This is a genomic window from Pseudoalteromonas byunsanensis (assembly GCF_001854475.1).
Classification (GTDB): Bacteria; Pseudomonadota; Gammaproteobacteria; order Enterobacterales; family Alteromonadaceae; genus Pseudoalteromonas; species Pseudoalteromonas byunsanensis.
Window position 1 is genome coordinate 1 of sequence record NZ_MNAN01000018.1, and the last position, 230686, is coordinate 230686.

Annotated in this window: 229 protein-coding genes, 1 tRNA gene and 1 rRNA gene (1 of these 231 cut by a window edge); 117 read left to right on the top strand and 114 right to left on the bottom strand. The window is 42.6% G+C overall.

The window, feature by feature from the left end; all coding sequences use genetic code 11:
• Positions 1–116 precede the first annotated feature (116 nt).
• Both rrf and BIW53_RS02115 read left to right on the top strand, forming a co-directional pair.
• Positions 117–231, top strand: a 5S ribosomal RNA gene (gene rrf / locus BIW53_RS02110).
• Between the two features lie 430 nt (positions 232–661).
• Positions 662–964: a hypothetical protein gene (locus tag BIW53_RS02115; protein ID WP_070990157.1), complete on the top strand. Its 303-nt coding sequence runs from the start codon at positions 662–664 to the stop codon at positions 962–964.
• Here BIW53_RS02115 and BIW53_RS02120 read toward each other — a convergent pair whose 3' ends face one another.
• The 16 genes from BIW53_RS02120 to BIW53_RS02195 all read right to left on the bottom strand — a co-directional run bounded on the left by BIW53_RS02120 (position 965) and on the right by BIW53_RS02195 (position 16526).
• Positions 965–1189: a hypothetical protein gene (locus tag BIW53_RS02120; protein ID WP_070990158.1), complete on the bottom strand. Its 225-nt coding sequence runs from the start codon at positions 1187–1189 to the stop codon at positions 965–967.
• Complete coding sequence (locus BIW53_RS02125; protein ID WP_070990160.1) at positions 1182–2804, bottom strand: hypothetical protein; 1623 nt, start codon at positions 2802–2804, stop codon at positions 1182–1184. Before BIW53_RS02125 ends, BIW53_RS02120 begins: the two co-directional genes overlap by 8 nt.
• Positions 2801–3127 (bottom strand): hypothetical protein, encoded by a 327-nt coding sequence (locus BIW53_RS02130; RefSeq protein ID WP_070990162.1) that lies wholly within the window; start codon positions 3125–3127, stop codon positions 2801–2803. The genes BIW53_RS02125 and BIW53_RS02130 overlap by 4 nt, the downstream gene beginning before the upstream one ends.
• Positions 3115–3939, bottom strand: a complete 825-nt coding sequence (locus tag BIW53_RS02135) for a hypothetical protein (protein ID WP_070990164.1) — start codon at positions 3937–3939, stop codon at positions 3115–3117. The genes BIW53_RS02130 and BIW53_RS02135 overlap by 13 nt, the downstream gene beginning before the upstream one ends.
• Positions 3936–6011 (bottom strand): hypothetical protein, encoded by a 2076-nt coding sequence (locus BIW53_RS02140; RefSeq protein WP_245699333.1) that lies wholly within the window; start codon positions 6009–6011, stop codon positions 3936–3938. Before BIW53_RS02140 ends, BIW53_RS02135 begins: the two co-directional genes overlap by 4 nt.
• Positions 6008–6367, bottom strand: coding sequence for a hypothetical protein (locus BIW53_RS02145; protein WP_070990166.1), 360 nt, complete (start codon positions 6365–6367; stop codon positions 6008–6010). Before BIW53_RS02145 ends, BIW53_RS02140 begins: the two co-directional genes overlap by 4 nt.
• Positions 6364–9888 carry a tape measure protein gene (locus BIW53_RS02150; RefSeq protein WP_070990168.1) on the bottom strand — a complete coding sequence of 1175 codons (3525 nt, stop codon included), beginning with the start codon at positions 9886–9888 and terminating at the stop codon, positions 6364–6366. The genes BIW53_RS02145 and BIW53_RS02150 overlap by 4 nt, the downstream gene beginning before the upstream one ends.
• Before the next feature lie 66 nt (positions 9889–9954).
• The gene (locus BIW53_RS02155) at positions 9955–10707 is read right to left on the bottom strand and encodes a phage tail tube protein (RefSeq protein WP_070990170.1); all 753 of its coding nucleotides are present in this window, start codon (positions 10705–10707) and stop codon (positions 9955–9957) included.
• Complete coding sequence (locus BIW53_RS02160) at positions 10707–11123, bottom strand: phage tail terminator protein (RefSeq protein WP_070990172.1); 417 nt, start codon at positions 11121–11123, stop codon at positions 10707–10709. The genes BIW53_RS02155 and BIW53_RS02160 overlap by 1 nt, the downstream gene beginning before the upstream one ends.
• Entirely contained in the window at positions 11123–11551 is a 429-nt protein-coding gene (locus tag BIW53_RS02165) for a gp436 family protein (protein ID WP_070990174.1), read from the bottom strand. The genes BIW53_RS02160 and BIW53_RS02165 overlap by 1 nt, the downstream gene beginning before the upstream one ends.
• 2 nt (positions 11552–11553) lie before the next feature.
• Positions 11554–12021 carry an HI1506-related protein gene (locus BIW53_RS02170; protein ID WP_070990176.1) on the bottom strand — a complete coding sequence of 156 codons (468 nt, stop codon included), beginning with the start codon at positions 12019–12021 and terminating at the stop codon, positions 11554–11556.
• Positions 12022–12071: 50 nt separating this feature from the next.
• Positions 12072–12980: a Mu-like prophage major head subunit gpT family protein gene (locus BIW53_RS02175; RefSeq protein WP_070990178.1), complete on the bottom strand. Its 909-nt coding sequence runs from the start codon at positions 12978–12980 to the stop codon at positions 12072–12074.
• A complete protein-coding gene (locus BIW53_RS02180; RefSeq protein WP_070990180.1) occupies positions 12980–14086 on the bottom strand; it encodes a phage protease in 1107 nt (368 codons plus the stop codon). The genes BIW53_RS02175 and BIW53_RS02180 overlap by 1 nt, the downstream gene beginning before the upstream one ends.
• 60 nt (positions 14087–14146) lie before the next feature.
• Positions 14147–14914, bottom strand: a complete 768-nt coding sequence (locus tag BIW53_RS02185; RefSeq protein ID WP_139158762.1) for a hypothetical protein — start codon at positions 14912–14914, stop codon at positions 14147–14149.
• Between the two features lie 341 nt (positions 14915–15255).
• Positions 15256–15906, bottom strand: a complete 651-nt coding sequence (locus BIW53_RS02190; protein WP_070990184.1) for a hypothetical protein — start codon at positions 15904–15906, stop codon at positions 15256–15258.
• A 161-nt stretch (positions 15907–16067) separates the two neighbouring features.
• Positions 16068–16526 carry a phage virion morphogenesis protein gene (locus BIW53_RS02195; protein ID WP_070990186.1) on the bottom strand — a complete coding sequence of 153 codons (459 nt, stop codon included), beginning with the start codon at positions 16524–16526 and terminating at the stop codon, positions 16068–16070.
• 37 nt (positions 16527–16563) lie between these two features.
• Here BIW53_RS02195 and BIW53_RS20765 point away from each other — a divergent pair.
• Positions 16564–16634, top strand: a tRNA-Gln gene (locus BIW53_RS20765).
• Here BIW53_RS20765 and BIW53_RS02200 read toward each other — a convergent pair.
• From BIW53_RS02200 to BIW53_RS02255, 13 genes are all read right to left on the bottom strand, one after another.
• A complete protein-coding gene (locus BIW53_RS02200; protein ID WP_070990187.1) occupies positions 16626–17972 on the bottom strand; it encodes a phage head morphogenesis protein in 1347 nt (448 codons plus the stop codon). The two genes, BIW53_RS20765 and BIW53_RS02200, sit on opposite strands and share 9 nt — an antisense overlap.
• On the bottom strand, positions 17965–19524 hold the full coding sequence (locus BIW53_RS02205; RefSeq protein WP_070990188.1) for a DUF935 domain-containing protein: 1560 nt from the start codon (positions 19522–19524) through the stop codon (positions 17965–17967). The genes BIW53_RS02200 and BIW53_RS02205 overlap by 8 nt, the downstream gene beginning before the upstream one ends.
• On the bottom strand, positions 19518–19673 hold the full coding sequence (locus BIW53_RS20770) for a hypothetical protein (protein WP_175442071.1): 156 nt from the start codon (positions 19671–19673) through the stop codon (positions 19518–19520). The genes BIW53_RS02205 and BIW53_RS20770 overlap by 7 nt, the downstream gene beginning before the upstream one ends.
• Positions 19673–21262 carry a terminase large subunit domain-containing protein gene (locus tag BIW53_RS02210; RefSeq protein WP_084228036.1) on the bottom strand — a complete coding sequence of 530 codons (1590 nt, stop codon included), beginning with the start codon at positions 21260–21262 and terminating at the stop codon, positions 19673–19675. The genes BIW53_RS20770 and BIW53_RS02210 overlap by 1 nt, the downstream gene beginning before the upstream one ends.
• Positions 21262–21843 (bottom strand): DUF3486 family protein, encoded by a 582-nt coding sequence (locus BIW53_RS02215; protein ID WP_070990189.1) that lies wholly within the window; start codon positions 21841–21843, stop codon positions 21262–21264. The genes BIW53_RS02210 and BIW53_RS02215 overlap by 1 nt, the downstream gene beginning before the upstream one ends.
• Entirely contained in the window at positions 21843–22145 is a 303-nt protein-coding gene (locus BIW53_RS02220; RefSeq protein WP_070990190.1) for a VpaChn25_0724 family phage protein, read from the bottom strand. Before BIW53_RS02220 ends, BIW53_RS02215 begins: the two co-directional genes overlap by 1 nt.
• The gene (locus BIW53_RS02225; RefSeq protein ID WP_070990191.1) at positions 22132–22446 is read right to left on the bottom strand and encodes a DUF2730 family protein; all 315 of its coding nucleotides are present in this window, start codon (positions 22444–22446) and stop codon (positions 22132–22134) included. Before BIW53_RS02225 ends, BIW53_RS02220 begins: the two co-directional genes overlap by 14 nt.
• The gene (locus BIW53_RS02230) at positions 22446–22670 is read right to left on the bottom strand and encodes a TraR/DksA C4-type zinc finger protein (protein WP_070990192.1); all 225 of its coding nucleotides are present in this window, start codon (positions 22668–22670) and stop codon (positions 22446–22448) included. The genes BIW53_RS02225 and BIW53_RS02230 overlap by 1 nt, the downstream gene beginning before the upstream one ends.
• On the bottom strand, positions 22657–23139 hold the full coding sequence (locus tag BIW53_RS02235) for a 3TM-type holin (protein WP_070990193.1): 483 nt from the start codon (positions 23137–23139) through the stop codon (positions 22657–22659). The genes BIW53_RS02230 and BIW53_RS02235 overlap by 14 nt, the downstream gene beginning before the upstream one ends.
• On the bottom strand, positions 23132–23392 hold the full coding sequence (locus tag BIW53_RS02240) for a hypothetical protein (RefSeq protein ID WP_070990194.1): 261 nt from the start codon (positions 23390–23392) through the stop codon (positions 23132–23134). The genes BIW53_RS02235 and BIW53_RS02240 overlap by 8 nt, the downstream gene beginning before the upstream one ends.
• Positions 23385–23972: a glycoside hydrolase family 108 protein gene (locus tag BIW53_RS02245; protein ID WP_070990195.1), complete on the bottom strand. Its 588-nt coding sequence runs from the start codon at positions 23970–23972 to the stop codon at positions 23385–23387. The genes BIW53_RS02240 and BIW53_RS02245 overlap by 8 nt, the downstream gene beginning before the upstream one ends.
• Before the next feature lie 77 nt (positions 23973–24049).
• The gene (locus tag BIW53_RS02250) at positions 24050–24520 is read right to left on the bottom strand and encodes a hypothetical protein (RefSeq protein WP_070990196.1); all 471 of its coding nucleotides are present in this window, start codon (positions 24518–24520) and stop codon (positions 24050–24052) included.
• An 8-nt stretch (positions 24521–24528) separates the two neighbouring features.
• A complete protein-coding gene (locus BIW53_RS02255) occupies positions 24529–25437 on the bottom strand; it encodes an endonuclease/exonuclease/phosphatase family protein (protein WP_139158763.1) in 909 nt (302 codons plus the stop codon).
• A 404-nt stretch (positions 25438–25841) separates the two neighbouring features.
• Here BIW53_RS02255 and BIW53_RS20775 point away from each other — a divergent pair, with 404 nt between their 5' ends.
• The 4 genes from BIW53_RS20775 to BIW53_RS02265 all read left to right on the top strand — a co-directional run bounded on the left by BIW53_RS20775 (position 25842) and on the right by BIW53_RS02265 (position 27177).
• Positions 25842–26018, top strand: coding sequence for a hypothetical protein (locus BIW53_RS20775; protein ID WP_175442072.1), 177 nt, complete (start codon positions 25842–25844; stop codon positions 26016–26018).
• Positions 26019–26096: 78 nt separating this feature from the next.
• Entirely contained in the window at positions 26097–26255 is a 159-nt protein-coding gene (locus BIW53_RS20780; RefSeq protein ID WP_175442073.1) for a hypothetical protein, read from the top strand.
• Positions 26256–26274: 19 nt separating this feature from the next.
• Positions 26275–26811 carry a hypothetical protein gene (locus BIW53_RS02260; protein ID WP_070990198.1) on the top strand — a complete coding sequence of 179 codons (537 nt, stop codon included), beginning with the start codon at positions 26275–26277 and terminating at the stop codon, positions 26809–26811.
• Positions 26812–26817: 6 nt separating this feature from the next.
• On the top strand, positions 26818–27177 hold the full coding sequence (locus tag BIW53_RS02265; RefSeq protein ID WP_070990199.1) for a hypothetical protein: 360 nt from the start codon (positions 26818–26820) through the stop codon (positions 27175–27177).
• Here BIW53_RS02265 and BIW53_RS02270 read toward each other — a convergent pair.
• Positions 27174–27653 (bottom strand): helix-turn-helix domain-containing protein, encoded by a 480-nt coding sequence (locus BIW53_RS02270; RefSeq protein WP_070990200.1) that lies wholly within the window; start codon positions 27651–27653, stop codon positions 27174–27176. The two genes, BIW53_RS02265 and BIW53_RS02270, sit on opposite strands and share 4 nt — an antisense overlap.
• A gap of 95 nt (positions 27654–27748) precedes the next feature.
• Here BIW53_RS02270 and BIW53_RS02275 point away from each other — a divergent pair, with 95 nt between their 5' ends.
• The 17 genes from BIW53_RS02275 to BIW53_RS02350 all read left to right on the top strand — a co-directional run bounded on the left by BIW53_RS02275 (position 27749) and on the right by BIW53_RS02350 (position 43317).
• Entirely contained in the window at positions 27749–28021 is a 273-nt protein-coding gene (locus BIW53_RS02275; protein ID WP_070990201.1) for a helix-turn-helix domain-containing protein, read from the top strand.
• Positions 28022–28077: 56 nt separating this feature from the next.
• Positions 28078–28455, top strand: a complete 378-nt coding sequence (locus tag BIW53_RS02280; protein WP_070990202.1) for a hypothetical protein — start codon at positions 28078–28080, stop codon at positions 28453–28455.
• Positions 28448–28924, top strand: a complete 477-nt coding sequence (locus BIW53_RS02285) for a hypothetical protein (protein WP_070990203.1) — start codon at positions 28448–28450, stop codon at positions 28922–28924. The genes BIW53_RS02280 and BIW53_RS02285 overlap by 8 nt, the downstream gene beginning before the upstream one ends.
• Before the next feature lie 11 nt (positions 28925–28935).
• Entirely contained in the window at positions 28936–29073 is a 138-nt protein-coding gene (locus BIW53_RS20785; RefSeq protein WP_175442074.1) for a hypothetical protein, read from the top strand.
• Positions 29070–29339, top strand: a complete 270-nt coding sequence (locus tag BIW53_RS02290; RefSeq protein WP_070990204.1) for a hypothetical protein — start codon at positions 29070–29072, stop codon at positions 29337–29339. The genes BIW53_RS20785 and BIW53_RS02290 overlap by 4 nt, the downstream gene beginning before the upstream one ends.
• Positions 29336–29644, top strand: a complete 309-nt coding sequence (locus BIW53_RS02295; protein ID WP_070990205.1) for a helix-turn-helix domain-containing protein — start codon at positions 29336–29338, stop codon at positions 29642–29644. The genes BIW53_RS02290 and BIW53_RS02295 overlap by 4 nt, the downstream gene beginning before the upstream one ends.
• Before the next feature lie 2 nt (positions 29645–29646).
• Positions 29647–30567 (top strand): hypothetical protein, encoded by a 921-nt coding sequence (locus tag BIW53_RS02300; RefSeq protein WP_070990206.1) that lies wholly within the window; start codon positions 29647–29649, stop codon positions 30565–30567.
• Complete coding sequence (locus tag BIW53_RS02305) at positions 30564–32345, top strand: DDE-type integrase/transposase/recombinase (protein ID WP_070990207.1); 1782 nt, start codon at positions 30564–30566, stop codon at positions 32343–32345. Before BIW53_RS02300 ends, BIW53_RS02305 begins: the two co-directional genes overlap by 4 nt.
• A gap of 4 nt (positions 32346–32349) precedes the next feature.
• Complete coding sequence (locus BIW53_RS02310; protein WP_070990208.1) at positions 32350–33495, top strand: ExeA family protein; 1146 nt, start codon at positions 32350–32352, stop codon at positions 33493–33495.
• Positions 33496–33498: 3 nt separating this feature from the next.
• A complete protein-coding gene (locus BIW53_RS02315; RefSeq protein WP_070990209.1) occupies positions 33499–33816 on the top strand; it encodes a hypothetical protein in 318 nt (105 codons plus the stop codon).
• Positions 33809–34483 carry a DUF7168 domain-containing protein gene (locus tag BIW53_RS02320; RefSeq protein WP_070990210.1) on the top strand — a complete coding sequence of 225 codons (675 nt, stop codon included), beginning with the start codon at positions 33809–33811 and terminating at the stop codon, positions 34481–34483. Before BIW53_RS02315 ends, BIW53_RS02320 begins: the two co-directional genes overlap by 8 nt.
• Before the next feature lie 8 nt (positions 34484–34491).
• The gene (locus tag BIW53_RS02325) at positions 34492–35109 is read left to right on the top strand and encodes a DUF3164 family protein (protein WP_070990211.1); all 618 of its coding nucleotides are present in this window, start codon (positions 34492–34494) and stop codon (positions 35107–35109) included.
• Between the two features lie 11 nt (positions 35110–35120).
• Positions 35121–35762, top strand: a complete 642-nt coding sequence (locus BIW53_RS02330) for a gp16 family protein (protein ID WP_070990212.1) — start codon at positions 35121–35123, stop codon at positions 35760–35762.
• Entirely contained in the window at positions 35755–36150 is a 396-nt protein-coding gene (locus tag BIW53_RS02335) for a Mor transcription activator family protein (RefSeq protein WP_070990213.1), read from the top strand. The genes BIW53_RS02330 and BIW53_RS02335 overlap by 8 nt, the downstream gene beginning before the upstream one ends.
• A complete protein-coding gene (locus BIW53_RS02340) occupies positions 36144–36326 on the top strand; it encodes a hypothetical protein (RefSeq protein ID WP_070990214.1) in 183 nt (60 codons plus the stop codon). Before BIW53_RS02335 ends, BIW53_RS02340 begins: the two co-directional genes overlap by 7 nt.
• Before the next feature lie 194 nt (positions 36327–36520).
• Complete coding sequence (locus tag BIW53_RS02345) at positions 36521–37117, top strand: hypothetical protein (RefSeq protein ID WP_070990215.1); 597 nt, start codon at positions 36521–36523, stop codon at positions 37115–37117.
• 452 nt (positions 37118–37569) lie between these two features.
• Positions 37570–43317: a M4 family metallopeptidase gene (locus tag BIW53_RS02350; RefSeq protein ID WP_070990216.1), complete on the top strand. Its 5748-nt coding sequence runs from the start codon at positions 37570–37572 to the stop codon at positions 43315–43317.
• Between the two features lie 176 nt (positions 43318–43493).
• Here the strand turns inward: BIW53_RS02350 and BIW53_RS02355 are convergent, their stop codons facing one another.
• Positions 43494–43877, bottom strand: a complete 384-nt coding sequence (locus BIW53_RS02355; RefSeq protein WP_070990217.1) for a hypothetical protein — start codon at positions 43875–43877, stop codon at positions 43494–43496.
• 231 nt (positions 43878–44108) lie between these two features.
• Here BIW53_RS02355 and BIW53_RS02360 point away from each other — a divergent pair, with 231 nt between their 5' ends.
• The 10 genes from BIW53_RS02360 (at position 44109) to BIW53_RS02405 (ending at position 59258) form a co-directional block, all read left to right on the top strand.
• Positions 44109–45956, top strand: coding sequence for an Ig-like domain-containing protein (locus BIW53_RS02360; protein ID WP_070990218.1), 1848 nt, complete (start codon positions 44109–44111; stop codon positions 45954–45956).
• A gap of 320 nt (positions 45957–46276) precedes the next feature.
• Complete coding sequence (gene sbnA / locus BIW53_RS02365; RefSeq protein WP_070990219.1) at positions 46277–47260, top strand: 2,3-diaminopropionate biosynthesis protein SbnA; 984 nt, start codon at positions 46277–46279, stop codon at positions 47258–47260.
• Positions 47261–47274: 14 nt separating this feature from the next.
• Complete coding sequence (sbnB, locus tag BIW53_RS02370) at positions 47275–48288, top strand: 2,3-diaminopropionate biosynthesis protein SbnB (RefSeq protein WP_070990220.1); 1014 nt, start codon at positions 47275–47277, stop codon at positions 48286–48288.
• Positions 48289–48395: 107 nt separating this feature from the next.
• Positions 48396–50072, top strand: a complete 1677-nt coding sequence (locus BIW53_RS02375; protein ID WP_070990221.1) for an IucA/IucC family protein — start codon at positions 48396–48398, stop codon at positions 50070–50072.
• Entirely contained in the window at positions 50056–51246 is a 1191-nt protein-coding gene (locus BIW53_RS02380) for an MFS transporter (protein WP_070990222.1), read from the top strand. Before BIW53_RS02375 ends, BIW53_RS02380 begins: the two co-directional genes overlap by 17 nt.
• The gene (locus tag BIW53_RS02385) at positions 51243–54662 is read left to right on the top strand and encodes an IucA/IucC family protein (RefSeq protein WP_070990223.1); all 3420 of its coding nucleotides are present in this window, start codon (positions 51243–51245) and stop codon (positions 54660–54662) included. The genes BIW53_RS02380 and BIW53_RS02385 overlap by 4 nt, the downstream gene beginning before the upstream one ends.
• Positions 54655–55428 carry an HpcH/HpaI aldolase family protein gene (locus BIW53_RS02390; RefSeq protein WP_070990224.1) on the top strand — a complete coding sequence of 258 codons (774 nt, stop codon included), beginning with the start codon at positions 54655–54657 and terminating at the stop codon, positions 55426–55428. Before BIW53_RS02385 ends, BIW53_RS02390 begins: the two co-directional genes overlap by 8 nt.
• Entirely contained in the window at positions 55425–56603 is a 1179-nt protein-coding gene (locus BIW53_RS02395; RefSeq protein WP_175442075.1) for a type III PLP-dependent enzyme, read from the top strand. Before BIW53_RS02390 ends, BIW53_RS02395 begins: the two co-directional genes overlap by 4 nt.
• Positions 56604–56684: 81 nt before the next feature.
• Positions 56685–57116 carry a ParB N-terminal domain-containing protein gene (locus BIW53_RS02400; protein WP_084228037.1) on the top strand — a complete coding sequence of 144 codons (432 nt, stop codon included), beginning with the start codon at positions 56685–56687 and terminating at the stop codon, positions 57114–57116.
• Between the two features lie 42 nt (positions 57117–57158).
• Positions 57159–59258: a TonB-dependent receptor gene (locus tag BIW53_RS02405; protein WP_070990225.1), complete on the top strand. Its 2100-nt coding sequence runs from the start codon at positions 57159–57161 to the stop codon at positions 59256–59258.
• A 49-nt stretch (positions 59259–59307) separates the two neighbouring features.
• Here BIW53_RS02405 and BIW53_RS02410 read toward each other — a convergent pair whose 3' ends face one another.
• A complete protein-coding gene (locus tag BIW53_RS02410) occupies positions 59308–60021 on the bottom strand; it encodes a metal-dependent hydrolase (RefSeq protein WP_070990226.1) in 714 nt (237 codons plus the stop codon).
• A gap of 52 nt (positions 60022–60073) precedes the next feature.
• Between BIW53_RS02410 and BIW53_RS20790 the strand changes: the two genes are divergently transcribed.
• Positions 60074–60241, top strand: a complete 168-nt coding sequence (locus BIW53_RS20790) for a hypothetical protein (RefSeq protein WP_175442076.1) — start codon at positions 60074–60076, stop codon at positions 60239–60241.
• Between the two features lie 99 nt (positions 60242–60340).
• Here BIW53_RS20790 and BIW53_RS02415 read toward each other — a convergent pair whose 3' ends face one another.
• The gene (locus BIW53_RS02415; RefSeq protein WP_070990227.1) at positions 60341–61084 is read right to left on the bottom strand and encodes a YciK family oxidoreductase; all 744 of its coding nucleotides are present in this window, start codon (positions 61082–61084) and stop codon (positions 60341–60343) included.
• 186 nt (positions 61085–61270) lie between these two features.
• Here BIW53_RS02415 and BIW53_RS02420 point away from each other — a divergent pair, with 186 nt between their 5' ends.
• Positions 61271–63712 (top strand): VolA/Pla-1 family phospholipase, encoded by a 2442-nt coding sequence (locus tag BIW53_RS02420; protein ID WP_070990228.1) that lies wholly within the window; start codon positions 61271–61273, stop codon positions 63710–63712.
• A gap of 79 nt (positions 63713–63791) precedes the next feature.
• Entirely contained in the window at positions 63792–64796 is a 1005-nt protein-coding gene (gene sohB, locus BIW53_RS02425) for a protease SohB (protein WP_070990229.1), read from the top strand.
• Positions 64797–64854: 58 nt separating this feature from the next.
• Here the strand turns inward: sohB and BIW53_RS02430 are convergent, their stop codons facing one another.
• The 4 genes from BIW53_RS02430 to BIW53_RS02445 all read right to left on the bottom strand — a co-directional run bounded on the left by BIW53_RS02430 (position 64855) and on the right by BIW53_RS02445 (position 68861).
• Positions 64855–65229 (bottom strand): PH domain-containing protein, encoded by a 375-nt coding sequence (locus BIW53_RS02430; RefSeq protein WP_070990383.1) that lies wholly within the window; start codon positions 65227–65229, stop codon positions 64855–64857.
• A 3-nt stretch (positions 65230–65232) separates the two neighbouring features.
• Positions 65233–66135, bottom strand: coding sequence for an ABC transporter ATP-binding protein (locus BIW53_RS02435; RefSeq protein ID WP_070990230.1), 903 nt, complete (start codon positions 66133–66135; stop codon positions 65233–65235).
• On the bottom strand, positions 66132–66941 hold the full coding sequence (locus tag BIW53_RS02440; RefSeq protein WP_139158764.1) for an ABC transporter permease subunit: 810 nt from the start codon (positions 66939–66941) through the stop codon (positions 66132–66134). The genes BIW53_RS02435 and BIW53_RS02440 overlap by 4 nt, the downstream gene beginning before the upstream one ends.
• Before the next feature lie 99 nt (positions 66942–67040).
• The gene (locus tag BIW53_RS02445; RefSeq protein ID WP_070990384.1) at positions 67041–68861 is read right to left on the bottom strand and encodes a M2 family metallopeptidase; all 1821 of its coding nucleotides are present in this window, start codon (positions 68859–68861) and stop codon (positions 67041–67043) included.
• A gap of 144 nt (positions 68862–69005) precedes the next feature.
• Between BIW53_RS02445 and BIW53_RS02450 the strand changes: the two genes are divergently transcribed.
• The gene (locus BIW53_RS02450; protein WP_070990232.1) at positions 69006–71267 is read left to right on the top strand and encodes an acyl-CoA dehydrogenase; all 2262 of its coding nucleotides are present in this window, start codon (positions 69006–69008) and stop codon (positions 71265–71267) included.
• Positions 71268–71277: 10 nt separating this feature from the next.
• On the opposite strand, the gene BIW53_RS02455 is transcribed toward BIW53_RS02450, so the two are convergent.
• The 4 genes from BIW53_RS02455 to metG form a co-directional block, all read right to left on the bottom strand.
• The gene (locus BIW53_RS02455) at positions 71278–71715 is read right to left on the bottom strand and encodes a hypothetical protein (RefSeq protein ID WP_070990233.1); all 438 of its coding nucleotides are present in this window, start codon (positions 71713–71715) and stop codon (positions 71278–71280) included.
• A 128-nt stretch (positions 71716–71843) separates the two neighbouring features.
• Positions 71844–74990 carry an efflux RND transporter permease subunit gene (locus BIW53_RS02460; RefSeq protein ID WP_070990234.1) on the bottom strand — a complete coding sequence of 1049 codons (3147 nt, stop codon included), beginning with the start codon at positions 74988–74990 and terminating at the stop codon, positions 71844–71846.
• A gap of 3 nt (positions 74991–74993) precedes the next feature.
• On the bottom strand, positions 74994–76169 hold the full coding sequence (locus tag BIW53_RS02465; RefSeq protein WP_070990235.1) for an efflux RND transporter periplasmic adaptor subunit: 1176 nt from the start codon (positions 76167–76169) through the stop codon (positions 74994–74996).
• A 248-nt stretch (positions 76170–76417) separates the two neighbouring features.
• Complete coding sequence (gene metG, locus BIW53_RS02470) at positions 76418–78445, bottom strand: methionine--tRNA ligase (protein ID WP_070990236.1); 2028 nt, start codon at positions 78443–78445, stop codon at positions 76418–76420.
• 170 nt (positions 78446–78615) lie between these two features.
• Here metG and apbC point away from each other — a divergent pair, with 170 nt between their 5' ends.
• The 3 genes from apbC to BIW53_RS02485 all read left to right on the top strand — a co-directional run bounded on the left by apbC (position 78616) and on the right by BIW53_RS02485 (position 82903).
• Positions 78616–79689 (top strand): iron-sulfur cluster carrier protein ApbC, encoded by a 1074-nt coding sequence (gene apbC, locus BIW53_RS02475; protein WP_070990385.1) that lies wholly within the window; start codon positions 78616–78618, stop codon positions 79687–79689.
• A gap of 3 nt (positions 79690–79692) precedes the next feature.
• Positions 79693–80286, top strand: a complete 594-nt coding sequence (gene dcd / locus BIW53_RS02480; protein WP_070990237.1) for a dCTP deaminase — start codon at positions 79693–79695, stop codon at positions 80284–80286.
• Between the two features lie 142 nt (positions 80287–80428).
• Positions 80429–82903, top strand: coding sequence for an EAL domain-containing protein (locus tag BIW53_RS02485; protein ID WP_070990238.1), 2475 nt, complete (start codon positions 80429–80431; stop codon positions 82901–82903).
• On the opposite strand, the gene BIW53_RS02490 is transcribed toward BIW53_RS02485, so the two are convergent.
• Together BIW53_RS02490 and BIW53_RS02495 are read right to left on the bottom strand one after the other, a co-directional pair.
• Positions 82863–83657 (bottom strand): CLCA_X family protein, encoded by a 795-nt coding sequence (locus BIW53_RS02490; protein WP_070990239.1) that lies wholly within the window; start codon positions 83655–83657, stop codon positions 82863–82865. The two genes, BIW53_RS02485 and BIW53_RS02490, sit on opposite strands and share 41 nt — an antisense overlap.
• Positions 83654–84247, bottom strand: a complete 594-nt coding sequence (locus BIW53_RS02495) for a tRNA-uridine aminocarboxypropyltransferase (RefSeq protein WP_070990240.1) — start codon at positions 84245–84247, stop codon at positions 83654–83656. The genes BIW53_RS02490 and BIW53_RS02495 overlap by 4 nt, the downstream gene beginning before the upstream one ends.
• Positions 84248–84361: 114 nt before the next feature.
• Here BIW53_RS02495 and BIW53_RS02500 point away from each other — a divergent pair, with 114 nt between their 5' ends.
• Positions 84362–84706: an Hpt domain-containing protein gene (locus tag BIW53_RS02500; protein WP_070990241.1), complete on the top strand. Its 345-nt coding sequence runs from the start codon at positions 84362–84364 to the stop codon at positions 84704–84706.
• A gap of 90 nt (positions 84707–84796) precedes the next feature.
• A complete protein-coding gene (locus tag BIW53_RS02505) occupies positions 84797–86014 on the top strand; it encodes a pyridoxal phosphate-dependent aminotransferase (RefSeq protein WP_070990242.1) in 1218 nt (405 codons plus the stop codon).
• 49 nt (positions 86015–86063) lie between these two features.
• Here the strand turns inward: BIW53_RS02505 and BIW53_RS02510 are convergent, their stop codons facing one another.
• From BIW53_RS02510 to BIW53_RS02540, 7 genes are all read right to left on the bottom strand, one after another.
• Positions 86064–86735 carry a M15 family metallopeptidase gene (locus BIW53_RS02510; protein WP_070990243.1) on the bottom strand — a complete coding sequence of 224 codons (672 nt, stop codon included), beginning with the start codon at positions 86733–86735 and terminating at the stop codon, positions 86064–86066.
• Between the two features lie 9 nt (positions 86736–86744).
• Positions 86745–87887, bottom strand: a complete 1143-nt coding sequence (gene dapE / locus BIW53_RS02515) for a succinyl-diaminopimelate desuccinylase (protein WP_070990244.1) — start codon at positions 87885–87887, stop codon at positions 86745–86747.
• On the bottom strand, positions 87884–88231 hold the full coding sequence (locus BIW53_RS02520; RefSeq protein WP_070990245.1) for an ArsC family reductase: 348 nt from the start codon (positions 88229–88231) through the stop codon (positions 87884–87886). The genes dapE and BIW53_RS02520 overlap by 4 nt, the downstream gene beginning before the upstream one ends.
• Before the next feature lie 14 nt (positions 88232–88245).
• Positions 88246–88752 (bottom strand): PTS sugar transporter subunit IIA, encoded by a 507-nt coding sequence (locus tag BIW53_RS02525; RefSeq protein ID WP_084228040.1) that lies wholly within the window; start codon positions 88750–88752, stop codon positions 88246–88248.
• Positions 88752–89132: an ACT domain-containing protein gene (locus tag BIW53_RS02530; protein ID WP_070990247.1), complete on the bottom strand. Its 381-nt coding sequence runs from the start codon at positions 89130–89132 to the stop codon at positions 88752–88754. Before BIW53_RS02530 ends, BIW53_RS02525 begins: the two co-directional genes overlap by 1 nt.
• Positions 89133–89218: 86 nt before the next feature.
• Positions 89219–91375: a phosphate acetyltransferase gene (gene pta / locus BIW53_RS02535; RefSeq protein WP_070990248.1), complete on the bottom strand. Its 2157-nt coding sequence runs from the start codon at positions 91373–91375 to the stop codon at positions 89219–89221.
• Between the two features lies 1 nt (position 91376).
• Positions 91377–92573 (bottom strand): acetate kinase, encoded by a 1197-nt coding sequence (locus tag BIW53_RS02540; RefSeq protein ID WP_070990249.1) that lies wholly within the window; start codon positions 92571–92573, stop codon positions 91377–91379.
• 150 nt (positions 92574–92723) lie between these two features.
• Between BIW53_RS02540 and yfbV the strand changes: the two genes are divergently transcribed.
• Entirely contained in the window at positions 92724–93170 is a 447-nt protein-coding gene (yfbV, locus tag BIW53_RS02545; protein WP_070990250.1) for a terminus macrodomain insulation protein YfbV, read from the top strand.
• On the opposite strand, the gene rlmA is transcribed toward yfbV, so the two are convergent.
• The 5 genes from rlmA to BIW53_RS02570 all read right to left on the bottom strand — a co-directional run bounded on the left by rlmA (position 93167) and on the right by BIW53_RS02570 (position 97252).
• Positions 93167–93985 carry a 23S rRNA (guanine(745)-N(1))-methyltransferase gene (rlmA, locus tag BIW53_RS02550; RefSeq protein WP_070990251.1) on the bottom strand — a complete coding sequence of 273 codons (819 nt, stop codon included), beginning with the start codon at positions 93983–93985 and terminating at the stop codon, positions 93167–93169. The genes yfbV and rlmA overlap by 4 nt on opposite strands.
• The gene (locus tag BIW53_RS02555; protein ID WP_245699335.1) at positions 93982–94596 is read right to left on the bottom strand and encodes an energy-coupling factor ABC transporter permease; all 615 of its coding nucleotides are present in this window, start codon (positions 94594–94596) and stop codon (positions 93982–93984) included. Before BIW53_RS02555 ends, rlmA begins: the two co-directional genes overlap by 4 nt.
• Positions 94597–94610: 14 nt before the next feature.
• Positions 94611–95420, bottom strand: coding sequence for an exodeoxyribonuclease III (gene xthA, locus BIW53_RS02560; protein WP_070990253.1), 810 nt, complete (start codon positions 95418–95420; stop codon positions 94611–94613).
• A gap of 240 nt (positions 95421–95660) precedes the next feature.
• The gene (locus BIW53_RS02565; protein ID WP_070990254.1) at positions 95661–96797 is read right to left on the bottom strand and encodes a hypothetical protein; all 1137 of its coding nucleotides are present in this window, start codon (positions 96795–96797) and stop codon (positions 95661–95663) included.
• A 14-nt stretch (positions 96798–96811) separates the two neighbouring features.
• Positions 96812–97252 carry a type 2 periplasmic-binding domain-containing protein gene (locus tag BIW53_RS02570; protein ID WP_245699336.1) on the bottom strand — a complete coding sequence of 147 codons (441 nt, stop codon included), beginning with the start codon at positions 97250–97252 and terminating at the stop codon, positions 96812–96814.
• A 439-nt stretch (positions 97253–97691) separates the two neighbouring features.
• Between BIW53_RS02570 and BIW53_RS02575 the strand changes: the two genes are divergently transcribed.
• Positions 97692–98126 (top strand): exonuclease III, encoded by a 435-nt coding sequence (locus BIW53_RS02575; protein ID WP_070990387.1) that lies wholly within the window; start codon positions 97692–97694, stop codon positions 98124–98126.
• An 89-nt stretch (positions 98127–98215) separates the two neighbouring features.
• Here the strand turns inward: BIW53_RS02575 and BIW53_RS02580 are convergent, their stop codons facing one another.
• The gene (locus tag BIW53_RS02580; protein WP_070990255.1) at positions 98216–99505 is read right to left on the bottom strand and encodes an anti-phage deoxyguanosine triphosphatase; all 1290 of its coding nucleotides are present in this window, start codon (positions 99503–99505) and stop codon (positions 98216–98218) included.
• A 213-nt stretch (positions 99506–99718) separates the two neighbouring features.
• Here BIW53_RS02580 and BIW53_RS02585 point away from each other — a divergent pair, with 213 nt between their 5' ends.
• The 3 genes from BIW53_RS02585 (at position 99719) to ttcA (ending at position 102548) form a co-directional block, all read left to right on the top strand.
• A complete protein-coding gene (locus tag BIW53_RS02585; RefSeq protein WP_070990256.1) occupies positions 99719–100540 on the top strand; it encodes a glucosaminidase domain-containing protein in 822 nt (273 codons plus the stop codon).
• Entirely contained in the window at positions 100530–101192 is a 663-nt protein-coding gene (locus BIW53_RS02590) for a DUF2987 domain-containing protein (protein ID WP_139158765.1), read from the top strand. The genes BIW53_RS02585 and BIW53_RS02590 overlap by 11 nt, the downstream gene beginning before the upstream one ends.
• 462 nt (positions 101193–101654) lie before the next feature.
• Complete coding sequence (gene ttcA, locus BIW53_RS02595; protein ID WP_070990258.1) at positions 101655–102548, top strand: tRNA 2-thiocytidine(32) synthetase TtcA; 894 nt, start codon at positions 101655–101657, stop codon at positions 102546–102548.
• 49 nt (positions 102549–102597) lie between these two features.
• On the opposite strand, the gene uspE is transcribed toward ttcA, so the two are convergent.
• From uspE to ccoN, 10 genes are all read right to left on the bottom strand, one after another.
• On the bottom strand, positions 102598–103521 hold the full coding sequence (uspE, locus tag BIW53_RS02600) for a universal stress protein UspE (protein WP_070990259.1): 924 nt from the start codon (positions 103519–103521) through the stop codon (positions 102598–102600).
• Between the two features lie 101 nt (positions 103522–103622).
• A complete protein-coding gene (locus BIW53_RS02605; RefSeq protein WP_070990260.1) occupies positions 103623–104357 on the bottom strand; it encodes an FNR family transcription factor in 735 nt (244 codons plus the stop codon).
• Positions 104358–104390: 33 nt separating this feature from the next.
• The gene (locus tag BIW53_RS02610; protein ID WP_070990261.1) at positions 104391–105062 is read right to left on the bottom strand and encodes a sulfite exporter TauE/SafE family protein; all 672 of its coding nucleotides are present in this window, start codon (positions 105060–105062) and stop codon (positions 104391–104393) included.
• Positions 105049–105222: a cbb3-type cytochrome oxidase assembly protein CcoS gene (ccoS, locus tag BIW53_RS02615; RefSeq protein ID WP_070990262.1), complete on the bottom strand. Its 174-nt coding sequence runs from the start codon at positions 105220–105222 to the stop codon at positions 105049–105051. Before ccoS ends, BIW53_RS02610 begins: the two co-directional genes overlap by 14 nt.
• Entirely contained in the window at positions 105219–107594 is a 2376-nt protein-coding gene (locus BIW53_RS02620; RefSeq protein ID WP_070990263.1) for a heavy metal translocating P-type ATPase, read from the bottom strand. The genes ccoS and BIW53_RS02620 overlap by 4 nt, the downstream gene beginning before the upstream one ends.
• Before the next feature lie 5 nt (positions 107595–107599).
• Positions 107600–108091, bottom strand: a complete 492-nt coding sequence (locus BIW53_RS02625; RefSeq protein WP_070990264.1) for a FixH family protein — start codon at positions 108089–108091, stop codon at positions 107600–107602.
• 112 nt (positions 108092–108203) lie between these two features.
• Positions 108204–109172, bottom strand: a complete 969-nt coding sequence (gene ccoP / locus BIW53_RS02630) for a cytochrome-c oxidase, cbb3-type subunit III (protein ID WP_070990265.1) — start codon at positions 109170–109172, stop codon at positions 108204–108206.
• Entirely contained in the window at positions 109169–109354 is a 186-nt protein-coding gene (locus BIW53_RS02635) for a CcoQ/FixQ family Cbb3-type cytochrome c oxidase assembly chaperone (protein ID WP_070990266.1), read from the bottom strand. The genes ccoP and BIW53_RS02635 overlap by 4 nt, the downstream gene beginning before the upstream one ends.
• A gap of 5 nt (positions 109355–109359) precedes the next feature.
• Positions 109360–109980 (bottom strand): cytochrome-c oxidase, cbb3-type subunit II, encoded by a 621-nt coding sequence (gene ccoO, locus BIW53_RS02640; protein WP_070990267.1) that lies wholly within the window; start codon positions 109978–109980, stop codon positions 109360–109362.
• Positions 109981–109992: 12 nt separating this feature from the next.
• A complete protein-coding gene (gene ccoN, locus BIW53_RS02645; protein WP_070990268.1) occupies positions 109993–111426 on the bottom strand; it encodes a cytochrome-c oxidase, cbb3-type subunit I in 1434 nt (477 codons plus the stop codon).
• 311 nt (positions 111427–111737) lie between these two features.
• Here ccoN and BIW53_RS02650 point away from each other — a divergent pair, with 311 nt between their 5' ends.
• The 8 genes from BIW53_RS02650 to BIW53_RS20805 all read left to right on the top strand — a co-directional run bounded on the left by BIW53_RS02650 (position 111738) and on the right by BIW53_RS20805 (position 116796).
• On the top strand, positions 111738–112184 hold the full coding sequence (locus BIW53_RS02650; protein WP_070990269.1) for a hypothetical protein: 447 nt from the start codon (positions 111738–111740) through the stop codon (positions 112182–112184).
• Positions 112185–112199: 15 nt separating this feature from the next.
• On the top strand, positions 112200–112676 hold the full coding sequence (locus BIW53_RS02655) for a GreA/GreB family elongation factor (RefSeq protein WP_070990270.1): 477 nt from the start codon (positions 112200–112202) through the stop codon (positions 112674–112676).
• 305 nt (positions 112677–112981) lie between these two features.
• Entirely contained in the window at positions 112982–113392 is a 411-nt protein-coding gene (locus BIW53_RS20645; RefSeq protein ID WP_139158766.1) for a hypothetical protein, read from the top strand.
• Between the two features lie 374 nt (positions 113393–113766).
• Positions 113767–115056, top strand: a complete 1290-nt coding sequence (locus tag BIW53_RS02665) for an amidohydrolase family protein (protein WP_070990272.1) — start codon at positions 113767–113769, stop codon at positions 115054–115056.
• Between the two features lie 70 nt (positions 115057–115126).
• Positions 115127–115273 carry a hypothetical protein gene (locus BIW53_RS20795; RefSeq protein WP_175442077.1) on the top strand — a complete coding sequence of 49 codons (147 nt, stop codon included), beginning with the start codon at positions 115127–115129 and terminating at the stop codon, positions 115271–115273.
• A 214-nt stretch (positions 115274–115487) separates the two neighbouring features.
• Complete coding sequence (locus BIW53_RS20800; RefSeq protein WP_175442078.1) at positions 115488–115634, top strand: hypothetical protein; 147 nt, start codon at positions 115488–115490, stop codon at positions 115632–115634.
• A gap of 218 nt (positions 115635–115852) precedes the next feature.
• Positions 115853–115981 carry a hypothetical protein gene (locus tag BIW53_RS21180; RefSeq protein ID WP_281179851.1) on the top strand — a complete coding sequence of 43 codons (129 nt, stop codon included), beginning with the start codon at positions 115853–115855 and terminating at the stop codon, positions 115979–115981.
• Between the two features lie 668 nt (positions 115982–116649).
• Positions 116650–116796, top strand: coding sequence for a hypothetical protein (locus BIW53_RS20805; protein ID WP_175442079.1), 147 nt, complete (start codon positions 116650–116652; stop codon positions 116794–116796).
• Between the two features lie 246 nt (positions 116797–117042).
• Here BIW53_RS20805 and BIW53_RS02670 read toward each other — a convergent pair whose 3' ends face one another.
• On the bottom strand, positions 117043–118035 hold the full coding sequence (locus BIW53_RS02670; RefSeq protein ID WP_070990273.1) for a GlxA family transcriptional regulator: 993 nt from the start codon (positions 118033–118035) through the stop codon (positions 117043–117045).
• A gap of 117 nt (positions 118036–118152) precedes the next feature.
• On the opposite strand from BIW53_RS02670, the gene BIW53_RS02675 reads away from it, so the two are divergent.
• The 4 genes from BIW53_RS02675 to BIW53_RS02685 all read left to right on the top strand — a co-directional run bounded on the left by BIW53_RS02675 (position 118153) and on the right by BIW53_RS02685 (position 123130).
• Entirely contained in the window at positions 118153–120054 is a 1902-nt protein-coding gene (locus BIW53_RS02675) for a beta-ketoacyl synthase (protein WP_070990274.1), read from the top strand.
• 242 nt (positions 120055–120296) lie between these two features.
• Positions 120297–120437, top strand: coding sequence for a hypothetical protein (locus tag BIW53_RS20810; protein WP_175442080.1), 141 nt, complete (start codon positions 120297–120299; stop codon positions 120435–120437).
• A gap of 441 nt (positions 120438–120878) precedes the next feature.
• The gene (locus BIW53_RS02680) at positions 120879–121073 is read left to right on the top strand and encodes a hypothetical protein (protein WP_139158767.1); all 195 of its coding nucleotides are present in this window, start codon (positions 120879–120881) and stop codon (positions 121071–121073) included.
• A gap of 458 nt (positions 121074–121531) precedes the next feature.
• Complete coding sequence (locus tag BIW53_RS02685; protein WP_070990276.1) at positions 121532–123130, top strand: BCCT family transporter; 1599 nt, start codon at positions 121532–121534, stop codon at positions 123128–123130.
• A 79-nt stretch (positions 123131–123209) separates the two neighbouring features.
• Here the strand turns inward: BIW53_RS02685 and BIW53_RS02690 are convergent, their stop codons facing one another.
• From BIW53_RS02690 to BIW53_RS02705, 4 genes are all read right to left on the bottom strand, one after another.
• On the bottom strand, positions 123210–123911 hold the full coding sequence (locus BIW53_RS02690; protein WP_070990277.1) for a 3'-5' exonuclease: 702 nt from the start codon (positions 123909–123911) through the stop codon (positions 123210–123212).
• A gap of 39 nt (positions 123912–123950) precedes the next feature.
• Positions 123951–125846, bottom strand: a complete 1896-nt coding sequence (locus tag BIW53_RS02695; protein WP_070990278.1) for a DUF294 nucleotidyltransferase-like domain-containing protein — start codon at positions 125844–125846, stop codon at positions 123951–123953.
• A 181-nt stretch (positions 125847–126027) separates the two neighbouring features.
• Positions 126028–126867, bottom strand: a complete 840-nt coding sequence (gene fghA, locus BIW53_RS02700) for an S-formylglutathione hydrolase (protein ID WP_070990279.1) — start codon at positions 126865–126867, stop codon at positions 126028–126030.
• A 10-nt stretch (positions 126868–126877) separates the two neighbouring features.
• The gene (locus tag BIW53_RS02705) at positions 126878–128002 is read right to left on the bottom strand and encodes an S-(hydroxymethyl)glutathione dehydrogenase/class III alcohol dehydrogenase (protein WP_070990280.1); all 1125 of its coding nucleotides are present in this window, start codon (positions 128000–128002) and stop codon (positions 126878–126880) included.
• A 98-nt stretch (positions 128003–128100) separates the two neighbouring features.
• Here BIW53_RS02705 and BIW53_RS02710 point away from each other — a divergent pair, with 98 nt between their 5' ends.
• Positions 128101–128982, top strand: coding sequence for a LysR family transcriptional regulator (locus BIW53_RS02710; protein ID WP_070990281.1), 882 nt, complete (start codon positions 128101–128103; stop codon positions 128980–128982).
• On the opposite strand, the gene BIW53_RS02715 is transcribed toward BIW53_RS02710, so the two are convergent.
• Complete coding sequence (locus BIW53_RS02715; RefSeq protein WP_070990282.1) at positions 128921–130615, bottom strand: SulP family inorganic anion transporter; 1695 nt, start codon at positions 130613–130615, stop codon at positions 128921–128923. The genes BIW53_RS02710 and BIW53_RS02715 overlap by 62 nt on opposite strands.
• A 156-nt stretch (positions 130616–130771) precedes the next feature.
• Here BIW53_RS02715 and BIW53_RS02720 point away from each other — a divergent pair, with 156 nt between their 5' ends.
• The 4 genes from BIW53_RS02720 (at position 130772) to BIW53_RS02735 (ending at position 134434) form a co-directional block, all read left to right on the top strand.
• On the top strand, positions 130772–131983 hold the full coding sequence (locus BIW53_RS02720; RefSeq protein WP_070990283.1) for a lipoprotein-releasing ABC transporter permease subunit: 1212 nt from the start codon (positions 130772–130774) through the stop codon (positions 131981–131983).
• Positions 131976–132665 carry a lipoprotein-releasing ABC transporter ATP-binding protein LolD gene (gene lolD / locus BIW53_RS02725; RefSeq protein WP_070990284.1) on the top strand — a complete coding sequence of 230 codons (690 nt, stop codon included), beginning with the start codon at positions 131976–131978 and terminating at the stop codon, positions 132663–132665. The genes BIW53_RS02720 and lolD overlap by 8 nt, the downstream gene beginning before the upstream one ends.
• Entirely contained in the window at positions 132658–133887 is a 1230-nt protein-coding gene (locus BIW53_RS02730; RefSeq protein ID WP_070990285.1) for a lipoprotein-releasing ABC transporter permease subunit, read from the top strand. Before lolD ends, BIW53_RS02730 begins: the two co-directional genes overlap by 8 nt.
• Before the next feature lie 118 nt (positions 133888–134005).
• Positions 134006–134434, top strand: coding sequence for a DUF4826 family protein (locus BIW53_RS02735; protein WP_070990286.1), 429 nt, complete (start codon positions 134006–134008; stop codon positions 134432–134434).
• Here the strand turns inward: BIW53_RS02735 and BIW53_RS02740 are convergent.
• The 6 genes from BIW53_RS02740 to BIW53_RS02765 all read right to left on the bottom strand — a co-directional run bounded on the left by BIW53_RS02740 (position 134418) and on the right by BIW53_RS02765 (position 140093).
• The gene (locus tag BIW53_RS02740; RefSeq protein ID WP_070990287.1) at positions 134418–134876 is read right to left on the bottom strand and encodes a GNAT family N-acetyltransferase; all 459 of its coding nucleotides are present in this window, start codon (positions 134874–134876) and stop codon (positions 134418–134420) included. The genes BIW53_RS02735 and BIW53_RS02740 overlap by 17 nt on opposite strands.
• Positions 134877–135032: 156 nt before the next feature.
• Positions 135033–136196: a cupin domain-containing protein gene (locus tag BIW53_RS02745; RefSeq protein WP_070990288.1), complete on the bottom strand. Its 1164-nt coding sequence runs from the start codon at positions 136194–136196 to the stop codon at positions 135033–135035.
• Between the two features lie 64 nt (positions 136197–136260).
• Positions 136261–137631 carry an adenylosuccinate lyase gene (purB, locus tag BIW53_RS02750; protein WP_070990289.1) on the bottom strand — a complete coding sequence of 457 codons (1371 nt, stop codon included), beginning with the start codon at positions 137629–137631 and terminating at the stop codon, positions 136261–136263.
• A gap of 35 nt (positions 137632–137666) precedes the next feature.
• Positions 137667–138269, bottom strand: a complete 603-nt coding sequence (gene hflD, locus BIW53_RS02755) for a high frequency lysogenization protein HflD (RefSeq protein WP_070990290.1) — start codon at positions 138267–138269, stop codon at positions 137667–137669.
• Positions 138269–139369: a tRNA 2-thiouridine(34) synthase MnmA gene (gene mnmA, locus BIW53_RS02760; RefSeq protein WP_070990291.1), complete on the bottom strand. Its 1101-nt coding sequence runs from the start codon at positions 139367–139369 to the stop codon at positions 138269–138271. Before mnmA ends, hflD begins: the two co-directional genes overlap by 1 nt.
• Positions 139370–139451: 82 nt before the next feature.
• A complete protein-coding gene (locus BIW53_RS02765; protein ID WP_084228047.1) occupies positions 139452–140093 on the bottom strand; it encodes a pseudouridine synthase in 642 nt (213 codons plus the stop codon).
• Between the two features lie 147 nt (positions 140094–140240).
• Here BIW53_RS02765 and BIW53_RS02770 point away from each other — a divergent pair, with 147 nt between their 5' ends.
• Positions 140241–142268, top strand: coding sequence for a TonB-dependent receptor plug domain-containing protein (locus BIW53_RS02770; protein WP_070990292.1), 2028 nt, complete (start codon positions 140241–140243; stop codon positions 142266–142268).
• A 54-nt stretch (positions 142269–142322) separates the two neighbouring features.
• Here the strand turns inward: BIW53_RS02770 and BIW53_RS02775 are convergent, their stop codons facing one another.
• Together BIW53_RS02775 and cspD are read right to left on the bottom strand one after the other, a co-directional pair.
• Complete coding sequence (locus tag BIW53_RS02775; RefSeq protein ID WP_070990293.1) at positions 142323–144545, bottom strand: NADP-dependent isocitrate dehydrogenase; 2223 nt, start codon at positions 144543–144545, stop codon at positions 142323–142325.
• Between the two features lie 269 nt (positions 144546–144814).
• Positions 144815–145033: a cold shock domain-containing protein CspD gene (gene cspD / locus BIW53_RS02780; RefSeq protein ID WP_070987032.1), complete on the bottom strand. Its 219-nt coding sequence runs from the start codon at positions 145031–145033 to the stop codon at positions 144815–144817.
• Between the two features lie 199 nt (positions 145034–145232).
• Between cspD and clpS the strand changes: the two genes are divergently transcribed.
• Positions 145233–145550, top strand: coding sequence for an ATP-dependent Clp protease adapter ClpS (clpS, locus tag BIW53_RS02785; protein WP_070987030.1), 318 nt, complete (start codon positions 145233–145235; stop codon positions 145548–145550).
• 29 nt (positions 145551–145579) lie between these two features.
• Positions 145580–147844, top strand: coding sequence for an ATP-dependent Clp protease ATP-binding subunit ClpA (gene clpA / locus BIW53_RS02790; RefSeq protein WP_070990294.1), 2265 nt, complete (start codon positions 145580–145582; stop codon positions 147842–147844).
• A 171-nt stretch (positions 147845–148015) separates the two neighbouring features.
• On the opposite strand, the gene infA is transcribed toward clpA, so the two are convergent.
• The 4 genes from infA to trxB all read right to left on the bottom strand — a co-directional run bounded on the left by infA (position 148016) and on the right by trxB (position 150841).
• Positions 148016–148234, bottom strand: coding sequence for a translation initiation factor IF-1 (gene infA, locus BIW53_RS02795; RefSeq protein ID WP_058029687.1), 219 nt, complete (start codon positions 148232–148234; stop codon positions 148016–148018).
• 145 nt (positions 148235–148379) lie between these two features.
• Positions 148380–149093 carry an arginyltransferase gene (locus tag BIW53_RS02800; RefSeq protein ID WP_070990295.1) on the bottom strand — a complete coding sequence of 238 codons (714 nt, stop codon included), beginning with the start codon at positions 149091–149093 and terminating at the stop codon, positions 148380–148382.
• Complete coding sequence (aat, locus tag BIW53_RS02805) at positions 149086–149802, bottom strand: leucyl/phenylalanyl-tRNA--protein transferase (protein WP_070990296.1); 717 nt, start codon at positions 149800–149802, stop codon at positions 149086–149088. Before aat ends, BIW53_RS02800 begins: the two co-directional genes overlap by 8 nt.
• 85 nt (positions 149803–149887) lie before the next feature.
• A complete protein-coding gene (gene trxB, locus BIW53_RS02810) occupies positions 149888–150841 on the bottom strand; it encodes a thioredoxin-disulfide reductase (protein WP_070990297.1) in 954 nt (317 codons plus the stop codon).
• 254 nt (positions 150842–151095) lie between these two features.
• Here trxB and pssA point away from each other — a divergent pair, with 254 nt between their 5' ends.
• Positions 151096–152421, top strand: a complete 1326-nt coding sequence (gene pssA, locus BIW53_RS02815) for a CDP-diacylglycerol--serine O-phosphatidyltransferase (protein ID WP_070990298.1) — start codon at positions 151096–151098, stop codon at positions 152419–152421.
• A gap of 76 nt (positions 152422–152497) precedes the next feature.
• Here the strand turns inward: pssA and asnB are convergent, their stop codons facing one another.
• The gene (asnB, locus tag BIW53_RS02820) at positions 152498–154171 is read right to left on the bottom strand and encodes an asparagine synthase B (RefSeq protein WP_070990299.1); all 1674 of its coding nucleotides are present in this window, start codon (positions 154169–154171) and stop codon (positions 152498–152500) included.
• 435 nt (positions 154172–154606) lie between these two features.
• On the opposite strand from asnB, the gene BIW53_RS20815 reads away from it, so the two are divergent.
• The 5 genes from BIW53_RS20815 (at position 154607) to BIW53_RS02840 (ending at position 159433) form a co-directional block, all read left to right on the top strand.
• Complete coding sequence (locus BIW53_RS20815; protein ID WP_175442081.1) at positions 154607–154777, top strand: hypothetical protein; 171 nt, start codon at positions 154607–154609, stop codon at positions 154775–154777.
• 359 nt (positions 154778–155136) lie between these two features.
• On the top strand, positions 155137–156102 hold the full coding sequence (locus tag BIW53_RS02825; RefSeq protein WP_070990300.1) for a hypothetical protein: 966 nt from the start codon (positions 155137–155139) through the stop codon (positions 156100–156102).
• A gap of 24 nt (positions 156103–156126) precedes the next feature.
• Complete coding sequence (locus BIW53_RS02830) at positions 156127–157026, top strand: Hint domain-containing protein (protein WP_070990301.1); 900 nt, start codon at positions 156127–156129, stop codon at positions 157024–157026.
• 71 nt (positions 157027–157097) lie between these two features.
• Positions 157098–157862 carry a hypothetical protein gene (locus BIW53_RS02835; RefSeq protein WP_070990302.1) on the top strand — a complete coding sequence of 255 codons (765 nt, stop codon included), beginning with the start codon at positions 157098–157100 and terminating at the stop codon, positions 157860–157862.
• On the top strand, positions 157859–159433 hold the full coding sequence (locus tag BIW53_RS02840) for a hypothetical protein (protein ID WP_070990303.1): 1575 nt from the start codon (positions 157859–157861) through the stop codon (positions 159431–159433). The genes BIW53_RS02835 and BIW53_RS02840 overlap by 4 nt, the downstream gene beginning before the upstream one ends.
• A 79-nt stretch (positions 159434–159512) precedes the next feature.
• On the opposite strand, the gene pcp is transcribed toward BIW53_RS02840, so the two are convergent.
• The 6 genes from pcp to BIW53_RS02870 form a co-directional block, all read right to left on the bottom strand.
• Complete coding sequence (pcp, locus tag BIW53_RS02845; RefSeq protein WP_070990304.1) at positions 159513–160175, bottom strand: pyroglutamyl-peptidase I; 663 nt, start codon at positions 160173–160175, stop codon at positions 159513–159515.
• Positions 160168–161187: a DUF979 domain-containing protein gene (locus tag BIW53_RS02850; RefSeq protein ID WP_070990305.1), complete on the bottom strand. Its 1020-nt coding sequence runs from the start codon at positions 161185–161187 to the stop codon at positions 160168–160170. The genes pcp and BIW53_RS02850 overlap by 8 nt, the downstream gene beginning before the upstream one ends.
• Positions 161184–161912: a DUF969 domain-containing protein gene (locus tag BIW53_RS02855; RefSeq protein WP_070990306.1), complete on the bottom strand. Its 729-nt coding sequence runs from the start codon at positions 161910–161912 to the stop codon at positions 161184–161186. Before BIW53_RS02855 ends, BIW53_RS02850 begins: the two co-directional genes overlap by 4 nt.
• A 9-nt stretch (positions 161913–161921) precedes the next feature.
• Positions 161922–162848 (bottom strand): 5-oxoprolinase subunit C family protein, encoded by a 927-nt coding sequence (locus BIW53_RS02860; RefSeq protein ID WP_070990307.1) that lies wholly within the window; start codon positions 162846–162848, stop codon positions 161922–161924.
• The gene (gene pxpB / locus BIW53_RS02865; protein WP_070990308.1) at positions 162842–163498 is read right to left on the bottom strand and encodes a 5-oxoprolinase subunit PxpB; all 657 of its coding nucleotides are present in this window, start codon (positions 163496–163498) and stop codon (positions 162842–162844) included. Before pxpB ends, BIW53_RS02860 begins: the two co-directional genes overlap by 7 nt.
• Positions 163499–163623: 125 nt before the next feature.
• Complete coding sequence (locus BIW53_RS02870) at positions 163624–165138, bottom strand: leucyl aminopeptidase family protein (RefSeq protein WP_070990309.1); 1515 nt, start codon at positions 165136–165138, stop codon at positions 163624–163626.
• Between the two features lie 184 nt (positions 165139–165322).
• Here BIW53_RS02870 and msrA point away from each other — a divergent pair, with 184 nt between their 5' ends.
• Positions 165323–166600, top strand: a complete 1278-nt coding sequence (gene msrA / locus BIW53_RS02875; RefSeq protein WP_070990310.1) for a peptide-methionine (S)-S-oxide reductase MsrA — start codon at positions 165323–165325, stop codon at positions 166598–166600.
• Positions 166601–166684: 84 nt separating this feature from the next.
• Here msrA and BIW53_RS02880 read toward each other — a convergent pair whose 3' ends face one another.
• The 8 genes from BIW53_RS02880 to BIW53_RS02915 form a co-directional block, all read right to left on the bottom strand.
• On the bottom strand, positions 166685–167344 hold the full coding sequence (locus BIW53_RS02880; RefSeq protein ID WP_070990311.1) for a CoA transferase subunit B: 660 nt from the start codon (positions 167342–167344) through the stop codon (positions 166685–166687).
• 10 nt (positions 167345–167354) lie between these two features.
• Positions 167355–168053, bottom strand: a complete 699-nt coding sequence (locus BIW53_RS02885; RefSeq protein WP_070990312.1) for a CoA transferase subunit A — start codon at positions 168051–168053, stop codon at positions 167355–167357.
• Positions 168054–168172: 119 nt separating this feature from the next.
• On the bottom strand, positions 168173–169072 hold the full coding sequence (locus BIW53_RS02890; RefSeq protein ID WP_070990313.1) for a hydroxymethylglutaryl-CoA lyase: 900 nt from the start codon (positions 169070–169072) through the stop codon (positions 168173–168175).
• A gap of 1 nt (position 169073) precedes the next feature.
• Positions 169074–171026 (bottom strand): acetyl/propionyl/methylcrotonyl-CoA carboxylase subunit alpha, encoded by a 1953-nt coding sequence (locus BIW53_RS02895; RefSeq protein WP_070990314.1) that lies wholly within the window; start codon positions 171024–171026, stop codon positions 169074–169076.
• Positions 171027–171036: 10 nt separating this feature from the next.
• A complete protein-coding gene (locus tag BIW53_RS02900; protein WP_070990315.1) occupies positions 171037–171819 on the bottom strand; it encodes an enoyl-CoA hydratase/isomerase family protein in 783 nt (260 codons plus the stop codon).
• 12 nt (positions 171820–171831) lie between these two features.
• A complete protein-coding gene (locus tag BIW53_RS02905) occupies positions 171832–173439 on the bottom strand; it encodes a carboxyl transferase domain-containing protein (RefSeq protein WP_070990316.1) in 1608 nt (535 codons plus the stop codon).
• A 10-nt stretch (positions 173440–173449) separates the two neighbouring features.
• The gene (locus tag BIW53_RS02910; RefSeq protein WP_070990317.1) at positions 173450–174625 is read right to left on the bottom strand and encodes an isovaleryl-CoA dehydrogenase; all 1176 of its coding nucleotides are present in this window, start codon (positions 174623–174625) and stop codon (positions 173450–173452) included.
• A 20-nt stretch (positions 174626–174645) separates the two neighbouring features.
• Positions 174646–175041 carry a MerR family transcriptional regulator gene (locus BIW53_RS02915; RefSeq protein ID WP_070986986.1) on the bottom strand — a complete coding sequence of 132 codons (396 nt, stop codon included), beginning with the start codon at positions 175039–175041 and terminating at the stop codon, positions 174646–174648.
• A gap of 319 nt (positions 175042–175360) precedes the next feature.
• On the opposite strand from BIW53_RS02915, the gene BIW53_RS02920 reads away from it, so the two are divergent.
• The 15 genes from BIW53_RS02920 (at position 175361) to BIW53_RS02985 (ending at position 188378) form a co-directional block, all read left to right on the top strand.
• The gene (locus tag BIW53_RS02920; protein WP_070990318.1) at positions 175361–176539 is read left to right on the top strand and encodes a thiolase family protein; all 1179 of its coding nucleotides are present in this window, start codon (positions 175361–175363) and stop codon (positions 176537–176539) included.
• Positions 176540–176627: 88 nt separating this feature from the next.
• Complete coding sequence (locus BIW53_RS02925) at positions 176628–178118, top strand: CoA-acylating methylmalonate-semialdehyde dehydrogenase (protein WP_070990319.1); 1491 nt, start codon at positions 176628–176630, stop codon at positions 178116–178118.
• An 84-nt stretch (positions 178119–178202) separates the two neighbouring features.
• On the top strand, positions 178203–179360 hold the full coding sequence (locus BIW53_RS02930; protein ID WP_070990320.1) for an acyl-CoA dehydrogenase family protein: 1158 nt from the start codon (positions 178203–178205) through the stop codon (positions 179358–179360).
• Between the two features lie 10 nt (positions 179361–179370).
• On the top strand, positions 179371–180147 hold the full coding sequence (locus BIW53_RS02935; RefSeq protein ID WP_070990321.1) for an enoyl-CoA hydratase: 777 nt from the start codon (positions 179371–179373) through the stop codon (positions 180145–180147).
• On the top strand, positions 180147–181286 hold the full coding sequence (locus BIW53_RS02940; protein WP_070990322.1) for an enoyl-CoA hydratase/isomerase family protein: 1140 nt from the start codon (positions 180147–180149) through the stop codon (positions 181284–181286). Before BIW53_RS02935 ends, BIW53_RS02940 begins: the two co-directional genes overlap by 1 nt.
• Before the next feature lie 10 nt (positions 181287–181296).
• Positions 181297–182184, top strand: coding sequence for a 3-hydroxyisobutyrate dehydrogenase (gene mmsB / locus BIW53_RS02945; protein WP_070990323.1), 888 nt, complete (start codon positions 181297–181299; stop codon positions 182182–182184).
• Positions 182185–182189: 5 nt separating this feature from the next.
• The gene (locus BIW53_RS02950; protein ID WP_070990324.1) at positions 182190–182951 is read left to right on the top strand and encodes an SDR family oxidoreductase; all 762 of its coding nucleotides are present in this window, start codon (positions 182190–182192) and stop codon (positions 182949–182951) included.
• 34 nt (positions 182952–182985) lie between these two features.
• Positions 182986–183621: an AAA family ATPase gene (locus tag BIW53_RS02955; RefSeq protein WP_070990325.1), complete on the top strand. Its 636-nt coding sequence runs from the start codon at positions 182986–182988 to the stop codon at positions 183619–183621.
• 308 nt (positions 183622–183929) lie between these two features.
• Positions 183930–184265, top strand: a complete 336-nt coding sequence (locus BIW53_RS02960; RefSeq protein ID WP_070990326.1) for a zinc ribbon domain-containing protein YjdM — start codon at positions 183930–183932, stop codon at positions 184263–184265.
• An 80-nt stretch (positions 184266–184345) separates the two neighbouring features.
• On the top strand, positions 184346–184639 hold the full coding sequence (locus BIW53_RS02965) for an antibiotic biosynthesis monooxygenase family protein (protein ID WP_070990327.1): 294 nt from the start codon (positions 184346–184348) through the stop codon (positions 184637–184639).
• A 251-nt stretch (positions 184640–184890) separates the two neighbouring features.
• Positions 184891–186237, top strand: coding sequence for a S8 family serine peptidase (locus tag BIW53_RS02970; protein ID WP_139158768.1), 1347 nt, complete (start codon positions 184891–184893; stop codon positions 186235–186237).
• Positions 186238–186464: 227 nt separating this feature from the next.
• A complete protein-coding gene (locus BIW53_RS02975; protein ID WP_070990329.1) occupies positions 186465–187004 on the top strand; it encodes a manganese efflux pump MntP in 540 nt (179 codons plus the stop codon).
• A gap of 120 nt (positions 187005–187124) precedes the next feature.
• Positions 187125–187301, top strand: coding sequence for a hypothetical protein (locus BIW53_RS20820; RefSeq protein ID WP_175442082.1), 177 nt, complete (start codon positions 187125–187127; stop codon positions 187299–187301).
• A 212-nt stretch (positions 187302–187513) separates the two neighbouring features.
• Complete coding sequence (locus BIW53_RS02980; protein ID WP_070990330.1) at positions 187514–187906, top strand: rhodanese-like domain-containing protein; 393 nt, start codon at positions 187514–187516, stop codon at positions 187904–187906.
• 217 nt (positions 187907–188123) lie between these two features.
• A complete protein-coding gene (locus tag BIW53_RS02985; protein WP_070990331.1) occupies positions 188124–188378 on the top strand; it encodes a hypothetical protein in 255 nt (84 codons plus the stop codon).
• Positions 188379–188484: 106 nt separating this feature from the next.
• Here the strand turns inward: BIW53_RS02985 and BIW53_RS02990 are convergent, their stop codons facing one another.
• The 6 genes from BIW53_RS02990 to BIW53_RS03015 are packed head-to-tail and all read right to left on the bottom strand — an operon-like array spanning position 188485 to position 195692.
• On the bottom strand, positions 188485–188733 hold the full coding sequence (locus BIW53_RS02990; protein ID WP_070990332.1) for a DUF3862 domain-containing protein: 249 nt from the start codon (positions 188731–188733) through the stop codon (positions 188485–188487).
• A gap of 14 nt (positions 188734–188747) precedes the next feature.
• Positions 188748–189590 (bottom strand): CsiV family protein, encoded by an 843-nt coding sequence (locus BIW53_RS02995; protein ID WP_070990333.1) that lies wholly within the window; start codon positions 189588–189590, stop codon positions 188748–188750.
• Positions 189587–193075: a transcription-repair coupling factor gene (mfd, locus tag BIW53_RS03000; protein WP_070990334.1), complete on the bottom strand. Its 3489-nt coding sequence runs from the start codon at positions 193073–193075 to the stop codon at positions 189587–189589. The genes BIW53_RS02995 and mfd overlap by 4 nt, the downstream gene beginning before the upstream one ends.
• Before the next feature lie 25 nt (positions 193076–193100).
• On the bottom strand, positions 193101–193991 hold the full coding sequence (locus BIW53_RS03005; protein WP_070990335.1) for a carbon-nitrogen hydrolase: 891 nt from the start codon (positions 193989–193991) through the stop codon (positions 193101–193103).
• A gap of 3 nt (positions 193992–193994) precedes the next feature.
• Complete coding sequence (locus tag BIW53_RS03010; RefSeq protein WP_070990336.1) at positions 193995–195038, bottom strand: agmatine deiminase family protein; 1044 nt, start codon at positions 195036–195038, stop codon at positions 193995–193997.
• A 54-nt stretch (positions 195039–195092) separates the two neighbouring features.
• Complete coding sequence (locus BIW53_RS03015) at positions 195093–195692, bottom strand: PilZ domain-containing protein (protein ID WP_070990337.1); 600 nt, start codon at positions 195690–195692, stop codon at positions 195093–195095.
• Positions 195693–195871: 179 nt separating this feature from the next.
• Here BIW53_RS03015 and BIW53_RS03020 point away from each other — a divergent pair, with 179 nt between their 5' ends.
• Positions 195872–196480: a GNAT family N-acetyltransferase gene (locus BIW53_RS03020; protein WP_070990338.1), complete on the top strand. Its 609-nt coding sequence runs from the start codon at positions 195872–195874 to the stop codon at positions 196478–196480.
• Between the two features lie 218 nt (positions 196481–196698).
• Positions 196699–197226 (top strand): AidA/PixA family protein, encoded by a 528-nt coding sequence (locus tag BIW53_RS03025; RefSeq protein ID WP_070990339.1) that lies wholly within the window; start codon positions 196699–196701, stop codon positions 197224–197226.
• A 58-nt stretch (positions 197227–197284) separates the two neighbouring features.
• Here the strand turns inward: BIW53_RS03025 and BIW53_RS03030 are convergent, their stop codons facing one another.
• From BIW53_RS03030 to BIW53_RS03065, 8 genes are all read right to left on the bottom strand, one after another.
• On the bottom strand, positions 197285–200458 hold the full coding sequence (locus BIW53_RS03030; protein ID WP_070990340.1) for an efflux RND transporter permease subunit: 3174 nt from the start codon (positions 200456–200458) through the stop codon (positions 197285–197287).
• Between the two features lie 3 nt (positions 200459–200461).
• The gene (locus BIW53_RS03035) at positions 200462–201637 is read right to left on the bottom strand and encodes an efflux RND transporter periplasmic adaptor subunit (RefSeq protein WP_070990341.1); all 1176 of its coding nucleotides are present in this window, start codon (positions 201635–201637) and stop codon (positions 200462–200464) included.
• A gap of 455 nt (positions 201638–202092) precedes the next feature.
• Positions 202093–203937, bottom strand: coding sequence for an ABC transporter ATP-binding protein (locus BIW53_RS03040; RefSeq protein ID WP_070990342.1), 1845 nt, complete (start codon positions 203935–203937; stop codon positions 202093–202095).
• A 153-nt stretch (positions 203938–204090) separates the two neighbouring features.
• A complete protein-coding gene (gene fur / locus BIW53_RS03045; RefSeq protein ID WP_070990343.1) occupies positions 204091–204537 on the bottom strand; it encodes a ferric iron uptake transcriptional regulator in 447 nt (148 codons plus the stop codon).
• Positions 204538–204644: 107 nt separating this feature from the next.
• The gene (fldA, locus tag BIW53_RS03050; RefSeq protein ID WP_070990344.1) at positions 204645–205172 is read right to left on the bottom strand and encodes a flavodoxin FldA; all 528 of its coding nucleotides are present in this window, start codon (positions 205170–205172) and stop codon (positions 204645–204647) included.
• A gap of 14 nt (positions 205173–205186) precedes the next feature.
• On the bottom strand, positions 205187–205465 hold the full coding sequence (gene ybfE, locus BIW53_RS03055) for a LexA regulated protein (protein ID WP_070985549.1): 279 nt from the start codon (positions 205463–205465) through the stop codon (positions 205187–205189).
• A gap of 2 nt (positions 205466–205467) precedes the next feature.
• Positions 205468–205689 (bottom strand): DUF2788 domain-containing protein, encoded by a 222-nt coding sequence (locus BIW53_RS03060; protein WP_070985548.1) that lies wholly within the window; start codon positions 205687–205689, stop codon positions 205468–205470.
• A gap of 82 nt (positions 205690–205771) precedes the next feature.
• The gene (locus BIW53_RS03065; protein ID WP_070990345.1) at positions 205772–206548 is read right to left on the bottom strand and encodes an alpha/beta fold hydrolase; all 777 of its coding nucleotides are present in this window, start codon (positions 206546–206548) and stop codon (positions 205772–205774) included.
• Between the two features lie 127 nt (positions 206549–206675).
• Between BIW53_RS03065 and seqA the strand changes: the two genes are divergently transcribed.
• From seqA to BIW53_RS03100, 7 genes are all read left to right on the top strand, one after another.
• On the top strand, positions 206676–207224 hold the full coding sequence (gene seqA / locus BIW53_RS03070) for a replication initiation negative regulator SeqA (RefSeq protein WP_070990346.1): 549 nt from the start codon (positions 206676–206678) through the stop codon (positions 207222–207224).
• Between the two features lie 9 nt (positions 207225–207233).
• Positions 207234–208871, top strand: a complete 1638-nt coding sequence (pgm, locus tag BIW53_RS03075; protein ID WP_070990347.1) for a phosphoglucomutase (alpha-D-glucose-1,6-bisphosphate-dependent) — start codon at positions 207234–207236, stop codon at positions 208869–208871.
• Positions 208872–208967: 96 nt separating this feature from the next.
• Positions 208968–210002 carry a succinylglutamate desuccinylase gene (gene astE, locus BIW53_RS03080; protein ID WP_070990389.1) on the top strand — a complete coding sequence of 345 codons (1035 nt, stop codon included), beginning with the start codon at positions 208968–208970 and terminating at the stop codon, positions 210000–210002.
• A 287-nt stretch (positions 210003–210289) separates the two neighbouring features.
• Complete coding sequence (locus BIW53_RS03085) at positions 210290–211507, top strand: thiamine pyrophosphate-dependent dehydrogenase E1 component subunit alpha (RefSeq protein WP_070990348.1); 1218 nt, start codon at positions 210290–210292, stop codon at positions 211505–211507.
• The gene (locus tag BIW53_RS03090; RefSeq protein WP_070990349.1) at positions 211507–212484 is read left to right on the top strand and encodes a transketolase C-terminal domain-containing protein; all 978 of its coding nucleotides are present in this window, start codon (positions 211507–211509) and stop codon (positions 212482–212484) included. The genes BIW53_RS03085 and BIW53_RS03090 overlap by 1 nt, the downstream gene beginning before the upstream one ends.
• Positions 212485–212493: 9 nt before the next feature.
• Positions 212494–214044 (top strand): dihydrolipoyllysine-residue acetyltransferase, encoded by a 1551-nt coding sequence (locus BIW53_RS03095; RefSeq protein ID WP_070990350.1) that lies wholly within the window; start codon positions 212494–212496, stop codon positions 214042–214044.
• Positions 214045–214544: 500 nt separating this feature from the next.
• A complete protein-coding gene (locus tag BIW53_RS03100) occupies positions 214545–215195 on the top strand; it encodes a sigma-70 family RNA polymerase sigma factor (RefSeq protein WP_175442083.1) in 651 nt (216 codons plus the stop codon).
• Positions 215196–215204: 9 nt separating this feature from the next.
• Here BIW53_RS03100 and BIW53_RS03105 read toward each other — a convergent pair whose 3' ends face one another.
• Positions 215205–215513, bottom strand: a complete 309-nt coding sequence (locus BIW53_RS03105; protein WP_070990352.1) for a hypothetical protein — start codon at positions 215511–215513, stop codon at positions 215205–215207.
• Positions 215514–216225: 712 nt separating this feature from the next.
• Here BIW53_RS03105 and BIW53_RS03115 point away from each other — a divergent pair.
• From BIW53_RS03115 to BIW53_RS03200, 18 genes are all read left to right on the top strand, one after another.
• Positions 216226–217374, top strand: coding sequence for a tetratricopeptide repeat protein (locus tag BIW53_RS03115; protein WP_070990354.1), 1149 nt, complete (start codon positions 216226–216228; stop codon positions 217372–217374).
• Positions 217364–217627 (top strand): flagellar biosynthetic protein FliQ, encoded by a 264-nt coding sequence (locus BIW53_RS03120; protein WP_070990355.1) that lies wholly within the window; start codon positions 217364–217366, stop codon positions 217625–217627. Before BIW53_RS03115 ends, BIW53_RS03120 begins: the two co-directional genes overlap by 11 nt.
• A 76-nt stretch (positions 217628–217703) precedes the next feature.
• Positions 217704–218402: a flagellar biosynthetic protein FliR gene (locus BIW53_RS03125; RefSeq protein WP_217495702.1), complete on the top strand. Its 699-nt coding sequence runs from the start codon at positions 217704–217706 to the stop codon at positions 218400–218402.
• Positions 218344–219456 carry an EscU/YscU/HrcU family type III secretion system export apparatus switch protein gene (locus BIW53_RS03130; protein ID WP_139158769.1) on the top strand — a complete coding sequence of 371 codons (1113 nt, stop codon included), beginning with the start codon at positions 218344–218346 and terminating at the stop codon, positions 219454–219456. The genes BIW53_RS03125 and BIW53_RS03130 overlap by 59 nt, the downstream gene beginning before the upstream one ends.
• Positions 219457–221529, top strand: a complete 2073-nt coding sequence (gene flhA, locus BIW53_RS03135) for a flagellar biosynthesis protein FlhA (RefSeq protein WP_070990358.1) — start codon at positions 219457–219459, stop codon at positions 221527–221529.
• A 2-nt stretch (positions 221530–221531) separates the two neighbouring features.
• Positions 221532–222203, top strand: coding sequence for a flagellar basal body rod C-terminal domain-containing protein (locus BIW53_RS03140; protein ID WP_070990359.1), 672 nt, complete (start codon positions 221532–221534; stop codon positions 222201–222203).
• Positions 222204–222205: 2 nt separating this feature from the next.
• Entirely contained in the window at positions 222206–222982 is a 777-nt protein-coding gene (gene flgG / locus BIW53_RS03145) for a flagellar basal-body rod protein FlgG (protein WP_070990360.1), read from the top strand.
• A 4-nt stretch (positions 222983–222986) separates the two neighbouring features.
• Positions 222987–223940, top strand: coding sequence for a flagellar basal body P-ring formation chaperone FlgA (flgA, locus tag BIW53_RS03150; RefSeq protein WP_070990361.1), 954 nt, complete (start codon positions 222987–222989; stop codon positions 223938–223940).
• Positions 223927–224493 carry a flagellar basal body L-ring protein FlgH gene (locus BIW53_RS03155; protein WP_070990362.1) on the top strand — a complete coding sequence of 189 codons (567 nt, stop codon included), beginning with the start codon at positions 223927–223929 and terminating at the stop codon, positions 224491–224493. The genes flgA and BIW53_RS03155 overlap by 14 nt, the downstream gene beginning before the upstream one ends.
• 2 nt (positions 224494–224495) lie before the next feature.
• Entirely contained in the window at positions 224496–225614 is a 1119-nt protein-coding gene (locus BIW53_RS03160) for a flagellar basal body P-ring protein FlgI (RefSeq protein ID WP_070990363.1), read from the top strand.
• Between the two features lie 8 nt (positions 225615–225622).
• Positions 225623–225994, top strand: a complete 372-nt coding sequence (locus BIW53_RS03165; protein ID WP_070990364.1) for a hypothetical protein — start codon at positions 225623–225625, stop codon at positions 225992–225994.
• On the top strand, positions 225994–226395 hold the full coding sequence (locus tag BIW53_RS03170) for a flagellar basal body rod protein FlgC (protein WP_070990365.1): 402 nt from the start codon (positions 225994–225996) through the stop codon (positions 226393–226395). The genes BIW53_RS03165 and BIW53_RS03170 overlap by 1 nt, the downstream gene beginning before the upstream one ends.
• Before the next feature lies 1 nt (position 226396).
• Positions 226397–226696, top strand: a complete 300-nt coding sequence (gene fliE / locus BIW53_RS03175; RefSeq protein WP_070990366.1) for a flagellar hook-basal body complex protein FliE — start codon at positions 226397–226399, stop codon at positions 226694–226696.
• A 14-nt stretch (positions 226697–226710) separates the two neighbouring features.
• Entirely contained in the window at positions 226711–228087 is a 1377-nt protein-coding gene (gene fliF / locus BIW53_RS03180) for a flagellar basal-body MS-ring/collar protein FliF (RefSeq protein WP_070990367.1), read from the top strand.
• Positions 228077–228439, top strand: a complete 363-nt coding sequence (locus BIW53_RS03185) for a hypothetical protein (RefSeq protein ID WP_070990368.1) — start codon at positions 228077–228079, stop codon at positions 228437–228439. Before fliF ends, BIW53_RS03185 begins: the two co-directional genes overlap by 11 nt.
• Complete coding sequence (locus BIW53_RS03190) at positions 228436–229155, top strand: FliH/SctL family protein (RefSeq protein WP_070990369.1); 720 nt, start codon at positions 228436–228438, stop codon at positions 229153–229155. The genes BIW53_RS03185 and BIW53_RS03190 overlap by 4 nt, the downstream gene beginning before the upstream one ends.
• Complete coding sequence (locus tag BIW53_RS03195; RefSeq protein ID WP_084228044.1) at positions 229148–230479, top strand: FliI/YscN family ATPase; 1332 nt, start codon at positions 229148–229150, stop codon at positions 230477–230479. Before BIW53_RS03190 ends, BIW53_RS03195 begins: the two co-directional genes overlap by 8 nt.
• On the top strand, positions 230463–230686 hold the beginning of the coding sequence (locus BIW53_RS03200; protein ID WP_070990370.1) for a hypothetical protein. The gene runs 226 nt beyond the window's last position; 224 of the gene's 450 nt are visible here — the first part of the coding sequence; the start codon lies at positions 230463–230465; its stop codon lies beyond the right edge, outside the window. The genes BIW53_RS03195 and BIW53_RS03200 overlap by 17 nt, the downstream gene beginning before the upstream one ends.

Sequence of the window (230686 nt, forward strand, 5' to 3'; positions counted from 1 at the left end):
ATTTTAAGAATTAAACAAGGTGAACGAAAAAGCAATATAGCGAAATCAGTTCATCTTGCGCAAATGAAATGCTCGTGCGATGCACGATGTCATTAAACATTTGCACCAAGACTTTGCTTGGTGATAATAGCGTTTTGGACCCACCTGACCCCATGCCGAACTCAGAAGTGAAACGAAACAGCGTCGATGATAGTGTGGCATTTGCCATGTGAAAGTAGAACATCGCCAGGCTCCTAATTAAGTAAAAAGCCCATCCAATCGGATGGGCTTTTTGCGTTTTGGGGTTGTAGGTCGTGATAAGCGTAGCGCCATCCGACGTTTAAGAGAGAGTCCCTCGGCAACAGCTAAACCTGCTCACTTCACCTTGCGCAAAAGGAATGTCAGCGCTACGCGCTTTGTCATTAAACTTTTGCACGATATTCACCTTGCGCAAAGGAAACGCTCTCACTGCGTTCGTTGTCGTTAACCCTTTGCACTATATTCACCTTGCGCAAAAAGAGCGTGTTCGCTTCGCTCATTGATGCCGCGCGCGAAAACTTAACACCTATTGTGCGAAAATTGCGAAAATTCATAATTTTACTATGTTAAACACAATTTCAAATGCCGAAACGTCTACAAACCATTTATACTGACTCGATGTGTCTTAATCCAAGGTTTGCTAATGTTAGTTCGAATAGGGAAAGTACTTTTTGCTATTATGGTTCTAGGTGTACTTTTACTTAATACCTTTCTTCTTGACTCGCATATAAAATTTTCTAAAGAGAATCAAAAGCCAACTGTTGTATTCAAAGAAGTAGAAATACCAACATCGACACCAACTACATCGTTCTTTTTTAGGTGTTTAGAATATCGTCGCCCACAAGCTACAGACTCCTATGCATTTAATTCAAAGGAAAATGAGCCAGTTAAAAAAAGTGATGTTGAAGCATGTAAGCAAGCAGCTATAGAGTTAGCGGAAAAATAGCTAAACCTCTATCTCTGTATACGGTAGGTCTGGTGCTGGGCCTACTATGCGATCATTCTCTATATAAGCACTGCCACTTTCTACGCTATCACCTAACACAGTGCTTTGGGTTTCATCTGAGTGTTGTACTAAGGTTGTGCCGTCTTGGTTGACGGTGAGCACTTTCACAATGCTGCGCTGAGTTGTAGCCAGTACCGTGCCGAGTCTATTTAACGCGTTAGACATTGCTGATCACCTTAATGGTTTGGTTTACTGTGATTGCACCTTGATTGTTGATTGAGGCACTTAATGTTGTGCTGTCGCAGGTTGCTTTATAGAGCGAGTCTGAATAGTTGATCCCAACGAGCATACTGGGCCTAATCGGTGGCAAGGTTGAGAGTAGCTTAGTTCTAATAGTGGACTCTTGTTTGTTGCCGCTTCTGGCAAGTTCACATGTACCACGTTGACGAGCGGCTTGATTGTCTGTGATTAGACTGTCAACAATATCTCTTGCATACATATCGCCAGCGGTGCCACTGCGCTTGATTTTACAGGCTACGCCTTGTTGTTCTCCACGTACAAACACGGCATTGTATTCAGGCTGTATTGTATCGCGGGTATTGTGCTCAAGTATCAACGACTCGTTGAGTATTACATCAGGTGTTGCTTGCTCAGCACTCCATGGGTTAACTGGCCACTCTGGCACAACAGACACTTTTTTATTTGTATCGTCGATATCAAGTATTGCGCCAATGCTGTTGGCTACTTTTAATAATGCAGTAGCGGGTGTTAACCCTCTATAACTAAACGCGCCTTTTGGCACTGGATAATCAATCATTTGATTGTCGAGTGTCCAGCCAGAGTTTTCTAAAATGTCGCTCATGATACCAGCGGCGGTTTTATCAACGCTGTTGGTGTAGTTAGTTGCTCTTGCATATGGCGCAGAGAGTAGCGCAAAGCGGCTGCGTATATTGGCTGAATACGAGCTGTTTGCGAACTTACTACTTGTAGCGGCTTGTTCGCACATCACTATAAACTCATAGCCATTGATTGTTAGCTTTAGTTCATGGCCTATCGCACGTTCCATATCAATGCGAGAGCAAAACTTAATATTGCCCGTTGCACTGAATTGCCCGCGAGTAGATGTGTAACTAAATTGGCTGAGTAATATTTGCTGAGCGTTATCAACTCGCTCACAGGTAATGGTCGGTTGCATGATGTAGGCTCGTTGTAGTTGTGGCTCTATTGGGATTTTTCTATCAATGGGTGGAATGTCATCATCAGAGCGAATGAGTCCACCGGGTAAGCCCCAGTAGCAAACTTGAGCTATGTTTTTTAGTTCAAGTTTTATTGGGCTAATGTTTGTTGTTGCCTGCTTCTTAAACGAAACAAGTACTTTACCTCGATAAGGGTGCGTGTGACGGTAGCAAATATAAGCTCGGTCAGTCGGGCCATATCGAACAGTAATTGCACGCTCTATACTGGTTGAAAGTCGCCAATGTTGAGTTGTCTCTATTACGTCCAGCGGGTATCTTAACCACGTCAACAGGTGTTCACTCTCGATGTATCTACCATTGAGCCATGAGATTAATGTTTCACAATGAGTATGCAGTAAAGCGCTAGACCAGAGTAACGTATTCATGGTGCTAAAGTTGTGACTTTCAGTAAAAGGAAACTGGAACTGGTGGCTGAATACTTGGCGATATGATACAGAGAGTATGCTTAATTGAGTCATCGTTTGCCGTGTACTAAAAGCAAGATCGCAGCTTGTGCCTATCTCTTTTGAGTCATCGACACCAAATCGAATTAAGATAGGCGAGGTTCGATGGGTAGAGCGCTTGCTGAGTATTACCTTTATCATAACCAGACAACTTCTGGTGCACAGTTATCAACAGCTTCAGCCTCAAGCTCTCCGCGCTGGTCAAGTGCAACAACGAGGAACTCATGTGTTGGCTTAGCATCGTATGTACGAATTTCACATGTACGCTCTTTGGTTGATGCAACGCCAATGAGCGTGTAGGTTTCTTTGTCGAAGACCAATACAACTTCACTACTCGTCGTTCGCTGTGTATCTAACGTAACAGAAAATATGTAATGTGCTTGTGAGTCTCTCATCGGCTTAAAGATTCGATTTCCAATTAGCCGAGTACTACTACCAAAAATTCTTTTGCTCAACTGTGACATAGGTAAACCTCACCATTTGCATCAGAGTTCCAGCTATTTTCGCGTTTGTACTTATAAAACTTGTAACCCTCAACAGTATCGGAGTTCAATGAGTTTAAAAAGGCACCGAACATGCCGGGGAAATATGCATTGGTATCGTTAATGGTAAAGCAACACTGAAAGAGCAAGTCACTTTCACCTGCAACTTTTACTCGTGATACGTCATAGCTATAGTGGTTAGGAGTTGCTTTAACAAAGTTCCCACCACCAATAGCGCGAATGTATACATTAAAGTAACTGCTATTACCAAATGGAAACCCTCTATCAAATCGAGTGTTATTCCATCCGTGAAAACCGCCAGATAGGCAGTTTGGGTTAGCACCAAGCGTGTCTAACACACCAATAAATGCACACACAGCATTGGTTATCACATAACAACAAAATTCATTTGCAAAAATCACCCAATCATCAGAGAGCTTAGGCATGGTAGGAGCCGACGAGCCAGAATATTTTGACCCATCGGAGCTAATATTAGGCATTCGGTTCACGCCACTAGAAATATCACTCATTGAATCATATCCATGCATGGCTAACCCTGAATCAAATCTAGTAGCGGGATATACTTTGTAGCAGTAATCGGCGCGAGCCGTTTGCAGAACAAGGCTATCGGATGATTCAAAAAGAATACTCCAACCTGCGGGTGGGGTAGAGTCGTATCCATCAACTAGAACTTTCTTAAGCACATTGATAGTTCCTTCTACTGTATCGTCCGCAGTTGGTGCGCCCGTATCTGTGCTATTAAAACGCTGTAGTATATTTAGTTCTGAAATCATTCTTTATTACCTCTAAATGCCAAAGTTGATGAGTCATATTTAATCTCTGAATGGCCCGGTGAAATAGAGCGAGTTAATGCAATGGGTTTACTGGCCGTTGTGGTTTCAAATAAAAAACATTCACCGGGATTAAGGCTAAGGCCAGCGCCAAATGCTTCTTTACGAATGAGTAGATAAGGCGCACTTGCAAATGGGTTGATTGGTACACAATCTGCGTTTATTGAGCCGTGGTAAATGGTGCCAACATGTTCACCAATTAATTTGTAGTCAGTAGTTGAGGTAAACACGATGGCCCAGCGCTGGGCAATTGCGCCTATATTGCTCAGCTCTATGGGGTATTGGATTGTATTGATGGCACTGGATGCGGGTGAACCCGTAGCACCAAAATTGTTTTGCCACGCGCTGAGCGTGCGTTCGTCCTTGGTGGTAGCTTGTAAGTCGCCCAATACATAGGCGCTTGATACGGTAGCTCCAACGGGGTAAGTACGTTTAAGCGGGGTTAAAATACGTAGCGTGCTGCCTTCAATATTGTCTACAGTGACTAGCTCAGACAATACGGCTGTAATGATGAACGGGCCAGTAAACGAGCTAATACCCGCTTTAATGGTCACACGGCCTAGGTCTTTGTCGTAGCTGTAGTTATCATCATTCGCGCTGTATAAACTTAGCCCGTCATTATCAACAATATCCACCCAGTTAGCACCCGTTGTTACACTAATAGTCTGGCCGTTACTTAAGCTCGTATGTACAGCTCTATTTCTGTCTTGCACACATATTATGTTGAACTCATGAAAAACGGGCACGCGGCCACCTTCAGGTAGTTTACTGCGGTCAATACCACCGGGTGGGCTGGGCACGTTTATTTCCGTTACTTCGTCATAATCATACGTAATTGAGTCCGATTGCACTTGCGCAGCAAAGTTAAGCGTTACTAAACCTCCACTGGTTACGTTGCCTGATATATTAGTGCCAGAAATTGTGCCAGCGCTGTTACTAGATGCGCTAAAGTCGGTGCCGCTTAAGTTTTTAGCCCTGATGTATAGGCTATCTTTGGCAAACCTTGTAGGTATCACAAACTCTATGCTGGTGACGGTATGAGGTTTAGCTTTTATCAGAGCTCCAAGGTTTTCACTGACAGTGCCGTTATAATCTACTGGGCCAATCTCTGTGATTACTCCTGTTTCATAGTCAATTCTTGCAAACACATAGCCATTGGCAATAAATCGACCTAGACCGTCATCGGTATAAACTGAATTGCTGCCTTGCTTTTTCAGTCGTGTGTGGTTGGGGACAATGGTTTCGCCTGCTTGTAAGGTGATTTGACCATCAATAAAAGAATGGAACCGAAAGTCATTTTTCGATAGATAGTAAACAAACAATGTGTGCCCTGAGCGCAGTGGATAGCTCACATGCAATTCACCAGAAACATTTGACCCGTTGATGTAGGGGCCGTTGGCCAAGTATTTAATGGTGCCCCACGAAGTTTGATATTCAGTCGTGATATTAGGGTACTCACTTAGTAAGTCAGGTATATCTACATTGAACTCTCTAAGCTCACCATAGCTAGTGATTGTTACTGATCTAAACATTTGAGAGATAGGCGGCTTCATACCTACCTTTGAAGTACGGCGCTGTACGGTGGGCGCTAATGAGCGAGTGGTCTGATCAACCTGTAACTCTAAAGAATCACTGGTTGTCGTTGCTGTTAAATAAGTGGTGCCATGAAATTTGGTGTTGCTGTCAGTCATCATGCCGAGCATATCAGGCAACAAACTATCATCACGTAATAATGGGGATTCAACGAGTAAGGTGCTCACCAGAGGGTCTTCAGGTTGGTCGCTAATAAACACATGCGCGTCTTGCAGTTTGCTTGCATCATTGGTCGAAACCGCTGGGTAAAGTTTCACTAAATCAAAAGCACTGCGGGCATGATCTACATCACTGATAGAGCTAAATACATCATTCAATTTACCGCTAACAACCGCGTTGTTGGTACGGTGTCCGCCTGCGTTTGGAGCGCTGCCTAAACGCTCTGGTTTAAATATCTTTAAATGGCTTCTAATGATGGTCATACCGTTTTCAGCCTTAATGTGATGTTTTCAAAATGTGTAGGCTCAGAGTCACTAAAATATTGCAACGGTGAGCCTGTTACTGGTTTTTGGCTGTGGTCCCAAACCACATTGAACGTTGTACCACGTATGGTGATGTCAAATGCGGCCAGCTCCGTTTGGCTGTGTTCAAATAGCGCGATGTAAAGCGCTGCGGCTTCAAGTGCGCTTTCAATTGTAATGGGGCGGCCCACAATCGCGGTTTTTTCAATATGTTGTGCGCCATTGAGCGCGCGTTCTGTTTGTTCAGCTACCCCTTGGTAATCATACTCATCTGTCCAAACGGCGTTATCGAGTTGAATGTTATTGATCACTATCATTGTGCGTTACTCAGTTGCTCTAATTCGTTTAATAGTTCATCCCGCATGTGGGCGTACATTTCTGCGGTTTGGCCATTGGGTAAGCTCAATTGCAATGTGATGGTTTTCCCTGAGTGGTGCTGTGTAAGAGTGCTGATAAGCTTATTGATTGCATCAATTAATGAGCTGTTTGAACTATTCACAACAACTTGGTTACTTGATGTGATTATGTTTGGCAGTCCATTTAAAGCTTGGTTTGGGCTGATTGGGGTTTGGTTGTTTTTAGTATTAAGCACCTTTTTTTGCGCGGCGATGGCATCCGTGAGCTTTTGTTTTTGTTCCTGGTCTAAATAGCTCAGTTGCTTAATGGCTTTAATATATAAGTTATTGAGTGCATGGGTTGTTGTGGCACTTTCAATTTCACGTTCAAAGCGATTATATTGCGCTTCGGCTAGCTTTGCTCTGGCACGTTTTTCTTTTTCGGCCCGTACTTCGTTGCTTTCAAAGGAATAGGCTCCATCGCTTTCGTACTTTTCTTGGTAGTCCACAATGTCACTGACTGTGGGGCGAGCACTATGCGTGTAGCTATTGATGTTGGTTGACGCGCGTGCCGCACTTTGGCTGACTTTTTCTAACTCATCCTTTTGTTGGCGTAAGCTTTTAAAATTATCTTCGGTGGCTTTTGTTGCTTCTTTCGTTGCTTGGGTACCGCGCTTTGTTGCCGCTGTTGCATCATCTTGAGCGGTTTTAAAATCACCCAGTAAGTTATTAACCACACTTAATAGCGATTCAAGGCGCGCTTTCTGCTCGTTGTATTCTTGAGCGCTCAATGTGCCCGCACGATAGCGGTTATCTAAGTTAGCTACTTGGCTAATTAACTCTGATTGCTCAGCTTTTAGCTGGCTGAGTGTTGCCAGTTCATACTGTTGAACCTTGTTTAAGTCTTCGGTTTGTTTGGTTAAGCGCGCTTGTTGTTTGGTTAGTGCAGCTTGTGCCTGCGCTTTTTGATCAGCGGTTGCCGTGCTTGATGCCAATACTTGCTGGTTTTGCTTTATGGCGGCGCTGGTTGCATCCAGTGCTACGGTAAAACGCTTAACTGCTTCGCTGTTTGTATCGGTAACGGGCTTAAGCGCATTGGCTTTCTCAACCAGCTTGTCGAGTTCTTTGGTTAACCCAAGCGCCGCCGCAGCCGCTTGCACTGAGGCGGGTACAGTTTGGTCGGTAGCATCCGCTGCTTTTATGGCGGCATCAGCCCACTTTAAAAATGCCTGCTGTTGCAGGGCAATCGGTTCGTTTTGCTGTTGGATTAGCTCAAACGCGCCTTGTAGCTTTGTGGCTGTTTGCTCAAGGGCGGTGCTGCTGGTTAAACCCAACTCTTTATAGGCTTTGCTTACATCACCTGTTAAATAAGCCTGACGGGCTAGTGACTCGTTATGCGTTTCAAACTTGGCTTTGAGAGAATCAAGTAATACAACTTGCTGGCTGTATTCTGCGCCTGAGTTCACCAGTGCCACACGGGCTGAGTTTAGGGATTGTATAAAGCCGTCAACGCCATCACGCACACCATTGAGGTTTTGCGCTTGTTGCTCTAGCGATTCGGTCACTTTGAGTGCTTCGGCAACGGTCAGGGTTAAAAACGCATGGCGTTCTCGTTCGGCTTGATCTGCTTGTTTCGTCGCTTCTACCAGTTCTTGTTGTTTTTTTATAGCACCTTCGTAAATGCCGAGCCGTTCATTCCATAAAATCGTGCCTTGCTCAACAGCGGTATTTAGTTCATCCATGTTAGTGATTAACACGCCTGTATTTTCACTGACAACTTTGAGTTCTTCAGCAAGTTTGGCTGAAGACACTTTTGCATCACGTTGGCTCTTGGCTACTTGGTTCTCAAGGGTTAAAAGCTTGTTGTACTCGATACCGACACTTAATAATTCTGATATAAGTACCGTATATAAGCCGCCTTTGGTAATAAAGCTAAGGGCACTTTTCCATTTGTTGGTGGCTAACGTGGCTGCATGAGTAGCAGTAGTTGCACCATTAATGGCTGTTTTATACGTGGTAAATGCGCGGGTTGCGGCAACGGCACCACTGACAACACTGCTAAAATAACCACCAATTTTTAGCGCGAGCCACGCCTTGGCCACAAAACCAATTTCTTCTCTGTAGTCGTATAAAGTACTTATGGCATCATTAATAACGGTGCCTGTGTTTACAATAGTATCGCTGATTGACTGTGCCCACTCTTGCAAGCGGCCATCTGCCGCCATGGCTGCAAACTCAGTGTTTAAGGTGGTAAGTTGGTTTTTGAGCCAATCCATTGCACCCGATTGCGCTATGAGGTTATAAAACTGCTCTAAGTTGTCTTTTGCATTGCTGACTTGCCCACTGAAAAGTGCCATTTGCGCCGCCGCACTTCCTGCGCTGGTTCGACCCATCTCATCAATCAACTGCTTAATGACATCACGGCCTAATTTGCCGGCACTGGATAGCTTTTGTAGCTCTTGAACATTTTTACCTGTGACTTTTTCAAGCAACTCCCACACAGGAATGCCACGTTCTACCAGTTGAAGAATTTCTTCGCCTTGCAGCTTTTGCTTGGCCCATGCTTGGCCAAGGGCCAGTGATATGCCTTGTACTTCTTCAAAGCCACCGCCAAGTTTTAATGCTTGGTCTGTGATGGATTGTAAGGTGCCGTCCATCGGGTCAAGGCCAAACGCCTTGAGCTTAACAAATGCTTGGCTGACTTCACCCAGTTGTAATGGCGTGTTTTTAGTGAATTGCGTTACCCATTCAGTGGCTTTTGCACCGCCTGCAATGCCACCCATAAGCGCTTGCATTTGAATACCGAGCTTTTCAAATTTATCGCCTGTTTCAAATACCGATTTAACCGCGCTGGCTACTCGGTCTAAACCGAAATAGGCGGCGGCCAGTGCAGCCACTTGGCCCGCAACTTTGCTTAAGCTGGCTGCGTGTGCCTGTTGTGTTGCATTGCCTTGTTTTAGGTCTTGAGTAAAGCCATCTACCGCTTTACCTGCTTTATCAAACTGAGCGCCTAAGTTACGTTTGGCCACGCGTAAATTGTTGGTATCAACGCCAGAGCGTTTAAGCTCGGCCTGTAAAGCGGCATGTTTACCCGTGTTCTGCGTCAGCTCGTCACGCATTTGTTTTAAGTCGCGTTCGGCTAAATCTATACCCCGTGCCAGCTCTAAAAATGGTTTGCTGGTGTCTTGCGCTTGAATTTGCAGCTGATTAAGGGCGTGAGCTGCGGCGGCCGTTGCAACTTCTTGTTGTTCTAGTTTTTGTTTTGACTGCTCAAAGGCGCGTATTAGCTGTTGTAAGTCACCTAAATCGTCCAGTTCGTCAGCAAGGCGGCCAGCGGTTTGGGTGGTGTTGGTTAGTTCATAACTCAGTTGCTCGGTGGCTGGGTTGGCACGTTCGGCGCTTTGCTCAATGTTGCGAAGCTCTGCAACTAATTGCTCAATGTTTTGCTTGCCTGTGGCTTCGGCCACAACTCTAAGTGCTAACTCTAACGTTTTGTTTGCCATCGGAACTACTCAGTATTTAACAAGGTTTAAAATCGAGGAAAAGGGGCCGAAGCCCCAAACGGGGAACTATGCTTCTATTTCGTCCACGACAAATGGCGCATCGTTGCCAGATTTGATTTTGGCGGTGCCTTCTAGCTCTGCACCTACAAATTCAGTACCCGCTAAATCAAGCTCAGAGGTGGGTGACATTGATACATCATAAATATCAAACTCAACTTGCTTGCCGTTGGCTAGGTTCTCGCCTTCGCCGAAAAGCCGTAAACGAATTTGTGAGTTCAACGCGCCTTTAATACGCTTGCCGCTTCGGGCGTTGTATTGGCCTGAAAATGTTATTGCTCCGCCTGCTTCTACTTTGCCGCCATGCAATGCGCGGATAAGCCCAAGGGCATAGTTCATTTCAAAGTCTTCACCTAAGACCAATGGCGTAGCACCTTGCTTTACCGAAAGCCCTGCTGTTGCAAAGTTTTTATGGCCAATTTCAACCCAATGCTGTGCTGATGGCAGTGTGATAGCTTCATCAGTGAGCGTACCGCTGGCATCGTTAATGGCTACCACATCGCCCATCAATGCCATAGCAACCAACTCAGTGGGTTGGTCATCAAAGGCCCAGTTAATGGCTGTGGGCTTAGGTATGCGCACATCATCCAGCACTTGCCCATAGTCGGCCTTTTTGTTTGATGTTCGGGTTTTAGATTCAGACTCTACTTTTATGGCTAATTTTGTGGTGTTGATTGGACCAATTGAGCCACCTTCAGGGTTGCCTTGTTTATTTAGGCGCTGCACAAATACATTGCCAGCAATTAGATAACCGTCACTCATTAGTGGGTTCCTCGCATTCTCATTTGACAGGTAAAGGCCAGCGGGTAAAACGCATGACCGCTTGTATATCTGGGTTTTATTGGGGTGTTAATGCGTTGCCATGGGCCTGCATCACCTGTTTTTTTGCCAGCTAATGCACGAATGGTTTTAGCAATGTTTTGCCCTGCATATTTGCTGTTTTTACGCTCAGCAAGAATGACAAGCCATGTTTGCTTGATTTGCACATTGGCACCCGCTTGAGTGGGGCCATTTAGCTGCTCGCCGTAATACAAATAAAACAAACAGGGGGTGTGATTGGTTTTATCTATTTCGGCTAAATCATCGAGTGCCTTTACGTGTCGAATGCCTGAAATACCTTTCAATGCTTCTTCAAGTAAAGGCCCTGCGGCTAAGTAGTCGTCTTTTATTTCAAACATCAAATAAACCCCTGTGACTTAGCGCGGGCAAACACGCTGCCAGCGGACTCCATAAACGCGGTGTCGTTGGTTGCGGCTTTGTCGCCTTGGCTATCAATGCCAAGCGCTACCTTGCCTTGGTTGACTGCTTGCAAAAACTTCAGCGCGTCCGTATAGCGGGTGTGTATGTGCTCTGGGGCGTTGTCGCTACTTAAAAAGTAACGGGCTATATCGCAGCAAATACGCACCAGCGCGGTAGGCACCGTACTCAAAGGCAAGGTATAACGGCCCGCTAAGTAGCCGTTAATTTCTGCACTTGCATCAATAAGCGCTTGCTCAAGCACAGGGATATTAATTTCACCGGGGGTGCTGTTTTCGCGCTCGGTAAGTAACACAAGGTCTTGCTGATCAAACCGCGTTTGCATATCCGCTGTACTGGCGTAACTCATGGTTATTGCTCCGTGTTAACAATGTTATCGAGGTAGAACTTCCATGCGGCATCACGTTGGCTGGCTGTTGGTTTGACTTGAGACACAATGTTGTCACCTTCTGCATCTTCAGCAACTTCCACCACAAGCTGGTCAACAGTTGGCTTCGTTTTAAATTGCTCAACCAACATGATTGCGACTAAGGCATGTAGCTCTTCTGGCACACCTTCAAGGTCTACTTCGTCAAACTCAATCTTGCTGCCTACATCGCTGCCCACACCTCTTGGCTCCATGTTTGGCGGCGTACTAGCCGCTTCACTTGTTTTAAGCTCTTGCACTTTAATGCGTGTGTCTTTTTTAAGTGTTTCAAGCTGTTGCTCAGTAACTTGCACGTTATCGTTTTGCCCGTAATTGAGGGTAAGGCCAGCGCGGCGGTAGCCATTGGGTTGCTGACTGAAAATACATACTGCATGATTCGTCTTATTAGCCATTTCATTTTCCATCCTATTGATTGGCCCCAGTGGTGGGGCATTGGGTTTAATTACAGGTAATCAGCAACAACTAGCTTTAAGCGGCCTTTGAGTTCGTTTGAGCTGTTTGAATCAAGCTCACGCTCAAGTAACTTGGTTGCCACGTCTTCTAGCTCTGGTGGTACAACTAAGGTAGTGGGGCGAATGCCCAGCTTTCGGCCACCGTCAGCCGTGAAGGTGCGCATTGATTTAATGCTGTGCCAAAGGTTGTCTGCATTAAGTGCGCGCTTGTTGGCAAAGGCCAGTTGCCAAAAGCTAAAGCCCGCAGCATCGCGGCAATCGGTGCCATAACGAAACTCTTTACGTGTGAATACTGCTTCATCATCCGTTTTGGTCATGCTGACAAATTGGGGCTTTTTACGAACTTGAAAAATAATAGGTTTCAGTACTTTTGAGTCGTCAATAACGTACCAAGCAGGCCCTGTATAGGCACCATCTTCGGCCATGTTGGCTACACTTTGCACTGTGCCCGTGCCATCTGCATTAGGGTATACAGGGTGGTCGGTATCAAAGTAGTTTTGGCCGTCATAACACAGCGTGGTAAAGCCATCATTAAGTAATGGGAAGCACATTTCATCTGGGTGAATGCCGGCTGAGCGTCCCATTTCCTGCATAAGTGGTGCATAAATCCCCAATTCATCATCTTCGATATGGTTTCTGTCTACACCGATAGTGGCTTCATAGTCATCGTTTACAATACTGTAGCCGTGGGCTTTCATGCTTTGAATATCACGGTCGCCAACCCACTTTTTAAGAGAAGGAAACTTACCCAGCCAGCCGTAAGTGTTGCTTTTGGTAGTCGATTTAATCTCGGTGGCAATCGCTGTGTACTGTGGCTTAGCCTCGCTTAAGCCATCTTGAAAGTTCTTTTTAAAGCCCGTTTGTAGGCTGGTTAAAATTGCGGGGGTCACAATCGCCATTATTGGTTTTCCTCTTTTAGTAACTCGGCATAATTGGTGTAGCTAATGCCTAACTGATCGGCAGCGTATTTTTGTTCGGTAGAGAGTGCGGCTACGCCTGTTTTGGCGTCTGGCTTTGGTTGTGTGTTGGTTTGCTGGGTTGTGAGTGCGGCAATGGGGCTGCGACTATCAAGCACCGTATTCAGGGCGACTAAGCCTTGCTGCTTGCCAAGCTGCGTTAAATAGTCCACCTCAGAGGCCACTACACGGCCATCTTGCTTGGCTTTATCAATGGTGCTTTCGATGGTCATACCTTGATGCTCTGTGTTTAGTGCTGCCAATTGGCCGAACAGGGCATTGTAGGCTTCAACGGGTACATATTTGCTGAGATTTACTTGCTGTGAGCCTTGCTTTACTTGGGCAGTGAGCGCGGCAATTTGCGTGTCTTTGCTCTCGGCAGCTTTTGCTTTTTGATTAAGGTCAGCAATGGCGGCTTCACCTTGAGCAATATGCTCTGTGGTGACATCACCCGTTACGGTAATGCCAAGCGCAGCCAGTAGCTTTTGGGCTTCGTTCATGGGGCTTGTTCCTATGGGTTGGGTAAAAAGTTGGGCGTTTAATACGGCGATTTCATCAAGGCCCGTTAATGCTGGGTCGTTGGTTAATGCAACGTGTAATAAAACCAGTGGGCGGCCTGTGTTTTTGTCGTATAAAAAAACGGGGCTGACATAGCGGTATTCTTTGGCAAGCAAGGCTTTGTGTGCGGCATCGGTCCATGCCACGTTTTTGGCATACACTCCTTCGCCGGGTACGTACTCCAAAGCATCAGTTTTAAACCAACCAGAAGCGGGCGCGGGCTGGCCGTTTTTTTCTTTGTGTAGGGTTTGGTGCTCGTAATCAAATAAAAAGTCGTTAGTGCGAGTTGCAGCACTCATCTGCAAATTAGCAAAGGCGATGTCATCCATAAGCCATTTACGGCTAGGCACATCAAAGGGGCGGCCATCACGGCTGGCAAATTCACCATCAGGGATAATTAAAACGCGCTCGCTAATGCCTTGCTCGTTTGGTAGAGCAGTGACATTGCAAATGGCTAAACCAAGGCTTTGGGCGGTTGTGGTGTTTGGCATGTTCTGGCACTAAAACGTTTGTCTTGGTGCCAGTATGTGGAATTGGGCTGAGAGTGTATTTTAAACTGGGTTAATAAATGCTTCGTTGGAAAAGGTACTTTTTTCTATCAAAATAGCGAGTTTTAAAGCTTGATTTCTTAAGTCTAGGAAATGATCGTCGGTCAAAGCGTTCGCGTTATCTTCAAGTAGTTCTATGAACTCATGGCGGTTGTCATTTTTTAGGAAAAAGCCATGTTTGCTTATCAACTGCTGTGTATTTCGTATTACCCTGTAAATAAACATTTGAGTAAGCTTATCGTCCAAGTGTGTATCTATCATTTGATTTAGAATCTTATGCTGTCCCAATATACTATTTTCTATAATATTTTTGAGTTCAGCACCTTGTTTCATTGTTTCAGCGCTGCCTGTAGAACAATCCACTATAGTTGCTTTTTCCCAGTTCTTCAGTTGGTAGTCACCACATTGCATATTTAGAGTTCTGGTTACTACGTTCTCTTCAAATCGTATCATGTCAACTAAATATTGCAGCCTTAATTGGTTAGAGCTATTTTTTTGTGCGGTAGTTTGCTCTTTCAATGCTTCAACTTGAGCATTAATCGCTTTAGTCTGGTCTAGGGTTATTTTATTTTGTTTTTTTGCTTCAGCAGCTTGCTCCTCTTGTGCACTTTTTTGTGCGGTAGTTTGCTCTTTTAATGCTTCAACTTGAGCATTAATCGCTTTAGTCTGGTCTAGGGTTATTTTATTTTGTTTTTTTGCTTCAGAAGCTTGATCCTCTTGTGCACCCCTAGCTCGCTGTAATTCTAATCTAGTTGCTTTTAACTCCCTCATTTGTAGAAGCAGTGAAAATATGAGCATTAAGATGGTGCAGAATGTTAGCAAGGGGTTTAGCATCCCACCAAAAAAGTCACCAAGAGCACCGAATTGGCCTCGTAATGATTCCCAATTTTTGGCGTCATAGCGTATAGGAAATAGTTGCTCGAACCCTTGATAGTAGATAAGAACAAATAACGAGGAAAAAATAAACGCGAGTAAGGGAATCACCCACATTGCGTGTTTAACTACTTTAGAAAAGCTTTCTAGAGATTGCTCTTCAATTAACGCATTTTTATTGGTGCAAGAGCTTTTCCCATCGAATGTGTCCATCTTTTATTGGCCTTTGATTTTTATTTTTAGTCATATACAGCAAAAAATGATAGTAACATGTTGTATATTTTTTCATTTTCACAATACAAACGTTTCACTCTTTTAGTTCTCTCTGAAGTGCCCTTTTCTGGGTCATTTTTGTAATTAACCTCATAAGCTATTTTGTTAATTACGTTCGTATCGTTTATGAATGTGTCAATATATCCCAATAGTTCCTTATCAACTATAAAAAGCTTATAGCGGTTTTCTCTGTAGGTGTTGGCAATGTTACTAAGTTTAGATTCGAGCGTTCGGATTTGTTTGGTTATTGACTCACTCATTTTCTGGCAAGACTCAATTTGGTTTTCATTCTCTAAGTAGCTTTTCTTTTCAATTAAAAACTCTAACTCTCGCATGTCACCAGAAATTTCTTCAAACTGTTTTGAACAATATTCTATAACACAGAGGGCCATTTCCCGGCGTGCTTTTATTCTTTCGGCTTTTTTCCAACTATTTAAACCTTCTATGGCTATTAGTAATGCGATAATAGGAAAAGTAGTGGTAACAAAACTACTGAGATATGATATTAGTTGCCCATAGTTGCTAAAGCTTATACCGAGGATATATCCGAGTAGCAAAATCATTATGTATGATAACCAAATGCGCCAGTCATCAATTGGTGTTTGTTGGTTTTTCATTTTTTCCCAGTGAGAATTTTAGAGTAACTAGTTAGAGAGCTATTTAGCGAAAAGGTGTTAGAAACGTTCCTAAACATGCTTCTCGCTTCTTAAGCATAACATGTAGAGTCGATGTTGCTGTATACACACTTTAGGCTCCAATAGAGGTCTGTAGGGAGTTTCTAACTTTCAGTAAAATAATCGACAAGCACACTCAAAATATCGTGCTCACCTTGTGTACTCACGCCGAAGTATTCACGCTGGGGAATGGCAGCAGGCCCCGGTGCAAATTCGGGCAAGCCGCCCAAGTTATGAATTGCTGAATAAGGTTTATTGCTGCTTATCTGTGCCCAAAGTGCGCCACTATCAGCGGCTATGCTTGCCGCTAAGCCGCCAGCGCTGACCTGTAGCATCTGGCCACCAACGCGGTTGGGGTTTTGTTTTAGGTAGTTTTCGCTCAATGCAGGCCATGCATCACCCGTAACAGGGCTGCGCTCTTGGGCAAAGGCATCTTCTGTTGCGCCCTCTAAAATTGCGGCTATCTCGTTCATTGGGCCGCTGAGGTCGTTAAACTTGGCGGCAATGCTGTTGAGTACTTGGGTGGCATCACCGTGTGTGAGTATGGCTATTTTGCTGGTCATATTGTAATCACTTGGTTGTTGGGTAATAATTACTAATGGCGGTGGTGTACCCCGATAGGTAAGGGGCTGTCTGACAGTGATGTGAGTTCGATTCTCACCCTACCGCCACACTTCATACAGTTCACCTTGAATACCGCCATCTATTGTTTTTGTTTTAACCTTGAGTGCATTGATTAAAGTGTCTAACTCAACCCCTTTGCCTTGATATCGCACTACAACTTTTATGGATTCAACACCTAGGCGCTTAATAAACAACAGTTCACTGCGTGCATATTCCCAAAGTACTTGCGTGTCAGGACTGTTAATCCAAGTACTTAGTTGAGTATATTCTTTCAAGCTCAAGGCACTTAAGTTCTCTTGATGTTTTTCACTATGTGCATGGGCTAAGGCGCGTTCGCTAAGAATTAAAGTGCGGGCTGCATCTATGCCTTTGTTTAAGAGCTTTTGGCTTATGTCGTCATCGAGAAAGCTCACCACGGTTTTGTGCTGTGGGCGTGGGCCAAACTCCCTTAACCCTTGTTTGTCTTTAGCAAGTTTTGCAGCTTGATAGCGCTCGATACGCTCAATGCTTTTACGGGTCCATAGTTCAAACGCGTTTACTCGCGCTTGGCTGTTATTGAGCGCTTGAATGGTTTCGGCGCGTAGCTGCACATCTTCAACTTTACCTAGCTTTTGTGCCACGGCCATATCTGTGCCAAATGCAGATTGCCCCGGTGAATAGGCCCAGCCAATGTCTGGGGTCATTACATCGCCACTGGGTAGCTTTAATCGCGCATGGGGCACGGTTTTCACTTCGCCAGACTCACGGCTAACAATCTCAGCATCAAATTGTTGTACGTAGCTTTCACCGTTTTCAACCGTTATGCCACGGGCTTTGACTTGTGCCGCAGTGAGCGCGCGAACGCGGCAACGACACCCCCAACCATTGGGCGGGAACATGGTTTGCCAAATTGGGTCATCAAATCGAAAGACCTTGCCGTTTAAAAGCCTGTGCTCTGGCCTTGTTTGCCCATCATCAATGGCGATGTATTGCCAATAGGGATGGGTTTTAGCGCGGGCCAGCAAGCGGCGATAGCGCCCAGCCATATAGGCCGTTTGCATGTTAGTGCGGTAAATGGTGTTTAAGCGGTATGGGCTGCCCAGTTGAATGATATCGCCTTGTTCGTTTTTAACTTTGCCCCACCAACCGTGCTTTTGCAGCTCTGGGGTTAGGCCTGCATTAAACTGCTTTGCGGTTAAGCCCTCGGTGAGGGCTTGGTCGGTGTATTTACGTATGGTTTCGAGTACGTCCATGCTTTGTACGCGGGCAACGGTAAACGCCTTACTGTGGGCAACAGTTAGCACATCGTGCCATTCATCGCTAATGGCGTACCCCTTCGATTTAAAGTAAGCCACGGCGTCGATGGGCGCGCGCTCAAATGCCGCGCTAATATGGGCACTACTCATTGATGGTGCCCCATAGTTCACTGACAAAGAACAAGCGGGTAAGCAGCTCCGAGAGTGCATCTTGGTCAAGCGTTGGGTAAAGCTCTGCAAGTTCAATGGCTGCTAAATCACTGCTTTGGTTTAGTTTGTTTAGTAGCGGTTGCAGCGTGGCTTTGTACTCGTCACGCATATCACCATTTGTAATGGCGTTTAATGCTTCATCTAGGGCGGTTTGATTTTTGCGGCTTTGGTATTCGGTGTTAAGCGCGGCAATGGCGGTATTAAGTGCGGCAGGGGTTGTGCCTTTTTGGTCCTCTACAGGCACAGTTAAAACGCCTTCACCTTCGCTTGGCTTTGGAATATTTAGGCGTTCATGCACCCAGCTTTGTGGGATCTGCATACCAAGGCTCACTAATGAACGTAATGGATATGCCAAATCACGCATTTCATCGCTGGTGGAGGTATCAAACTCAAAGCGTGGTAAACGGCGGTTGCCTTTGTAGCTTTTACCGTTAAGCGCATACATGGGGTAGATAACATCACGGTTTATGGTTTGTTCAAGCTGGTGTAAGTCGCTAAGCGTGATGTCTTCTTTTACGTCTTGGTGTACGTTGCCCAGTGCATTGGTGCTGGTTTTGCCATCGGCTTGGCTGGTTAGTGTGCCACCCAAAATGGCTTTAGATTGCGTTAGCTCACACCAGCGGATCATGCTTTCAAATGGGTCGGCTTGGCCGTTAGCTGCACTTTGAAAGTCAATCTCCATGCCTCTTGGGATAATCCCACCTGCATTATGGCCAATGGCCATAACAGCTCTCAGTAGCGTGGCTTTTTCTGCATCGCTGGCACCACTTGGGTATTTACCCACGCGCACGGGTAAGCCGTAAATCTCTAAAAACTCGGCTAAGTCGCGCACACTGTAGTTTTTAAACAAAAATGGCCAAGCAAGTACAGAGAGTAAGCCAGCCCTGTGTACATAACCCGATTTTGATTTATGAATATGAAGCGCCCAACCAAAGGGGTTAAGCGCTTCACCTTCGTCAGAGCTGTCGTTCAAAACAAGCTGGTTGTAATTATCTGGATGGGTTTTAAATAGATTTTGGTCACGAAAAGTATAGCCTGTGATCAGTTGTTGCTTTTCGATGTAATCCCATTGCAACTCGTTGGCACAAAAGCCTTTAAGCATTGCGTCTGTTAAATCAAACTTAAAATCGGTAAACCAAGTGGCATCTTCAAGCACCTCTACAAGCATATCTGCATCGCGTTGCTCTTCAGGTGTGGCATTACGCGGTGGTTTTATATTCCATTCAAAACCCAATACGGCGCGGCGGCGTTTGCCAAGTTCACAACTGATATGACCGTCTTTGTCTTCAATGTCTTTGGCTAAATCTGCGATGGCAGCCAAATTACCTTCTTGGGCCTCTTTGAGTAAACTAGCAAGCTTAGCAGGCGTAAGCCCTTGTGTCGGGTGCTCAGCGTACTGCTTTAGTAGCATGGCTACTTGGCTGTTTTCTTCTGTTTGATTGCTGTCTAACTTTTTGATTGTGAGCGGATCGCCGTTAATATCTACTAGCATGGTTTTACTCTTAAAATGGGTTTAATGGATACAACGTACACCTCTAAGGTCATTGAATACTTTTCGGCGGCTTTACGGCCTTTCGCTTCGATATCTACATATTCGTCATATGCCGTAAAAATGTACTGATAGTGAATACGCCACCGCATTACCAGCACCCCGAACCTTGGTATGCGCCTAGGTCGCTGTAGTTAAAATCAGGGTTGGTTTTAGAGTCGTGTTTATCGGGAAGTGGGGTAAACTCAATGGCGCTGCCATCCATCCAAGCAGCTCGTACTGCCATTGCCAAGCCTACGGCAAAATCTCCGTGACGCTGGCGGCCATCGGAGCCTTTATCAGATCCTTTGTCTATTTTTGGGGTGCCGTTGCGCACAGAGATCTTTTGTAAATCGCCTAAAATATCTTGGTGTTTAGGTACTTGAATGTTTTGGTCTTCAAACTCAGCCTTAAGCTTTGGCATCCACTCCCGATACCAAGGGTCGTTTAGCATGACTTGCTCGACCATTTCGGTGCCAAAGTGTAAAGCTGCCGCCTCGGCCAAATAGCCACCATTACCCGTGGCATCAAATGCCATGCCTTGTAAGCGGGGTAGGCGTGTGGCGATATGCAGCATAATATGGCGCTGCATATCATAGGTGAGGTTAGTAAGCTCAACGACAAAGGGCACGCGCTTGGATAAGTCTTTGCTTATCTCTAGCGGCACAAATACGGTTAAGTCGCCACGGCGGGCGAAGTCTTCGCCAAGGCTATGGTTTAGCGCTGGGTTTAACTTCTCAAGCAGTAGATCGATATATTCTTTTAGCCATGCGTCAATCTCGGTTTTACGGTATTCATCGGTCCAGCTCATAAAGTCGCTGGACGCTTCATACTGAACAATGGGGATGCCTTTGGTCATAGCGGCTTCAATTAAGACTCGGGGAATGTATGCACCGCCACCTTTCTTGGGTTCGCAAAAGTATTCTTCGCGGGCGTCTTCCTCGCTCGCTGTGTCTTTTATAAGGTCATCAATCCATTTGCTTTGGGCGTCAACCGTCCATTGCTTACGCTGCCTTTGGCATATGCGCTGGTATAGCCCTTCGCGGCAAGCATCTTCAATAGTGATAGTGTGCACCGAATAGCGCTTTTTGCCTGCACGGCTGTCTTGAATGAGTTCATTGAACAGGTTGTCGATACCATTGTGCGTACTAATTAGTCTGACTTTTGCGCCCCACATCGTCAGTGCTAAAGCGGCTTTAAGCACTTCAGCTAAGCGCTCATGAAATGCGGCCTCATCAATGGTTACATTGCCTTGCATACCCCTTAGATTGGCAGGGTTGGAGCTAAGCGCTTGGATTTTAAAGCCACTGGCAAAGTGGATCACAAATGTAAGGATCTCTTTGCCTTCTTGACCATCATCAATGAATAGCTCTTCTTGAATATCACCAGCAGCTTTATTGAACGCCTTGGCCCACATGGCGGCCGCTTCAATAAACTCACGGGCCATTTCTTTGTTAGAGCCAACGTAAAAATGATTGGTGCCAAACGCGTCTTTGCTTTTACTGGCCTCTAGTACGGCGTCAGCCGCCTCGGCCCATGTGATACCGGTTCGGCGGCTTTTCTCGGCGATTTTGAGCGGGGATTGGTCGGCTATCCAGCGTTTTTGGTAGCCTAGCAGTAGTTCGCTGGGGTCAAACGGTATGTATGAGGGTAGCCCAAAGCGTTGCTCTACTTCATTGGCATTGCTGACGCTTTCAGTCATTATGCGATTCCTAAGATCTGGTTTTTAATGAGCTGAGCACCTTCTTCTGACAGGCCCGCTAGCACGGCACTTTCCTCAATCTTTGCGGCCGCCTCTTCAGCAAAAACTTTGCGTATTTCGGTTTCGCGCTTATGCACATGCATTGCGGTTGTTTCAAGGCGCTGAATACTGAGCATCACCTCTTTGATCATGCCTACGTCCACCTCGGCATTTTCATCAGGGTTAAGCAGTTGTTGATGCATGGCTTTGAATAACTGAGTACGGCCCATTTCAAGCACAAGCTTTGATGTTTCGCCCATGGGTTTATCACCAAGCTCAGCAACCAGCGCAGAGGTGGCCGCGCGGGTTTCTCTAAGCTGTGCCGCTATGGCTTCGTGTTTTTGGGCGTGGCGAGATAAGCCAGAGCGCGAAATAGTAGCCTCTTCATCAAGCCCCGCATCAAGGATCAATTTATTAATTTCATCCAAAATATCCGCTTGTGAATTGCCAGAGTCTCTAAGTAATTCGTCTAGCTTTTTCTTTATTGCTTCTGGTAAAGCGTCAATTTTACTGGGCTTAGAGCGCCGCACCTTGTCTGTCATTACACACTCCTTGGCGCGGGGCGTTTTATGCCAGGCACTATGCTTTTACCCTCAGCCACATCTATGCCGTTTTGCGTAATGCGGGCAACCCATGTGTTGTCCGTCAGCCTATCGAGCGTTACATAGCTGTTTTGCTCTAACCAATTAAGTTGAGTTTTAAGCTGGTCACGGCTGCACCCAAGTGCATAGCGGGCCAATACATCAGCTAACATACTGGTGTTTGCGCCATAGTCAGCCGAATCCTTAAGTGCGATCAAAATAGTGATCCGCTGGTGTTCTGCTTGTACTTCATGCATCGCCATTGCGCGTACCTCTGAGTTCGTTTTCCATTAATAGGGAAGTTGTGTTTTGTAATGTGGCTAATTGAGGCGAGAGCGCGTCAATTTTGCCGCCAATCTCAATTAAGCGTTTGTCTAGGTCATGTAAATCTTCACCGCTGGGCAAGTCTGCAACCGTTTGTTCAACAGCGCTAACGCGCGTAGCTAATTCATCGTGTGTTGTACGACTTACAAATGTGGCTCGAAGCCACGCAACTGCGCCAGCCCCAACAATGAGCAGTGATAAAGCAAGTATTTGCTTCCACCATTCCAATATAAATTCCATCACGGCTTCCTATAGTGCTTTGCTGCACGCTCTAATAGCTCTTGGCAATCAACGCAATGTTTGCAGCTATGTATGGCGTCTCGCCGTGCTTTTGGGATTTCAGCGTTGCACTCAAGGCAATGCATAAAGTCGACGTCTTGCCCCAAAAAGTGGGCTTTGTTTTTGTTTAGCGCGCGCTCTGAATCTTGCTCAGCAATACGCTGTGCATCGTCAACGATGTCCATGTGGGTTCCTTAATGAGTTAATGATTGATTTGGCGACTTCTTTGGCTTTGGAAGCTGTGCCGGGGGCTATCTTTTCAACTGTGCGACCAACAACGTAGCCACCTATGCCTAGCTGTAGTAGTTCCCATGCCTTTTCGGGTAGTGGATTAGCCAACAACCCAAATGCGTTGAGCACAATCAAAACTAAAAACGTCAGCATGGTGATAGGACGCCAAGAGCGCTGAAGCCAGCTTTCGCCTTTTGCTTCAGCGGTAATATTTTGAGACTGAGCCGCGAGCACTTGGCCTTGTAGTTGAATGACTTGCCCTTGAAGCTCAAGCTCTTTCGCTTTGTATTCGAGCTCTTTGGCTTTTAGGGCATTGGTTATTTGAGTTAGCTCATTCGTGAGCTTTTGTTTTTCTTCATCGGAGGTAAACGCTTCATCAATCACGTTGCCCACTAATTTACCCAGCCCTAACCAATCATCCATGACTCACCTCAAAGCGCTTGGCAATTCGGTTACTGGCGGCGTGGTATGAGCGAATGGCATCGACACGCAGACGGATGTCAATTTCTAAAACAGAATGCCAGCCTTTGTTAAACATGCTTTGGTAGGTGCCATCATGGCTGTGTAGAGGCACATTGTTTGCGTCAAATGGCTTGTTGTTTACTCGGGCTTGTACTTCCGCCTCTAAGCGCTTTATACGGCCTTGCTCGCGTGACCAATCCCAGTTTCTACCCATGGTGTACTCCTGCAATGGCGCGCTCAGTAATGTGTTCAAGGCGGTTGTACCAACCATTTAAATTAGGTTGTTGGCTGGTGTCATTGCTACAGATACGGGCGTATTTACGGGCGCGTTTTAAGCTCAAACCAACGCATAACTGCATTGGCAAAACACTATGGCAAGCTTTAAGTGTGAGTGGCCCAAAGAGACCATCAGGCTTGGCACCAACATAACGCTGCACCAGTATGCTCATGCTTGGCATACCATGTTGGACAGCGCCATCAAGCAGCATTAAAGCAATACCTGCATTAAGCTCGCTGCACTGCATGGGCCGCCAGTAATCTCGGTGATATAAGCGAACGGCCTGTGCAAGGGTTAGGTTTGGAATATCAAGGTGTGGGTAGGCTCGTTGGCTTATGCCAAACTTAGTTAAACCGCCTCTGTCAGTAGGTGTGTTATTTAAGCCGCCGTCTGCATTTAAGCCACCCTCCAAATATAAGATAGGCAAAATAGCATCAGCAAATTGCAGCGAAAAAGGCGCAAGTGCGGCTTTAATTTCTGGCTGTTGTTTAAAGTAATTTAGATTGGGTAGTGTCATAAGGCACCCGTAGCATTTGGTTTGCTACAGAGTGCCTAAATCGTGACGGGATGAATTTTAAACTGGGTTAATAAATGCTATTCGCGATTAGGTTCAATTGGCTTTAGTTTATAATGGAGGTCTGGGCTACGGGCGATGTCGCTTAATATGCTCAGTAAGTCGTCTTTATCTCTGGCTGTTTTCCTTACATCACTATATTTGATAGAAAGAGGGTAGCTAACTTCACCATATCTTATACAGAATAAAGAGATTGGACTGTGAGTTGGGGCTTTGACTTGCACTTCAGTCCAGCCAGTAGACTCCTCTTTCACTTGTAAGTCCGCAAGGGTAGGCATTATTACTCTCATTGGTCTTCTAGTTGGTTGGTGAACTCTAGTTGGTGCTTCGACTTTCATTTCACCTTTGAATTTTAATGTCAATTCGATCTGCAAAAAAGTTGATAAATTCTGTATGAAATCTTCAAATATTTCATTGATTTCTTTTTTATTGTTGTCATTTTCTGCTGCTCGTTCTTTACCTTGCTGTAGAGACTGTAAAAAATCATTCATATTTCGGCCTAAACTTTATCAATTGTGCATATTATGGGGAAATGATCTATATGACTATCTTTGCTACTAAAAGCTTCATATATGTTTTCGTCATAGATTACACCCGTTTCGTATTCATTTAAATACCATGGCCCATCGCTGACTAAGCTTGATGAAACTAAGATTTGATCGAAAGCATTCCATTTTGATTTTCTGTCTTTTTTGTAATAGTAAGTACCAGAAGGGAATTGCTGAGTTGCGTTGTCTAACGATAGTTGCTCTTCAGAAGTAAGACTTCTCCAAAAAGGATTATAAATAAATTGTGTCGGGTAATATCGACACATCTCATGGCATCTGGTTGCATTTAAATCATCTGTTAAACAATCCTCAAAAGGGTTTGCATTAAAATCCCCCATAAAAATTACATTATTGCTTTCATTTATGAGTTCTTTGGCATCATTCCAAAGGAAGCTTGCAGCTTTTCGTCTGAGGTCTTTAGATTCGTATAGCCTGCTTGGCCAATGAGCCAAATAAATAAAAAATTCGCTGTCATTATCTAAATCATTTACACATATTAATTGAGCAACTTTGATGTTTGTATTTGCGACTCTCTCTTCAAGCACTCTTTGGGGGGTAACTTCAAAGCGTTCTTGATTATAGATGGCTATACAATCAAAGCGAGATCTGCTAGTACTGGTTTTTGGGTAAAGGTCACATAAGCCAAATTTAAATTCGGCCAACCTATTGTGCAGTTCGTTAAAGTCATCATCATCGACTTCACATAGACATAGGAAGTCTAAAACGTGAGCATCAAAAAGGTAAACGATATACTCGACGAGCATGTCATAATTTTCGGGGCTAGCTCTAGAGGATGCTCTGGAAGCCGCGGGTGATAGCCCTATATTCCACCAGCAAAACCGTAATTTATTTGAATTCATATACTAACTGTAGTTATAAGTATTTATATAAATAGCCCTATGGCCGCTACATAGATCTAATTACTTGGTAATGTTTAGTCAATGTAACACATCAAAGCGAAAAAGAGCGCAGCTTACTATAGTGAAATAAGCGCAGCCCTTTAAAGTTAAATTATTGTGTATAACTATATATCATGAGTACATTGTTTTGAGAATTTGTGTTGTTACTGAATCCTATTAATTTAAAGGGATAATGAATAATTTCATGAGTACGGCAGCAAAACACTATACTAAACATTTGGTGTAGTGTTATAGTCCTGTTAACGGATTTAGTAACCAATCTAGCGACAGGATGTTGTTCTTACCTCCTTATGTCTGCAACTTTGGAACTATCACAAATTTAATTTGGTATTTGAGACGTTCAAATGAAAAAGCAACTGATACAAACTCTATCTAGACAACAACTTAATCAAGTAATTGGTGGAAGCGCTGGTACAGGAGATCAAGGTGGTCCTCCTATACGTTTGTTAGGCAACGGTGGCGGCACTGAACCCGGTATATTGGCGTCAGGTGACGGAAACTGGCCACCATCACGTAGATGATTTATTAATTTGGTTTAAATGAGCTTTATATGTTTAATGTTATGCTGTGTTTCCTTATTAACATCTTGAGGTAAGAGAATGAACAGTCAATTAAGTAATAAAACGTTACCATTAAGCGAATTAAAAAAAGTACATGGAGCATCGGGTGGCGGTGCTGGTGGCGGTTCTGAGCCACAAGTAGCCAAAGCTAACTTTTCATTTAAACCAGAATTATCAGGCACAAAAGTAGACGGATAAGTTTGCAATGAATGCAATCATGATAACTATCGACTGGATGGTGATAGTGAGCAAAATACTAGCGCTCTTTGCGCTAGTATTTTTTGCTAAACATTCAGCAAAACAGATGTTCATTGGCAAACCAAGTATGGATATTAGGGAGCAAGTTGAGCACTCCTTGTTTGTATTGGTTGTTTCGGCCTGTCTCTTTCATTTCTTTGGACGATTGGCTGCCGATGCTATTTTGTCTGCTGATATGAGTACGCACGGAAAGCGGCAGCTATATTACTTTTTCTTTAGCTTACATGAGTTGTTATTCGTTGTAGCTATTATCCATTGGCATAACGTTAAGCGCTGTGAATTAGCAAAAATAACAAGATATATTTGTTATTTGTCGGCAATGACGATTTGCCTACAGTTGTTACGTTATGCGGATCGAGTGATATTTGAAGCCAATTACTTAGAGTTTGTTTATCGAATTGGTATTGCCATGTCTAACAGTCTGGCCGCGCTATTGATTTTGATTTATCCATTAACGCGCACGGCTCGGCTTATACCAGATAATAAATGGAGTTAAACACGAATGGACTTAGATTGGTTTATTTTCATAAATATTGCCATTGTCTTTTTGTGGGCCATATATTTAATCAATAAGATTTACCACACTAAAGCTAAAGCCAGTCGGTTAGATCTGATTGATAACTCAGAGAATGTCATTTCACTAAGAGCAAGCCAGCATCAACAAGCCTTAGAGGAAAGTAGCAAGTTACTGATGCAAAGCAAATATTTGAGTGAATTTGTTTTTGAAGGTGTGAGCCAAGAAACTCTTTTGCTGCTAAACGCAAGCTTTCGACGAGAACGAGATGCCAGTATAGCAAAACTCGTAAGGTTGGGACTTTTAAACCCAACCCATGAGAAACAAAAAATGCTCGGTAAAAACTAGCTACTTTCTCGCGTTAACTTGGCAATCTCCGAAATGGTGCTAGCGCTGACCTTTCCCGTTAGCTCTGCTCTAGCTATGATCTCAGCAGCTTTCACTATATGCTTATAGTTTGTAATAGCATCCAGTTTCCCCTCAAGTAATGCTTCCGCACTTTTTAAGTCGTAAACCGTTTTTATAGCCTCACCAGCGGCATGTGTTGCCACTTCAACCGCTCGCTCTATATCAATCCCCGTAGGTCCAACTGTTTGTATTCCTGACCTATTACCCGTCAATACATACATGCAGTCAAAGCCCATGGCCGCTAATTCTGCAAGCTTGTCTGAAGGGATCGCAATAGAGCTTTCCCAACGGCTGATCTGTTTACTAGACATACATAAAAAATCTGCAACCTCTTTTTGGTTTAGATTCAAGCGTTTACGTTCATCCTTGAAATTTGAGCAGACATTTGTGTCTGTTTTTGTTGTTTTTGAGGACATATATGTACTATTATCAACTCGACAGTTAACTAAACCCTTTTGTTTACCGTTCGCCAAAACATCACAAAAGGGTTCACATAAAAAGGTAATGTACTATGAAACCCAATGAAATTAAACAAGCGATTGCTGAGCAAGGCTACACGCTTTCAATGATTGCGGAAGTTTTAGAGGTAAACCTATCTAATGTTTCCGGTGTTGTTTGTGGACATACACAGTCAAAACGTGTCGCAGACTTTATAGCCAAAATCATTGATAAACCAACCGAAGAAGTGTTCCCTAATGTGACGTCGTATGCTCGACCAAAAGTGCTTAGAGGCATGGCGCGTCAACAGGGAATCGCTCAACTTCAGCAACTTTTGGCCTCGTAAGGGCTAAGTAACCAACTAACCATCATTTGAGTTACAGAACTTACAGGAGCCAAACAATGAATAATATCCGCTTTTGCGTAACACAACGCAATCAAAGCAAACAAAGCCGAGTTTTGTTGTTTGTACAGTCTATTAACTACAACCCTGCGTTCAATGTGGGCGTATTTACCCAGCTCAAAAAGCAGTTTACGGATGCTATGCGCACTAACTTGGGTATGTGTAACGGTACTGGGTTTATCGTCAATACACAGCCATTCAAGGCAATTATTAAACTGGTAACTAACGTAGTTGGTTTGCATGGTTTGATCCCCCGTTTTCAAGATGATCAAATTCTAGCCAGTGCGATCTACGTTTGTGAAGTTCCAAAAAATGTATGTTTTTGGAATGGTTTTTTAGCATCTTGCCACTTGCAAAATGGAGGTTGCCATGACTAAGCCAAAACGTAGGCAGTGGAGCCGCATAGTTACTCGCAGTTTGCCGGAATCGCTACAAATATGTAAGGAACATGCGCAGGCCACTCGTAATATGAGCGTACCACGTATAGCCGACAGAACGGGTGTAAGCACCGATATGCTGTACAAATATTTGGGTAGTGGCGATATGCCATCGAGCTTACTCATCCCTTTCATGGCTGCAACTGGCAAAGAATACCCATTGCAATACATGGCACACAGTTTAGATAAACTGTTGATTGATATGCCAACAGGTAAAAAGCCATCTATGCCAACGCTAAACCACCTAAACCAATTCGCCAATCAAGTGATCGGTATGGTGATGCAGTTAGAAGAAGGCGGTGGCAATGCCCAGCATGTGGCTGACCAACTTGTATTACTTATGCAGGATCTTGCCTACCACAAGCTCGAAGCTGAAAAGCTCGACGACCCTCAACAACCCCTTATTTAGGAGCAAATAGCATGACTATCAAAGACCAAGTTACGTCTAAAAAACAGCAAAACTGCCCTAAATGGTTGGGTAAACGAGACAGCATAACGATTTATTTAATGAACATGGACCAGCTAAAAGCATTGGTAAATCAAGGAGACAGATCATGAGTTTACTAACTAGCCCTATAAAATTTGAGCACATCACCAAAGAGCATGGTTTTGTTCAAGTGCAATGCCAATGTTGCCAAGTAATTGAGCGAGCAACACGCCTTGATACACACCCAATGAGTTGGCTATACGCGGCAAACCATATTGGTTGGCGACATGTGGCGAGCGAAGCGTTTGATATAGATGTGGTATGCCCTGATTGCGTGAGCCTATTTAACAACCCTAGGCAAAAGCCATATAAACCCGCCATGAGGAACGCCATATGAATAGCCAATATACCAGTGATCAAATACAGCGCGTTTTAAGATTGGTTGAGCTAATGGCTGGCCACGAAATTGAAGGTATTGAACCGAATCAGCTAGCGAGTGAACTGCAAACCAGTAAAGCCGATGTAACGCGCTTACTTGCAAACCTTTCGCAAGCAGGTTGGGCCGAACGCTTGCCAGCAAATGAGAAACGTTGGCGGCTTCACAAAAAGCTTGTGCAGCTCAGCAATACCGTTGATCACAACATGAAAACGGTACTACGCAACCTACAAATTGAACGTAACAACTACAGTGTGTTGGGGTAGTTATGACAACAGAAATTGCACCACAAACCGAAAAGGCCATAGTTGAAGGCAGAGATATTCTTGCGTCTAAGCAAGATGTTCTGCTTAAACTCGGTCAGGCTCAAGCATTTAATTTTGCGGCCAAACTACTGACTGTCAGTGAACTTAAAATTCTACATGATATTAAAGAATCCAAGGCATACAAGGGGTTAACCTACATTGCCGAAAGTGGGGAATTACTGACGGTCAGTAATTGGGGGGATTGCTGCAAGCACATTTTACGCAGCAGCCAGCAGCATGTAGATGAAAAACTGAGCAACCTACAGAAATTTGGCGAAGAGTTTTTCGAGCAATCTCAGAAAATGCAGCTTGGTTATCGAGATTTACGCGCTTTGCGCCAGTTGCCCGAAGACGAACAGCAAAAAGTTATTGAATCCGAAGCCGTTGAGACAGGTGACAAAGAAGCGGTTAAGGAGTTAATAGACGAGCTAAAAGCTAAACACGCCAAAGAGTCTGACAAGCTAAAAACTGAACTTAACGCAACTGAAACACAGCTAAAGGCAAGCCGTGAGCAGTCAAATAAAACTGCGATTGAGTTGCAACAGGTTAGAGAGCAACTGGAAGTTAAAAAGTTCTCAGTAGATCGTTGGCAAGGTGACACCAAACAGTTTTTTGAGGCGCTAACATCAATCCATAAGCAAGTACGCGAAGGGTTTAACCAGTTAACGTTACTTGGTGAGCAGCTTGAAACCTTGACTCATTTGGACGAAAAAACATACGAAGCGGCGCGCTCGGCACTGTATGCCGATAGCAAAGTATTGCTGAGCCAGTTGGCGCACGTATGGAATGAGCTATATAGAAGCTACGGCCATTTAGATGATGCAAAGCCGTCTGGTGAATGGCTTGCCGAGTTAGGCTTTGAGGGAATGGAGGTGATCGAATGACTTCTTTATCTCTCGACTATTGGGGTGAACAACTCTCCAATGCCAAGCATGGGCAAAAAGGCAGCATACTCCAACAAGCTTGCAACACTCTGGGGTTGAGCAAAGATGCGCTGTACCGCCGTTTAAAGGCTAATGGCTGGCAAAGCGGCAAAGCAAAGCGTGTTGATGCTGGCACCACCACAATGGATGAAGAAGCCATTAACATGATGGTGGCCATCTTAAATCAAGGCGTTCGTGATAATGGTAAGCGGATCATGGACATTACCACGGCCAAATCAATCTTGGTGGCCAATGGCTATAGGTGCCTAAGTACAAGCCAGATAAGCAGAGTACTCGCAAAACGAAATTCTGCTGTTAGCGCGTTAGATAAAGCTAAGCCACATGTGCAAATGCGCAGCCTTGCCCCTAACCATGTACATCAAGTAGACCCTAGCTACTGCTTGCTTTATTACCCACCGGGTAGAAAAGGAAAAATACAGCGTTATGCAAACGATGCAGAGTTTTACGCGAATAAGCCTGAAAATATAGAGCGTATTAAACATTTAAGAGTCTGGCGTTATGTATTGATTGACCATAACAGTGGCGCTTTGCGTGTTCGCTATTATGAGTCAGCGGGTGAGACTCAAGCCATCATGTTTGATTTTTTAATGTGGTGTTGGAAGCAGCAGCAAGGCTCACCCTTTATGGGCGTTCCCCAGATTTTGTTATGGGATAAAGGCAGTGCCAATACTGCTAAGGCGATCACCAATGTGCTTACCGCGCTTAAAGTTAAAAATATCCCGCATGAGGCTGGCAACCCAAGAGCCAAAGGCGCGGTTGAAGTAGCTAATAACATTGTTGAAAAGCAGTTTGAAAGCCGCATTTTGTTTGAGCCTGTTGGCAGTGTTGCGGAGTTAAACGAATCAGTATGGGCATGGCAAGAAGCATTTAATGCCGACAAAGTGCCGGGTATGAACTGCAAGCATAGCCGTCACAAAAAAGCACGTTTTGATGTTTGGCTTAACATCTATAAGCCTGAGAATCGCGATTATTTGCGTATGTTGCCAGACGAACAAATATGCAGGCTTTTGCTTACTAGAACCGATGAAGATAGAAAGGTTCAAGGTGACTTAACCATCAGTTATGTACACCCTCGAACTAAATCAAAACTGGTCTACGACCTCGCTGACTTACAGCATATTAGTAATGGGATCAAAGTAACGGTTAGCCCCATCATAGTGGGAGATTCACCAGACTTACTCGTTGGTGTTAAGACACCATTGGACGAATTGGTGTACCACCAAGTTCAGCCTATTGAGTTTGATGTAAGTGGCTTTAGAGCAGACGGGCCAGTGATTGGCGAAGAACATGAACGCCATGCTGATACCCAAATCCAAACAGCGTCAAAAGAAGCGGATCGCCTCGCATTTCCTAACTTAAGTGAAGACGAAATTAAAAAAGCCAAAAAGGCCAAAGTTGCACCTTTTGAAGGTCGCTTGGTTGCGCATTCGCACCTTAAAGAGGTTGAACACGAAGCTCGGATCACGCCTAAAGGAGAAACCATCTCACCTGATAGCCCCATTGCACAGCAAATCAGTGATGCACCTAAGCGTAAAGGCAAAGTACTGGACTCAATCGACTTGCGCATGATGGTTGCCCAATGCTTAGGCCGACCATTACGAGTAAACGAGATTGACTGGCTAGCAAGTCAAGAAGTTGTAGAAACGGAAGTAAACAACGTTGTAGAGCAGTTGCATATGGGCATAGCGGAAACCCCAGTGCTGAAAATAGCGAGATAGCAGTTTGAAGATAACAAAGCTTAGCCATGTTTTAGAAGTACTGGGAGTTAAGCAAGCCCAAGTAGTAAAAGCGCTAAAAGCTAAAGGTTTCACCTTTAGCACCGCAAGTTTTAGCCGTGTATGCACGCATGCAGAGTGGCCAAAAACCTGTGATACCAATGCGTTACAAAAAGCTATTACAGAGTACTTAAAAGAAGCAGGCGCGACAGACCTGCAATTAAATGACCTTTTTAGTTGGTACGAACCAAACCAAAAAGTATCGCCAGAAGTAGATTATGAAGACCCGGAGCCTGAAATGTTAACCGCCAATGCAAAGAAGTTTTTTAAGTTACACCGTGACCCATTTGAAAATGAAATAGCGAGTGAAGCCGATGTATTTTTGATTGAATCTCACCGCATTATTTTAGAAGACATGCTCAGTGCTGCCAATGCAGGTAGCATGATAGCGTTGTTTGGTGAATGTGGTAGTGGTAAAACGATTATACGCCGTGCGTTTATTCATCAAATTCAACAAGATCACCCTGACGTTATTTTAATTCAACCCGCCAGATTAGACCGCCGTAAGATCACCGCTGAGTCTATATCAACAGCGATTTGTAGAGCACTACAAATTAAACATCGCCCCAGTGCAGAAGAACGAGACGCCGCGATTGAAGAGGCATTGATTGAAAGTGCCAATAACGGTCATTTACACCTGATGGTCATTGATGAAGCGCACGATTTAAACTCTGATGTTATTAAGTTGCTTAAGCGAATTTGGGAGCTAACCCATGGGTTTCGCAGGGTTATGGGGATTGTATTAATCGGCCAAAATGAGCTGCAAAAAAAGCTTAGCGGTCAATATGTCCGTGAGTTTACTTGGCGCTGTAACCAAATAAGGATGCAGCCGTTGGGTATGCAAGTTCCTGCTTATATAAGGCATAAGTTTAGCCGTGTTGGTATCAATGCTGATCGCATCTTTACCGAAGACGCAATGAGTGCAATCAAAGGCAAGTGTTATGGGCGTATTAAACACGGTATTGCTTTAGATGATATTGAGCTAGACCGCTCTTATCCTCTGAGCATTAATACTTGGCTTGCTAAAGCCATGAACCTAGCCGCTCAAATTGGCGAAAAGCAGATCACCGAAAAGCTAGTACAGAAGGTATAAGCCATGCAACAAGTTCAAATACAACTAACGGGCATGGCCCAAGTGCGAGTAAGTAAAACGGTTACTGTTTCTCAAGAACACGCAAAAACGTTATTGGCTGATGATGGCGCAATGCAAACGCTGTTAGCAAAAGCAGTAAATGCACAAGTAACTGGCTGGGATAACGTGTTTGGCCAGCGTGAAATCGTAGTGATCGCAGAACCAAAAGGTTTGCGTTGCTTAGAAAATGGTTGTGGCTGGGTTGGTGAAAGCGTAACGGTTTGCCCCAAGTGTCAGGGCGATAAATTTCATCAGTTTCAGGAGGTAACAAGCCGTGGATAAGCGAATTTTATATAAGATAAAAAAATGCTTAGCGTTGGCCAAATCGGCCAGCAATGAAAATGAAGCGGCAGCCGCTATGCGCTCAGCTCAAGCGCTCATGGATAAGTATCGTATTAGTGCTGAAGATGTGGGTTTTTCAAATATTAATGAAGCGAGTATTCCAGTAAGCATAAGTTGCGTTGTTACTTACAAGGCGAATTTTATTGGGCTGATTGAACGCGCGTTTGGCGTTGATGCCGTACTACGTAAGAGTGTGTTTGGTAATGAAATTCGCTTTATAGGCATACAGCCACAACCCGAACTAGCTGCATATTGTTGGGATGTGTTGTGGCCGAAGATGATCGCAGAGCGCTCAGCATATGTTGCAACTCAATCAAACCGTTGCAAGCGCTCTACAAAAATGGCTAGAGGAGACAGGTTCGCGGAAGGTTGGGTAAATGGAATTTATGCGCAAGTCACTGAGTTTGCGCGTACCGATGCTGAGCAACACCTTGTTGATGCGTATTACTCCAAACACTACCCAAACCTGAGTACAGCTAAAAGCATGACGCGTGGTAAAAAAGCTAATACAGGGAGTGCTACGCGTGATGGTTATAAGGCAGGAAAACAACATTTAATCAACCGCCCGATTAACGGCGAATCTCAACGACAACTATCAATGCAGTAGGTGAAGTGATGGAACAAGAATTTTATATAAATAGAAGCGGTTATAAAGTACCAGCAAGTAAGGTGAGCGACAACGACAAGGCGCAAAATGCGCTGGTGTTAGAGCTGGTGCAGCGTGCAAAGCAACTGAACGCAGAGCATGAACACTTTAAACGTGGTGTGTATTCGCAAGTAAACGACTTTATTGCTGATATGGCCCATAGCTACAACGTTGAGATTGGCGGAGCCAAGGGCAACATAACTCTGACCTCGTTTGATGGAAAAAGCCGCGTAAAAGTGGGAGTTGCTGACGACATAAGTTTTGGCCCCGAAATACTAATAGCAAAAGAGTTGTTTTTAGGTGTGGTAAATGGGTTGCTGGAAAAGCTAGACGACGAAGCACAGCTAATAAAAGACATAGTAATGAACGCGTTTGAAACCGACAAAGAGGGCCAGTACAGCAAAGCTAAGATAATGGAGCTGCGCAGTAAATACCGATATAGCCATAAATCAGACGATTGGGCCGCAGGTATGCAGGCAATAGATGACGCGTTTATTTTTGGCTCGACAAAAACATACGTACGGTTTTATGAACGCAACGAGCTGGGCGCATGGATTCAGATCCCGTTGGTTAGTAAATCTCTATAAAGGTGGTCCCCATGAAAATGAGTAAATCACGCTACATTCAATTGATACACGTAGGCCAAGGTCAACTGGGTTGGGATGATGACTTATACCGCTCAGTGCTGGAAAAACTGACTGGCAAAGAAAGCTGTAAGGATATGAATGTTACGGAGCTTAAAAGTGTTTTGGATTACATGAAAGAAAACGGCTTTAAGGTTGTTACCAAAAAGCGCAGTGGCAAAAACTCGCCAATTACCCGCGATAAAGACGATAAAACTCAGCTCGACAAACTGCGCCAACTTTGGATTGCGATGAAATATCGCGGCTATATAAAGGAAGGCTCAGATCAAGCGTTACTGAACTGGTCAAAAAATCAGGCAAAGCGCTTGAATAAGAGCGTGGCGATTGAGCGCTTGGAATGGCTACAGCCAAAAATGCTTAATGCGCTAATTGAACAACTTAAAAGTTGGTATGTAAGGGTAATGGCAAAAGACATGGACGAACTTGCACCTGACTTAAAAGCTCTTCCTTTATATAAGGAAGAGCAAGTGACAGCTCAGCGGTATGTATTTGACTATAGCGGCAAGTTTCAACGCTGTAATGTTGAACAGCTAGAGGCAGCTTTGAACTTCACAGGCCAAATGCTGGGTAAATATAGTGGGGTGCGTAATGTCTAATTTAGATCATGTGGAATTGGGCAAAGCATCTGAACGTGCTGAAGGTATGCTATTTACCATTTTAGAGTTAGTAGCCGAAGGAACAAAAGAGGCGCTAGGTGAAGACGAAGCAACTAAACTGGGCTTAGATGTAGTAGACACCGTGCGTACAACATTTGGCGGCGAATATGTTTATGTATGTAAAGGCCGTAAGCTGGATGCAATGCTCAAGAGCAATCAAATATGGGCCGAGTTTAGAGGTAACAACCATCGAGAACTTGCCAAAAAATTTGGCTGCTCAGTTCAGTGGGTTTATACGGTGATCAGAACCAAAAACATGATCTTATACGGTGATGCTCAGGGTGACTTATTTGAAGGGTGTAATAATAAAGGACAAGCAACATGCTAATAAAGGAAGAACAAGATCGAATAGCCCTTCATTATATAGCTGGGTTTTTAAATTCATATGGCTGCAATTCGCTAGATGACGTTGACGGCGCTTTACAGCATTTGATTGATACGGCCAAAGTTACACAGTCTCAGTACCGAAATGGCCAAGCTGAAAAAGCCACTTCAGTTAACTAACCAAACTAAAAGCGGCGTAAATTTCAAAACGCCGCTGACTTTTCATGATGTTTAATAGTTTATTCGGGTCAGAGTGCATCTGACAGGCGGGTGAGAGCTAGAAGCGGATATAAGAAACATTGATTTATTGAGACCATACAAGATAGCATACCTAGTAAGGTCTCGATAATAAGCGTTAGATTTCCAGAGGGCATATGGAGCAAATTTACGAATGGATAAAAATATTAGGTGGTAGTACAGTTCTGATTGCTACAAGTGCATATATTGCCAAATTGCTCGTTGAAGTTTCCTTTAAAAAAGCACTTGCCACATTTAAATCTGAGTTTGAAGCGGAAATACGTAAACGTGAAAAGTCGGTTGAAAAGCTGGAGGAGCTTCACGGCCTGTTAATGGAAATGTATCTTCGACTTTATGTTAAGCATTGCGATGTCATTGAAATGGTCAAGGGAGGAGCAACAGTCGAGTATGTAAGAGAGTATCTTGGCCATCAAGATATGGGGCAAAAAGCATTCATTTTACAAAGCAGGGTAAAATCTCTTGCTGCCATTTATGCTAGTGAGATTAATACAGACACTTTAAAGAAAACTGGTGAACTGATGAAACAAGCTTCTATATTTGACTCTAAACATAGAGAAAAATCATTAAATCAGGCTGATCTTGATGCACTGTCCAAGAAGTTAGAAGAGTTCAGGTTATCTGCAAATGAATATATGAGTAAAATCTGTGATTTAATTCACAAAAAATCTAACAAGCAAATTCATCCGATACCTAACAAGGGCGTTGTTGAGTAAAGTGTTTCAACAGCCCGCTTGTGGCTCATGAGCGGCCTTTAGATCTGATTGAGTCCTATACAGTTCTAGTTAGGGTTTATTCACATAATGTGAAACCAAGTTTAAAATAGTGTCTCACTCAATCCCGTACATTCCCATATGATCCCGGGGTTATCGCACAATCCTATAGTTAGTTTTTGTACATTAGATCAGCTCATGTCGCTAACCTTTTGCACGATAATTCACCTTGCGCAAAGGAAACGCTCTCACTGCGTTCGTTGTCGTTAACCCTTTGCACGATATTCACCTTGCGCAAAAGCTATGGACTTTGTCCATGATTTTGCACTAAATCTCTGCTTTATCAACCAAGGCTTACAGTCGTACTTGCCCTAAATTTAATCAATTAAATACTTGTTACCTACACCTAAATTCGAGACAATAATCGGGTTAATATTGGGATAACAGGAACATTAATGAAGATGAAACCGAATCTAGGTGTAGTTGCAGCGGCTACCCTATTTGCAGGAAGCACGCTGGCTGAAGAGTCTCAGTTGGTAACCCGGCATAATTACGATACAGTACAATCACTTATAGCACAGAATAGCTATGTGAGTAAGGGCAGTAAGAGCCAAAATATATTGAACTTTAAAAGGCTTCAAACTGCCGTATCAGCTAATCGCATGGCAAAAGGCGCAGATCATCCTTATCGACTTCAGCAGTACTATGGTGATACTCCGATTTGGGCACAGCAACTAAGTGTACAAGGGACAAATGGACATATTAGTGGTTTTTTTGTACAAAGCATCGATGAGGTTACATTACAAAAATCAAAAAACCTTAAGTTCGATGTTAACAAAGCAGCTCAAATAGCTTTAAAAAAGGCAAAGCTCGATAAATCAGTCTCTTATACTATTAACTCCAATCAGCGGTATGTGGTCATTCAATCTGGTGAGGCGAAGTTCGCACGATTGGTAGAGTTAGACGTATTAACTCAACAAATGCATTCCAAGCCAGTAGCATTAGTACTTGAATCAGATTACTCACTGATAAAACATTGGAATAATGTCCATAACGCAGAAGCGACAGGACCAGGTGGGAATACTAAAATCGGTCGCTATGAATATGGGAATGATTTTCCAGCACTAGTAGTGACACAGGTTGACAATACCTGTTACTTAGAAAATGACAAAGTCAAAACGGTTACTATGGAGTCAGGGAGTGAACCGAGTGAAGCGTTCTCTTTTGCTTGTAGCCAAAATACTCACAAAGAGATCAATGGTGCCTATTCACCATTGAATGATGCTCACGCCTTCGGTACTGCCGTTTATGATATGTACCGTGATTGGTACAATACAGCGCCTTTAACCTTTAAATTGTTGATGCGTGTTCATTCCGGTACAGGTTGGGAAAATGCTACTTGGAATGGTTATGCGATGACCTTTGGTGATGGCGCTGACAGGTTTCATCCTTTGGTGTCGTTGGATATCGTTTCACACGAAGTAAGCCACGGTTTCACAAGTCAGAATTCTGACTTGATTTATGCTGATCAATCTGGCGGTATCAACGAAGCCTTTTCTGACATCGCTGGGGAAGCTGCAGAATATTACTTAAGAGGTAGTAATGACTGGCTAACCGGAGGTGATATTACCAAGACAACCGATGCGCTTCGTTATTTTGAAACCCCCTCTAGAGATGGTGTTTCAATAGATCACGCTTCTCAATATTACTCTGGAATAGATGTTCACTATAGTAGTGGCGTATTCAACAGAGCTTTCTATTTACTATCGAATACCAATGGTTGGAACGTGCGAAAGGCGTTTGACCTGATGGTTAGAGCCAACCAGCAATATTGGGTTGCTTCATCGAACTTTGAAGATGGTGCGTGTGGTGTTATTAACTCAGCTATTGACCTTAATTATCAGGTTATAGATGTAATTCAAGCGTTCATAAATGTAGGCGTTGAGTGTAATAACATTAAATTTGTTGATGCTGACAATGATCTTATGGATGATAACTGGGAACAGCTTTATGGCTTGAACCCAACTGACCCCAATGATGCTCAGACTGATCTTGATAACGATGGATTAAACAATTTAAAAGAGTATGAATTAGAAACCAACCCGACTTTGGCCGATACTGATGAGGATGGTTTAACAGACTATGATGAATTCCATAGTCATCAAACAAACCCTACAAGTGCAGACTCAGACTCAGATCAAATGCCTGATGGCTGGGAAGTAAATTATGGTTTAGACCCAAACTCTGCTGCAGATGCTGAATTAGACCTTGATGGTGACGGAGCTAGTAACTTGCTTGAGTTTTTATTCGGGACTGAGCCGAATAACAGTGCGTCGGTTCCTGATGCAAGCAACGATATAAACATTGACTTTGAAAGTGGTGAGTTACCACAAACGATTGAATTTTCAGATTCCGCAGCTCCTTGGCAGATAACCAATGTTAAAAGTCTGGGAGCATACAGCTTGACCAACAACGACATCGATGATGGAGAAAATACCCATGCTGATATTCTGGTAGTCACAGATGGTGGTGTTCTGACATTTGACTATTTGGTAAGTACAGAAGAAAGCTACGATTATTTAAAAGTGTATGTAAATGGTTCTTTGATTCACAGAATGTCGGGGATACATGACTGGCAACAGTTCGACATGAATATGGAAGCAGGTTTGCACACACTACGCTTTGAATACTTTAAGGATTCTAGTGTTTCAAGCGGATTGGATGCGGTGTTTATAGATAATATTCAACTAGTTAGCCAAAATGGTGATAGTGACGAAGATGGAATGTCAAATGCGTGGGAGACTCGATACGGTTTAGACCCATTTGATGCTACAGACGCAAATAGTGATCTTGACGAAGATGGACTGACAAATATTCAGGAATTTAACTTGAGTACATTCCCAAATAATAGCGATTCGGACGGTGATTTAATGCCGGATGGTTGGGAGCACATATATGGTTTAAATCCTTTATCAGACACAGATAAAGATCTTGATTTAGACAATGATGGAGCCAGCAACATATCTGAATCTGTATATGGTACTGAACCTAATAATCCTGCATCAGTTCCAGACTTCTCTCAATTGTCACTATTCAGCTTTGAAAGTGGGGTGGTACCGGTTGAGTTTACCTCTTCAAATGAGAGTGAACCTTGGTTCGTAACTACCTTTAAAAGCAAAGATTACTTTAGTCTGACTAACAATAATATTGACCACTCAGAAACTACTTATGTGGAATATACATTTGAGTCAAGCGATGGGGCTTTATCATTTGACTACTTAGTAAGCACGGAAGAGAGTTATGACTTCCTCACTGTTTATCTAGATAACGAGCAAATATTGAGGTTGTCAGGTGAGCATGATTGGCAGAGCTTTGAACGAACGATAACTGCTGGCAGCCATAGAATCCTGTTTGAATATTCTAAAGATGGAAGTGTTGCTCGAGGTCTCGATGCCGTGTTTATTGATAACCTGAATATTTCAGGCGTAGAAAGTAACTCACAAGATAGTGACGAAGATGGTATGCCCGATAGCTGGGAAACCACCCACGGATTGGATCCAAATGATGCATCAGACGCAGCATCAGACTCCGACGGGGATAACCTAACAAACCTTGAAGAGTATAATAACTCAACCGATCCACATAATTCTGATACAGACAGTGATGGCATGTTGGATGGTTGGGAGGTGTTGTATGCGCTAAATCCGTTAAACGCTGCGGATGCATCTCTGGACAGTGATGCTGATGGGCTCAGCAACTTAGAGGAGTTTAATCTTAACTCTTTGCCTAATAATCAAGACAGTGATAGTGATGGGGTTCTAGATGTTGAAGACAGTGAACCTAGCAATCCAAATGTAGGTGAAAATGCGGCTCCTGAATTTGCTACCCTGGATGCTGTGACAATTGAAGCGACTGCTGAGTTTACCCAAATTGACGGTGTATTGCCATTGCCCGCGGCTACTGATAATGGTCATAGAGAACCGACGGTTTATTTGCTGGACAGAAAATCACTGCCTCTTGGTGAACACCAATTAATTTGGGTGGCTGAAGATTTTGTTGGTAACCGCGCGGAGGTTGTACAAACTGTAAACATTGTTGATACGACTGCACCTGTACTGGTGAGCGACTATATGCAGCTCAAAGGTAGAGATGAAGCTAGTTTCCTTCTCACTGTAAGAGAGAGCCAGATAGCTCATGATAGTGTTAGTGAGATAACGGGGATTGAATTGACGGAGTCTGTGAATTTCAACCCTGGCCGTAAGCAAGTATCACTCAAATTAACCGATGCTGTGGGAAATAGCGCGACCTACATGCTTGATCTTCATGTGTTGACTGAGCTACGTATCGCCCCAGAAACCTTTGTATACAGCAACTCTCAAGCAATCTTGAACTATTCATTAATTGGCAGGCCGGAAGCTGACTTCCAGTTGACGTTATCAAGCAGTAATGGATATTCAGAGTCTTTCAATGTTAAAGAGAATGGCAAGCTATACCTCAATGAACAGTTTCTTACAGACGCTGATCGTGTGTACGTTAGTGAAATCGGTACAGGTGAGGTGTTTGTTGGTCAACATACAGATTCTATTTTCAGTTATTCCGAGGCTGAGCTTACAATAGAGGTAGACATCAATGCTTGGCAAGCAGGTACGCCAATTACACTAGGTGATAAACAAGGTGACTTCATTTATATTGATTTCACGCTGGTGAATATTCCCCGAAACAGTGACTACGGCTTTGTATTTTCTGAGGTGCCTCATCAAGCGCTCGAAAGTATCGATTACAATCAGAATGTTGCGACAGTAGGAATTAACCCTGCAAACATCGAGGGTGATGAAATTGTACTGGTGGTAGACATGTCTTTAAATGGAGGATCACATAAGCGGGCGAAATACTCTTTACCGCTTGGTAATTCAATCGAGCTAGACGGACAGGCCGACTCTGACAACGATGGTATCTCGGATGCTGAAGAGGGGGTTAAGGACAGTGACCGGGATGGCATACCAGACTATCTCGATGATCAGCCTGATGTGACTTTAGCGAAACTTAATGACAACACCTACGTTAAGTCGACCAAAATAATAGATAGATTAAGAGTTGGAGCCGCTAAAATTGCGGGCACTGGATTTACAACAGAGGATGCTTCTATTTCTGATGAAATGGTTGCAAATTATTTTGCTGCTAATCAGTGGGATGCTCAGTTAACGGACGATCTATTTCAGTCGGTCAGTGAAATGATTAATCTAAATGTTGCAGTTGGCAGCCAAGGCGCTTCATCTGTACTTTACGTGCCAGTAAAGAACAGCTTAATAGCTGCGGACCAAGTTAGTGCTAGAGCACTCACTCGTACTGGTTGGCAGAGTGTTGAGTTGATACGTTCAGATATAGTGTTAGCCGATTGTGAGTCATGTTTAGGTATCGCCATCAAAGATGGTGCAGAAATGGACTTAGATGGTGAAGAATCGGGAAGCATTGAAGTCGTTGTTAAGCTTGCTATTGATAGACCAAACCAAGCACCTGAACTGGAGATAGCTGACTACCCAGACTTCATGAATGAGCGTTCGCAAATTATTTTGGATGTGAGTCAAACGGTAGACCCAGATGGTGACAGTTTAAGTTATGAATGGGCCTCGTCTGACCCTCGTTTAGAAGTATCTTTGACTGATGTTAATGGTGTCGCAGAATTAAAAGTTGGCGAAATTTCGGAAGATTTTTCGGCTGTTGTCACACTATTTATCAATGATGGACATGAGTTGTTTGAAACACAATTTACTATATCCGTGAAAAACGTTAACCGACTACCTCAGGTTAATTCACTTTCAAACATCACAGTACTGAGCGGTGAAAAGGTTACTTTGATTGCTCAGGCAAGCGATTTAGACGGCGATGTTTTGTCGTACCAATGGACTCAGCTAGGTGGTGTTAAAGCGGATATAGACAACCCTACTAGCGACAGCGTGTCGTTTGTTGCGCCAACAGTGCAAAAACAGTCTGAACTAACCTTTAAAGTTACCGTAAGTGATAGTGTTGCTCAGAGCTCACAAGAGGTAACCATAACTGTTAAAGCTCAACACTCTACAAGTGGTGATGGCAGTAACGGGGGCAGTGACGATGGCGGCTCGGGAGGTAGCTTACATATGTTAATGCTACTATTACTTTCTTTATTTGTGTTAAGACAGATACAAATAAGGCGCTTTAGAGGCTGAATACTTTAGTAAGATTTTTTGTGGCTTTAGAGTCATGAAATTTTAGGACAAGAAGTAGATAAAAGCACTGGATGTCACCACTTTCCAGTGCTTTTTTATTGCCTGTAAAGCAACATCAGGCATATCACACGTAAATTAAAACTTGATTGTGCTTAGTTGTCTAATCACCGTTGCTTCTAACGATGCTTGCATTTTATTAGTAGGCTGGTCATCGCATCTTTTTTCAATTTCATAGCATGTTCATATTCTTCACGGTTACAGGTCAATCTGCCATAAATGTCTTTTCTGAGAATGGCGTCGGACATATTCATTTTTGGCTGATAAACTTTGCGATAGGTATTGAGCACAGCCTTACTGTCTCTGCCAAGTTTAGCAACAAGTATGCTGATTTCCTGCTCATTGATGTACTCTCCTCTCATTAAGGCTTTTCTGATTGGTTCGATAGCTTCATTGAACTCAATACGTCGGTCTCGGCCAATATTTAATTTGTAGCCTAGCCATGCGCCCAAGATAATGCCAAGAAACCCACCAACCAATAGTCCAAGAATCATTTTTGACATTGTTAACCCTCATAAGGAACTGCTACTAAGTTCACTTGTTACATAATGAGTTTAATAGGGAATTTCAGATATGGTATCTGAATTGGTAAAAGAAGAATAAACCACTCGTTCACATTCATTTGCAGAAAACCCATAACACTTGTCATGATAGTGAAAGACACGACAGAATAAGTTGTTCCTAACTTGGTGTGTTGGTATAGTTTCTTGCTAAAAAACTAATTAACGATATTTATGAATAACGCTGAAAAACGGATCATCCCTTTACTGTTAGCTGTTGTGCTAAGCGGTTGCGGTGGAGGGACATCAGACGATAACCCCTCTCAAAACACACTACCAACAATTCAAGTGCAGGATATGGCACTGGAAGTAATGGAAGATAAAGAGCTAAAAGGGCAATTTACCGCCACAACGCAAAGTGCAGAAGCCATTACTTTTGTCATAGAGACTCCAACTAGTCGTGGTTCCATCAGTGTGCAGGGCAATAACTTTGAGTATATTCCAAATCAAGATTTCTTTGGAAGTGACACGTTTAGCTACAGAGCGAAAGCGGGTGATTTGGTATCAGAGGCAGGCACTGTTACATTAACTGTTGTTGCACAAAATGACTCTCCTGTGACTGAATCTATCGCTGTTGATATTGAGGCTGGTAGTGAGACGACCGTAAAACTAAACGCTTCTGATGTAGACTCCGAACAGCTTAGTTTTCTGCTGACAAGTGAGTTTGAAAAGGCCATTGTTCAACAACCAGAGTCTGGGGATGACCAGCTGACGATAAGCGTTCCGTATGGCGTATATGGTGAAGATCAAGCCCGGTTTGTTGTCAATGACGGCCAAGCTAACTCAACTGAAGAAGTGATTGAACTGTCTATCAGTGTGCCAAGTTCTACAGCTGAAGGTCGCCTAAATGAATATGAACTAGATGATTTCAACGTTGAGGTGCTGGCCAAAACAGCAGACAACCGTATTGTGACGGTAGGTCGTAAGTTTAATTATTCGTCTGGCCCTACACAGCATTTATTGCACGTGCATGGCACGAACGATGAAATCGTTAAGGTCGTACAGCTGCCTGTATCGTTCGAGCTTTCTGTTCAACGTCTTGTTGCTCACAGCAATGGAGTGTCTCTATTGTCTGTTCGAGATACTCAAGCTCAGCTCATTACGTTAGACAATGACTTCAATATTACTAAAGCAATTGGGTTTGATATTTCTTTGTCTGATAACGCGCAAACTGAGTACTTCACATTTTACGCTGACCCACAGTATGGCTTTTTTATACTCGATGCGGGTGAACAACTTAGCTTGGTAGACTTTGATGGTAATGTCAGTAAGTTCAATGTGAGAGATATTCCTGATAGCCCTATTTATAAGTATGATATCCAAGCGTTGAAAGTGGTTGGTGACAAGGTATATATCGGTGGCGGCATATTTTACTGTGTCAACCAGTGTCAGTACGGAACTGGGAATAGCTTCTTTGCACTTACAGCAGATTTAAAGACGCGTGATGTCACTGTGACAGATATAGGTACACGTTACATTGGAGACGATGTCGCCATTTCTGATAATGGCAACTTGGCCATTGTGACATTTAGTGAGATTGTTTATGTGGATAAAAACCATAAAGTGCAATGGCGAGAAGGCCTTTTTGAAAATCGCTCAGGTCGAGTAGTGATTATGGAAAATGGTGATATTGTTGTTTCTTATTCAGGTGAGAAGAAAATAACTGTGTCGCGTTACAATGAGGTTGGACAAGAGCTGTGGACAACCGTCCATGAGCTAGAAGCTGATACGATTGAAATGCAAGGGTTGGCAGTCAATCATTTTGGTGATGTATACATGAACTTTCTGGATAGAAAAAATACTAACAGAGGCAATGAGTTTACACCACATATGCTCATGTTTGATTACAGTGGTGGATTTCAAGCGGCTGTTAAGCATGACATAACCTCGGTCAATTTGTCTAATAACGAAAAGAAATACCAAGTTTTGGCGGGTGACAATAAGCTAGTTTCAATTGCTTCTGGAACAGATGAGCAAAACATTAATACAAGCTATTTAATATCTACTGAGGTTAAACGATAGCCATTTTCTAAGCGCTAAAACAGCAGGTTGTTTTAGCGCATAGCTATTTTTTACATCACCTCAATTGTCATAATCTTCATTCCATACATACGTTTTTATCTCTCGGATAAAAATCAAATCCTTTGTTTTAAAAGTTAATTATCTTTTCAATTGAAGCGCTTTACCAAGCATCTCAACATGTTGAATTCTATTATATTCGTATCTGCTTGTGGCCTTATCATAATAAAGTTGTATTATTGATTATAAATGCAAATAATAATTGATCTTATTTGCATTTAGTGTAAATTAGCGCCCCATAACGAATGTGGAGGCAAAGGACAATGATTTACGACAGTATCCTATCTTGTGTAGGCAATACACCAACGGTACGTTTGAGCAAAATGTTTCCGTATCAAGAGCATACCGTTTTAGCAAAACTTGAAATGCTTAATCCTGGAGGCAGTATCAAAGATCGTCCTGCCAAGTTTATGGTGGAGCAAGGCATTAAGCGAGGAGATATCACTCCTTACAGCCATATCATCGAAAGTTCATCGGGCAACTTAGCCATTGCACTGGCGATGATTTGTCAACAGCATGCACTCCCTTTTACTGCGGTCGTTGATCCTAAAATATCGCCAACCAACCTGAAGCTACTAGAAATCTATGGTGCAAATATTGTTCAGGTTACTGAGAAAGATCAGAACAATGGCTATCTGCAAACTCGTATAGACACGGTAAAGCGACTGGTAGCTGAAACCCCCAATGCCGTATGGGTAAATCAATATGCGAACCCAGATAACTGGCGTAGCCACTACTTTGGTGAAGCAGAAGAAATCCTCAATGATCTTGACGTTAACGTGGATTACTTGGTCGTAGGGGCAAGTACATCTGGCACCTTGATGGGGGTTGCTCGGCGTTTAAAAGAAGCGAATAAAAACCTTAAAGTTGTGGCTGTAGATATTACAGGCTCGGTACTTTTTGGCGGAACATCGGGCCCAAGAGAATTACCCGGAATCGGCGCAAGTAGAGTACCAGAGCTATTAGACCCGACAGAAGTCGATGAAGTAATTTATGTGGACGATTATGAATCCGCATTAGCATGTCGTGAGCTGGTCAAAAAAGAAAGTATTTTTGCAGGCGGCTCAAGTGGCTCCGCAATTGCAGCTATTAAAAAGCTGCTTCCTTCAATCCCTAAACACAGTGTTGTGTTAACCCTGTTTGCTGATCGTGGCGACCGCTATCTGGATTTGGTTTACGACCAAGATTGGTTCGACATGGTTAAGCAACGACACCTTTCAAATACGCAATTAGAACAAATCGTCTAGTTAAGGAACTATCAATGACAGTACAAACTGAACTACGCTATTTAAGTCAAACCGATCTTAAGCAGTTGGGCGCAGATCACAGTGATGCCTTTATTCAAGCTATCGAAGAGGGCCTTAGGTTACATGCAAAACAAGAATTTGTTCAACCACTTAAGCCTTATTTAAGATGGCCGGATGCACCTCATATTGCAGACCGTATTATTGCCATGCCTTGTTATTTAGGTGGTGAAAATCCAATTGCAGGTATCAAATGGATAGGTTCTCGCCAACACAACCCCAGTAAATTTGATATTCCACGCGCCAGCGCCGTGATCATTCTAAATGACGCACAAACTAATTACCCTGTGGCTATTATGGAAGCAAGCTTGATTAGTGCGATGCGAACGGCTGCCATCACGGGGGTTGCGACCAAATATTTGGCTAAAAAGGACTTTAGTGATGTTTCGATTATAGGTTGTGGTCCGATAGCACAGATGCAGGTGCAAACCTTGTTAGAGCAGTATCAGTCAATCAAAACTATCCATTTATATGATCTGTCAGCCGTAGCAGCTGATCGTTTAATTAGTCAGTTTGCAGGTAATTTTCCATCAGTCGAGTTCGTCATTCATCCTAGCGCGCAAGCTGCGGTTGAGCAAGCGGATGTATTAGTAACCTGTACGGTGTCAGATGCGCCGTATATTCCATATTCTTGGCTGAAAAAGGGCTGCTTTGTTTCGAACATCTCCATTATGGATATTGAAAAAGAGGTATTTGTAAAAGCAGATAAAGTCATCGTAGATGATTGGGATCAGTCAAACCGTGAGAAGAAGGTTATTAATCAATTGGTTGAAGAGGGCAAGTTTAGTCGTGAAGCTCTGCACGCAGAGCTTGGTGAGATAGTGCTTGGCGAAGTGGTAGGCCGAGAAAATGACGATGAAATTATCCTGCTAAACCCAATGGGCATGGCAATAGACGATATTGTGTGCGCGCGTTGGTTTTATCAAGCTGCATTGGCAAAGGATGCGGGTACTAAGTTACCACTGTTTTAATCATTGAGAAACGGACGGACATGCCAAATTGAGCATGTCCAACTTTCAAAATTATAAGCCGTGTGTGAGCAAAGTTTTGTAAGGCTTTGCGATTTAAAGGAGTTGAGATGACTTTATCGGTTAACCTTTATAACCCCCGTTTTGCGCTGGTGCAAAAACTCATCGCTGCACTTTTCCTTGAAAATTATGGTGATTTCAAAACCCATTGTACGTATCAACATGGCCAACTTTTGGTTCGCCTTGACTCGCATAGTCACCTGGTTTTTGCTTGTCAGTTTAATCCTGAAAATATGGTTCCTTATGCCATAACGGAACCAGATATTTATATACAAAAACAAAACCAACAACCCACATCGGTGTCTTTGACATCATTGATGAGCCATTTTATCGAATCACACTGGTGGCCTGTGGGTGACAGTCAAAGGGTTTTGTCGAAATGGCATGAAGTGGTGCAGACGGTTGATTTATTGGCTCAACAAGCACCTGTTAGTCAAGCGACTGACTTATTTGAGTGGTTAGCATTGGTAATAGATAGGCCAAATCATCCATTCGCCCATGCTAAAGCGAGTTTACTATCTGTACTTGAAAACTGGACTGAGCAACAAGTGCATTGGTGGGCATTTCCACAAGAACAGGTGTTTACTCGCCAATCTAAAGTTGCATACCACTTATTGTTGAATGACTCCCAGCAGCAGTATTTGCAAGCTAAGCTAACTGATTTAGGTGATGATTATATTGCATTACCCTTGCTTGCAAGTCAGATAGTTCTAGCGCGCGAAATTCCAGCTAGCCGAGATTTGGAGTTTACTTCTGAGCTGGGACTTGCCACTAGTTCGTTGCGCACGTTTTGTCACCCCAATGACCTTTTAGTACATATTAAAATGGCCAGTAGTGCCACGCCTTTGGGGGCAATGCGTACTATGCCGCCTAGATATTTATACAATGGTGATTGTGCGTATGCGCTATTGCAGGACATTCTACAGCGCTCTAAAACGCTCACACAAAATGTGAAGTTGTGTGATGAACGTCAATGGTGGAGCCTCAGTACACATCGAGATATGTTGCAGTGTAAAGGTGAGATAGGAGTGCAGCTTAGGTGCCTTCCGGCTCATGACAAACAGTTAGTACTTTCAATGGCTGCACTAAACCACCCATACGCGTGGCATATGTTGGCACAATCAGGTGTAAATACTCAGCAGTTTTTTACTAATTTATGCCAGCGTTTCGTGCAAGTTGGGATGAACTTTTTGCACTATGGAGTGGTACCAGAATGCCATGGGCAAAATATCATTCTTTATATCAATGATCACGACGACTTTACTTTCGTATTACGCGACCATGATTCGCTAAGAATTTGCCCACAGCAGTTGACGGCTAACAAATTGGCCTTACCTGATTATCAAATCAATTGGCATACCCCAAATACTTTGGTATTGCCGGATCTAACTGAACTGGCTAAATACTTTATTACCTTAGGCTTGCAAGTGAACCTATACCCAATTGCCAAAGCAATGCCTCAAGGAGGAGATGAACAAGCGTTTTGGCGCAGACTGCATCTCGATATAGAAACTTGCCTTGAACAGATTAATGATGAGGCATTTACTGCATGGGCACAGCGGCATGTATTGGACGCTAAACTCTGGCCATTCAAAGCAGTATTGGCTCCGTTATTTGGCGCAGCTGATGATGTGACAGGTATGCCCAGCGCAATGTCTACCATCATAAATCCATTAATATCGGTTACGCAGTGCCGACAGGAGAGGGTGCGTGACTTCGCCAACTAAGCCACTTTACTTACTTCTGGCTACGCAATTTTTAGTCACTTTCTCATTAATGGTATTGATCCCAGTGTTGCCACTGTACCTTGAGCAACTTGGCAAGCAGCAGGCGGTGTCAGGGTTTTATTCAGCTTTGGCACTGTCCGCTCCTGCCGTAGGTGGCTTGCTAAGTGCGCCTGTAGTCGGCATGTTAGGTGATCGTTATCGTTATAAGAATATTTTTATCGCTGCACTGGTACTGTTCGTGTTGTCTTTGTTAGGAATGGCTTGGTTTCAATCAATCAGTTTATTCATTGGCGCACGATTTTTACTGGGACTCTCAGGTATAGGCGTGGTACTTACACTGTTCTTTAGTCGTGCCAATATTGCACCACAAGGTCATCAATTGGGCATGCAACAACAAGCTATCTCGTTGGCTTGCCTACTTGGCCCGCTCGTAGGTGGGTACAGTCTACAGACAATAGGCATGAACATGGTTTTGACCGTCACAGCAGCTGTCACCGTCAGTTGTTTACTGGCGCTAATGTGGTTGCTTGATAAAGATATATTGCAGCCACAAGGCACTGAAGCAGGGTCAAAATCGACGGATAAGAGTCAGTTTTCTACACCGATATGGGGCTGGTTGCTAGCAGGCGCTTTTTCTCAGGCAGGTGCCTTTGCGTTGGTGGTGGGTTTTGCATTGTATATGACACAAATGTGGCCAAGCCCGAACGTGGCCAGCCAAATAGGCCTGATCCATGCTCTGGCATGGTGTGGCACATTTGCTTTAGCGGGTTTTTGGGGCAGACGTAATACCCGTGGTTTTGGAGCGCAGTCATTTGCATTTGGCGCACTGGGCTGCGGACTGGCGGTTGTGTTAATCGATTTTGTCTCGTCGCTTTGGTTTATTGCCATATTACGCATCATACAAGGGGGGTTTTTCGCAGCCCAATCACAAAGTTTATTTCTACAAATCAGCACTCTGAGTCCAGCTAATCAACAAGGCCAGGCACTAGGGTATGCAAAAAGCGCACAAGTTTCAGGGCAATTGATTGGTCCTTTTGCTGCGGCATTTTGCTTTTCTCACTTTGGCGCTAGCAGCGTGCTTTGGCTAACCGCCGGATTATTTATCGCCGCCGCAATTTTGGTGAGTTTTTTACTATCAGTACAACAAGTTAATTTAAAGGTAAAAACACAATGAACACGATGGAATGGGCTTTGTTAGATACAAAGCTAGTCGAACAGTATCTCAACACATATATTCGCGAACGGGAAATCGACTTAGGGCAGTGTCGCTATGCCGGTAGCTACCAATATGCATTACCTTTGTCTGATGACGGTGTACAGGTGTTGTTTGATATTCAGCACTATTCAATGACGGGTTATCATAGCTATCACATGCCTGTGGCAATACATGAAGCTGGTGTGACAACAGAGCTGAACGATATTAATGTGTTGCTTGTTCATATGTGCAATGCGTTGGCGCAAGTGAGTAGCACTGAGGCCAGTGATGAGTTCTTCAAGAAAGTAACCAACAGTGTACGTTACTGTCGTCATTATGTTAATGAGGTAGTAAAGCACTCCCATAGTACGCAGCAGCGTGATGAGTTCATTTTGGCTGAGCAAGGATTGTTGCTGGGCCATCCATTTCACGTGACTTCAAAGGCTTGTCAGGGTTTTAGTGATGAAGATTTAGCTCGTTATAGCCCAGAGTTAGGGGCTGCATTTAAACTACATTATTTTGCTTTGTCGCCCGCGCTGATGAAACAGCGAGTGATCAGTAATTATGAAATACCACAAGACCCCATCATGCTCGATGAAGCTAAAGCTTTACTGGGCGAGCGTCTTGACGAATATCAGTTGTTACCCTGTCACCCTTGGCAAGCCAATCACCTGCTTGAAGATGATGCAGTGAAATTGTATTTAGCTGAGGATGAAATTATATCCTTAGGCCCGATGGGAGAGACTGTGTGGCCAACTTCATCTGTGCGCACTGTATTTGCACCAAAGCAAGGCTTATTTGTGAAGCTAGCACTGGATGTACGTATCACCAACTTTATCCGTAATAATCCGCCAAGCCACTTAGAGCGAGCACTTGATGCAAGTGAGATTATTGTCGAAAACCAGCTAGATAAAGGAATAGAACGACTAAGGCTACTGCCCGAGATCGCTTATCAAACAATCAATAATGAAGTGTTGGCTGCGTCATTTGCAGTGCTATATCGCCAAGGGTTGAGTGAGTCTATGCAAGCTCAAACACGCATCCTAGCTGCATTGGTAGAAGAGTCGCCAATCACCGGAACAATGCCGTTAAGTGATTTTATTCGCGCCGCAGCTCAGGCGCATAATACAACGGTCAACGAAACTTTTCTAAGGCAGTGGTGGTACGGCTATTTAGATGCAGCGTTACTACCGACACTGAGGTTGTTTGCAAGTTCCGGTGTAAGTCTAGAGGCCCACCTGCAAAATGCATTGATGTATTTTGAAAATGGTTGGCCAAGTATGCTGGTGGTCAGAGATATGGAAGGATGTAGCGTTTCATCGCAAAGACAGCCTAATTTAGACCCAAATAGTTCTGCCAGTTACAGTGAAAACGAAGCTTGGTTCCGCTATCAATATTATGTCGTGGTAAATCATATTGCGCATGTGCTGTCAGCTGTAGCGCGTAACCATGCTATTTCTGAAGAAGCACTTTGGTCTGTAACTCGAGAGTTTTTGCAAAGTGTTGCAAACGACGATATCGCCAAACCTCAGGCAACGGCACTACTAAATTGCGCCACATTACCTGCAAAAGGTAATTTGTTGAGTACTCTGCATGGTTGTGGTGAATCTCCTGTATGGGTCGATATTGATAACCCATTGCGTTATCAAAGCGAATTGTCACTATCTGCTCAACAGTGTTCTGAGCAAAGAGTCGTCACTCAGCTTATAGAAGCTTTACTGTATGAGAAAGTTTTGCCCTATCACTGGCAAAATAGTAAGTTAATTTTGCCTTTGGACGAGCAGACACATTATGAAGTGATCGCGCGAAAGACAGCGCACTTTGAGCGAATTCGTATTGATTATCCAACGTTAGTGCGTCACCACCAAGGGCGCTCAAGTGCGCTATCCTTGGCAAAAATGATGACAGACTTAGCCAAATTAGAGTTGGCTCCGGCTGATGTCTGGTCAAGATTTTATGATGAATTACACCATACTACGCAAAAGCATAGTCAGGTTTTGGCGGCAAAACCGCAGACACCACTTCGGGACATGGATTATGCACAATGTGAGGCGAAGATCAGTAACGGACACCTTTATCACCCGAGTTTTAAATCCAGATTGGGTTTTACACTAAAAGATAACGCCAGTTACGGTCCGGAGTTAGCTAACCCTATGCATCTGCGCTGGTTAGCGGTTGACTTGCAACTGGTGAGTGCAAACTTTGCAAAGGGTCATAGTATACAAAGCTTGGCCAGAAATCATTTTAATGACGGTCAGCTATTACAAATAGAGGCACAATTAAAGGCCTATGGCGCAACGCTTGAGCAAGTCATGCTTTTACCTGTGCATCCTTGGCAGTGGGAGCATATTGGTGAAATTTACTTTGCCGCGAGCAAAGGCTTATATCCAATAGAGATAGACGGTCACCGTTATCTGCCTCAGCAATCTATCCGAACATTAAGTGATTACAGTGATGTGACCGCGCTGTCTGTTAAATTGGCACTGAGCATCACTAACACTTCAACATCAAGAGTACTGGCACCGCACACCATTGCCAACGCGGGCATGATCAGCGACTGGCTGTGCAGCTTGTTGCAAGACAATGATGCATGGCAGCAGGTAACGAAACCAATCATTCTAAAGGAAGTCGCTGGGGTTAGCGTATTGTCTCAGCCTATGCTCAGCGCGCAATACGGCGCACTTGGTTGTATCTGGCGTGAAAGTGTTTATCAGTATGTGCAATCACCTGAGTCAGTAGTGCCGGTCACTGCACTTATGCAACTAGACATTGATGACAAACCATTAATTGCTCCTTGGGTGGAGCAGCATGGTTTGACCACGTGGCTTAGTGCATTAGTTGACCACGTCTATATTCCGGTTATGCATATGCTTTGGCAGCATGGTGTCGCGATGGAGTCGCACGCACAAAATATGCTGTTGGTCCATAAACAAGGTTTACCAACACAAGCCGCTTTGAAAGACTTCCATGATGGTGTGAGATTCAGTGTTGCTTTGCTTGATAAGCCAGAGCTTTTGCCAGGTCTCATCGAGTCACCTGCTGAACATGCTCGTGTCAATCCAAATTCATTCTTACAGACCGATTGTAAAGATGAATTACGCGACTTCACACAAGATGCTTTGTGTTTTGTGAACTTGGCCGAGTTGGGTTGGTTTATTGAACAGCACTTTGCGTTCAGTGGAGAGGCTTTTTGGGATTTAGTACGTAGTCGTATCGAGCGCTATCAAAGTGCACATTCTCACCTTAGTGAACGCTTTGAAATGTTTGACTTTTTTGCACCTAGCATAGACGTAGAGCAATTGGCTTGCCGCCGCTTTATGCCAGAACAGCGCTTAAGAGTCATGTCCGTGAGCAACCCATTGGCAGATGCAAAGCCGGAGTCGACAAATGAGTAAGCAAAGATTAAAGCAGCGCCTTTGTCAGTCAAGCGAATGCTTTGGTGTGTTTAGTTCTATTTCAGATGTCGTTGCTATCGAGCAGTTGGCTTTGGCAGGTTATGACTTCATTATCTTTGACCTTGAACACACGCTGCATAGCTTAAATGACGTAGAAAAAGTGTTGTTAGCGGCAACGGTTGCTGAGTTGGAAGTATTAGTGAGGATCCCAAAAGGACGCTATGACCTAATCGCACCGCTTTTGGATGCAGGTGCTAGCGGCATTGTTTGTGCGATGGTTGAAACACCAGAGCAGGCACAGGAATTGGTTGAACGTTGTTATTACAGCCCATTGGGGATGCGAGGCCTGAACTCTACAAGGCTCAATGGATACGCTACAAAAGAGCTTGCTAAAAGTCTGACTGAAGCCAACAAGCAAACGGTAGTTGTCGCCATGATAGAGACACAACTGGGTGTTGAAAATGCATTGCAGATAGCGTCAACACTAGGTATAGACGCTGTACTTGAAGGCGCTGCTGACTTATCACAATCACTGGGAGTTGCATGGCAAACGCAGCATCCAAGTGTACGTGTAGCAGTGGCGCAAATAGCGCAAGCATGTGAGCATGCACAAAGTACTTTTATGGCAATTCCACGTACGACAGAAGCTGTCACTCAATGGCAACAAAGTGGGGTGACGAACTTTGTACTGGGTGATGATAGAAGCATCATGCGCAACGCCCACAAAGCGAATATCGCACAGTTTAAAAAGGAGCTAGAACAGTGACTGTTAGCATAGAAAAGATCAAAGAGTATGTTGCTAAACAGCAGCAAGAAGTGTGTGCCTTTTTATATGACTTGAATAGTTTAACAGCGCATGTGCAAACACTTCTAAACCCATTACCAGAGTCGGTACAGTTTTATTACGCCATAAAGGCTAATAGTGATGAGCAGGTTTTACGCGCATTGCTGCCATATGTTTATGGTTTTGAAGTGGCCTCTATGGGTGAAATAGAGAAAGTGAGAGCTATCAGCGAAACAGTACCTATTGCCTTTGGCGGACCGGGCAAGACACTTACTGAGCTAAAGGCGGCACTGAAGCACAATGTTACGTTGTATCACCTTGAAAGTCAGTTGCAAATGCAGCGATTAAATTGGTTGGCTCAAGAGCAAGGAAAAACCATAGAGGTATTATTACGTGTTAACCCTAGTTTTGAACTGCCTGATGCGACCTTACAAATGGCAGGAAAAGCGACACAATTTGGGATTGAGCAAAGTGAGCTGGAGGAGATACTTGGCGAGCTTGGCAGTTATCCAAATTTACGCGTAGTTGGTTTTCACTTTCATTGTATTTCTAATAACTTACGTGAAAAGACCCAGATCAAAGCGATTGAAAAGTACATCACGACAGCTTTGCAATGGCAGCAGCAATATAACTTAGAGCTAAGTACAGTTAATGTGGGAGGTGGCATCGGTGTCACCTATCAAGAAGAACAGCGTCCGTTTGATTGGGGTAGCTATTGTGAGCAATTAAGTACATTGCTTAAACGGTTTCCAATGTTAAATATAGCCATGGAATGTGGTCGCTTTGTAAGCGCGTATTGTGGCGTGTATTTGGCACAAGTGACTGATATAAAGAGCAATCATGGCGAGAACTTTGCTGTTCTGCGAGGAGGTAATCACCACTTTAGGCTGCCATCATCTTGGCAGCATAATCATCCGTTTTTGGTACTAGAGCGAGATGATTGGCCATATCCGTTTGCTAAGCCTACGGTGAAAAATGCACCAATCACTTTGTGCGGAGAGCTATGTACCCCTAAAGATGTATTGGCAAAAGGCGTCACGGTGGAGCGTTTGAGTGCCGGAGACATTATTGTCTTCGAAAAGGCAGGGGCATATGGTTGGCACATTTCTCACCATGACTTTTTATCTCATCCTCATCCACAAAGAGTGTATTTGTAACCTTCGGTGCAGCAGCGGATATTTTGATAGGTATCCGCTGCGCAAAATTTAAAATGAATCAATGTATAAGGAAGCCATGTTATGCCACTAGATAAATCAATACATTTTATGTCACCGCAAGATCTTAAACCAAATGAAGAAGTGATCCCTGAGCGTGTAGATTGGTTGCAGCAAAAAGTTTTACATGAACAGCTATGGCGAGTGCCAATTACCGTAGATAGAATCTCAGGCTCTATCATGGACGGTCACCACAGGCACTTGGTCGCATGCCGCCTAGGTTTGGCAAAGGTTCCTTGTATTTTACTGGATTATGAGGAAGTGGAGTTTATTAGCACTCATCCGAGCAGAGCTTTAACGCCAAAGTGTGTCATTGAACACGCCCAGGCAGGGCAACGTCTGCCACCAAAAAGCACGCGCCACCAATTCGTTCGTCCTTTACCAAATTGCAATATTTCACTTAAGTTACTTATTGATAATAGTTATCAGTTAGATTATCATGCACTCAGAATTTAGCTTTAAATATAAATAATAATACTTCTTAGTATAAGGACTAGAATGCTTCTTAAAAAATCTCTGCTCTGTGTGAGTGTTACCGCGTTGTTAGCTGGTGTTTCGCATAATGTAATAGCCGACGATATTGAACATGTTGAGATCCGTGCACAACGCATGGCTTCTGACTTAAACTCTATCGCTCGCAATGTTTCAGTGATTGATGAGCAAATGTTGCGTACACAATTTGCAAGCGCACAAAACATTGCTGAAGTACTGGCTAAAACTGTTCCGGGTATGGCACCTCCAACGCCAGCATTAACAAACTTTGGCACAACATTACGTGGTCGTAACGCATTGGTACTGATTGATGGTGTGCCCATGAATACCAACCGTAATATTTCTCGTGATTTGCATAACTTGCATCCTGCACAAGTTGAGCGAGTAGAGATTTTCCGTGGTGGTAACGCACTTTATGGTAGTGGTGCAACGGGTGGCGTGATCTACATTTATACTAAGGGCGGACAACAAGCGTCTGAAATTGCTTCAAGTATTGAAGTGAAAAACGGCGCTTATACGCTTGCTCAATCGTTTGTTGGTCAAGTCAATGATTGGCAGTATCGCGTTGGCGCAAGCTATGAAAATGTAGATAGCTTCTCAGATGCAGATGGTGATCGCTTAGCGGTTGAGCCGAGCCAGGGCGATAGCTTTGATAGCGATATTTTTAGCTTTGATGCAAAGGTTTCTAAGGCTTGGGATGGTCAGTCATTATCTTTATCAGTACTGAGCTATGTACTGGAGCAAGATACAGACTACGCCTCGGATCCATCAGTTAAAGAATTACCCTACATCAACAAAGCTCAATCTATCAAGGGTCTACAACTTAATAAACAAAATCAAATCAATAATTTAGTATTTAATGTAGGGTATCAGAACCAACTAAGCGACAATAACAAATTGTCAGCACAATTCTACTTCCGTGATTATGATGCTCGTTTTGCTCCGTTTGATGGTCGTCCTTATGCGACATGGAATCACTTAGCGCAAACGTACTTAGAGAGCACTAATTTAGGGCTTAAGCTAACTGTAAACTCAAAACTCAGTGACAACCTAGAATTAGACTGGGGTTTTGACGCGCAAGATGAGCGCAGTGAAATGCCTGTGACTACTTACGATGGTGAGGTTTACGACAATAGCGGCTACTTGGTTTTCAAAGAAACTGGTGACAAAGCCTTTGTACCACAGATCAGCCATCGTACATTAGCGGCTTTTGCTCAAGCACGCGCTAATGTGACTGAACAGCTAGGTGTTGAAGCGGGTGTACGCGCTGAGCGAATTGATGCCAGTTTCGAAGACTTCACAACGTTAGGCCAAGCCGTTGCTATTTCTGGCAGTAGCTACGACTATAGCTCTACGGTATATAATCTAGGTGTGACGTATGATATCAATGATAACCACACGGTTTATGCGGCATTCAATGAAGGTTATGAGCTACCAGATATTGGTTTACAGATCCGTTATGCCAGCAGTCAGTTCGACTTGAGCCAGTCTTCACTTCAACCCATTGAGTCGACAGACCGTGAGATTGGTTGGCGTGGTGAACTAGGCCCTGTAAGTGTGAGCGCAGCATACTTTGTATCTAAGTCTGATTTAGGTCGTGTTAAAAGTGAAGGAATGGGTCTTTCCGTCAGTCGCAACCAAGTAGAGATTGATGGTTTCGAGATTGCCTCATCATGGGATATTACTAATAATTTGAGTGCTGATCTTAGCTACAGCAAAGCAAATGGTGATGAAAAAGCACAAAACGCAGAGCAATTCCAGCAAATGAATGGTTTTAGCATTGCGCCAAGCAAGCTAACTGCACAGTTAAACTATGACATTAGCAGTAACTGGCGCACCAATTTGACACTTATGCAAAGTGGTAGCAAAGACTATCGCTTGCAAGGTGAAAATGCCTTCGGTAGAAGAGACGTTGAAAGTTACACATTGGTTGACTTTAACTCTCAAATCGAGCTTGAGCAGGGTACTGTGACTGTCGGTATTGAAAACTTATTCAATAACCAATATTTCCCAGTTTATAGCCAGTTACAACGTAACGGCAACAACACCAGCTCAATCCCAGGTCGTGGCCGCACGTTCTCGGTTAAATATCGCTTAGTTTGGTAACAACCAACTGACACAATCAGGCTGCTTATCCGGCAGCCTGATTTATCAGCTATAACCATTTTTGTATGATGGTAGTGTTGGGCAAAAGCGGTAGTTTAGCTAATTGATATTGCCAACCGTTTATTGCTACAAGTAACCCATCGTAGTATGGCATCAACATATAGGCAGATAGTCCAATTACTGCCAGTTGTAACAGACAGGCGAGGGGGGAAGCCACAGCAATGGGCTTAAGTGCACTGCCAAATGACGCTTTTATCTCATTATTGTTAATATCTACACTGTAACACTCATCTAAAATTAAATGGGTCAGCATTCCTACCGTGACCGACACGCTACACAGCAACGCAAAATTGATCGATTTTCCTGCTATGATTGCTAGATTAAGCGTGAGCAAGGCAATCATTACCACATTGAGCAAAGAGTGACTGGCGCCTCGGTGGACAGTAAATTGTTCAAATAGCGGTTTAATGGCATACATCAATATGAGATAGGCCCCCAACGTACATAACCAAATTTCGGTCAGCGAGTTTAACTTCAAAAATATGGGTAGAAAAATCCCAATACACAATGCAAAGACAGAGAATAAACTGTTCAACGAACGTGACTTGTCTGCATCTAGATCGGGCAATAATCCTGCTAAGCTACCAATTACAAAAAGTAACAGTGTATCAGTTGGATTAGCTTGAGAGGTGGCTAAAATAACCGAGCTAAGAGCGGCGCTGGTGACGACAGACGCTTTAAAATGAGTTTCAAAATTTGCCACGAATATCCTTAATTAATGAGTCGGTACATTACCTTAGGCTTTAATGCCTGCTGTGGATTTTAACTCAATAGTGGACTTTGCTAAAAACTATTTGACTGCGAGAGGCTTTATGTTGTCTCAGTTCAATGATGTTGGTCGTGGTATGTTGAGCTGTTCATTACCTGAAAATAACGATGGACTTACTTGGTTCACCAGTTTTGTTGTTAGTTACTCAGATTAATCGCAATTAAAATCAACTATACAAATATAAAAAGAAATTACTAAAGTGATGACGTCCCTTTGAGACGTCATCACTTATAAAACAAGCTAATGAGTAAGCTTATTTAGGCTGGGCATCAATAGATTGACCGTTTACCTGTTTAGAATCATCGCTCATTAAATATAGATAAGTTGGCATGAGCTGCTCAGGTGTTTTTAAGCTCTCTTTGTCTTCGCCTGGGAATGCAGATGCACGCATATTTGTGCGCGTAGCTCCTGGATTGATGCAGTTTATTCGAATATTGGTTTTACCCACCTCAGATGCCCATGTTTGCATCATACCTTCGGTGGCAAACTTAGAAATTGCATAAGGGCCCCAAAACTCACGGCCCTGACGGCCTACCCCAGATGAGGTGAATATAACGGATGCATTGGGTGCTTTACGTAGCAATGGGAACATGTACTTCGTGATCATTGCTTGTGCCGTCACGTTTACCTTCATAATGTTTTCAAACGTAGAAACACAAAAGTGCTCCAGAGGCCCTAAAGAGCCTAAAATAGAGGCATTGTTGAGTAATCCATCTAATTTACCAAATTGTTGTTCAATGGTGGCAGCTAAATCACGATAATTCTGTTTAGTTGCGCCACGCATATCGAGTGGGACGATAGCCGGTTGAGGATAACCCGCGTTGACAATTTCGTCATAGACACACTCAAGCTTTTTGGTAGTTTTGCCAAGTAAAATCACGGTTGCACCGTGCTTAGCATAAGTGATTGCAGCCACTCTACCGATACCATCGCCAGCACCGGTTACTAAAATTGTTTTGTTCTCTAAGGCATTAGCCGCGGCTATATAATCGTGCATTTTCAACCTCAACTGATAAATTTTCGGCATTTTACCACAAGTTATCGAATTTATTGTAAATATAGGTGGCGAAAGGCTACACTTTACGTTAACTTTAACTGGTCTAATGTCTTATTAAAAACAAAATTACATAGTTTTAACGAATTAGAGCACAAAGAATAATAAGATTATGTCGGAGCCTATAAAATGAAAAAAATGCTACTCTCACTCGCGGTTTCTTCAGTCCTCGTTGGCTGTGGTGGCGGTGAAACATTAGAAGATGTAAAAAAAGATTCAACCCCAGTACTACCGTCAGCTTCAATTAAATTTGACCCATCAAACAGTGTTATTTCTGTTCCTAACGATTTGCTTTTGAGTGGTACAAAAGATGGCACCCTTAATCTACCAGGTGAGCTTGATGAAAATGGCAACCCAGCGGTAACACGTGCACACTATGCATCTCCATCATTGGCCTTAGGGGCACAGGATGGTTGGTCTACGCAAATGCCTTATGTGATCGACTTAAATGTACCTGCTGGGTATTCAGTAAGTGCACAATCAGCTAGTGATCCACAATCGGTACGTATTTTTGAAGTCGTCATGGGTGCAGACCAAAGCGACGAGCAATGCTCCGCAGTGCCTGCAGGTATCGCATGTCGTTTAGTTGGTGAGCTTGAGAATGGCATGACTGGCGATTTCGTTTCTGTCTTGAATGAGAGCGGCGACGGTATTGTCATCCAGCCACTTAAACCGTTCAAAGCGGGTAAGACTTATATAACAGTGTTGACTGACTCGTTGACCATGGGCGATGGACGTGCAATTAAGCCTTCTTCGACGTATACCTTACTGCGCCAAGAAGCGCCGCTGGTAACTGATACTCAAAAGGCGTTACAAGCGGTTATAAAAAGCTATGAGAGTGCAGTAATCAGTGGTGGTGATTTAGCGAAAGAAAATATTATTTATACTGCTGCTGCAACGATGCAATCAGTTGGTCCTGTTGTTGGCACTGTTAAAAAGCTAATGGCAGCAAGTATCGCACAAGGTACTAACCCCAAGGTGGTTGTGCCAGAGCAACCTATGATGACAGTAGCTGATGTGTTATCCAGTGTGATCACTGACCCAGCAACACTTGCGCCATTTCAAGCAGTTCAATATATGCGAGGCAGCATTCAATTACCTATGTATTCAGCGAAGCCAGCGACTACTGACATAAGCAGTGCTGCAGATACTTACTGGCGTGCTCAATGTGATAGCGCTGTTGCTGTGCTAGGTTACAAAGCGGCTGTGGGTGGTACGTTACCTGAACCACAAGCAGATACAAATGATGCAGCGTGTGCCGCGATGTCCAATGGAGTGCTGCGTGATTTCGGTTTAGATACTACGCGTTTCTTGACTAAGTATAACACTATCCCGCAAGTTCAATGGTTGGCGAATGTACCTGTACAGATTACCAAACCAAGAGCTGAGCTATTTGGTATTGAGCAGCCTGCCACAGGTTGGCCTGTAGTTATCCTTCAGCACGGTATTACAACTAGTAAAGAAGCAATGCTTGGCTTGACCTTAGCTTTGAGTTCACAAGGTTTTGCGACGGTTGCAATCGATCACCCAATGCATGGTGAGCGTGGTATAGATGTTGATGCTGATGGTCTAGATGATTTCAATGCAACAGACGGCAAAGGCTCGGTATTGTCATACATGAATTTGACCTCTTTGTTGGTAGCACGTGACAATTTACGTCAGTCTTCTGTTGATTTACTAGGGTTGCGTTTAGGTCTTAACTTTGTAAATCCAGCGCTTGGTTTAAACCCAACGCAAGTGAGTTTTATTGGTCACTCATTGGGTTCAATTGTTGCACCTAGCTTTATCGCCCATGCAAATATGCCGCTTGCTGAGCAAGTTGATCCACTATTTAAAGTGCAAAGTGCTGCATTGGCCAGTGGTGGTAGCGGTATTGCCAGCTTTTTAGCTGAGTCAGAAGAATTTGGTCCATTTGTACAAGGCTCTGTGTTGTTAGCGGCCAACAATCTAGCATCTAAAGCGTTTATCTCATTCATCGCAACTGATGCAGCATCTGTTTGTCCTGTTGAAGGTATTGAGGTTAACCCACAAGATTCAGCCTACTTGTCGGCAGTTGCACCTTGTGCGTTCGTAGCTTACACCAAGCACTTAACGGAGACGGGAGACACCCAGTCATTGGCAGCGATAAAGAGCATTGTTCAACAGTTTGTATATGCGTCGCAGACGGTACTTGATAGCGGCGATCCAGGTAACTATGCGAGCCTTGTTCAAGCTGTGCAAACACCAATTTATATGAGTGTGGTTACAGGCGGTGTTGATGGTAATAAAGCAGACACAGTTATCCCGCCAACAACTTCTAATCCGTTAGCTGGTAGCACGCCACTGGCGCGCATGATGGGTTTGCAAACCGTATCAGAAACACAAATGACCACAACGCCTATGAGTTATGTTGTTAACTTTAGCCAAGGTCATCATGGTTCTGTTGTGACGACAGGGTACCGTGAGAACGCTGGTGGCACAGAACAAGGTCATGCAATGGCAACTGTAGAAATGCAAACGCAAATCGTGTCTTTCTTAAAGTCTCAAGGTTTATTACTGCCAATTAGCAACTCAGCAGTTATTGCTAATTAATAGTTATTGAGTCAAGATGATAAGCCGCTGTTGAGCGGCTTTTTTTATGGTTTATTGTTAGATTTTAAAGGAGTCAACGTTGGCATTTTTATTTGAGTATGGTTTGTTTTTGGCTAAAGTGGTCACAATAGTTTTTGCGATAGGAGCGACGGTTGCGTTAATTGTCGGCGCTGGGCAAAAGTCGAAAAATGGCTCAGGAGAAGTCGAGCTAAAAGACCTGTCTAAGCAAATGCAGGAAACCAAAACGCGTTTTGTTGAGCAGGCTCTTGATAAAAAAGAACTTAAGGCATATAAGAAGACGTTAAAAAAACAGCAAGACGAGCAGCCGCAGGGCAGAGTCTTTGTCGTGGACTTTGCGGGCAGTCTAGATGCACATGAAGTTAAGAATTTACGAGAAGAAATTAGCGCAATTTTAACTATCGCGGATAAAAGTAAAGACCAAGTGGTAGTGAATGTTGAAAGTGGTGGTGGGGTCGTGCATGGCTATGGTCTAGCTGCGTCTCAACTGAACCGTGTAAAGCTAAATGGCCTGCCTCTTACGGTGTGCGTGGACAAAGTCGCAGCGAGTGGTGGCTACATGATGGCATGTGTTGCTGATAAGATTATTGCAGCGCCTTTTGCCATTGTTGGCTCTATTGGTGTGCTAGCGCAAATTCCAAATTTCCATAAGATCCTGAAAAAGAACGATGTGGATTTTGAGCAGATCACCGCGGGAGAGTATAAGCGAACGTTAACTATATTTGGTGAAAATACAGATAAAGGACGTGAGAAGTTCAAAGAAGAAATTGAGCACACACATGGCTTGTTTAAGTCTTTTGTTGCTGAGCATAGACCTCAGCTAGATATATCCACGGTAGCTACTGGTGAGCATTGGTTTGCAACCTATGCAAAATCACTCAATCTGGTTGATGAAATTAGTACCAGTGACGATGTGTTGATGTCTCTAGATCAAACACATCAGCTCTACAAGGTTACTTATCGAGGTAAAAAGTCGCTATCAGAAAAAATCGGTTTGGGTTTTAGTGCCGCAATTGAAAAAGTAGGCGTATCGCTATGGTCGAAAGCTAATAACGCCCGCTTGTAAGACCCTCATATTAATACGTTTATAGATAAGCACTTGGGCACGTCCAAGTGCTTTTATATCAAAGAGAATAAGTACTGATAATACGGTAAACCTCGTTGATATTATCACCGGCTTTAAATTCTTTACAGATAGGCGTTGGGTCTGATCCGACCCAGATTTTTAACTCGGAGTCTAAGTCAAAGTGACCGGCGCTCTCCTTACTAAATTTAGTAATTTTGCTGTAAGGAATACTAACAATTTCAACTTTAGAGCCAGTCACACCTTGCTTATCAATTAACAACAAGCGCTTATTTGAAAACACAAACATATCTCGAATGACTTGATATGCTTTTTCAATATGTTCGCCCTCGATTAATGTATCTTTGAGTAACGCTTCTAGCTTATCGTGATCTACTTCACTGGCGTTTCCTAAAATACCGCTTAATAATCCCATCATTTAGTCCTTCTGAAATAGTTGGTTTTCAAGTGTATGGCCGTTGACCAGTTGATGATACTGCCAGTTACATTTATAGCAGTATTTAAGCAAGTGTATATCAAATTGTTCAAACTCCCACTGATACTCAATGATATATTCCTTATTCTGACTTTGAGTAACGTAGAGCACACCACTGAGCTGTTTGAGGCGCTCTAGTGCATCTTTGTACTGCTCATGCAGTTGCAATGTAATGTACTTACTATGGCCGCTAGGTGCGTTCCGATTATGAGCTGTTAGTTTACCTTTATCTAAGTACAAGACTCGATCACATAAACGTTCCAGCTCAGCTAGATCATGCGAGCTTAAAATAAAGCTAATTTCGTCGCTTAATGAGGATATCAAAGATCGGATCTCTCTGGCATGCAATGGGTCGAGCCCCGCTGTAGCTTCATCTAGTAGCACTATTTTAGGCGAACCAAGTAATGCCTGAGCGATGCAAACACGTTTCCTCATACCATGAGACAGCTCGTTCACCTGGGAATGGTGATTGTCACTTAGGCCAACCAACTCTAATACCCGTGTCGTTTCTTTAAGTGCTTCACTTTTGCTAAACCCCTGTAATGCCCCATAAAAACAAAGTTGTTTTTGGATGGAGAACCTTGGGTCGAGCATTGCATCTTGTGGCAGTGCAGTTAGTTTGCCAAATAGCGATGGGTGATTTAAAGGTTGGCCAAGAATTTTTACCTCACCTTGATCTGGTCTGAGGTAGCCACATAGGATACTGAATAAGGTGGTTTTACCTGCGCCATTAGGCCCAACAAGCGCTGTTGTAGTGCCCGCTTCGATGGTAAAACTCACGTTGTCTAATGCTTTTTTGCCGCCAAACGATTTGGATAGCTGATTTACTTCAATGAGGGTACTCATAATGATCTTCTCCTAAAAATAAATACACCTACAGCTAGTAGTGCAGCGGCTTGTATAATAGGGAGTATCCACAGTAAAAGAGGGACATTAGTATGTGGTGCGACATCTAACAGTTGTACACCCGGAAATATATAAAACAGCACATCTATTAAACTTAGATAAGAACTAAAAAAGCTCAGTAGTGCATTGCCTAGCGTGAATAATAAGATAGCGAGTACAATTGATAGTCTTGATGAGCTACTAATTAGGTTGAGCACTGCCATGAGTGCGATGAAAGGCATGACGATAACACTGAGTTGAAATACTAAAGTTATGGCCAGTAATGCACCTGAAACAAGTAGTTCTGGCGCGCGATAGGTCATTACTGCCAATGTTGCTAAAGCAGTTAAAGTGATCAGGCTAAACAAAATAGTGAGCTGACCGATAAAGCGTCCAATTAAGATTTCGTCTCGAGTACAACGTAGACTAAGAAACCGCAGTGTCCCCCTTTGCCTGTCTCCAACCGTCTGATCTGAGCATACAAACAAACTGAAAACTGGAAAGCTATATAATGCAACAAGCCAGAAGATAGCCAGTTCGGCTTGTGGCCAACTGGCCAAAGCTTTTAATCCAATATTACCCGCAAGCTCCTGTGCTACACCTGAAAATTCAGGGCTACTCAGAAAGGGGACCGCGTGCCCAATCGGGTAGCGCAGTATCATAAGCCACAGCATGGCGAAAGCGGATAAGGCAAGTAGGCCACGTTTTGTGGCAAATAGGCGAGTTAACTCAAATTGTGCTAACTGCCACACTCTGTGTATATTCATAGTATCTCCTTTGAACATACAGTACCCTTTTAGACATAGGATAGAAACTGTAAATATGTTTCAGAGTGTGGCGAATGTAACATTTACCTGTTTAAGGCATTACCAGCCACACTGGCGGCCTTTATTTTGTTCCTCTAGGTATTTTTGCAACGGTGCAAAGTAGTCAAGGATAGCGGTTGCATCCATTTGCTGTTTGCCTGTCACAGACTCTAAAGCTTCTTGCCAAGGACGACTACTGCCCATCTCTAACATCGCATTGAGCTTTTCACCAGCCTCTTTTGAGTTGTAGATAGAGCAGCGGTGAATGGACTCTTTATTGTCTGCTATTTCACATAGTGAACGGTGGAAATCAAACTGTAAAATATGCGCTAGGAAGTAACGCGTGTAAGGAACGTTACCTGGAACATGATATTTTGCACCAGCATCGAAATCAGCTTCTGTGCGTGCAATTGGTGCTCTGATCCCTTGGTATTTTTCCCGTAAATCCCACCATGCTTGGTTATATTGCTCAGGGCTGATTTCACCAGAGAATACCTTCCAACGCCATTGGTCAACTAATAAACCAAATGGAATAAACGCTACTTTATCCAACGCCATACGCATCAGCAGACCGATGTCTTTTGACTCGTCAGGCACGTTATCAAGTAAGCCGATTTCTTTTAAGTAACCAGGAGTTACTGAAAGCGCGATAGTGTCACCAATCGCTTCGTGGAAGCCATCATTGGCACTGTCCTGATAGTAAATCGGCTGATTTTTGTAAGCGCGTTGATAGAAGTTGTGCCCTAACTCGTGGTGGATCGTAGAAAATTCTTCGCCAGTACGTTGAATACACATCTTAATACGGATGTCATCTTGGTTATCTAAGTTCCACGCAGAGGCATGACATTGCACGTCTCTGTCACGAGGCTTGAGGAATAGAGAGCGGTTGTAGAATGTCTCAGGCAATGGCGCAAAGCCCATAGAAGTAAAGAACTTTTCAGCACCTCTAACCATATCCATTTCTGAGTAGTTATGCTCAGCTAGCAGCTCCGTAACGTCGTAACCAGGGTCGGCATTATCTGGAGCAACTACATCATAAATATTACCCCATTGCTGCGCCCACATATTGCCTAATAGGTGGGCTGGGATTGGCTTGTCTTGAGGCACTTTGTCTTCGCCATACTTTTCGCCAAGCTTAGCTCTTACATGGCAATGAAGTGCATTGTAAAGCGGCTTAACTTGACCCCAAAGACGGTCTAATTCGTTAGCGAAATCATTGGCTGGCATATCGTATTTACTGCGCCACATAGCGCCTGTGTCTTCATAGCCAAGCTCCTTTGCGCCTTCGTTTGCCAATACAACTTGTTTTTCAAAAAGCGGGCGCATAGGCTTAGATATTTGACGCCAACCTTGCCACGTATCCAATAATTCTTCGTAATTACGGCTGTTTGCCATGGTGGTGGTCAGCTCACCAAGACTTTGACAGTTTTTGCCATCTTTGCAGTAATTACCTTTTGCGTATATACCATCAAGTTCTGCAAGTAAACCGGCAAGCTGTTCTGACTTTTCAGCATTTTGAGGTGCAGCAATTGTCAGTTGAAGTTTTAACTTATCCATTTTTCTGCGGTTGTCTTCGCTTAAGTTTAACGAATCAAAACGGGCAGCTTCACTGGCCAATTGTACAACGGTATCTGTTGACTCCTGGCCAACGCTCGCAGCAAGCGCTGCAGTGTCTTCAGTCACAAAGTTCGCATAAATCCACTGCGCGCGATTACCTCTGATACTTAAGTCTTCCAAAGTCGCTTGTGCGTTTGCTAGGAAGATTTCAGCGTCTTTTTCTGTCAGTGCTTGGTTATTATTTTCAGTGCTATTACAGCCTGATAGTGACAGTGCTGTGGCAACCACACATGCACCTACACTCAGTCGAAATAAAGGTTTCATTTGATTTATCACTTGTTGTTGTTTGAGCGTTGAATAATAACAGCGCTCTTGGCAAGCGACAAATAATGTAAGTTCAATCACATGGATAAATTGAGTTTGCGCGATTTTTAAGCATACTTAAAGCGTTACGAACAGGAGGTCAGTATGGGCATTATTGTATTTACCATTGTAGTTGTGTGTATTATTTTCGCATTCCAGCCGCTGCGTTATAGAGTGATTAGTTTACCTGTGATGCGGTATTTTAAACGTGCTTTACCCAAACTAACCCAGACAGAGCAAGAAGCGATGGAGGCTGGGGATACTTGGTGGGATAGTCAGCTATTTTCAGGTCATCCAAATTGGAACAAATGGCATCAAAATGATGCGCCAAAACTAAGCGATAAAGAGCAGGCCTTTATCGAAAATGAACTACAAACTTTGTTATCAATGCTTGATGAACAGCAAATCAGACATGATAAAGACTTACCCGAATCTGTTTGGACTTATTTAAAAGAAAAAGGCTTTTTTGCTTTTATTATTCCCAAGAAGTTTGGTGGCAGAGAATTTAGCGCACAAGCTAATTCTACTATCGTGGCCAAAATTGCCAGTAAAAGTTTATCTGCCGCTGTAACTGTAATGGTGCCCAATAGTTTAGGACCTGCAGAATTGCTTATGCATTATGGTACACCAGAACAAAAAAGTGACTGGTTGCCTAAATTGGCAACAGGCGAAGCATTGCCTTGTTTTGCGTTGACTGCTTTGGAGGCAGGCTCTGATGCTGGAGCAATATCTGATTTTGGTGTTGTGTGTAAAAAGACCTTTCAAGGTAAAAAAGTACTTGGATTAAAGTTAACTTGGTCAAAACGTTATATTACCTTAGCACCAGTTGCGACAGTATTGGGTTTGGCTTTTAAGGCTTACGACCCTGACGGGTTGTTAGGAGATAGACCTGCATTGGGCATTACCTGTGCGCTGATACCAACTGATCATAAAGGTGTAAAAACAGGGCCACGTCATAACCCTTTAGATCAAGGGTTTATGAATGGAACGACGGAGGGTAAAGATGTTTTTATCCCTTTGGACTGGGTGATTGGTGGTCAAGCGGGAATAGGAAAGGGCTGGCGCATGTTGGTGTCTTGCTTAAGTGCTGGTAGGGGGATTTCACTCCCTGCATTGAGTGCTGGTACCGCTCACTTATGTACTAGAACAACGTCAGCTTATGCCAGAATTAGAGAGCAGTTTGGACAGTCTATTGCTGATTTTGAAGGGGTTCAAGAGAGCCTTGCGAGAATTGCAGGGCTGACATATAGCATAGAAGCGTGTCGACAAACCACGGCACAAGCTATTGATATGAAAAAAAGTCCCGCTGTAATTACCGCAATTGCCAAGTACCACTTAACCGAAATGTCACGGATAGTGATGAATGACGCGCTAGATATTCATGGTGGTAAAGCTATTCAAAAAGGACCCAGTAATTATCTTGCTAATAACTATACGGGGATCCCAATCTCGATTACGGTTGAAGGTGCCAATATTTTAACCCGCAACCTTATGATCTTTGGACAAGGGGCGACTAGATGCCACCCTTTTATTTTTAAAGAGATCCAAGTTATACAAAATAGTGAGGCAGATAATGGCCTTAGAGAGTTTGACAAGCTGCTCATGTCACATATGCAACATACGACGGTAAATGTATTCAAGGCGCTGTGGTTAGGTTTGACAAGAGGTTATGGGTTACCAGTATCTACTTCTGGACCAACACAAAAATACTATCAAAAGCTTAACTGGCTGAGCGTATGTCTTGCGGTATGTGCTGATTTAGCCATGCTTCGACTGGGTGGAGATTTAAAACGAAAAGAAATGTTATCGGCGCGCTTAGGCGATGTTTTAAGTCACTTATACTTGGCATCATGTGTGCTGAAAAAATACGAACACGATGGACGTCAACAGGGTGATCTCAAGGCTGTTCACTATGCATTGTCACATCACCTAAAATCAGGCTTTACAGCTTTAGATGATTTTATTGATAATTTCACTAATCGTTTTGTTGGGCAGTTGCTCAAGCGTTGGTGCCATTTCTTTGGGCATGGTGCAAAGGGGCCGAGTGACTATATGGTTGGTGGGGTGTGTACGGCCCTGTGGAAAGATAAGAATGCACGTGAACGGATAAGTCACTTATGCTGCGTTAAGTCTAATCCGGCAGTTGCAGAGATTGAAGAAGCCTATCTTTGCTACAAGTCCACAATAGCAACACGCAAGAAGCTCAAGCAGTGGCAAAGCAACTACAAAGTTTATTACTACGATAAATCATTTGTGGATTTAGTGTCTTTGGCTGTTAGTGATCAGGTGATGAGCCAAGAAGAAGCGCAATCGCTTATCGAGTCCGAAGACCTGCGTCAAAAAGCGATTGCTGTTGATGTATTTTGATTTATTGCGCTTAGCGGGCAAATGGGTCTGGGTTGATTTTATCTATATACCATTTGCCTTTCTTCCTGAGCATTTGGACACTACGCATATCATCAACCTTTTCACCGTTAAAGTAGCCTGTGAATACTAGATTAACTTTTGCGTTATCACCATATTGCTCACGTAAGCTCTCATTTGTCATGTCAACTTCAATTGTGACTTCGTCAAAGCGCATATTAACTAGGTTACGGGTAAATTGTGATGCGGTACCATAAGAGCGCATGATTCTGGCAAGTCTTGGCGTAACATGTACAAGCGCCAGATCCATATTGCCTTTGTTATACAAAGCATCGAAATAGACGGTCGCTATGTAGCCAGGACTGTCTTCATCACCTTTGGGTTTATCTTCTTCACCACAACCAACTAGAATCAGACATAAAGTCACTAAAATCGTATGTATTAACTTCATAATGAATTGAATTAGTTCTAGATGAACTAAGTTTGTAAGTAAATTTGCAATAAGTAAAGGCGCAATCGTACAGAATTAAAAAAAGCTCGTTCATGAACGAGCTTTTTGGTTGGGAAGTTTACAAATATCTAAATCTGTTTAGAAGCTAGTTGTTCATTGTTGGTTTTGTTAACCCGTTTTGTGAACAATGCTTTGATGTCCTCCAGCATGACATACTGACAAGGGATTAAAATGAGAGTAATCACTGTGGCAAACAACACACCAAAAGCCAGTGATACAGCCATAGGGATCACAATTTGTGCCTGCAGGCTTGTCTCCATAATGATAGGTACTAGACCCATAAAAGTAGTTAGCGAGGTCAATAAGATAGCTCTAAAGCGTTTACATCCCGCTTCTACTACTGCTTGTTTGATGGTACTGCCTTGCTCTCTAGCTTTATTTACAAAGTCCACCATAACCAGTGAGTCATTCACAACTACACCCGCCACAGCGATGATACCGAAGAATGAAAGACTACTCATGGTCATACCCATAACAATATGGCCAACAACTGCACCAACAACCCCAAATGGAATGACTGACATTATTAGGATTGGCTGAGAGTAGGAGCGCAATGGAATTGCCAGCAGGGCGAAGATGATCATCAACGACAATACAAAGTCTCTTATTTGCTCTGCTACGCTGTCCATTTCCTCTTGAATACGTCCAGCAACATTACTACTGACGCCAGGGTAATTTTTCAGTAGCGTTGGTAGATACTCATCACGGATTTCTTCGGCTATCTTAAATGGTTCAGCCTGATTAGTGTCAACCGAAGCCCATACATTTACCGTGCGTTTTGCATTTTCGCGGCGAATACGATTTACGCCATCAACGAGTTTAACATCAGCCACTTCAATCAGAGGTACTTCAGCACCAGATGGTGTAATGATGCGCACATCTTGTATATCACTGATAGAGTTACGAGCATCTTTTGGATAGCGGATCATAACTTTGATCTCTTCGCCATTTCTCAAAATGCGCTGTGCTTCTAGACCGTAATAGCTGAAATTAACTTGAGATGCTACATCAGACAGCGTAAGTCCCATACTGTAAGCTAGAGGCTTGAGTTCTAATTGAACCTCATCCGTAGCGCTTTGCAATGAATCATTGATATCACCAACGCCTTCAATACTTCTGAGTTTCTCTTTAAGTAAATTAGCTACTTCTTTAAGTTGGTCTTTATTTTTTCCTTCAAGACGGAAATTAATATCACCATCATCGCGCCCACCATTCATAATACTGTCTTGAATATTAAGTGTTTTAACGCCTGGTAGAGGTGGCATTTGCTCACGCCACATGGCACTGAGAGCGAATGTATCAATAGGGCGAAGATCAGGCTCGACTAGGATGGCCATAATGTTGGCATTAGTTCGACCACGAAGGCTTACGGATAAGTCTCTGATCATGCCTGTGCCGTATTTTTCTGCTATTTGTTTATCGACTTCCAAAATAAGCGATTCAATTTTTTGCGCAGTTTGCAGCGTTGCAGATTCCGATGATGACAAATTCATTTCAATACGAACTTCAGGGAAGTCATGAGGAATTTTTGGATTAGCAACAAACTTAACTAAGCCACCAGCAAAGAGGCCCGCGGTTACGATGATAATCGTCAAAAAGCCCACTATAACCGTGTAACGGTAGTGAATGCAGCGCTCAATAAATGGGCGGTACAGGTTTTCGATAAAGTGCTTCAGTCCATTATCCAAAGATGCGCGTAAGCGGTGGAATGGATTTTTAGGGTTGCTTGGTTTGTCTTTCATCGCCGCCAAGTGAGCCGGTAAAATTAACTTTGACTCAATAAGCGAAAATATCAGGCATAGAATAATCACGCCGCCAATCGCTTTTGAAAATGCAGCAGCAGGTCCTGTAGCGAATGTTTGTGGTAAAAATGCTGCGATAGTGGTCAACACCCCAAAGGTAGCAGGAATTGCTACACGCTTAACGCCTCTCACTACATTATCTAGGGAATGTCCACGCTGCTCTATTTCAGCATGTACTGATTCACCAACAACAATGGCATCATCGACTACGATACCCAGTACCAGAATAAAGGCAAACAACGAAGCTAAGTTAATGGTTATATCAAGCGCCCCGATAGGCATAAACAAAAATGCACCTAGAAATGATACTGGGAGTCCCATCATTACCCAAAAAGCAAGTCGCACTCTTAGGAATAATGCTAACATGAGCATCACTAAGATACCGCCGAGAATCATATTCTCGATCATCATATTTAGGCGACCATTTAAGTAATAAGTTAAATCTACTAAAGGCTCAATCCCCGTGCCTTCAGGAAGCGTTTTTGAGCGTTCAGCTAGGTAGTTTTTGATGGTGCTAGCAACTTTAGTGATATCTTGATCTTTAGATGCTTGAATTTCAAACGTTAGAGAGTTCTTACCATTGTACTTAGAGTATTGTAGGCCTTCTTCGAAGCCATCGTGAATGGTTGCTACGTCACCTAGGCGAATTTGCGCACCGTCCTCAAGGGTTCGCAGAGGGAGGTTCTCAAACTCTTTGCCTCGATAGGCTTGATTTTCGACTCGCATAGAAATGTAACCATTTTCTGAGCGAATTTGTCCAGCAGACATATTGGCAGAAAACGCTTTAACAGCTTGAGAAATATCTCTAAAAGTAAGATCGTACTCTCTGAGTTTATCAGGGCTTATCTCAATGCCTATTTCGTAATTTAAGCCACTGTGAAATTCAACGAGATTGATACCCGGAAGCGCCAACATTTCATCGTGAATAACATTACCAAGATCTTTGAGTTGAGCGTTGTCTAAATCGCCGTATAGCGATATCCACATAACTTCTTGTACAAATTTGTCATAGCTGACAATAGGGCGCTCCATTCCAACAGGAAAACTAGGTATGGAGTCCACTTGCATTTTGACTTCATCAAGTACGACCAGCGGCTCATAGTGTTCTTCAACTTCGATCCATGTTTGTGAAAAGCCTCGGTTTGAATAGGTGATCATACGTTTGATCCCTTCGAGTCCCTCCATGGCCTCCTCGACTTTAATCGTAATACCTTCTTCTACTTCCTGAGGTGCAGCACCTGGGTATATGGCTTGTACGCTTAACCAGTGGCTCTCAAACTGTGGGAACATTTGCTTGCGAATTGAGAATGCTGTGAGCAAACCGCCTATTAGAATGAATGCCATCAGCAGGTTTGCGGCAACTGGGTTGCGCGCAAACCAGGCAATAATGCCTTTTTCAGTTACATTACTCATCACTTATTCCTCTTTCAACGCAAGTTGAGTGTCTGCAACGGATGGTGTACCGTCATTGAGCTTTAGTTGCATCCCCTCGGTTGGGTATTCAAGAGCAGAGGTAATTAACTGAGTGCCATCACTGATGCCATTATCAATGATTGTTTTACCATTGTATTCGCGAACAACATTCAAAGCTTTAAAACTCAGTGTTTCATCGTTATTAAGCACAGCGATTCGACCATCTTTTACTAAATGTTGTGGGATTGCAGCGGCGTTAGCGATGACTTTTCCGTTGATTGTGGCGTTTAAATACGCACCAAATCGAAGTGGAGTGCGTTGGTCGGAATAGGGGTTTTGTACTTGAGCTACTAAGTAAGTCATTCGACTGCGTTGGTCAATTACCCCTTCGCTACGAACAATCTTACCTTGCCACTGTGCCGGTTTACCTTCTACTTGTGCTTTTAAAGTTACGTTGGCATTAATACCACCATCGACTAGGTATTGTAATTCATTATCTGCAACAGGCAGACGCACCTCAGCAACAGAGGTTGCATTAAGCTCACCAAACTTACTGCCTGGATTAACAACGCTGCCTAAACTCAAATCTCGGCTGGCGATGATTGCGTCATACGGGGCTTTGATGTAAGTGCGCTCTAGGTTTCGCTTTGCTCTTTTTACACTAGCTTGAGCCGCACGGAAGCTTGCTAGCTTCTCAGCTAACTGAGGTTTACGTAAATACAATTCTGAAGGAATGGTTGCGTTGGCGTTGTCTTTAATACGCTGCCATTCCTTTTTTGCAACGTGAGCTTGCGCTTGTTCAATTTCAAGAGCGGAGCTTGCGCGTGCTAGATTCGCTTCAGATTCGATAAGAGCAGCCTCATAGTCGTTGGGATCGATACGGGCTAGCACTTCACCTTTTTTGACAAACCCACCTTTTACAAAAGCATCTGACACAGAAATAACTTGTCCGCTCACTTGAGCAACCAGTTCAGTAGTGTATTTGGGTTTAACCAAACCGTAGGAATCCACGTTGAGCTGCATTGGTGCAACTACAATTGGATGTGCTTCTACAAGAGGGTGAATCACCTGTTCAGGCTTTTCTTCAGGTGGTTGTTTCATAGCTGAAAATGCTCCAGCTACACCTATGCCTCCAATGAGTACCGCAATGGGTAAGAATATTTGTTTTTTACTAGCCACGTTATCTTCCTTCCAACTGTTGATGTTGTTGGTATTTGCATCTGTGTTAATACCATTAGATGCATATTAAACGATAAGATATGTCTAGTTGTTTATTTAGGTTCTAAAGTTGTAACAAAGCATTACATATGCGTCGACTTTGTAATATTTATTGTTGTTAAGGTCATTTTTGTTAGGGAGAGTCGCAACAGTGGTGAGGCGCAAATATAAAAAAGGCCCCTGAGGGCCTCAATAAGTGTTTTGCTAAGTTACATTACGCGCATGCCTGGCTCTGAACCTTCGTCAGGGTTTAGAATGTAAATTTCTTTACCACCCGGTCCAGCTGCTAGTACCATGCCCTCAGACATGCCAAAGCGCATTTTTCGAGGCTTTAAGTTAGCAACCATGACAGTTAACTTACCTTCGATATCCTCAGGTGCATACGCTGACTTTATGCCAGCGAACACTTGACGGGTTTCACCACCTAAATCTAATGTCAGCTTAAGTAGTTTGTCTGCACCTTCGACATGCTCGGCTTTTGCTATTTTAGCAACACGTAAATCCACTTTGGCGAAGTCGTTGAATTCAATTTCTTCGCTGATAGGCTCTTTTGCTAAAGGGCTATTAGGGTCAAGGGTTACTTTGTTACTTGCTTCTAGGCTTTCTTTAGATTCTTCAAGCATTAAATTCACCTTATCCATATCAACACGTTGCATTAACGCCTTGAACTTGTTGATGGCATGCCCTTGTAGAACTGTTTGGGCACTTTCCCACGTGAGTTCTGTATTTAAGAACTGTTCAACATTGGCTGCCATTCCAGGAAGGACAGGCTTTAAATATGTCATCAGTATTTTGAACATGTTAAGGCCTGTTGAGCATACATCATGGGCTTGAGCTTGTGTACTTTCATCCTTAATAAGGACCCATGGCGCTTGCGCATCAATAAATTGATTAGCTTTATCCGCTAAGGCCATAATTTCACGAATGGCTCTGCTGTACTCGCGTTGCTCATAGTATTGAGCGATGGTATCGGAAGCAGTTTGAAATTGTGTAATCAGCTCTGGCTCAAGCACCGTGTCGCTCATTTTTCCATCAAACTTCTTACTGATGAAACCGGCACAACGAGATGCGATATTGACTACTTTGCCCACTAAGTCCGAGTTTACGCGTTGTGCAAAATCTTCCAAGTTTAAATCTAAATCGGTAATACCGCCGTTTAACTTGGCTGCAAAATAATAACGTAAAAACTCCGGATCTAAGTGCTCAAGGTATGTACGTGCCTTGATGAAAGTGCCTTTTGACTTAGACATTTTTGCGCCATTAACGGTTACAAAGCCATGGGCGTAAACATTTGTCGGTTTGCGGAAGTTTGCGCCATCAAGCATTGCTGGCCAAAACAGACTGTGGAAATAAATGATGTCTTTGCCAATAAAGTGATAAAGCTCAGCCTGTGAGTCTTCACCCCAAAAGGCGTCAAAGTCCAAGCCTTTTTTATCGCACAGATTCTTAAAGCTTGCCATGTAGCCGATTGGAGCATCTAGCCATACATAAAAATATTTGCCAGGAGCCCCTGGGATTTCAAAACCAAAATACGGAGCATCACGGCTGATATCCCATTGTTGTAGACCATCGGCAAACCACTCTTCTAATTTGTTAGCCATTTCAGCTTGTAATGACCCAGAATGTAGCCACTCTTTGAGCATGCTTTCAAATGCAGGTAAGTCAAAGAAAAAGTGTTCAGAGTCTTTGAGTACAGGTGTTGCACCAGACATTACTGAACGAGGGTTCTTTAGTTCAGTTGGGCTATAGGTTGCACCACAAGCGTCACAGCTGTCACCATTTTGATCTGGCGCATCGCAGGTTGGACAGGTACCAGTAACAAAACGATCAGGTAAAAAGATGCTTTTCTCTGGGTCAAAAAGTTGTGAAATGGTACGTTTCTTAATGTGGCCTTTTTCGTCTAGGCGCTTGTAAATAAGCGCACTCAACTCACGGTTTTCTTCGCTATGCGTGCTGTGATAGTTATCAAACTCGATATTAAAGTCGGCAAAATCACGTTGACGTTCGATGCTGACATTTCTCACCATCTCTTCCGGAGAAATCCCTTGTTTTTGTGCATTGAGCATAATGGGCGTGCCGTGAGCATCGTCTGCACATACATAATACGTTTCATGGCCACGTAATTTTTGAAAGCGAGACCAAATGTCTGTTTGAATGTACTCAAGCATGTGACCCAAGTGTGTTGGTCCATTTGCATAGGGTAGTGCACTCGTGATGAGAATTTTTCTCTTCGTCATAACTGTTCCAAGATTATCGCGTGGCTGCGCTCAAATTTCAGCCAAATCGCTTAGTTAAAGCTAACACGTGCCATTTACTCGGTGTGTGTAGCATCAATAGACTGGTTTTAATGGGTTGAATGTTACATAATTCCGTAGCCTTTTTCATCACCAGAGTACGTTTTATTTCAATGTTTGGTCTCAATAAACTATTTAAAAAAGACAATCAGTTAAAACAGCAGATTTTAAGTCAGTTAACTGCTTTCAAAAATAGCGTCTTTCCGTTAGGAATTGAGCCACAGTGGGTGAATTGCATTGAGGTAAAAAGCGCAGCTGTAACGGTAGATCTTACATTACCATTTGCGGCTAACGCGCAGCGACAATTATTGAGCGACGCGTTGTCTGAGCAAGTAGGAATGCAGGTTGAGGTGAATATTCAAACTCAGCTGCCTAAGCACTATCAATACAAGAAAATTAAACATATTGTGTTGATCGCGTCTGGTAAAGGTGGAGTCGGAAAATCTACAACCGCAGCAAATCTTGCTCTGGCTTTATCCGATCAAGGTGCAGAGGTTGGGGTATTGGATGCAGATATTTATGGACCATCCATTCCATCATTGTTTGATGCTATTGATGAACAACCCACAACTCAAGACAATAAAACACTTAACCCTATTGTTAAAGAGGGTATCAAAATACAATCAATAGGTTTTTTGGTTCCTGCGGACAACGCAACAGTGTGGCGTGGACCAATGGCGTCACAAGCGCTTAATCAATTACTTAACGAAACACAATGGGGTGAACTTGATTATCTGATTGTAGACATGCCGCCAGGAACTGGTGACATCCAATTGACGATGACACAGAAAGTGCCCGCAAGTGGTGCACTGATAGTTACAACGCCACAGGACTTGGCATTACTTGATGCCCAAAAGGGGATTGCAATGTTTAATCAAGTCAATCTGCCTATTCTTGGTCTGATCGAAAATATGAGTCATTACATTTGCACGCACTGTGGCGAGAAAAATCATATTTTTGGACACCTAGGTGGAGAACAATTAGCGGTTCGTCACGGTGTACCACTACTTGCACAGATCCCACTCAATATTCAGATAAGAGAAGCCTCTGAACAGGGGCAGAACCTATTAACACAGCATGTCGATATTGCTGAGCATTACTTTTCGTGTGCTCAGACAATAAGTAGTATGCTTTATTATCAAACACTATCAACACCGACTGTTGATATTGTGATTACGGATGACTAATCAATGAGATTATCAGATAAACACATTAAGCAAGCGATAGCGAATCAGCAGATTATTATAGATCCAGCACCCAGTGAGGAGATGATTTCCGGTATTACGGTTGATTTAAGATTGGGTAACAAGTTCAGAGTTTTTCAAGACCATGGTGCGCCTTATGTCGATTTGAGTGGGCCTAAAGACCAGCTCAATGAGGCGATGGAGTCTATCATGAGTGATGAGATAGTCTTGCAAGATGGGCAGGCGTTTTTTTTACATCCAGGTCAACTAGCACTAGCAATCACCTATGAATCCGTAACATTACCTGCTGACTTGGTTGGTTGGTTGGATGGACGGTCATCGCTGGCACGTTTGGGCCTTATGGTTCATGTAACGGCACATCGTATCGATCCTGGCTGGTCTGGTAACATTGTTCTTGAGTTTTACAATTCAGGAAAACTACCTTTGGCTTTAAGACCGAAAATGAAGATAGGTGCTCTTAGCTTTGAAACCATGACCAGCGCGGCGGAGAACCCTTATAACATCCGCAAAGATGCAAAGTATAAAGGGCAAAACAGCGCCGTGGCGAGTCGTATCAGTGCTGATAATAATAGCCTTTAAGCTAATCATGAGGTTTAAAATCTAGTTTTACATTTTAACGTGGTGTTATTTTGTCTTATTTAGGCTGGCATTACTGCATAAAGCTTCCATACTAAATTATGTCCCTAAGCCAAAGGCTATGGTGATTGTTAAAGGAGCTAAGATGGGTGCCAGCAAAGTTATTCGAATCGCTTCGCTTTTATGTTTGATGGTCTTTAGTAATATTTCCATAGCGTTGTCTACATCAACATACAATGATGTGAGCAATCAAAAGACCATTGATGATATCTTAAAAGAACAGCAATCATTTGTTGAACTAGATGAAGCAGTTCTGACGGCGCCAAAGCTTGTATCTACTTGGGTCAAAGTAGATATATCAGGTGAGCCTTCCCCAAGAGGGCGCAAAGCTTTGTATGTTAATAAGCCTTTAAATAGCGAACTAGAACTGTATTTGATCCAGCAAAACAAGTTGCTGGGTCAAGTTAGGGTACCCAGCGATAACTTTTCCTCTTCCAGAATGCAAAGCATTTTTCCTCATATCTATTTTTCAACGCAAAACAAAGATTCTCAGGTATACATTAGGTTGCGCTCTCCTTATAAAGTGATGTTTGACTTTCAAGTTGTTTCGGAAGACGTGTTTAAAAAGCGCAGTCAATCGAGATTGTTTTGGTATGGACTTGAGTTGGGGTTGCTATATTTTATAGCTATGATTCTGGCAATCATGGCGTTACTCAGTCGCCGTCAGTATTTAGCGCTACTGTCAATATATGTTTGTTTCTTGGCTATTCAATGTAGCGTCAACAATGGCAGTGTTTACTATTATTTACCTTCGGGCATCAGTCAGTTCGTGTCATCATTTAATGGGAGCTGGCTCATTTTGGCCTGTGCGCTATGTTTGCTATACCACCAATCGTATTTTGCTATTTCACAGACAAATAAAATACTAAGTCATGTCGTATGGGGAAGTGTGGTGACTTTGCTAGGTATGGCTGTATTGTCTTTTGGTATGGGATCGGCCTTGTCTGTACAGCTTCAAGCGATATCAAGTTTAGGTACTATGGTGGTATTGGCCGCGCTGTATCGCAGTGCAAAGCAAGGTTTTGCGCGCGATGTTTGGTTAGTAAGCGCAGCTTGGTTACCTATGTTCATGCTTGGGATCGTTTGGGTAGGCATGCAACTGGGTATAGTCACAAATGGGCGAATGCTAGGTATCAGTAAACTGGCGGTTGTCACCCATATTGTCCTATTAACCCTCAGTGTGTTTATGCACGATAAGAAACAAAAAGACAGGTTTTTGTTTTACAGCTTACATGACCCCGATACGGGGCTTTCTAACCGCTTCGCACTTAACAACTATTTGGAACATTTGGCCAATAGAAATACGCATCACACATTATTGTTATTCAGGCCATTGATCATTCACTCGATTCGCTTGAACTTGGGTGTGGCAAACGCCAATAAGCATCTTAACGAATTGTTTGGCAAACTCTACACTCAACTTGATACATATGGCTCTGTTACGCTTGCAGTCCCTGAAGGAAAAAAGACCGAGATTTTCAGGCTGGATGATAGTACGTTTGCGATCACCTTGATAGGGAAGTTGTCGCTCAGTCAAATCGAGCAGTATGTGTGTATTTTATCTTCGGTATTTGAAGAAGGTATAGAGTATAAAGGAACTAGATTAATTGATGAAATCGAAATTGGTGTCGCGCACTCACCGATACATGCAAAAACGGCAGACTCTCTGATACAGCGAGCAATGCTTGCTTTGTCAACTAAGTCACATGACACTGATAGGTGGCAAATCTTTGATGTTGCCAGCTCAGTTATATCTGAGCGACGCATGCAGTTGTCCTCGGCGCTAAAAGATGCAATTGATAATGATAGCTTTAGCTTATATCTACAGCCTCAAGTTAATCTAAAAACAGGTAAAGTGTATGGTGCTGAAGGGTTACTGCGGTGGTTCCATCCCAAACTAGGACAAGTTCCTCCCGATGAATTTATTCCAATCGCAGAGTCGTCTGGGCTGATTCATTTATTGACGGAAATGGTATTTGAAAAAGGTCTGAACTATCAAAAGCAGCTTGTTGAACAGTATCCAGGGCATGTGCTGTCGCTGAATATGTCTGGAAAAGACTTATCTAAAAAAGAGTTACTAGTTCATTTAATCACCTTAGTGAATGAACTTAATTTAAACCCCTCACAAATCGTAATAGAGATTACCGAATCAGTGACGATTGATAACGAAGATAATTTGAAAAGCATCTTAGATGATTATCGTAGTGTTGGGGTCAAGTTAGCCATAGATGACTTTGGTACCGGCTATTCGTCATTAGCTTATTTAAGCCGAGTTGGTTTTGATGAACTGAAAATCGACAAACAGTTTGTTATGGATATTGAAACATCTCAGAGCAACCAAACGATTGCTAAAGCCATGTCAGATATGGCACATAGCTTGGGGCTTAAAGTAGTTGCTGAAGGTGTTGAAAGTATCGAGAGCTATACGAGGTTGGAGCATTATGGATGTGACTTTGGGCAGGGCTATTTTATCGCTAAGCCAATGAACTATGAAGAATATTTGGTTTGGTTGTACAAGGTTAGTCAGAGCGATGATGTAAAGCAGTACCTAGCACTTTGAAATAGGTAAAAATGACTTCGCACAGATGAGAGAGATGTGCGGAATTGGGAAAGCCTCCTTGGTTGGCAAGCTTGCTATTATTAACGCCGCTTACCAAAAAATCATTACGAATTAAAGGGTTATTGCAAATGCAAGCTTCAAATGCTCTAGCGCTTAGCTCTTGGGGCCGACTGAAATAAAATTGCTTATAATGACTATCTAAAAATTTGGCATTTAAGAAATACTCACTCGGACCATCACCGGTATCATCTAAAAAGATAAGTTTAAAAAACTTATCCAAATGTAGGTTAAATGGGTGTCGATTGGCTATTGGTGTTTGCAGCCAAAGGCTCGAAGCGAAAGACAGAGCATTGCTGTCGGTAAATAGCTTTTTACAAATATGGTGGTCAAATGCATGCCACCATTCATGGGCAAGCGCACCTGCACCAGCATTTTTTGCTAATGCCAGTGTTCTTGATGACGGTTCGTAGTGTGCTTGCACACCTCTTTGACCTCCCGCACCAAATGCGAAATTCAATGTGCCGTTTAGACCAATTGCCCAAGGCGGGACTTCAAGAATTTGAGCTAAATCGGCGAGTGCATCGTATACAAGGTTGGCGCTGATACGCTGCTCTTGAGGGGTTACCCAACTTCCAACAGTAATGGTGCAAAAACCAAAGGTGTCTTTTATTTCTTGAAAATCAGTTTGGTCTTCAAAACGATAATCTGGACCGAGTCTAACAAATCCATCTGTAAGGCGGGGTATACGGCTCATAGATTGTATCTTGCTTTAACATGAGCTGGCATGAGTTTAGTTTGCTCTGTGATCATGCCCTTTAGTAGAGCCAATAGTGGCTGATGGTCGACCCCCTCATATTGATTAATAAACAAAGAGACAGACTCGAGCGTAGAGAGACTATGTGCTTGCTCTGCTTTGCGGATCCGATATTGGTTCTCAGGGATTGCGTCAAATGTGACTGCTTGCAAGGCAAGTAACCATGAGTTTAGAGCAAGTATTTTGTGTGCTTTTTTCCAAGTACCATCAATCACGAAAAGTATGTCTAGTGCAGGCAGTTGTTGCATCTGTTGTACCGTAACGGCGTTTTCACCTGGATATAATAAGGCGCAACGTTTATAGCCTGTTAATTCTCTAGCTTGTTGAAAGTCTTCTGGCTTTTGTCCAACGTACAGTTGTATATTGTTGAGTTGAAGTTGTAATAGTCGTGCCGTGTTTTTTGCTAGATTAGCTTCATCCGGATGCTGTAATATAACTATTTTAGTTTGTGTGTGTAGAGAAGGTGAGACGTATTTGCACACACATGTATTTATCGGATAGTGGCATTTTGAGCAAAAGTTTCTTTTCATTGTATGTTCTAAAACAAAAACGTTTGCTAAATCTTATCATAAATATCAAATTGTTTTGCTAACATGAACTGAATTGTCTAGCATTGATATTAACAACAGTGGGAAGGGAACTTTATGAATGTAAGCATAGATAACAGCGCGCTGGAAAGCATGCAGTCGTTGCTCGGGGAGCAGTTCGAAGAAACACTGGTTTTTTGCTGTAGTGAATTTGAGAGGCTGGAAAATGACCTTAAACTAGCCCTTAATTCAAATAGAGAAGAAGCTATCCGTCACGCTCATAGCTTGAAATCTAATGCTGCACAATTTGGCGCGATCAGTTTAAGCAGTACAGCAAGAGCTATCGAACAAGGATTAATGAGAGGTGATGATGCTGCTGTAAGTGAAAATATGGAACAAATTGCTGAGCAAGTCGCAGGTTCAAAATCCCAGTTACTACAGTGGCTAGCAACGAATCCATAGAATTTTAAGATTCTTGTTCTATCTTTGGTTATCCCTCTAGTTTTCATAGTCAATTTTGGGCTATGCTAGGCGCTGGAAATGGGGGGATAAATGTCTAAAATATCAAAAAGTAATAAATTACACGGAGTCTGTTACGACATCCGTGGACCGGTGCTAAGTCAAGCAAAGAAAATGGAAGAAGACGGACTTAAGGTACTTAAGCTAAATGTTGGAAATCCAGCCGCGTTTGGCTTTGATATGCCAGAAGATATGCATCGCGATATTATTCGCAACTTGTACTCAGCACAAGGCTATTGTGACTCAAAAGGTTTGTATTCGGCTCGCGTGGCTGTATATCAGCATTATCAGCAAATGTCGTTGCCACATATTAGTGTAGATAACATTTATATTGGCAATGGTGTTAGTGAATTGATTCAAATGACCACACAAGCATTGCTTAATAATGGTGATGAGGTGCTGATCCCTTCACCAGATTATCCATTATGGACTGCTTCTGTAAAACTATCAGGTGGCACACCCGTTCATTATCGTTGTGATGAAGAACAAGACTGGTTCCCTGACTTAGAAGATATAAGAAAAAAAGTAACTAACAAAACTAAAGCGCTATTATTGATCAATCCTAATAACCCTACTGGTGCAGTATATGATGAAGCCTTATTACAAGGGCTGATTGATATTGCTCGCGAGCATCAATTGTTGTTATTAAGTGATGAAATTTACGAAAAAATCCTGTATGACGACGCAAAACACATCCCAATTGCTTCTTTGTGCGATGACTTGCCAGTTATCACTTTTAACGGCTTAGCAAAAAATTATCGTGCAGCTGGCCTGCGTATGGGATGGATGATTTTAAGTGGCAAGGTCAGTGATATGGCTGATTTGATCACTGGCTTAGACATTCTTGCTTCAATGCGCTTGTGCGCCAATGTGCCAGCACAATTTGCGATTCAACAGGCGCTGGGTGGTGTGCAGTCCATAGACGCTTTGATTGAGCCTGGTGGCAGATTGTATGAGCAAAGAAACATCGCATATCAGGGCCTTAACAATATCAATGGTGTGTCCTGTGTCAAACCCAAAGGTGCGTTGTACGCATTCGCTAAAATAGACACTGCTAAATTCAACGTCAAAAATGACGAAAAGTTAATGTTGGATCTATTGCGTGAAGAGAAAATATTATTGGTTCATGGTCGAGCATTTCATTGGCCGGAGCCTGATCATTTTAGATTGGTGTTTTTACCTCACAAAGATGAACTGGAGCCGGCAATGGCCCGTATGCAAAGATTTTTTGATGGCTATCGCCAAACTTAAAATATTCGACAAGTACAGCCTGAGCAGGCTGTACTTGGGTATGCAGCGCTCACACTTTAGCTATATTTGTGATAAATCGGTCATTCAAAATATGTAGATTAGCCAAAATCGTTTGCTTCCCCAAGACATCGTGCTGGTTGATTGCATCGGCGATAGCGTCGATACTTTGATGTTGCTCAAGTAATTTTGAGGTAGCGATATGGCTAATATGCCAAGGCTCTTGTGCGACACCACCATTGTATTTCGCATATGGCTTAAAAAAACCAAAATCGGTTAGGTTCTCATCAATCCAAGCGTTAAATTCAGCAAAAGGCCCTCCTGCTTGATACTCCCAAGGCGCAAGTTGAAGAGTGTGCTGCTCGCCAAGGCAATTTTCAGCATAGATGTCTAGGTCACTTCCAAAGTGATGACGACTAGCCCCTGGTAGTGCAGAAAACAACATAATAGCTTTACACTTTTCAATTTCACTTAGTGCCGATAGTTCCACAGGGCAGTTATTAATGTCATTTACAGGGCGGTGCCCAGAAAATTTGGCATTCCAAATCTTCGCTTGCCTTTGAAAGCTGCGAAATGCTGATGCAATTGTTAGGTCAAATCCTGCTTGCTTAGCGGCGCACTCCAAAGCTGTAAGATCAGTTACGATGTCTTCGTGTACTTGTTTACCGTGCCAGTCCGTCAGGTGTATTTCACTGAGCCCACAGGAGATGAGAGATAAATTCATCGACTACCTTTAAGTTAATAACTTCTCAAGAATACGCTCGTAAATCAGCGCTAAATTGTCTAAGTCTTCAATACTCACACATTCGTTTAGCTGATGAATAGTGGCGTTGATAGGACCAAGTTCAATCACTTTACAGCCAGTTTGTGCAATGAAGCGTCCATCAGAGGTTCCCCCAGAGGTTTCAGGTGTACTCGTAACGCCCGTAATTTCTTCGATTGCACTGAGAGTAACATCTAATAATGGGCCAGGCTCAGTAAGGAAAGGTAACCCATTGACAATCCAGTCAAGCTCATAGTCAAGTCCGTGGCTTTTTAAGACTTCAGTCACCTGATGCTTTAGCTCATCAGCGGTGACTTCAGTACTAAAACGAAAATTAAATTGTACATACACGGTGCCAGGGATAACATTTCCTGCACCAGTACCGCCTTGAATATTGGATATTTGGAAGCTGGTAGCAGGGAAGTATTCGTTACCGTGGTCCCATACAGTTTCACTTAGTTGTGTAAGGGCAGGGGTAGCTTTGTGAATTGGGTTGTCTGCGAGGTGAGGGTAGGCAACATGCCCTTGTTTACCTTTGACTTTCAAATGGCCAGTAAGGGAGCCTCTGCGTCCATTCTTAACGACATCTCCTAGCTGGTGCCTTGAAGACGGCTCACCAACGAGGCACATGTCTATTTTTTCATTGCGCGCTTCAAGTAAATCGATGACCCGTGTGGTGCCGTTGATGAAGGGGCCTTCTTCATCAGAAGTAATTAAAAATGATATCGAGCCTTTGTGATCAGGGTGCTTTGTAACGAAACGCTCTGTCGCAACGACCATAGCGGCTAATGAACCTTTCATATCAGCTGCACCGCGTCCGTGGAGCATACCATCATGGATTTGACCATCGAAAGGCGCATAGTGCCAAGCGGATTCATCACCAGTTGGAACAACATCAGTGTGACCTGCGAAACAAAAATGCGGACCACAGTCGCCTTTCCTTGCCCAAGTGTTTAAGGTATCGACGAAGAAATGTTCCTCAATGTTGAACCCTACAGCTGCCAGTCTTCGATTTATCAGTGTTTGGCAACCAGCGTCCTCAGGCGTGACAGAAGGACGCTGGATAAGAGCTTGTGCAAGTTTGATAACATCACTGCTACGGTGTCCACTCATATAGCAAAAATCTCTACGTATTGTTCTTTTTTAAAGCCAAGGTGGTAATTATCATTATGGAGAATAATTGGGCGCTTAATCATAGCCGGAGCATCAAGCAAAATTTGCTTGGCATTTTGTTCATTCAAGTTATTTTTCTGCTCGTCACTAAGTGCTCGGTAGGTGGTACCACGTTTGTTTAGTACATTTTCCCACCCTAGGTGTTCGAAAAATACGTCAATCAGTTCAGGGCTAATACCTTCTTTTCGGTAATCATGGAAGGTAAATTCAATGTGATTATCGGATAGTAATTTTTTTGCTTTTTTGATGGTATCGCAATTAGGAATGCCGTACATGATGGTCATTTCTTAGGGCCTTTCTATGGTTGTTTCTTAGTGATAGTGAGTAAAGGGTCTTGCCCAGCGTTCACTTGTTTTAAAGGATAATAACATGGTCCGAGTTTGTCTGCATTGAGTACGATGAGCGTCCCTAACATTCTTGAATTGGAGCCGGTTAAATCAAAATAGGCGAGTACTTCCCCTTGCGTTACATGCTCCTTACCAAAGGCATTGATTGGCTGGCGTTCCATTGCATTGCAATCAGGTGGGAGTTGAATATGTACTAGTAATTTTAGACCATTGTCAGCAACAATAATGAACTCGCTTCCTTTTCGTTTTATTCTTTCTATGGTGCCAGTAACAGGGGAGCAGACTTTATTGCTACTCATGTCTACGCAGACTCCTCTACCGAGCATACCTTTGGCAAACAGTGGGTCAGGATGAGCCAATAAAGGTAGCACTTTACCTGTAAATGGGCTTGCTAAATGCATTAAAGGGCTATCAATAGTGGTGATTGGCGCATATTCAACTGGAGTAGAAAACTGCATTATAAAACTAGGTATCCGTCTTTTTTGAGCGCTTTAATGGCGGCATCAATTTGTTGTTCTTTGACTAGAATATAATCCGTATCGTAGGTAGATAACGAAAAAATAGATACATGGGCTTTAGCCAGTACTCCTGATATATTCGCCATAATACCAGTCAGTGAAAATCCAAGTGGACCAATTACCTCTAAAGCGCGCCAATTATCTTCTGCTGCAAAGCTATCAATTTTAATGCTGCTAGGGCAAACAATAGATAATTCGTCTTCTGTTTTTGCGATAAAAAATATATTGGCGTTAATTACCTGAGCAGGGATGCTTGCATCACAATCGAGACTGTGAATGGTAAATTTATGGCTGAGCAATTGCAGCGTTTGTTTTGACATGCTCTACCTCTATCCAATAACTTTATCTAGATAGTATAGCCAAGAGTTAAGAAAGAGAACCCTATTAACTCTTGGTACATTTACTATTATTGTTGTTGATCAGCTATTTGCTGAGCTTGAATTGCGGTAAGTGCAATGGTGTAGACAATATCTTCAACAAGTGCACCACGGCTTAAATCATTCACTGGCTTTCTCATCCCTTGTAACATTGGTCCAATACTGATTAAGTCAGCACTTCTTTGTACAGCCTTGTAAGTTGTGTTACCCGTATTGAGATCAGGGAACACAAAAACTGTTGCTTTGCCTGCAACCTTGCTATTTGGCGCTTTTTTCTTCGCGACATTCTCCATAATGGCAGCGTCATATTGCAGTGGGCCGTCAATATCAAGGTCAGGCCTTTTTTGTTGAGCAATTCTAGTCGCCTCACGTACTTTATCTACATCAGCACCATGGCCAGAGGTACCCGTGCTGTAGCTGATCATTGCAACACGTGGCTCGATACCAAATGCGATTGCTGAATCGGCTGACTGAATTGCGATATCAGCCAGTTGTTCAGCTGTGGGATCAGGGTTGATAGCGCAATCACCATATACGAGCACTTGGTCGGGCAGTAACATAAAGAATACAGAACTAACTAAAGATGAACCGGGAGCGGTTTTTATCAATTGCAGTGGTGGGCGAATCGTATTTGCAGTTGTGTGCACTGCTCCTGAAACTAAGCCATCTACCTCGTCTAAGGCTAACATCATGGTGCCTAATACGACATTGTCTTGCAGTTGCTCCTGTGCAACGACTTCTGTCAGGCCTTTTCCCTTGCGCAGCTCAACCATAGGAGCGACATAGTCATTGAGGTGTTCTTGTGGCTCTAGAATTGTTACATTTTCATTGAGCTCTACACCTTGCTGCGCAGCAATACGCTCTATTTCTTCGCGTTCGCCTAATAACACGGTTTTAGCTATACCACGTTCTCCGCAAATTGCTGCAGCTTTAATAGTTCTTGGTTCATTCCCCTCTGGAAGAACAATTGTTTTGTTGGCCTTTCTTGCTAAGTCTGTCAACAGGTAACGGAACGCAGGTGGAGAAAGCTTACGAGTTCGAGCTACTCCTATGGCCAGCTCATCCAGCCAGTCTGAATCTATATGATCGGCATTGTGTTGTTTTACTTTATCAATACGTTGATCATCATCACTGGGCACTTCCATATTAAAATTATGAAGTAGTAGCGATGTGCGCCAAGTATCCGCCGTTGTGGCTAAGATCGGCAGACCAGTTTCCATTGCTTGTTCACATAGTGTCATGATACGCGGCTCTGGTTTAAAGCCCCCGGTGAGTAAAATAGCGCCCAATTTAGTGCCATTCATTGCTGACAAACATGCCGCGACCAATACGTCTGAGCGATCACCCGGAGTTACTAGCAGCGCTCCCGGTGTGAAATGGTTTAGGATATTTGATACTGTTCGCGCACAAAAAGTAACCCGACGCAAACGCCTGTGTTCCATGTCTCCTGCATTAATGATCTCGGCTTTGAGATAATTTGATAAGTCGATAACTCGTGGTGCGACTAAATCAAAATCCCATGGGATGCAGCCCAACAACATGAATGGGTGCTTACGAAAGATGGGTAGAGATGCAAGGCGGTGCGTTTCGTTTTCGAGCTCGTCAGGCTTGTGTTGGTCGACAAGATCAGCTCGTGCGCGGCCTTGCTCATCTAACGGAGCATTCACTTTGTTGAAGATGCAGCCGAGCACACGGTTATGATTTACTGTCCCATAATTTCCTGCCGCGATTTCGAGGCGATCTTCTAGCTGCTCATTACTGTCGTTACCCGGGGTAAGTACAAACACAATATCAGCGCCTAATGTTTGCGCTATTTCTCGGTTGACTCTCCCCGCGTAAGGCTGAAGGCGAGTGGGCACCATGCCTTCAATGATTGCAACTTCGTCATCTTGTATTGAACTTTCAAAACGCTCAACTATTTCCTCAAGTAAATCATCTCCTTTGCCGTCACCTATCATTTGCTCAGCATAACTTAACTCAAAAGGAGTTGGAGGGTTTACCGCAGAGCCTTGACGAACGATCACAGTTGACTTTTCTGGCCCGTGTTCATCTTTACGAGGTTGGGCGATAGGTTTGAAAAAGTTGACCTTCACGGCTTTTTGTTCCAAAGCTCTGACTAAGCCAACGGATACGGAAGTTAAGCCTACGCCCGTTGAAACGGGGATCAGCATAATACGGCGGCCCATACTATTGCTCCTGTGCTATGGTTGCTGCATCAGTAGCAATAACCCATTCTTCATTAGTTGGGATAACAATTGCACAAGGACTATCATTTGTGGTGATAACACCACTTTGGCCAAATCGTGCGGTTAAATTTTTGTCTTGATCAAGGGTTAAGCCTAAGAATCCTAGCTGGGATATCACCTTGTCACGGATAGCATCGGAGTTTTCGCCAATACCGCCTGTGAAAATAAGCGCATCTAGACCGCCAAGAGGCACGACAAACGCGGCAATTTGCTTAGCGAGTCGGTAACAGAAAATATCCAGTGCAAGTTGCGCTTGCTCATGGCCTTGAGCCGCAGCTTCTTCTATGGTTCTGCAATCGTTAGATAATTCACTAATGCCTAATAAACCACTTTGTTTATTTAAAAGTAGGTCTACCTGGGTTGGTGAATACTTTAGTTGATTCACCAAAAATGCAAAGATCCCAGGGTCAATATCACCACTTCGAGTGCCCATCATTAAACCTTCCAAGGGTGTTAGTCCCATACTTGTATCTACAGATTGACCATTTTTGATAGCGGTCACAGAACATCCGTTACCTAGATGTGCACTAATGATACGAGAGTTATCTTTGTTCAGTCCTAAAATATTGTGTGCTTGGGCCGATACATAATAGTGGCTGGTGCCATGAAACCCATAGCGACGAATACCGTGCTCTTTGTATAGAGAATAGGGTAGAGCATACAAGAACGCTTTTGGTTCCATGGTTTGATGGAACGCGGTGTCAAATACAGCGACTTGGGGTAATGAAGCAAACGCTTTTTGGGCAGCTTCTATACCAAGTAGATTGGCAGGGTTATGTAATGGAGCTAACGCGCTGGTTTGTTTGATAGCTTCAATAACCTCTGGTGTAATACTTACAGAGTGAGTAAAGTGTTCTCCACCATGCACTACACGATGTCCCACAGCAATTAAGTGTTTGTCTAAATTAAGTTGCTTAACCAGTTCGACCAAACGAGTAATGGCTATTTGATGAGCATCACCTGGATTGAGGGTGATCGTTTGCTTTTTGCCATCGTACTTGTATTTAATTAGCGGTTGTTGCTCGGCTAAACATTCCGCTAATCCAGAAAGCGCTTCAGAACCAGAGTGAATATCAATAATGGCGAACTTAAGACTTGAACTACCACAGTTTAAAACCAGAACATGGGAAGATGACATAATGACTTTCCGTTTTGACAATAACAGTAAACGCGTATTAAGCTTAAAGCATAGTGGCCAATAAGCGATACGCTAGACAAAGGTATAATTGACTTATTAATGATAATTTTACCCGAATTTTTACTTAAAAGTTAGCACCTAGGAGTGATGATGCAAAATAGTCTTATTACACAAGTGCAGCTTGGACGCCAATATGCAAAGGAGTGGCCCATGCGTAAAGAGCTTGCGCCAATGTTTGCAGAATATAGGGTTATAAGGGCAACGGAATTGTCTTTGACGGTGATGCCGATATTGGCAATCTTTACCGTGTTTTTTCAAACAAGCCAGTTAGGTATGCAGTATTTACCGCAAGCAATAGCGGCGGCACTGTTCTTCCTATCGTTACCCGTGCAAGGCCTGATGTGGCTGGGTAAGCGTTGCGATACTCCGCTGAGCCCATCATTAAATAGTTGGTACAATGAGCTGTATCACAAAATGGTTGCCAATGGGTATGACGCCCCTTCAACACCCAGAAAACCACGATATAGAGAGCTGGCAAAACTGTTGTCTGATATGTTCAACAAAATGGACAAGGCATTTACCAAAGAGCAGTTCTAATTGAAAACTGCCTTTTGTTCATCTTTTTTAAACTCACTGATGTAAAAAGACAGTGTAACAGTGTGTGTTTTAGCGTTGCGTAATGCATCGTAGTGACTGTCTTTAAACTTCCAAGCAAATGGGGTCATTTGTATAAGGTGCTCAAGCACACCAGTACTTATTTGTTGCTGAACTTCCAATAAATTGTGTTCTTTCAATACAAAGCCGTGTGGAGTGTCTACCACATCATGAAGTTGTACGTCGTCATAGATGTGTTGCTTTAGCTCAAATAAGTGTTTTGGTCCCGGACTAACGATGATTAACGTGCCATTGTCATTACACAAGCGATGAAGCTCTTGGGCAAAAATAGGAGCAAAAACACTCAGCAATATGTCTGCACTGTTGTCAGGAAATGGTGCCTGCTTAATTGAAGCAACACTGAAATTTACATTTTTGTATCTCTTGGCTGCATATTTAACAGCGGCTTTTGAGATATCTACACCGTAAACTTGTCCATCAACCGAATCGGCGATGGCATGTGTATAAAATCCTTCACCACAGCCAAGGTCAATGACCGTGTTAGGAGCTAGCTTTAAAAGCTTTTCAACCAGCTTTTCTCTTAAAAATACGTAATGTTCGGTTGCAAAGAATGCTCTTCTGGCTTGTACCATTTGCAGGTTATCGCCTGGTTGCTTGGATTTTTTGTTCTGCACTGGAAGCAGATTGATATAGCCTTCTTTGGCGAAATCAAACTGATGGCGCTTTTGGCAACATAGGCTGTGCTGGGTTTGCTCTAGAGGAGCAGAACACAAAGGGCATCGATACAATAATGTCATTTATTTAAGTATTCCTGATCGTAAAATGTTTTCACCCAGTGAGGTCGATAAGTAATGAGTAGTGTGATTGCCATGCCGTTTAACATGGCCTCTGGAAACCACATAATCACAGCGTAAAACATGTAATTATCGAGTAGTGTGGGCAGATCATACAGACCAAGCAAGTAAAAGTAACCTCCACTGATAAGAATTTTCGCAGCACCAACAAAGCCAGCACACAGAAAAGCGCACACAAAAATGTAAACAAAGAAGTGTCTGGGCAAAAACTGATAACACAATAGGTAAAGACCATAGCTTAGGAAGATGGGAATAAATGCGCTAAACAGTAAAAATTCTGCCAATTGATCAGCTGATAAGTCAGTAAAATATAGAAGTAGCAGACTTGCAATTAGCGAACATAAAGAAGCTAAGCGCCAACCCATAATTAATGTGACTGCGGTTATGCCAAGAATATGAATGTTAAGATGTTCTAAAATTCCCGCTTGGATTTGCCAGAAAAGCGCTAAGCATAATGCACTGGCAAATACGCCTGTTTGTCGCGCAGGGCGTGCCAGCAAGGCTCTATAGGTTTGTTTGTTGAGCGTAGCGGCAAACACTGCCGCTGTGAACATGCTTAGCAACATGCTTAAATCTCAAATGTGGCCCAAATAGGAGCATGATCAGAAGGTTTATCAATACCACGCAGCTCATAATCGATATCGCTTTCAACGCAATTGGCCATCAGTGACTCAGTCGCTAGGATCACATCAATACGTAGCCCTCGATTGTCATCAAATCCACGAGAGCGATAGTCGAACCATGAGTATTGTTGTGTATCTTGTGGTTTTAGTTCCCTAAATGTATCTTTTAAGCCCCACGACATTAGAGTGTCTAACCATTGGCGCTCTTCAGGCTGAAATGAACATTTACCTGTTTTCAACCAGCGCTTACGGTTGGCTTCTCCAATTCCGATGTCTAGGTCAGTGGGTGAAATATTGATATCTCCCATTACAACAATTGCTTGTTCTTTATCATAGTGAGCGTTGAGGTGGGTCATAAGGTCGGCGTAGAACTGGCGTTTATAAGGGAATTTAACCTCATGGCTAATGTTATCGCCTTGTGGGAAGTAGCCATTCATAACAGTTACTTCTTTACCTGAATCGCTTTCAAAAGTGCCAATGATCATGCGTTTTTGTGACTCTTCGGTATCAGTTGCAAAACCTTTTTGCATATTTTTGGCTGGCATTTTAGACAACAACGCAACGCCATAATGTGCTTTTTGGCCGTGAAAGTATACGTGGTAGCCCATTGCTTTAACTTCATCTAATGGAAAAGCTTCATCGTGGACTTTGATTTCTTGTAAACCGATGATGTCTGGTTGATGTTTATCGATCACGGCTTGCAGTTGGTGGATTCTAGCGCGAAGTCCATTGATATTAAACGAGATGATTTTCATGTTATTTTAGTAACCTTATTTTCACTATGCTGTGGCTGTCTTTACCGCCATAGAAAATGCAATGTTAAGCACAGAGTTGGGTAATTGACAGCGAAGAATCAACGTTTAAATGATATCACTCATTGTCAATGAGCTAAACGATTCATATAGCAGAAAATGCATCTACATAGAGAAGAGAAATGTTGCAGTTACTGATGTCCTTGGTACCTGCACAACAGGTACCAAGGGTAGACTCAAAATTTAGAATACAAAATCAACGCCCATGCTAATCGCACGTGCATCACCATGATAGGCCCAACCGCTTGGTGCGTGGCCTTGATCTACAAACTTGTCATACTGAATTTTAAACGCTGCGGTAGGTAAGAAGTTGTAGCGTAAACCATAACTTAATACATAGTGCTCTTCTAAGTCTTCAGTAGGAACTTTAGTGCGTTCATGATCCGCCTTTGAGTAGGATATGTAAGGCTGATAGTCATCCCAGTTGTATACGAGTGATACAAGATAGGTTGGAAACTCTGTTCCTAACGCATCATCATACTCAACAAAGTTCCAATCAAATAGTAAAGTGAATTTATCAAGAGACACGTTACCGCCTAAGCCTACAAACGTCTGCGAGAAAGGTGTATAGGGGTCAATGCTACCATCTTGCTGAATGGTTTCTCTATCACGGTCATTTTGGAAATAAACAAAGCGTAGATCGAAGTTGTCTCCCGAGATATTCCAGTTCATACCAGCAATATCCGTCCAATATTCATTAACCGTGCGGGCACTACCTCCATATAACTTGTCGTAATAGAGCATTTCAACATTGTCGTCAGAGTATTCATTACCATAAAAGAAAGTTAAGGTATTTGAATAACCACCCATTTCGAAGTCATACATGGCATGCACACCATTAAACTGAGTAACTTGCCACCAATACAGGTTTGAAGGTGGTCTCATCCATGGATAAGCATAACCAACTTCCGAAAACTCAGAAAAGTAATACATAGGAATATTACGACGACCCGCCATAAGTGTGAGGTTTTCAGTCGCTTTGTAGGTTAGATAGTACCAATCAAATTCGGGTTCAAAATCGTCGACGCCCTTGGCTACGAGTTGCGCTGTCACAGAAAAGTTTTCTGCTAGATCCATAACCGCTTGAACTGCAAAGATAGACTCGGCTTTGATGGTTATGTCGTTATCATACTGACCAACATCGTAGAAATCTGCAGTGAGTATTTCATCTCGTGTTTGCCCTGGGTTTAGCGGATCGTTTACCGTTCCTAACGTCTTACCCGCAATAATTGAGCCATAGCCACTGATACGCATGTCGGCTAGCACCGATGATGATATCAGCATTGTCATGCCTGAAGTAACAGCCAATAAAGTTTTCATATGCTTACTCCTACTTAAAATGTTGCGACAACTTTGACTGCGTCGGTTGCTGCGCTAGCGTCGATATAGCCGATTGCATCTGGGTTTGAAGACACTGCGGCTATCACATCATTGTTGGAGTCCATTTCTTGAGGAGGGGTCCCTTTACCCGTGAACAAAATTTTTGACCAGTAAGCTTTTACTTGGCTACTTGATTTACCAATGACCTTGGTATTGAACTCATCGCTAGCAGGGTCACTTGAGCTGGCACTTATCAAGATAGCGGAGCGACCGTTGGAAAAAGACTTGGTTTTACCAAGGAAGATTTTTTTGATGGTTTCCTGATCGAACGTCGAGGCGTTACTCGGGTGAACGATGATGGATACCTCAGCGGTTGCTTTGGACAAATAAAAAAAGCTGAGCGTGGATACAGCAAGAACAACTTTCCACGTCATATTTTTAGTGGACAGTAACATAGTGCGTTCCTTATGTGATTTGCAAAGAGTTGATAGCAATTTTTCTGCTATTACAAATTAAAAATAGCTGTCGTTCAGGGCAATGCAAGTATTTGTAGCTAAAAAGTAAATCCTAAAGGGTTGTCCCTAGAATAATTTGAAGCGCGGTAATTTAAACAATGACATGTGTACAAAACATGCGTACCTAAAAAGGATTAACATTGCGAAATTCCGTATCGATATGCAATAAAGGTACAAATTAGTGATGAAAACCAGCGGTGGTTAAAGGTTAATAGTTAGGCAAAGCTTGTAAAATTATGAACAGTTGTTAGCGTGACTAGTGGAACGTTTTGCTTAGATGTAAATAGTCTATTAAATGAGCAAAAAAGGAATCAAATATCATTTACAAGATAATTATTGGCTATATAATGCGCGCAAATTCGTTCATATTGGGTATATTATGTTTAAGTCATTATCACTAGTTGTTGCACTTTCTACTATTACATCTGTGTCTGCACAGGTTGAATATTCAGCAGCCAATGCATCACCAGAATCAAAGGTTTGTGTGATTGCAGCCCAACAAGGACTTAGTGCCGCACGTACGGAAGCACAAAAATACGGTATCAATATCTCACGTTTTTCAAAAACACTAGAGTGTAACGGTGAAGATATTCGCGACATCGCAAAACAAGCAGGCTTTGTTGAAGCACAAACACAAGACAAAGCAGTAGCACTCGTTGCAAAAACGGCTTCAGCAGAAACTGAACTTTGTATTAAGGCGGCCAAAGATGGCGTTGCTAGCATTGCAGTTCATGGTCACAAGGCACGCAGCCTGCGTTGTAACAACTTGCCAGTAAAAGAGTTTGTGAAGCAGTACGGTAAAGTAGCTATCTAACTCTTACATGCACAAAGTGTTGGCAAATGACAGGTAATTCACCTGACGTTGCACAAAATACGAAACGCCAGGTGATCACCTGGCGTTTTTTATTCGCTGGCAAAAAGTCGTTTGTGGGTTCTTCGCGCATACTCATCTGTCATACCGCTCAAGTAATCGGCTAATACTCTCATTTGTTCGCTGGTAGTGTTCGCAGTTTGAAATTGTTCTTGGGTGGTGTAGGGCAATAAGCGCATTGGATCGCTGGCAAGTGCACGAAATAAGTCAATGAGAAGATTTTGTCCGCTAAACTCTATTTGTTGCATTTTCGGTTCCCTGATCAGCCGTTCGAAGACAAATACTTTCAGGATACTAAGAATATCTGCAAACTCACTGTCCAAGGTTACATTATATCTAAGAAGTGGTGATTCAAAGTCAGGATTTTGAACGCTCAATGCACTGTTTACGATAAATAAGTTCACCAGCTCGCCAATAGCATCTTTGCGATAGGCTTCGTCTCTAGAAAACAGTCGTTGTGTTAATCGTGTTAAGTTTTGTTTCAGCCAAGGTGAACAAAGGGCTTTAAGTTTTGGCTCTGCGTAAAGTGTCCAGTCGGCTAAGGTTAGCGTATCGGTCGCAATCGCATCTTCTAGGTCGTGCACGGCATAAGCAATATCATCCGCCAGTTCCATAATTGCGCAGTCTAATGATTTGAATTGCGTTTTACAGCGATATTGATCGATAACTTGATGCTGCTGTAATAATGCTTTGTCTGAATCTGTAAATGGTTCTATGATCCAATTGAATACATCGCTGTCACATTGGTATATCCCTTTTGCGGGTAGCCAATCATTAGCTTTAATGAAGCGTTGACTGGGGTCGTGACTAGGTTTGTTGAACCACAACTGATCAATGATCGCAGGATATTTAACAAATCCTAGCAAAGTCCGGCGTGTCAGATTCATGCCATACCCTTTGCTGTATGGCTCCAGCTTAGATACAATTCTCAGAGTTTGCGCATTCCCCTCAAAACCACCATAGTCTTTCATCAGATAGTTCAGAGCGGTTTCTCCACCGTGGCCAAAGGGAGGGTGACCAATATCATGCGCGAGACACAGAGTCTCTATCAAGCTGGTTGATGGAAAGTGTTCAAACTCACAGTTGGCAATTTTTAGATGTCGTAATAGCCCGCTGCCAATTTGCGAAACCTCCAAAGAGTGAGTCAGGCGTGTTCGATAAAAGTCATTTACCCCTATGCTCATGATTTGTGTTTTTGCTTGCAGGCGTCTAAAAGCGGCGGCATGAATAATTCTTGACCGGTCCACTTGCCAAGGTGAGCGATTATCGTTAGGGCGATGTTTATGTTGCTCTGATAATCTTTGCTGCCAAACTGTTTGCATGGTTGCTCCGTACAATAAATAGACCAGTGCTATACTTAAAGTCGATAAGCGAACGGTAATTCGCGTTTAATTGTTACTTTAAGTATAATGCGGGGTCAATTTATACGTAAAAAATAAAGAGTTGTGTGCTTGTATAGCGATACTAGCAAGCTAGTTCTAAAACTTACAGTCTAACAAATGGAAATGACTGGCACACTAACACAGAGGAAAGACATGCAAGTCAGAGTAATTCAAATAGTAATATTTTTAGTGTCGGTTTGGGCATTGAGCTATCCGTTTTTGTATGAAACAACATCGTCACTGACCTCAGCACAGAGAGTTCAACCTAAAAAGCCGCGTGCTCCTAAGATTGTGGAAAAGCCTTTACATAATGTTCAGTTGCCTGATTTTGGCAGTATCACAGACGTAAAAGAGAAAAAGCAGCGCTTTTTTGATTTTATAAAACCTCATGTTATTGCCGAAAATACGAAAATTAATCAGCAACGGGCAAGCTTAGAGATAGCACTAATGATGTTACAAATGGGGGAAGCGTTGACTGAGGCGCAAACCAAAAAACTCAAGAATATTTTCACCTACTATCGTTTAGATGACGAGCTGTTTTCAGTAGCAAGCGTTCAAAAAGCACTAAAGCATGTTGATATTATTCCAAGAGAATTGGCACTGATGCAAGCGGCTAACGAATCGGCTTGGGGGACGTCTCGATTTGCAAGAATAGGTTTAAACTTTTTTGGGCAGTGGTGTTACAAGAAAGGTTGTGGCATGGTACCAAGACACCGAGACAACGAAGCTGCGCATGAAGTAGCTGCGTTTCAATCGGTGCGTGCGGCTGTGCAATCTTACTTTAGAAACATCAACACCCATGATGCCTATCGTCAATTACGTGAAAAGCGCGCCGAGCTTAGAGCAAGTAAATTGCCTATTGAAGCGACCTTATTGACACAGGGACTAATAGCTTACTCAGAGCGTGGTGATGCTTATGTTGAAGAGCTTAATGATATGATCCGCCATAACAAGGACTATTTTGATGAGAAATAGTTGCTTTTTATTACTATCTCTACTGGCCTTTGTCGGTAGCGCTGCAAATGCAAAGGAATTTGTGGTGTCTTACGATGGCTTTTATGATCGCTTAAAAGTCATCGAAAAAGGTAATTTCGAGTTTGCTCGTGTTAACTTTTATATAGTAGATATAGCGACGCTTGAGCCTTGCAAAGTCAAAAAGGGTGAGATCGTGACTGAGAATTCATCATCGCCACTTACCTATACGAGTCAGGCTCAGCTGCTGTTGCCGTACGATAAACAGCTTGATAAAGATAAAGCGGTTGTTGTTATCGAACCTGAAAACCCAAATCATGACTGCCAATTAAAGTTTCAAATAGAAGCAGAACATTTTAGTGCACAGAACTTGAATAAAGCCGATATCTACCAGCTTAATACTGAGTTTGAAGAATTACTCTCTGACTTATCAGGCTTTTTTGTTAGTAAATTGATGGGCTTTTTACTGCCAGAACAAAAGGGTGTTAAAATCACATTCTCGCATCCCATTACCTTTGACGATGAGCAAGTCCAATGTGCTCAAATGAACTGTACCTTTGAGGTGAGTAAAGCGTGGCAAGACAATACCCAAATGCTTAATTCTCCTAATGCGAATATCAACATAGAGCAAGTAACGCCTTGGATTAGTAAATAGCAATAGAATTCAGCACTGGTTCACATGCGCTGAGCCAGTGTCTACCAATAGCACCAAAATCCCATTAACCACTTCAAGACAAGCCTCTTTTTGCTAAGCCAAAGGTAGGCTGAAAATGGTCAGAGTAATTTAGCCAGAGATTATTGGATTATTTTTAGAATAAGCACCCGAATCCGTACAGATTAAGGTGAACAGGGACTTAGAAGAGTAACGCCTAGGATATATGTTAGCCCAGCGTGCCACTGGCGAATATGCATCAATTGATTTACTTGCTGCGTTCTGCTGCGTTCGTTAATACCACACTACGCGGTAAAGCAAACTCAACATTTTTTAAGATTATGGCAATTTCTCTGGGATAAGAGAGAGATTAAGCTAGTTCGTTACGCAAAAAATCCGTATAATTGCCGCCCTTGAATTTCCATTGCAAATTTAGTCAGAGCCACTGGCTATGTGGGTAGGTAAATGAGTCAGACAGATACGCGAAAAGAAGTTTTTGAATTTAATAAGCTGCAAAAACGACTGAGAAGAAACGTTGGTAACGCCATTACAGATTACGGCATGATTGAAGATAATGATGTTGTTATGGCTTGTATCAGTGGTGGTAAAGACTCCTTCGCGATGCTGGATATTCTATTACAGTTACAAAAGGTCGCTCCTATATCGTTTGAGGTCGTGGCAGTCAACTTAGATCAAAAGCAGCCTGGATTTCCTGAGCATATCTTACCTGAGTACTTCGAGTCGTTGAATATTCCGTATTACATTGTTGATAAGGATACCTACTCAGTAGTAAAACAGAAGATACCTGAGGGTAAGACGACCTGTGGTTTGTGTTCACGCTTGCGCCGCGGCACTTTATATTCATTTGCTGAAAAAATTGGCGCAACTAAAATTGCACTAGGCCACCATATGGACGATATGGTTGAAACGTTATTTTTGAACATGTTCCATGGTGCGCGACTTAAAGGGATGCCACCTAAATTACGTTCAGATGATGGGCGAAATGTGGTGATACGTCCATTAACTTATTGTCGCGAAAATGATTTGATCAATTATGCGGAACATAGAGAATTTCCTATCATACCGTGTAACTTGTGTGGCTCACAGGAAAACTTACAACGTCAAAATATCAAATCTATGTTAGTTGAGTGGGATAAGAAAACCCCAGGGCGTGTAGAGAACATCTTCAAAGCGATGCAAAACGTAAGCCCAAGTCAATTAGCAGACAAAGAATTGTTTGATTTTGAAAACCTGCCTTTGGACAGAAGTGAAGAGCGCCAGGAGTATGGGTTTTCAGAAGCTGTGGTCTCATCAACCAACATTGACGAGTCACTGTTTATTGATGTCACCAATATCTAATGAGCATTAGATAAAAAGCCCCTCATTTGAGGGGCTTTTTATTACATAATTAATCTTCTAGTGGGCTTTTGTAACCGTCCGGTTTTAGTGCTAGTACATCGCAATCAAGGCTGTCTATAACGTGCTCTGCAGTGTTACCGATGAGTGCTGCACTAAGCCCAGTACGTCCAACCGTGCCAATAACGACCAGTTCCGACTTTTTATCTTTTGCAACCATAGGTATCACGTCCTCTGGTAAACCTTCCCGAACGATGCAATCACTTTGGGCAATGGAGAAAGATGCGCCGAGCGCAAAGGTTTCTTCTTCGTGATGCTTTTTGACCGCTTCATTATACTGCGTTGGATTAAATTCAGGGATCTCAATGGCAATGTTAACCGGTGTAGCAGGGTAGGTATTCACCAGAGAGAGCTTCGCGTTAGCAAGCTGACAGATAAATTGTGCATCATTAATGATACGGCGGTTAAGCTCTAGATGTTGCTCGTTGTCACTCACAGCATTAACTGCAGCAAGAATATGACCGTGAGCTGGCCAGTCCTGATCTTTAACTAGTAAAACAGGTGCAGGACACTTACGGATCAGATGCCAATCTGTGGGCGTAAAGATAACTGATTTTAGGGTGTCATGTTGGTGTGTGCCTTTAACAACGAGATCATAGTTGTCTTTGATAACTGTTTTAATAATGGCTTCATAGGGGCGATTGTGCCAAAGAACTTGGCTATGAATGTTGATCCCTTGAACATTTTTTAATATCTCGTCTATCCATGCCTCTCTGTCTTTTACAACAGCATCACGCATAGCTTCACGTTCGTCCTTCGACAGCATGGTGGTCATTTCATATGAAAAATCATAGATAGATAAGAACGCGGTTACTTCTGCGCCTGTTTTCTTGGCAAGCGTAATGGCGCGCTGTAAGCTGTCTTGTTGCGCTTTGGTAGGGTCTATAACGGCTAAAATGCGTTTAATTTTGTCCATCGCAAATTCCTTAACGTGCTTTGTTAGCTAAATCAGTTAACTTTAAGTGTAACTGATTTAGCGCAAGGTTAAAGAATTTACCAGTAATTCGTTGCTTTAGATCAAATTGCAATGGCAGCAGTTCGTGCCAGTTCAGGAATATCTAAAATGGTAATAAATTTACCCTCTACCTTAATTATTTCTGACTTTTGGAAGCGACTCAGTAGGCGACTGATAGTCTCTACCGTTAATCCCAAATAGTTACCTATCTCACCTCTGGTCATAGTAAAGCGAAACTCTTTACGAGAAAAACCACGCTCACCAAAGCGATTTGAAAGGTTAAAAATAAATGTCGCCAGACGCTCTTCAGCAGTTTTTTTATTCAGCAGTAATAACATCTCTTGATCGTAGTTAATTTCACTGCTCATGAGGCGCATTATTTGCTGGCGCAACTTAGGAAGTTTACCTGCAAGTTCGTCCAATGTGTCAAACGGTATTTCACATACCATCGAGGTTTCGAGCGCTTGTGCAAAGCTTTGATGCTGCATTTTGTTAATAGCATCAAAACCAACCAAGTCACCAGCTAAATGAAACCCCGTGATTTGTTCATCACCTTGCTCAGATAGGGTATACGACTTAAATGACCCCGAACGAACTGCAAAAATAGAATTCAGTGGAGAACCAGACTCAAACAAGTAGTCGCCTTTGTGCAACGGCTTTTTGCGCTCGATGATTTCATCAAGCTTGTCCATTTCATTCCCATTTAGGGTGAATGGTAAACACAACTGGCTGATACTACAGTTATTGCAGCTTATCGTGCATTGGCTTTTTGCACGATTTTGATTGTTTAAATCCATAACACATCCATTCTCTAAGACTTCTTACCTAGGTTAATGTACTAATCTATCGGTTGCAATGATTAGTAGATAAATACCATACCAAATGAAAATACTGCCAAGTCCGACTCTGACCAGAGTATGGTTCAAAAATCGACTCAGTTGCTGAGCCGATTGACCCACAGCGAGCATTGCGGGCAATGTTCCCAACGCAAAACTTAACATAATTAATGCACCGTAGCTTGCAGAGTCAGCTTGAAGTGTCCAAGTGAGCGCTGAATACACAAGTCCACAGGGCAGCCATCCCCATAACATGCCATATGCAAAAACCCGAGAGTAGCTTGTTACAGGCAATAAAAACTTATTCAATTTGACTAAATGTTGCCATATCACAGTTTTTGCACCTGCCTCTAGCCACTTCAAAGTGCTGGCAAGGCGCATGACGTAAATACCGACGAGCAACATAAAAATGCCGCTAAGCATCTTTAGGCTCAGCGCAAAAGCGGTATTTTGTTTTGCAAAGGAACTACCCAATGCGGCTACCAAGGTTCCTGCAAGCATATAGCTTGAAATTCGGCCCATATTGTACAGCAGACTTACCCACCATGTATTTAGCGTCGAGGAAGCTAACTGTAAACTAGATGCGATACCGCCACACATTACAAGACAATGTCCACTGCCAATCAAACCCATGATGAATGCACTTAATAAACTAATCTCGTTCATTGGCGTTTTTATGCTGCTCTTTGTCGTCTTCGAATAATATGCTGTGACCCTGTTTTTCTAAATCAGAAAACTGTTCGCTTCTGACTGCCCAAAAAAAGATCCCTATGGCGATAATCACGAAGAGAATAGCAATTGGGATTAACACATAAATAATACTCATATCTTTAACAACCTAAGTGAATTACATATCACTATTATAGAACTTGCTGACATACCTATAACAGCAGCCCACGGTGGTACCATTCCAAGGGCTGCCAATGGTAAGATTGAGGCGTTATAAAGCAATGAAATCGTTAAGTTTTGCTTAACAACTCGACGCGTTTGTTTGGCAACACATTGTAGCTGAATGATGGCGTTTAGATTACTCTTAAGTAACACGACATCGGCAACATTTTTTGAAATATCAGCACCGGTTTCCATGGCAATCGATAGATGCGCACTGTTAAACACAGGGCTGTCATTTACGCCATCACCTACCATCGCAACTACTTCACCTTGGGCTGACCACGACTCAACAGCATCGAGTTTGTCTTGTGGTGAGCAATTACTATGTTGCGAATCAAGTCCGAGCTGTTGAGCGAGTTCTACGCCGGCGTTACTGCTATCTCCAGTCAGCATATGACAGGTCAAGCCATTGCTTTGCAGAGTTTTAATAACAGCGTGAGCGTTGTCGCGTACTTTGTCATTGAGTTGAAACTCAGCAACCGCTTTTTTATTGATAAATAGAGTCGCTTGTGACGACCCCTTTGGTGCACCAAACCAGTCGCTTTTGCCGATGGCAATCTCATCATTTTGCAACCTAGCACTGATCCCAATGCCTGGGTGCACGATGACATCTTGTAAGTCGTGATGAATACTAAGGTGTGGTGTAAATGCATCTGCGATAGGGTGCTCTGAATAGCGCTCTAAGCTAGCAGCCAGCGATAAAACCTCTTGTTCTGTGTGCTGATTATCAAGAATGTTTACCTGTAAAATAGAGAATCGTCCCTCAGTCAAGGTACCTGTTTTATCAAATGCAATGCGGGTGAGTTTGGTCAATGTTTCCAGTACATGACCTTCTTTTATTAGCACACCTTGTTTGGTTAAGTTGGCTACTGCGCACGTCAAAGCAGTGGGTATTGCCAAACTGAGCGCACAAGGGCAGGTTGCAACTAAAACAGATATAGTTACCCAAAAGGCTTGCTCGGGAGAAACAGAATACCAACCAAGGGCTGTCAAAGAGGCAAATATCAGCAAGCAAGCAATAAACCATTGAGCGACTTTATCTGTGATCTCAACTAACTTGGGGCGCTTACTTAATGCTGAGTGTTGTAAGCGAATGATTTGATTGAGCAGCGTGTTCTGACCAATTTTATTAATCTCAATGGATATCACACCATCATGATTGACGGTACCTGCAAATACCTGATGACCCTGATATTTGTTCACTGGTAAATGTTCACCCGTCATCATAGACTCATCTACACTCGTCTTACCTTGCAAAATAAGGCCGTCGGCAGGAATGGTTTCGCCAGGTTTAACTAAAATTTTGTCTGCTAGTTTTAGGTTTTTGGCAGCAATGATTTGTTCTTCATCACTATCAATCATCTTACGTGCTGTTAATGGTAATAACTTCTGCAAGTTAGCTGTAAATTCACTGGCTTTAAGGCGAGCTCTAAATTCCAGATACTTTCCTAATAGCAGTAAGAATGTGAACATACAGATGGATTCAAAATATACTTCGCCCACTTCCATAATTGTAGCGTAGCAACTGGCACCATAGGCGCCAAAGATTGCCAGAGAAACTGGCAAGTCCATATTTAGCTGCTTGGCTTTTAGCCCTTTAATGGCATTGGTTAAGAAAGGGAGTGCAGAATAAAGGATCACAGGAGACGCAAGAACTAGACTTATCCAACGAAAGTACTGTTCAAAGTCTTCTTCCATGCCAGAAAACATGCCAAAGTACATGGCAAAAGCAAACATCATGACCTGCATTGTCATGATACCTGCTACACCTAAACGACGGATATAAGCCTTGGCAACAGCTTGCTTTTGGGTGGCTTCATCATCGGCCTGAAATGGATAAGCTTTATAGCCTATTTGCAGCAAAGATTGGATGATGTCGCTTAGCAATACTTGCTCGGCATTCCACAAAATCATGGCACGATGAGTTGACGTGTTTACATCCACACGTACCACACCTGTTAGTGCCAATAATTGCTTTTCTATTAGCCAAGCGCAGGCGGCACAGCTGATGCCCTCAACACTGAGTAATACCTCGCTTAGATCCCCACTGTGGGTTACAAAGTCTTGTTGTACATCTTGGTTATCATAACTTTTAATAAGACTAAGCTGCTCAGGAACTAGCTCATCGATTTTGCCAGCAGTTTTGGTTCTAAACTTGTAATAATCGCTCATTCCCTGACTGAGGATTGTTTGTGCGACAGTTTGGCAACCAATACAGCAAACGGGTTGAGCTTGATTTTGATAAACCACTTCACCGGTGTAACCATGCGGAATGGGTTCAAGACAATGAAAACAAGCTTGTGCCATGTTAATTACTTATATTCTGGAGATATTTTTAAGATGTCCTGAGTGGGAAGTTGAACATTTTCTTTTAACTTCCAACTACCATCCATAGGCTCGATAAACACTGTATATGCGCCTTGCTGGATCTCATCAAGGATCGCGGTAAACTCGCTATTCGCATTGGGCAATAAATTGACATTGAAATCATGTGCTTTGATAGTTCTGTGATAGAACGAAGCTTTCAGCGCTTTAACTTTGCTGTGATCACCTTTGGTAAACACAAATTTGATGTAGTCGCTGTCTACCTGTAAGTCTCCGTGTAGATATAGTGCTTTTGCTTTGTTGAACTTGGTTAGTTCTAAGTTGATAGCTTTACCTTTTTTATAATAGTCGTCAACCACCATATCAGGGCCGTTGCCCACGGCAACGATGACTAAAACCACACAAGCAACAATGGTTGCAAGTGGAAAAAACATTAAAAACCAAGGCCAAAAATTCTTATACCACGGAGTAGGGTTCATAACGACTCTAATGCTTGAAAAGTGTGGCGATATTTTATCTTATTTGTTGTTAAATACCTAAAAAAAAGCCTCCAAATGGAGGCTTTTTTGATCTTAATTAACTATGACACTGTTATTGTTTATTTTGCGATAGGCTATAAACATAAGCTGTCAATAAGTGTACTTTGTCTTCACCCAGAATATCTTTCCAAGCAGGCATTACACCAGCACGACCATTGTTAAGTGTTTCTTCAACTGCGCGTTGAGAACCACCATACAACCAGATGTTATCTGTTAGGTTAGGCGCGCCAAACGGTAAGTTATGAGCAACAGACCCTTTACCGTCCATACCGTGACATGCAGCACACATAGCAAACTTAGCTTTACCAGCTTCTGCGTCTTTTTGGTTAACCTTACGGCCAGAAAGACTCAATACGTAAGCTGTCATTTCTTTAACGCCTTGCTCACCTAATGCATCTTTCCATGGTGGCATAGCTGCGATACGACCGTGAAGTAGAGTCTCTTTGATCTTGTCAGGTGTACCACCGTATAACCAGGCGTCGTCTGTCAAGTTAGGGAAACCTGTACCACCACGAGCATCTGAACCATGACATTGAGCACAGTTTTGTGAGAACAAGCGTTGGCCAATTTCAAGTGCTTTTTCGTCTTTTGCTAGTGTTTCGATGTCTTGCTGTGCAAAAGCTTCAAAGATAGGACCAAAACGTTCTTCAGCTGCGATGATTTGCTTATCAAGCTGAACATATTCACCATTAGCTAATGCTTTTTCGGTAGCTTCTTTAGATTCAGCAATCGATGTCACGCCTTGGTTAGAGCTTGTCCATTTTGCCAATCCGTCAAAGTTTCCTAGGCCAGGATACATAGCAAGGTAATACACAGCCCAAACAAATGTTGCGAAGAACATATAAGTCCACCACTTTGGTAGTGGGTTATTGATTTCTTCAATTCCGTCAAACTCGTGACCACAGCTTTCGCCTTCTTTAACACCTACGTAGTTTTTTAGGTTCCAAAGCAATAAGCCTAAGATCAGAGCAAGACACGCAAGGGTCAGTACAATGACCCAAATACTCCAAAAGCTAGTCATTTTTCAGACTCCTTTTCCTCGTTAGAGATTGTTTTTTTATGCTCTTTTTCATCTTCAAAGATGGCATTAGCAGCGTCGTCGAAACGATTTTTAGTGCGTTTGCTATATGCCCAAGCAACAATCACAATAAATAGTACCAAAATTACCAGAGTCAAAATGCCTCTGTATGTGCCGTAATCCATAATAATTACTTCAAGTGTGTGCCAAGTTGTTGAAGGTAAGCAATAAGGGCTTGCATTTCTGTCTTGCCTTTAACTGCTGCTTCAGCGCCTTGAATATCTTGCTCGGTGTATGGCACACCAAAGCCTTTAAATACTTCAAGTTTCTTGGCGGTTAACTTACCGTCTAGTACATTTTCATCTAACCAAGGATAGGCTGGCATGTTCGACTCAGGGACCACTGAACGTGGGTCCATTAAGTGAGCATAGTGCCAGTCATCAGAGTAGCGTTGACCTACACGCGCTAAGTCAGGACCAGTACGCTTAGAACCCCACTGGAATGGGTGATCCCATACTGATTCACCAGCGACAGAGTAGTGGCCATAGCGCTCTACCTCGTCACGGAATGGGCGGATCATTTGTGAGTGACAGTTGTAACAACCTTCACGTACATAAATGTCACGACCTTCCATCTCAAGCGCAGTTAATGGGCGTAGGCCATCAACAGGCTGAGTCGTGTCTTTTTGGAACATCAGTGGAGTGATTTCTACCAGTGCACCAAAGCTAATCGCAAACACAGTCAGAATAGCCATTAGGCCGACGTTCTTTTCTACGATTTCGTGTTTATTGGCTGAATTATTATTGCTCATAATCTACACCTCTTAAGCCATTTGCGTGTTTGCGTCAGTGGCAAGTGAGCCACTTTTTGCATTCACAGTGCGCAGCACGTTGTACGCCATTACTAGCATACCCACAACGATGAACACACCGCCTAGGAAGCGCATGATGTAGAAAGGTTTAGACGCCTCAAGAGACTGTACGAAGCTGTACATTAACGTACCGTCAGCGTTTACAGCACGCCACATCAGACCTTGCATAACACCAGAGATCCACATTGCAACGATGTACAATACAACACCTACGGTATGCAACCAGAAGTGGGTGTTAACCAGCTTAACGCTGTACATGTTACCGTGACCAAATAGTGCTGGAATTAAGTGGTAGATAGCGCCGATTGAAATCATAGCAACCCAACCTAGGGCACCTGAGTGTACGTGACCAACAGTCCAATCAGTGTAGTGAGAAAGCGCGTTTACTGATTTAATTGCCATCATTGGACCTTCAAAGGTAGACATACCATAGAAAGACAACGAAACAACTAAGAAACGAAGTACTGGGTCAGTACGTAGCTTATGCCATGCGCCAGATAGTGTCATGATACCGTTGATCATACCGCCCCAAGACGGAACGAATAGGATCACAGACATAACCATACCTAAAGACTGAGTCCAGTCTGGTAATGCTGTGTAGTGAAGGTGGTGAGGACCGGCCCAAATATAAAGCGAAACTAGCGCCCAAAAGTGAACAACCGATAGACGGTATGAGTAAACTGGACGACCTGCTTGTTTAGGCACGAAGTAGTACATCATACCTAAGAAACCAGCAGTCAGAAGGAAGCCAACCGCATTGTGGCCATACCACCACTGAACCATCGCATCTACTGCACCTGCATAGATAGAGTATGATTTAGTTAATGATACTGGCACTGCCATGCTGTTTACGATGTGAAGAATCGCAACAGTAATAATGAAACCAGCATAGAACCAGTTTGCTACATAGATGTGAGACACTTTGCGCTTGATTAGCGTGCCAAAGAACACAACGGCATAAGAAACCCACACTACCGCAATTGCGATATCGATAGGCCACTCTAGCTCTGCATACTCTTTAGAAGAAGTAATACCTAGCGGTAGCGTAATGGCTGCTGAAACAATAATAGCTTGCCAACCCCAGAAGGTGAAAGCTGCTAATTTGTCTGAGAAAAGGCGCGTTTGACAAGTACGCTGAACAACATAGTAAGATGTTGCAAAGAGTGCACTTGTACCAAATGCAAAGATTACTGCGTTCGTGTGTAACGGACGAAGTCGAGAGTAAGTTAACCATGGCGTGTCAAAGTTCAAAGCTGGCCAAGCTAGTTGGGCAGCAATAAGAACACCAACACCCATGCCAACGATGCCCCAAATCACTGTCATGATAGCGAATTGGCGTACAACCTTATAGTTGTACTCAGTTTGTGATGCTACTGTTTGGCTCATTTTCTGGATTCCGCTGCAATTAATGCGATTAGAAATGAATTACCTGCATAAACAGGCCCTGCTTATTATTTCAACAAGCTCGTTTAAAAATAAATCTGATTGAGCAAATCTATTTCAAACCAACTTGAGAAACCCTTATTTTTGCAAGGAAATGATAATTTTTTTGCAAAAGAAAAGATACCTCAAACACCTAAAATTATGACATCAATCAAATTTTCGGCAATAAATTGCTCAACTATTCACCAATGTGGATTATCTTCAAATTCTGCATTACCATTGCGCAGTTCTGCAAAGCCCCATTAGGATAAATAATGACCAAGTTTTGGTTTTTTTACGCACTTGTTGCTGTGAGTATATTGAGCGCATGCTCAGACCCTTCGATTATTATACATGAAAGTTCAGAAAAAAGTGAAAGTTCCTCACATTTAGCAAACTGTACTGAGGCTAAGCCTTGTGCAGACAAAGATGGTATAAGGGTTTGGTATAGCCAAGCGGTCATTGAAGGCGAACAGGCGTTTGAGATCATGATGGAAGTGCAACCTCACATGCTAGTAAATTCGGCAACATTATCTGGTGAGACTATGAATATGGGTTACATTCCTGTGTTTTTTACACCCTTATCAGCGACGCGTTATAAAGCAAACGCTATGGTGGGGTTATGCAGTAATGAACTTATGCAGTGGCGCTTAAACATAGAGCTAGAAAGTGCCAGCGACAATACTATATCTAAAATGTTTCCTTTATATGTGACTCGATAAGTGCAGAGCTGATATATGAATAAAGTCCATGTTATAGAGCACATCCGGTTTGCCTTAGAGGCGAAGTTAGCAGAAGCTAAGCAAGCAGCAGACAGTGCGCGCATCGATGCCACACATGAACAAAGTGCAGCGGAAACCCAATATGACTCGCTAAGTATAGAATCAGGATATTTGGCACAAGGCCAAAGTGAGCGCGTGAATGATGCCCACAAATCAATTTCTCTGTTTGAGCAAAGCTTTGATTTACAAAACGCCAATAAAGTTACAGTAGGAAGTCTGATCAAAGCCATCGACTTGGATGATGAAACACACTGGTTTTACTTCGGTCCAAGTGAGGGAGGCCTGAAAGTAACGGTCAAAAAACAAACCGTATTGGTGATAACCCAATCAGCACCAATTGGACAAGTAATGTTTAGCAAAATGATTGGCGATGAATGTGAATACCAAGTAGGAAGTCAGACATACAGCTTCGAGATTTTGGATATTTTTTAGCATATTTCACATGGTTTTCTATGCAGAAGAAAGCAAGGTGAGTGTCGTGCGGTGGTAACTTTAAAGCTGTTTTTAACATGAATTTTTATAAAAATTATATTCATTTTATATCAATAATTATATTGCTGGGTTTTGTTCCGAGCTATATTTTACAATACGAATCATTGACACTAATACATCATTTTCACGCGCTGCTCTCATTTATATGGTTAGTTGGCCTAAATGTGCAGCCTGTAGTGGTAGTTAATAGATTGGGCAATATACATAAGGCTTTCGGTTGGTTTTTAGTGTGTGTTGGAGCGCTTATGCTCATCTCTACTTTGACTTTGTTTATCAGCACGTTTGAAACTAGAGTTGATCAAGGGGCGATATTTCGTCTCGTTTATTTACTAGATTTATTCTTATTACCTTCATTTGTCATTTTTATGCTGTTAGCCATTGTTAATAGAAAACACGTAATGCAGCATATTAGCTATGTTGTACTTGCAACGATAATGCTACTTCCTCCAGGTTTAGGACGTTTAATTTATGGCGTATTTCTAATGCCGTTATCACTTCCTGTGAGACTATTCTTTGAGCCAATGGTGACGCTTACTGTTGGTTCATTATTATATTTTGGCCATCGTCAACATTGGCACTTTAGACCCACAAAGCTCGCATTAAGTGGGCTGTGTGTTACAACTGCTTTGTGTTACGTATATACGTATTGGTTATAGGAAATCTAAATTGGTGCCAATTTTTATCTAAGTGACAACATGATCTATATATTTAAACCCAACATATTATGACTTGTTTGAGAACAACAAGTAGCCATTTCAATAGTTACTTGAACCAGACGAACAAAAAACCATTGGCTAAAGTTAGACAAAACACGCTACAAGCGAGTCAATGATGTGTGTTAAGTGAAGGGAAAAGGCAGTGTGTAGCTTTGATACTTCAGGATTTTACGACAAAGCTTTTAGTGCTCCAGAGTCAGATGATTAAGGATATTGATAGTATCTGAGTCTATTTACTTTAAAAACTATATAATGTCCTTTTAAACCTTTGCGCAAAATTGTGCGACTAAAATGCTTTTAAAGGAGAATATATAATGTCGAAAAGGCTAGTCACGTTTATTGCTATAGCATTCGTGATATGGACAACCCCATCAACGGTCACAGCACAACAAATATTGTTAACCAATGGGGTGCTGTTAGACCCAAATAGTCAAAGTGCACTCAAACAACATTTATTGATGGACAATGATCAGATCATCGGTCGTTTTGATGTTATCCCGGAAGACTTTAGCGGTAAGCGAATAGACATCAGTAATAAATTTGTGATCCCCGGCCTGATAGACATGCACACGCACACATTTGGCAACCGTGCTCCAAACACGAATACAGAAAATATGGGACCGAGTACCACAGCGCAAGTTGTACTTCATGCGGGTGTCACAGGCTTAGTAGATTTGTTTGGTAACGAGCAAAAATTATTTGAACATCGACGCTTACAGCAACAGGGGCTCATTGATGGTGCAGACATTTATACTAGCTTATCTTGTTTGACCGCACCAGGCGGACACTGTTCTCAGTTTGGGAAAACACGTACCATTGCTAATGAGGAAGAAGCAGCAAGGCACATCTCTGAGTTAGCCCAAAAGCAAGCTGACGTTATAAAACTCGTCAGTACCTTGGGTGGTAGATTACCATCACTTTCACCACAACTATTGAAGTTTTCCGTTGATCAAGCCCATAAGCATAGTCTTAAAGTTATTGTTCATGTCCACACTCTCGCTGATGTAGAGAGTGCAATTACAGCAAAAGCTGATGCCATAACTCATCTACCTGATGATGGCGTCATCTCCAAGAGTTTGGCGCAAAGGTTATCAGAGCATGGTGTTAGTGTGATCCCAGCTATTGCTTGTGATACAGATGAATATGAGTTTTTGTTTTCGGATGTCCTCGATTTAAGTTTAGTGAAAAAACTTACAGCACCTAGGATAATTGAAGGTTATCGACAAAAAGCAGCTCAAATGACGAGTGAACAAAAACACGAAGCTCAGCAGAGAACATTAAAATACTATCAGTCAATCAAAAATTTAATAGCAGCAGATGTGGCATTACTAACAGGCACGGATGCGGGAAATTATGGAACCTTACAAGGTTTTACGTTGCATCGAGAGTTATTGAAGTTCGTGAAAGCTGGGTTAACGCCATGGCAGGCACTAGCCAGTGCAACGACTGAGCCTCGACGGTTTCTGGGCAAACCCACAGGCTTAGAAGCGGGGGCGCAATCCAGTGTTGTTATTGTTAATCTTTCGCCAATAGAAAATATCATTAATACTCAAACAATCCACGCTGTGTTGCATAAAGGAAAATACATTGAAAATAAACTGTAAAATATAACAGGGTGTACTGTCTAAGTTACTTGTTATTATCCCTTTGAACACAAAACAAAAGGAAATTACAATGAACTTAAAACTTAAAAAGAAACTCATTAAGTCTCTATCAAAAGACGATAAGCAGCTTCCGCTTGATGCAACTAAACAGATTGGTGGTGGTGCTTCTCTCATCAGATGGCCTACAGACTACTGGATGTGTGGCGAGCCAGATTAATCTAAGCGATGCCTAATAAGGAGAGATACTTATGTGTTTCTTCTAATATATCGATAGTTAGGTGGCTTCACATCTGTTACTTAAGCTTAAGAAACAGTTTTGGGTGGGTATGAACATAGAGGTATTCCCCAAAACTGCTTCTGTTTACTTATGGACAGGGTTTTTTTGCTACCTAGTTAATACACAATGTCTGTGAATAAATAAGGAAATTTAAATGAACCTAGAAATTAAAAAGAAAGCAATAAAATCTTTATCAAATGAGAATAAACAGCTTCCATTTGATGCAACTAAAAATATTGGTGGTGGTAAGTCTATAATCATGATCCCTACCGATTATAGAATGTGTGGCGATCAAGATTAATCATGGTTGAGTATAATGAATAGGGGGTAAGTAAGCGCTTCTTCTTATATACGTTGATATTAAATGGCTTCATACCTGTTACTTAAGTTTAATAAAATATTTTTAGTTAACATCTAATTGAGGGTATTTTGACAGTGTCAACTTCTGTTTACTCATGTATAGGATGCTCTTACTACTCTTATTGATACACAGCCTCTGCGAATAAAAAGGAAATTTGGATGAACTTAAAATTAAAAAAGAAACCAATAAAGTCTCTATCTAACAATGACAATAAACTGCCACTTGATGCAACTAAACAGATTGCAGGTGGAAGCATATCGTGGCCGTCATATGGCGAGCCAGATTAATCATAGATCTTTGAACTAGAAGCACTCATGTGCTTCTTTTTTCATATATCAATAGCTGCATACAGGAAGCTGTTGATACATTGTAATTACTCGGTAAAATGAGAGTTTGATTAAAACAAAGTGCTCATGTCCTTCATATTTCATATAGTTTCGATTTCTTTTCGATAGTTATTGATTGTTATTAACAATGCATAACTATTTTTTCTCAACCTTGCTGCCCTAAGAAGTTGTCGGTATATATTTCATCTGTAATTACTTTCACAAGGCGGTCTGCGTGACTGATTTTATCTTGCTATTTAATGTAAATTAAACGAAATTAACGTTAGAAATTGTGCTAATCACTTCTTTGTTAGCTTTGTAATATATACTAACTTTATGAAATTAAATCTTCTATTTTTGGTATTTAAGAAATTGCTGGCTGAAAGGGGGTATATATAATTCAACTGGTCTACAGGTACAGTAAATGGCTGAATGTTAGCAGTGTCTTTTAAATTCTATATGGAACATTGATGCTGGAGTGTTTGATGTGTTAATTGAAAACTCCTTCTCTGACGATTCGTACTTTGGTGCATAATTCATAATTTTCTACTGATAATAGTGTCAGGTTATCTATATTATATTGACTGTTATTATCCTTGCGACACTAAACAAATAAATAAGGAAGTGTAATGAAATTAAAACTAAAAAAGAAACCAATGAAGTCTCTATCTAATAACGATAACTTACTGCCAAATGATGCAACAAAGAAAATTGCGGGCGGTGGATGGTGGCCTACAGAGTGGAGAATCTGCCGCTCATATGGCGAGCCTGATTAAGTATAGATAATTTGCATAAGAGGGAGCTTATCAATGCTTCTTCTTATATCAATCACTATTTAATTAAGCACCTCCAAGAGCTCGGGGGAGATTAATGAAGTGGTGCTGTTGATTGTATAACGTGATAAATGTTGACTCCCTTCACAGTAATATTAAAAGAGACATCTAGGTCGACTATCATATCTTTCACATCTACTTTTAGTGAAATGTTAAAAATTAAATGCTTATACATTTAAGGTAATGAGGCTAAGAGAACAGCTTTCTTCGAACCACTTTTCTATACTCACTCGGCGTTTGATTAAGACGCGTTTTAAACACCCTAGTTAATAAGCCTTGAGAATTGAAACCCACTGACAGCGCGATATCTTGAATAGATAAATTGCTACTAGCCAGCAGTTCCTTGGCACCTTCGAGGCGCAGAGATTGTAGATAGTCAGTCGCAGTTTGTCCCGTGGCTGCTCTGAAACGCCTATTGAATGTACGTTGGCTCAAGTCGAATTGCCGAGCAACTTGCGCCAGAGATAACTCATTACTGTAGTTATTTCTTAGCCAAAATTGAATCGCAGCAATTTGTTCATCAGGGTGCTTATCTACAGCTCCTTCCATATAGCGTTGATCTTCGTATGGCTTGCGTATTTCGTGAGAAAAATTCTGTTGCACGTGATGGGCGGCGGCTCTGCCATAAAGCAGTGAAATTAAATGCACTATTACATCTGCTAACGCATTTAAACTGGCAACGGTGTAAATACGTTCTGATTGTGTAATGAAAAAATCGGGTTTCAGATTTACTTCTGGGTAATTGCGCTCAAACTGTGTGGCATAGTGCCAATGTGTGGTAGCAGGGTGCCCATTAAGCAAACCAGATTCAGCTAAAAAGCATACTCCAGTTCCTACCCCAATTATTGTAGCACCGTTACTCCAACTTAGTTTTAACTCACGAGCTAATTTGGGGGTTTTGCGAATGACGGGTCTTGGGTTACGCCAGATACTTGGCACAATGACATAGTCCTGTTGTGCTATCTGACTTAAATCGCCATTTGGAACGACTTGCATGCCGAGTTCATTTTCATGTGGCCTACTGTGTTCGCTCAGCCAAGACAATCTCAAAGGACGAAAAGCTTCGCCTAAGTGCCTTTTTGCGTAGGCTTCTCCCGCACGTAACATTTCTGCGGGCATAGTGACACTGGTTAGCAGCATGTGCTCATAGAGGGTAAAAGCAATACTAATGGTTTGATTCATCTGGTCTGACCATTCAGGTTTGGCTTAAAAGTTATATTATTTGGCTAATTTTGCATTATTTAGTTTCTAACTTCCAACTAAAATCAATGGTATTGTTAGTTATATAGAATGAATCACATGACAGCATTACCTTTAATAGTTGGTATGGGGGGTATTAACGCCGCGGGGCGCACCTCATTTCATCAGGGATTTCGTCGTATTGTTTTAGACAAGTTGACTCAAAAGGCACGACAGGAAACGTTTTTAGGCTTAGCGACTCTAATGAATCTTGTCTCTTTTCAAGATGACCGCTTAGTTCTCGTAAAAGATGGCAGTGTGATTACAGCCGATCAAATTGAACCTCTGCTAGGTGAACAAATTAAAGCGGGCACTTTAATTCGCAAGATTGAAAACAACCATTTTGATGTTGATGCGACGCATTGGCAGCAAAAACTCACAATAAAAGGCTGCGATGGAGAAGGCTTTAAGTTCACATGTCGCAAAAGAGATCTGCCATCACCAGTCCCTCCAAGCTGGACCATAGAAGAGGTAGACAACAAAACGGTTTCAGTGCTGGTTCCAGATCAACTGGATGTGAAACATGATAGCTATCGAGATAATCCCATTAAAGCAGCAGGGCAGTTCCCAACTGGGTTTGAACCCGCCAAGATGTACAACAGCCGTTATCAGCCAAGAGGGTTACAAGCGACTATATTTGCAGCTACAGATGCGGTGCGTTCTACAGGATTAGATTGGCAACAGGTTATGAACAGTGTCAGACCAGATCAAATTGGCACCTACTCTGCTTCAATAGCGGGACAAATGAATGATGAAGGATTTGGCGGTCTTGTCAGAGCACGCATGAAAGGGGAGCGTGTTAGCACTAAGCAGTTAGCATTGGGCTTAAACACGATGTCTACTGACTTCATCAACGCTTATGTAACGGGTAATGTAGGCACAACGTTTACAGCATCCGGTGCTTGTGCCACGTTTTTGTATAACATGCGTGCTGCTGTGAATGATATTCAGGCAGGTAGAACGCGTATTGCAATCGTTGCTAGTGTTGAATGTGCCTTAACACCTGAAGTTATAGAAGGCTTTGGTACGATGGGTGCACTTGCTAACGAAGAAGGATTAAAAAAACTCGATAGCACGGAGCAAGTTGACTACCGCCGCACTAGCCGACCGTTCGGTGACAACTGTGGTTTTACCATAGGTGAAGGTGCACAGGTTGCTATCCTAATGGACGATGAATTAGCTTTGTCTTTAGGTGCTGAAATCATGGGCTCTGTTGTAGATGTTTTTGTGAATGCCGACGGGATAAAAAAATCAATTACAGCACCGGGACCGGGTAATTATATTACGATGGCAAAGTCTGTGGCCTTAGCGGAGCAAATTGCAGGCCGTGAAGCGCTACAAACTCGTAGCTTTATCCTGGCCCATGGATCTAGCACACCACAAAATCGTGTGACCGAGTCTTTAATTTATCATAAAGTCGCACAAGCATTTTCGATCAATGGCTGGAAAGTCGCCGCACCTAAAGCATATGTTGGGCACACCATTGCTCCTGCAAGTGGCGACCAACTTGCAATGGCTCTTGGCGTGTTTAGCCATAACATTATGCCAGGCATAACCACCATAGATAAAGTTGCAGAGGATGTTTACAGTGAACACTTAGATATTCGTACACAACATTATGAGTGCGAAGATATGGATATTGCATTTATTAATTCTAAGGGCTTTGGAGGCAACAATGCGACAGCAACTGTTTTTTCACCAAAGCAAACTATGCGCCTTTTAGAAAAACGTTACTCAGAGCTTGTATTCACCGAGTATGAGAGCAAATTGGTCAAAACGAAACAAGCGCAAGCCCAATATCAACAAGCTGCTGATTTAGGGCAATATGAATTAATTTATCGTTTTGGAGAAGGACAAATTGATGAGTCAGGTTTGCTGATCAGCAAAGATTCGCTCACTATCCCAGGTTTTGAACAAACTATATCTTTAACGGGGATCAACCAATACATGGATATCAGCTAGAAAAGCATTGTTAAGCAAAGTAGGGCGCTCATCGGAAGAGCGCCTTTTTTATGCTTGAAAGTATGCTAGTAAAAATAAAAGATAATTTATGGCTAAAAGCTTTTAAATGTGAGGTGAAGCTTATTTGTTGGTTATAATTCTTCTATTAAATTATTTTAAAATTTATATACTGTTATATTTGTCAGGTTATTTCTCTTTGTGATATTTGATATGGTGGTTTTGGATTTAATCAAGGAAATGTTATGAAACCAAAATTAAAAAAGAAAGAAGTAAAATCACTAATGCCAAAGGAAAATCAAATACCACAAGAAGCAACGAATGAAATAGCAGGTGGTGGCTGGTGGAGTAGAGTTAGAAGTTGTAACGGTTGCTATCCAGATTAGTTTTACAACGAGGAAGTGGCCTAGCTGCTTCCTTTTCATAGGGACTAAAACAGAAAATATCTAAGCGTAAATTTTAGTTGTTATCCCTTCGGCTATCCAATATCCAATTCATATATAGATAAGAATTTTAGCATTAATGTAGCAGTGTTATATTTATATAAATATGTTCTCTTGTCGCTTGGCTTATAATTGCTGTACTTATTGGTTCTATTCATAATGTGGTGTTTTTATTGTGGTTGGGTGAGTTTGTATTTTAATTGATTTCCTATTGTTATTTATAAAATTATTTGGACCGTATATTGTTAGGTAGATTGATGAGGAGTCTCAATAATTATTGGAGCTAATCAACGTTTTTTTTATATTATTTATTCAACCTACACTTTCTTGAGCTGAGCCGTTTGATTTGTGAGCATCGGCTAATACCCGCGAAGAGGCATGAATGTGCCCGTCAAAATACGCTCATCTTATGTATTGGCTGTTTTGATTTACTTGTTCAAAGACGTCTGCAAACTGTACCAGTTGGGTGATATTTGTACAGTGCTTTCTATAGGTCTGGCCGTTCAAGGCTTTGATAGCGATGATTTTCAAATAAAAACTCAGGTGCCATTTACTTTTGTGTATGAAGCCCTAAACTAAAAGGGTCTGTAAGATAGAGTGGTTGCAAGTTGTATTGACTGATTATCAAGCTGAAATAACAAACAGATTTATAGACAGTTTGGTTGGTTTATCTTAATTACAATATTCAAGGCATTATATTGTCGCTGTAACTAACATAAACCCATCATATACCACTTTTGTTCAGAGCACCTGCAGCAATGATAGCCGATAGTGTTTGCGCAGCTACATGTGTATTTTTGATCTGTAAACAGATGATTAGGCTAAACTTACATTGGTGTTTGGTATTTTGTACAAACCCAGACGGTTGTGCCCTGATATCTAATCAGCGTTAAACTCGTTTAATAGGTTGCAACTGAGCTACTTACGACTTCTTACCGAGCTGACGGAGCTCATAATAATTTTATTACAAATGTTGTGAGATACGTTAAACATAACCAAGCTTGGTGTCGTATCACGATGAAAAGTAAGAGGATATCATGGGTAATCACCACGATAAGTATAGTATCGATAATACCGATTACACGGTTGGACAAGACAATGTTCAAAAGTGGGGGTTTGATGTACACAACCCCGTATTTGGTGTCAGTGCTGGATTAATATTGGCGTTTCTAGTCGCCGTTTTGCTAGTTGATTCTGAAGTAGCAAAATCCACTTTAGATGGCATCAAATGGGACATTATTGGCACATTTGACGCTCTGTTTATGTGGTCAGGTAATTTGTTCGTTGTTTTTTGCCTTGCTTTGGTGGTCTCTCCATATGGAAAAATCCGTCTTGGCGGAGAAAGTGCCAAGCCTAGTTACTCTAGGCTTTCATGGTTAGCCATGTTATTTGCTGCAGGTATGGGTATAGGGCTGATGTTTTGGGGTGTAGCTGAGCCCGTCGCCTATTACACAGGTTGGTATGAGACACCTCTTAATGTCACCGCTAATACTCCAGAAGCAGCCAAAATGGCAATGGGCGCTACTATGTACCATTGGGGATTACACCCATGGGCAATTTATGCAGTGGTCGCATTATCATTAGCATTTTTTGCTTATAATAAAGGCTTACCATTATCTATACGGTCAATTTTTTATCCGATCTTAGGTGACAGAGCATGGGGTTGGCCTGGTCATATAATTGATATTTTAGCGGTGCTGGCGACTTTGTTTGGGTTGGCAACCTCGCTCGGATTAGGGGCCCAACAAGCTGGAGCTGGTATTGAACATGTGTTTGGCATAGAAGCTGGGCTAGGCTTGCAAATAGGAGTGATTGTTGGCGTAACAGCGCTGGCTATTATTTCGGTTGTCCGCGGCATTGATGGTGGTGTTAAGGTGTTAAGTAACACCAATATGATTATTGCCTTTGTATTACTGGTTTTTGTTGGTGCGGTTGGGTTTGCAATTGCAATAGGCAATATACCAACTACATTAATGGCTTATATTGAAAATATAATTCCTCTGAGTAATCCGCATGGACGAGAAGATGAAGCATGGTTCCAAGGGTGGACGGTATTCTATTGGGCTTGGTGGATTTCATGGTCACCGTTTGTAGGTATGTTCATAGCTCGAGTATCTGAAGGGCGCACAATTCGAGAATTTATCACTGCAGTGCTGTTTATTCCAACACTTGTAACCGTAATTTGGATGTCTATTTATGGTGGAATTGCCATCGACCAAATTAAAAATGGCGTAGGTGCGTTAGGTACTGATGGTTTGACCGAAGTGCCGTTAGCGATGTTTCAAATGTTCGATAATTTACCGATGAGTAATGTGCTATCTCTAATTGCTATTGTGTTGGTGTTAGTATTTTTCATTACATCTTCTGACTCCGGTTCATTAGTTATTGATAGCATTACTGCAGGTGGGAAAATTGATGCGCCTGTGCCACAGCGTATTTTCTGGGCAACTACGGAAGGTGCGATTGCTGCAGCACTGTTGTGGATTGGTGGGACAGAAGCGATAGAGGCATTGCAAGCTGGCGCAATTTCTACTGGTTTGCCATTTACGTTTGTGCTGTTACTGATGTGTGTGAGTTTAGTGTTGGGGCTAAGAACAGAGCCTAAATACGGAAGTCGACGGGTGAGCTTTAAATAATAAAAAGTGAGCTTCAAATAATATAAAAGGCGAAACTGAACAAGTTTCGCCTTTTTAAATTACCTTTGCAGTCTGTCTGCTATTGCCAAATATCTTTGACCATAGTTGTTGGGTCTAAACAATACTGTGATTGAGCTTGTAGTAACTCTGCGGTTGCTAAAGCATCTGATAAAGCGTGGTGAGGCTGGTAGTAGGGCAGCCCATAACGCTTTCTGCAATCGGCTAAGCGTATCGAGGGAATTGGTTTGCGCTTAATCCAATCTAACCAAGATCTATGTTCGTCAATGGCGGTTTTCTCTATCACCATTGTATCTATAACAGGAAATTCTATTCCCTCTGACAATCTTGCCATCAAGGCTGCATGAAAAAATGTTTTTTCTACAAACTGATAATGCACAACAATAATTTTCCCTGTTAATGCAGACAATATTTCGTCTAAAACTTCAGTTAGATCCGGTGCCAATGCTATTTGGGAGTGGGTGATCCTATGTAAAATAACCGACTCTTCTGCAAGTGTACAATTGGGTTTCACTAACCAATGTTTTGCTTGTCCACAACGGATCCGCTTAAGATCAAACGGTACTATACCTACGCTCACAATATCGTCTTTGCTGGGGTCTAACCCTGTTGTTTCAAAATCAAGTGCGACAAACTCAGTATTTTCCATGGTAGAAAATGGGTCTGGTACACCTTGTTGGTAGAAGTTTTTTAGTCGAGCGTCTTTCGAAAGCTCAGCTAAGCGCTTAAAACGGCTTTGCCATGAGATAATTTTACCCTGCATAATATTCAACAGCACTTTGCATAGTCATCAATGCAACCTCTATTTCATTTTCGCTTTGTTTTGATATCTAAATTTCAAAAAGCTCTGAGCCTTATCTAGCACACCAAACGCTTCTTTTAGATTTCGTTGCTCGAACTCAGATAGAGTTTCAGGCGGTAAACTGTTATCTGGCTTTTCGCCTTGTTCAATCTGCCAAGATTGGTGTTTTATACGCATTATCGCGATGTATTCTAAAGCCGCTTCTAGGTCGAGTACTTTTCCTTTAGGGAGAATGTTTGCTTCGTTAATATCCTCTAACCTTTCAAATGAGTTTTGTTTTCTTGAGCCTACAGCGAGTGCGTGGACACGTATCAAGTCCGAAAGAGGCGCAGTACCGCGCCGCTTGATGTTCATAGAGCGCCTATGCTGTCCATCTTGCTCAAGTACAAAGCCATTAAAGAACCCCAAAGGCGGTGTTCTCCTCAGTGCGTTATGCGCCATAGCTGCTAAGAAACTTGGTGTATTCTGAGCTTTTTTACTAATAAAAGCGGTGAGCTTTTCTGCCCATTTTATCTCTCCCCAAACACCTTCTAAGTCAAAAAAAATCGAGCTATTTAATAATGCTTCGGGTTTTGGGTTTTCAATCCAGTCATTAAATTGCGCTTGCCACTGATCAAGGGTGAGTCGCCATGCAGGATTGCTGGCCATTATGCCGCCGTCACAATATTTATAGCCACAGTTCGCTAAGCCATCGCAAACAAATTTGGCAAGTTGCTCAAAGTACTGCCCATGTTCTTTCGGTTGATAGCTGTTATCCAATATCAGGGCATTGTCCTGATCTGTAACAATTAACTGCTCATCACGCGCCATTGAACCTAAAGCAATAAAGCAATATGGAATAGGCGCAGGGCCTAACTTGGCTTCAGCAAGCTCCAATAGTTTGTGCTTAAAAGTTTTGCCTATCACAGACATAGCTGAACCAATCATATGTGAGTTGGCATCTTCATTGACCATACGAGTAAAAATGGTGCTTAACTGTGTTGAATAATTTGCCAAATCTTCAACACTTTTTTGCTCCATAAGCCCCTGCACAAATAGCAAGCTGCTTTGTGATTCGTAACGTAAAATATCTGACAGTGTGAGCATACCAATAGGTTTGCGTTTATGCATGATAGGTAAGTGATGTACATTGTCTCGTAGCATTAACATCATCGCTTCGAATACATATGCATTAGAGTCGATGATTGCTACATCACTGGTCATAATATCAGCAATAGGGGTGTCGTAGGGCAAACCGTTAGCAACGACTTTGCAACGTAAATCTCGGTCGCTGATTAATCCAACCACTTGGGCGTCGTCTTCTTCGGGGTCTTCTATTACGGGTTTGGCTGGGTCATATATTAACAAAGAGGATACTTGCTCGTCGGCCATGACTTTTGCAGCTTGTTGTACGGTACTGTTTTGGTCGACGTAGAGAACGTCTTTTATGATTAACTTTGTCACTTTCGCCGTGGTCAAGTCGTTGTTATCGGCGTACTCTGAGACCGTCATTTTTAGCCTTGCGTTATCATCGGCTTCAAAATAATCAGCAAAGAACTCAAATTCGTTACAATACTCATCAAAGATATCAACGGGAATACAGTAAAGGAGAGTGTCTTCAAGGGTGTTTGCATCGAAACGGACTTTGCGGTTCATCAATAACCCACGGTGACCAAAAATACCGCCTGCAGAAATACGATGATACAACTCTCCTGAGCGTCTGAGTAATTCCACCGCACCCGAACGGATCACGTATAGATAAGTGATCTGTTGAGCATATTCAAATACTACGCTGCCCTCACGGTAATAGCTTACTTCAACATGGCTGGCAAGCTTGTTGAGTGCATCTGGAGGTAACTGCGAAAATGGTGGATAAGCTTCCAGAAAATTGGCAATTTCCTGATGTTCAACTTCCATGGTTTGCCTTGATATAAAACGATTATTAATCCTATTGTGGGAGAGAGTCAGTTAATTTGCAATATTGCTACCCAATCGAAGGAGAGTCTGACTTAAGTGTTTGTTTGGAAAAGGTGGCTAGTAACTCGATATATGGGGCAAATAGGTGCGAGTGCATCACAGATGCACTCGCATTATCATGCTAAAAGTGCAAAGCATGAAAACGCAGATGTTCGTCTATAAAGCTACTAATGAAAAAGTAGCTATGATCGTAGCCTTCGCGCATATTTAAAGTTAGCGGATAACTGATTTGCTCAGCTGCCTTTTGCAAGTGCCAAGGCTGTAGTTGCTCGTCCAAAAAGTTATCAGCGTCACCTTGGTCGATCAATATCGGAACTTGACTATCAAATTGCTGGTTTAACATCAAAGCCGTAGCATCGTACTGTTGCCATTGGGTAGAATCAATGCCTAGGTATCCAGTAAATGCTTTTATGCCCCAAGGACACTGCATAGGGTGACAGATTGGACTAAACGCCGAAATACTTGAGTACTTTTGCGAGTTACGCATACCGATGATCAAGGCACCATGGCCACCCATCGAATGACCACTGATGGCTTGCTGTGTTGTAACTGGGAAATGGGCCTGAATAAGCTTTGGAAGCTCAAGGGTAATATAATCATACATTTGGTAATGCGCTTTGTATGGTGGCATTGTTGCATTGACGTAAAACCCAGCGCCAAGTCCGAAGTCGTAATTTCCTTTAGGATCATCCGCGACATCTTCGCCTCTTGGGCTGGTGTCAGGCGCGACGATGGCAACCCCCAACTCATTGGCTAGCTTAAAAGCGCCTGCTTTTTGCATGAAGTTTTCATCAGTACAGGTTAGCCCAGAAAGCCAGTATAAAACTGGCACTTTGTTACCTGTATTCACCGTCTCCGGCAAGAAGATAGCGAATGTCATGTCACAGTGGGTGATTTTGCTGGCATGGCGATAACGTTTATGCCAGCCGCCAACCACTTTATTGCTGGCGACTAATTCCATGTAATTTCCTCTACTTATAGTGCACAACCGAGCGAATGCTCTTGCCTTGATGCATCAAATCAAATGCTTCGTTGATGTCCTCTAAAGCCATTGTATGGGTAATGAAGTCATCAAGCTTAAACTCACCAGCCATGTATCTTTCTACGATTTCAGGTAATTCAGAGCGGCCTTTAACTCCGCCAAAAGCACTACCGCGCCAGACGCGTCCCGTGACCAATTGGAATGGACGGGTACTGATCTCTTGACCTGCTCCGGCGACACCGATAATAACTGACTCTCCCCAGCCTTTATGGCAGCACTCCAGTGCAGAACGCATCACATCAACATTGCCAATGCATTCAAATGAAAAGTCTACACCACCATCTGTCATTTCAACGATCACTTCTTGAATGGGCTTATCGTAGTCTTTTGGATTAATAACATCGGTAGCGCCAAGCTTAGTTGCTAGCGCAAATTTACTTTCGTTGATATCAATTCCTATGATACGGCTGGCGCCTGCCATGGTCGCACCAATGATGGCTGACAGACCAATGCCACCTAAACCAAAGATAGCGACTGTGTCACCAGCTTGTACTTTTGCAGTGTTCATTACCGCACCCATACCGGTAGTTACGCCACAGCCGAGTAAGCAGATTTCTTCCAACGGCGCCTCAGGATTAACTTTTGCCAAAGAGATCTCAGGTAGTACAGTATATTCAGAGAAAGTTGACGTGCCCATGTAGTGGTAAATAGGTTCGCCGTTTTTGTAAAAGCGTGTAGTACCATCTGGCATTAAACCTTTACCTTGAGTTTCTCGGATTTTCTGGCAAAGATTGGTTTTGCCTGACTTGCAGAATTTACATTCACCACATTCAGGCGTATATAACGGTATAACATGATCGCCCACTGATACGCTGGTTACTCCTTCACCAACTGCTTCGACAACCCCTGCGCCTTCATGGCCAAGGATTGCGGGAAATACACCTTCAGGGTCTTCACCAGATAGCGTAAAAGCGTCTGTATGACATACGCCTGTAGCAGTGATCTTAACCAATACTTCGCCTGCTTTTGGCATCATAACGTCCACTTCTTCAATGCTCAGCGGTTGACCCGGACCCCAAGCAATAGCGGCTTTTGATTTTATAAATTCAGACATACTTCGTTCTCATTTTCCGTAAAAGATACCTAAGTATAATTAGTTTATTATTTTTGATAATATCAATATAAATAAAACACTTTTACGTATATGTAATAATGGACAGATGGACTGGTATCGATGAGTTTGTAGCTGTAGCAACATTAGGCTCATTTACCCATGCGGCTAAAAAACTAAATACCTCTGTGGCGCAAATAAGCCGAAGAGTAAAAGAGCTGGAGCAGCAGCTAAATCATCAATTACTTACCCGGACTACGCGAACTCTAACTCTGACTCAAGAAGGAAAGGTATTCCTTACTCATGCAAGACACCTACAACATGCTTATGATGATGCTACTTTGGCACTGCGACAAAGAGATCAACAGCCATCTGGCGTGTTAAAACTCACCGCCCCAGTTATGTATGGTGAGCATTATATTATGCCAATGGTAAGTGACTTTATGCGTAAATACCCTAAAGTCAGTATTGAGATGGTGTTAAGTAATGAGCAGTTAGACATTGTAGCAATGGGCATAGATGTGGCTATTCGACTTGGAAACTTAAAAGACTCTAGTCTAAAAGCGCGCAGACTTTCGTGGCGAAATACCCTCGTGTGTGCTGCACCCGATTATCTTGCGAACCATGGACAGCCACATAGTCTAAATGAACTGACTCAGCATAACTGCTTAATTGGGAACAGCAGAACTTGGCGTTTTTTAGATGGGGGTAAAGAGCGTAATATTACAATACATGGCAATTTGACATGTAATAGTGGTTGGTCTTTGTTAGATGCAGCTTGCAAGGGCATTGGATTGGTTCAGCTACCGCATTACTACGTTCAAGAAGCCGTTAATGAGCAAAGACTGATTGAAGTGTTACCTCATTTTAGGCCAGAGCCGGAGGGGGTCTGGGCGCTATATCCGCCCAGACAATATATGCCTACGAGCTTACGTTTGTTACTTGATTATTTGGCTGAGCAGTTTGCTCGTTTGGCGCCATAGCTGCAAGTGCACAATTGAGGGCCTCTTCACGGCTCTGACAGAAGGCGCTGCCGCCTAATCGTTCATTGATATTGAAACGATGCAATTGCTCGCTGGTTTGTGGGTTTGGAGAATAGATAAATACCTCACAGTTTGCATCTAGTGCATCAATAATGGCGTTTTCAAGCGCTAAGCTTACTGTGACATCTAACATCGGTACATCGCTTAGGTCCAGTACCATCGCTCTATACTTGGCAATATCACGGTGTTGTCTGGCAATTGCTTTTGAAACACTGAAAATCATAGGGCCAGAGAGATAAAAATAGAGCAATTGGCCCTGTGCTTGATTGAAAAGCTCGCGCTCGTGCTTGTTCATTGGCACATCGTCATCGCTATCGCTGATGGCTTTAACTTGCTCAGCCTGTACCTGGCTTAATCGTTCGATTACTATGATATTTGAGATAAATACGCCCAACCCTACAGCCACCATTAAATCAACAAATACCGTCAGTAGCATAACGCCATACATGATGGCCATTTGCATCAGACTTAATTTGTGGGCACGCTGAATAAAGCTCCAGTCCAAAATATTAAAGCCTACATATACAGCAATACCTGCTAGTACGGCCATTGGGATTGGTTCAGTCAGGCTTCCGGCAACGAATACAACGGCCATTAAAATCAACGCTCTGATGATACCAGCAGCAGGAGAGCGTGCGCCGACTTGTATGTTAACTACAGTTCCCATCGTAGCACCGGCACCTGGCAGCGCACCAAATAAGCCAGATATCATGTTTGCGATACCTTGACCTCTTAGTTCCTTATCAGAGTTGTGTTCGGTACGGGTTAAACTATCGCCAATCACAGCGGTAAGAAGTGTATCGATACAACCTAACGTGCCTAAGATAAGAGCATCGATGACCATTTCAGTAAAAACTTCAGCACCAAAGGTGGGAAAAACGATATCGGGTAATCCACTGGGAATTTCACCTATGCGACGAATACTGTCAGTGTCAAAAAAGATAATTGAAAACAAGGTAACGGCAATTAATGCAACCAATTGAGCGGGAACATACTGGCGGTATTTTTCAGGTAGATAAAAGAGGATCCCTAGAGTTAAGACACCCAAGAGCAACTCTGAAAAATGTAGGCTCATTATCAGTTCTGGCAACATTGATAGTGTGCCAACAACACCACCAGGAGGAGCTTTATGGCCAAGCAGAGGAGCGATTTGTAGGATGATTAAAATCACCCCAATACCAGACATAAAACCTGAAATAACACTATAAGGCATTAATGTTACATACTTACCGAGTTTGAGAGTACCAAGTAAAATTTGAAAGGCACCTGCCATCATGACAACGGTAAACCCCATGGCCATACCAGTTTCTGGGTATTTAGCCATCATGGTTGTTAAAACTGCGGTCATAATGACCGTCATCGGACCTGTTGGTTCAGAGATCAAGGAGGTAGAGCCGCCGAATAAAGCAGCGAAGAGGCCAACGAGTATTGCGCCCCACATACCAGCTTCGGCACCAGCGCCGGAAGCCACACCAAAGGCGAGAGCTAATGGAAGGGATATAATCGCGGTAGTCACACCACCGAACAAATCCCCCTTTAAATTCATGTGCTTAAATCTAGATAAAGACAACATAAAACTTCCATGCCGTGAGATTTCAGGCATTTTACACTAAAAATCTCATTTAACTATTGGATATCCAATATTTTTTTACAATTTGTGACGTACCAAAGCTCTGCGGGTTTGTGGTAGTATGCGTTGCATTAACCTCAAACATAATCAAAATCAAATATGTTTCAGCCAGTCAGCCTATTCGTTGGCTTAAGGTATGCTACGGCAGCCAAAGGTAACGCATTTATTTCTTTTATATCGTTTTTCTCTATAGCCGGAATCTCATTGGGATTAATGTCATTGATCACAGTTAGCTCTGTGATGAATGGCTTTGAGCAAACACTGAAAACCGCCATGCTTGACTTGATCCCCCATGTACAAGTCAAGCACACTGCTGCGTCACAGCAACAGAGTCAGTCGTTAATGGCTGAACTGATAACAAAACAACAAGTAAAGCGTGTTCAACCGTATTTGACCTCAGATGTCATTCTGCAAACCAACAAAGAGTTGGTTGGTGTACGATTGCAAGGGGTGTTTGAAGGCTACAATAACCCCGTTGAGCATTATGTTTATAATGGTTCCACTCAACGTTTAGTCTCCCAAAAGTACCAGTTGATGATCAGTCGTTATCTAGCCAGTAAACTCTCTGTTGGGGTTGGTGAAGAAGTTCGTGTGATTATGCCTGATGTGACAAGTTATACACCTCTTGGGCGCGTACCGATGCAGAGGTTGTTTCGCGTGGCAGCAATTTACGACTCAAATAGTGAAGCGGATACGAGCCTCGCCTTTGCTGATGGACAAAGCCTAGCTCGATTAATGCGCCGTTCGGATAGCACTCAATATGATGTCAGTATTACTTTGCATGATGCCTTCTCACTGTCTGAGTTTTATGAGGAAATGCCTAACCTGAAACAGCAATATGTTGTTGATGATTGGCAGTCACAACAAGGCACCTTGTTTGCCGCCGTTGCTATGGAAAAGCGGATTATGTCACTGTTACTAGGCCTAATAGTTATTGTTGCTATTTTTAATATTCTTTCTGCGCTTTCAATGATGGTTCGAGAAAAGCAAGGGGAGGTGGCTATTTTACAAACTCTTGGCTTTACACCGACTATGATCGGACGAGTTTTCATGGTCCAAGGTCTATACAATGGTCTTATTGGTACTGGGATTGGTGTGTTTTTCGGACTGCTTGTGGCCAACTATATAAATGAAATTTTAGAGTTTACCGGGCTTTCTCTGTTGGGGGGCGCCAGTTTGCCAGTTGTTTTTTCAACGTCAGGTTTACTAATGATGACGTTGGTAAGTATTGCCTTAAGCTTTATTGCAACACTTTATCCAGCGAAAAAGGCAGCAAGTGTATTACCAGCTGAGGTTTTAAGATATGAGTGATTTAGTTATTGATTGTAAGAAGTTGGGAAAATCTTACCAAGATGGGAAAGCACAGGTTGAAGTGCTAAAGGGTGTCGACCTCAAAATTAAACAGGGAGAAATGCTTGCTATCGTTGGGAGTTCGGGCTCTGGAAAAAGTACCTTGCTCCATATCCTCGGTACTTTAGATACCGCATCGTCAGGTACCGTAACTATTAAAGGTGTAGAGGTCGCAAAGTTATCCCGAGCAAAGCAAGCTGAGTTTCGTAACCAACACATGGGATTTATTTACCAGTTTCATCACCTTTTGATGGAGTTCACTGCATTAGAGAACGTTGCAATGCCACTTTTGATAAGGGGAATGAGTGCCAAGCAAGCTGAACCAGAAGCGCTTGCTATGTTGCAACGTGTTGGGCTAGAAAAGCGCGCATCTCATAAACCCTCAGAGTTGTCAGGGGGAGAACGACAGCGTGTAGCGATCGCGCGAGCACTTGTTACTAAACCTGCATTGGTGTTGGCTGATGAACCTACGGGGAATTTAGATAAGCATAATGCTATTAATATCTATGAACTACTTGCAGAGCTCAATCATCAGCTTAATACCAGTTTTGTGGTGGTGACTCATGATTTGGAGTTGGCAGAAAAACTTGGCCGTAGCGTTCAACTCGACGATGGAGTGATTGCTGAGGTTAGTCATGCTTAGCGCATTTTTGAGTAAGCGCTTTCGTCAAGCTAAAAGGCGAACTGGGATCGTCAGCTTACTGAGCAAAGCATCAACGTTGGGTGTAATGTTAGGGGTAACTGTTTTAATAGTCGCCTTGTCGGTAATTAATGGCTTTGAGCAGCAGTTAGAAGAGCGGCTACTTTCAGTTGTGCCACACGTTAGCTATCAGGCACCATATGACCCGATAACCGATTGGCCTAAGAAGGTAGAGACACTAGAGTCTCATCCAAATATTGTTGCTGCAACGCCAGAGATTAACTTAACTGCTATGGTGCAGTATAAGGGTAAGCTCAAGGCTTCACAGCTAAAAGCTATAGTGCCTCATTTACACCATAAAGTTTCTAATGTCGGTCGTTATATTCAGGGCAAAGCCATCTCACAATTAGCCGCCAATGAAGTTATTTTGGGGTCTAAAATTGCACAAAGACTTAATGCCCAAATTGGTGACAAAGTAACTTTATTAGTAGCTAACCAGCATGCAGAGCAGCCTCTCGCAGCGCCAAAAAGGCTTACTTTGCAAGTCGTTGCGACTATCAATATGGGTGGACCAATTGATGAGACTTTGACTCTAACCCATATAAGCGCCTTGCAAAAAACACTGGGGTTGGACAAGAATCAAGCTAGCGGACTTCGCGCAAAAGTTAATGATGTATTCAACGCACATGATATAGCGATGAGTGCGGGCCAAACTATTCCTGACTTAGTATATGTGAATAGCTGGTTTAGAACCCAGGGAAGCTTATATCAAGATATTCAGATGGTTAGAACGATTGTATTCTTGGTTGTGTTTTTAATTATTGCGGTGGCAAGCTTTAACATAGTGTCATCTATGGTGATGGAAGTAAAAGACAAACAAGCTAATATCGCAATTTTAAAAACCATGGGTGCCAAAGATAGTACGATATTTGCAACTTTTGCATTGCAAGGTGTAACGTACGCGACAATCGGTGCTTTTATTGGAACGCTTTTTGGGGTTTTAATGGCGATAAATCTGCCAGATTTATTCAATGCAATTTATTCGGATCCAAACAGTAATCCACTGGCCGGCGTATATTTTGTTGAATTTTTACCGTCAAAATTGGTTTGGTCAGATATTTTTATTACTCTGACTGTGACACTCTTGCTGGCAATACTTGCAAGTGTTTACCCTGCATGGCAGGCAACCAAAACAGATCCTGCACAAGTGTTGGGTAACAACTAGAAAAGTGCGATAGTGGTTACGCGCGTGCAATATAGAATGTTACTTTGCTGGTACTTGCAAGCGAGTTCGTAAACCCGTACATTACTGGCACAGTACCAGCTTAGATAAGAAGTAAGTCATGAGCGAACAACAATTAACAACACAACAAATAGAAGAACTCGAAAGACAATGGCAAAGAGAGTGTTTCCAAAACGCTCAAAAACACTTGGCCGAGAAAGGTATCATCCCAAGTACGGTGTTTGATACACAAAGCCGCTTTTTAGCGCCACTTTGTGCAATTTGGAAAATGAAGGCGCAAAATGGTAAAAATTATTGGGTTATCACAGGTCGCTTACCCACTGATCACATGGAAGCAAGTGCGGCAAAAACAGCTCGAGAAGCTATTAAGTACTTTTCATATCGTTGGCAGTTGAAAGCAGATGATATTTTAGCCACAAGCGGCCAAGACCAAACGCAAGTTAAGTTTGCTAACTTACTTGTTGATAGAGCCCATGGATTATATGAAATTGCTGAAAAAGAGCAACTTTGGGCTAATGAAGCATCGTAAAGGGTTCGGTATTAAATGAGGTAATAGGGCACCTGAGCTTTTGTCTTGGGATCCCTGCCTCCATAAATACACACCCTTGTTTTAAAAATCCGCTTTCTACGAAGTTAGGCACTTCATCAAGTATGCAATTAACATAAATTGTATCTAACCCCTTTTGACTCGCCAAAAGAACAAGAAAGTTCAGCAGTGAAGCATATGCTTCTCTGTTGCGATGAGATTGAATCACGGCTATTCTGCTAATCAAACCATCGGGGCTTAACCTGCCTGTGCCTATTGCTTCATTCTCTTCACTATGAATAATTACATGTTCCGACAATGCGTCTAACGAGTCAAATTCAACTTCTTTCGGAATGTGAAGCTCATATACAAATACTCGCTCACGAATTTGCTTTAGTAGCGCCTTTTTTTGAAGCCAACTAACCTTGTCAACATGGTAACTCATGATTCCTCCACCGAATACACAATGAATTTGCGCAGGTTACCAAGTTATTAAGTGCCTATTTTTGCAGCTATTTAATTACTGTGTTAGTGTTTGCACGTAATAAATAAAAACCTAAATCAACTTGGCAACAGTCACAGTTTGAACGCCCTTGTTGAGCTATTCAAACTCATCGCCTTCTTGTAAGTAATACGTTCCCTCATTAACCAGTTTAGTTAAGGTTTTCATAAATTCCAAACAACTTAATGAATCTTTAAGTTGTGATACTGTAAATTCAGTTTCATCGGTCAACAGTTTTACACCTTCCAGAGTTTCCAGTGGCAATGTATGGGTCTGTCCATTGACGCTTAGTAATATAGAATTACTTAAAATTTGATATATCGAGCGAACACCGCCTGCACGCATAATGACCTCACCTGTTTGTAGGTAGTCTAGTAACTTATCTGCGCTTAAAGGTTCATCTAGTGGTGCTAAGTCCATGTCATGCTTAGGTTGACTAATCATACTCCCAAACCAATCTCTGAAAGTATCATTATCTAACAGTGCGTTTTGCATCAGTTGACGAACGTTGGTGATTTCAGCATCGCTGATTTGGCCAATAGATGTTGGTGTGAGCAAATCAGGGTCGCTGTAACGTGTACTACCGAGTTCATGATCGATAAGATAATCAGCGAAGTCTGATATTAAATCTTTTTGATCTGGTGCTCTGAAGCCAACTGAGTAGTTAAGCGCATTTTCAACTGCGTATCCTTCATGAGGGCAGCCTGGTGGAATATATAGGATGTCACCTGGTTCCAATATGACGTCAATAATTGCTTCAAATGGCTCAACTTGAAGTAGCGATTTATTTTGTGCAAATTGCTTTAAGTTACGATCAGGTAAACCGACTCGCCAGTGCCTTTTGCCTTGGCCTTGAATAATGAACACATCATACTGGTCTAAATGTGGTCCAACACCTCCGCCTGGCGTTGAGTAGCTGATCATCAAGTCATCAATTCGCCAGTTGGGGATAAACCTAAAAGGTGTTAGCAATTGAGCGGCTTCAGGGTGCCAGTGATCAACCGCTTGAACCAAAAGGGTGCTGTTTTGGGGCGTAAGTAGAGTGAAGTCTTCGAAAGGCCCGTGGTGAGCTTGCCAATCATTATTATGGTTGGTGATCAAACGAGATTCAATACTTTCCTCCATCGCTAATCCAGCAAGCTCTTCTGGCTCAATTGGATCAACAAAATTGCTGAAACCGGATTTAATTAGTAAAGGTTGTTTTTGCCAATACTGTGACAAAAATTGCGCTGTGGTCAGACTATTAATACTCAGTTTGTACATAATTTTTCCATAAAAAAAGCGAAAGAAATGCTTCTTTCGCTTTATAGCTTAATTTGCTTCTAAGTTATACCAGCTCGTCAATAAAAGCTTCAGCACGGCCAATATAGTTAGCCGGTGTCATTTGCTTCATTTGTGCTTTTACATCTTCAGGTAGCTCTAAGCCATCAATAAACTCAGCCATGATTGCTTGATTTACACGTTTGCCACGTGTTAGCTCTTTAAGCTTTTCATAAGGCTTTTCGATGCCGTATTTACGCATAACTGTTTGGATTGGCTCTGCTAGGAGTTCCCAGTTTTGATCAAGTTCTTCAAGTAACTTATCAGCGTTAACTTCAAGTTTACTTACGCCTTTAAGGGTTGCTTGATACGCGATGAGAGCATAACCCATACCGACACCTAGATTACGTAAAACTGTCGAGTCGGTCAGGTCTCGTTGCCAACGAGAAACTGGTAGCTTCTGAGCTAGGTGAGCAAAAATAGCATTTGCTAGACCAAGATTACCCTCGGAGTTTTCAAAATCGATAGGGTTAACCTTATGTGGCATGGTGGATGAACCAATCTCGCCAGCTACGGTTTTCTGTTTGAAGTGATTAAGTGCAATATAGCCCCAAACATCACGATCGAAATCAATTAAAATGGTGTTGAAACGTGCGATCGCATCGAATAACTCTGCAATGTAATCATGTGGCTCGATCTGTGTGGTAAATGCATTCCACGTTAGGCCAAGGCTTGTTACAAACTGTTCAGCGTGTGCGTGCCAGTTATAATCAGGGTAAGCACTTAAGTGTGCATTATAGTTACCAACTGCACCGTTAATTTTACCAAGAATGCCTACTTGAGCAATCTGTTCACGTTGGCGCTGAAGACGAACGTAAACGTTAGCAAACTCTTTACCCATAGTTGAAGGAGATGCGGGCTGACCATGTGTACGTGTCATCATCGCAACAGAGCGGTACTCAATAGCCTTGTCTTTAATCGCTGAAAGTAACTCGTCACAATAAGGTAATAATACCTTGTCACGAGCTTCGCTTAGCATTAAGCCGTGAGACAGGTTGTTAATGTCCTCAGATGTACAAGCGAAATGAATAAACTCATTAATTGCGTTGAGTTCTGCATTATCAGCAACCTTCTCTTTCAAAAGGTATTCAACAGCTTTAACGTCATGGTTTGTGGTACGTTCTATCTCTTTTACTCGAGCAGCATCAGCTTCACTAAAGTTATCAACAATGCTGTCTAATAACGCGTTAGCTTCATCGCTAAATGCAGGTACCTCGGCAATGCCTGGGGCTTTGGCTAGTGCTTGTAACCAACGTACTTCTACAGTGACACGGTACTTAATTAAGCCAAACTCACTGAAGATGCCACGTAATTCGGTAGTTTTACTGCCGTAGCGACCATCCACTGGAGAGATAGCGGTTAACGCTGAAAGCTCCATAATTTCTCCTAAACTAATTGGTTTTGAACGATGTTTTAAATTCTTTTTTGCGCTTCAGCGATAATTTTCTTCTTGCCGAAGAAAAACTGGCGACGCTTGCCACCTAATTGACGCCAAAGCACAGCACTACGAATACCCGCAAGCAGTAGCGCTCTAACTCTTTGCTGAATTGCTGTTTGCTTTAACAATTCAGGTTGACCAAATACCTGGATCTTTTGCCCAAGGGGACTAATCACTTCACCATAAATATCAGCAAGAGCTGCAATAATAGTGTCATCGTAAAGACTAAAGTGTTGTAACTGGCGTTCTACATCTTTAAGACGTTTGGCTAGCATATCGAGCGCTTTCTTATTACTAGATAAAGCTCTTTCCAACTGCATCAAACTGCCCACATATTTAACCATTTCTACGTCTTTTTCACCTTGTGGGGTTAATTGTGCAAGCAAGGTGCGATACCCTGACTTTAATGCAAAGTGGTCAGGGTAAACGTCTTCTGGATTATCTGGGTTTAAGTTAACGATACTTTGTAAAAAGCTCTCAACTTCCCGCTCATTAAATTGACCAAACTTAGCCGCTTTTTGAACTAAGTGTGTTATTTGGCACATAGCCGCAAGTGGCATTACATAATTTGCTGCCATTACTTAATCACCGAGTCAATAATTCCACCGCCTAAGCAAACTTCATTCGCATAGAAGACAGCTGACTGGCCTGGTGTGACTGCTTTTTGGGGGTTATCAAACAGTACTCGTGCCATACCGTCTTCGCCAACGAGCAAGGTACATGGAATATCTGTTTGGCGGTATCGAGTTTTCACGGTACAGCGAGTGGTGCCTTTAGGTCCGATACGATCAACCCAATGAAGTTGGTTAGCATTCAAACCATTGCTGAATAGGCGAGGGTGGTCTTTACCTTGTCCCACCACCAAAACGTTGCGTTCAATGTCTTTGTCAACAACATACCAAGGCTCACCATTGCCTTCTTTCATTCCACCAATAAGCAACCCTTTGCGCTGACCAAGAGTATGATACATAAGACCTTCATGCTCACCAACCTCGTTGCCTTCAGTATCTTCTATTTTACCAGGTTGGGCCGGGAGAAACTTTTGTAGAAAATCTTTAAATTTGCGCTCACCGATAAAACAAATACCAGTACTGTCTTTTTTGTCGTGTGTAATTAAATCTTGTTCCTCAGCGATACGGCGCACCTCTGGTTTAGCAATATCACCCACAGGAAACAGTGTTTGAGCTATATGTTCATGGCTTAATGTATATAAGAAGTAACTCTGATCTTTGTTATCATCAAGACCACGACACATGACAAATTTACCGTTACGTTCTTCTCTACGTACGTAATGACCCGTGGCAATGTAATCGGCGCCCAGAGCTTGTGCAGCGAATTCCAAAAACGCTTTAAACTTGATCTCTTTGTTACACATGATATCGGGGTTTGGCGTGCGACCTGCTTTGTACTCTGCTAAAAAGTACTCAAAGACATTGTCCCAGTATTCTGCTGCAAAGTTTACCGTATGCAGTTCTATACCTAGTTTGTCACAGACAGCTTGCGCATCCTTTAGGTCTTCAGCGGCGGCGCAATATTCATCATTATCATCTTCTTCCCAGTTTTTCATGAACAGACCCTCAACCTGATAGCCTTGCTCTTTTAATAGGTACGCTGAAACAGAAGAATCAACACCGCCGGACATGCCAACGATGACTTTAATGTGACTATTATCGCTCATAATTTTTGCTGTAAATCTACCTGATATGGAAAGGCCGTGATTATAGCACGCAAAAGCCTGCCGCTAAAAGTCGAGATCTTTATCAATACTCGCTTAGTACCTTATATTCGCCATTTTTTAGTCCTTCGAGCGTATATTTTCCAATTTTTGCTCTAATTAATCGCAAAGTTGGGTGGCCTACATGAGCTGTCATTCTTCTCACTTGGCGGTTTTTACCTTCACTGATGCTAATGCTCAACCACGTTGTGGGAATATTCGCTCGTTCTCTAATCGGTGGGACTCTTGGCCAAATATTAGGTTCGTCGATCACTTTTACTGTGGCTGGTCGCGTCATGCCGTCTTTGAGTTCAACGCCCTCTGAAAGCGCTTTAATCGCTTCATTTGACGGAACTCCTTCGACTTGTACCCAGTAGGTTTTAGTGGTCTTTTGAGTCGGATTGGTTAATTTGTGCTGCAACTTTCCACAATTGGTCAAAAGCAAAAGGCCTTCACTGTCTCTGTCTAAGCGTCCAGCTGCATAGACACCTTTGTACGTAATGTAATCAGCGAGCGTTGCTCGGTTAGCATCATCGGTAAATTGACACAAGACGTCATAGGGCTTGTTGAACAAAATTACTTTTACTTGTTCTGGAGGCAGAGCAGGTTTGACAGAGCGTTTCTTTTGAAGTTTGTTCTTATGCTTATTTTTATTACTGCTATTGAACTGTATGCGGGGCTTGTTCATGTTTTCACCGATTGATAGTAACGCAATGAATTGTAACACCGCCTGCGATAGCAACAAAGACTCACATTATCCAATGTTTTACGTGACAAATGAAAGGGATGTAACTAATTTGTAAGTATTAATTTAAAATAAACTTGATATGTGTCTATGACTAAAGCACTTTGCGTCTATTTCACCTCCTTATTGGGCGTATTTACGTTACATAACAATGTCGCCGCAGAAGAAGAATTATACGGTATGTCGCTTGAACAGTTGCAAAACGTTTCCGTAACAATCGCAACCAAGACAAATACTCAGCTCAAATATGCACCTTCTACGGTCAGTTATTTTTCAAAACAGCAGATCCGACAGTTAGGTATTGAAACACTCAGCGAGCTATTTGCACATATTCCCGGCTTTTATTCAATGTATAACTCAACTGAAGGAAACCAGTCTTACCTGATCACGCGGGGGCATCCTCAAAAGTATGCGAATACGCTTTTGGTTTTAATTAATGGACAACGTCTAAATGAAGATTATACCGGCGGAATAAACTACATTGATAGGTTTGTCAGTTTACATAATGTTGAAAAGGTAGAAGTTATTCGCGGACCAGGGTCAACTCTATATGGTTCGAATGCATTTAACGGTGTAATAAATGTAGTGACAAAGATTGAAAATAATATAGAGGTTGCTGTTGGTTCTTTTGCAAGGCGGGAAATTCATGGAGGATTTAACCATAGCAGCGAAGGGTTATCATTTGGCATTGATGCACGCCTATATGAGGATGGCGGTGATACCTTAGGCAACGTGTTTGATAGGTTTAATATTCAAACATCAACAAATGATGCACATAAGGCCAGTCAACTTGAAACCTATCTATCTTATGCAGGTTTTACGCTAAGAAATCATTATTTTAATTCAAAGCGTAACAATCATTACTTATTTCGCCGGTTGAGAGATGGGACGGCTGAGCTGGAAACCAAGCATTGGTTATCTCGACTTGAATATCAAAAGAATCATGATAATGACTCGATGCTTAAGGTTGGGCTTGAGTATTCTAAAGCAAAGCGCAAGTCGCTCACAGCTCTTGAGCTCAAAGGAGTCGGGCCGTTTACGCGAGCTGATTTCTTATTTGGTGAAAACTTTACTCATGATTCTTATCGGGCAAGTGTTGATTACAGTTATCAGCTATTTGATGATCATAGAATTTCGACGGGAATTGAGCTTGTTCGCTCCCAAGTGCCAGGGGGATATTTGCGCAGTAATTATAATATCTATGGAGACCTTGAGTACTTTGGACATGTTGTAGAACTGACTGCGCCAGAGCAGCGAATTATTTCTGATAATCAGCGACGTATTAAAATGATGTACGCCCAACTAGAGTCTGTTTGGAATGAGAAATGGCGCTCAACAATTGGCTTACGCAGAGATTCCTACAATGATGTGGATGATAAAACAAACCCTAGGGCAACGTTAATCTATGCTCCAAATGAACAACATACGTTTAAATTCATTTACGGTGAGGCTTATAGAGTTCCGTCACTTGGAGACTTGTATGATGAAGAAAGTGGCTTAACTCTAGGAAACAAAAACCTAAATCCAACAACGCTCAGGGCTGTGGAGCTTGTTCACCAATATGTGGGAGAGAATTTTTCGATCAGTTCCAGTTTTTTCAGAAACGATATTGATGACCTTATAGATTTTCGTACTGATGGAGATAACGTATTTTTAGATAACATAGCTAGTAACACTACACGTGGTGTCGAAATAGACTGGCAATTAAGACTGTTTACCAAAGTACAGTTAAAAGGGTTTATTACTCATTTATTTAGTAACCAAACTCGTAGTGAAGAAGAGCAACAAATTAACCCTTCAGACATGCTTGTTCCCAGAACGTATAGCATGACATCTCTTATGTACTACCCGAATCAAAACTGGAGTGTTTCAGTGTCAGTAAATGGAAGGGGGACGGTAGAGGTCTTGTCTGATAAAGATTCAAGTACGGTAGTATCGGCTGCTGTTAATTACCAACTTAACGACAACATGTCATTATCACTGAATGTGAACAACGCATTAGATTCAAATTACAGTACCAGCGCGATTATCCCATTTGGTGAAAAGAACAATCGGCCATTTGGTGAGTATCAAGCAAGAGGGCGTAACGTTTCGCTGTCTTACCGATATCTGTTTTAGCGTACACATAAAGAAAAAGCCTGCATGTGCAGGCTTTTATAAGTTTGCTAAAGCTTATACTAACTTAGCTAAGATTTCATTGAATGTGTTGCTAGGGCGCATTGCTGCGAACGCCAGCTCATCATTTGGCTGATAATAGCCACCCACATCCATAGATTTACCTTGTGCACCGTTAAGCTCAGCTACAATAGTTTGCTCTTGTGCTTCTAAATCGCGGGCAATTTCTTTGAACTGCGACTGCAATTGCGTATCTGTTGTTTGGGCAGCAAGAGCTTGAGCCCAGTAAAGAGATAGATAGAAGTGACTGCCACGGTTATCTAGCTCGTTTACTTTACGCGAAGGTGACTTGTTTTCATCTAAAAACTTGCCAGTTGCTTGGTCGAGTGTATCTGCCAATACTTGTGCTTTTGCATTACCTGTTGCTTGGCTCAAGTGTTCTAAAGACGCTGCTAAAGCAAGGAACTCACCCAAAGAATCCCAACGTAAGTGGTTCTCTTTTTCAAACTGTTGAACGTGTTTTGGTGCAGAACCACCTGCGCCAGTTTCAAATAGGCCACCACCATTCATTAGAGGCACGATAGATAGCATTTTGGCGCTTGTACCAAGTTCAAGAATTGGGAAAAGATCTGTTAGGTAGTCACGTAGTACGTTACCAGTTACAGAAATTGTGTCTTCACCATTTTTCATGCGCTCAAGAGAGTATAACGTCGCATCCACTGGAGCTTTGATTAAAAGCTCAAGTCCGTCAGTATCGTGCTCTGGTAAGTATGCCTGAACTTTCTTGATTAACTGTGCATCGTGAGCGCGGTTTTCATCTAACCAGAATACCGCAGGTACGCCAGTGGCGCGAGCACGGTTTACAGCCAGTTTCACCCAATCTTTAATAGGAGCGTCTTTTACCTGACACATACGCCAGATATCGCCCTGTTCAACATCGTGCTGAAGTAAGACATTGTCATTGCTGTCTACGACGCGAATAATACCTGCCGCTGGAGCTTCAAATGTTTTGTCGTGCGAACCGTACTCTTCTGCTTTTTGCGCCATTAGACCAACGTTAGGGATTGTGCCCATGGTACGAGGATCAAATGCACCATTTTTCTTACAGAAATCAATAGTTGCCTGATATACGCCAGAATAACAACGATCTGGGATCACGAAACAGGTGTCTTGTTGTTTACCTTCAGCATTCCACATTTGACCGCTAGTACGAATTGCCGCAGGCATTGAAGCATCAATGATCACGTCGCTAGGAACATGTAGGTTCGTGATACCGCGATCTGAGTCAACCATTGCAATGCTAGGGCTTGATTCGTATACCGCTGCGATATCAGCTTCAACTTCTTGACGCTTAGCATCATCAAGCTGTTGAATTTTAGAATACACATCACCTAAGCCATTGTTTACATCTACACCTAGTTCAGTGAACAGAGCGGCATGCTTAGTAAATACTTCTTTGTAGAAAACTTTAACAGCATGGCCAAAGATAATTGGATCTGATACTTTCATCATGGTTGCTTTCATATGCAACGAGAACAGCACGCCTTTGTTTTTAGAAGAAGCGATTTCACCAGCTAAAAACTCTTGTAAAGCTGAAATGCTCATGCGTGAAGCGTCAATGATTTCACCCGCTAGTAATGGAGTGCTGGCTTTTAAGACAGTAATATCGCCATTATTTGCAACGTGCTCAATACGAACATCTGTCGCTTCAGTGACCGTCGTAGATTGTTCAGAGCCAAAAAAGTCTCCGTCAGTCATGCTTGCTACATATGATTTTGAATCCGCAGACCAGGCACCCATTGAATGTGGGTTTTTACGGGCATAAGCTTTAACAGAAGCAGGAGCACGACGATCCGAGTTACCTTCGCGCAATACTGGGTTTACTGCACTACCTTTGATTTTGTCATAGGTCGCTTTGATTTGAGCTTCTTTGTCATCTTTTGGTTCAGCTGGGTAGTCTGGCAGTGCGTAACCTTTTTCTTGTAACTCTTTAATAGTTGCACGTAACTGAGGAATCGAAGCACTGATATTGGGTAACTTAATGATGTTAGCCTCTGGTGTTTTCGCAAGTTCACCTAGTTCTGAAAGTGCGTCGTTGATACGCTGCCCTTCAGTTAAAAACTCAGGGAAGTTTGCAATAATACGTCCAGCAAGAGAAATATCACGAGTCTCTACTTCTACGCCAGCGGCATTGGTGTAAGCTTGAATGATCGGAAGCAATGAGTATGTGGCAAGAGCCGGAGCTTCATCGGTTTTAGTGTAAATAATTTTTGATGTCATCATCATTCCTAGATTTGTGGCTTTTCGCCATTCAACAATGCAAAGGGAATGCTATGTTGCCTAAGGCAACAGGTTATAGCAAGTTTGTTAGATATTTTCACTTTGCACGTAAATAAAAATATCTAACCTACCTAACGACAACGAGCGCTATTGTAGCAAGCAATATAGATGAGGGCTAATTAGAAATTTTAAAGGGGAAGGAACAAAAATTATAAGGAATATGAAGCGAGCAACAATCGCGGCCCGCTTCCGATAGCCAAAAACTACAACTAAGCTAACTCTTCATCACGTGGAGCAATGTTGGTAGCGTGAAGACCTTTAGGACCTTCTTGTAGCTCGAATGTTACATCCTGACCAGCTTTAAGCGTTTTGTATCCATCCATTACAATCGTTGAGTAATGGGCGAAGATATCTTCCTCACTGCCGTCTTCTACGATGAAACCAAACCCTTTGGCATTGTTGAACCATTTGACTTTTCCGCAAGCCATACTTCTACATCCTTCTATAAGTTGACTAATTTAGTTAATCTAAACTTTATAATTTGCTAGACTGCCCATAGATTAAGCAATCTAATAGGACTGTAGTTTAAATGAGCAGTCAGTCAAGTTTTTTAACGTGTTTTTTAACATTTTATTTATTTTTTAATTCAAGTTTGCTTGAGTTACCAAGACAAGACTATATTTAATTATGAGTGGGACGAAAGAATCAGGTGTGATAGACACGGTACGCGAAAGTGCAAAGCAAAAGCTAAGCCCACCGCGTAAGTACAAGGTCATTTTGAACAACGACGATTACACGCCAATGGAATTTGTAATTGAAGTTTTAATGACTTTTTTTAATATGGATAGCGAAAGAGCAACTGAGGTGATGCTGAAAGTGCATCATGAGGGAAAAGCTGTATGTGGTATATATCCTGCAGATATTGCCCACACCAAGGCTGAGCAGGTCAATCGTTACGCTCGCGACCATGAGCATCCGTTGCTATGTAGTTGTGAGCAAGAATAACCTTTTTAATTCTCGTTTGGGGGTTGCCAATGCTAAATAAAGATCTAGAAGTTACCTTAAACGCCGCTTTTCGCGAGGCGCGTACGCGTCGCCATGAATTCATGACTGTTGAACATTTATTATTGGCGCTAATTGATAACCCATCAGCAGGAGAGGCGTTGGGCGCCTGCGGGGTGGACATAGAAAATTTAAAACGGGAATTGTCAGAATTTATTGACGAAACAACTCCGGTTATTCCCGATTTAGAAGAAGATAGAGAAACACAGCCAACGTTGGGCTTCCAGCGAGTATTACAGCGTGCAGTGTTTCATGTACAGTCATCAGGTCGTAGTGAAGTTACCGGGGTTAACGTACTGGTAGCGATTTTTTCAGAACAAGAGAGCCAAGCAGTTTATTTGTTGAAAAAAAGCGATATCAGCCGCCTCGATATTGTTAACTTTATTTCTCACGGTATTTCAAAAGTCGATGAGGAATCTGACCACGATGACCATGAAGATATTCATGAAGATTCGAATGAAGTTCAAAATGAAGAAAAGACTAAACTTGAGAACTTTACAACCAACCTCAATACGTTAGCTCAAGCGGGACAAGTAGACCCGTTAGTGGGCCGTGATGAAGAAGTAGAGCGTACAGTGCAGGTTTTATGTCGTCGTAAGAAAAATAACCCATTACTTGTAGGGGAAGCTGGTGTAGGTAAAACAGCCATAGCCGAAGGACTTGCGTATCGTATTATCAACAAGCAAGTTCCAGAAGTTATTGAAGATGCGGTTGTTTATTCACTAGACATGGGGGCTTTACTTGCGGGGACTAAATATAGAGGTGATTTTGAGAAACGCTTCAAAGCGCTGCTTAAAGAATTACAGTCTAAACCTCAGGCAATATTATTCATCGATGAAATACATACGATTATAGGCGCTGGTGCAGCTTCAGGTGGGGTGATGGATGCATCAAACTTGATCAAGCCACTGCTTTCTAGCGGCCAGCTCCGTTGTATGGGATCCACAACCTATTCTGAATTTAAGAATATTTTTGAAAAGGACCGCGCATTAGTCCGTCGATTCCAGAAAATTGATGTGGTTGAACCCAGTGTGGCAGATACAACTAAAATTTTGTACGGACTTAAAGAACGTTATGAAGAACATCATGGTATTCGCTACACGCAAAAGGCACTTAGAGCTGCAGCTGAGCTAAGCGCTAAGTACATCAATGAACGCCACTTGCCTGACAAAGCAATAGATGTAATTGATGAAGCAGGTGCTAATCAGCGTCTACAGCCAGCGTCAAGACGCAAGAAAACAATTGGTGTTTCTGATATTGAAATGATCGTATCAAAAATAGCGAGAATTCCTCAGCAAAGTGTTTCTAACAGTGATAAGGAAACCTTGAAGAATTTAGATCGTAACTTGAAAATGCTGGTGTTTGGTCAAGATCAATCTATCGATGCACTAACATCAGCCATACGCTTGTCTCGTTCAGGACTTGCCAATGAAGACAAACCCATAGGCTCATTCTTGTTTGCTGGCCCAACAGGGGTGGGTAAAACAGAGGTTACTAAACAGCTAGCCAAATGTATGGGCGTTGAGTTTATTCGTTTTGATATGTCTGAATATTCTGAGCGCCATGCTATTAGCCGCTTGATTGGTGCCCCCCCAGGCTACGTTGGATTTGAGCAAGGTGGGTTGTTGACCGATGCTGTGATCAAACATCCACACTCGGTAGTGCTCCTAGACGAAATAGAGAAGGCACACCCGGATATTTACAATATCTTACTTCAAGTTATGGACCACGGTACATTAACCGATAATAACGGTCGTAAAGCTGACTTCAGAAATGTGGTTGTGGTTATGACGACTAATGCTGGTGTTCAAGAAACTATTCGCAAATCCATTGGTTTCCAAGAACAAGACCATTCTCATGACGCGATGGTTGAAATCAATAAGGTGTTCGCTCCTGAGTTTAGAAATCGACTCGATAACATCATTTGGTTTAATCATCTTGAAAAAGAGGTTATTTTGCAAGTTGTTGATAAGTTTGTGGTGGAACTACAAGCTCAACTTGATAAGAAGTCAGTTAATCTGGAACTCACTTCAGCGGCCCGTGAGTGGCTTGGTGACCTTGGTTACGATAAAGCTATGGGAGCAAGACCTATGGCAAGAGTTATCCAAGACAAGCTGAAGAAGCCGCTTGCTAACGAGATTTTGTTTGGCAAGCTCAGTGATGGTGGTAGTGTCAAAGTTGGTGTCAAAGGTGGCGAGTTAGATTTTAGATATGAGTCTAATTTAGTGTCAGCATAGGATCAAAACTTTGAACGTCAAAAAGCCTAGCGAATGCTAGGCTTTTTGTTATATATCGAATACTCACCGATAGTCACTATGACTTGTCATTTAAATACAATAGGCAAATGCAAGCGAAGTATACAACTTAGAGTTGTAGGCTTATTTACGGCAGGTTTCTACACGGTTCGATTAACGAGCGCGGAAGACAATGCGTCCTTTGGTTAAGTCGTACGGTGTCATTTCGACCGTAACTTTGTCACCAGTAAGAATACGGATATAGTTTTTGCGCATTTTACCTGAAATATGAGCAACCACCACGTGACCATTTTCTAGCTCAACGCGGAACATTGTATTTGGTAAAGTATCAAGGACTGTGCCTTGCATTTCAATTACGTCTTCTTTCGCCATGTGTAGCGTAACACCTCTTTGAATAATTAAACGCTGGAGATTTTGCCCAAAAGCTGGCAATAAGTAAAGGTAAGGGTCAAAAATTTGTTATTTAAATAGCCAATTTAAGCTCTTTTGTACTTACAAGGCACAGATTGTCCAATTATTAAGGTGGATCTTGCTCAACCCAAACATCGTTTACAAATCTTTGCGCAGGCAAAAATTGAGCTTTATAGCGCATTTTTTTACAGCTATCGATTTGATATCCCAAATAGACAAACTCTTTGTCTAGTTTTTTAGCGTGTTCTATCTGCGCCATTATCATAACGTTCCCAAGGCTATAATTTTCATATTCAGGGTCAAAAAAGGTGTAAATGGCGGATAGTGCGTTTGGCATAGTATCTGTCACTGCAACAGCAATAAGCGTGTCGTGATGCCAAAGTTCAATAAAGGATATAGGCAACCATTGGCAAAATAAGAAGCTCTCATATTGCAGTTTGTTTGGTGGATACATGCTGCCATCACTGTGTCGAAGCGAAATGTACTTTTCATAAAGTGGATAATATTCTTCTCGCTCTTTATGACTGACCGAAAATGAGAAATCCCCGGTTATTTTTTTAAATTTACGTTTTTGTGATTTTGAAGGGGTGAAGAGCTTTGCTGGAATACGAACTGACTGACACGCACTACACTTTGGACAATGAGGGCGGTAAATTTGATCTCCGCTACGCCTGAACCCCAATTCTAACAGCGCTTCAAAGCGTGCTGGGGTGTAGCAGCTTGGGTCTAAAATCACTAATAGCTGCTCGTTTTGCTGAGGCAGATAACTGCAACTAAACTGCTGACTTAAACCAATTTTAGAGGGAAAATGTTCAGTCATAAATGTCGTCCAATGTTTGAGCAAGCCACATTGTTTCTGGCACCTTAAATTGTGCCGCTATGTTAAGTCTAGTCAAGAATTCATCACGGGATATAACTTTTGCACCTAAACTTGTTAAATAAGGATTTTCTAGTTGGCAGTCGATAAAATGGGCGTTATGTCTTTTCAACCAATTGGTCAATGCCCACATGGCCAACTTAGAAGCATTGGGCTGATAAAAGAACATTGACTCACCACAAAACACACCGGATTGCATCACACCATACAAACCGCCAATAAGGCGCTTGTCTTGCCACAGCTCAAGACTATGTGCAAAGCCTTGTTCGTGGGCATTCTGATAAGCTAATAACATATCGCTGTTTATCCATGTTCCTTCTTTGTGAATACGTTGCATCCGGCAAGCTTTGATAACGTCACTAAAGGCGGTATTAACCGTAACAGTTGGACTCAACTGACGTAGGGCCTTTTTTAAAGAGCGGTTAACATGAAAATCGTCAAGCTCGATGATCCCTCGGTTACTAGGTGACCACCACATAATTGGCTCGTTTTCATTGAACCAAGGGAATATACCGTTAGCATAGGCTACTTTTAATCGAGCGATACTTAAACATCCGCCAATCGCTAACAATCCATCAGGGTCTTTTAATGCATATTTACATGGCGGAAAAAAAGTGTCGTGCAGGTTTAGGTGGAATAGTTGTTGTGTCATATAAAGACGTAATGGCTTCTGATAGAGCTAAAATAGCGTAAAACAGCGATAAATAAAATGGGAGCATTTGCTCCCATTCTCAGATTTATTTCAAGTTATCTAAATAACGTTCTGCATCTAACGCAGCCATACAGCCTGTACCAGCAGAGGTGATCGCTTGACGATAGATATGGTCTGATACGTCACCTGCTGCGAAAACACCTTCAACGCTCGTTTGTGTAGCATTGCCATTAAGGCCAGATTGGACTATTAGGTAGCCATCTTTCATTTCAAGCTGACCTGCAAACATATCTGTGTTTGGCTTGTGACCGATGGCAATGAAAACACCAGCCAGGTCTAACTGTTCTGTGTTGTCTGAATCTGTATCTTTAATACGGATGCCAGTCACACCCATCTCGTCGCCTAATACTTCATCTAAAGTTCGATTTAAATGTAGTACTACATTACCATTTTTAGCTTTTTCATGCAGACGATCAGAAAGGATTTTCTCACTTCTAAACGAATCTCGGCGATGAATTACGTGAACTTCTTCTGCGATGTTAGATAAGTATAAAGCTTCCTCTACGGCAGTATTACCACCGCCAACAACCGCGACTTTTTGCCCACGATAGAAAAAACCATCGCAAGTTGCACAGGCGGAAACTCCGCGTCCTTGGAACGCAGTTTCAGATTCCATACCAAGGTACTTAGCTGAAGCGCCAGTAGCAATGATGAGCGCATCACACGTATATGTGCCTTGGTCGCCTGTTAACGTGAAAGGACGCTGAGTCACATCTACTTTATTAATGTGGTCAAAGATAATTTCTGTCTCGAATCTTTCAGCATGTTCTTTCATGCGATCCATAAGCGCAGGACCTGTTAAACCGTGAGCATCACCTGGCCAGTTTTCAACTTCAGTTGTTGTGGTTAATTGTCCACCTTGTTGCATACCAGTGATCAATACTGGGTTTAAGTTTGCACGTGCCGCATAAACAGCAGCTGTGTAGCCAGCGGGGCCCGAGCCTAAAATAAGCAGTTTACAGTGTTTCACATCACTCATGAGTCATTCCTAAAATTTATATACCGAGGATCAATGAGGTCGATTCTATGTAATTCAACCTAGATGTAAAATAAAAGCGTAATTTCATTTTTCCCCAAATCGTACAGTTGTCAAAAATACTGTACTTGATGGATATTTAAGCCATCAGAGGCAAAACTAACGCTATTCGGTGATCAAATTGTTTTTTTTTGGTATGTTCATAGTAATTTTGTTTCGTTATTCTCTTGAGAATAGCCCCTAACGAATAGGTATTTATGGCATTTTGGCAGGATACACCTGGATTTGCATTGGCAGCTGATAAAATCCAAATTTTAACGAATGCAAAGCAATATCATGATGAGTTACTCGACTTGATAGATGGTGCAAAGCAAAGGATCTATATCACCGCATTGTACTTACAAGACGACGAAGCTGGGCGGGAGATTTTAGACGCGTTACATCAAAAGTCTCTAGCAAATCCGTCGCTTGAAATTAACGTATTAGTTGATTTTCATCGAGCACAACGAGGTTTGATCGGTGAACAAAGATCGGAAGGAAATGCAAAGTTATATTGTGACAAGTTGGCACAAACGCAAAGTAACGTAAAAGTTTACGGCGTCCCAGTAAAAGCGAAAGAATTATTTGGAGTGTTGCATCTTAAAGGCTTTGTCATTGATGATACTGTGTTATACAGCGGGGCGAGCTTAAATAATGTGTATTTGCACTATGAAGATAAGTATCGGTTAGACAGATACTTTGTGATAGAGCAATCTTTACTAGCAAATAGTTTTTGTCAGTTTATTGAAAAGTATCTCTTGAGTTCCGAAGCAGTGGCGCGTTTGGATACTAGGCCGTTGCCAAAACTGGCGGACATTAAACTGGCCCAAAAACAACTCATGCGTGACCTTAAGAAGGCCAAGTATACTTTTGAAGGTGCAAACAGTAATGAAGGTCTTAATGTTAGAGCATTTTTAGGCTTTGGTAGGAGAACAAATAAATTAAACAGATTAATTAAGAGTTTGTTTGATACTACTGAGCATGAATTGGTGTTGTATACACCTTATTTTAACTTTCCTGCACCTTTATTGCGTTCATTGCGTCGTTTACTGAAACAAGGGTTACAGGTTAGCATTGTCGTTGGTGATAAAACTGCCAACGATTTTTATATATGTCCGAGCCAACCGTTTAGTCGTATCGGAGCGCTCCCGTATCTGTATGAAACGATACTGAGAAAGTTTTTAAAATCTCAACATCGCTTTATTAAGTCCGGACAGCTAAAAGTATATTTGTGGAAAGAAGGTAGCAACTCATTTCACCTAAAAGGGATATGTAAAGATAATCATACTCACCTATTGAGTGGTCATAACCTTAACCCAAGAGCTTGGGGGTTAGACATAGAAAATGGTCTTCTGATTGAAGACCCTGATAGGCAAATTCTAGAAGATATTGAGAAAGAAAAGCAGGCTATTTTGGCAAACTGTCGCTTGCTTAGCGGGCCTGAAGATGTTGAAACATTGGATGATTACCCATTGCCTGTGAAAAAATTACTGGGTCAGGCAAAACGTGTAAAGGTTGATTTTATTATTAAGCGTTTTATCTAGTCTAATCGTATTTTTACGATTGTCAGAATAAAAAAACCCAGCGCATGCGCTGGGTTTTTTATTATCATATTTAGCATTAAGCTTTTGCTTTGTATGCCTCATTGTGCACGCTTGCTGCACGGCCTGAAGGGTCCGCGTTGTTTTGGAATGACTCATCCCAAGCAAGGGCTTGGGGAGTTGAACATGCAACAGATTTCCCATGAGGAACACAGTGTGCAGCTGCATCGCCAGGGAAATGCTCAGTAAATATCTGGCGATAATAATATGCTTCTTTACTCTCAGGAGTATTAATAGGGAAGCGATATTTTGCATTTTCTAATTCTTGATCAGAGACTTGCTCTTCGACATGGGCTTTTAAAGAATCTATCCAACTGTAACCAACCCCATCTGAGAATTGCTCTTTTTGTCTCCAAAGCACTTCTTCAGGTAAATATCCATCAAACGCCTCACGTAAAATGTGCTTCTCTATTCGACCATCTTTACACATTTTGTAATCGGGATTAGTACGCATCGCGACGTCGATAAATTCTTTGTCCAAAAATGGAACTCGCGCCTCGACACCCCAAGCTGCCATTGATTTGTTCGCACGTAAGCAGTCAAACATATGAAGCTTAGCCACCTTACGGTTTAGCTCTTCATGAAACTCTTGCGCATTTGGTGCTTTGTGGAAATATAGGTAGCCTCCAAATAACTCGTCAGCACCTTCCCCTGATAGTACCATTTTGATTCCCATTGCTTTAATTTGACGAGACATCAAGTACATTGGTGTCGAAGCTCTAACCGTTGTTACATCATATGTTTCAAGGTGGTAGATAACCTCTTTTAGCGCATCGATCCCTTGTTGAACAGTAAAGTGAATAGGGTGGTGTACTGTACCGATGGCATCTGCAACTTTTTGTGCGGCCGCTAAATCTGGTGAGCCTTCTAAACCAATAGAAAAAGAATGTAGTTTTGGCCACCAAGCATCTGATGCATCATTATCTTCAATACGTTTGGCTGCAAACTTCTGAGTGATTGCAGATATTACAGAAGAATCTAACCCGCCTGAAAGTAATACCCCATAAGGCACATCACACATTAGCTGACGTTTAACCGCAGCTTCGAGTGCATCTTTGACGTCGCTGACACTTGATTCATTATTCTTTACCGACTCAAATTGTTGCCAGTCTCTTTTGTAGTAAGGTCGTAACTCACCGTCTGTCGAATATAGGTAATGGCCTGGAGGAAACTCTTCTATCTGGGTACAAATCGGCGTTAATGCTTTCATTTCACTAGCAACATAGAAGTTTCCATGATGATCTCGACCAGTATATAAGGGAATAATGCCAATGTGGTCACGACCAATCAGGTATGCATCTTGTTCTTCGTCATATAAACAAAAAGCAAAAATGCCATTAAGATCGTCTAAAAACTCCGGCCCCTTTTGTTTGTAAAGAGCCAAAATAACTTCGCAGTCTGATTCGGTTTGAAATTCAAAATCTACCGTTAAGCTATTAGCCAACTCTTTGTGGTTATAGATTTCGCCATTTACCGCTAAGATATGTGTTTGTTCTGGGTTATACAATGGTTGAGCACCGCTTGAAACACCAACAATTGCCAGCCTCTCATGGACTAATATGGCTTTATCAGATGAATACACACCTGACCAGTCTGGACCACGGTGACGTAACAGTTTTGACATTTCTATCGCTTGACTACGAAGCTGGATGGGATCGGACTTAAGCTCCAATACGCCAAAAATTGAACACATAAATTACCTCATTCCTGTGTTGATTTGTTGTTATGTTGATCAGACTTCTTAAAACTTTGTATGTATATATAAGAAATATGATCTTATAGACGAGCCAAGTGATAAGACACAGCTAACTTTGATGCGTTAACGCTTTAAACCGTCAAGCACTAGGAGCCATGCGTGAACTGTATGACTTGGCAATAGCCTTAGATGTATCAGAATTGGCACGCCAAGTCACATATAAAAGTAGATTTTCTTTGAATTATTTAATGCCATATTGGTGCAATTTTCTAAGGTTTCGCCCCAAGGTGGTGCAAAGCTTGTGGCTGCATCTTTCCGTCAAATCGTTTTCGGTCAGTTATTAGAAAAAATTAGCCATGCTTAGGTTTTTCAGTAACCAGTTTGCATCTATTTGGTGCAAGGCATTTAAGTTGAATTCGCAGGCGTTTTTACATGAACTCAGCAGCGCAACGCCTACATATTGTACGTTTGGGCGGAAAGACACCCATTAGAGAGCCAAAACGCAGTGGTACATTAGTAGCAATTTATATCGGAGAAAGTACATTCAGCGAGAGCATGTTACTGATTGTTGAAGAGAGCTTTATGTTATTAAATAGAGTATAAATTCGAAAGTTTACAATATTTAAAAATAACAAATAGAAATTTTCTTTATATTTTTTTGTAATGTCAATGGACACGATGATTACAAAAAATTATACCCCAAATATTAACAAAATAAACTTTGTGTTAATATTTATAATAAAAATATGAAGTGGGTTCTTAGTAGCTTGTTTTATAAACTTATAAATTGCGGCTTTAAATCATAGAAGTTTGCTCATTATTCATGTTGATGAATTCAATAAAAAAACAGAATATTGTGTTAATTGCAACTAATTTTTGTATGTTTTTTGTCCCTTATTTTCCTTAAATTGCTTGGGTACACGGCAATGTGTACGAATCAGTTAAATAAGGAAAATTTAAAAATGATTAAATTAAAAATAACAGTAATCTCTGCATCAATGATGGCAGTTTTTGCTGGTGGGGTTCAGGCTCACTCTTCAGGAATAGGTGAGATTGAGAGCCCATCTCAGGTAAAACACGCTGAAATTTTTATGCCAGAGAATAACTTACATTTACGGCATAATGCTGGCGGCGGGAACATGAGTGAAGCTGACTTCAATCGTATTATTGATGAAGTAAATATGTACTATGAACCACTAGTCAACTCTCATGGTGCGAACTTGGTTTGGAAGAGAAACTGGGAAGACGATACGGTTAATGCTTACGCTATGCAGCAAGGTAATAACTGGATAGTGTCGATGTTTGGTGGTTTGGCAAGAGCACCAGAAGTCACTGCTGATGGTTTCGCGTTGGTTGTGTGTCATGAATTAGGCCACCACTTAGGTGGGTTCCCGTTCAAAGGAACTCGTTGGGCATCAAGTGAAGGGCAGTCTGACTATTTTGCTTCACATTCCTGTGCAAAAAAAATCTGGGGCAACGACGATAACAGTCAATACAGATACTCAGTTCATCCAACAGCCAAAAGACAGTGTGATAATACGTATGGTAGTTATTACGAGCAAAACCTTTGTTATAGATCCTCAATGGCGGGTCTTTCGTTGGCTAAGTTGCTAGCTGCCGGACGTGGACAACACGTAAGTTTTGATGACAGAGATGAAACGGTTGTCGCAAAAACTTATGAAAACCACCCTCAAGCACAATGTCGCCTCGATACTTATGTTGAAGGTGCATTGTGCAAAATCGAAGACGATAGCTTCCTTATCCCAGGAAAAGATGCTGCCTTAGGTCGTCAATCTATCTATGCGGAGCTAGAGTCTGCGCGTAACCACTGTGCAAGCATTTCCAAAGCGCTTGATGTGCCCAATGCAAACGATGCGTTTCGTCCTAAGTGTTGGTACAAACCTCGTCTAACAGAACAACAGAATTAATCATATAAAAATTAAGGAAAAATAATGAATATTCTAAAAAATGTAGCGTTGCTGTTTACTTTCTCTGTGGCTTTTATGATGGCAACCAGCGCTGAGGCGCGTATGCCAGTGCCTGAATATCCAGAGCCTTGTCTTTTAGCTGCCGATGGTGAAATGGCCATCGAATGTGGTGGCGGTGGTGGTGGCGGTACTGGCACAACTGAAACAAACCGTTTTCTAGATCAAAAATATGTCGATCAACTTAAATCACGTTGTAACGGAACAGAGTTATCTCAAGAACAATGCAGACAGTACCGTGATTACGCTCGTGGAAACTGCATTAACGATACAGAGTACTACTATGCAAAAGCGAACAACTTTGCGCCAATCTGTAACCAATTCGATCCATCCAAACTCATCGCGGTTTGTCGTTGTGGCTGTTTTGAGCTGGGTACAAAAATTTCTGCTCGTTTAACTGGTAGCAATGTCAATAGTCAAGTGAACATCGAAGACTTGTTTAACAATGAAAAACAATTCGACGTGTTTGCAATGACTGAAACGGCAACTATGTCTGACGTTCAGTTTGACCTAGAACAAGTAGCAGATACTACTAAGGGTCCTGAAGAGAAACCTCTTGTGATTGTTAAAACAGCGTCTGGTATTCGTATCGGTCTATCAGAAGAGCATGGCGTATTATTAGCATCAGGCAAAATGGATGTAGCGCGTAACTTAAGTGTTGGCGACAAGCTAGTAAAAGAAGATGGTTCGATAGATGTGATCACTTCAATTGAACAAGGTGCACAAGACCAAGTTGTTTATAACTTGCTGACAAATTCAGATGACGAGCAAGGTCACTTAGTAATCGCGAATGGCTTAGTAATGGGTGACCTTTACTGGCAGAACATTCTGATGAGTGAGATGGCAAAATTCAAAGTTAGACAGTAATACACAGCGATAATTTAACCAACTGCGGGTATGCCAAGTTGTATCAGCAGTTGGTTTTTGTAGGAACTATTATGATTAAAAAATACCACCTAGCGTTTGTTATTTCACTGAGTATTTTAGGTACAATCTTTGCGATAACACAATTTACTGGCGCACAGAACACTGCAGTAAAGCAATCACCAGAGAGTCAAGTAATAGTAAGTAATACGTATGACGCAACAATTAAGGGCGACAAAGAGATCACAGGCGATGCAGCAGACTCGATATCAGTTGGCAATGCGCACTCTAGTATATTTGATGCATCAGTTTTAGCTTTAGCGATAGAAGATGTAGGTGATTATATCGAATTTAATCAGTATGCAGACCGAGCTCAGAAGAAAACCGCTTTATTTGAAAAGTGGGCACTAGACCCAAAAATGCTAAAATTACAGCAAGATATCTTAGTAAAAACTGAATTAGCTGAGTCAGTTTTTGGCGAAAACCAAGCACACGCAAGACTATTGGCGATAGATTACTTGGGCTATTTATCAAAAAATGGTCAACGAGATGCCATCGAGCATACCATTTATGATCTCTCAAAAAGAATAAATAATGAACCGTGGGTTAAGGGCGTTGAGCATGATTATGTGGACTTGATGTTTAAATATACTGACTCTCTTACGCAAGATGAGCTGATGAGTAACTTTGAAGAGATCATCGAGTTTTCAGGTTATTCAAAAAAAAGTCACGACCTATTTACAACTGGACTATCACTCTCTGAAACAGTACTCTTATTGCCAGATAGTAAAATGGAAGAGTTAAGAACTCGCTTAAAATTGGTCAAGGAGCAATTATGAAAAGACTGATCATCTCATCGCTGGTTGTCACATCATTATCTGGGTGTGGAAGCGATGATGTTGCAATTCCCACAGATGATGATACATCTAAGCCAGTAATAGTGGTCCCAGATGAGCCAGAACCAGAGCCTGAACCTGAACCTGAACCTGAACCTGAGCCAGAGCCTGAACCTGAGCCTGATACGGTTCCTCCTACACCCGCAAACCGTTTGGTTCAGCAGCAGGGGATTGTATTTCCTAAGTACCCCGTACTTGAACAGGATCAGGTGATTATTGATGAGGTGACTCAGCTTGTATCTCAGTCCAGTTGCAACGGTTTTCCAGGTAGCTGTGATCTTGTAGAAGTGGTTTTCGAACCTAAGCCATTTAATGCAAGTAAATTTGATGAAAAACAACGCATCTTAGTGATTGATTTTGGTTTGGCAAAGCAAGCCATTTCAGCTTATCGGGATAGGGTTATTGATCTCATGTCGTTTGATTCTGAATTGAACCTTGTTGCATATAGACCTGTATTCGAAATACCAGAGGATGCGGAACGTATATTTGCAAAAGTAAGTGGCGCAAGCCAAAGTTTATCAGCCATTAATTTTTCAGAGATCTCGGTAGATTTTGCCGCAAAGTTTCTGCCTTTGATAAATGAAAAAGATGCGCCTTTTTCTCTTGGCGATGGGCATGGTGCTCATGTTGCCAGCTTTTTATTTGAATATAACCCTAAAGCACAGCTTTTATTGGTAGAAGACAAGCACTGGATGACGGCGAGTTCTTGCGAGGCACTGGATAGTGAAGATCTAGATATTGTGACGCAAGAACTAGACAACTTAGCAAGCAAGCAAAATAGAGCATTAGCTGGATTGCAAGCTGTGATCAAGCAGCATCAGATTAGTTTGATTAATGCCTCATTTGGTGTCTCTACACAAGTGCTCAATGAATCTGTGTCTGCAAAATGCGGCAAATTGCTAAGTCAATCAGTGATGGATTCCCTTATGGCACTCGAACATCGTTACATTGACAAACTATCAACGATGACATACACCACTGAATTGAATGAGATGCGTCATCCATTACTCGTTCAGGCGGGAATACCTAAGGCGGATCATGCATTGTCTGAAGATGATGCACAATTCCCAATTGACTGCGACTCTGATATTAGCCCACGACTGCGAGTCGCGAACCCACTTACATCTATGAAGAGTTTAGGAATCGAATCAGTGCCAATTGAAGGTATTAACGACAATGCACAATTGAGTACGGATGATCATAACATTTGGATGTGTAGTGATGTATACGTGCCAACAGGTGGCTATAAAGACGGCGGGATAAAAAGCCGCGCGCGCGCATTCCCAATGACTTTATATGGGGTGCTCACTGCAGGTCCGATATACTCGGTCTTTCATAGTTCATCGTTCTCTACACCGATTGCGGTCTCAACTCTTAACTATATTCAAACTAAAGCATCTGGCTCTATGTCAGCGCAGGAACTGATAGAGGTGTTTGTAGGCTATGAGAAGAAGATTCTAGACCCATTACAGCACGATTTATTTAACGTTTATAAAGATCAAATAAGTAATTAATAGGCAATTAACCGCTCAGTTTTCGGATATACTCGATAGTAATTTTTGAAAACTGAGCGTTTTTTAAAGCAGCTTGAGATTAGTGTGTCGTGCCAGCAGCTATTTTAATATCTTGTTTGTCTTGAATTGCACAGGTCATAATCACTTTTAACGCATTTACAATCGTATCTAAGCTCATACTTGGTGCGCCGTGATGATTAACTGCCTGTGAGGGCAAATATGGGATATGAACAAACCCACCTTTGACATGTGTATCATGTTGATTTATCAAATGCATCAAGCCGTACATTACATGATTACAGACATAGGTACCCGCTGTATTTGAGATGGCAGCTGGGATCTCAGCCTGCTGCAAAGCGAGCAATAAACGCTTGATGGGTAAATTCGTGAAATATGCAGCAGGACCACCTGCGATAACGGGGGTATCAATGGGCTGTTTACCCGCATTATCTTCTATGCGTGCGTCGTTAATATTTATTGCTACGCGTTCTAGCGATATTTCTGCTCTGCCTCCAGCCTGACCAATACACAGCACCAATTGTGGTGCGTATTTATCAATTGCTATGTGTAGCTCTTGTAAAGAGGCATCAAACTCACATGAAAGTTCCTTGGTATGAACGATAAAGCCGCCAATATGCTCTCCTTCAAGTTGAGAAACAGCTTGCCAAGAAGGATTAATCTGTTCGCCTCCAAAGGGTGCGAAACCAGTGAGTAAAATACTGGGTTTTTGTGTCCTAGTCATTGAAGATGACTCCATACATGAGCAAGATATTGATAGTTAACAAGGTTAATGCTGTTGGGATCTGTACCTTGATAACCTGATATTTGTCTTTTAAGTCAAGAAGTGCCGCTGGCACGATATTAAAGTTTGCGGCCATAGGTGTCATTAAGGTACCACAGTAACCTGAATACATACCGATAGCTACCAGTGGCGCTGCTGAAGCACCATGGCCTTGAATCAAAAATGGTACAGCGATGCCCGCAGTCATCACCGGAAAAGCAGCAAATGCGTTACCCATTATCATAGTAAAAAGAGCCATTCCCGTACAATACAAAACGACCAACATAAAACGGTTGTCAGGCGAAATGAATATGGTAACAAGCTCTTGAATCGCGGTGCCTGTTTGGGCGACGATGAAAACGCCGCCCAGCATGGCTAACATCTGTGGCAGAATTGCTGCCCAGCCAATTGAATCAACGAGTCGTCGCGATTCACTTAGCGCGAGTAATGGCGAACCAGAGGTCAGCTTCCAACCTACTAATAACGCGGCACCACAAGCTAATGTTAGCGCTGCTAAAGTGACATGCTTTTGATCAAATAAATAGGTGTTAGCAATATGTATATCGCTTAGCAGTAGTGTGCAAACAACGGTTACAACTGGGATCATGACCGCAGGAATAAATAAATGATTACCTATACGCTGTGCAGAGGTGTTTAGCGCTTGCTCTGATGGGACGTCATAACTGCCCATGGAAACTTTACCTAGTCCTGCAAGTAGTGCGATAAGCAGTACACTTACACCTACCCATTGATAGGTCATTGAGGGGCCAAATAATTTGATCGATAAGTCACCAAATAAAAATACACTACCGAATAGAAACCAAAATAGGGCGGTGCTTAGTCTTTTGGGATGACCTGTGTCTTGCAGGGTTTTTACGACCAAAAACATGACAACAAATCCAATTAGCAAATAAATATTATTGATAGACAGTATAGACTGAGTCTCAGTGGCAGTGGTTACAGGCGCGCTCATGACAGCTCCTCATTCAATTCAACCTTACTGTCTTGGTCAAGCTCGTTCATTAGTTGATAAATTTTGGATTCTAAACGAGCCAGTCTGAACAGATGTACAATAAGTGCCGCTATCGCGGTAGGAATTGCCCAAAGGCCAATATGCAATGGCTCTATACCGCCAATACCGTTTTCTTTGAGAAATGCATCCATTAACAATACTGCGCCAAAAGCAATAAATATATCTTCACCAAAGAATACTGCGATGTTATCACAGGCCGCAGCATGGGCGCTTATCAAGTCCTGGACGTGTTTGGGAAGCGTGCCGTGAACATTGGTTGCAGCACCTAAGGCCATAGGGGCAAGCAAAGGTCTGACGGTCTGAGGCTGTCCAGCGAGGCTTAGTAGCCCTAGCGCTGCGGAACACTCTCTTACAACAAAGTACACACTTAAAATACGCGATGTGGTGGCTGATTTTATACTGGCAACCCAAGATTTAGCCCTTTGTTGTAAACCGTATCGTTCCAATAAGGCAATAACGGGTAATATCAACAGAAAGCTGGCTAATTGGCGTGAGTTCATAAACTTTTCGCCGAAGGTTTCAAGCATTGAGAGAAAATTAATATTCACAGCCCAGCCAGTCATTAAACCAGCGACGCAGACAACGAGTAAAGGATTAAAACGTAGTGCAAATCCAAACACAACAATGACGATACCTATTAAAGGCAAAAGGTTTAACTCAGTCATAATATTACTCTAGTTATTATTATTTTTTGCCAATGAAAATTGTGCTAAGTGTGCACTGAGTTTATCACTGGCTTTACGAGCCTCTGCTAACGTACACGGAACAAACTGGCACGTTTGGTTGGCGCCAAACTGACTGAACAGGCGTAAGTCAGCGTCGATAACGCTAGCGAGGATCGGATAGCCTCCAGTAGTCTGACAATCATTAAGTAACACGATTGGCTCACCACTGGGTGGCAGTTGTACGATACCAGGGTGAACGGCCTGCGTTGTTATAGAGACCTCATGATTTAATGGTTCGTCACAGAGTAATCTACTACCCATCCGATTACTTAACTCACTAACACGCCAAGACTGTTCAATAAAGCGTTCAAACGTATTTGCGGGCAGCTTATCACAATGTGGCCCTTTAAGTACTCGTACCTGCTGGGAGTATGGAGGCTGCTTAACTCCGAGAGTATTTAGTTTGACGCTTGATGTGTGGTAATTGAGGGAGTCGCCAGAGTTCAGTGCTCGACCTTGAAAGCCACCAAAGTGAGATTGCAGATCGGTAGCACATGAATTCAACACTGGAGTCAGCTCAAATCCTCCTTCAACTGACACATATGCGCGTTGGGCATGAGCACTAGTACCAAAAGTTAGTACGTCACCAGCACTGGCGTAATAGCGCCAGCCGGGATAAATCGCTTTGTCAGCCAGTTTCGCATTTAAGCAGCCCCCAGTGAGGGCGAAATTACAGGCTGAGGTAAACTCAAACTCCGCAAGACCAATGGTGATTTCTATGACGGCTTTATGAACAGGATTGTCTAGTAATAAGTTCGCTAAACATACTGCAAAAGGGTCTAATGCACCGCTGCGACAAACACCGTAATGGCGATAACCAAAGCGGCCAATATCTTGAACACTTGCCATTACGCCACTTTTGTTGACTTTTAGCATACGCCCTCCTTAAGCGGTACAAATTTAATTTTATCGCCTGGCGCAAAGAGGCTTGGTGGCTGATTATTTGGATTAAATAAGGTGTGCTGACAACGGCCAAGTAAATGCCATCCGCCTGGGGATTGGTTGGGATAGATGGCGCTCAGATCTTCAGCGATAGCCACGGAGCCTTTAGGCACTAGCTTCCTTGGTTTTGTTTTTCTAGGAAGCTGCAATTCACATGGCAGTTTACCTAGATAAGCAAACCCAGGTAAAAACCCTAAAAACTCAACTTGATATGTTTGGGAACAGTGTAGCTGAACTACTTGACGCTCTGTTAAGCAAGCTCGTTTAGCCACATCGTTCAGATCAGGGCCAAATTCCCCTCCGTAAATTGTTTCGATAAAATGTGTTTTTGCATCAAAAGCAAAATCATCACATTCATGCCAAAGTAACATGACATGCTTAAGCCAATATTGATAGTCATTTGGGTTAGCCATGTAAGCTGTGACGGAAGACTTTGCTGGTACAATATCGATAAATGCATTGCTGTCTTTTAGCGCTGCGCACAGAGCGAACAGTTTACGCTGCTGAGCTTGCGATGGGGCGTTTACATTTAAGGAAAGAACTAGAGCATTCTCTCCGAGTAAATAACTGTGAGCATCTGACATATTAACGGTTCTTTTTTATTATCATGGCATTAGTATAGCGAATAGGTGGGGTTGCTGTGCAACTGTTATAAAACAGTAATAAAAAAGCCATGCTAGGCATGGCTAAGGTTAGGAGTAATGTTAAGCTATTGATTGCTTAGTAGCCATTCACTTAGTAGGCGTACGCCATACCCGGTGCCTCCCGCAGGGACTTCACCAGCAGCTGCGCTAGACAATTCATTGCCGGCCATATCAATATGTACCCAACGGGTATCGCCTGCAAAATGTTGCAAGAATGAGGCTGCTACGGTTGCACCTGGACCGCCAGATCCTAAGTTAGTTAGGTCTGCGATGTTAGATTTGAGCTTGTCTTTGTAGCCAAGAGGTAGGCGCCAAACTTGCTCGTTGACCTGTTTTCCTGCGATAGTTAGTTCTTTAACTAAATGCTCATCTTCAGAGAAAATAGCGCTGTAACGATCACCTACAGCGTGTATTTTAGAGCCAGTTAGCGTTGCTAAATCGATCATGATCTCAGGATTAAAATTTTGACGTGCGTACCACATAGCATCACTAAGTACTAGGCGTCCTTCAGCATCAGTGTTTACAACTTCTACACTTAAGCCCTCGGCAGTACGCAGTACATCACCAGGAGCGATGGCGTTTTCAGAGACCATGTTTGCGGCCATGCCCATGACTGCCACGACGTTAACATTGGCTTTGTTTAGCGCGATAGCTTTTACAGTACCAAGTACTGCAGCAGCACCCGCCATATCACCTTTCATAAGCGCGATAGTCTTACCTTTTTTGATGCTATAGCCACCAGAATCAAAGGTGATCCCTTTACCAATTAGCGCGATAGGTGCATCGTCACTTCCCTTATAATGGGCGACGACTAAACGAGAACCATCTTTACTACCACGGCCGACACCCTCAAGTGCCCCCATGCCTAGCGCTTTAATTTGTTCTGGCTCTAATACCGTGACTGCAACACCATATTGTTCAAGTGATTTGGCCGCTTGTGCAAAATCTACAGGTGTCATCTCGCTGGCAATTTCGGAGGTCAAGTCTCTTGCCAGAAAAACCCCTTGCTCAATATTTGCAAGCTGTTCATAAAGTTTGCTAGTGGCTTTATCGTCTGCCACATCGAAGCTATAACTAATATTGCTATCGTCTTTAGATTTTTTATACACTTCAAAGCGGTGGTCACGAAGGCTAGCGCCATGTGCAAACTGAGCAGCTAACTCACTGTTGTTAATTAATCCAGATACTCGTTCAAATGACATGGTGACTTTATTGGCTTTCTTTTGTGCCAAAGAAGCGTGTATATTGCCGCCAAGTTCAGCCATTTTGGCTGCAGAGAGTTCATCAGTTTTACCCAAACCAACCAGCACTATACGCTCATAATTACTATCAATAGGGGCAAGCAGTTCTAGGCTTTTTCCATATTCAGCTGAAAAATTGGTGTTTTTGACTGCTTTATTTAGCTGTGCACGTGTGTCTTTATCTAGAAATTTGAATTCTTCCTTAGCGTTGGCTTCTTGAAATAACACTAAGGTGTCACCTTCAGCGAGCTTAGAAGTAAATTCAAACTGTGCGGCAAGTGCACTTCCTGAAGCGGCAATAGCAAGCGCTACTGAGGTTATGTGCGTTACTAGTTTCATTGATAAACTCATTCTATTCATAAACTCGTTACGTTTTACCTCAAAACGTCCCTAAAAGACATAATTTGTCGTTGAAATACCAAATAATGAAGATTAACACATAGCTAAGTGAGGTGCTGGATGAAAGAAATAGCTCAACTAAAGGGTCTAGCTTAATAGAGCGAAATATAATAGGAACAAAGTTATGGCAAAGTGGTTAGGCTATTTAGCCTTGGTATTATCTATTTGCACGGTAGTTTGGGCCTCGCAGAACAGGGCACTACAGTCACCTGCACAGGCAAGCACGCATATAAAAACCATGGTTTTAGGGTCGGGCTGTTTTTGGGGGGCAGAAAAGCGTTATGAAGCGATGAAAGGGGTACTCGATGCCGAGTCAGGATATTCAGATGGCAACGGTTTTGAAGCAAGTTATAAAGCCATTACTAAGCGTAGTAGGCGGTTTGATGCTGACAACTACGCTGAAGTAGTGAAAGTGACTTATAACGCAAATGTGCTATCTACCAAGCAGCTCTTAATGCATTACTTTGAAAGTCATGACCCAACGCAAAAGAACCGTCAAGGCAATGATGTAGGTACTCAGTATCGGTCAATTATTTTGTATACAGATGAAGCTCAGCAAATAATAGCCTTGGAACTGAAAGAGGACTACCAGAAGTTGCTGCGTCAAGCAGGCTATGGAGAGATCCAAACCCAGCTTAAACCATTAGAGGCTTTTTATCCTGCTGAAGAATACCATCAGAATTATATAGCTAAAAACCCTGATGGTTATTGCCCAGATCATTCAACAGGTGTGGTTTTTAACAAAACAGATGAGCAAGTAAAAGATAATGCCGCGTTACTATCTGGCAAACACATAGTGGTCCTTGACTCAAAAAGCTACTGCCCTTATTGCGAGAAGCTCAAAAAAACAGTATTGCATGATTATCAAGGTAGCATTGCGTTACATTATCGATATGCAGACCAACTGACTGGCTTACAAGTAAAAACACCTACGTGGGCAACACCAACAATTATTTTTATAGAGCAGGGCAAAGAGGTGTATTCTCACCAGGGGTTTATGAATAAAGATACTTTTTACCGTGCGTTAGGCGCGTTTAAGTTAGGTGATACAGAGGCTTTTAAAGTAGCGTTTCAAAGTAAAACTGATGCCCCGTTTTGTAAGCAATATGACTTGTTCAAAAATACTGGCGCAGGCGTTTTTGTTGATAAGCTCAGTGGCGCCAAGCTGTTTGATACTGACGATAGATTTAACTCAGGCACAGGGTGGTTGTCATTTAAACAGCCCATCAAAAATAGTGTGACCTATCATGAAGATAATAGCTACGGTATGCAGCGAACAGAAATACGCTCTAAATCAAGTGGTATCCATTTGGGGCATGTGTTTGCCGGCGAGGGGCCAGATGGTGGCAACCGCTACTGCATAAATGCAACAGTGCTCGAATTTGTACCGAGGGCAATGTAATTTAGAGATAAAAAAAACCCCTCGTGAGAGGGGTTTTGGGTAACTCAGCGCCATTGGCACTGGGAATGAGGTCGGTACATGGTGTTAGGAAAACTGCATTTCAGGAATATCGCCTTCAACGATTAGCTTACCTGCTGTTTTGCTTATAATTTCATCAACACTAACACCCGGTGCGCGTTCTAGCAAATGGAATGCGCCGTCTTTTACTTCTAGCACAGCTAAATCAGTTACGATTTTTTTAACACAATTCACACCTGTTAGTGGCAAAGTACATGCTTCTAACAGCTTAGAATCGCCGTGCTTGCTGGCATGAGTCATAGTAACAATAATGTTTTGTGCGCCGGCTACTAAATCCATTGCACCACCCATACCTTTAATTAACTTTTTCGGGATCATCCAAGAGGCAATGTTGCCTTGTTGATCTACTTCAAATGCACCTAGAACCGTCAAGTCTACATGACCACCCCTGATCATGGCAAAGCTATCTGCACTATTAAATATTGCAGCTCCTGTCGCTGCTGTCACGGTTTCTTTACCCGCGTTGATCATATCTGCGTCAACTTGGTCTTCAGTTGGGTACGGACCCATTCCTAATAACCCGTTTTCAGATTGCAACATTACTTCAATACCTTCAGGTACATAGTTAGCTACAAGCGTAGGAATACCGATACCTAAATTTACGTAAAAACCATCCTGTAGCTCCTGAGCTACACGCATTGCTACTTGTTCACGTGATAAAGCCATTATCTTCTCCTTATTTACGCGTAGTAACACGCTCGATGCGCTTTTCAAAGCTACCTTTGATCACGCGATTTACGTAAATACCAGGGGTATGAATTTGGCTAGGCTCTAATTCACCTGGTTCAACAATCTCTTCAACTTCAGCAACCGTAATTTTACCGGCCGTTGCTGCCATTGGATTAAAGTTCATTGCCGTATGGCGAAACACTAGGTTCCCATATCTGTCAGCTTTCCACGCTTTAACAATGGCAAATTCACCCGTGATAGATTCTTCCAAAATATATGGACGGCCGTTGAATTCTTTAACTTCTTTGCCTTCAGCCACTGGCGTACCATAACCCGTTGCAGTGTAGAAAGCGGGAATGCCAGCTCCACCGGCGCGCATTTTTTCGGCCAATGTGCCTTGTGGTGTCAGTACCACATCGATGATGCCATCTAGCAGTTGTTGTTCAAATAAAGCATTTTCACCAACATAAGACGCAATAATCTTTTTGATTTGACGGTCATGCAACAACACACCTAGACCAAAATCGTCAACTCCACAGTTGTTAGAGACAACGGTTAACTCTTTGGTTTTCTTACGCTTAATTTCGTTGATCAAGCCTTCTGGAATACCACACAATCCGAAGCCGCCAGCAATGATGGTATCGCCATCTTTTAATCCTTCCATTGCTTCGGCATAGCTTGCTACTACTTTATCGAAACCGGCCATTAGCCCACTCCTAAAGGTTATTTGTTATCTTTTGTTGCCACTTGTGGTAACCCAAAAGTGGACACAATCATTATTCATTTAACACTGAATATTACTATTAAGTGTTGAGCACGACGTGTTTAACACTTCGCTTGTAAAGCCAAAGACACCTTGCTTACAGGTTGCTTATTTAGCGCCTCGCAAATTGCCCAGCCAGCTTTGGCTAGTCTTTCTAAATCAATTTGGGGGTTAATGCCAAGCCCCTGCAGTAAGTAAACTACATCTTCAGTGGCAACATTTCCTGACGCGCCTTTTGCATAAGGGCATCCACCCAGGCCCGCAACGGCACTGTCAATGGTGGCAATCCCCATTTCTAGCGCTTTACTAATATTAGCTAAAGCTTGGCCATAGGTATCATGAAAATGCACCGCGAGCTTGTCAGCGCTGATATGTTCAAGCAGCAGAGTTAGCAACGCCTGTACTTTATTTGGGGTACCTACGCCTATGGTGTCACCGAGACTGACTTCGTAACATCCCATAGCCAACAATTGTTTACACACATCAAGTACGACATCTGGTTCGACCTCGCCTTGATATGGGCAGCCTAAAACACAACTCACGTAGCCGCGCACTTTTACGCCGTTGGCTTTAGCTAATTCAACCACAGGTTTGAAGCGTTCGATGCTGTCAGAGATGGAACAATTGATATTTTTCTGTGTGAAAGCTTCACTGGCTGCAGTAAAAATAGCGAATTCTTTGACCCCAACTTCTAGCGCTGCTTCAGCGCCTTTCAAATTAGGGGTCAACGCACTGAGGTTAACTTCCTTAGCTACGTTGAGTCCCTTGATCACTTCAGCAGAATCAGCCATTTGCGGAACCCATTTTGGGGATACAAATGCGCCTGCTTCAATATCACGTAATCCAGCATCTGATAATGCGTTGATCAATGATATCTTTTGTTCAGTGGTTACACTCGCTTCATTTTGCAAGCCATCTCGAGCTCCAACTTCTACAATTCGTACGTTACTGGGATATGCCATGTTATGCCTCCACTGGCTCTACAATTGCCAGCATGTCGCCGTGACTAACCAATGCACCTTCTGCAAAGCAATAGCTTGTTAACGTGCCATCAAATGGTGCATTTAAGGTATATTCCATTTTCATCGCTTCTATCACCACAACAGCATCACCTTTACTAACTTGGCTATTAAGCGGTTGTAGGTGTTTCACGACCGTACCGTTTAGTGGTGCCGCCAGTGGAGCCGCTTCGTGCTCATGCTCACTGATATAATGCTTAGACTTAAGCTCAAATGTGTGCGCATACGCTTGATACATTACTGTAATCGAGTCTTCTTCAACAAGCACATTAGCTTGATAGTGTTTACCATCAATCACGGCATTAAGCTGAGTTTGCTCAAGTGATGCGCTGATGTTAATTGCTTTAGTATCGTGCTCAACGCTTATTAACTCGTTGCTTAAAGTCGCCTCAACAGGCCCATCAAAAAATGGCACATTTACTTTTGCGCTTTGATTTAATCTAAAACCCAGTGCACTTTGCCAAGGCGTATTATTTTTACTGGGCATAGCATGTTTAATAAATGCTGCTAGGGCAAGCAAGCTCATCGGTGCCAGTGGCACAGGCTGCTGTGTTAGCGTTTCTGTTTGGCTATCAATAAAGTGTGTATCAGGTGCACCGGCAACAAATGTTGGGTGGCCTGACAAATAGTGCAAAAATGCTACGTTACTTTTAACACCTGCAAGATGGACCTCTTCGAGTGCATGATGCAGCTTTAGCAAGGCGGTTTCACGGTCAGGACCGTGGACGATCAGTTTTGCGATCATCGGGTCGTAAAATGAGCTGATCTCCGCTTTGGTTTGTACGCCGGTGTCGATACGCACACCTGATGACTCTTCAGGGAATGATAGGTGTGTTAACTCTCCAGAAAACGGCATAAAGTTTTCACGAGGGTCTTCTGCGTAGATGCGTGCTTCAAAGCTGTGACCTGTGAGGGTGATTTGCTGTTGAGACAATGGTAGTACTTGATTATTTGCTACTCGAATTTGCCATTCGACTAAATCAAGGCCTGTTACCATTTCCGTGACAGGGTGTTCTACTTGCAAGCGTGTGTTCATTTCCATGAAGAAGAACTCTTCTCCACATAACAAAAACTCAACAGTACCGGCACCGCGATAGTTAATGGCTTGTGCACAACGAACCGCAGCTTCACCCATTTCTTTGCGAAGTTGACTTGACAGTCCTGGCGCTGGAGCTTCTTCGATAACTTTCTGGTGACGGCGCTGTAAAGAGCAATCGCGATCACCAAGGTACACACAGTTACCATGATTATCTGCGAACACTTGTACTTCGACGTGGCGCGGAGTATCAACATAGCGCTCAAGTAACACCAAGTCGTTACCAAAACCTGCTAAAGCTTCGCGTTTTGCGCCATCTAGCGAGGCCAAAAATTCTTTGCTTTCGCGTACTACTCGCATCCCCTTACCACCGCCACCAAACGCAGCTTTGATAAGCACCGGATAGCCAATTTTCTCGGCTTCAGAGGCGAGAAAATCACTATCTTGGTTTTGTCCATAATAACCAGGAACTAGTGGTACATTGGCTTGTGCCATAATTTCTTTAGCACGGGTTTTAGAACCCATAGCCTCAATAGAGCTGGCAAGTGGTCCAATAAACGCGATGCCTGCCGCTTCTAGAGCTTCAGCAAAGGTATTGTTTTCCGATAAAAAGCCGTAACCTGGGTGAACGCAATCTGCGCCCGACAGTTTTGCTACTTCCAGTATCTTATCTGCGACCAAGTATGAGTCTTTACTTGGAGCTGGCCCAATGTGATAGGCTTCATCTGCCAGTGACACGTGCAAAGCATTGGCGTCAGCATCAGAATATACAGCGACAGTTTTTAAGCCCAGACGTTTGGCTGTTTTCATTACGCGGCAGGCAATTTCACCACGGTTTGCAATGAGGATTTTTTTCAACATGATTGATCCTTTACTGTTTTGCCGCGTTTTGCCAACTTGGCGCACGCTTTTCAAAAAAGGCGCTTAGCCCTTCTTGCCCCTCTGGGCTTACACGAATTTCAGCGATGCGTTTGGCGGTATGAGCAATCAATTGTTCATCAATTGTTTTATTCGCCACTTCATCTATTAATGCTTTAGCTGATTTTACAGCTGCTGGACCATTGTTGAGTAAGGTGTCGATGAAGTACTGCTCGCTTTTACTTAAATCGTCACTTATCTCATGAATTAACCCCAAAGCCAGTGCTTGCTGCGCTTTGAACATCTCAGCGGTCAAGAAGTAGCGACGAGCCTGACGTTCACCGATGGCTTTAATTACATAGGGACTGATCACAGCGGGGATCAGTCCCAGTTTAACTTCGCTTAAACAGAACTTAGCATCAGGACTCGCAATAGCTATATCACAGCAGGCGATAAGCCCCAGCGCTCCACCAAATGCGGCTCCTTGAACTAAACATAGCGTTGGGTGGGGAGAGTTGGCTAAAACCGACATGAGTTTGGCCAGCTTCGCTGAGTCAGCAACATTTTCCTCATAGTTGTTATCAGCCATGGATTTCATCCAGCCAAGGTCAGCGCCTGCTGAAAAGTGCTTGCCTTGAGTTTTAAGAACTAACGCTCTGATATCAAGGCTGTTTGCGTGCTCAATACACTGGATCAACTCAGCAATAACGCCGTCGTTAAAGGCATTGTGTTTTTCGGGGCGACTTAACTCTAAAATCGCCACTTTTGTTTTTGTTATGGTTAAAGTGACCGACATAGTCTGCTCCTGTTACATTCTAAAGATGCCAAACTTTGACTCTTTACGTGGTGCATTGGCGGCCGCTTCAAGCGCAAGACCTAATACTGTACGAGTGTCAGCAGGGTCAATGATGCCATCATCCCACAAACGAGCACTGGCATAATAAGGGTGGCCTTGCTTTTCATATTGCTCAACGATTGGCTTTTTGAACTGGGCAACTTCTTCATCACTCATGGTTTGACCTTTGCGAGCCAGACCATCCTGACGTACTTGAGTTAATACGCCAGCAGCTTGTTCTCCGCCCATTACAGAGATGCGCGCATTCGGCCACATCCACATCATAGTAGGTTCGTAAGCACGACCACACATACCGTAGTTGCCTGCTCCATAAGAGCCTCCAATGAGTACGGTGAACTTTGGAACATCAGCACAGGATACCGCGGTCACCATCTTAGCGCCGTGCTTGGCAATGCCCTCAGCTTCGTATTTTTGACCAACCATAAATCCAGTGATGTTTTGCAAAAACAACAGTGGAATATCACGTTGAGCACATAGTTGAATGAAGTGGGCACCTTTTTGCGCTGACTCTGAGAATAAAATTCCATTGTTAGCGACGATACCCACGGGATGGCCATAGATTTCGGCAAAGCCAGTTACCAAGGTCTCACCAAAGTAGCGCTTAAACTCATCAAACTGAGAATCATCAACAATACGTGCTATTACTTCGCGCACGTCAAACGGCTTTTTCAAATCTGTGCCAACAATTCCGTAGACTTCGCGAATATCATAACGTGGCGACTTGATGTCTTTTAAAATAGGGCGTGTAGGACGTTGATGGTTGATACGCGCGATACACTGGCGGGCAATAGACAATGCGTGTTCATCATTTTCTGCATAGTGATCCGCAACACCTGAAGTTTTACAGTGCACATCAGCTCCGCCTAAATCTTCAGCGCTGACTTCTTCACCCGTCGCGGCTTTGACTAACGGTGGACCTGCTAAGAAAATAGTCCCTTGCTCTTTTACGATGATACTCTCATCAGCCATCGCTGGAACATAAGCGCCACCTGCGGTACATAAGCCCATTACTACCGCGATTTGTGGGATCCCTTTAGCAGACATACGTGCTTGATTGTAAAAAATACGGCCAAAGTGCAACTTGTCAGGGAACACTTCATCTTGCTCAGGCAGGTTAGCACCGCCTGAATCAACGAGGTAAATACATGGTAGATGGCAGCGTTCAGCGATTTCTTGAGCGCGTAAGTGCTTTTTAACGGTCAGCGGAAAGTATGTGCCGCCTTTTACCGTCGCATCGTTGCCGACTATCATACATTCTACACCTTGAACTCGGCCAATCCCTGCTACAACGCCAGCGCAGGGAATATCCTGCTCGTAGACGCCAAACGCAGCAAATTGAGAAATTTCTAGGAAGGGAGAGCCTTCATCGAGTAGGGTGTTGATACGATCGCGAACAAAGAGTTTTCCGCGACTTTGATGACGGGCGATGAGCTCTTCACCACCACCTTGAGATAATGTAGCGACTTTGTCGTTTAAATCAGCAACCAGCGAAGCCATAGCTTCGCTGTTTGCTTTAAACTGACTGTCGTGAGGGTTAACCGAAGAGTTAAGTACAGTCATTTGGTATTCCTTAGCGGCTTTCTGTGAAAAGCTCTCGTCCAATTAGCATACGGCGAATTTCTGACGTACCAGCGCCAATTTCATATAACTTAGCATCGCGCAGTAGGCGGCCAGTTGCGTATTCATTGATGTAACCATTACCACCTAAAATTTGAATCGCATCGAGAGCCATTTTGGTTGCCAGTTCAGCGGCATATAGGATAGCTCCAGCTGCGTCTTTACGAGTTGTTTCACCACGGTCACAGGCTTTAGCAACAGTGTACACGTATGAACGCGCAGCATTCATTTGTGTGTACATATCAGCAACTTTACCTTGAATAAGTTGGAATTCACCAATTGATTTGTTGAACTGTTTGCGCTCATGAATATAAGGCACTACGATATCCATACATGCTTGCATGATGCCTAAAGGGCCCGCAGCAAGTACTACACGCTCGTAGTCCAAACCACTCATGAGTACTTTAACGCCTTCATTTAATTCGCCCAAAATATTTTCTTCTGGCACTTCACAGTCTTCAAACACTAACTCACAGGTGTTTGACCCGCGCATTCCAAGTTTGTCTAGTTTTTGCGCTGTAGAGAAGCCAGGGAAGTCTTTTTCTACTAAAAACGCGGTGATGCCTTTCGAGCCCGCGTTTAGATCTGTTTTAGCGTAAATAACTAAAACGTCAGCATCTGGACCGTTAGTGATCCACATTTTGTTGCCGTTTAGAATGTACTTATCGCCTTTTTTCTCAGCTTTAAGCTTCATTGAGACCACGTCAGACCCTGCGTTGGGTTCACTCATTGCTAATGCACCTATATGCTCACCACTGATAAGCTTAGGTAGGTATTTACGCTTTTGAGCATCGTTACCATTACGATTTATTTGGTTAACGCATAGGTTTGAGTGAGCTCCATAGCTTAAGCCAATTGAAGCACTGGCGCGGCTGATCTCTTCCATAGCAACTACGTGCTCTAGGTAGCCCATGCCTGCACCACCAAACTCTTCAGGTACGGTAATACCTAGTAAACCCATATCGCCAAATTGTGGCCACATGTGGTTAGGAAAACTGTTTTCTACATCCGTTTTTTCGGCAAGAGGAGCAATTTCAGCGCTCGCAAAACTATTTACATGGTCACGGATCATGTCGGCGGTTTCGCCTAGACCAAAATTCATTTCTTTATATAAAGATACGGTACTCATACTATTTATCCTGTGAGAGATTATTCTTCTAAATTCTTTAACGTGTCGCGACAGCGGCGCTCGGCAGTTACCAATTCCATCAACACCACTTTAATGTCATCCATTTGCTGACTTAAATCTGCTTTTTTCTCTTCGATAAGTTGCAACATAGTCGAGAGCTGTTTAGCACTTGATTTGTCAGCATCATATAATTCAAACAAACGGCCAGTCTCAGCCAATGTAAAGCCCAAACGCTTACCGCGTAATATAAGTTTCAAGCGGACGCGATCGCGTTTGGAATAAACACGAGTTTGCCCATGGCGTTCGGGAGATAGCAAGCCCTGATCTTCATAAAAGCGGATACTTCGCGTTGTAATATCGAATTCCTTCGCTAATTCACTGATCGAATAGGTTTCTTCGTTATGGTTATCTTGCATGGTTATGTACACATTGACTTCAATACTTATTTGACCAATATAAGTGAAGTTTACGTAAAGGTAAAGTAAAGCGTGAAATTACTACTTTAGTACTATGGAGGTTGGGGCTAATAATATGACATTAAATAGACATGAAGCTGAGTAAAAACGTGCTTTGGAAAGCTAAGTGTGCAATTTATGTTTACAGATCCAGTCAACGCACTTTGCTTGATTTTAGATTTACGTTGGCGTAAACGTAAATATTATGTATGCTCAAATTAATGATGAATCGTTTAAGCAGGGTGCCACATCTAACGGCATCTGTGAATAGGAGTTTAAAATGAGTAATGATGCTGTAGTCATCGTAGCCGCAAAACGTACCCCAATGGGTGGCTTTATGGGCGCTTTATCCGGCGCAAGCGCAACGGACTTAGGTGCAACCGTGATTAAAAATGTGATGGCTGATACTGGTTTAAGTGACGCGTCAATTGAAGAAGTGATCATGGGATGTGTATTGCCAGCGGGTCTCGGTCAAGCACCTGCGCGTCAGGCTATGCTGCATGCGGGGCTTGCTCGCTCAACTGGCGCGACCACAATTAACAAGGTATGTGGTTCAGGTTTGAAGGCAGCTATGTTGGCACATGACTTGATAAAAGCTGGTAGCATAAACACAGCCCTTGCTGGCGGCATGGAAAGTATGACTAACTCGCCTTACTTTATTCCAAAAGCGCGTGGCGGAATGCGCATGGGTCATGGTGAAATTAAAGATCACATGATGGCAGATGGCCTAGAAGACGCCTACGACAACAAAGCGATGGGTTGTTTTGCACAAGACACAGCCGATCAATACGGTATCACTCGTGAGCAAATGGATGAGTTTGCGCTAGGTTCTCTTAGTAAAGCAAATGCGGCTATCGGAAATGGTAGTTTCACTGGTGAAATCGCTCCAGTTACGCTCAGTACTCGCAAGGGTGATGTTGAAGTAAGCATAGATGAACAGCCAGGTAATGCCCGCCCAGAAAAGATTCCAAGCCTTCGCCCAGCGTTCAAAAAAGATGGCACTGTAACAGCTGCTAACTCTTCGTCAATTTCAGATGGTGCTGCGGCATTGATCTTAATGAGTGAAACTGAAGCAAAACGCCAAGGTCTAACACCATTATGTAAGATAGTAGCTCACGCGACTCATTCACAGCTTCCAGCTGAGTTCACTTTGGCGCCTGTAGGTGCGATGAATAAGTTACTTGAGCGTACAGGTTGGAGCAAAGAAGAGGTTGATCTTTGGGAAATCAACGAAGCATTTGCCATGGTAACTATGTTAGCCATCAACGAGATGGGCTTAGACAGCGCTAAAGTCAACGTCAATGGCGGTGCATGTGCACTAGGTCACCCAATTGGTGCCAGTGGCGCACGTATTTTGGTTACACTGATTCATGCACTTCGCAACCGTGGCCTATCAAAAGGTATTGCATCACTGTGTATTGGTGGTGGTGAAGCGGTGGCGCTGGCGGTAGAAGTCTAATTACACATTCTTAGGGCACCAAATGATCAGGCAAAATAACTATTACAGCCTGTGGTGCCAAGACAAATAATCTGGGGAGGAGTGCACAATGCACCAAGTACCTTTATACATCAACGGCGAATTCACACAATCATCAACCGATAAATGGATTGATGTTGTAAACCCTGCAACACAAGAAGTACTAGCACAAGTGCCTTGTGCAACAGAGCAAGAAATGCGCGCAGCGATTGACTCTGCGCAAGAAACCTTTAAAACGTGGAAAGAAGTGCCCGTTACTGAGCGCTCTCGTATTATGATGCGTTATGCCGCATTACTGAAAGAACATCATGATGAGTTGGCGACTATCATTTGTCATGAACTAGGGAAAACCTTCGAAGATGCTAAAGGTGATGTTTGGCGTGGTATCGAAGTAGTAGAGCAGGCAGCAAATGCGCCATCTATGATGATGGGTGAAACCGTTGAAAACGTAGCACGTAAAATTGATACTTATTCATACATGCAGCCTTTGGGTGTGTGTGCGGGTATTACACCATTTAACTTCCCAGCTATGATCCCACTTTGGATGTTCCCGATGGCGATTGTATGCGGTAATACGTTTATCCTTAAGCCGTCAGAACAAGACCCATTAACGCCAATGCGTTTGGTTGAGTTATTCGAAGAAGCGGGCGCACCGAAAGGGGTTCTTCAGGTTGTTCACGGTGCTAAAGAGCAAGTCGATCACATACTTGAAGCGCCAGAAATTCGCGCTATTTCGTTTGTTGGCTCTTGTGGTGTAGGTCAGTATATTTACTCAAAAGGGACTCAGCATCTTAAGCGCGTTCAAGCGTGTGTTGGCGCAAAAAACCATATGGTTATTATGCCTGACTCTAAGAAAGAGCAACTGATCAACAACCTAGTTGGTTCATCGGTGGGAGCTGCTGGTCAGCGCTGCATGGGCATTTCGGTGGCGGTATTTGTTGGACAAGCCAAAGAATGGGTTGCAGATTTAAAAGAAGCATTGTCTAAGGTTCGCCCAGGTGTTTGGGATGATCCACAAGCGGCATATGGCCCACAAACAACACCTCAGGCAAAAGCGCGTATTTTATCGTTGATTGCCAGTGCAAAAGAGCAAGGAGCAACTTGCTTGCTGGATGGCTCTGATTTTACAGTTGAAGGGTATGAGCAAGGTAACTGGGTAGGCCCAACCTTATTCACGGACGTGACCACAGAAATGGACCTTTACAAAGAAGAAATTTTTGGTCCAGTTTTAGCGTGTATGTTTGTTGACACCTTGGATGAAGCGATCGCACTTATCAATGCAAGCCCATACGGAAACGGTACATCATTGTTTACTTCAAGTGGTGCAGCGGCGCGTAAATTCCAGCATGAAATCGAAGTGGGTCAGGTAGGTATTAACGTGCCAATTCCTGTGCCATTGCCGTTCTTCTCATTTACTGGTTGGAAGGGGTCGTTTTACGGCGACCAACATACGTACGGTAAACAAGGCGTGCGCTTTTACACTGAGACAAAAACCATTACCTCACGTTGGTTTGAAGACGATATCGCTTCAGGTCCAAACATGAGTATTGACCTGAAGTAATTCAGCGTTTCAAAAATTATTAGAACAATTATTAACTAAGCCAGAGTCTCTCTGGCTTAGTCATCAACACAACAAGAGGTCTTTATGGACTTTAATCTAACCGAAGATCAACAGGCATTTGCTGAAACAGCGTATCAATTTGCTATGAGCGAACTGGCTCCTAATGCAGCACTTTGGGACCGTGAACATATTTTTCCAAAAGACGTGATTAAAAAAGCGGGCGAACTGGGCTTTTGTGGTTTATACACGCCAGAAGAAGCAGGTGGACTGGGTTTGTCGCGTTTAGACTCAAGCATTATTTTTGAACAACTTTCAATGGGTTGTACAGCTACAACGGCTATGTTGACGATCCACAATATGGCAACTTGGATGATAGCGAGTTTTGGTACTGACTCAGTAAAAGAAGCTTACATTGACCAATTGGTAATGGGTGAGTTACTGGCTTCATATTGTTTAACGGAGCCAGGTTCAGGTTCGGATGCAGCATCGTTGAAAACTAAAGCTGTCAAAGAAGGCAATGAGTACGTTCTCAATGGTTCTAAGATGTTTATCTCAGGAGCAGGTGAAACAGACGTATTGGTTGTTATGGCGCGAACCGGCGAAGCTGGCCCTAAAGGCATATCTGCGTTTGTTGTTCCGGCTAATGCTGAGGGTGTAGTCTATGGTAAAGCAGAAGAAAAAATGGGTTGGAATGCCCAGCCTACACGCTTGGTAACGTTGGAAAATGTTCGTATACCTGCTGAATATTTACTTGGCAGCGAAGGTGAAGGCTTCAAATTCGCAATGCAGGGCTTAGACGGCGGCCGTATTAATATTGCTACTTGCTCAATTGGCACAGCACAACAAGCGCTGAATACCGCCAAACAGTATATGCAAGAGCGTGAACAATTTGGCAAGCCATTAGCGGCTTTCCAAGCGTTACAATTTAAAATTGCTGATATGAATACAGAGCTTGTCGCAGCTCGACAAATGGTGCGCTTAGCTGCATTCAAATTAGACACAAACGATAGTGAGAAAACTACTTATTGTGCCATGGCAAAGCGGTTTGCCACGGATGTGGGTTTCAAAGTTTGTGACGATGCTCTGCAAATTCATGGCGGTTACGGTTATATCAAAGAATATCCACTAGAGCGTCATGTACGCGATGTACGCGTTCACCAAATTTTAGAAGGTACTAACGAGATCATGCGTGTGATCATCGCACGTCGCATTTTAGCCGAAGGCGCAGCAAGCGTTTTATAAGGAGAACATCATGAGTGCACAATTAAAGCTTGAAAAACAAGGTAATACCGCAGTTATCACCATGAGCAACCCGCCAGCAAATACTTGGACTCGCGAGACGTTGGTAGGGTTAAAAGAACTTGTAAACGAATTAAATGCTGATAAAAATATTTATGCATTAGTGGTAACCGGCGAAGGCGAAAAGTTTTTTTCAGCGGGTGCCGATCTTAATGTGTTTGCCAGCGGTGACAAGGGCGTTGCAGCTGATATGTCTCGCGTATTCGGTGAAGCATTTGAAACACTCAGTGAATTTAGGGGTGTATCTATTGCGGCTATTAATGGCTTTGCAATGGGTGGTGGCCTGGAAGTCGCATTAGCTTGTGATATTCGTATTGCCGAGTCGCAGGCTCAAATGGCATTGCCAGAGGCAAAAGTAGGCTTATTGCCGTGTGCAGGAGGTACGCAAAATTTGTCTTGGCTTGTTGGCGAAGGCTGGGCTAAGCGTATGATTTTATGTGGTGAGCGCTTGAAAGCGGATAAGGCACAGCAGATTGGCTTAGTCGAAGAAGTTGTGGAAACAAGTGAAGCACTTAACGCCGCTCTAGCATTGGCTGAAAAAGTGGGTGAGCAAAGCCCTGTGGCAGTTACCGCTTGTAAAGCACTTATTCAAAAAGGTCGTACTGGGACAATCAATAGTGCTCTGCCGCTAGAACGAGAGCTGTTCGTAACCCTGTTTGATACGCAAGATCAAAAAGAAGGCGTGAATGCATTCTTAGAGAAACGTAAACCAAACTGGGTGAATGGATAATGGCAAAGTTACAATTACTCAATCAGGCCGATGCACCTGTTATTTTTGAGTTAGCAGATTGCGATAACGGTATGCAAGTGGCTTTTGCTACCTTGAATGTGCCCAAAGCGCTAAATGCACTCAATCTAGATATGATCCGTCTTCTAGCTCCGCAGCTAGAAGCGTGGTCAAAAGACGAAAAAGTTGCAATGGTTGTGCTCAAAGGGGAAGGTGAAAAAGCCTTTTGTGCAGGTGGTGATGTAGTTAGTTTGTATAAGGCCATGGCAGCCAATGATGGTAACGACTACCTACAGACATTTTTTGCCGAAGAATATCGTTTAGACTATCAAATTCACACCTACGAAAAGCCAATCTTACTTTGGGGTAATGGCATCATAATGGGTGGCGGTTTAGGTTTGATGGCTGGAGCAAGCCACAGAGTCGTAACTGAATCTGCGCGCATTGCTATGCCTGAGATAACCATAGGTCTATACCCTGATGTAGGTGGAAGCTACTTCCTAAACAAAATGCCTGAGGGTGTTGGTTTGTTTTTAGGGCTAACCGGCGCTTCAATCAACGCCTGTGATGCTCTGTATGTTGGTCTTGCTGACTATCATTTAGATGCAGACAAGTATGGAGAGTTAGTGGCAGGGTTGTTAGGTATTGATTGGGAAAATACAACTCAGTTAAACCATGAAAAGCTAAGCCAAGTATTGCTTGAGTTAGCTAAGCACTCTTCACAACCAACAAAAAGTGAGCTTAAAGGCATTCAAAGCCAGCTCAATGAACTTAACTCTTTAGATACATTAAAGGCTCAAGTTGATTTTATTTTGGCACTTGCGAGTGACGATAATAAGTGGCTGAGCAGGGCACAAAAATCACTGAAACACGGCTGTGCATTAAGTGCTGTCCTAGTCAGTGAGCAACTCAAAGCAGGTCAGGGGAAAAGCCTCAAAGAGTGTTTTATGTTTGAACTAGGTATGTCGGTGCAAGCAGGGTTAAGTGGCGAGTTTCAAGAGGGTGTTCGTGCTTTGTTGATTGACAAAGATGGTACACCGAAATGGCAATTTAGCTCAGTCAATGATGTAACCGATGAAGCTGTTGCTGCGTTTTTAACGCCTAAGTGGGCGGACGATAGTCATCCATTAGCGGATATGTAAGGAGCAGAACATGGCAAAGATTGGATTTATTGGCCTTGGAAACATGGGTGGGCCAATGGCTAGCAACCTGATTAGAGCAGGCCATTCAGTAACTGTATTTGATTTAAGTGAGAGTGCCGTTGCAGAGCTGAGTTCTCAGGGGGCAAAAGCGGCAACCAGCGTAGAACAAGTATGTGAAGATGCTGACTTTGTGGTGAGCATGCTACCAGCAGGTAAGCATGTACGCATGATCTACTGTGGTGAGAACGGTTTAATAAACTACCTGAATAAGTCAACTTTGGTTATTGATTGCTCAACAATAGATGCAGAGTCAGCGCAATTTGTAGGTAATGAGTTGGCAAAGGCTGGAGTGAGTTTTGTTGATGCACCCGTATCTGGCGGGGTAGCAGGAGCTGCCGCGGGAACCTTAACCTTCATCGTAGGTGGTTCCGAAGCTGACTTTAATCGCGCTAGCAGTATTTTGACCGATATGGGTAAGAACATATTCCATGCAGGTAATATAGGTGCGGGCCAGGTAGCTAAGATCTGCAACAACATGCTATTGAGTATACTTATGGCTGGTACCAGTGAAGCGTTACAAATGGGTATAGATCATGGGTTAGACCCCAAGGTACTCAGTGAGATCATGCTAAACAGCTCAGGCCGAAATTGGACGCTAGAGGTATATAATCCATGTCCAAATGTTCAAGAAAACGTACCGAGCTCAAATAGCTATAAACCTGGTTTTATGATTGATCTTATGGCTAAAGATTTGGGACTTGCACAGCAAGCGGCTCAGCAAACTAGCTCAGCGACGCCGCTTGGGGCTATGGCCAAAAATCTGTACAACCTTATGCAAAACCAAGGTAAAGGCGCTGAAGATTTCAGTGCAATTTTTAAATTATATAGTGAAAAGTAAACCCTATGGATATTAACAATAAAACCGTAGTGATAACGGGTGGGGCGCAAGGTTTAGGCTTTGCAATGGCGAGCGAACTTGCAAAATCTGGCGCAAGGCTAGCCCTGATTGATATGCAAGAAGAAGTATTAGCCAACGCTAAGGCTCAGCTCAGTGCATTGGGCGCAGTGGTAAGCACTTATGTAGCTAATGTCAGTGTTGAAAGCGATGTAGAGTCTGTATTCAATGCTATACAAGCGGAATGTGGCAACATTGCTGTACTTATCAATAACGCTGGTATTTTACGTGATGGGTTATTGCTCAAAGCAAAAGAAGGCAAGATAGTAGATAAGATGGCTTTATCACAGTTTCAATCCGTGATTGATGTTAACCTGACTGGCGTATTCCTGTGTGGTCGTGAAGCGGCTGCAAAAATGGTGGAAGCAGGTGAGGGAGGTGTGATCATCAATATGTCCAGTGTTGCACGTGCAGGTAACATGGGACAAACCAATTACTCAGCTGCAAAAGCGGGTGTTGTCGCAATGACTACCAGTTGGGCCAAAGAGCTGGGTCGTTTTGGTATTCGTGTTGGTGCAATTGCACCGGGTGTGATCCGTACCACAATGACTGATGCGATGAAGCCTGAGGCCAAAGAGCGCTTACTTAAAATGAAACCTGTAGGGCGCCTAGGCGAAGCACAAGAAATCGCTCACACAGCAAAGTACATCATTGAAAATGACTTCTTCACGGGACGCGTGGTTGAAATCGACGGTGGGATTCGCTTGTAAGCGAATAAATTATATAGTGTGATGATCTGAAGGCATGCTTAGACTAGAGCATGCCTTTTTGTTTTCTAGCGCAAAATATCTGACAAGCGGTGGTATTTTAGCAAATGACACAATCATGGATAAAGTGAATGTAGTAGCCATCAGTGGTGCATCAGGAAGTGGAAAAACGTCTGTAGTGAAACAGCTAAAAAGTCATTTTAGTTGTCCAGGCATACATTTCGATGACTATGTTAATGAATCTAGCTACCCGGAGGACATGAAAGAGTGGCTCCGAAACGGCGCGGACGTATCTGACATTAAAACACCCAATATGCTTTATACGTTGCAAACGCTGGGCGTACAAAAGCACTTGTATATTTTTGTAGAAGAGCCTTTTGGCAAGCAGCGTGCTTGTATGGCTCCTTGGATAGATTATGTGGTGTTACTTGATATACCTTTGGATATATGTCTTTCAAGAATAATGAAAAGGCATATACGGGGTAATTTTAACAACACAAATAATATGTTAAACGAGTATCTAGACAAGTATGAAGATCACATGAGAGAGATTTACATAAAAACAGTTAATCAAGTTCGCAGTAATTGCGATCTTATCGTCAGTAACAGTAATTCAGTTGCAGACATTGTTGATACGATTGATGAGTGGTTAAGGAGTGCCGTTGACCTGTGAGAGGTTGATAACTTTCAGTTAGGGTGCTCTGCTGCTAGATACATAACGCAGTGCTGGTTGGGTATAGTTAAATGTTAAAGGAGTTAAGAATGGAATTGCTACCATAATAATAGGAGTGTATAAAACTACGTTTCAACATGGGACTGTATTGAGAGTTACAACTGATGCGTGTGTTTCTTTTTGAATAGCAACATTGTCTGTGCAAATGACTTTTTTGTACTGTTAAAATAGCGCAACTTATTGGTATCGTCATGCAACGCGCGGTATCATTTATAAATGTTTATCAATAATATTAAGAAGTAACAAATATGTCTTTACCCCCTTGCCTAAAATGTCAATCTGCGTATGTTTATCAAGATCAAAGTAATTTAGTGTGTCCAGAGTGTGCTTATGAATGGAACCCAGCAGAAATTGAAGAAGATAGCATTATCAATGTTAAAGATGCTAATGGCACTTTGCTTTGTGACGGGGATAAAGTCACGGTGATTAAAGATCTAAAAATAAAAGGGAGCTCTCAAGTTATTAAAATAGGCACTAAAGCCTTAGTTAGACGTGTACTAGATAAGAAAGACCATGAACTCGATTGCAAAGTTGATGGCGTTGGCGAAATGATGGTGACAGCTAAATTTGTTAAAAAGGCATAGTGTTATTATCTAATCGTTCACGTTACGATTTAGCATCGCGAGAATAATCAGAAACATTAAAATGAAAAAGGATTAGATTGATGTTTGCAGTAATCTTTAAGGCAAAAACAGGGCAACAAGACGAACACTATTCTAAAACAGTGGAAGTAATGCGTACACTGGCGTTTGAGAAGTATAACTGTCAGGATTTTATAGCAGTTACAGAAGGTGAGCAAGAAATTGCGATTTCATATTGGTTGTCGCAAGAAGATATAAAAAACTGGCATGCAGATAGCCAACATAGTGTAGCGCAACAGCTCGGTAGGGACACGTGGTATGACTCATATGTAGTTGAAGTTGTTGAGATACTCAGAAAATACAGTTTTGGACAATAATTTTATATCATTAACACCCCAAATTACATCAACTCACAATCTGGATATTGGCTAATTATGTGAATTGCTGTTACCTACCTTATTGCAATAAAGCCATTCTCGTTGCGGGCATAAACTATGCCTGCCGTTTATACGTCTTGGTTATACGCTTGTAACGAATCAACCTAGCTGTTTTTCATCCTTTATTTGTATATTTGTGTTTTTTTAAATAATACTAAAGTTGATGTACGTAAAAAGTTAAGTCGTAAATTATGAAAGCCTCAACATTGTCGATAATGCTGGTGAGTTTGAGCTTGCCACTTGCTGCGACGGCTAATATCCAATATAGAAGCGCGGAAATTGTTGTCGCAGGTCCTGTGACGGATTCCAGCGTGAATGTACTTGCTTACTATCCCAAATCTAAACTCAGTATCGTTTCGGTTACCAGAGGTAAAGAGTTGGAAAAAGCGAAGGAAATGCGCTTGAAGGGGCGGCTCGCACATGTAAATGTTTTAGTTAATAAATTTGCGATATCTAACGACCCATATTTAAGTTATCAGTGGAATTGGCAGAATATTGAGGCCTTTTCCGGATGGGATGTGAATATCGGTGGAACGAGTACCGTAGCGGTGCTGGATACAGGGTTAGCTGGTGGTGGTTCTGATGGGATAGGGTGTGTTGTCGCACCTTACAATGTTTACGACCCCACGATTTATCCAGAAGACGGTGACGGACATGGTACGCATGTATCAGGCACGATTGCTCAAAGTACCAATAATGGAATTGGCGTTGCGGGCTTGGCATATGGCGCATGTATTATGCCTGTAAAAGTACTCGATGACAGTGGCAGTGGAAATATGGCTGCAATAGTAGAAGGTATATATCATGCGGTAGACAGTGGTGCCGATGTAATAAATCTGAGTCTGGGTGTCAGTGCCAGATACCGTATTACTTCAGACCCTATACTGGACCCTGCGCTTGACTATGCAGCTTCAAAAGGGGTTGTCGTGGTCGCTGCATCAGGTAATGATGGAAGTCGCAGAAATATCAGTTATCCAGCGAGCCACAGTAGCGTGATTGCGGTTGGTGCAACGGACGCAAACGATCAGGTAACGCGCTACTCGAACAGGGGAGATATGTTGGATCTAGTCGCTCCTGGTGGCGATACAAGTGTTGATAGTAACGGTGATGGCTACGCCGATGGCATTTTGCAAGAAACCAAAATTGGTGGTAGCTGGGGGTACTATTTCTTCCAAGGTACATCAATGGCGACTCCTCATGTTGCAGCATTATCAGCAATGCTCATAAGCAATGGTACCGCCAGCACTCCCATGGATGTAAAAACTGCTATGCAGCAAAGTGCAAAAGATCTGTACGATGCAGGGTGGGATAAAGCGTCAGGCTCAGGCCTTATTAATGTGTCAGCTGCCCTAAATTGGCAACCAGGTGTCGTGAACCCGCCTTCTATGTGCACCGATGTTGATGGTGACGGAGTATGCGTTGAAGCGGGAGATTGTGATGACAATGATGCATCTGTATATCCGAACGCAAACGATACACGCGGTAAAAAGGGTCGAGATGGTATCGATAATGACTGCAATGGCATTGTTGATGGTTAATCATCTGTTTAGATAACTTATTATACAATGTTTGACATGTGGGTTGGGGTTTAGCGAACGGTGTTAGATCCTTGGTTAGTTTTGTGCTCGCAACCGTTTGTCGCACTTTTTATTCTGTTGTTCGCAACATTCCATAAAGTGGTTATGTGGTGATCTCCATTTTTGATATGCTCTGTATTTCAAGGCCAGAGGTTCCTCTGGGTTGTGGTTAACTAGTGAGATGATACATGTTTGAAGTGATGGTTTTAGCAATCGCATTGAGTATGGATGCGTTTGCCGTATCGATTGGGTTAGGAGCTAAAGAAACAAAACATACATCCATGTTAGCATTTAAATCAGCATCATATTTCGGGATTTTTCAGGCTGTGATGCCGCTTGCTGGATACCTAGGAGGAAAAGGAGTGCTTGGTTGGGTGCAAAGTTATGCACATTGGATTGCTTTTGTGCTGTTATTACTCATTGGCGCAAAAATGTTATATGAAGCTATCTCAGAAGGAATAGAAGAGGATATTACTCAGATAACGCATAGGGTAATGCTGATGTTAGCTATTGCGACCAGCATAGATGCAATGGCAGCAGGTTTTACTCTAACTTTGTTGCAAGTTGAACCATTTATTGCCTGTGCGCTGATAGGTATCACAACATTCATATTTAGTTGGATAGGCGTAGTTGTGGGGAAACACAGCGGTACGTGGCTGGAAAGTAAAGCGGAGTGTTTCGGTGGAGTCATTCTAATTTTGATGGCGTTTAAAATATTACTACTTTAACGAAGTGAAAGTTATTATTTTATAAATAGCTACGTCAAAACCAGGACATAATGGGGTCTTCGCAAGCTCATCTGCTAGTATTAACAATAGATACTTAATATAGAAAAAAGGCTTAATAAAATGAAAGCGTTTCTTGGTTTGTTATGTGTACTTTTTCTACTGAGTGGTTGTAAGCTCACTCGTGTAGAAGGAGAAGTACAAGACGTTGAAGTTAAAGTTGGTAGTAAAGAAAGTAGTGAGTCAACGAATAAGCACTGTCCTCCAGGGTTAGCTAAGCAGGGTCGGTGTAAAAATTAACTTTCCTTCAGCCTTCAGTATGAATCATTTTATCAATTAGTCTGCAAGGGTATGAAAGCCCTTGCTGATAAATGTCTGAAACGTCAAAACGCAACAGTAATACCATCAATCTTGCCAAGTATGGGGAAATTACCTACACAGTGGTCTACCATTATGTTTCCTAAGTAGTTTTACTCACTCAAGTTTGTTTTTATATAATTGGAGACAAAGATATGGTTTCTTTTATCAAAACAATGACAATACTGTTATTGATCTATTCTTGCCAAATTATCGCGCAGCAAAGTATAGCTCACAATGAACTCTTGATTAATCAGATGTCTGATCAAGCTCACATTATTGTCGATGTTAGAAGCGCTGAAGAGTTCGCACAGGGGCATATTAAAGGAGCAATCAATATCCCATTTAACCAGATTGAACAACATGAAAACCTACTTGAGCAATATAAGTCATCGCAGTTAGTCGTTTATTGTCGCTCGGGGCGAAGGGCTGGTATTTTTATCGAATCATTAGCACCTAAAGGGTTTAACCTTTTACACTTAGAAGGTGATATGAATGCATGGCTCAAAGCAAACTTACCTGTGATCACTGGCCCCTCAGTTGACTAATTTGTTTATTAAAAGCAAGGCTTTGATAAAGCACATTTTGAGCTTTTTAATATACTTTTTAACATGATCTGCCTTTTTTCATGTAAATAAATCACACTTAAACGAAGATATCGTTTTACGACATTGTCATTATATGCTTTGATATTAACTGTTGTTCTGAATTTGCATACATAACAACTATAAATACAAGTTAATAAAGCATAAAAAGGAAAGGAAGATGAAAATATCAATAATAATGGCGGTGCTTAGTGTATTAACCTTGGCTGGCTGTAAGTCAAATGATGGGAATGACGGCACGACAGCTCAGACTAAGAAAAAGGCTTACCATTGTGAGCAGGCTACTAAGCTAGGTTCAATGATCCCAAGAACTCGTTGTATCTCACAAGCAGACAAAGAGCTTGAAGAGCAAAAGAGTAAAGAAGCATTCAGAAATTCAAGAGCTAAAGCCCCAAGAATAAAAAGTGGTGGCTAATCGAGGTTTATCACTTTTAGCTATGAAGCGGCGATTGTATATGGCCGCTTTATAGCTAGAGAAAGCTTGAAGAAGGGAAAAGCTAAAGGCTTTCCCGCTAGTGCAATTATTCAATCCCTTTTTTAGTATAAAGCGTGACTTTGTCAGAAACTAAGGTAATTTTAATGTGCTTGTCTTCACTTCCCCAAGTACAATTTGTATGAAGGGTTTTTTCTTCGCACTCATCAGCAGAGCCTAAAATCGTCTCAACCTCAGCTTTATCCATACCAACTTTTACTTTGTTATAGTTTTCCATATTTACTTTAGAGCAACCAACTAAGGTTAAAATAGAGGCGCTGATCAATAATTTTTTCATAAACTTACCCGTTCTTAGTGTTTGTATTTTCTTATCTGAAAGATTACCCCTAATTTGGGATGATCTAAGTAATGTATATCTCCGCTGTATACGCGTGTAAACTGGGACATTCGAGCTTTTTGTATATCGCCATTATCCATATAGTAGCGAATATCAAAATTACTGGTTACATATAAATAATGCTTTACGTGTATCTTTATTAGTCCTTCCAGTTGCCAATGATCTTCATCAGCTTCGGTTTTAACATTAAAGCTTTTATCTAATAGCCCAAGGTAGCCATTTTGTTCGATAGTATCGAGAAACATTTGGCTGATTGGAGACTCAAATCTTTTTCCCGCGAATATTTTTATAAATGGTGCTCTGCGTTGACTCTGCTCAGGAAAGCGCCACCCTGTATGAAGGATTGGCTGCAAACCACGGCGTTGTAATTGTTTTAGTACATTCTCAAACTTTAACTGTTCTTCGGACAAAAGATATATATTGTCCATATGCTCTTGTGGATCAGCGTGGGGATAGATTGGTAAAGTGTCATATAAAGCAATGTAATCATTATTAGCATCACAACCCCAAGAGTGGTCAGTGTTACTCATTTTTTCAATAAATGGGCGAGGATCAAAGTCGGAGTCGCCTTCTAAGCATCGCTGTTGACCTTGGGCGTTGAAGCCACCAGTCAATAAGTCCAATTGTTTCTTACCTTCGATTGGTGGATGAACTAGGCTAAAATCTTCTCTTAGCGAGTCAGTTGGCTGTTGCTCAAAAGCTATCATCTCAACTTCAAACCAGCGTTCAGCTTGAGCGTCAATAGAGAATGCTGATAAGCATAATGCTAGCGTAACATTTGTTATTAAGTGCTTCATGCAACTGCCTTTTTATGAAAGTCTTCAATCATAGCATCGATTAGTTTCAAACGCTCTTGACTATTTTTCTCTTCTATCGCAAAGCGTAGTTTATTTGCGCCTTCCATTTTATATACACGCGGATTGCTTTGTATCAAAGCAATGATGAACGTTGGGTTAACCTTGGTCGTTGCATTGAATTCAAAGTATCCCCCTTTAACATTTGCTTCTATTTTGCTGATCCCAAGCTCATTTGCTTTGAGTTTGAGTTCTTGCACTTTAAAAAGGTTTTTTGCTGCATCAGGAAGCAGGCCGAATCTATCGATTAGTTCAACTTGAAGTTCATCCAGTTCTTGGTGGTCTTTGGTGCTTGCAATACGCTTATACATACTTAAACGCATATTAACGTCAGGAATATAGTCATCAGGTAATAGAGCCGGTATTTTTAAATCAACGTCAGTGTGTTGCTGCAATAAATTATCTAACGTTGGTTCTTTGCCATCTTTAAGTGCCTGGACAGCTTGCTCCAGCATTTCCATGTATAAAGTAAAGCCAACAGTTTGCATTTGACCACTTTGGTCATCACCAAGCAATTCTCCGGCGCCACGGATCTCAAGATCGTGTGTCGCAAGCGCAAAACCAGCACCAAGGTCTTCGAGAGACTCGATAGCTTGTAAGCGTTTAACCGCATCTTTGGTTAAGGTTTGGCTGTTTCTAGTCAGTAAATATGCATAGGCTTGATGGTGGCTACGACCAACTCGACCTCTAAGTTGATGCATTTGTGCTAAACCTAGCTTATCAGCTCTATCCATAATGATGGTGTTGGCGGTGGGAATATCAATGCCAGTTTCAATGATGGTCGTACACACTAAAACATTGTATTTTTGATGGTAAAACTCGCTCATTAAATGTTCAAGGTCACGCTCTCGCATTTGTCCGTGAGCAATCGCAACATTTGCTTCTGGAACGAGAGATGTTATTTCACTGGCAGTTTTGTCTATTGTTTCTACATTGTTATGTAAGAAATAGACCTGACCACCACGCTTAATTTCACGTAATATAGCTTCTCGAATAAGTTCATCATTACGTTCTTTAACAAACGTTTTAACCGCTAAGCGTTTTGCTGGTGGAGTTGCGATAATGGATAAGTCGCGCATACCACTCATGGCCATGTTGAGCGTACGGGGGATAGGAGTTGCAGTAAGCGTTAAGATATCAACATCTGCGCGAAGCTGTTTAATTTTTTCTTTTTGACGAACTCCAAAGCGGTGCTCCTCATCGACGATAAGTAATCCTAAATCTTTGAACTTAATGTTCTCTTGAATGAGCTTATGGGTTCCAATAACAATATCTACCTGACCGTTTGCCAGTTTGTCTAAGGTATCTTTTTGCTCTTTAGTACTGTTAAAGCGCGACAATACCCCCACTTGAACAGGCAGGTCGGCAAAGCGGTCTTTAAAGTTTTCATAATGTTGCTGGGCTAGCAAAGTGGTTGGTACCAATACGGCAACTTGTTTGTTGTCATTGATAGCAGCAAACGCGCCTCGCATTGCTACCTCTGTTTTACCAAATCCAACATCGCCACATACTAGTCGATCCATGGCTTGGTTAGACTGCATATCAGCCAATACAGCTTCTATGGCATTGCGCTGGTCATCGGTTTCCTCAAAAGGAAAGCTATTTGCAAAGTCACGATATAGTGCCCCGTCGAGTTTAAAAGCGTAGCCTGGTTTACTTTGGCGTTTTGCGTAAATATCAAGCAACTCCGCGGCGACGTCTCTTACTTTTTCAGCGGCTCTGCGTTTAGCTTTTTCCCATACATCAGAACCTAGCTTGTGTAATGGAGCCGACGCTTCTTCACCACCAGAATAGCGGCTGAGCATGTGCAAAGCGGAGACGGGGACATATAATTTAGCGTCATTTGCGTAGGTGATAGTAACGAACTCAGTAGCAACACCTGCAGCATCAATGGTTTGTAATCCTAAATAGCGGCCTACACCGTGATCTAGATGAACAATAGGTTGGCCTTCTTTTAGCTCCGCCAGATTACGAATAAGTGCATCTTGCCCTTGCTCATACTTATGTTTTCTGCGTCGTCGCTGAGAAACTTTAACGCCTAGTAACTCTTGCTCTGTGATGATGCTCAGTGCAGGCTTGTTGTCCTGATTTGAGGCGGATAAAAATACGCTTTGTTCAAGCGGGCTTACTATTAATCCAACATCAGCTTTGCTAGCTATAAAATCCGCGAAATCGTTAAACTCTTTGAGTTTAAGGCCGGTTGGTTTGAGTAATGTCAGCAGCGATTCGCGGCGACCATCAGACTCAACGCTAAAAATTACCCGTGCTTTTTGTTTCTTTTGCTCGGCAATATAGGTGAGAATTTTGCTATATGGTTCTGCAAGTTTATGATCGATACGTATGTCGAACAACTCACTAGCAGATAGGTTAGTGTGACCTGCTTTGGTACCTAGTTTGGCCTGACTAAGCCTAATTCGACCATAGCGATTGAAATGACTGTATAGTTCTTCAATTGGTTGATAGAGCTTTGCGGGTTCTAACAGTGGCCTTAATGGGTCTACGCGGCGATTTTCATAGCGTTTCTCTACGTCGTGCCAAAAGCTTTGTGCTGCATGTTCAATATCGCCTAAATGCATTATTGTGGTGTTATCAGGTAGATAGTCGAATATGGTTGCAAGTTGCTCATAAAACAGAGGCAAGTAGTATTCAATACCCGAAGGCCAATTACCTTTTGTCACCTGCATATAAATAGAGTCTTTTTCGGCACTTGCGCCGAAAGCTTGTCTATAACTGACCCTAAACCGCTCGATATCAGCATCATTTGTTGGAAACTCATGAGCTGGCAGCAAGTCAATCTCATCAACTTTGTCGCTGGAGCGCTGTGTTTCAATATCGAATAAACGAATACTATCGAGCTCATCATCAAAAAAATCGAATCGATAGGGGTGTTGGCTACCCATAGGGAATAGGTCAACTATCGAACCCCTAACTGCAAACTCCCCATGTTCCATAACTTGTTGCACGTGGCGGTAACCAGACTCACTTAAAGCTGACTTTAATTGCTGTGCGTCTATCACATCTCCTACTTTGTACTTTAATGCACTACCGTAGATGAAAGCGGGAGGTGCGGTACGAAGCATTAGGGTCGATACTGGAACAATCAAGACACTGCTACTTTGGTGCTTTAAAGCATTGAGCGTGGCTAGGCGTTGAGAAATAATATCCTGATGAGGAGAGAAGTGATCATATGGTAATGTTTCCCAATCGGGAAAAATCATCACTGAGCGATCTTGCAACAAATATCCCAGCTCAGTTTCTAAGCGCAGTGCCGAAGGGGTATCTGGGGTAACAATCACAACTAGCTCGGGGTGTTTTGCAATGCCTTCGCTTAGCGCGACACTCAAGCCACTACCACTGAGTTGGCCCCAGTGGATTTTATCGGTGGTGTTTTTTACCCAAGGTAATTCGCTCCAATGCGCTAACGCCATTGATCACTCCTGTTTTGTTTTTTATTTAGTCACGATAGATTTTGCAAAGATCTTGGTACTGGTCAATGCGGCGATCACGTAGATACGGCCAAATTCGGCGTACAGATTCACTGCGGCCCTGATCAATTTCGACCACTAGTGTTTGTTCTTGCGTTTCACTGGCGTGAACTAGCATTTCCCCCTGAGGACCTGCTACAAATGAATTCCCCCAAAATTGAATGCCTTCACTTTGGGCACTTGGGTCCTGCTCGTGACCTACACGATTGACGCTTATGACCGGTACGCCGTTGGCAACCGCATGGGCGCGCTGTGAAATGATCCATGCATCACGTTGACGAATTTGTTCATCTTGATCATCTCTTGGATCCCAGCCGATAGCGGTAGGGTAGATAAGCACTTCAGCACCAGCCATAGCCATCAATCTTGCAGCCTCAGGGAACCATTGATCCCAACAGACAAGTACGCCCAACTTACCTACAGAGGTTTGAACTGGTGTAAAGCCAAGGTCGCCAGGTGTAAAATAGAATTTTTCGTAAAAGCCTGGGTCATCAGGAATGTGCATCTTGCGATATTTTCCTGCAATCGTTCCGTCACGCTCTAGTATGACTGCTGTGTTGTGGTACAAGCCGGTGGCGCGCTTTTCAAACAAAGAGGTGACGATAACAATGTCTAACTCTTTTGCTAGCGCTCCGTACAGGTTCGTACTTGGCCCGGGAATGGTCTCTGCTAAGTCAAATAAATCAGTGTCTTCTGTTTGGCAAAAGTACAGGCTACGATGAAGCTCTTGTAGTACTACAAGTTTTGCACCTTGTTTAGCTGCGTCGCGAATGCCTTGCACTGTTTTTTCAGTGTTTTGCTCTAAGTTATTGCTGTTGGTATGTTGTACCATACCCACTTTAAGTATTTGTGAACTCATGGCTTAATCCTGTTTTAAAAAACCACGTGGCAGTTGCATTGTAATACAATGTAGACTGCCGAATTGATGGATAATAGGCAGGCAATTTATGCCAATAACGGTATGTTGTGGATACGCGCTTTGCACCTGAGATAAGGCGAGTGCGTCTTGTTCATCATTATACACAGGCACTAACACTGTTGAGTTAATGATTAGGTAATTGGCATAGGTTGCTGGCAATCTATCACCATCGTCATTAAATACCGCTTTTGGCCATGGTAGAGGGATCAACTTGTATGCATCACCAGTGGGTGTTTTAAAGCTCTGCAATTGTTTTTCCATGGCCTCTAATGCAGGGAAATGCTCATCGCTCTGATCATCACATTTTACATAAACCAAGGTGTTCTCGGGTGCAAAGCGAACTAAGGTGTCAATGTGGCTATCTGTGTCATCTCCTGCTAAATAACCATGATCAACCCATAAAAAATGACTTGCTCCTAGCTGCTCTTTTAGCAGTGACTCTATTGCTTGTTTGTCATATGCAGGATTTCTATTTGGGTTCAAAAGGCACTCAGAGGTTGTTAACAAGGTGCCATGTTCATTCATTTCGACACCACCACCTTCAAGAACAAAGTCCATCGCTTGGTACTGGTTATTGGCGTTTGAAAGTTCGCTGACCACCTTTGCATTAATCGCATTATCTAACTGAGCTTCAAACTTGTTGCCCCAACCATTAAATATATAATCTTTAATGCATAATTGTCCTTGGTCGTCGGCACAGGTAAGTGGGCCGTGATCTCTTGCCCATGTATCATTACATGGTGCAACGACAAATATCACTTTTGATAAATTGACATCCGCATTGTTTAACAATGCGCTGATGTGTGTTTTTAACTGCTCATTGTGGGCCACGATTACAACATATTGTAACTGACTAATGTGTTGACAAAGGGTGACATACACAGGTTCAACGCTTGCAAGTATGCTTGCCCAGTCGGTATCTTTGTGAGGCCAGGTGAGCATCACAGCATCCTGTGGCGCCCATTCAGGTAGAAGTCTAAAGCTCATGATTAAACACTAATAAATAACTAAGCCGTTAGTTTATCATTGTGTCATGAACTGTCAGCTATTTTGTTCTTTATTCTGATCTGATTGACGTTTTTTTAACTGGCGAGTTTGTGCATGAAGGCTCGCGCGTACGACTAGTTCCTGATCTTCATCGCGGATTTTTGTAAACGCGATGGTGTGCTGAAAGGTGTTATCTTCGCCACTCTTGACGTCGATCACCTCACAGTAACAATAAATTGCCGCGGCTTCTTGTCGTAAAAATAGCTTGGTTCTAAGTTGAGTTCCAAGGGGGTAAGTTGTGCTTGATGTAAAGCGAATACCACCACCACCGTATGAGTCGCAGTAGATATTGTCTTCATCAGGTTGTTCTGTGGCCAGAATGTGGCTCATGATGAGATCTATTTTGCGAGACTGAGCTTGTAAAAAAGTCGCAAGATCTGTGGCGATATCACCAAGGCTGCGTAATGGGCTGAGCATTTTATGGTCCAGCTCTTTCATTTCATTGGCGAGTTTAAACAATGCAGGGATTTTTTCCTCAAGCTCAGACACCGTAGCGGGTACTTCATCATGACTGACCTCTTTGAGGTTGACTTGATTTGCGTCGTCTACCTGAAAGTATTGTTCAAAGTTTTCGAGAAGTTGCTGCTTATTCATAACACGACCATATTGGCGTTTTATTTAATATTAACGGGTTAGCGCTAAAAACGCCATAGTGTTGCTATTACACGGGTAAAAAGTGCTTTTAAAAAGACAAAAATATTTGTATAAATACACCTTTGTAATAATAATGTATTAAATTGTTGCGTAATGATTAAATTTTATAGGTGATTTATATGGACATAATAGAAGCAGATCCGCAAGCACTGACCGCCGCTTTGTCCTTACCAGAAAATCTAAAAATAAGAAATGCGACCTTAGCAGACTTAGAAGAAATGGCTAAAGTAACCCATGCAAGTTGGCAACAGGCGTTTAACCCATTTTTACCTCAAGATGTGTTGGACAGGGGCACACATGAATTCTTCCAAAAGATCTGGTTATCGATTATCAATAAGCCAAAAGAGAATACCGCACTTGTGATTAGCAATGGGCGTCATATTGTGGCGTGTGGTGCAAGTGGTAAGTATCGTACTGCCCACAACCCGGTTAGTCGACGCGTTTGTAAAATAAAGGCTGGAGAGCTATATCGAGGTTATGTATTACCCGATCATCAAAATAAAGGGCTGGGTCAAGCATTACTCAAAGCGCGCCTATTAAAACTCTATGAGCAAGGCTATCAGCGGGCGTATACATGGATCTACGCTAAAAACGAACAGGCTCGTGCCTTTTATGAAAAACACGGTGCGGTCAGTTTAGACAGCGCGTTGGGGTTGACGATGAATCGCTATCCTTTTGAAGAAGTTTGCTATGGGATTGAAGTGAATAGTGTTTTTCATGATTTATAATTTGGTGTAATTGACTGTAATGAAAAATGGTCAAAATTTGTAACCAAAATGTACATTGTGTGTTGATATTTGTTTGGAGTGTGGATATTCTATGCTCGTTCGGTTGAATGAATAATTCACTGTACGCTATTTAGGTAAATATATAATTCGCTCATTGGTGTGATGTGCGATAATTGATTTACTTACTTGTTGAATGTTAAATATTTTAAGGATAAAAAATGACTATACATCGCGTAGAAGTTGTTGTTGATTGTGAAGCAGTTGAAAATGGTGCTCCTGGAAGCCGTGCAGTAAATATGTATGCATCGCAAGACATCGTGCTTAGTAACTCACAAGGCTCTTTTGAGTTAAGTATCCGTGTAGACAATGATGATATCATCCGTTGGAGCGCATTTCCTAAAGTAGTTCAACCTGAAGGTAGTAATGAGAACTACTCTGTTATCATCGATGCTGAGCATGATTGGAATAATAATACGCTATTGAAAGACTGGACCGCTTACCAAGGTAATATGCCAGTTTATGTGTACGAGCAAGATGCAATCCCAATGAGACAAGATCAGCGCGTAAATATTGAACGCCAAACAGCTTATCAGCCATTTGTTCAAGCTAATGCGACGTTACCAGGGCGTCCAAACCCAGGTGTTTCGCAAACTGAAGCGTATACTTTCTATGTAAAAGTATACAAAGGCACTGAGTTAATCAAAGAGATTAACTGGGACCCGTTTGTGACTGTTGTTCAACCATAACGGTTACTTAAAGATTTTACAGACTTTAAAAGGCGGCATTTTGCCGCCTTTTAAGTTTTTATGCTAACCCTTCTTTGGTATCAACATGTTCCTTCTTATGTTGCTCGGCTATTTCTTGCGCTAACTCTTCTCTCGAGCGTTTTTCAGTGATTTGTCTATTGGTTAACCAGAAAAAGAACAAAGGTACGAAAAAGACAGCTAAGAAAGTAGCGGCCATCATGCCACCCATCACACCTGTGCCAACACTATGCCTAGCGCCAGCTCCTGCCCCGGAGCTTAGTACAAGCGGTACTACACCCAGAATAAAAGCCAGAGAGGTCATAATGATAGGCCTGAACCTTAATCGAGCTGCTTCCAGTGCAGCTGCGCTTGCGCTCCAGCCTTGTTGGTGTTTCATCAGTGCATACTCAACAATCAAAATAGCGTTTTTACTGGCTAGGCCCAATAGCGTGACGAGTCCAATTTGGAAATAGACATCATTAGTTAAACCTGCAACCCAAATTGATACCAACGCCCCAAATGTTCCAAAGGGAAGGGCAAGTAAGACGGAAAATGGCAGTGACCAACGTTCATACAATGCCGCGAGAATTAAAAATACCATGATCACAGCCAGCCCCAACGCAAGCCCTGTGGTACCGGAACTTTGCTTTTCTTGATAGGCTGAACCTGTCCAGTCATAGCTCATATCGATTGGTAATACTTGACGCGCGATACGTTCCATTTCTGCGATAGCTTGTCCTGAACTATACCCTGGGGCTGCTTCGCCGAGTAGTTTCACCGCTGACAAATTGTTATAGCGTTCGAGGCTTTCTGGGCCACGGCTATACTCAATATCTGTGAAGGCTGAAATTGGTACCATATCGCCTTTATTATTCTTAACATAAATACGACCAACGTCTTCTGGTGTCATTCTAAACTCGGCTTCTGCTGAGAGAAGCACCTGCCATGCTCGACCAAATTTATTAAAGTCATTGACGTAATAGGTTCCTAAGTTGGCAGCCAATGCGTTAAAAGCACTATTAATATTGACTCCCATGGCTCTAGCTTGCTCTCTGTCCATATGAACTTTAAGTTGCGGAGCATCAGGACGCCAAAGGGTTTGCAAACTGGCAAGGACTGGGCTTTTTTGTGCCTCTGCCATCAACAACTGCATTCCTTGCTTAAGTTTTTCTGGTCCACCGGCACCTTTATTTTGTAGGTACACTTCGAAGCCACCTGTATTTCCAAGTCCGAAAATAGCTGGCGGGTTAAATGCCAGCACCAAAGCTTCATTAATATGTGCTGTTTTCATGTATAGCTCGCCAACTAGAGATTTAGCGTCTATTTCTCGCTCATCCCAATGTTTTTGAGTCACAAACAAAGTTGCAGCGCTGTTTTTATAGCCATTGCCAATAAAGTCAAAGCCAGTGAATGCGACCACATTTTCATTTGCTGGGTTTGACTGAACGGCTGCTATTACTTCGTCTACTACCTTGGCCGTGCGCTGCAAAGATGAACCATCGGGCAAGAATATAGCGGAAATATAGAATCCTTGGTCTTCATCTGGAACCAATGAGCTAGGTGTATTTTTCCACAGCGTACCAGTAATGGCTATCATACCCGCGACTAATATAAAGCCTAATAAGCCTCGTCTGACCATAAAGCTAACTGTACTAACATAACGGCTTGTAATCATTGTAAAAAAGTTATTGAACCAGACAAAGAATCCAGCGGTTTGTTTGTGTTCATGTTTGAGTATGAGTACACACAGTGCCGGTGTCATGGTCAGTGCAACAACGCCCGATAAACTCACAGAGATTGAGATTGTGATGGCAAATTGGCGGAATAACTCACCGGTTAAGCCGCCAAGAAACGCGATGGGCACAAATACAGAGCAAAGTACCAAAACGATAGCAACAACGGGGCCGCTTACTTCTTGCATAGCTTGAATTGCTGCCTCACGTGCACTGAGGTGCTTTTCGTGCATGATGCGTTCGACATTTTCCAGAACCACAATCGCATCGTCGACCACGATACCGATTGAAAGCACCATCCCAAATAGGGTTAAAGTGTTAATAGAATAGCCAAGCATATACATTCCAGCGAATGTGCCAAGTAGTGATACAGGCACCGCTAAAGTTGGGATCAGTGTGGCACGCCAATTCTGTAAAAACAGGTACACGACCAGAAATACTAAAACCATTGCTTCACCCAAGGTTTTAAGCACTTCACGGATTGAAACCTCGACAAAACGCGTGGTGTCATAAGCATTTAAGTGAGACAAGCCGATTGGGAATTGGGTTTTTAGTTCATCAATGGTTTGGTTAACTTGATCAGCAACATCTAAGGCATTAGCACCAGGTTGTAAGAAAATTCCTAGCAGTACTGCTTGTTTGCCATTAATGGTACCCGCAAAATTGTAATCTTTAGAGCCTAGCTCAACACGGGCAATATCTTTTAAACGCAGGTTAGAACCATCGGGGTTAACGCGAATCAGAATGTCTTCAAACTCTTGTGCGGTGGACAAGCGTCCCTGTGCAGTTACACTGTAAACTAGCTCTTGAGCGTGTTCTGATATAGGTGGGGCGCCAATTTGGCCAGCCGCATACTGGGAGTTTTGTTCTCTAATTGCGCCTGTGACTTCTTCAACGGTCACCCCCAACTGACTCATAACGTCAGGACGAAGCCAGATACGCATTGCATAGTCTTTGGCACCGAAAATTTGCACATTAGTTGTGCCTGGAATACGTTTTATCTTATCGAGCACGTTCATGGTTACGTAGTTGGAGGTCCATAAACTTGTGCGGGAGTTATCCGGCGAGTAAAATGCGTGAACTTGTAAAAAACTTGATGAGCCCTTTGCGACGACAACGCCTTGCCGACGTGTTTCTTCGGGTAATCTTGCTTCAACTTGTTTGACGCGATTATTGACGTTAACAGCAGCTTGGTCCACATCAGTGCCAATTTCAAATGTTACCATGATGGTGGTAACACCCGAACTGGTACTGGTTGAACTCATATACATCATGCCCTCAACACCAGTAATTGCATTCTCGATAGGGGCAGCCACCGTTTGCTCTAATACTTCAGCAGAGGCACCAGGGTAGAGTGCTGTCACCTGCACAACGGGTGGTGCTATCTCAGGGTATTGTGCAACGGGGAGACTTCTCATTGCGGCAAGTCCTGCGAGCACAATGACAATAGATATAACGAACGCAAAGATGGGTCTGTCTATGAAAAAGCGAGAAAACATACGTTATTTTTCTCCCTGTTGAGCCACTTGTACTGGCATTCCGGGAAAGAAAATACGCGCCATACCTTCTACAATAACGGACTGTTCTTCGGTGAGACCATCGCGGATAATCCAATAGTTGTCACTATTTATTCTTACCCATTCACCAACGTTGACAGGAGCAGGTAGAGCAACCAGCATACCTTGCTCGTTTTTGGTAGCAATATAAACAAACTTGCCAGTGCCGTTATCTAGCACCGCTCGCTGTGGTAGCAGTACCACATTGTGGCGTACAGCACCTTTGAGTCTGACTCGCACAAACTGCCCCGGTCTGAGCTGTGAGTGCAGGTTAGCCACTTTAGCCTGTAATTCACTTGTGCCAGTATAGCGATTTACTCTTACATCCGAAAAGTTAACTTTACCGGTTTGAGGGTAGATACTGCCATCTTGTAGCACTATCTGAGCATCAAATTCGTTATTCTCAGGTAACGTCAAACTGCCAGTTTCAACATCCTGACGCATTTTTAATTGTTCACGTTCAGAGAAGCCAAATCTTACACGCATAGTATTGGTATCTGTTAGCTGTGTAAGTAACACCTCAGGACCTGAAACATAGCTTCCCTCAGAAACAAGCTCTCGTCCAATGATCCCTGAAACAGGGGCTTTTACCTGAGCGTAGTTTAAATTGAGCTTAGCCTCGTTTAATGCAACCTTGGCGGATTCTAAATTTGCTAACGCGATATCGTAGCTGGATGCGGCATTATCAAAGTCGCGTTTTGAGACAGAGCGTTCGTTGGTGAGTGTTTCAAAGCGGTCTCGTTCTCGTTTAGTTTGGGTCACAGCTGCTTGAGCAGCGTGTAATTTAGCCTGTGCGGTTTCCAGTTCAAGTTGAAATGGTTCTAGGTCCAATGTGAAAAGCGATTGGCCTTCAGTTACTTTTTGACCCTCTTCAAAATTCCTTGATTCGACAATACCAGATACTCTCGCACGTATTTCTACTTCTTTATTGCCGGCAAGTGTTGCGGGCAGCTCGATGGTAATGGGAACATTAGTTTTTGTGACAGGGAGAACGCTCACAGCCGCTGGCGGCATAGCGTGAGAAGCTGATTGTGAATTATCTTCTTGGCATGCTGTAAGCAAAAGAAGCGTGCTTGCCATAAGTAAGACTGAGTTTACACAGCTAGTGAAGTGTGGATACATGTTTACTCCGATTCCTGTAGATGCATTGTAATGCTAACTTTGCAGATAATAATGCGTACGATCTCTGAACCGGCAGTGTTGTGAGTCCACTTGACATACTCAGAGAAGCGACCTTGCTTTAGCCCACTAACTATACAATATATACCGATAGTAAAGATAAGTGAACGCTGGCGTATACTTTATTTATTAGCTGGTAAACGGTTTGGTTTACCTTTTATTTGCTCAGCACAGTGTTTGTGCGTCAACAATGGGACAAATTTAAAGCACCGTTACGGTTTCAAAACGAAGGTTATACAAGCTCTTCGCTGAGATAGTGATACAGTGGTGCATTGTCCCATTAACCTCTATGCAATCTATACCGTCTATGACGTCGCCATATAGTTAAGCACTTAGCTAGAAGTGTCATGGTACTTGACGAGTTAGCACAGTAGGTAGGCTTGCTATTTGTTCTTGCGCTACTCCACGCCAATAAATCCACCCGTTTGATGTGCCCACAGCTTGGCATAAATACCGCCTTGTGCGAGTAATTCGCTATGTGTTCCGTGTTCGACAATCTGCCCTTGTTCCATCACGATGAGCTTGTCCATTTGTGCGATAGTTGACAAGCGATGTGCGATAGCAATAACTGTCTTACCAGTCATCAGGGTATCTAGGCTATCTTGAATAGCGGCTTCAACTTCTGAGTCAAGCGCTGAGGTGGCTTCATCTAAAATGAGTATGGGGGCATTTTTTAGTAATACGCGGGCAATGGCTATTCGCTGACGTTGACCTCCTGAGAGTTTAACGCCGCGTTCACCTACTTGAGCATCGAAACCTTTGTTGCCTTTACTGTCTTCTAAGTCTTGAATAAATTCATATGCTTGCGCTTGTTTAGCTGCACTAATTAATTCCTCTTCCGATGCCTCTGGACGCCCATATAAAATGTTGTCACGTACGCTCCTGTGCAGTAATGAGGTATCTTGAGTTACCATGGCAATGTATTGGCGAAGGCTTTCCTGTTTTACCTTTGAAATATCCTGTCCATCAATACAAATGCTGCCACTGTCTATATCGTAAAACCTCAGAAGCAAGTTGACCAAGGTAGACTTACCTGCGCCTGAGCGACCAACCACGCCAACCTTTTCACCTGGTTTAATTGATAAGCACAAATTATCAATTACGTTGGCTTGGGTATTTTTATCAAGGCGCTTATACGCAAAGCAGATATCTTTGAATTCTATTGCACCTTCGCTAAATTCCAGTGCATGTGCGTGTGGAGCATCTTTTATGTCAATTGGCTTAGAAAGGGTAGCAATGCCATCAGAGACGGTGCCTATGTTTTCGAACAAACCGCTGATCTCCCACATTATCCATTGCGACATGCCGTTTAGTCGTAAAGCAAGACTAATGGTAATGGCGATTGCGCCTACGCTGATTGCACTGAGTGACCATAAATACAAAGACAATGCGGCAACGAAGAACACCAATAGGTAGTTTAGTGCCTGCACACTCACATTGAGGCCAGTTGCCAATCTCATTTGCTTATAAACAGGCTGAATAAAAACGTTCATGCTGTCTTTAGCGTATTCTTCTTCACGTTGTGTATATGAGAAGAGTTTAACGGTAGAAATGTTTGCGTAACTGTCGACGATTCGGCCGGTCATTTCAGAGCGAGCGTCGGCTTGAGTGCTGGAAACGCGTTTGAGCTTTGGTACGAAGTAAATCTGTACACCGATATATAACGCTAACCATGCGAGCATGGGTAGTAAAAGTCTAATATCTGCCTGTGCTACCAGAGCCATCATGGCAGTAAAGTAGACCATTACGTAGACAAGTACATCCAAGAGTTTCATCACACTTTCTCTAACAGCAAGTGCGGTTTGCATGACTTTGGTTGCTATGCGACCTGCAAATTCATCTTGGTAGAAACTCATACTCTGCTTTAGCAAGTAGCGGTGTGCTTGCCAACGTATTGACATAGGATAATTACCCAGCAAGCTTTGATGCAAAATCGCAGAATGAAAAAGCACGAGAACAGGCAAAACCACCACGGTGACTAACGTCATGAACAAAAGCTCGGAGCTTTTTTTCTCAAACAATGCAGCTGGAGTGTAATTAGATAGCCAATCAACTAAATCGCCCATAAACCCAAATAGCATGACCTCAAGGATCGCCAACATTGCAGCACTCAATGACATCAGAATTAGTGGCCACTCCATGCCCTTGGTATAAAAACGGCAAAATGCATAGAGTGAATTAGGGGGTTGGCTGACAAGAGTTTCAGGAAATGGATTGGTGAAGCGTTCAAAAAACTTGTACATCTGTTCTATCCTTCGAATGTAATAACGCTATTTTACCGAGCACTGGGTAAATATCCAGTGTTTTTTTGGTGGCTTCTGAGCAATAAATCTTCAGAGTCAATATTTAGGCAAAAAAAAACCGGCCTAAGCCGGTTACGAACAAAGAAATAATAATTAGTTGCCGTTTTCTTCAGCGTACTTTTTACATGCTTCTTTGTCTTCACATTCACCATACAAATAAAGTGAATGGTTTGTCAGTTTAATGCCATTTTGTTTAGCAATCTCATCTTGACGAGACTCAATGACATCATCTTCAAATTCAACCACTTTTCCACATTTCAAGCAAACAAGGTGGTCATGATGTGTGCTGCCAGACAGTTCAAATACAGACTTGCCCCCTTCGAAATGGTGTCGACTTACAATACCTGCGTCATCAAACTGGTTTAATACGCGGTAAACCGTTGCCAGACCTATTTCTTCCCCTAAATCTAGTAGGATTTTGTAAACATCCTCAGCGCTGATATGCTGATTGTCTGGTGATTGTAAGATCTCAAGGATTTTGATCCTTGGAAGGGTTACCTTTAAACCGGCTTTTTTTAACTCTAAGTTGTGATCAGTCATTAAATCTGTCTCAATCTATTTATATGTATTTATCTTAAGTCATTCGCACGACGCCGCTCAAACTTAAGAATAACTTGCTCTGCACCTAAGTGCAAAGCTTGTAGTGTTTAGTCCTCTAACTCTGCTAAGCACATTTCATCGTATACTTGAGCACACCAAGCTTTAACACGTTGTTCGGTTAGCTCTGGCTGGCGGTCTTCATCAATTCCTAAACCCACAAAGTGTGAGTCGTCCACTAATGCTTTTGACGCTTCGAACTGGTAACTTTCAGTAGGCCAGTGACCGACAACAAGTGCACCTCTTTCAGTAACAATGTCATTAATCATACCCATTGCATCTAAGAAGTACTCAGCGTAGTCTTCTTGGTCGCCACAACCAAAGATCGCCACGAGTTTGCCTTCGAAGTCTACTTCTTCTAATTCAGGGAAGAAATCATCCCAGTCACATTGGGCTTCACCATAATACCATGTAGGAATGCCGAATAAGATCAGATCAAATTCCGCGATTTCTTCTTTACTACTTTTTGCAATGTCTTTGACGTCTACAAGCTTTTTACCTAGCTCTTTTTGTATCATCTTAGCAACGTGTTCAGTGTTGCCTGTGTCACTGCCAAAAAATATACCTACGCTTGCCATTTAATGCTTACCTTCTATCTGTTATTCGCTAATTTCTCTTGCAAGATGGTCTCTATTAACGCGCTACGGCTTATGTTTTGCTCATCTGCCATATCACTCAAAGCTTGATAAAGCTCCGATGAAACTTTAAATTCTACGCGTTTCAATCCTCTTGCACGATCACGTTTAATCTGATTACGCTTGTTGACCTTTAATTGCACTTCTCTTGGAAGTGGGTTGGTTTTCGGTCGGCCTGGGCGTTTTTCATTATCAAATAAGTCAATCGTGGTTCTATCTGTTTCAGATTTTGCCATGTCTAACCAACACCTGCACCTTGCCAAAATACCTGTATTAAGCCTTTGGCAATAAAACCTGAACAGCCCAGAAACAACACTAACCAAACGGTGTATCTACCAAATTTTGGCACATCACCCTTTTTTAGAACATCTTGGATAGCCATTCCTATAAAAAAGAAGATACCCGCTAACGCGAAATACAGCCCTAAGGTTTCAAATTCATTTATAAACTGACTGACCATGTGCGCTCTACTAAAATCTAAAACGGCGCGTACTATAACATAATCATTTGAGATAAATTAAGTTCGCAACGTAAAAACAACATTATAATTGAAGAAAATCAATTATAGAGCGATTTACTGATTGCGGCTTTTCCGCGTGGAGCCAGTGGCCTGCACCATGGATCACTTTCGCTTTGGCATTACTAAAGCATTGGGTAATAGCATCTTTATGTTCAGGCAATATATAGTCGGAGTTGTTTCCCTTGATAAATAGGGTATCACACAAACAAGAATGAGTTGCATTTATATTTGCAGTTATTTTGCTGTAATTCTCACAAATAGCAGGTAAGTTAAAGCGCCACGCAAGTTCAGACTGCTCATTTTTAGCCAAGCTTTTCAATAGAAACTGCCTTACACCAAGCTCTTCAATATACTGTGCCATGATTTTATCGGCTTCGTTGCGGTTTTGTATTTTTTTATGCGCAAGGGCATCAGCAACTGCTTTTAAACCTGCAATAATGCTATCGTGCCTTGAGTGATAGGCTACTGGTGCAATATCCAGTATGGCTAAACGCGCAACTTTTTGTTCAGCTAACATAGCCATTTGCATCGCAACTTTACCGCCCATCGAATGGCCAACTATATGTGCCTGTTCAATTTTAAGATGATCCATTAAAGCAATCACGTCTGATGCCATGGTCGGATAATCCATCACCGCATCGTGAAATGATGAGCCGTGGTTTCTCAAATCTACATTCGTCACTGTAAAATGTTCGGCTAACGCCTTAGCAACAATATTTAGGTTATCTAAAGAGCCGAAAAGACCATGGATAAGGATCACATGGGCTCCAGAGCCTGTTTGGGTGAAGTTAAGTAACATGTATTCTCCTAAATTTGATGCACAATTGTGCCAGCGTTATGCAAAAATGCAAAGCCGTAGAGTAATAAGTGAAATCAGGATATAATCGCCCATAGATGCACTAAATTTCAGTAATGACAGGAAAAGCATGAAGAAAATAGAAATAGATGACGAACTTTATCAATACATCGCAAGCAATACCCAAAGTATTGGCGAAAGTGCCTCTCAAATTTTGCGTCGTTTATTAAATCTCTCTGTTGATAGCAGTGTGCCGTCAGCACCTATGTCAAGCAGCGAACCTGCCACACAATCAGAACAAAGCGAACAGCAACCAGTGGTCGATGAGCTTGAACAATCAAATGAAAATGTCTTCAATATTTTAAATAAAGAAGAGCTTGCTATGCAAAAAGGTGTAGTAGGTAGGTTCTTATTTATTCTATGCGCGCTGCATCGCACCCATAAAAAAAGTTTTCACAAGGTGCTAGATATTAAAGGGCGTGATCGTATTTATTTTGCAAAAAGTAAAGAAGCGTTACTTGAAAGTGGTAGTAGTATGAACCCAAAAAATATTCTCGATAGTGAATATTGGGTGATGACCAACTCAAATACGACTCGTAAGAAAATGATGCTTCATGAAGTCGCGTTAAGCTTAGGCTACACTGAAGCGCAAGCTGAAACTATCCGAGACTACCTATAAGGACATCGTATGGCAATCCACCCAGGCGCTGGCAAACAAGCAGCGCAGTCGCAATTGGCAGATATTCCAAAACTTGTATCCGCTTATTACTTAAATGAGCCTGATTTAGAGCAACACCCAGAACAATGTGTAGCCTTTGGCACCTCGGGACATCGCGGCTGTTCATACAACGTGAAGTTCAATGAATCTCATATTTTGGCAATTACACAAGCCATCTGTGATTATCGTAAAGCGAATGACATTTTCGGCCCGCTGTTTCTAGGTAAAGATACCCATGCGTTATCAGAAGCCGCATTTAATTCAGCAGTAGAGGTTTTGGTTGCTAATGAAGTACAGGTTATCACTCAAGAAAATGATGACTACACGCCAACGCCAGTAATTAGCCATGCGATAGTATGTCATAACAAAAATAATCCTAACGAGTTAGCCGATGGTATTGTTGTTACGCCATCACATAACCCACCTGAAGATGGTGGTTTTAAATATAACCCACCAAATGGTGGGCCTGCTGACACTGATGTTACCAATTGGATTGAAAATAGAGCTAACCAGCTACTACTTGAAGACCTTGTAGAGGTCGAGTTATTCCCGTTTGCCAAAGCGAGACGCTCAGGGTTTATAAAATATCAAGATTTAGTAACACCTTATGTTGAAGATTTGAGCAACATTGTTGATATGCAAGCTATTGCAAAGGCCGGTGTGAAAATAGGTGTCGATCCACTGGGGGGATCGGGGATCAACTTTTGGCCTGTTATAGAAAAGAAATACGAGCTGAATTTAACAGTTGTAAACAATCAAGTTGACCCGCGTTTCGCATTTATGCCATTAGATAAAGATGGCAAAATTCGTATGGATTGTTCATCCCCATATGCAATGGCAAATTTAATCGCATTAAAAGATGATTATGATATTGGCATTGGTAATGACCCTGACTATGACCGACACGGTATTGTTACCAAAGATGGTTTGATGAATCCGAACCATTTTCTAGCTGTAGCCATTGATTATTTGTTAAATCATAGAAATTGGCCAAGTGATGTAAAAATCGGTAAGACGCTAGTGTCTTCAGCGATGATTGATAAAGTTGTTACTGCGAATAATCATGAAGTATATGAAGTACCAGTGGGCTTTAAATGGTTTGTTAAAGGTTTAAACAGACAGTGGTTAGCTTTTGGTGGTGAAGAAAGTGCTGGAGCGTCGTTTCTGAGAATGGATGGCGATGTCTGGAACACCGACAAAGACGGCTTTATTCTAGGGTTGCTTGCCGCTGAAATTTTAGCTGTGACAGGAAAAACTCCGTCTGAGCGTTACAGAGAACTTGAACAACAGTTTGGAGCGCCACTTTACAAGCGTATTGACGCCCCGGCGTCCGGCGAGCAAAAAGATCGTTTAAAAGCGTTAAGCCCATCAGATGTAACTGCTGATGTATTAGCCGGTGACAAAATCACCCAAATTTTAACCAACGCACCGGGTAATAACGCGGCAATAGGCGGTTTAAAAGTTGTGACTGAAAATGGTTGGTTTGCGGCTCGCCCATCTGGCACAGAAGATATATATAAAATCTATCTTGAGTCATTTAAAGGGGAAGCACATTTGCAACAACTAGAGCAAGAGGCAAAAGCTCTGGTTGACTCAGTTATCAGTTAAGCTTTAATTCTTAAAAAGCCATGCTATTGCATGGCTTTTTTGTACCTTTTGAGCAAAGGTAATCACTCTCACACAATAACCATATCAGGTGACCGTATGTACCTAGAAGAACTAAAACGTACAGGGGATTTTTTAACCCTGACTAGAAATAATGAATTTCATTTACCTGCTGAGCAATTTACTTTGTCCAATGGCACTCAAGTAGACGTGATAGACACAGGAGTGATCCAATTCACCCCCGCTCAATATGGTCAAAAGGACATTGTATTGTCTAGTGCGATTCATGGTAATGAAACTGCGCCAATTGAGATTTGTGATGAGCTAATTCAGAGCATCATTAATGAGCAGCTAGAACTTAAACATCGTGTGTTGTTTATATTTGGCAATCCAAAGTCGATTAACATTGGTGAGCGTTTCGTCGAAGAAAACTTAAACAGATTGTTTAATGGCACTCATGCTCAAGACGGGGTTGATAATCAGGAGCGCAAGCGTGCCGCGAATCTAGAACGTTATGTAACGGACTTTTTCACGTCAGTGGAAGATGGGCGTTATCGTTGTCACTACGACTTACATACCGCCATTCGAGGCTCAAAAAATGAGAAATTTGCGGTCTATCCATTTCTACATGGAGAACCGTGGAAAAAGTCGCAATTACAATTTTTATTAGCCTGTGGTGTAAACACTGTGCTGATGATGCGCTCAGCAGCGACCACATTTAGTTATTTTTCATCAAAACAGTTTGGCGCAGATGCGTTTACGGTGGAATTGGGTCAAGTAAAGCCATTTGGTGAAAATGATATGAGCCGTTTTGCAAAAACCAAGGCAACTTTAATCGCATTAATTAGCCAAGAAAAGCTGGATTTCGGAAAGTTTAATCCTGATGACTATGAGCTATTCCAAGTCCATAGAACAATCAATAGAACACAAGAAGACTTTACGTTTCCGTTTCCAGACAGTGCAGAAAACTTCACCGGCTTTGCTAAAGGGGAGTTGTTGGCAACCGACGGAGAAACTAGGTATCTTGCGGAAGTTGAGGGGGAAGCCATCATTTTTCCAAATGCAAATGTAGCACTAGGACAACGTGCTTTATTAACGGTTATTCCTATGGAAGTAGATGAGAGGTTTGTATAAATATTTGTTTTTAAGTTAGTTATCCCTCCGTATCAAAATCTTTCCAAGCATAATTATGCAAATTATGGGTTATTCATCTAGGATTAGTTGAATAACCCTTTACGTTAACGTAAAGTGACACTAGTTTTTATTTAATCAGTTTGCATTAGCTGAACGGATTATTAATACAAAATAAAGCCAATCTATAATTAAAAAATTCATTGTGATTGGTGCCGTTCAGGTTCAGCCTGTGCTTGCACATGCCGCTTAACTTGCAAATGTGTTATGACAACAAGAGAAGGTAGGTTATGACTAACCCCAATAACATATCGTTAAATATCAGCCATGAGTTGAAGTTTATTGATAGCCATGCCCTGGATATTCCAACTTTATCCATATTAGGTGATGACGGTGAAGTACTTGCTGGTGCAACGGCACCTGATATAGACAAGGAAACTGCGCAACGCCTGTACTCTACGATGCGTTTTATTCGCCTGTTGGATGAGCGCATGCAAGCGGCACAGCGCCAGGGACGTGTTAGTTTTTACATGCAGTGTTTAGGTGAAGAAGCCGCTATCACGGCCAGTGCTGCGGCTTTAAAGCAAGATGATATGATCATGGCTCAGTACCGTGAACAAGCGGCTATCGCATATCGTGGCTTTACCCTTGAACAGTTCATGAACCAGTTGTTCTCTAACGAAAAAGACTTAGGCAAGGGTCGTCAAATGCCCGTGCACTACGGCTCAAAAGAATTACATTACTTAACGATATCTTCACCACTGGGCACACAAATCCCACAAGCTACTGGCTATGCGTATGGTCAGAAGCTTAAGCATATTGATAAAGAGACTGGTAAGCTGGCATCAGAAATTGATAACGTTACCATTTGTTACTTTGGTGAAGGTGCTGCATCAGAAGGAGACTTCCACGCAGGCTTAAACATGGCCGCGGTACATGAAGCACCTGTTATTTTCTTCGCTCGTAACAATGGCTACGCCATTTCAACCCCTGCTGATGAGCAGTTTAAAGGGGATGGTATTGCATCACGTGGTGTAGGTTATGGTATGAAAACCATTCGAGTTGATGGTGCTGATGCGTTAGCTGTATTTGCAGCGACTCAGGAAGCTCGTAAAATTGCTACACAACAAGGTGAGCCTGTATTAATCGAGTCAATCGCATACCGTTTAGGTGCACATTCAACGTCTGATGACCCATCTGGTTATCGTAGTAAAGAAGAAGAAGCTGCGTTTAAAGCAAGTTGTCCAATTGAGCGTTTTAAGAAGTGGTTGTTAAAACAAGGTTGGTTGGACGAAAAAGAAGACGAAGCGCAAAAAGAAAAGATCCGCGAAGATATTTTGGCTGCGGTTAAAGTTGCTGAAAAAGTACAAAAACCAGCGCTTGAAGAACTTGTCTCTGACGTTTACGACACGCCAATTCCTTCACTACAAAAACAGTATGAAGAATTAAAAGAGCATATTAAACAGCACCCAGATGCCTATCCAGTGACTGCAGGGAGAATTAAATAATGGCTAAAATGAACATGCTACACGCCATTAACTCGGCGCTTGATATCACCATGAATGAACACCCACAAGCGTGTATTTTTGGTGAAGATGTGGGGTATTTTGGTGGCGTTTTTCGCGCGACATCTGGCTTGCAGGAAAAATACGGCAAACATCGCGTATTTAATACACCGCTAACGGAGCAGGGGATTTTGGGCTTCGCTAATGGCTTAGCCGCGTTTGGTGCTCCAGCTTTAGCTGAAATTCAGTTTGCTGATTATATTTTTCCAGCGTTTGACCAAATTGTGAACGAATCGGCGAAGTTCCGTTATCGCAGTGGTAATGAATTTAATGTCGGCAACTTAACGATTCGTACCCCTTACGGTGGTGGTATTGCCGGTGGTTTATATCATTCTCAATCACCTGAGGCTTACTTTGCTCATACTCCGGGATTAAAGTTGGTTGTACCGCGCAACCCATATCAAGCTAAAGGATTATTACGCGCATGTATTAAAGATGATAACCCCGTCATTTTCTTTGAACCAAAACGCTTATACCGTGCTTCAGTTGGCGAAGTACCAGAAGAAGATTACACCATAGAGATTGGTAAAGCGGAGGTGGTTAAAGAAGGTAGCGATGTGACTTTGCTTGCATGGGGCGCACAAATGGAGATCATCGAACAAGCCGCTGCTAAAGCTGAAGAAGCGGGCATTAGCTGTGAGGTAATCGACCTGCGTAGTATTTTACCTTGGGATGTTGAAACTGTAGCGAAGTCAGTGGTTAAAACTGGTCGTCTTATTATCAGTCATGAAGCGCCAATTACTAATGGCTTCGGTGCTGAAATAGCAGCGACAATTCAACAAGAATGTTTTTTACACTTAGAATCGCCAATTGCTCGTGTGTGTGGTCTAGATACTCCTTATCCACTAGCATTAGAAAAAGAATACGTGCCAGATGCACTCAAAGTATTCGCTGCGATTAAAAAGTCTGTAGAGTTTTAAGGATTAGTCATGGCTAAAGAATTTATCTTACCAGATATTGGCGAAGGCATTGTTGAATGTGAAATTGTCGAGTGGTTAGTCGCAGTAGGTGATGAAGTAAAAGAAGATCAGCCTATTTGTGATGTAATGACCGATAAAGCATTGGTGCAGATCCCAGCGGTACATGATGGTGTGATCACCACGCTTCACTATGAAAAAGGTGAAATTGCCAGAGTACATGAACCATTGTTTGCAATGGAAGTGGCGGGTGCAGTGCCTGCTAACGATAGCGATGTAAGTGATAACAACGCACAGCCGGCACCGACAGCTTCATCACAGCTTGAAGACTTTATTTTACCAGATATCGGCGAAGGTATTGTTGAGTGTGAAATTGTCGAATGGTTAGTTGCAGAAGGTGATGAGATCAAAGAAGACCAAGCGGTTTGTGATGTGATGACAGACAAAGCATTGGTCCAAATCCCAGCTAAGCATGATGGTATAGTTGAAAAGCTTTATTATCAAAAAGGTGAAATTGCTAAAGTACACAGCCCATTATTCCAAATGCGCTTAGCTGGCACGAATGACGCACCAGCAGAAGCAAAAGTTGAAGTGAAAGCTGCGGCACAAACAGTTAAAGCATCACAACAAAAAAGCGCACCGAAAACACAATTGCCAGCTAACGGAAAAGCCATAGCTTCACCAGCTGTGCGTCGTATGGCTCGTGAACAAGACATTGATATTAATCAAGTGCCAGGTTCGGGTAAAAACGGTCGTGTGTATAAAGAAGATATCACTCGCTTTGTAGAAGAGGGTGCTCAATCTACAACCTCATCGTCACAACCTGCGACAACAGCGCGCCCAGTACAAGCGACGGGCGGGACACGTGTCGAGCCAATTCGTGGCATGAAAGCGGCAATGGCGAAGCAAATGGTGGCGTCTGTTTCAACCATTCCACACTTTACCTTTAGTGATGAGATTGATCTCACAGAGATCATCGCTTTGCGTAAAGAGCTCAAAGAGCAATATGCAAAAGAGGGCATTAAGCTGACAATGATGCCGTTCTTTATCAAGGCGCTGTCTTTAGCTATCAAAGAGTTCCCAATTGTGAACTCTCAAGTGAACGAAGAATGTACAGAGATCACATACTTTGATGATCACAACATAGGTATGGCTGTTGACTCAAAACTTGGTTTACTAGTGCCAAATATCAAAGGTTGTCAAACTAAGTCTATTGTTGAGGTCGCTCAAGAAGTAACGCGCTTAACAGATGCAGCAAGAGAGGGACGTGTATCGCCTGATGACTTAAAAGGCGGCACAATCTCAATTTCTAACATTGGTGCAATTGGCGGTACTACCGCAACACCTATCATTAATAAGCCAGAAGTTGCCATTGTTGCACTTGGTAAACTTCAGCACTTACCGCGTTTTGATGACAAAGGTAATGTGGTATCACGCGCGATTATGCAAGTGAGTTGGTCAGGCGATCACCGAGTGATCGACGGCGGCACCATAGCAAGGTTTAATAACCTATGGAAAGCCTACCTTGAGAAGCCTGCAAAAATGATGATGGCAATGAGCTAACATCTAAAAGAAGTGTAAAAACCCAATCAATCGATTGGGTTTTTTTATAAATGTATTGTTAAGATGAAAGCGAAATTTTGATCCTGACGAACTAGAATATACAGATTCCCTTCGCGGTTCTATTAACCTTTCCACTGCGACTTAAAATCCAACCTTATGAATAAGCAAGAAGAATATAGATTGATACTATGACATGGCGCGAATTGCGTATTTATTCTGTTAGCCAGAATAATAGCTATGTAATTCATAGTAACTTACCTGTAAGACAGTTCTTTACAACTATTGCGTTTGAGTCAACTACTCGTTTCTATTATGGCGAATTTGTGTTACTTTTAGATACACATCGGGAGCTGTTGAGCATACAATTGTTGCTTGATGAGTTATCTAGAGAGTGTTGTCGGTAATGGTTTCGGCAATTTTCGACATATTTGTTTACGCGTTTTCTTATTTTAACTTAGCCTAGTTGTTGTTTTAATCAAATGGACGAACAAGAAGTTATAATGTGGTCACAATGGAAGGCTGAGAAATGCCAGAGTGCTAGGCACTTCTTGTATGAAAAGTATCAGCAGTGGGCTGAGATTGAAGCATCATGTTGGCAAAAGCGTCTATGCAATGTTGAGGCTGATAGAGACGACTTTTGCCAGTACGCACAAGTTGGCTTGTTAGAAGCAATGGAAAGCTTTGAACTGGACAAAGGGGTAATGTTTAAAAGCTATGCCCAACATCGGATCCGAGGCTCAATCTTCAACAATGTATTTAGGTTTTCAGATAACAGTGCCTACAAAAATAAAATCTATTACCAATCATCAGAAGGCACAATGTCTGTAGATGAGTTGATTGAGGCAAACGGGTTAGTTGGTGCAATCGAAGAGTTAGCACTTGAGTATCTTTTGGAAAACACGCACGAAGAACAGACAAGTTGCGTATCAGGTTATTATTATTCGTCTGACGAAATGCAGAGGCTTAAAGCACATTGCATATCAGCTTTATCACTTCTAGATGAACCAAAAGCAACGATTATCTCTTTGTACTATCGCTTTGAGAAAAGTTTGACAGAAATAGCCGATATTTTGGGGTTATCTGTAGGGCGGGTGAGCCAGCTTAGAAAACTAGCACTTTTGGAATTGAGTGATATTTTGGAACAAAAATAAGTTTGCAGTTTAGAGCTTTTGTTTAAGCAATTTTTCGAGCTCTTCTTGTAGTCGCTCTGAGTCTGTGATCGAAGGTTCAAGTCGAGCACATATGGTGTCCACCATTTTTATGAACTCAGGCTCAGACGCAAGTTTATCTCCATATTTTTGTTTTAGAGTATTAAATACCAATTGTCTGATCTTCCCTTTTACAGGTTTTTTATCATTGCTAGACAGCGCTGAGGCAGAGGTTTTTTGGGTCTCAAGATCACTTTTAACCTTAGTCGTTTTAGTAATACGACCAAAATTTGTTTTTTGTTGATTGATTGGTGGAAGCATTTGATAACCTCAATGTACATGCATAGCTAGTATAAAGTTTAGTGACATAATTTGCACGAATTTACATATTTAGATTTAGAATAGTGGAGAACTGACGGTGTTAGTGATAAAGGACTTTTACAAGCAAAGTATCATTACCGATGAGCAGATAAAGGCGGCCATGGCAAAAGTACCTATGGCGCATTTAAAGGGGTTGGAGTATATAGTTTATGACCCTTCGCGCTTTTTCCAGCGCAGTTATGTCAATGTAAAGCCAATTAATTACAAGGTGATTGGTCAATATAATCAAATACCCAAAAAATTTATTTGTATTCATGAAATACTTCATAAACATGAGTTTTATCATGTGTTGTACCATGAAATTGGCCATCACGTATTCAATTATATTTTAACGAGTCAACAGCGCGTTAGCTGGGTCAACGATATCTATCCTTGTAGCACTCATTTTGTTTCGCAATACGCATCAAAAAACGCACAGGAAGATTTCTGCGAGAGTTACTCGACTTTTTATACTAGGCCTACGGATTTGGCAAAGGATAGCAAGAAATCCGCCTTTATAAGACGATGTATGACCCACTCAAAATAATGTACAAATAGTTTACATTTTTTCACTAAAAATGTGCAGGGTTTTTGAGTGTACCTATTGCTATCCCACTCAAATCTGGTACATTTCGCAACCTTATTCAGCAACTTCAAAGAGCCTTTGTAAACAATGAGTATATCTAGAACAGAAAAGTTAATAACATTTTGGCGTACTGATAATACTAATGAGGCACTTCTTGGCGACTTGCTCGCAAGTATCTCACAGCAAAGAGAATTTGAACGTTACACTCAGATCTACCCTGAAATTCCATTTTCACAAATCAATGCCAGTACAATCCACGCACAAGCGGTTGAACTTCTCCTAGGTAGCGGTCAGTTTGAGCTGGCAAAAAAGCACTTACATAACTACCAAGCTTTGTTGGGTGAATGGTACGCATATTTTGATGCATTGATTAACTTTACAGAGTCTAACTACGCCCAGTGCATTGATATCTTCAAAAGGTTAGAAGCTGAATCGGCATTGCCTCCAATGAGCTATCCTCTGTTTGCAAGAGCTTATTATATTAGTGGTCAGATTGAGCAAGCCCAACAGGTGCTTGAAAAATATCTGCCAGAGCAGGCTAATGCTGAGGCATTAGGACTATATGCGATGTGTTGCTTGGATTTAGACGACAAAGACAAGGCAGAACACTTTGCTAACCTTGCATTACAACAATCTCAAACCCAGTTGGATGCATTACTAGCTTTAGCATCTTGCGAGTTGGCAAAGCACGAAATTGCAAACGCCGAGTACTTTGTTGAAAAATGCCTAGAAATCAACCCTATGATTGGACGAACTTGGTCTTTGGCTGGGCAGATTAACCTCTATAACGCACAATATACCGCAGCTGTTGAAACGCTTAGTAAAGCGGTCACCTTGATGCCAGATCACATCGGTACCTATCATTTGTTAGCTTGGGCATACCTCATACTTAACGATGTGGATAAAGCTGCTGAGCAGTTTGAGCAAGCGCTCGAATTAAACCCAAATTTTGCAGACTCCCACGCGGGCCTTGCTATTATCGCCATCAACAGAGGGCAATTTGATGTTGCTAAAACGTTGACCAAAAAGGCACTTCGTTTAGACGCTCATAGTTTTACAGCTCTTTATGCTCAGTCACTGCTAGCAGCTCAAGATGGTGATGAAGATGCAGCATCGAAAATGATTGAGCAAATTCTCAGCTCGCAAAGTAATGTCGATAAACAAACCTATAAACAACTTATTGAAAAAGCTGTTTTTACAATTAACGAGCGCTCAGGAAAAGGTAATGAGCACTGATATTGTTATTGGCTATCTGGGTGGAATGTTTCAAATTGCGTTACAGATCGCAATGCCGTTATTGATGGCTACTTTAGCTGTGGGCTTATTGATCAGCGTTTTTCAGGTAGTGACTCAGATACAGGAAATGACACTGACGTTTGTGCCAAAAATTGTTATCTCAATAGCTGTATTAGCAATAGCGGGACCATGGATGCTCAATGTGTTGGTTGAGTATGCGATTCAGACAATTTCGTCAATTAAAAACTTCTAACACAATGAATTATGGAGTGTTTTAGACAGTGGAATTGTCCAGTATTGCAACGGAGTTTGCGTTAGTAATGGCCAGAATGATGCCATTTTTTATCTCAAGTGGTTATGGCCCGCTTCAAAGATTGCCAGGCTTCGTAAGAGTCGTGCTCATGGTCGTATTTACATTGTGCTGCAGCTTATTAATAGAACAGGAAACTACGGTAACAGGCACGCAGTGGTTAAGCGCAATAGTTGGTGAGTTTTTAATTGGTCTAGTATTGTTTTTTGCCCTTCAGCTTGCCTTTGTCACGATCACGTTTTGGGGTCGGGTACTCGATATGCAGATTGGCTTTGGCGCGGCAGGTGTAATAGACCCTACCAATAAAAATCAAGACCCTTTGTTAGGTAGTATATTTTTAACTGCCGCAATTTGTATTTTTTATGTGTCTGGAATGCATTATAAACTAATCGAAGGTATCGTTTTTAGTTTTGAAGTATTGCCAATCGGATCTGGTTTTTTTGATTTAAAGTTACCGAATTTCGCTTCGCTAATAACGCTTATGTTTAGTGTTGGATTATTTATGTTTGCGCCCGTTATAATATTAATGTGGTGTTTAGATGTATTTATAGGTTTGTTATCTAGAACAATGCCTCAGATGAATATCTACTTTGTTATGTTGCCGCTAAAAATATTTTCAGGAATATTTTTATTAGGCTTGTTTAGCATGCACAGTAAATTTGTTTTTGAGAATTTGTTTGAACAAGTGTTCATTTTTTGGAGCAGGATGTTGTCTTAATATGGCACAAGATCAAGATAAATCAGAAAAGCCAACCCCCCAAAAGCTAGAAGAGGCTAAAGGAAGAGGACAGGTAACAAAAAGCCAAGAGCTTAACCTATTGGTGACTTGTATCGTCTTTTTTGCTGTTTTTACAATGTTGTTTAACAGTATATCAGAGCAGTTTATACAGCTGCTAAAAAGGGTGTTTCTTTTATCGTCAAACTTCTCTTTTACATCCGAGTCTTTAGTTGGCCTTTTTCGGTATATCGGTCTTGAAATGCTTTATATATTTTTTCCTTTACTTGGCTTTGTTTTGCTTTTTGGTGTCATGTCTAATGTATTTCAAACTGGGTTTGTATTAAGTGCATTCCCAATTAAACCCGATTTCAAAAAAATAAATCCAGCTTCTGGTTTAAAAAAAATATTTTCTAAAAAGACCTTGTTTGAGCTGATTAAGAGTGTTTGCAAGTTATTGGCATTTACACTTGTCATTTTTTATTTATCGCCGTTACTGATCGAACAGGCATATGAGCTAATGATATCGCCCGTGAGTGTAATGCCATCTTTGTGGCTCGGTATGCTGCTCAAAATAGGCATTTATTTTGTTTTGCTTTCAGTACCTTTTGTGCTGTTTGATATTTTGTTTACTCGTTGGGACTTCATGAAAAATATGATGATGAGCCGCAAAGAAGTCAAAGACGATCACAAGAAAAGAGAAGGTGATCCAGAGATTAAATCCAAACAAAAGCAAATTCAAAAAGAGCTGTTACAAAAAAGTGCGGCCCTTAGTCAGGTGAAAGATTCGGACATTGTGATTGTTAATCCAACGCACATAGCAATCGCACTGAAATATGACAAGCTGACCATGATTGCCCCCGTTGTTGTAGCGTGCGGTAAAGGTGAGCTTGCTGGAAAAATTCGTTCTCAAGCACGTAAATATTCGATACCAACAATACAAAATAAGCCACTGGCAAGAAAACTGTATGAGCAAACGCGCTTGAATAAGCCTGTTCCTGCACATTGTTTTGACGATCTGGCTCCGGTATTTCGTTGGTTATTAGGGATAAAGTAAATGAAGAAGATTGCATCAATATTAGCTGCAAACAAGGATTTGTTGTTGGTAACCGCAGTCATTGTCATTTTGATGATGCTGTTCTTACCGGTGCCGCCGCTGTTGTTAGATATATTACTTATTACAAACTTCAGTTTGGCATTGTTGATCCTGTTATTGACGTTTTACACCGACAAGCCGCTGAGCTTTTCGACATTTCCGTCGTTGCTGTTGATAGCGACTCTATTTCGCTTAGGCCTTAACATTTCCGCGACCAGATTGATACTCAATGAAGGAGACGCGGGGGAAGTGATCTCATCCATTGGCAGCTTTGTGGTTGGTGGTAACTATATTATTGGATTAGTTGTATTTTTTATTCTAATCGTGGTTCAGTACGTGGTTGTAACCAATGGAGCTCAGCGTGTTGCGGAAGTGGCGGCAAGATTTACTCTTGATTCCATGCCCGGTAAGCAAATGAGTATTGATGCTGACCTTAATATGGGGTTGATTGATGAGCATGCAGCAAAGCGTCGTCGTGAAAACATTGAAAAAGAAGCAAACTTCTATGGTGCAATGGATGGTGCAAGCAAATTTGTAAAAGGTGACGCCATTGCTGGGATCATCATTATTCTGATAGACATTATCGGTGGTTTGACAATAGGAGTGGCACAACGTGGACTGAGCTGGGAAGAAGCGTTACATACCTATACATTGTTAACTGTAGGTGATGGTATCGTAACTCAAATCCCGTCGCTTATTATTGCGACCGCGACCGGTATTATCATCACTCGAGCAGCAACAGATGCTCACTTAAGTGATGAACTTGGCCGCCAGATCACCTCATCGCCAAAAACGTTGTTTATCGTTTCAGTTGCATTATTTGGTGCCATGTTACTGCCGGGCTTACCTATGGTTCCGCTTTTTTCTATCGCTGCAATTTTCTTTGCATTGGGCATAGTGGCTTATCGGCGTGCAAAAGATGTAGCAGACGATTCGAAAGACGACGAGGAAGAGTCGCAAGACACTGACAGTAACAACGATAGCATTGAATCAATGCTTACAATCAGACCACTTGAGCTCGGTGTATCGGCTGAAATTGCAAATGCGATACATGAGCAGGGTGATGTGTTGTTCGATCGTTTTGATACATTCAGAAAGCAGCTCACCCGAGACTTGGGGATCATCGCACCAAAGCTATTTTTACTGAACGACCCTAGCCTTAGTGAAGGCAACTATGAATTACGTATTTTAGGGTCTAGAGCAGGTAGGGGGAGCTTGTATTTTGATAAATATTTGGCAATAGACCCTAAAGGAAAGCTAGATGCGGTAGAAGGCATTAAAGCGAAAGAGCCAACCTATGGGCTGCCCGCTTGTTGGGTTGACGAAGAGCAATCAGGTAACGCGCGTCGTGCCGGTTACACTGTTGTTGATGCTGAAACTACCTTACTTACCCATCTTACGGAAATGATTAAGTCTCATGCCTCGGAGTTACTTACTCGTTCAGAAACTGAGAAACTGGTTTCTAGATTAGAAGGATCGCAAGCCAGTTTATTGAATGAGCTTATTCCAAATGTAATGAGCTATTCAGAAATTCAAAATGTGCTGCAGCAATTGTTAAAAGAAAAAGTGTCTATTCGCAATCTTGAAATGATTTTGGAATGCCTTGTAGATAAAGGCAAAGTGGCAAAAGAAGTAAATTTCCTATGCGAACAGGTCAGAGAAAAGCTCAAAGCGCAGATAGTACAGACTCTTCTGGACAAAGATGATGTGCTACATGTGATTACTTTTGAACCTCTGATTGAGCAGCAATTGATCTCGGGCGTTCAAAATGAACATGGGCAAAGCTCATTGGCGATAGAGCCGGAACTGACAGAGGCGATCATCAAGCAATTAGCAGGTTATACCGAGCTGGCCATATCAAAACGTATAACACCGGTGTTGGTATGCCATTCACCGATCCGTTTAGCAACGCGTCGTTTACTCGAACGTGTTATTCCACAGTTACATGTACTGGCAATTTCTGAAATTCCTTCTTCGGTATCAGTGAGCAATTTAGGCGTTGTTCGCAAAAATAAAAGTCAGGAGGCGGCTTAATAATGGCAGTTATCGAAGCGATTGCATTAGGGATTGAGCGAGACTTGGAGCATTTAAAAGCGATAAGTCAGAATGTCGCGAATGTAAATACCCCAGGCTATCAGGCTGTACAGTCTTTTGATGTAGCTTTGAACGGTCACAATACCATAGCGCAGCAAAAAATAGCCCCAAAGTATGGTGCAATTAAAGATAGCGATCGAGGCCTAGATTGGGCCATTGCTTCCAAGGGGTACTTCGTCATTGAGAAGAATGATCAGTTATTTGTAAGCCGCTATGGACGTTTTCATGTGTCGCAGGACGGCTGGCTGACACACGTATCAGGTGGAAAACTGGTAGGAGAGTCAGGAGCAATCAACGTAGGGCACGGTCATGTAACGGTCGCCGAGAATGGTCAAATATTTGTTGATGGTCAACAACTTGAACAGCTCAAGATAGTTGATGTTGGCCAAGTTTTGACAGGTCACTCTGGTGGGCTTTATGCGTTTTCAGGCTCAGTGAGCGAAGTACATGACAAACAAATAAAAGGTAATGCTATTAACGTCTCTAATGTGGATTCAGGCGAGCAAATGACCAACATGATCAACATAAATCGACACGTACAGAGTTTGCAAAAAGCGGCATCAGCTTATGACCAAATGATGAATGCTGGAATAAATGAATTAGGAAGAAGATAACAATGATTGAAGCTTTATACATCGCCGAAACAGGGATGAACTCGCAACAAGAGTTAATAGAGGTTATTTCTAATAACATCGCCAACGTATCAACACCTGGCTTTAAAAGTTCAGATGTGAACTTTGTTGACTTAGTATATCAAACAAACCCTGGCATTCATCACGCACAGTCGTCTGCGCAATTGCAAACTCAAGGGATAGGGGTCGCCACAACCGAGCAAATGGTCAATTTTGAACGAGGCGATTTAAAACAAACGGGTAACCCGTTTGACATTGCTATTAACGGAAAAGGTTTTTTGGCTGTAGAAACCCAAAACGGTGATCTTGCTTATACTCGTGCTGGGCGACTGCGAGTTGATGATGATGGTTACTTGGTGTCTTCTCAAGGACAGCGTCTAAGTGGGCATATTCAATTACCTCCAGATGTGACCAACGTGACATTTACCTCAAGCGGCTCAGTGTTAGTTCGTGTAGACAGCTCTGCACAGTTGGTGGAAATCGGTCAGTTGGAGTTGGTTAATTTTAACAATCCACAGGGCTTAAAACGATTAGGCAACAATCTCTATGCTGCAACAGAGCAAGCGGGTCAGCCAAACTTTAGTGCTCCTGGTGAAAATGGCATTGGTCAAATCGTACAAGGATTTACTGAGCTGTCAAATGTCTCAATGAATGAAGAAATGGTTAATTTGATGTTGGCGCAGCGTGGTTATCAGCTTAATGCCAGAATCATTCAAGTATCTGATCAGGTACTCGAAACAATTAACAACTTAAGGCGCTAACAGGTTGAAGTTTTACGTTTTTCTTGGCTTTTGTTTGATAAGCGGGTTGTCTTATGCATCGACACAAGAGCGCGCTGATGTTGAGCAGTTACAAGTGTCTATCAATCGAATGCAATACTTAGGTCACGATGTTGTGAAGCTGGCGGATATTGCAGAGGTGTCTGGTAGTAATCAGGCACTGGTTGATCAAGTTCGTCAGGTAACACTCGACTGGCCTGCGACTGGAAATCGTCTGACAGCCGGTGAGATCACGACGCAACTAAGAGCACGGTTTTCAGACTTTGGACCTGATTGGCAAGTCAAAGGTCTCAATCAGGTGTTTTTAAAACAATGTTGGTCACTGAGTGTAAAAAAGCTTGAACGCGCAGCGCAGCAGAGCATTAGTGCATGGCTTGATGCAAACAATGCCAGATTGCGGTCGGTGCGCTTTATTGATGAGCGCAATTTGTTATGTGTTCCTCAAAACGTTGAGCGTTTCGAGGTTAAAAATAACATACAGGGCACCTTGTTTAGCAAACACCGAATTACGTTTAACTTAGACAGTGGAGAAGATTTTAGTGTTGTAATGCAGTTAGCGTTAGAACAGTTAAGACCTGTATTACGTGTTAATAAACAAAAAGAAGAGTCAATAAATGACCTCGATGTTGAATGGCTATGGCAAGAAGTAACGCATTTAAAGCTGTCACAGCAGAGATTAGACATTAACAATTTGATTGCGCGCAGAAACCTGCAATCTGGTCAAGTGCTGGATGAAAACAATACCAGAACGAAGCCTCTGGTGGAGCAAGGTGAGCAATTGCAATTTAAGATGCAAAGCGGTGCTTTGTTTATCACCGGAAAAGCCAAAGCACTGGGAGAAGGACAATTGGGAGATGAAATTAACATCATGCTTGAGTCAAGTAATCAGGCTATTAAAGCCAAAATCGTGCAAAAAGGAGTTGTCATTGTTTCACAATAAAGTAGCGGGCCTTGCGTTGGTGTTGTGTACCGCATTGAGTATGAATTTGCATGCCACGTCATTGTTTAATGAGAGCACTTTTAACTCGTTGACTTCTGATAAGCGTGCTATGTCACTTGGCGACACGGTGACAGTTGTGGTACTTGAAAATGCACAAGCAAAAAGCCGTTCAGGCTCATCCAATGCCAATGACCTATCAATTTCTGCAGCTGGAAGCTCGCCACAAGGCAGCTGGCCTTATGCTATGGGACTGGGCGCAGAATATAGTGGCGATGCAGTGACGAGCAGAAATGGTTTTATCAAAGCACAGATCACTGCGGTTGTTAGCGAAATTGACAAGTTTGGCAACCTAGTAATCAATGGAACCCAGAACATCACTATTGATGGAGAACTGCAAAGTATTGAGCTCTCGGGGCGCGTGAGACCTATCGATATCATGGCAAATAACACCTTACTATCATCTCGTATTATGGATGCAAAAATTGTCTTTACGGGTGAAGAGCAAGAATCTGAGGGTGTGTTATCTCAACTATTTACTTGGTTAGGGTTTTAATTATGCGCTTATATAGTTTGATTTTAACCGTATCAATGATGCTGTTTTGCACTGATAGCGTTGCCAGCAGCCAAGGTGCTGTCAGGGTGAAAGATTTGGCGAGGGTGGAAGGAGTACGTGAAAACGCCCTAGTCGGCTACGGTATCGTAGTTGGTTTGGCAGGCAGCGGAGATTCATCCAGAAGCCTGGCAACGTTGCAGTCGGTAAAGAATACACTGGAAAGTTTTGGCCTGATCTTATCAACAGACGATATCAGGAGCAAAAATGCTGCTGCGGTAATCGTGACTGCTGATTTACCAGCCTTTGCACAGCCGGGTGACAAATTAGATGTGCATGTTTCATCTATTGGCGATGCGAGAAGCCTAACTGGTGGCACACTATACATGACGCCACTTAAAGGTGCTGACAACAAGGTTTATGCTTTGGCTCAAGGCAGCCTTGCTGTGGGTGGTTATAAGCTTGAGGCAAATCAAAGTATGTTACAAAGCAACCACCCAACAGTTGGCTTTATTCCTCAGGGCGGCACAGTAGAACGTGAAATTAAAAATCAGTTTGTAAATGATGATGGCACTTTGAGCTTAATTCTAAAACAACCAGACTTTGTCACTGCCGATAGAATCGTGCAGGCATTGAGCAAGGCTACAGGCTTTGAGGTGAATGCGGTACATGCTGGCAAAGTGGTGGTGAAACCAGATCAAGGTATGTCAGTGATTTCGGCGATTGCTACTATTCAGCAAGCTAGGGTAGTGCCAGAGGTGGCCTCCAAAGTGGTCATTAACGAGCGTACAGGTACGCTTGTTTCGGGCGCTGATATTCATATTGGAGGTGTGGTTATTTCCCATGGATCAATACAGCTGACGATTGATACCAATTTCTATACTTCACAACCTAATGGTGTATTCGTTGACACAAATAGTGGTATTAGAACCGTGGTCACGCCAACTAGTGAACTGGGAGCGTCTGAAGAGAACGAAGCCTTATACCAAAGTGCTCAAGGGACCAATATTGCCGAACTAGTTAGCTCACTTAAAAAACTAAAGCTGTCAACTCGAGACATTATTTCAATTTTGCAAGCGTTAAAGAAAAGCGGCGCGCTGCATGCAGAATTAGTGGTGCAATAGGGGGCGCAATGTCAGATTTATTATCAATTGAAGCATTAAGGCTGTCTCTTAATATAGCAGCAACAGAGCAACGTTTATCTTTAGAAAACCTGGCATCACATAGTGTTTCAGGAGCGTCGGCACAACGCGCAGACTTCTCGTCGTTGTTAGCTGACATTCAAAGCTTGCCCAGCGATCAAAAAGCAGAGGTAATGTCGCAGCTATCCTCACAATGGCAGGATGTAGAAGCCAGCTATGTAAACGAAAGCCACAAAAAAGTATCGCTGGATGAAGAAGTTGCTTTATCGATGAAAGCGTCAGGTAAGTATCAAAAGCTGGCAGAAGTTCTGAATCGAAAATTAGGGCTGATGAACCTAGCTATTTCTGGAGGAAAACGATAATGGCACATGATATTTACGCCATAAGCATGTCTGGTATGGCAATTGAGCGCGCCAAATTAGAAGCCGCCTCAATGAATATTGCAAATGCGAATACCGTGTCTTCGACACCCGAGGGTGTTTATAAAGTTAAGCAACTTTCTGGGGCGGCAAACAATCTGTCATTCGCCGAGCGTGTAGAGCTACAAAGCGACCAATTAATCACACAGGCAGCTTTGGTACAGGCTCAATATAAGCCAGAGCATGCAATGGCGAACGATCAGGGATATGTGTTCACGCCGCAAATCAATTTGGCGACCGAAATGCTTAATCTCAACACCGCCACGCGTGCATATGAAGCTAATGTAAAAGCATTTAATGCTTATAAAAGTATGAGTTCAAAAGCACTGGAAATAGGAAAGTAGTATGGAAATCACAGCAATTGAAGCCTCTGCAGATTTATTAAAAGCCAATGAAGTTGCACAGCTTACTCCCGTGCAAACAAGCAGTGCATTTTTAGATGTAGTGCTGTCTGGGGTGGGAGAGCTAAACACCAGTTTGGTTGAGGCAAATAGCGTTGCTGAACGTGCGGCGCTTGGGGAAAACATCCCATCTCACGAAATTATGATTGCGATGGAAAAAGCCCGTTTAGAGCTGAACATGGCTGTTCAGGTACGAAATAAATTACTTGATGTCTATCAAGAAATTACAAAAATGCAGATATAGGCGAGAAGTAAAAAATGAGTAATTTATTTACGACATTAACAGCAGTACAAAAACGCTCTCTGATGGTTTTGGCCGTCACTATCGTTGCGTTTACAGTGGCAGCAGTAGTATGGGTTGTTAAGGCAAGCTATCAACCTGTGCACCTTAAAGATATGCAGCAATCGGCGGCAATCATTGAAAAGTTTGAGCAGAATAATCTTGATTATAAGTACACTGCAAACGGTGAGCTGTTAGTTAACCAGGAACAACTTGGTAAAAGTCAGTTGCTATTGGAGCAAGCTCAGGGAAGCAGCTTTTCATCACATGGTCTGGAATTATTCGATAAGACTGATTATGGCATGACAGAGCATGCACAAAAGGTAACGTTCCAAAGAGCGATGCAAGGAGAGCTGGAAAGAACGCTTTCCTCTTTATCTTATATTCGTTACGCCCGCGTGCATTTGACCATGGCAGACAAGCGATTGTTTTCTGCAGATAGCTCGCCTGCAAAAGCGTCAGTTACATTGTTTACTGAGCCAGGATATGAAATGACGCGTCGTAACATCAGCGGTATCCAATCTTTGGTTTCGGCTGCTGTTGAAGGGTTAAGCGCCAATCAGGTTACGGTCTTTTCAGAGCATGGCAAACAGCTTTCAAGGGGAGCTGCGGCGTCAGATGAGCAGGAAATACTAGTTGGTAGTTCTGCAAAAGAAGCAGAGTTGATAAAGAAAGTAGAAAAGCTACTGGCACTTTATATGATGCCATCACAATTTGCGGTTTCTGCAAGCGTGGAGTTGAGTCACAAGAAGGTGAGTTCAGTTGAAAAGTCTGTGCTTGCGGGTCCTGACGGAAAAGGGGTTGTGGTTCGCAAAAAAACATCCAGCCGTGATGTGCCCAAGGCTGACTCAGATAGCAACTCAAACGCTTTACATGTTAATGAAGAGCTTGAATACACAGTTGGCAGCAAAACACAGCAGAGCACTCAACTGGCTGGAGATGTTGAAAAGATAAGCATTGCTGTTGCTTTGAACGTTAGCATGGATGAGCTGCAAATAACTAAGCTGAAAACATTACTTTCATCCGCCACCGGCTTAGATAAAGCACGCGGTGATACGGTTGCAATAGAATATTTTGAACCGCTAATTGTGGAACAAAACCAGATCCTAGAAGCACCTAAAACGCTTGAACAGCCAAAGCCAGAGAAAACAGATGTGAGTGAGGCAAGGTCTTTTAAAGATTTACTGCCACAGACTACTTTTCCTGTGTTGCTACTGCTTTTAATTCCGCTCGCTATCGTGTCAATTGGCTTTATGGTATCAGCACGCAATCGTTTACCTAAGAAAGAACGCCAAGAGATGTTGCACGAGGTATCGCAGTGGCTTGAAAAGCAGGAGTCTGGTCATGCACGCTAAGGAAAATCCTATCAAAATGGTGGCTCTTAAGCTCACCACCTTGAACTGGATGGACAGAGCTTGGTTGTTGCGCAGACTCGACCCTGAGGTACGTAAACAGGTTAAAGGGGCTTACAGCGCATTACAACAAATCGGAATCGAAAACCCGTCGGAGTTGTTGGCACAGCTAACTGGAAATAAGCATCAACTGGAACATCAGGCGTCCCCGTTACCGAAGGATGTATTAGCTTATTTAAAACGTATTGACACTCACGAAGGGGTGGTTACTGAACAGGTCAAAGCGTTGATAAATGAACACTTACACGCGGCTAAGCACACCAATGTGGTTGAGCTTAAAGAGGGGGGGCAATGATCGACAGTGTTAAAACCTACTATGGGCCAAAAAGCTCAAAGCCAGCGGTTACTGAGTCGCCTATCGTCACAGCAGTGCAGCAAGAAGCAAAGCCGGATGCGCGAGCATTGCTTATGGCTATGGAGTCTTCTGAGCGTCAGCAATTAATCGCAGAGTTGTTTCAAAGTGATATTGAAACGATTGTTAAAACTGAATCTGAGCGCGGCTATAAAGAAGGCTTAGACAAGGGCGTAAAAGAAGCACAGAACCTTACTAGCCAACGCGCAGAAGAGATTGAAAAAGGACTGGCCGAGCAACAGCAGCAACTAGACATATTGCTAAAAAACATTAGTGCTTTAACACCTGAAATCCAACTTAAAGACGAAGAGATATACGAGACGATTACGTTGGCGGTTTTTAAGCTACTAGGTGAGCGTTTAGAGCAGGGCACGTATTTACAACAAGTGGTTGAGCGGGCTATCGAAGAAAGCTTGATGTCGAAAAGTGTAGTGTTGTGCTTGAGCCCTGAGGATCACCAGTTGGTTCAGTCGCACATACAGAGTCAGTATGCCCAGCAATTACAAGAAAAAGTGGTAATAAAAGAAGATAAGCGTTTGTCTATTGGGGATACAAGGCTGGAGCTGGCAAATGGTTGTATTGAATCCAACTTTGGCGAAAAGTTGCAGGTGTGGTGTAAAAATTTAGTGCAGCTGCAAAGAGGCACAAGCGTTGGCTAACTTACATTTATTTAAGCAGTCACTAGACAATATTGAATGTCAGATCAGCAAAGGTTTTGTTATCACAACGATAGGTGTAGTGGTAGAAGCCAGCTGTCCAGGTGCTTGTATTGGTGAGCTTTGTAAAATTTATCCAAAGTCAGGACAGCCTGAAATTTTATGTCAGGTTGTCGGCTTTCGTGAACAAAGCGTTTTGCTGTTGCCGTTTGAAAGTCTCCGAGGGGTAACCTACGGCAGCAAGGTCATCTCCTTGGGACATAGTGTCACAGTACCTGTTGGTAATGGCTATCTGGGTCGAGTGGTGAATGCTTTTGGTAAAGCAATTGACGATGCCGGAGAGATCCATGATGTCATTGATGTTGAGATACAAACACAACCAATCAACCCACTGAAAAGGCAACCAATAGAAGATGTATTCGATACGGGAGTGACTGCTATTGATACTTTTCTTACATTGGGGCTTGGCCAAAGAGTTGGTCTATTTGCCGGAAGTGGTGTAGGTAAAAGTAGTTTGCTCAGTGATATATGTAAAAACAGGATCAGCGATGACAAAGTTAATATCGTTGTACTTGTTGGGGAGCGAGGACGAGAAGTTGAAGAATTTGTATCTCGTACACTCGGATCTGAAGGTATCAAAAACTCAGTGGTAATAGCCGCTACTGCGGAAGAGTCACCTTTAGTACGAGTACAATCAGTACATTACGCGTTAGCGCTGGCGGAATATTTTTCGTATCAGGGCAAGGACGTATTGTTGACAGTAGATTCTATGACACGTTTTGCAATGGCGCTCAGAGAGATTGGCTTAGCAATAGGTGAACCCCCAACACTCAAAGGCTACACCACATCGGTATTTTCAGCGATCCCTAAAGTTGTTGAGCGCTGTGGCAGGTTCAACGGTCGCGGCGCTATCACAGCCATTTTCACAGTGTTGGTTGAAAATGATGACTTTAACGATCCCGTTGTTGATACTTTGCGCGCTATTTTGGATGGTCATATCGTTCTAACCAGACAACTGGCCGAACGTTATCACTTTCCGGCAATTGATATTTTGAAATCTGTGAGCCGCTTATTTGGTGATCTATCTACTACTGAGCAACGAGAATCACTGCTTAAAGTGCGCAAAGCCTGGCTGAATTATGAAGACAATAAAGAGTTGCTAGAGCTGGGCATGGTAGAGGGGGAGAACTCCAATGCCGCATTAATAAAGCGTAATTACAAAACGGTTTGTGAATTTTTACAGCAAGACAAAGGTGAACATATAGAGCGTAAAACCATGCTCGAACGTTTACACGCGCTGGAGATAAAAGATGACAAACAACCTTAAGAATGCGCGCTTTTGCAATCAATATTCGCAAATTTTTGCGCATAAAACATTAGCAAAGCAAGCTGAAATGAACAGCGTCCTAAGAGAGCTGAGTGAAGAAAAAGCTCAGTTACAGCAATGCCATAAAAGATTGCAGCGAGCTAATGAGCACTTTAACTTGGGTACAGTGATGCCGGAAGTACACCGGGCAACCCTCAACCATGTTGC

Bases quoted from the DNA above. Each gene is read 5' to 3' on its own strand.
- BIW53_RS20805 (WP_175442079.1), top strand. From the start codon at position 116,650: ATGAAATTAAAACTAAAAAAGAAACCAATGAAGTCTCTATCTAATAAC.
- BIW53_RS02495 (WP_070990240.1), bottom strand. From the start codon at position 84,247: ATGAAAAGAAACTTTTGCTCAAAATGCCACTATCCGATAAATACATGT.
- apbC (WP_070990385.1), top strand. From the start codon at position 78,616: ATGTTTGGTCTCAATAAACTATTTAAAAAAGACAATCAGTTAAAACAG.
- BIW53_RS02650 (WP_070990269.1), top strand. From the start codon at position 111,738: ATGACCAAGTTTTGGTTTTTTTACGCACTTGTTGCTGTGAGTATATTG.
- BIW53_RS02235 (WP_070990193.1), bottom strand. From the start codon at position 23,139: ATGGATGATTGGTTAGGGCTGGGTAAATTAGTGGGCAACGTGATTGAT.
- BIW53_RS03030 (WP_070990340.1), bottom strand. From the start codon at position 200,458: ATGTTTTCTCGCTTTTTCATAGACAGACCCATCTTTGCGTTCGTTATA.
- BIW53_RS02120 (WP_070990158.1), bottom strand. From the start codon at position 1,189: ATGTCTAACGCGTTAAATAGACTCGGCACGGTACTGGCTACAACTCAG.
- BIW53_RS02705 (WP_070990280.1), bottom strand. From the start codon at position 128,002: ATGTCTGAATTTATAAAATCAAAAGCCGCTATTGCTTGGGGTCCGGGT.
- BIW53_RS02525 (WP_084228040.1), bottom strand. From the start codon at position 88,752: ATGCAGTTTTCTACTCCAGTTGAATATGCGCCAATCACCACTATTGAT.
- BIW53_RS02500 (WP_070990241.1), top strand. From the start codon at position 84,362: ATGAATGTAAGCATAGATAACAGCGCGCTGGAAAGCATGCAGTCGTTG.
- ttcA (WP_070990258.1), top strand. From the start codon at position 101,655: ATGAGTCAGACAGATACGCGAAAAGAAGTTTTTGAATTTAATAAGCTG.
- fur (WP_070990343.1), bottom strand. From the start codon at position 204,537: ATGACTGATCACAACTTAGAGTTAAAAAAAGCCGGTTTAAAGGTAACC.
- fghA (WP_070990279.1), bottom strand. From the start codon at position 126,867: ATGGAATTAGTCGCCAGCAATAAAGTGGTTGGCGGCTGGCATAAACGT.
- BIW53_RS02505 (WP_070990242.1), top strand. From the start codon at position 84,797: ATGTCTAAAATATCAAAAAGTAATAAATTACACGGAGTCTGTTACGAC.
- BIW53_RS02880 (WP_070990311.1), bottom strand. From the start codon at position 167,344: ATGGCTTTATCACGTGAACAAGTAGCAATGCGTGTAGCTCAGGAGCTA.
- BIW53_RS02450 (WP_070990232.1), top strand. From the start codon at position 69,006: ATGGGCATTATTGTATTTACCATTGTAGTTGTGTGTATTATTTTCGCA.
- BIW53_RS02460 (WP_070990234.1), bottom strand. From the start codon at position 74,990: ATGAGTAATGTAACTGAAAAAGGCATTATTGCCTGGTTTGCGCGCAAC.
- BIW53_RS03090 (WP_070990349.1), top strand. From the start codon at position 211,507: ATGGCTAAAATGAACATGCTACACGCCATTAACTCGGCGCTTGATATC.
- BIW53_RS02115 (WP_070990157.1), top strand. From the start codon at position 662: ATGTTAGTTCGAATAGGGAAAGTACTTTTTGCTATTATGGTTCTAGGT.
- BIW53_RS02355 (WP_070990217.1), bottom strand. From the start codon at position 43,877: ATGTCAAAAATGATTCTTGGACTATTGGTTGGTGGGTTTCTTGGCATT.
- BIW53_RS02825 (WP_070990300.1), top strand. From the start codon at position 155,137: ATGATTAAATTAAAAATAACAGTAATCTCTGCATCAATGATGGCAGTT.
- BIW53_RS02965 (WP_070990327.1), top strand. From the start codon at position 184,346: ATGTTTGCAGTAATCTTTAAGGCAAAAACAGGGCAACAAGACGAACAC.
- BIW53_RS02695 (WP_070990278.1), bottom strand. From the start codon at position 125,846: ATGGAAGTTGAACATCAGGAAATTGCCAATTTTCTGGAAGCTTATCCA.
- BIW53_RS02190 (WP_070990184.1), bottom strand. From the start codon at position 15,906: ATGAAAAACCAACAAACACCAATTGATGACTGGCGCATTTGGTTATCA.
- flhA (WP_070990358.1), top strand. From the start codon at position 219,457: ATGAAGAAGATTGCATCAATATTAGCTGCAAACAAGGATTTGTTGTTG.
- BIW53_RS02985 (WP_070990331.1), top strand. From the start codon at position 188,124: ATGAAAATATCAATAATAATGGCGGTGCTTAGTGTATTAACCTTGGCT.
- BIW53_RS02125 (WP_070990160.1), bottom strand. From the start codon at position 2,804: ATGATAAAGGTAATACTCAGCAAGCGCTCTACCCATCGAACCTCGCCT.
- BIW53_RS02200 (WP_070990187.1), bottom strand. From the start codon at position 17,972: ATGAGTAGTGCCCATATTAGCGCGGCATTTGAGCGCGCGCCCATCGAC.
- clpA (WP_070990294.1), top strand. From the start codon at position 145,580: ATGCTAAATAAAGATCTAGAAGTTACCTTAAACGCCGCTTTTCGCGAG.
- trxB (WP_070990297.1), bottom strand. From the start codon at position 150,841: ATGAGTGATGTGAAACACTGTAAACTGCTTATTTTAGGCTCGGGCCCC.
- BIW53_RS02920 (WP_070990318.1), top strand. From the start codon at position 175,361: ATGAGTAATGATGCTGTAGTCATCGTAGCCGCAAAACGTACCCCAATG.
- BIW53_RS02570 (WP_245699336.1), bottom strand. From the start codon at position 97,252: ATGTTACTGTCCACTAAAAATATGACGTGGAAAGTTGTTCTTGCTGTA.
- BIW53_RS02325 (WP_070990211.1), top strand. From the start codon at position 34,492: ATGGAACAAGAATTTTATATAAATAGAAGCGGTTATAAAGTACCAGCA.
- BIW53_RS02145 (WP_070990166.1), bottom strand. From the start codon at position 6,367: ATGATAGTGATCAATAACATTCAACTCGATAACGCCGTTTGGACAGAT.
- BIW53_RS20775 (WP_175442072.1), top strand. From the start codon at position 25,842: ATGAAAAAGCAACTGATACAAACTCTATCTAGACAACAACTTAATCAA.
- pgm (WP_070990347.1), top strand. From the start codon at position 207,234: ATGGCAATCCACCCAGGCGCTGGCAAACAAGCAGCGCAGTCGCAATTG.
- BIW53_RS02925 (WP_070990319.1), top strand. From the start codon at position 176,628: ATGCACCAAGTACCTTTATACATCAACGGCGAATTCACACAATCATCA.
- BIW53_RS03065 (WP_070990345.1), bottom strand. From the start codon at position 206,548: ATGTTACTTAACTTCACCCAAACAGGCTCTGGAGCCCATGTGATCCTT.
- purB (WP_070990289.1), bottom strand. From the start codon at position 137,631: ATGGAGCTTTCAGCGTTAACCGCTATCTCTCCAGTGGATGGTCGCTAC.
- sbnA (WP_070990219.1), top strand. From the start codon at position 46,277: ATGATTTACGACAGTATCCTATCTTGTGTAGGCAATACACCAACGGTA.
- BIW53_RS02510 (WP_070990243.1), bottom strand. From the start codon at position 86,735: ATGAATTTATCTCTCATCTCCTGTGGGCTCAGTGAAATACACCTGACG.
- BIW53_RS03160 (WP_070990363.1), top strand. From the start codon at position 224,496: ATGCGCTTATATAGTTTGATTTTAACCGTATCAATGATGCTGTTTTGC.
- BIW53_RS02970 (WP_139158768.1), top strand. From the start codon at position 184,891: ATGAAAGCCTCAACATTGTCGATAATGCTGGTGAGTTTGAGCTTGCCA.
- pssA (WP_070990298.1), top strand. From the start codon at position 151,096: ATGGCATTTTGGCAGGATACACCTGGATTTGCATTGGCAGCTGATAAA.
- BIW53_RS02210 (WP_084228036.1), bottom strand. From the start codon at position 21,262: ATGACTGAAAGCGTCAGCAATGCCAATGAAGTAGAGCAACGCTTTGGG.
- BIW53_RS02940 (WP_070990322.1), top strand. From the start codon at position 180,147: ATGGCAAAGTTACAATTACTCAATCAGGCCGATGCACCTGTTATTTTT.
- BIW53_RS03115 (WP_070990354.1), top strand. From the start codon at position 216,226: ATGAGTATATCTAGAACAGAAAAGTTAATAACATTTTGGCGTACTGAT.
- infA (WP_058029687.1), bottom strand. From the start codon at position 148,234: ATGGCGAAAGAAGACGTAATTGAAATGCAAGGCACAGTCCTTGATACT.
- BIW53_RS20810 (WP_175442080.1), top strand. From the start codon at position 120,297: ATGAAACCAAAATTAAAAAAGAAAGAAGTAAAATCACTAATGCCAAAG.
- BIW53_RS02225 (WP_070990191.1), bottom strand. From the start codon at position 22,446: ATGGAATTTATATTGGAATGGTGGAAGCAAATACTTGCTTTATCACTG.
- fliF (WP_070990367.1), top strand. From the start codon at position 226,711: ATGAGTAATTTATTTACGACATTAACAGCAGTACAAAAACGCTCTCTG.
- BIW53_RS03165 (WP_070990364.1), top strand. From the start codon at position 225,623: ATGTCAGATTTATTATCAATTGAAGCATTAAGGCTGTCTCTTAATATA.
- BIW53_RS02635 (WP_070990266.1), bottom strand. From the start codon at position 109,354: ATGGATTACGGCACATACAGAGGCATTTTGACTCTGGTAATTTTGGTA.
- BIW53_RS02300 (WP_070990206.1), top strand. From the start codon at position 29,647: ATGACAACAGAAATTGCACCACAAACCGAAAAGGCCATAGTTGAAGGC.
- BIW53_RS02340 (WP_070990214.1), top strand. From the start codon at position 36,144: ATGCTAATAAAGGAAGAACAAGATCGAATAGCCCTTCATTATATAGCT.
- BIW53_RS02375 (WP_070990221.1), top strand. From the start codon at position 48,396: ATGACTTTATCGGTTAACCTTTATAACCCCCGTTTTGCGCTGGTGCAA.
- BIW53_RS02455 (WP_070990233.1), bottom strand. From the start codon at position 71,715: ATGAAGTTAATACATACGATTTTAGTGACTTTATGTCTGATTCTAGTT.
- BIW53_RS02980 (WP_070990330.1), top strand. From the start codon at position 187,514: ATGGTTTCTTTTATCAAAACAATGACAATACTGTTATTGATCTATTCT.
- BIW53_RS02130 (WP_070990162.1), bottom strand. From the start codon at position 3,127: ATGTCACAGTTGAGCAAAAGAATTTTTGGTAGTAGTACTCGGCTAATT.
- BIW53_RS20815 (WP_175442081.1), top strand. From the start codon at position 154,607: ATGAACTCAGCAGCGCAACGCCTACATATTGTACGTTTGGGCGGAAAG.
- aat (WP_070990296.1), bottom strand. From the start codon at position 149,802: ATGACACAACAACTATTCCACCTAAACCTGCACGACACTTTTTTTCCG.
- msrA (WP_070990310.1), top strand. From the start codon at position 165,323: ATGGCAAAGTGGTTAGGCTATTTAGCCTTGGTATTATCTATTTGCACG.
- dcd (WP_070990237.1), top strand. From the start codon at position 79,693: ATGAGATTATCAGATAAACACATTAAGCAAGCGATAGCGAATCAGCAG.
- BIW53_RS02610 (WP_070990261.1), bottom strand. From the start codon at position 105,062: ATGAACGAGATTAGTTTATTAAGTGCATTCATCATGGGTTTGATTGGC.
- BIW53_RS03190 (WP_070990369.1), top strand. From the start codon at position 228,436: ATGATCGACAGTGTTAAAACCTACTATGGGCCAAAAAGCTCAAAGCCA.
- BIW53_RS02180 (WP_070990180.1), bottom strand. From the start codon at position 14,086: ATGCCAAACACCACAACCGCCCAAAGCCTTGGTTTAGCCATTTGCAAT.
- BIW53_RS02540 (WP_070990249.1), bottom strand. From the start codon at position 92,573: ATGTCATCTTCCCATGTTCTGGTTTTAAACTGTGGTAGTTCAAGTCTT.
- metG (WP_070990236.1), bottom strand. From the start codon at position 78,445: ATGACGAAGAGAAAAATTCTCATCACGAGTGCACTACCCTATGCAAAT.
- BIW53_RS20770 (WP_175442071.1), bottom strand. From the start codon at position 19,673: ATGCGGTGGCGTATTCACTATCAGTACATTTTTACGGCATATGACGAA.
- BIW53_RS02350 (WP_070990216.1), top strand. From the start codon at position 37,570: ATGAAGATGAAACCGAATCTAGGTGTAGTTGCAGCGGCTACCCTATTT.
- BIW53_RS02140 (WP_245699333.1), bottom strand. From the start codon at position 6,011: ATGACCATCATTAGAAGCCATTTAAAGATATTTAAACCAGAGCGTTTA.
- BIW53_RS02900 (WP_070990315.1), bottom strand. From the start codon at position 171,819: ATGTCGGTCACTTTAACCATAACAAAAACAAAAGTGGCGATTTTAGAG.
- BIW53_RS02405 (WP_070990225.1), top strand. From the start codon at position 57,159: ATGCTTCTTAAAAAATCTCTGCTCTGTGTGAGTGTTACCGCGTTGTTA.
- mfd (WP_070990334.1), bottom strand. From the start codon at position 193,075: ATGGCGTTAGCGCATTGGAGCGAATTACCTTGGGTAAAAAACACCACC.
- BIW53_RS02485 (WP_070990238.1), top strand. From the start codon at position 80,429: ATGGGTGCCAGCAAAGTTATTCGAATCGCTTCGCTTTTATGTTTGATG.
- dapE (WP_070990244.1), bottom strand. From the start codon at position 87,887: ATGAGTGGACACCGTAGCAGTGATGTTATCAAACTTGCACAAGCTCTT.
- BIW53_RS02605 (WP_070990260.1), bottom strand. From the start codon at position 104,357: ATGGATTTAAACAATCAAAATCGTGCAAAAAGCCAATGCACGATAAGC.
- BIW53_RS02220 (WP_070990190.1), bottom strand. From the start codon at position 22,145: ATGGCGATGCATGAAGTACAAGCAGAACACCAGCGGATCACTATTTTG.
- fldA (WP_070990344.1), bottom strand. From the start codon at position 205,172: ATGGCAAGCGTAGGTATATTTTTTGGCAGTGACACAGGCAACACTGAA.
- BIW53_RS02995 (WP_070990333.1), bottom strand. From the start codon at position 189,590: ATGAAGCACTTAATAACAAATGTTACGCTAGCATTATGCTTATCAGCA.
- lolD (WP_070990284.1), top strand. From the start codon at position 131,976: ATGAGTGATTTAGTTATTGATTGTAAGAAGTTGGGAAAATCTTACCAA.
- BIW53_RS02315 (WP_070990209.1), top strand. From the start codon at position 33,499: ATGCAACAAGTTCAAATACAACTAACGGGCATGGCCCAAGTGCGAGTA.
- pxpB (WP_070990308.1), bottom strand. From the start codon at position 163,498: ATGTCAGATGCTCACAGTTATTTACTCGGAGAGAATGCTCTAGTTCTT.
- BIW53_RS03120 (WP_070990355.1), top strand. From the start codon at position 217,364: ATGAGCACTGATATTGTTATTGGCTATCTGGGTGGAATGTTTCAAATT.
- BIW53_RS02590 (WP_139158765.1), top strand. From the start codon at position 100,530: ATGAGAAATAGTTGCTTTTTATTACTATCTCTACTGGCCTTTGTCGGT.
- BIW53_RS02265 (WP_070990199.1), top strand. From the start codon at position 26,818: ATGGACTTAGATTGGTTTATTTTCATAAATATTGCCATTGTCTTTTTG.
- cspD (WP_070987032.1), bottom strand. From the start codon at position 145,033: ATGGCTTGCGGAAAAGTCAAATGGTTCAACAATGCCAAAGGGTTTGGT.
- BIW53_RS20785 (WP_175442074.1), top strand. From the start codon at position 28,936: ATGACTATCAAAGACCAAGTTACGTCTAAAAAACAGCAAAACTGCCCT.
- BIW53_RS03140 (WP_070990359.1), top strand. From the start codon at position 221,532: ATGGCAGTTATCGAAGCGATTGCATTAGGGATTGAGCGAGACTTGGAG.
- BIW53_RS02335 (WP_070990213.1), top strand. From the start codon at position 35,755: ATGTCTAATTTAGATCATGTGGAATTGGGCAAAGCATCTGAACGTGCT.
- BIW53_RS02675 (WP_070990274.1), top strand. From the start codon at position 118,153: ATGACAGCATTACCTTTAATAGTTGGTATGGGGGGTATTAACGCCGCG.
- BIW53_RS03100 (WP_175442083.1), top strand. From the start codon at position 214,545: ATGTGGTCACAATGGAAGGCTGAGAAATGCCAGAGTGCTAGGCACTTC.
- rlmA (WP_070990251.1), bottom strand. From the start codon at position 93,985: ATGACATTATTGTATCGATGCCCTTTGTGTTCTGCTCCTCTAGAGCAA.
- BIW53_RS02960 (WP_070990326.1), top strand. From the start codon at position 183,930: ATGTCTTTACCCCCTTGCCTAAAATGTCAATCTGCGTATGTTTATCAA.
- BIW53_RS02770 (WP_070990292.1), top strand. From the start codon at position 140,241: ATGACTAAAGCACTTTGCGTCTATTTCACCTCCTTATTGGGCGTATTT.
- hflD (WP_070990290.1), bottom strand. From the start codon at position 138,269: ATGGCAGCAAATTATGTAATGCCACTTGCGGCTATGTGCCAAATAACA.
- BIW53_RS02905 (WP_070990316.1), bottom strand. From the start codon at position 173,439: ATGACTGTACTTAACTCTTCGGTTAACCCTCACGACAGTCAGTTTAAA.
- BIW53_RS02685 (WP_070990276.1), top strand. From the start codon at position 121,532: ATGGGTAATCACCACGATAAGTATAGTATCGATAATACCGATTACACG.
- BIW53_RS03185 (WP_070990368.1), top strand. From the start codon at position 228,077: ATGCACGCTAAGGAAAATCCTATCAAAATGGTGGCTCTTAAGCTCACC.
- ccoS (WP_070990262.1), bottom strand. From the start codon at position 105,222: ATGAGTATTATTTATGTGTTAATCCCAATTGCTATTCTCTTCGTGATT.
- BIW53_RS02305 (WP_070990207.1), top strand. From the start codon at position 30,564: ATGACTTCTTTATCTCTCGACTATTGGGGTGAACAACTCTCCAATGCC.
- BIW53_RS02175 (WP_070990178.1), bottom strand. From the start codon at position 12,980: ATGGCGATTGTGACCCCCGCAATTTTAACCAGCCTACAAACGGGCTTT.
- BIW53_RS02975 (WP_070990329.1), top strand. From the start codon at position 186,465: ATGTTTGAAGTGATGGTTTTAGCAATCGCATTGAGTATGGATGCGTTT.
- BIW53_RS02935 (WP_070990321.1), top strand. From the start codon at position 179,371: ATGAGTGCACAATTAAAGCTTGAAAAACAAGGTAATACCGCAGTTATC.
- asnB (WP_070990299.1), bottom strand. From the start codon at position 154,171: ATGTGTTCAATTTTTGGCGTATTGGAGCTTAAGTCCGATCCCATCCAG.
- BIW53_RS02170 (WP_070990176.1), bottom strand. From the start codon at position 12,021: ATGGCTAATAAGACGAATCATGCAGTATGTATTTTCAGTCAGCAACCC.
- BIW53_RS02135 (WP_070990164.1), bottom strand. From the start codon at position 3,939: ATGATTTCAGAACTAAATATACTACAGCGTTTTAATAGCACAGATACG.
- uspE (WP_070990259.1), bottom strand. From the start codon at position 103,521: ATGGACAAAATTAAACGCATTTTAGCCGTTATAGACCCTACCAAAGCG.
- BIW53_RS02260 (WP_070990198.1), top strand. From the start codon at position 26,275: ATGATAACTATCGACTGGATGGTGATAGTGAGCAAAATACTAGCGCTC.
- BIW53_RS02890 (WP_070990313.1), bottom strand. From the start codon at position 169,072: ATGGCATATCCCAGTAACGTACGAATTGTAGAAGTTGGAGCTCGAGAT.
- yfbV (WP_070990250.1), top strand. From the start codon at position 92,724: ATGCAAAATAGTCTTATTACACAAGTGCAGCTTGGACGCCAATATGCA.
- BIW53_RS02230 (WP_070990192.1), bottom strand. From the start codon at position 22,670: ATGGACATCGTTGACGATGCACAGCGTATTGCTGAGCAAGATTCAGAG.
- BIW53_RS02665 (WP_070990272.1), top strand. From the start codon at position 113,767: ATGTCGAAAAGGCTAGTCACGTTTATTGCTATAGCATTCGTGATATGG.
- BIW53_RS02800 (WP_070990295.1), bottom strand. From the start codon at position 149,093: ATGACTGAACATTTTCCCTCTAAAATTGGTTTAAGTCAGCAGTTTAGT.
- BIW53_RS03105 (WP_070990352.1), bottom strand. From the start codon at position 215,513: ATGCTTCCACCAATCAATCAACAAAAAACAAATTTTGGTCGTATTACT.
- BIW53_RS02520 (WP_070990245.1), bottom strand. From the start codon at position 88,231: ATGACCATCATGTACGGCATTCCTAATTGCGATACCATCAAAAAAGCA.
- BIW53_RS20780 (WP_175442073.1), top strand. From the start codon at position 26,097: ATGAACAGTCAATTAAGTAATAAAACGTTACCATTAAGCGAATTAAAA.
- BIW53_RS21180 (WP_281179851.1), top strand. From the start codon at position 115,853: ATGAACTTAAAATTAAAAAAGAAACCAATAAAGTCTCTATCTAACAAT.
- BIW53_RS02195 (WP_070990186.1), bottom strand. From the start codon at position 16,526: ATGACCAGCAAAATAGCCATACTCACACACGGTGATGCCACCCAAGTA.
- BIW53_RS02150 (WP_070990168.1), bottom strand. From the start codon at position 9,888: ATGGCAAACAAAACGTTAGAGTTAGCACTTAGAGTTGTGGCCGAAGCC.
- BIW53_RS02870 (WP_070990309.1), bottom strand. From the start codon at position 165,138: ATGAAACTAGTAACGCACATAACCTCAGTAGCGCTTGCTATTGCCGCT.
- BIW53_RS02490 (WP_070990239.1), bottom strand. From the start codon at position 83,657: ATGAGCCGTATACCCCGCCTTACAGATGGATTTGTTAGACTCGGTCCA.
- BIW53_RS02740 (WP_070990287.1), bottom strand. From the start codon at position 134,876: ATGAGTTACCATGTTGACAAGGTTAGTTGGCTTCAAAAAAAGGCGCTA.
- BIW53_RS02955 (WP_070990325.1), top strand. From the start codon at position 182,986: ATGCTTAGACTAGAGCATGCCTTTTTGTTTTCTAGCGCAAAATATCTG.
- mnmA (WP_070990291.1), bottom strand. From the start codon at position 139,369: ATGAGCGATAATAGTCACATTAAAGTCATCGTTGGCATGTCCGGCGGT.
- BIW53_RS02580 (WP_070990255.1), bottom strand. From the start codon at position 99,505: ATGCAAACAGTTTGGCAGCAAAGATTATCAGAGCAACATAAACATCGC.
- BIW53_RS02435 (WP_070990230.1), bottom strand. From the start codon at position 66,135: ATGAGTACCCTCATTGAAGTAAATCAGCTATCCAAATCGTTTGGCGGC.
- BIW53_RS02250 (WP_070990196.1), bottom strand. From the start codon at position 24,520: ATGAATGATTTTTTACAGTCTCTACAGCAAGGTAAAGAACGAGCAGCA.
- BIW53_RS02400 (WP_084228037.1), top strand. From the start codon at position 56,685: ATGCCACTAGATAAATCAATACATTTTATGTCACCGCAAGATCTTAAA.
- BIW53_RS02160 (WP_070990172.1), bottom strand. From the start codon at position 11,123: ATGTTTGAAATAAAAGACGACTACTTAGCCGCAGGGCCTTTACTTGAA.
- BIW53_RS02860 (WP_070990307.1), bottom strand. From the start codon at position 162,848: ATGCTAAAAGTCAACAAAAGTGGCGTAATGGCAAGTGTTCAAGATATT.
- BIW53_RS02165 (WP_070990174.1), bottom strand. From the start codon at position 11,551: ATGAGTTACGCCAGTACAGCGGATATGCAAACGCGGTTTGATCAGCAA.
- BIW53_RS02330 (WP_070990212.1), top strand. From the start codon at position 35,121: ATGAAAATGAGTAAATCACGCTACATTCAATTGATACACGTAGGCCAA.
- BIW53_RS03085 (WP_070990348.1), top strand. From the start codon at position 210,290: ATGACTAACCCCAATAACATATCGTTAAATATCAGCCATGAGTTGAAG.
- BIW53_RS02585 (WP_070990256.1), top strand. From the start codon at position 99,719: ATGCAAGTCAGAGTAATTCAAATAGTAATATTTTTAGTGTCGGTTTGG.
- BIW53_RS02915 (WP_070986986.1), bottom strand. From the start codon at position 175,041: ATGCAAGATAACCATAACGAAGAAACCTATTCGATCAGTGAATTAGCG.
- BIW53_RS02715 (WP_070990282.1), bottom strand. From the start codon at position 130,615: ATGTTGTCTTTATCTAGATTTAAGCACATGAATTTAAAGGGGGATTTG.
- BIW53_RS02295 (WP_070990205.1), top strand. From the start codon at position 29,336: ATGAATAGCCAATATACCAGTGATCAAATACAGCGCGTTTTAAGATTG.
- ccoO (WP_070990267.1), bottom strand. From the start codon at position 109,980: ATGAGCAATAATAATTCAGCCAATAAACACGAAATCGTAGAAAAGAAC.
- BIW53_RS02910 (WP_070990317.1), bottom strand. From the start codon at position 174,625: ATGAGTACCGTATCTTTATATAAAGAAATGAATTTTGGTCTAGGCGAA.
- BIW53_RS02530 (WP_070990247.1), bottom strand. From the start codon at position 89,132: ATGTCAAAACAAACGCTGCAATTGCTCAGCCATAAATTTACCATTCAC.
- BIW53_RS03060 (WP_070985548.1), bottom strand. From the start codon at position 205,689: ATGGTCAGTCAGTTTATAAATGAATTTGAAACCTTAGGGCTGTATTTC.
- flgG (WP_070990360.1), top strand. From the start codon at position 222,206: ATGATTGAAGCTTTATACATCGCCGAAACAGGGATGAACTCGCAACAA.
- BIW53_RS02245 (WP_070990195.1), bottom strand. From the start codon at position 23,972: ATGACACTACCCAATCTAAATTACTTTAAACAACAGCCAGAAATTAAA.
- BIW53_RS02930 (WP_070990320.1), top strand. From the start codon at position 178,203: ATGGACTTTAATCTAACCGAAGATCAACAGGCATTTGCTGAAACAGCG.
- BIW53_RS02255 (WP_139158763.1), bottom strand. From the start codon at position 25,437: ATGAATTCAAATAAATTACGGTTTTGCTGGTGGAATATAGGGCTATCA.
- BIW53_RS02205 (WP_070990188.1), bottom strand. From the start codon at position 19,524: ATGCTAGTAGATATTAACGGCGATCCGCTCACAATCAAAAAGTTAGAC.
- BIW53_RS02240 (WP_070990194.1), bottom strand. From the start codon at position 23,392: ATGGGTAGAAACTGGGATTGGTCACGCGAGCAAGGCCGTATAAAGCGC.
- BIW53_RS02690 (WP_070990277.1), bottom strand. From the start codon at position 123,911: ATGCAGGGTAAAATTATCTCATGGCAAAGCCGTTTTAAGCGCTTAGCT.
- BIW53_RS03040 (WP_070990342.1), bottom strand. From the start codon at position 203,937: ATGTACAAGTTTTTTGAACGCTTCACCAATCCATTTCCTGAAACTCTT.
- BIW53_RS02670 (WP_070990273.1), bottom strand. From the start codon at position 118,035: ATGAATCAAACCATTAGTATTGCTTTTACCCTCTATGAGCACATGCTG.
- BIW53_RS02950 (WP_070990324.1), top strand. From the start codon at position 182,190: ATGGATATTAACAATAAAACCGTAGTGATAACGGGTGGGGCGCAAGGT.
- BIW53_RS02290 (WP_070990204.1), top strand. From the start codon at position 29,070: ATGAGTTTACTAACTAGCCCTATAAAATTTGAGCACATCACCAAAGAG.
- BIW53_RS02895 (WP_070990314.1), bottom strand. From the start codon at position 171,026: ATGTTGAAAAAAATCCTCATTGCAAACCGTGGTGAAATTGCCTGCCGC.
- BIW53_RS02360 (WP_070990218.1), top strand. From the start codon at position 44,109: ATGAATAACGCTGAAAAACGGATCATCCCTTTACTGTTAGCTGTTGTG.
- BIW53_RS03020 (WP_070990338.1), top strand. From the start codon at position 195,872: ATGGACATAATAGAAGCAGATCCGCAAGCACTGACCGCCGCTTTGTCC.
- BIW53_RS02390 (WP_070990224.1), top strand. From the start codon at position 54,655: ATGAGTAAGCAAAGATTAAAGCAGCGCCTTTGTCAGTCAAGCGAATGC.
- astE (WP_070990389.1), top strand. From the start codon at position 208,968: ATGTACCTAGAAGAACTAAAACGTACAGGGGATTTTTTAACCCTGACT.
- BIW53_RS02840 (WP_070990303.1), top strand. From the start codon at position 157,859: ATGAAAAGACTGATCATCTCATCGCTGGTTGTCACATCATTATCTGGG.
- ccoN (WP_070990268.1), bottom strand. From the start codon at position 111,426: ATGAGCCAAACAGTAGCATCACAAACTGAGTACAACTATAAGGTTGTA.
- pcp (WP_070990304.1), bottom strand. From the start codon at position 160,175: ATGACTAGGACACAAAAACCCAGTATTTTACTCACTGGTTTCGCACCC.
- BIW53_RS02280 (WP_070990202.1), top strand. From the start codon at position 28,078: ATGAATAATATCCGCTTTTGCGTAACACAACGCAATCAAAGCAAACAA.
- BIW53_RS02285 (WP_070990203.1), top strand. From the start codon at position 28,448: ATGACTAAGCCAAAACGTAGGCAGTGGAGCCGCATAGTTACTCGCAGT.
- BIW53_RS02575 (WP_070990387.1), top strand. From the start codon at position 97,692: ATGTTTAAGTCATTATCACTAGTTGTTGCACTTTCTACTATTACATCT.
- BIW53_RS02620 (WP_070990263.1), bottom strand. From the start codon at position 107,594: ATGGCACAAGCTTGTTTTCATTGTCTTGAACCCATTCCGCATGGTTAC.
- BIW53_RS02850 (WP_070990305.1), bottom strand. From the start codon at position 161,187: ATGAGCGCGCCTGTAACCACTGCCACTGAGACTCAGTCTATACTGTCT.
- BIW53_RS03005 (WP_070990335.1), bottom strand. From the start codon at position 193,991: ATGAGTTCACAAATACTTAAAGTGGGTATGGTACAACATACCAACAGC.
- BIW53_RS02765 (WP_084228047.1), bottom strand. From the start codon at position 140,093: ATGAACAAGCCCCGCATACAGTTCAATAGCAGTAATAAAAATAAGCAT.
- BIW53_RS20820 (WP_175442082.1), top strand. From the start codon at position 187,125: ATGAAAGCGTTTCTTGGTTTGTTATGTGTACTTTTTCTACTGAGTGGT.
- BIW53_RS03025 (WP_070990339.1), top strand. From the start codon at position 196,699: ATGACTATACATCGCGTAGAAGTTGTTGTTGATTGTGAAGCAGTTGAA.
- BIW53_RS02345 (WP_070990215.1), top strand. From the start codon at position 36,521: ATGGAGCAAATTTACGAATGGATAAAAATATTAGGTGGTAGTACAGTT.
- BIW53_RS02445 (WP_070990384.1), bottom strand. From the start codon at position 68,861: ATGAAACCTTTATTTCGACTGAGTGTAGGTGCATGTGTGGTTGCCACA.
- seqA (WP_070990346.1), top strand. From the start codon at position 206,676: ATGAAGAAAATAGAAATAGATGACGAACTTTATCAATACATCGCAAGC.
- pta (WP_070990248.1), bottom strand. From the start codon at position 91,375: ATGGGCCGCCGTATTATGCTGATCCCCGTTTCAACGGGCGTAGGCTTA.
- BIW53_RS02565 (WP_070990254.1), bottom strand. From the start codon at position 96,797: ATGAAAACTTTATTGGCTGTTACTTCAGGCATGACAATGCTGATATCA.
- BIW53_RS02155 (WP_070990170.1), bottom strand. From the start codon at position 10,707: ATGAGTGACGGTTATCTAATTGCTGGCAATGTATTTGTGCAGCGCCTA.
- BIW53_RS02275 (WP_070990201.1), top strand. From the start codon at position 27,749: ATGAAACCCAATGAAATTAAACAAGCGATTGCTGAGCAAGGCTACACG.
- BIW53_RS02775 (WP_070990293.1), bottom strand. From the start codon at position 144,545: ATGACATCAAAAATTATTTACACTAAAACCGATGAAGCTCCGGCTCTT.
- BIW53_RS02625 (WP_070990264.1), bottom strand. From the start codon at position 108,091: ATGAACCCTACTCCGTGGTATAAGAATTTTTGGCCTTGGTTTTTAATG.
- fliE (WP_070990366.1), top strand. From the start codon at position 226,397: ATGGAAATCACAGCAATTGAAGCCTCTGCAGATTTATTAAAAGCCAAT.
- BIW53_RS02655 (WP_070990270.1), top strand. From the start codon at position 112,200: ATGAATAAAGTCCATGTTATAGAGCACATCCGGTTTGCCTTAGAGGCG.
- BIW53_RS02730 (WP_070990285.1), top strand. From the start codon at position 132,658: ATGCTTAGCGCATTTTTGAGTAAGCGCTTTCGTCAAGCTAAAAGGCGA.
- BIW53_RS02215 (WP_070990189.1), bottom strand. From the start codon at position 21,843: ATGACAGACAAGGTGCGGCGCTCTAAGCCCAGTAAAATTGACGCTTTA.
- BIW53_RS02555 (WP_245699335.1), bottom strand. From the start codon at position 94,596: ATGTTCACAGCGGCAGTGTTTGCCGCTACGCTCAACAAACAAACCTAT.
- ccoP (WP_070990265.1), bottom strand. From the start codon at position 109,172: ATGACTAGCTTTTGGAGTATTTGGGTCATTGTACTGACCCTTGCGTGT.
- BIW53_RS02415 (WP_070990227.1), bottom strand. From the start codon at position 61,084: ATGCACGATTATATAGCCGCGGCTAATGCCTTAGAGAACAAAACAATT.
- BIW53_RS02855 (WP_070990306.1), bottom strand. From the start codon at position 161,912: ATGACTGAGTTAAACCTTTTGCCTTTAATAGGTATCGTCATTGTTGTG.
- clpS (WP_070987030.1), top strand. From the start codon at position 145,233: ATGAGTGGGACGAAAGAATCAGGTGTGATAGACACGGTACGCGAAAGT.
- BIW53_RS02420 (WP_070990228.1), top strand. From the start codon at position 61,271: ATGAAAAAAATGCTACTCTCACTCGCGGTTTCTTCAGTCCTCGTTGGC.
- BIW53_RS02440 (WP_139158764.1), bottom strand. From the start codon at position 66,941: ATGAATATACACAGAGTGTGGCAGTTAGCACAATTTGAGTTAACTCGC.
- BIW53_RS02835 (WP_070990302.1), top strand. From the start codon at position 157,098: ATGATTAAAAAATACCACCTAGCGTTTGTTATTTCACTGAGTATTTTA.
- BIW53_RS02710 (WP_070990281.1), top strand. From the start codon at position 128,101: ATGGACAGATGGACTGGTATCGATGAGTTTGTAGCTGTAGCAACATTA.
- BIW53_RS02990 (WP_070990332.1), bottom strand. From the start codon at position 188,733: ATGAAAAAATTATTGATCAGCGCCTCTATTTTAACCTTAGTTGGTTGC.
- BIW53_RS03010 (WP_070990336.1), bottom strand. From the start codon at position 195,038: ATGAGCTTTAGACTTCTACCTGAATGGGCGCCACAGGATGCTGTGATG.
- BIW53_RS02185 (WP_139158762.1), bottom strand. From the start codon at position 14,914: ATGAGGGAGTTAAAAGCAACTAGATTAGAATTACAGCGAGCTAGGGGT.
- BIW53_RS03125 (WP_217495702.1), top strand. From the start codon at position 217,704: ATGATGCCATTTTTTATCTCAAGTGGTTATGGCCCGCTTCAAAGATTG.
- BIW53_RS02430 (WP_070990383.1), bottom strand. From the start codon at position 65,229: ATGGGATTATTAAGCGGTATTTTAGGAAACGCCAGTGAAGTAGATCAC.
- ybfE (WP_070985549.1), bottom strand. From the start codon at position 205,465: ATGGCAAAATCTGAAACAGATAGAACCACGATTGACTTATTTGATAAT.
- BIW53_RS03170 (WP_070990365.1), top strand. From the start codon at position 225,994: ATGGCACATGATATTTACGCCATAAGCATGTCTGGTATGGCAATTGAG.
- BIW53_RS02270 (WP_070990200.1), bottom strand. From the start codon at position 27,653: ATGTCCTCAAAAACAACAAAAACAGACACAAATGTCTGCTCAAATTTC.
- BIW53_RS02745 (WP_070990288.1), bottom strand. From the start codon at position 136,196: ATGTACAAACTGAGTATTAATAGTCTGACCACAGCGCAATTTTTGTCA.
- BIW53_RS02385 (WP_070990223.1), top strand. From the start codon at position 51,243: ATGAACACGATGGAATGGGCTTTGTTAGATACAAAGCTAGTCGAACAG.
- BIW53_RS03015 (WP_070990337.1), bottom strand. From the start codon at position 195,692: ATGAATAAGCAGCAACTTCTCGAAAACTTTGAACAATACTTTCAGGTA.
- BIW53_RS20800 (WP_175442078.1), top strand. From the start codon at position 115,488: ATGAACCTAGAAATTAAAAAGAAAGCAATAAAATCTTTATCAAATGAG.
- mmsB (WP_070990323.1), top strand. From the start codon at position 181,297: ATGGCAAAGATTGGATTTATTGGCCTTGGAAACATGGGTGGGCCAATG.
- sbnB (WP_070990220.1), top strand. From the start codon at position 47,275: ATGACAGTACAAACTGAACTACGCTATTTAAGTCAAACCGATCTTAAG.
- BIW53_RS20645 (WP_139158766.1), top strand. From the start codon at position 112,982: ATGCTCATCTCTACTTTGACTTTGTTTATCAGCACGTTTGAAACTAGA.
- BIW53_RS02735 (WP_070990286.1), top strand. From the start codon at position 134,006: ATGAGCGAACAACAATTAACAACACAACAAATAGAAGAACTCGAAAGA.
- BIW53_RS02830 (WP_070990301.1), top strand. From the start codon at position 156,127: ATGAATATTCTAAAAAATGTAGCGTTGCTGTTTACTTTCTCTGTGGCT.
- BIW53_RS20795 (WP_175442077.1), top strand. From the start codon at position 115,127: ATGAACTTAAAACTTAAAAAGAAACTCATTAAGTCTCTATCAAAAGAC.
- BIW53_RS03095 (WP_070990350.1), top strand. From the start codon at position 212,494: ATGGCTAAAGAATTTATCTTACCAGATATTGGCGAAGGCATTGTTGAA.
- BIW53_RS03035 (WP_070990341.1), bottom strand. From the start codon at position 201,637: ATGTATCCACACTTCACTAGCTGTGTAAACTCAGTCTTACTTATGGCA.
- BIW53_RS02885 (WP_070990312.1), bottom strand. From the start codon at position 168,053: ATGGCCGGTTTCGATAAAGTAGTAGCAAGCTATGCCGAAGCAATGGAA.
- BIW53_RS02720 (WP_070990283.1), top strand. From the start codon at position 130,772: ATGTTTCAGCCAGTCAGCCTATTCGTTGGCTTAAGGTATGCTACGGCA.
- xthA (WP_070990253.1), bottom strand. From the start codon at position 95,420: ATGAAAATCATCTCGTTTAATATCAATGGACTTCGCGCTAGAATCCAC.